The 226,059-nt window shown below is 73.5% G+C and carries 207 protein-coding genes, 1 tRNA gene and 1 pseudogene (2 of these 209 cut by a window edge); 118 read left to right on the forward strand and 91 right to left on the reverse strand.

Annotation, left to right across the window (positions count from 1 at the left end):
* The 5 genes from ACFFKU_RS16250 to ACFFKU_RS16270 all read left to right on the forward strand — a co-directional run.
* Positions 1-317, forward strand: the final stretch of a protein-coding gene (locus tag ACFFKU_RS16250; RefSeq protein WP_380140268.1) for an extracellular solute-binding protein. It extends 967 nt beyond the left edge of the window; only the last 317 of its 1,284 coding nucleotides appear in the window; the start codon falls outside the window, past its left edge; its stop codon occupies positions 315-317.
* An 83-nt stretch (positions 318-400) separates the two neighbouring features.
* Entirely contained in the window at positions 401-1,246 is an 846-nt protein-coding gene (locus ACFFKU_RS16255) for a carbohydrate ABC transporter permease (RefSeq protein ID WP_380140269.1), read from the forward strand.
* 3 nt (positions 1,247-1,249) lie between these two features.
* Entirely contained in the window at positions 1,250-2,158 is a 909-nt protein-coding gene (locus ACFFKU_RS16260) for a carbohydrate ABC transporter permease (RefSeq protein WP_380139574.1), read from the forward strand.
* A 16-nt stretch (positions 2,159-2,174) separates the two neighbouring features.
* Positions 2,175-2,873 (forward strand): ThuA domain-containing protein, encoded by a 699-nt coding sequence (locus ACFFKU_RS16265; RefSeq protein ID WP_380140270.1) that lies wholly within the window; start codon positions 2,175-2,177, stop codon positions 2,871-2,873.
* Positions 2,870-3,997: a Gfo/Idh/MocA family protein gene (locus tag ACFFKU_RS16270; RefSeq protein WP_380140271.1), complete on the forward strand. Its 1,128-nt coding sequence runs from the start codon at positions 2,870-2,872 to the stop codon at positions 3,995-3,997. Before ACFFKU_RS16265 ends, ACFFKU_RS16270 begins: the two co-directional genes overlap by 4 nt.
* Here the strand turns inward: ACFFKU_RS16270 and ACFFKU_RS16275 are convergent.
* Together ACFFKU_RS16275 and ACFFKU_RS16280 are read right to left on the reverse strand one after the other, a co-directional pair.
* Positions 3,936-4,352, reverse strand: coding sequence for a hypothetical protein (locus ACFFKU_RS16275; RefSeq protein WP_380139576.1), 417 nt, complete (start codon positions 4,350-4,352; stop codon positions 3,936-3,938). The two genes, ACFFKU_RS16270 and ACFFKU_RS16275, sit on opposite strands and share 62 nt — an antisense overlap.
* 47 nt (positions 4,353-4,399) lie before the next feature.
* Positions 4,400-4,474: transfer RNA gene (locus tag ACFFKU_RS16280), tRNA-Thr, on the reverse strand.
* A gap of 155 nt (positions 4,475-4,629) precedes the next feature.
* On the opposite strand from ACFFKU_RS16280, the gene ACFFKU_RS16285 reads away from it, so the two are divergent.
* The 6 genes from ACFFKU_RS16285 (at position 4,630) to ACFFKU_RS16310 (ending at position 9,292) form a co-directional block, all read left to right on the forward strand.
* Positions 4,630-5,409, forward strand: a complete 780-nt coding sequence (locus ACFFKU_RS16285; protein ID WP_380139578.1) for a GGDEF domain-containing protein — start codon at positions 4,630-4,632, stop codon at positions 5,407-5,409.
* A gap of 299 nt (positions 5,410-5,708) precedes the next feature.
* The gene (locus tag ACFFKU_RS16290) at positions 5,709-7,040 is read left to right on the forward strand and encodes an LLM class flavin-dependent oxidoreductase (protein WP_380139580.1); all 1,332 of its coding nucleotides are present in this window, start codon (positions 5,709-5,711) and stop codon (positions 7,038-7,040) included.
* A complete protein-coding gene (gene uraD / locus ACFFKU_RS16295) occupies positions 7,040-7,522 on the forward strand; it encodes a 2-oxo-4-hydroxy-4-carboxy-5-ureidoimidazoline decarboxylase (RefSeq protein ID WP_380139582.1) in 483 nt (160 codons plus the stop codon). Before ACFFKU_RS16290 ends, uraD begins: the two co-directional genes overlap by 1 nt.
* Entirely contained in the window at positions 7,519-7,839 is a 321-nt protein-coding gene (uraH, locus tag ACFFKU_RS16300) for a hydroxyisourate hydrolase (protein WP_380139584.1), read from the forward strand. Before uraD ends, uraH begins: the two co-directional genes overlap by 4 nt.
* A 6-nt stretch (positions 7,840-7,845) precedes the next feature.
* Positions 7,846-8,763: a factor-independent urate hydroxylase gene (gene pucL, locus ACFFKU_RS16305; RefSeq protein WP_380139586.1), complete on the forward strand. Its 918-nt coding sequence runs from the start codon at positions 7,846-7,848 to the stop codon at positions 8,761-8,763.
* A gap of 4 nt (positions 8,764-8,767) precedes the next feature.
* The gene (locus ACFFKU_RS16310) at positions 8,768-9,292 is read left to right on the forward strand and encodes a nucleoside deaminase (RefSeq protein WP_380139588.1); all 525 of its coding nucleotides are present in this window, start codon (positions 8,768-8,770) and stop codon (positions 9,290-9,292) included.
* Here ACFFKU_RS16310 and ACFFKU_RS16315 read toward each other — a convergent pair.
* From ACFFKU_RS16315 to ACFFKU_RS16325, 3 genes are all read right to left on the reverse strand, one after another.
* The gene (locus tag ACFFKU_RS16315) at positions 9,286-11,295 is read right to left on the reverse strand and encodes a diguanylate cyclase domain-containing protein (RefSeq protein WP_380139590.1); all 2,010 of its coding nucleotides are present in this window, start codon (positions 11,293-11,295) and stop codon (positions 9,286-9,288) included. The genes ACFFKU_RS16310 and ACFFKU_RS16315 overlap by 7 nt on opposite strands.
* A complete protein-coding gene (locus ACFFKU_RS16320; protein ID WP_380139592.1) occupies positions 11,292-13,175 on the reverse strand; it encodes a putative bifunctional diguanylate cyclase/phosphodiesterase in 1,884 nt (627 codons plus the stop codon). The genes ACFFKU_RS16315 and ACFFKU_RS16320 overlap by 4 nt, the downstream gene beginning before the upstream one ends.
* A 151-nt stretch (positions 13,176-13,326) precedes the next feature.
* A complete protein-coding gene (locus tag ACFFKU_RS16325; RefSeq protein ID WP_380139594.1) occupies positions 13,327-15,939 on the reverse strand; it encodes a SpoIIE family protein phosphatase in 2,613 nt (870 codons plus the stop codon).
* A 252-nt stretch (positions 15,940-16,191) separates the two neighbouring features.
* Between ACFFKU_RS16325 and aqpZ the strand changes: the two genes are divergently transcribed.
* The 9 genes from aqpZ to ACFFKU_RS16370 all read left to right on the forward strand — a co-directional run bounded on the left by aqpZ (position 16,192) and on the right by ACFFKU_RS16370 (position 24,744).
* The gene (aqpZ, locus tag ACFFKU_RS16330) at positions 16,192-16,971 is read left to right on the forward strand and encodes an aquaporin Z (protein WP_380139596.1); all 780 of its coding nucleotides are present in this window, start codon (positions 16,192-16,194) and stop codon (positions 16,969-16,971) included.
* A gap of 38 nt (positions 16,972-17,009) precedes the next feature.
* Positions 17,010-17,234, forward strand: coding sequence for a hypothetical protein (locus ACFFKU_RS16335; protein ID WP_380139598.1), 225 nt, complete (start codon positions 17,010-17,012; stop codon positions 17,232-17,234).
* Between the two features lie 245 nt (positions 17,235-17,479).
* Positions 17,480-18,790, forward strand: coding sequence for a type III glutamate--ammonia ligase (gene glnT, locus ACFFKU_RS16340; RefSeq protein ID WP_380140272.1), 1,311 nt, complete (start codon positions 17,480-17,482; stop codon positions 18,788-18,790).
* 87 nt (positions 18,791-18,877) lie between these two features.
* Positions 18,878-19,774, forward strand: a complete 897-nt coding sequence (locus tag ACFFKU_RS16345) for a class II glutamine amidotransferase domain-containing protein (protein ID WP_380139600.1) — start codon at positions 18,878-18,880, stop codon at positions 19,772-19,774.
* Entirely contained in the window at positions 19,762-20,496 is a 735-nt protein-coding gene (locus tag ACFFKU_RS16350; RefSeq protein WP_380139601.1) for a GltB/FmdC/FwdC-like GXGXG domain-containing protein, read from the forward strand. The genes ACFFKU_RS16345 and ACFFKU_RS16350 overlap by 13 nt, the downstream gene beginning before the upstream one ends.
* 10 nt (positions 20,497-20,506) lie before the next feature.
* Positions 20,507-21,832: an FMN-binding glutamate synthase family protein gene (locus ACFFKU_RS16355; protein WP_380139603.1), complete on the forward strand. Its 1,326-nt coding sequence runs from the start codon at positions 20,507-20,509 to the stop codon at positions 21,830-21,832.
* A 17-nt stretch (positions 21,833-21,849) separates the two neighbouring features.
* On the forward strand, positions 21,850-22,365 hold the full coding sequence (locus ACFFKU_RS16360) for a HutD/Ves family protein (RefSeq protein WP_380139605.1): 516 nt from the start codon (positions 21,850-21,852) through the stop codon (positions 22,363-22,365).
* Positions 22,366-22,370: 5 nt separating this feature from the next.
* Positions 22,371-23,522, forward strand: coding sequence for an FAD-dependent oxidoreductase (locus tag ACFFKU_RS16365; RefSeq protein WP_380140273.1), 1,152 nt, complete (start codon positions 22,371-22,373; stop codon positions 23,520-23,522).
* Entirely contained in the window at positions 23,515-24,744 is a 1,230-nt protein-coding gene (locus ACFFKU_RS16370) for an allantoate amidohydrolase (RefSeq protein ID WP_380139607.1), read from the forward strand. The genes ACFFKU_RS16365 and ACFFKU_RS16370 overlap by 8 nt, the downstream gene beginning before the upstream one ends.
* On the opposite strand, the gene ACFFKU_RS16375 is transcribed toward ACFFKU_RS16370, so the two are convergent.
* Genes ACFFKU_RS16375 through ACFFKU_RS16395 form a run of 5 tightly spaced genes read right to left on the reverse strand, consistent with a single transcriptional unit; the run spans position 24,734 to position 27,932 of the window.
* Positions 24,734-25,420: an esterase/lipase family protein gene (locus ACFFKU_RS16375; protein ID WP_380139609.1), complete on the reverse strand. Its 687-nt coding sequence runs from the start codon at positions 25,418-25,420 to the stop codon at positions 24,734-24,736. The two genes, ACFFKU_RS16370 and ACFFKU_RS16375, sit on opposite strands and share 11 nt — an antisense overlap.
* Positions 25,421-25,423: 3 nt before the next feature.
* On the reverse strand, positions 25,424-26,227 hold the full coding sequence (locus tag ACFFKU_RS16380) for an alpha/beta fold hydrolase (protein WP_380139611.1): 804 nt from the start codon (positions 26,225-26,227) through the stop codon (positions 25,424-25,426).
* A gap of 45 nt (positions 26,228-26,272) precedes the next feature.
* Complete coding sequence (locus tag ACFFKU_RS16385; RefSeq protein WP_380139613.1) at positions 26,273-26,929, reverse strand: helix-turn-helix domain-containing protein; 657 nt, start codon at positions 26,927-26,929, stop codon at positions 26,273-26,275.
* Between the two features lie 50 nt (positions 26,930-26,979).
* The gene (locus ACFFKU_RS16390; protein ID WP_380139615.1) at positions 26,980-27,501 is read right to left on the reverse strand and encodes a flavin reductase family protein; all 522 of its coding nucleotides are present in this window, start codon (positions 27,499-27,501) and stop codon (positions 26,980-26,982) included.
* A complete protein-coding gene (locus tag ACFFKU_RS16395; RefSeq protein ID WP_380139618.1) occupies positions 27,501-27,932 on the reverse strand; it encodes an ester cyclase in 432 nt (143 codons plus the stop codon). Before ACFFKU_RS16395 ends, ACFFKU_RS16390 begins: the two co-directional genes overlap by 1 nt.
* Positions 27,933-28,240: 308 nt before the next feature.
* On the opposite strand from ACFFKU_RS16395, the gene ACFFKU_RS16400 reads away from it, so the two are divergent.
* The 8 genes from ACFFKU_RS16400 to ACFFKU_RS16435 all read left to right on the forward strand — a co-directional run bounded on the left by ACFFKU_RS16400 (position 28,241) and on the right by ACFFKU_RS16435 (position 35,650).
* Entirely contained in the window at positions 28,241-28,888 is a 648-nt protein-coding gene (locus ACFFKU_RS16400; protein WP_380139620.1) for an amino acid synthesis family protein, read from the forward strand.
* On the forward strand, positions 28,888-29,439 hold the full coding sequence (locus ACFFKU_RS16405; protein ID WP_380139622.1) for an amino acid synthesis family protein: 552 nt from the start codon (positions 28,888-28,890) through the stop codon (positions 29,437-29,439). Before ACFFKU_RS16400 ends, ACFFKU_RS16405 begins: the two co-directional genes overlap by 1 nt.
* Positions 29,436-30,200, forward strand: a complete 765-nt coding sequence (locus ACFFKU_RS16410; RefSeq protein WP_380139624.1) for an alpha/beta fold hydrolase — start codon at positions 29,436-29,438, stop codon at positions 30,198-30,200. Before ACFFKU_RS16405 ends, ACFFKU_RS16410 begins: the two co-directional genes overlap by 4 nt.
* Positions 30,178-31,665, forward strand: a complete 1,488-nt coding sequence (locus ACFFKU_RS16415) for an aldehyde dehydrogenase (RefSeq protein WP_380139626.1) — start codon at positions 30,178-30,180, stop codon at positions 31,663-31,665. The genes ACFFKU_RS16410 and ACFFKU_RS16415 overlap by 23 nt, the downstream gene beginning before the upstream one ends.
* A gap of 2 nt (positions 31,666-31,667) precedes the next feature.
* Positions 31,668-31,877 (forward strand): tautomerase family protein, encoded by a 210-nt coding sequence (locus tag ACFFKU_RS16420; protein WP_380139628.1) that lies wholly within the window; start codon positions 31,668-31,670, stop codon positions 31,875-31,877.
* Between the two features lie 40 nt (positions 31,878-31,917).
* On the forward strand, positions 31,918-32,592 hold the full coding sequence (locus ACFFKU_RS16425) for a GntR family transcriptional regulator (protein WP_380139630.1): 675 nt from the start codon (positions 31,918-31,920) through the stop codon (positions 32,590-32,592).
* 47 nt (positions 32,593-32,639) lie between these two features.
* Positions 32,640-33,683, forward strand: coding sequence for an LLM class flavin-dependent oxidoreductase (locus tag ACFFKU_RS16430; protein WP_380139632.1), 1,044 nt, complete (start codon positions 32,640-32,642; stop codon positions 33,681-33,683).
* A 326-nt stretch (positions 33,684-34,009) separates the two neighbouring features.
* Positions 34,010-35,650, forward strand: a complete 1,641-nt coding sequence (locus ACFFKU_RS16435; RefSeq protein ID WP_380139633.1) for a BCCT family transporter — start codon at positions 34,010-34,012, stop codon at positions 35,648-35,650.
* A gap of 84 nt (positions 35,651-35,734) precedes the next feature.
* Here the strand turns inward: ACFFKU_RS16435 and ACFFKU_RS16440 are convergent, their stop codons facing one another.
* Complete coding sequence (locus ACFFKU_RS16440) at positions 35,735-36,658, reverse strand: CPBP family intramembrane glutamic endopeptidase (protein ID WP_380139635.1); 924 nt, start codon at positions 36,656-36,658, stop codon at positions 35,735-35,737.
* 76 nt (positions 36,659-36,734) lie between these two features.
* Between ACFFKU_RS16440 and ACFFKU_RS16445 the strand changes: the two genes are divergently transcribed.
* Complete coding sequence (locus ACFFKU_RS16445; RefSeq protein ID WP_380139637.1) at positions 36,735-38,267, forward strand: FAD-binding oxidoreductase; 1,533 nt, start codon at positions 36,735-36,737, stop codon at positions 38,265-38,267.
* 161 nt (positions 38,268-38,428) lie between these two features.
* On the opposite strand, the gene ACFFKU_RS16450 is transcribed toward ACFFKU_RS16445, so the two are convergent.
* A complete protein-coding gene (locus tag ACFFKU_RS16450) occupies positions 38,429-38,575 on the reverse strand; it encodes an antitoxin (protein WP_380139639.1) in 147 nt (48 codons plus the stop codon).
* Between the two features lie 172 nt (positions 38,576-38,747).
* Here ACFFKU_RS16450 and ACFFKU_RS16455 point away from each other — a divergent pair, with 172 nt between their 5' ends.
* Positions 38,748-40,361, forward strand: coding sequence for a cell wall-binding repeat-containing protein (locus ACFFKU_RS16455; protein WP_380139640.1), 1,614 nt, complete (start codon positions 38,748-38,750; stop codon positions 40,359-40,361).
* Positions 40,362-40,369: 8 nt separating this feature from the next.
* Here ACFFKU_RS16455 and ACFFKU_RS16460 read toward each other — a convergent pair whose 3' ends face one another.
* Positions 40,370-40,807 (reverse strand): VOC family protein, encoded by a 438-nt coding sequence (locus ACFFKU_RS16460; protein ID WP_380139642.1) that lies wholly within the window; start codon positions 40,805-40,807, stop codon positions 40,370-40,372.
* Positions 40,804-41,382 (reverse strand): DinB family protein, encoded by a 579-nt coding sequence (locus ACFFKU_RS16465; RefSeq protein ID WP_380139644.1) that lies wholly within the window; start codon positions 41,380-41,382, stop codon positions 40,804-40,806. The genes ACFFKU_RS16460 and ACFFKU_RS16465 overlap by 4 nt, the downstream gene beginning before the upstream one ends.
* Positions 41,383-41,443: 61 nt before the next feature.
* Between ACFFKU_RS16465 and ACFFKU_RS16470 the strand changes: the two genes are divergently transcribed.
* A complete protein-coding gene (locus tag ACFFKU_RS16470) occupies positions 41,444-42,421 on the forward strand; it encodes a helix-turn-helix transcriptional regulator (protein WP_380139646.1) in 978 nt (325 codons plus the stop codon).
* Positions 42,422-42,447: 26 nt separating this feature from the next.
* On the opposite strand, the gene ACFFKU_RS16475 is transcribed toward ACFFKU_RS16470, so the two are convergent.
* Positions 42,448-43,206: a DedA family protein gene (locus ACFFKU_RS16475; RefSeq protein ID WP_380139647.1), complete on the reverse strand. Its 759-nt coding sequence runs from the start codon at positions 43,204-43,206 to the stop codon at positions 42,448-42,450.
* Between the two features lie 347 nt (positions 43,207-43,553).
* Here ACFFKU_RS16475 and ACFFKU_RS16480 point away from each other — a divergent pair, with 347 nt between their 5' ends.
* The 6 genes from ACFFKU_RS16480 (at position 43,554) to ACFFKU_RS16505 (ending at position 51,248) form a co-directional block, all read left to right on the forward strand.
* The gene (locus tag ACFFKU_RS16480) at positions 43,554-44,630 is read left to right on the forward strand and encodes a LacI family DNA-binding transcriptional regulator (protein ID WP_380140274.1); all 1,077 of its coding nucleotides are present in this window, start codon (positions 43,554-43,556) and stop codon (positions 44,628-44,630) included.
* An 88-nt stretch (positions 44,631-44,718) separates the two neighbouring features.
* Positions 44,719-46,428, forward strand: a complete 1,710-nt coding sequence (locus ACFFKU_RS16485) for an ABC transporter substrate-binding protein (RefSeq protein WP_380139649.1) — start codon at positions 44,719-44,721, stop codon at positions 46,426-46,428.
* A complete protein-coding gene (locus ACFFKU_RS16490; protein ID WP_380139651.1) occupies positions 46,425-47,405 on the forward strand; it encodes an ABC transporter permease in 981 nt (326 codons plus the stop codon). The genes ACFFKU_RS16485 and ACFFKU_RS16490 overlap by 4 nt, the downstream gene beginning before the upstream one ends.
* Entirely contained in the window at positions 47,402-48,367 is a 966-nt protein-coding gene (locus ACFFKU_RS16495; RefSeq protein WP_380139653.1) for an ABC transporter permease, read from the forward strand. The genes ACFFKU_RS16490 and ACFFKU_RS16495 overlap by 4 nt, the downstream gene beginning before the upstream one ends.
* Positions 48,364-50,061, forward strand: coding sequence for an ABC transporter ATP-binding protein (locus tag ACFFKU_RS16500; protein ID WP_380139654.1), 1,698 nt, complete (start codon positions 48,364-48,366; stop codon positions 50,059-50,061). The genes ACFFKU_RS16495 and ACFFKU_RS16500 overlap by 4 nt, the downstream gene beginning before the upstream one ends.
* 14 nt (positions 50,062-50,075) lie before the next feature.
* Positions 50,076-51,248: a glycoside hydrolase family 1 protein gene (locus tag ACFFKU_RS16505; RefSeq protein WP_380139656.1), complete on the forward strand. Its 1,173-nt coding sequence runs from the start codon at positions 50,076-50,078 to the stop codon at positions 51,246-51,248.
* Between the two features lie 68 nt (positions 51,249-51,316).
* Here ACFFKU_RS16505 and ACFFKU_RS16510 read toward each other — a convergent pair whose 3' ends face one another.
* Positions 51,317-52,522, reverse strand: coding sequence for a zinc-dependent alcohol dehydrogenase (locus ACFFKU_RS16510; protein WP_380139658.1), 1,206 nt, complete (start codon positions 52,520-52,522; stop codon positions 51,317-51,319).
* A gap of 125 nt (positions 52,523-52,647) precedes the next feature.
* On the opposite strand from ACFFKU_RS16510, the gene ACFFKU_RS16515 reads away from it, so the two are divergent.
* Positions 52,648-53,667 carry an NAD-dependent epimerase/dehydratase family protein gene (locus ACFFKU_RS16515; RefSeq protein WP_380139660.1) on the forward strand — a complete coding sequence of 340 codons (1,020 nt, stop codon included), beginning with the start codon at positions 52,648-52,650 and terminating at the stop codon, positions 53,665-53,667.
* 94 nt (positions 53,668-53,761) lie between these two features.
* Here ACFFKU_RS16515 and ACFFKU_RS16520 read toward each other — a convergent pair whose 3' ends face one another.
* Genes ACFFKU_RS16520 through ACFFKU_RS16540 form a run of 5 tightly spaced genes read right to left on the reverse strand, consistent with a single transcriptional unit; the run spans position 53,762 to position 58,459 of the window.
* Positions 53,762-54,118: a universal stress protein gene (locus ACFFKU_RS16520; RefSeq protein WP_380139662.1), complete on the reverse strand. Its 357-nt coding sequence runs from the start codon at positions 54,116-54,118 to the stop codon at positions 53,762-53,764.
* Positions 54,115-55,536 carry a sugar porter family MFS transporter gene (locus ACFFKU_RS16525; RefSeq protein WP_380139664.1) on the reverse strand — a complete coding sequence of 474 codons (1,422 nt, stop codon included), beginning with the start codon at positions 55,534-55,536 and terminating at the stop codon, positions 54,115-54,117. Before ACFFKU_RS16525 ends, ACFFKU_RS16520 begins: the two co-directional genes overlap by 4 nt.
* Entirely contained in the window at positions 55,533-56,453 is a 921-nt protein-coding gene (locus tag ACFFKU_RS16530) for a sugar phosphate isomerase/epimerase family protein (protein WP_380139666.1), read from the reverse strand. Before ACFFKU_RS16530 ends, ACFFKU_RS16525 begins: the two co-directional genes overlap by 4 nt.
* 10 nt (positions 56,454-56,463) lie before the next feature.
* Positions 56,464-57,483, reverse strand: a complete 1,020-nt coding sequence (locus tag ACFFKU_RS16535) for a Gfo/Idh/MocA family protein (RefSeq protein WP_380139668.1) — start codon at positions 57,481-57,483, stop codon at positions 56,464-56,466.
* A gap of 52 nt (positions 57,484-57,535) precedes the next feature.
* Positions 57,536-58,459 carry a TIM barrel protein gene (locus ACFFKU_RS16540; protein WP_380139670.1) on the reverse strand — a complete coding sequence of 308 codons (924 nt, stop codon included), beginning with the start codon at positions 58,457-58,459 and terminating at the stop codon, positions 57,536-57,538.
* 126 nt (positions 58,460-58,585) lie between these two features.
* Between ACFFKU_RS16540 and ACFFKU_RS16545 the strand changes: the two genes are divergently transcribed.
* Both ACFFKU_RS16545 and ACFFKU_RS16550 read left to right on the forward strand, forming a co-directional pair.
* Positions 58,586-59,665, forward strand: a complete 1,080-nt coding sequence (locus ACFFKU_RS16545; protein ID WP_380139672.1) for a LacI family DNA-binding transcriptional regulator — start codon at positions 58,586-58,588, stop codon at positions 59,663-59,665.
* Positions 59,666-59,669: 4 nt separating this feature from the next.
* Complete coding sequence (locus ACFFKU_RS16550) at positions 59,670-61,151, forward strand: phospholipase D-like domain-containing protein (protein WP_380139674.1); 1,482 nt, start codon at positions 59,670-59,672, stop codon at positions 61,149-61,151.
* A 21-nt stretch (positions 61,152-61,172) separates the two neighbouring features.
* Here the strand turns inward: ACFFKU_RS16550 and ACFFKU_RS16555 are convergent, their stop codons facing one another.
* The 9 genes from ACFFKU_RS16555 to ACFFKU_RS16595 form a co-directional block, all read right to left on the reverse strand.
* Positions 61,173-61,490, reverse strand: coding sequence for a metal-sensitive transcriptional regulator (locus ACFFKU_RS16555; protein WP_380139676.1), 318 nt, complete (start codon positions 61,488-61,490; stop codon positions 61,173-61,175).
* A gap of 52 nt (positions 61,491-61,542) precedes the next feature.
* Positions 61,543-62,604, reverse strand: a complete 1,062-nt coding sequence (locus tag ACFFKU_RS16560) for a methyl-accepting chemotaxis protein (protein WP_380139678.1) — start codon at positions 62,602-62,604, stop codon at positions 61,543-61,545.
* Positions 62,605-62,746: 142 nt separating this feature from the next.
* On the reverse strand, positions 62,747-63,982 hold the full coding sequence (locus ACFFKU_RS16565) for an epoxide hydrolase family protein (protein WP_380139679.1): 1,236 nt from the start codon (positions 63,980-63,982) through the stop codon (positions 62,747-62,749).
* Positions 63,979-65,457: a beta-Ala-His dipeptidase gene (gene pepD, locus ACFFKU_RS16570; protein WP_380139681.1), complete on the reverse strand. Its 1,479-nt coding sequence runs from the start codon at positions 65,455-65,457 to the stop codon at positions 63,979-63,981. Before pepD ends, ACFFKU_RS16565 begins: the two co-directional genes overlap by 4 nt.
* A 131-nt stretch (positions 65,458-65,588) precedes the next feature.
* Complete coding sequence (locus ACFFKU_RS16575) at positions 65,589-66,620, reverse strand: ABC transporter permease (RefSeq protein WP_380139683.1); 1,032 nt, start codon at positions 66,618-66,620, stop codon at positions 65,589-65,591.
* A 2-nt stretch (positions 66,621-66,622) separates the two neighbouring features.
* Positions 66,623-68,167 (reverse strand): sugar ABC transporter ATP-binding protein, encoded by a 1,545-nt coding sequence (locus ACFFKU_RS16580; RefSeq protein ID WP_380139685.1) that lies wholly within the window; start codon positions 68,165-68,167, stop codon positions 66,623-66,625.
* Entirely contained in the window at positions 68,167-69,192 is a 1,026-nt protein-coding gene (locus tag ACFFKU_RS16585) for an ABC transporter permease (RefSeq protein ID WP_380139687.1), read from the reverse strand. The genes ACFFKU_RS16580 and ACFFKU_RS16585 overlap by 1 nt, the downstream gene beginning before the upstream one ends.
* The gene (locus tag ACFFKU_RS16590) at positions 69,189-70,319 is read right to left on the reverse strand and encodes a sugar ABC transporter substrate-binding protein (protein WP_380139689.1); all 1,131 of its coding nucleotides are present in this window, start codon (positions 70,317-70,319) and stop codon (positions 69,189-69,191) included. The genes ACFFKU_RS16585 and ACFFKU_RS16590 overlap by 4 nt, the downstream gene beginning before the upstream one ends.
* A gap of 208 nt (positions 70,320-70,527) precedes the next feature.
* A complete protein-coding gene (locus tag ACFFKU_RS16595) occupies positions 70,528-71,454 on the reverse strand; it encodes a sugar-binding transcriptional regulator (RefSeq protein ID WP_380139691.1) in 927 nt (308 codons plus the stop codon).
* 271 nt (positions 71,455-71,725) lie between these two features.
* Here ACFFKU_RS16595 and ACFFKU_RS16600 point away from each other — a divergent pair, with 271 nt between their 5' ends.
* From ACFFKU_RS16600 to ACFFKU_RS16670, 15 genes are all read left to right on the forward strand, one after another.
* On the forward strand, positions 71,726-72,730 hold the full coding sequence (locus ACFFKU_RS16600; protein ID WP_380139693.1) for a substrate-binding domain-containing protein: 1,005 nt from the start codon (positions 71,726-71,728) through the stop codon (positions 72,728-72,730).
* Positions 72,727-74,313 (forward strand): sugar ABC transporter ATP-binding protein, encoded by a 1,587-nt coding sequence (locus ACFFKU_RS16605; RefSeq protein ID WP_380139695.1) that lies wholly within the window; start codon positions 72,727-72,729, stop codon positions 74,311-74,313. Before ACFFKU_RS16600 ends, ACFFKU_RS16605 begins: the two co-directional genes overlap by 4 nt.
* Positions 74,310-75,335, forward strand: a complete 1,026-nt coding sequence (locus ACFFKU_RS16610; RefSeq protein WP_380139697.1) for an ABC transporter permease — start codon at positions 74,310-74,312, stop codon at positions 75,333-75,335. Before ACFFKU_RS16605 ends, ACFFKU_RS16610 begins: the two co-directional genes overlap by 4 nt.
* 52 nt (positions 75,336-75,387) lie before the next feature.
* Positions 75,388-76,890 carry an iron-containing alcohol dehydrogenase gene (locus ACFFKU_RS16615; protein WP_380139699.1) on the forward strand — a complete coding sequence of 501 codons (1,503 nt, stop codon included), beginning with the start codon at positions 75,388-75,390 and terminating at the stop codon, positions 76,888-76,890.
* Positions 76,887-78,464 carry a xylulokinase gene (locus tag ACFFKU_RS16620; RefSeq protein WP_380139701.1) on the forward strand — a complete coding sequence of 526 codons (1,578 nt, stop codon included), beginning with the start codon at positions 76,887-76,889 and terminating at the stop codon, positions 78,462-78,464. The genes ACFFKU_RS16615 and ACFFKU_RS16620 overlap by 4 nt, the downstream gene beginning before the upstream one ends.
* Complete coding sequence (locus ACFFKU_RS16625; protein ID WP_380139703.1) at positions 78,461-79,342, forward strand: HAD-IIA family hydrolase; 882 nt, start codon at positions 78,461-78,463, stop codon at positions 79,340-79,342. The genes ACFFKU_RS16620 and ACFFKU_RS16625 overlap by 4 nt, the downstream gene beginning before the upstream one ends.
* A 1-nt stretch (position 79,343) precedes the next feature.
* Positions 79,344-80,324, forward strand: coding sequence for a sugar-binding transcriptional regulator (locus ACFFKU_RS16630; RefSeq protein WP_380139705.1), 981 nt, complete (start codon positions 79,344-79,346; stop codon positions 80,322-80,324).
* Between the two features lie 112 nt (positions 80,325-80,436).
* A complete protein-coding gene (locus ACFFKU_RS16635) occupies positions 80,437-81,474 on the forward strand; it encodes a thiamine pyrophosphate-dependent dehydrogenase E1 component subunit alpha (protein ID WP_380139707.1) in 1,038 nt (345 codons plus the stop codon).
* A gap of 1 nt (position 81,475) precedes the next feature.
* A complete protein-coding gene (locus ACFFKU_RS16640) occupies positions 81,476-82,543 on the forward strand; it encodes an alpha-ketoacid dehydrogenase subunit beta (RefSeq protein WP_380139708.1) in 1,068 nt (355 codons plus the stop codon).
* A gap of 41 nt (positions 82,544-82,584) precedes the next feature.
* Positions 82,585-82,827, forward strand: coding sequence for a lipoyl domain-containing protein (locus tag ACFFKU_RS16645; RefSeq protein ID WP_380139710.1), 243 nt, complete (start codon positions 82,585-82,587; stop codon positions 82,825-82,827).
* Positions 82,828-82,829: 2 nt separating this feature from the next.
* Complete coding sequence (locus tag ACFFKU_RS16650) at positions 82,830-84,467, forward strand: glycerol-3-phosphate dehydrogenase/oxidase (RefSeq protein ID WP_380139712.1); 1,638 nt, start codon at positions 82,830-82,832, stop codon at positions 84,465-84,467.
* A 48-nt stretch (positions 84,468-84,515) separates the two neighbouring features.
* Positions 84,516-86,078 (forward strand): FGGY family carbohydrate kinase, encoded by a 1,563-nt coding sequence (locus ACFFKU_RS16655; protein ID WP_380139713.1) that lies wholly within the window; start codon positions 84,516-84,518, stop codon positions 86,076-86,078.
* 101 nt (positions 86,079-86,179) lie between these two features.
* Positions 86,180-87,028, forward strand: coding sequence for a class II fructose-bisphosphate aldolase (locus ACFFKU_RS16660; protein WP_380139715.1), 849 nt, complete (start codon positions 86,180-86,182; stop codon positions 87,026-87,028).
* Positions 87,025-87,717: a 2-oxo acid dehydrogenase subunit E2 gene (locus tag ACFFKU_RS16665; RefSeq protein WP_380139717.1), complete on the forward strand. Its 693-nt coding sequence runs from the start codon at positions 87,025-87,027 to the stop codon at positions 87,715-87,717. The genes ACFFKU_RS16660 and ACFFKU_RS16665 overlap by 4 nt, the downstream gene beginning before the upstream one ends.
* Positions 87,714-88,526, forward strand: coding sequence for a lipoate--protein ligase family protein (locus tag ACFFKU_RS16670; RefSeq protein WP_380139719.1), 813 nt, complete (start codon positions 87,714-87,716; stop codon positions 88,524-88,526). The genes ACFFKU_RS16665 and ACFFKU_RS16670 overlap by 4 nt, the downstream gene beginning before the upstream one ends.
* Here ACFFKU_RS16670 and ACFFKU_RS16675 read toward each other — a convergent pair.
* Complete coding sequence (locus tag ACFFKU_RS16675) at positions 88,458-89,066, reverse strand: alpha/beta hydrolase family protein (protein ID WP_380139720.1); 609 nt, start codon at positions 89,064-89,066, stop codon at positions 88,458-88,460. The two genes, ACFFKU_RS16670 and ACFFKU_RS16675, sit on opposite strands and share 69 nt — an antisense overlap.
* The gene (locus ACFFKU_RS16680; RefSeq protein ID WP_380139722.1) at positions 89,063-89,518 is read right to left on the reverse strand and encodes a MarR family winged helix-turn-helix transcriptional regulator; all 456 of its coding nucleotides are present in this window, start codon (positions 89,516-89,518) and stop codon (positions 89,063-89,065) included. Before ACFFKU_RS16680 ends, ACFFKU_RS16675 begins: the two co-directional genes overlap by 4 nt.
* An 89-nt stretch (positions 89,519-89,607) precedes the next feature.
* Between ACFFKU_RS16680 and ACFFKU_RS16685 the strand changes: the two genes are divergently transcribed.
* Positions 89,608-89,937, forward strand: a complete 330-nt coding sequence (locus ACFFKU_RS16685; protein WP_380139724.1) for a hypothetical protein — start codon at positions 89,608-89,610, stop codon at positions 89,935-89,937.
* On the opposite strand, the gene ACFFKU_RS16690 is transcribed toward ACFFKU_RS16685, so the two are convergent.
* The 4 genes from ACFFKU_RS16690 to ACFFKU_RS16705 all read right to left on the reverse strand — a co-directional run bounded on the left by ACFFKU_RS16690 (position 89,923) and on the right by ACFFKU_RS16705 (position 95,839).
* Entirely contained in the window at positions 89,923-91,869 is a 1,947-nt protein-coding gene (locus ACFFKU_RS16690) for a glycoside hydrolase family 13 protein (RefSeq protein WP_380139726.1), read from the reverse strand. The two genes, ACFFKU_RS16685 and ACFFKU_RS16690, sit on opposite strands and share 15 nt — an antisense overlap.
* Position 91,870: 1 nt before the next feature.
* The gene (locus ACFFKU_RS16695) at positions 91,871-92,731 is read right to left on the reverse strand and encodes a sugar ABC transporter permease (RefSeq protein ID WP_380140275.1); all 861 of its coding nucleotides are present in this window, start codon (positions 92,729-92,731) and stop codon (positions 91,871-91,873) included.
* An 89-nt stretch (positions 92,732-92,820) separates the two neighbouring features.
* Positions 92,821-94,365: an ABC transporter permease subunit gene (locus ACFFKU_RS16700; RefSeq protein WP_380139728.1), complete on the reverse strand. Its 1,545-nt coding sequence runs from the start codon at positions 94,363-94,365 to the stop codon at positions 92,821-92,823.
* Between the two features lie 196 nt (positions 94,366-94,561).
* Positions 94,562-95,839: a sugar ABC transporter substrate-binding protein gene (locus ACFFKU_RS16705; protein ID WP_380139729.1), complete on the reverse strand. Its 1,278-nt coding sequence runs from the start codon at positions 95,837-95,839 to the stop codon at positions 94,562-94,564.
* A gap of 159 nt (positions 95,840-95,998) precedes the next feature.
* Between ACFFKU_RS16705 and ACFFKU_RS16710 the strand changes: the two genes are divergently transcribed.
* Entirely contained in the window at positions 95,999-97,033 is a 1,035-nt protein-coding gene (locus ACFFKU_RS16710) for a LacI family DNA-binding transcriptional regulator (protein ID WP_380139731.1), read from the forward strand.
* Between the two features lie 2 nt (positions 97,034-97,035).
* Here the strand turns inward: ACFFKU_RS16710 and ACFFKU_RS16715 are convergent, their stop codons facing one another.
* Positions 97,036-97,404: a hypothetical protein gene (locus ACFFKU_RS16715; RefSeq protein ID WP_380139733.1), complete on the reverse strand. Its 369-nt coding sequence runs from the start codon at positions 97,402-97,404 to the stop codon at positions 97,036-97,038.
* Between the two features lie 48 nt (positions 97,405-97,452).
* Between ACFFKU_RS16715 and ACFFKU_RS16720 the strand changes: the two genes are divergently transcribed.
* Positions 97,453-97,905, forward strand: coding sequence for a hypothetical protein (locus tag ACFFKU_RS16720; RefSeq protein ID WP_380139735.1), 453 nt, complete (start codon positions 97,453-97,455; stop codon positions 97,903-97,905).
* A 30-nt stretch (positions 97,906-97,935) separates the two neighbouring features.
* Here the strand turns inward: ACFFKU_RS16720 and ACFFKU_RS16725 are convergent, their stop codons facing one another.
* Positions 97,936-98,724, reverse strand: coding sequence for a phospholipase A2 (locus ACFFKU_RS16725; protein WP_380139737.1), 789 nt, complete (start codon positions 98,722-98,724; stop codon positions 97,936-97,938).
* 157 nt (positions 98,725-98,881) lie between these two features.
* Between ACFFKU_RS16725 and ACFFKU_RS16730 the strand changes: the two genes are divergently transcribed.
* From ACFFKU_RS16730 to ACFFKU_RS16740, 3 genes are all read left to right on the forward strand, one after another.
* Positions 98,882-99,265 carry a YidH family protein gene (locus ACFFKU_RS16730; RefSeq protein WP_380139739.1) on the forward strand — a complete coding sequence of 128 codons (384 nt, stop codon included), beginning with the start codon at positions 98,882-98,884 and terminating at the stop codon, positions 99,263-99,265.
* A complete protein-coding gene (locus ACFFKU_RS16735; protein WP_380139741.1) occupies positions 99,262-99,636 on the forward strand; it encodes a DUF202 domain-containing protein in 375 nt (124 codons plus the stop codon). The genes ACFFKU_RS16730 and ACFFKU_RS16735 overlap by 4 nt, the downstream gene beginning before the upstream one ends.
* 67 nt (positions 99,637-99,703) lie before the next feature.
* Positions 99,704-100,171 (forward strand): DUF2231 domain-containing protein, encoded by a 468-nt coding sequence (locus ACFFKU_RS16740; RefSeq protein ID WP_380139743.1) that lies wholly within the window; start codon positions 99,704-99,706, stop codon positions 100,169-100,171.
* Positions 100,172-100,211: 40 nt separating this feature from the next.
* Here the strand turns inward: ACFFKU_RS16740 and ACFFKU_RS16745 are convergent, their stop codons facing one another.
* Together ACFFKU_RS16745 and ACFFKU_RS16750 are read right to left on the reverse strand one after the other, a co-directional pair.
* A complete protein-coding gene (locus ACFFKU_RS16745) occupies positions 100,212-101,270 on the reverse strand; it encodes an NADP-dependent oxidoreductase (RefSeq protein WP_380139745.1) in 1,059 nt (352 codons plus the stop codon).
* 53 nt (positions 101,271-101,323) lie between these two features.
* Positions 101,324-101,710, reverse strand: a complete 387-nt coding sequence (locus ACFFKU_RS16750) for a DUF1304 domain-containing protein (protein ID WP_380139747.1) — start codon at positions 101,708-101,710, stop codon at positions 101,324-101,326.
* 119 nt (positions 101,711-101,829) lie between these two features.
* Between ACFFKU_RS16750 and ACFFKU_RS16755 the strand changes: the two genes are divergently transcribed.
* From ACFFKU_RS16755 to ACFFKU_RS16830, 16 genes are all read left to right on the forward strand, one after another.
* Entirely contained in the window at positions 101,830-102,429 is a 600-nt protein-coding gene (locus ACFFKU_RS16755) for a TetR/AcrR family transcriptional regulator (protein ID WP_380139749.1), read from the forward strand.
* A gap of 58 nt (positions 102,430-102,487) precedes the next feature.
* Positions 102,488-104,170 (forward strand): sensor histidine kinase, encoded by a 1,683-nt coding sequence (locus ACFFKU_RS16760; protein WP_380139751.1) that lies wholly within the window; start codon positions 102,488-102,490, stop codon positions 104,168-104,170.
* Positions 104,167-104,820, forward strand: coding sequence for a response regulator (locus ACFFKU_RS16765; protein ID WP_380139752.1), 654 nt, complete (start codon positions 104,167-104,169; stop codon positions 104,818-104,820). Before ACFFKU_RS16760 ends, ACFFKU_RS16765 begins: the two co-directional genes overlap by 4 nt.
* Before the next feature lie 145 nt (positions 104,821-104,965).
* Entirely contained in the window at positions 104,966-105,739 is a 774-nt protein-coding gene (locus ACFFKU_RS16770; RefSeq protein ID WP_380139754.1) for a CDP-alcohol phosphatidyltransferase family protein, read from the forward strand.
* 139 nt (positions 105,740-105,878) lie between these two features.
* Positions 105,879-106,904 (forward strand): LacI family DNA-binding transcriptional regulator, encoded by a 1,026-nt coding sequence (locus ACFFKU_RS16775; protein ID WP_380139756.1) that lies wholly within the window; start codon positions 105,879-105,881, stop codon positions 106,902-106,904.
* Positions 106,905-106,986: 82 nt separating this feature from the next.
* Positions 106,987-108,210, forward strand: a complete 1,224-nt coding sequence (locus tag ACFFKU_RS16780) for a sugar ABC transporter substrate-binding protein (RefSeq protein WP_380139758.1) — start codon at positions 106,987-106,989, stop codon at positions 108,208-108,210.
* A complete protein-coding gene (locus ACFFKU_RS16785) occupies positions 108,203-109,153 on the forward strand; it encodes a carbohydrate ABC transporter permease (RefSeq protein WP_380139759.1) in 951 nt (316 codons plus the stop codon). The genes ACFFKU_RS16780 and ACFFKU_RS16785 overlap by 8 nt, the downstream gene beginning before the upstream one ends.
* Positions 109,150-110,031 (forward strand): carbohydrate ABC transporter permease, encoded by an 882-nt coding sequence (locus ACFFKU_RS16790; protein WP_380139761.1) that lies wholly within the window; start codon positions 109,150-109,152, stop codon positions 110,029-110,031. The genes ACFFKU_RS16785 and ACFFKU_RS16790 overlap by 4 nt, the downstream gene beginning before the upstream one ends.
* Positions 110,032-110,051: 20 nt before the next feature.
* Entirely contained in the window at positions 110,052-110,834 is a 783-nt protein-coding gene (locus ACFFKU_RS16795) for a ThuA domain-containing protein (RefSeq protein ID WP_380139763.1), read from the forward strand.
* Positions 110,831-111,994: a Gfo/Idh/MocA family protein gene (locus ACFFKU_RS16800; RefSeq protein WP_380139765.1), complete on the forward strand. Its 1,164-nt coding sequence runs from the start codon at positions 110,831-110,833 to the stop codon at positions 111,992-111,994. The genes ACFFKU_RS16795 and ACFFKU_RS16800 overlap by 4 nt, the downstream gene beginning before the upstream one ends.
* Positions 111,995-112,019: 25 nt before the next feature.
* Positions 112,020-113,210: a Gfo/Idh/MocA family protein gene (locus ACFFKU_RS16805; protein ID WP_380139766.1), complete on the forward strand. Its 1,191-nt coding sequence runs from the start codon at positions 112,020-112,022 to the stop codon at positions 113,208-113,210.
* 128 nt (positions 113,211-113,338) lie between these two features.
* On the forward strand, positions 113,339-113,701 hold the full coding sequence (locus tag ACFFKU_RS16810) for a hypothetical protein (protein ID WP_380139768.1): 363 nt from the start codon (positions 113,339-113,341) through the stop codon (positions 113,699-113,701).
* Positions 113,701-114,693, forward strand: coding sequence for an FAD:protein FMN transferase (locus tag ACFFKU_RS16815; protein WP_380139770.1), 993 nt, complete (start codon positions 113,701-113,703; stop codon positions 114,691-114,693). Before ACFFKU_RS16810 ends, ACFFKU_RS16815 begins: the two co-directional genes overlap by 1 nt.
* The gene (locus tag ACFFKU_RS16820) at positions 114,683-115,291 is read left to right on the forward strand and encodes a ferric reductase-like transmembrane domain-containing protein (protein WP_380139771.1); all 609 of its coding nucleotides are present in this window, start codon (positions 114,683-114,685) and stop codon (positions 115,289-115,291) included. The genes ACFFKU_RS16815 and ACFFKU_RS16820 overlap by 11 nt, the downstream gene beginning before the upstream one ends.
* Entirely contained in the window at positions 115,288-116,529 is a 1,242-nt protein-coding gene (locus tag ACFFKU_RS16825; RefSeq protein ID WP_380139772.1) for an NADH-ubiquinone oxidoreductase-F iron-sulfur binding region domain-containing protein, read from the forward strand. The genes ACFFKU_RS16820 and ACFFKU_RS16825 overlap by 4 nt, the downstream gene beginning before the upstream one ends.
* Positions 116,526-116,747: a ferredoxin gene (locus tag ACFFKU_RS16830; RefSeq protein ID WP_380139773.1), complete on the forward strand. Its 222-nt coding sequence runs from the start codon at positions 116,526-116,528 to the stop codon at positions 116,745-116,747. Before ACFFKU_RS16825 ends, ACFFKU_RS16830 begins: the two co-directional genes overlap by 4 nt.
* Here ACFFKU_RS16830 and ACFFKU_RS16835 read toward each other — a convergent pair whose 3' ends face one another.
* Positions 116,748-117,404 (reverse strand): DUF305 domain-containing protein, encoded by a 657-nt coding sequence (locus ACFFKU_RS16835; protein ID WP_380139774.1) that lies wholly within the window; start codon positions 117,402-117,404, stop codon positions 116,748-116,750.
* 36 nt (positions 117,405-117,440) lie between these two features.
* On the opposite strand from ACFFKU_RS16835, the gene ACFFKU_RS16840 reads away from it, so the two are divergent.
* Positions 117,441-119,789: a heavy metal translocating P-type ATPase gene (locus tag ACFFKU_RS16840; protein ID WP_380139775.1), complete on the forward strand. Its 2,349-nt coding sequence runs from the start codon at positions 117,441-117,443 to the stop codon at positions 119,787-119,789.
* A 4-nt stretch (positions 119,790-119,793) separates the two neighbouring features.
* On the opposite strand, the gene ppsA is transcribed toward ACFFKU_RS16840, so the two are convergent.
* The 5 genes from ppsA to ACFFKU_RS16865 form a co-directional block, all read right to left on the reverse strand.
* Positions 119,794-122,160, reverse strand: coding sequence for a phosphoenolpyruvate synthase (gene ppsA / locus ACFFKU_RS16845; RefSeq protein WP_380139776.1), 2,367 nt, complete (start codon positions 122,158-122,160; stop codon positions 119,794-119,796).
* A 67-nt stretch (positions 122,161-122,227) separates the two neighbouring features.
* Complete coding sequence (locus ACFFKU_RS16850) at positions 122,228-123,103, reverse strand: pyruvate, water dikinase regulatory protein (RefSeq protein WP_380139778.1); 876 nt, start codon at positions 123,101-123,103, stop codon at positions 122,228-122,230.
* 146 nt (positions 123,104-123,249) lie between these two features.
* Entirely contained in the window at positions 123,250-125,184 is a 1,935-nt protein-coding gene (locus tag ACFFKU_RS16855; RefSeq protein ID WP_380139779.1) for a chorismate-binding protein, read from the reverse strand.
* Between the two features lie 13 nt (positions 125,185-125,197).
* Entirely contained in the window at positions 125,198-125,836 is a 639-nt protein-coding gene (locus tag ACFFKU_RS16860) for an MBL fold metallo-hydrolase (RefSeq protein WP_380139780.1), read from the reverse strand.
* Positions 125,833-126,999 carry an S-(hydroxymethyl)mycothiol dehydrogenase gene (locus ACFFKU_RS16865; protein WP_380139782.1) on the reverse strand — a complete coding sequence of 389 codons (1,167 nt, stop codon included), beginning with the start codon at positions 126,997-126,999 and terminating at the stop codon, positions 125,833-125,835. Before ACFFKU_RS16865 ends, ACFFKU_RS16860 begins: the two co-directional genes overlap by 4 nt.
* A 235-nt stretch (positions 127,000-127,234) precedes the next feature.
* Here ACFFKU_RS16865 and ACFFKU_RS16870 point away from each other — a divergent pair, with 235 nt between their 5' ends.
* The 6 genes from ACFFKU_RS16870 (at position 127,235) to ACFFKU_RS16895 (ending at position 135,649) form a co-directional block, all read left to right on the forward strand.
* A complete protein-coding gene (locus tag ACFFKU_RS16870; protein WP_380139784.1) occupies positions 127,235-128,515 on the forward strand; it encodes an aromatic ring-hydroxylating oxygenase subunit alpha in 1,281 nt (426 codons plus the stop codon).
* Positions 128,515-129,657, forward strand: coding sequence for an FAD-binding oxidoreductase (locus tag ACFFKU_RS16875; RefSeq protein WP_380139785.1), 1,143 nt, complete (start codon positions 128,515-128,517; stop codon positions 129,655-129,657). The genes ACFFKU_RS16870 and ACFFKU_RS16875 overlap by 1 nt, the downstream gene beginning before the upstream one ends.
* A gap of 165 nt (positions 129,658-129,822) precedes the next feature.
* Positions 129,823-130,101 (forward strand): DUF1490 family protein, encoded by a 279-nt coding sequence (locus ACFFKU_RS16880; protein WP_380139787.1) that lies wholly within the window; start codon positions 129,823-129,825, stop codon positions 130,099-130,101.
* Between the two features lie 55 nt (positions 130,102-130,156).
* Complete coding sequence (locus tag ACFFKU_RS16885; protein ID WP_380139788.1) at positions 130,157-132,361, forward strand: heavy metal translocating P-type ATPase; 2,205 nt, start codon at positions 130,157-130,159, stop codon at positions 132,359-132,361.
* Between the two features lie 67 nt (positions 132,362-132,428).
* A complete protein-coding gene (locus ACFFKU_RS16890) occupies positions 132,429-135,347 on the forward strand; it encodes an FAD-binding and (Fe-S)-binding domain-containing protein (protein ID WP_380139790.1) in 2,919 nt (972 codons plus the stop codon).
* On the forward strand, positions 135,344-135,649 hold the full coding sequence (locus ACFFKU_RS16895) for a DUF1905 domain-containing protein (protein ID WP_380139792.1): 306 nt from the start codon (positions 135,344-135,346) through the stop codon (positions 135,647-135,649). The genes ACFFKU_RS16890 and ACFFKU_RS16895 overlap by 4 nt, the downstream gene beginning before the upstream one ends.
* 29 nt (positions 135,650-135,678) lie before the next feature.
* Here ACFFKU_RS16895 and ACFFKU_RS16900 read toward each other — a convergent pair whose 3' ends face one another.
* Complete coding sequence (locus ACFFKU_RS16900) at positions 135,679-136,758, reverse strand: oxygenase MpaB family protein (protein ID WP_380139794.1); 1,080 nt, start codon at positions 136,756-136,758, stop codon at positions 135,679-135,681.
* A 183-nt stretch (positions 136,759-136,941) separates the two neighbouring features.
* Between ACFFKU_RS16900 and lepB the strand changes: the two genes are divergently transcribed.
* Together lepB and ACFFKU_RS16910 are read left to right on the forward strand one after the other, a co-directional pair.
* The gene (gene lepB / locus ACFFKU_RS16905; protein ID WP_380139796.1) at positions 136,942-137,637 is read left to right on the forward strand and encodes a signal peptidase I; all 696 of its coding nucleotides are present in this window, start codon (positions 136,942-136,944) and stop codon (positions 137,635-137,637) included.
* A 43-nt stretch (positions 137,638-137,680) separates the two neighbouring features.
* Positions 137,681-138,043, forward strand: coding sequence for a tetratricopeptide repeat protein (locus tag ACFFKU_RS16910; protein ID WP_380139798.1), 363 nt, complete (start codon positions 137,681-137,683; stop codon positions 138,041-138,043).
* A gap of 78 nt (positions 138,044-138,121) precedes the next feature.
* Here the strand turns inward: ACFFKU_RS16910 and nrdF are convergent, their stop codons facing one another.
* Genes nrdF through ACFFKU_RS16930 form a run of 4 tightly spaced genes read right to left on the reverse strand, consistent with a single transcriptional unit; the run spans position 138,122 to position 141,973 of the window.
* Positions 138,122-139,096, reverse strand: a complete 975-nt coding sequence (gene nrdF / locus ACFFKU_RS16915; RefSeq protein WP_380139800.1) for a class 1b ribonucleoside-diphosphate reductase subunit beta — start codon at positions 139,094-139,096, stop codon at positions 138,122-138,124.
* A gap of 35 nt (positions 139,097-139,131) precedes the next feature.
* Positions 139,132-141,306, reverse strand: coding sequence for a class 1b ribonucleoside-diphosphate reductase subunit alpha (gene nrdE, locus ACFFKU_RS16920; RefSeq protein ID WP_380139802.1), 2,175 nt, complete (start codon positions 141,304-141,306; stop codon positions 139,132-139,134).
* Positions 141,303-141,716 (reverse strand): class Ib ribonucleoside-diphosphate reductase assembly flavoprotein NrdI, encoded by a 414-nt coding sequence (nrdI, locus tag ACFFKU_RS16925; protein WP_380139804.1) that lies wholly within the window; start codon positions 141,714-141,716, stop codon positions 141,303-141,305. The genes nrdE and nrdI overlap by 4 nt, the downstream gene beginning before the upstream one ends.
* Positions 141,713-141,973 (reverse strand): glutaredoxin domain-containing protein, encoded by a 261-nt coding sequence (locus ACFFKU_RS16930; protein WP_380139806.1) that lies wholly within the window; start codon positions 141,971-141,973, stop codon positions 141,713-141,715. The genes nrdI and ACFFKU_RS16930 overlap by 4 nt, the downstream gene beginning before the upstream one ends.
* Before the next feature lie 391 nt (positions 141,974-142,364).
* Between ACFFKU_RS16930 and ACFFKU_RS16935 the strand changes: the two genes are divergently transcribed.
* The gene (locus ACFFKU_RS16935) at positions 142,365-142,781 is read left to right on the forward strand and encodes a hypothetical protein (protein ID WP_380139807.1); all 417 of its coding nucleotides are present in this window, start codon (positions 142,365-142,367) and stop codon (positions 142,779-142,781) included.
* A 270-nt stretch (positions 142,782-143,051) separates the two neighbouring features.
* On the opposite strand, the gene ACFFKU_RS16940 is transcribed toward ACFFKU_RS16935, so the two are convergent.
* Positions 143,052-143,615 carry a manganese efflux pump MntP gene (locus ACFFKU_RS16940; protein WP_380139809.1) on the reverse strand — a complete coding sequence of 188 codons (564 nt, stop codon included), beginning with the start codon at positions 143,613-143,615 and terminating at the stop codon, positions 143,052-143,054.
* Positions 143,616-143,789: 174 nt separating this feature from the next.
* Positions 143,790-146,018 carry a maltose alpha-D-glucosyltransferase gene (treS, locus tag ACFFKU_RS16945; protein ID WP_380140276.1) on the reverse strand — a complete coding sequence of 743 codons (2,229 nt, stop codon included), beginning with the start codon at positions 146,016-146,018 and terminating at the stop codon, positions 143,790-143,792.
* 287 nt (positions 146,019-146,305) lie between these two features.
* Here treS and ACFFKU_RS16950 point away from each other — a divergent pair, with 287 nt between their 5' ends.
* Entirely contained in the window at positions 146,306-146,872 is a 567-nt protein-coding gene (locus tag ACFFKU_RS16950; protein ID WP_380139811.1) for a GNAT family N-acetyltransferase, read from the forward strand.
* A gap of 52 nt (positions 146,873-146,924) precedes the next feature.
* Here the strand turns inward: ACFFKU_RS16950 and ACFFKU_RS16955 are convergent, their stop codons facing one another.
* Positions 146,925-147,251 (reverse strand): hypothetical protein, encoded by a 327-nt coding sequence (locus tag ACFFKU_RS16955; protein WP_380139813.1) that lies wholly within the window; start codon positions 147,249-147,251, stop codon positions 146,925-146,927.
* A gap of 149 nt (positions 147,252-147,400) precedes the next feature.
* Here ACFFKU_RS16955 and ACFFKU_RS16960 point away from each other — a divergent pair, with 149 nt between their 5' ends.
* A complete protein-coding gene (locus ACFFKU_RS16960; protein WP_380139814.1) occupies positions 147,401-148,345 on the forward strand; it encodes a universal stress protein in 945 nt (314 codons plus the stop codon).
* Here ACFFKU_RS16960 and ACFFKU_RS16965 read toward each other — a convergent pair.
* The 9 genes from ACFFKU_RS16965 to ACFFKU_RS17005 are packed head-to-tail and all read right to left on the reverse strand — an operon-like array spanning position 148,315 to position 157,242.
* On the reverse strand, positions 148,315-148,995 hold the full coding sequence (locus ACFFKU_RS16965) for an SDR family NAD(P)-dependent oxidoreductase (RefSeq protein WP_380140277.1): 681 nt from the start codon (positions 148,993-148,995) through the stop codon (positions 148,315-148,317). The genes ACFFKU_RS16960 and ACFFKU_RS16965 overlap by 31 nt on opposite strands.
* The gene (locus ACFFKU_RS16970) at positions 148,995-150,242 is read right to left on the reverse strand and encodes a sialidase family protein (protein WP_380139816.1); all 1,248 of its coding nucleotides are present in this window, start codon (positions 150,240-150,242) and stop codon (positions 148,995-148,997) included. Before ACFFKU_RS16970 ends, ACFFKU_RS16965 begins: the two co-directional genes overlap by 1 nt.
* Entirely contained in the window at positions 150,239-151,033 is a 795-nt protein-coding gene (locus ACFFKU_RS16975) for an HpcH/HpaI aldolase family protein (RefSeq protein ID WP_380139818.1), read from the reverse strand. Before ACFFKU_RS16975 ends, ACFFKU_RS16970 begins: the two co-directional genes overlap by 4 nt.
* A 24-nt stretch (positions 151,034-151,057) precedes the next feature.
* The gene (locus ACFFKU_RS16980; RefSeq protein WP_380139820.1) at positions 151,058-152,026 is read right to left on the reverse strand and encodes an aldo/keto reductase; all 969 of its coding nucleotides are present in this window, start codon (positions 152,024-152,026) and stop codon (positions 151,058-151,060) included.
* Between the two features lie 29 nt (positions 152,027-152,055).
* Positions 152,056-152,883 (reverse strand): ABC transporter ATP-binding protein, encoded by an 828-nt coding sequence (locus tag ACFFKU_RS16985; protein WP_380139822.1) that lies wholly within the window; start codon positions 152,881-152,883, stop codon positions 152,056-152,058.
* Positions 152,880-153,713: an ABC transporter ATP-binding protein gene (locus ACFFKU_RS16990; protein WP_380139824.1), complete on the reverse strand. Its 834-nt coding sequence runs from the start codon at positions 153,711-153,713 to the stop codon at positions 152,880-152,882. The genes ACFFKU_RS16985 and ACFFKU_RS16990 overlap by 4 nt, the downstream gene beginning before the upstream one ends.
* Positions 153,710-154,687 carry an ABC transporter permease gene (locus tag ACFFKU_RS16995; RefSeq protein ID WP_380139826.1) on the reverse strand — a complete coding sequence of 326 codons (978 nt, stop codon included), beginning with the start codon at positions 154,685-154,687 and terminating at the stop codon, positions 153,710-153,712. The genes ACFFKU_RS16990 and ACFFKU_RS16995 overlap by 4 nt, the downstream gene beginning before the upstream one ends.
* Positions 154,684-155,619 carry an ABC transporter permease gene (locus ACFFKU_RS17000; RefSeq protein ID WP_380139827.1) on the reverse strand — a complete coding sequence of 312 codons (936 nt, stop codon included), beginning with the start codon at positions 155,617-155,619 and terminating at the stop codon, positions 154,684-154,686. The genes ACFFKU_RS16995 and ACFFKU_RS17000 overlap by 4 nt, the downstream gene beginning before the upstream one ends.
* A gap of 9 nt (positions 155,620-155,628) precedes the next feature.
* Positions 155,629-157,242 (reverse strand): ABC transporter substrate-binding protein, encoded by a 1,614-nt coding sequence (locus ACFFKU_RS17005; protein WP_380139828.1) that lies wholly within the window; start codon positions 157,240-157,242, stop codon positions 155,629-155,631.
* Between the two features lie 163 nt (positions 157,243-157,405).
* On the opposite strand from ACFFKU_RS17005, the gene pdxA reads away from it, so the two are divergent.
* Positions 157,406-159,790: a 4-hydroxythreonine-4-phosphate dehydrogenase PdxA gene (pdxA, locus tag ACFFKU_RS17010; protein ID WP_380139830.1), complete on the forward strand. Its 2,385-nt coding sequence runs from the start codon at positions 157,406-157,408 to the stop codon at positions 159,788-159,790.
* Entirely contained in the window at positions 159,787-160,599 is an 813-nt protein-coding gene (locus ACFFKU_RS17015) for a DeoR/GlpR family DNA-binding transcription regulator (protein ID WP_380139831.1), read from the forward strand. Before pdxA ends, ACFFKU_RS17015 begins: the two co-directional genes overlap by 4 nt.
* A gap of 4 nt (positions 160,600-160,603) precedes the next feature.
* Here the strand turns inward: ACFFKU_RS17015 and ACFFKU_RS17020 are convergent, their stop codons facing one another.
* From ACFFKU_RS17020 to ACFFKU_RS17050, 7 genes are read right to left on the reverse strand one after another with little or no spacing between them, the layout of a single operon-like run.
* On the reverse strand, positions 160,604-161,161 hold the full coding sequence (locus ACFFKU_RS17020; RefSeq protein WP_380139833.1) for a DinB family protein: 558 nt from the start codon (positions 161,159-161,161) through the stop codon (positions 160,604-160,606).
* A gap of 50 nt (positions 161,162-161,211) precedes the next feature.
* Positions 161,212-161,931: a sirohydrochlorin chelatase gene (locus ACFFKU_RS17025; RefSeq protein ID WP_380139835.1), complete on the reverse strand. Its 720-nt coding sequence runs from the start codon at positions 161,929-161,931 to the stop codon at positions 161,212-161,214.
* The gene (cobA, locus tag ACFFKU_RS17030) at positions 161,928-163,136 is read right to left on the reverse strand and encodes a uroporphyrinogen-III C-methyltransferase (protein ID WP_380139837.1); all 1,209 of its coding nucleotides are present in this window, start codon (positions 163,134-163,136) and stop codon (positions 161,928-161,930) included. Before cobA ends, ACFFKU_RS17025 begins: the two co-directional genes overlap by 4 nt.
* Positions 163,136-163,465, reverse strand: a complete 330-nt coding sequence (locus tag ACFFKU_RS17035; protein ID WP_380139839.1) for a Rieske (2Fe-2S) protein — start codon at positions 163,463-163,465, stop codon at positions 163,136-163,138. The genes cobA and ACFFKU_RS17035 overlap by 1 nt, the downstream gene beginning before the upstream one ends.
* Complete coding sequence (nirB, locus tag ACFFKU_RS17040) at positions 163,465-165,990, reverse strand: nitrite reductase large subunit NirB (protein WP_380140278.1); 2,526 nt, start codon at positions 165,988-165,990, stop codon at positions 163,465-163,467. Before nirB ends, ACFFKU_RS17035 begins: the two co-directional genes overlap by 1 nt.
* A 32-nt stretch (positions 165,991-166,022) precedes the next feature.
* Positions 166,023-166,370 (reverse strand): molybdopterin oxidoreductase, encoded by a 348-nt coding sequence (locus tag ACFFKU_RS17045; RefSeq protein ID WP_380139841.1) that lies wholly within the window; start codon positions 166,368-166,370, stop codon positions 166,023-166,025.
* A gap of 13 nt (positions 166,371-166,383) precedes the next feature.
* Positions 166,384-167,796 (reverse strand): MFS transporter, encoded by a 1,413-nt coding sequence (locus tag ACFFKU_RS17050; RefSeq protein ID WP_380139843.1) that lies wholly within the window; start codon positions 167,794-167,796, stop codon positions 166,384-166,386.
* Positions 167,797-167,956: 160 nt separating this feature from the next.
* Here ACFFKU_RS17050 and ACFFKU_RS17055 point away from each other — a divergent pair, with 160 nt between their 5' ends.
* The 3 genes from ACFFKU_RS17055 (at position 167,957) to ACFFKU_RS17065 (ending at position 174,596) form a co-directional block, all read left to right on the forward strand.
* The gene (locus tag ACFFKU_RS17055) at positions 167,957-171,973 is read left to right on the forward strand and encodes a bifunctional nitrate reductase/sulfite reductase flavoprotein subunit alpha (RefSeq protein ID WP_380139845.1); all 4,017 of its coding nucleotides are present in this window, start codon (positions 167,957-167,959) and stop codon (positions 171,971-171,973) included.
* A gap of 42 nt (positions 171,974-172,015) precedes the next feature.
* Positions 172,016-172,717: a hypothetical protein gene (locus ACFFKU_RS17060; protein ID WP_380139846.1), complete on the forward strand. Its 702-nt coding sequence runs from the start codon at positions 172,016-172,018 to the stop codon at positions 172,715-172,717.
* Positions 172,718-173,237: 520 nt separating this feature from the next.
* Complete coding sequence (locus ACFFKU_RS17065; RefSeq protein ID WP_380140279.1) at positions 173,238-174,596, forward strand: alpha-L-fucosidase; 1,359 nt, start codon at positions 173,238-173,240, stop codon at positions 174,594-174,596.
* 37 nt (positions 174,597-174,633) lie between these two features.
* Here the strand turns inward: ACFFKU_RS17065 and ACFFKU_RS17070 are convergent, their stop codons facing one another.
* Positions 174,634-175,287 (reverse strand): TetR/AcrR family transcriptional regulator, encoded by a 654-nt coding sequence (locus tag ACFFKU_RS17070; RefSeq protein ID WP_380139848.1) that lies wholly within the window; start codon positions 175,285-175,287, stop codon positions 174,634-174,636.
* A 90-nt stretch (positions 175,288-175,377) separates the two neighbouring features.
* Here ACFFKU_RS17070 and ACFFKU_RS17075 point away from each other — a divergent pair, with 90 nt between their 5' ends.
* The 3 genes from ACFFKU_RS17075 to ACFFKU_RS17085 are packed head-to-tail and all read left to right on the forward strand — an operon-like array spanning position 175,378 to position 179,113.
* Positions 175,378-176,769 (forward strand): flavin monoamine oxidase family protein, encoded by a 1,392-nt coding sequence (locus ACFFKU_RS17075; RefSeq protein WP_380139850.1) that lies wholly within the window; start codon positions 175,378-175,380, stop codon positions 176,767-176,769.
* A complete protein-coding gene (locus ACFFKU_RS17080; protein ID WP_380139852.1) occupies positions 176,754-177,617 on the forward strand; it encodes a universal stress protein in 864 nt (287 codons plus the stop codon). Before ACFFKU_RS17075 ends, ACFFKU_RS17080 begins: the two co-directional genes overlap by 16 nt.
* Complete coding sequence (locus ACFFKU_RS17085) at positions 177,614-179,113, forward strand: APC family permease (RefSeq protein ID WP_380139854.1); 1,500 nt, start codon at positions 177,614-177,616, stop codon at positions 179,111-179,113. Before ACFFKU_RS17080 ends, ACFFKU_RS17085 begins: the two co-directional genes overlap by 4 nt.
* Positions 179,114-179,132: 19 nt before the next feature.
* On the opposite strand, the gene ACFFKU_RS17090 is transcribed toward ACFFKU_RS17085, so the two are convergent.
* Genes ACFFKU_RS17090 through ACFFKU_RS17100 form a run of 3 tightly spaced genes read right to left on the reverse strand, consistent with a single transcriptional unit; the run spans position 179,133 to position 181,775 of the window.
* Positions 179,133-179,924, reverse strand: coding sequence for a DeoR/GlpR family DNA-binding transcription regulator (locus ACFFKU_RS17090; protein ID WP_380139856.1), 792 nt, complete (start codon positions 179,922-179,924; stop codon positions 179,133-179,135).
* 16 nt (positions 179,925-179,940) lie between these two features.
* Entirely contained in the window at positions 179,941-180,783 is an 843-nt protein-coding gene (locus ACFFKU_RS17095; protein ID WP_380139858.1) for an HpcH/HpaI aldolase/citrate lyase family protein, read from the reverse strand.
* Positions 180,784-180,839: 56 nt separating this feature from the next.
* The gene (locus ACFFKU_RS17100; RefSeq protein WP_380139860.1) at positions 180,840-181,775 is read right to left on the reverse strand and encodes an endo alpha-1,4 polygalactosaminidase; all 936 of its coding nucleotides are present in this window, start codon (positions 181,773-181,775) and stop codon (positions 180,840-180,842) included.
* Between the two features lie 63 nt (positions 181,776-181,838).
* Here ACFFKU_RS17100 and ACFFKU_RS17105 point away from each other — a divergent pair, with 63 nt between their 5' ends.
* Both ACFFKU_RS17105 and ACFFKU_RS17110 read left to right on the forward strand, forming a co-directional pair.
* Positions 181,839-182,807, forward strand: a complete 969-nt coding sequence (locus tag ACFFKU_RS17105) for an LLM class flavin-dependent oxidoreductase (protein ID WP_380139861.1) — start codon at positions 181,839-181,841, stop codon at positions 182,805-182,807.
* A gap of 9 nt (positions 182,808-182,816) precedes the next feature.
* Positions 182,817-184,745, forward strand: coding sequence for an amylosucrase (locus ACFFKU_RS17110; RefSeq protein ID WP_380139862.1), 1,929 nt, complete (start codon positions 182,817-182,819; stop codon positions 184,743-184,745).
* Here the strand turns inward: ACFFKU_RS17110 and ACFFKU_RS17115 are convergent, their stop codons facing one another.
* Positions 184,746-185,957 carry a phytanoyl-CoA dioxygenase family protein gene (locus ACFFKU_RS17115; protein WP_380139863.1) on the reverse strand — a complete coding sequence of 404 codons (1,212 nt, stop codon included), beginning with the start codon at positions 185,955-185,957 and terminating at the stop codon, positions 184,746-184,748.
* 161 nt (positions 185,958-186,118) lie between these two features.
* Between ACFFKU_RS17115 and ACFFKU_RS17120 the strand changes: the two genes are divergently transcribed.
* The gene (locus tag ACFFKU_RS17120; protein ID WP_380139864.1) at positions 186,119-187,165 is read left to right on the forward strand and encodes a LacI family DNA-binding transcriptional regulator; all 1,047 of its coding nucleotides are present in this window, start codon (positions 186,119-186,121) and stop codon (positions 187,163-187,165) included.
* Between the two features lie 46 nt (positions 187,166-187,211).
* Here ACFFKU_RS17120 and ACFFKU_RS17125 read toward each other — a convergent pair whose 3' ends face one another.
* On the reverse strand, positions 187,212-188,021 hold the full coding sequence (locus tag ACFFKU_RS17125; protein WP_380139866.1) for an alpha/beta fold hydrolase: 810 nt from the start codon (positions 188,019-188,021) through the stop codon (positions 187,212-187,214).
* A 104-nt stretch (positions 188,022-188,125) separates the two neighbouring features.
* Between ACFFKU_RS17125 and ACFFKU_RS17130 the strand changes: the two genes are divergently transcribed.
* Positions 188,126-189,565 (forward strand): CAP domain-containing protein, encoded by a 1,440-nt coding sequence (locus ACFFKU_RS17130; RefSeq protein ID WP_380139868.1) that lies wholly within the window; start codon positions 188,126-188,128, stop codon positions 189,563-189,565.
* A gap of 216 nt (positions 189,566-189,781) precedes the next feature.
* On the forward strand, positions 189,782-190,186 hold the full coding sequence (locus ACFFKU_RS17135; protein WP_380139869.1) for an ANTAR domain-containing protein: 405 nt from the start codon (positions 189,782-189,784) through the stop codon (positions 190,184-190,186).
* Here the strand turns inward: ACFFKU_RS17135 and ACFFKU_RS17140 are convergent.
* Complete coding sequence (locus tag ACFFKU_RS17140) at positions 190,162-190,908, reverse strand: GAF and ANTAR domain-containing protein (RefSeq protein ID WP_380139871.1); 747 nt, start codon at positions 190,906-190,908, stop codon at positions 190,162-190,164. The two genes, ACFFKU_RS17135 and ACFFKU_RS17140, sit on opposite strands and share 25 nt — an antisense overlap.
* A gap of 155 nt (positions 190,909-191,063) precedes the next feature.
* On the opposite strand from ACFFKU_RS17140, the gene ACFFKU_RS17145 reads away from it, so the two are divergent.
* Positions 191,064-191,669: a DUF6328 family protein gene (locus tag ACFFKU_RS17145; RefSeq protein WP_380139873.1), complete on the forward strand. Its 606-nt coding sequence runs from the start codon at positions 191,064-191,066 to the stop codon at positions 191,667-191,669.
* Here the strand turns inward: ACFFKU_RS17145 and ACFFKU_RS17150 are convergent.
* From ACFFKU_RS17150 to ACFFKU_RS17160, 3 genes are all read right to left on the reverse strand, one after another.
* On the reverse strand, positions 191,624-193,483 hold the full coding sequence (locus tag ACFFKU_RS17150; RefSeq protein ID WP_380139875.1) for a thiamine pyrophosphate-requiring protein: 1,860 nt from the start codon (positions 193,481-193,483) through the stop codon (positions 191,624-191,626). The genes ACFFKU_RS17145 and ACFFKU_RS17150 overlap by 46 nt on opposite strands.
* A 69-nt stretch (positions 193,484-193,552) precedes the next feature.
* Complete coding sequence (locus ACFFKU_RS17155; protein WP_380139877.1) at positions 193,553-193,894, reverse strand: hypothetical protein; 342 nt, start codon at positions 193,892-193,894, stop codon at positions 193,553-193,555.
* 55 nt (positions 193,895-193,949) lie between these two features.
* Entirely contained in the window at positions 193,950-195,206 is a 1,257-nt protein-coding gene (locus ACFFKU_RS17160; protein ID WP_380139879.1) for an aminotransferase class V-fold PLP-dependent enzyme, read from the reverse strand.
* Positions 195,207-195,238: 32 nt separating this feature from the next.
* Here ACFFKU_RS17160 and ACFFKU_RS17165 point away from each other — a divergent pair, with 32 nt between their 5' ends.
* The 5 genes from ACFFKU_RS17165 to ACFFKU_RS17185 all read left to right on the forward strand — a co-directional run bounded on the left by ACFFKU_RS17165 (position 195,239) and on the right by ACFFKU_RS17185 (position 199,323).
* Positions 195,239-195,946, forward strand: coding sequence for a metal-dependent transcriptional regulator (locus tag ACFFKU_RS17165; RefSeq protein WP_380139881.1), 708 nt, complete (start codon positions 195,239-195,241; stop codon positions 195,944-195,946).
* Between the two features lie 43 nt (positions 195,947-195,989).
* Positions 195,990-197,015, forward strand: coding sequence for a ribokinase (locus ACFFKU_RS17170; RefSeq protein WP_380139883.1), 1,026 nt, complete (start codon positions 195,990-195,992; stop codon positions 197,013-197,015).
* Positions 197,012-198,028, forward strand: a complete 1,017-nt coding sequence (locus ACFFKU_RS17175) for a Gfo/Idh/MocA family protein (protein ID WP_380139884.1) — start codon at positions 197,012-197,014, stop codon at positions 198,026-198,028. Before ACFFKU_RS17170 ends, ACFFKU_RS17175 begins: the two co-directional genes overlap by 4 nt.
* A 94-nt stretch (positions 198,029-198,122) precedes the next feature.
* On the forward strand, positions 198,123-198,557 hold the full coding sequence (locus ACFFKU_RS17180) for a hypothetical protein (protein ID WP_380139886.1): 435 nt from the start codon (positions 198,123-198,125) through the stop codon (positions 198,555-198,557).
* 46 nt (positions 198,558-198,603) lie between these two features.
* Positions 198,604-199,323, forward strand: a complete 720-nt coding sequence (locus ACFFKU_RS17185) for a histidine phosphatase family protein (protein ID WP_380139888.1) — start codon at positions 198,604-198,606, stop codon at positions 199,321-199,323.
* A 7-nt stretch (positions 199,324-199,330) separates the two neighbouring features.
* On the opposite strand, the gene ACFFKU_RS17190 is transcribed toward ACFFKU_RS17185, so the two are convergent.
* The gene (locus ACFFKU_RS17190) at positions 199,331-199,741 is read right to left on the reverse strand and encodes a PspC domain-containing protein (RefSeq protein WP_380139890.1); all 411 of its coding nucleotides are present in this window, start codon (positions 199,739-199,741) and stop codon (positions 199,331-199,333) included.
* 103 nt (positions 199,742-199,844) lie between these two features.
* Here ACFFKU_RS17190 and ggt point away from each other — a divergent pair, with 103 nt between their 5' ends.
* Positions 199,845-201,650 carry a gamma-glutamyltransferase gene (ggt, locus tag ACFFKU_RS17195; RefSeq protein WP_380139892.1) on the forward strand — a complete coding sequence of 602 codons (1,806 nt, stop codon included), beginning with the start codon at positions 199,845-199,847 and terminating at the stop codon, positions 201,648-201,650.
* Positions 201,651-201,677: 27 nt separating this feature from the next.
* On the opposite strand, the gene ACFFKU_RS17200 is transcribed toward ggt, so the two are convergent.
* Complete coding sequence (locus ACFFKU_RS17200) at positions 201,678-201,824, reverse strand: hypothetical protein (protein WP_380139894.1); 147 nt, start codon at positions 201,822-201,824, stop codon at positions 201,678-201,680.
* A 53-nt stretch (positions 201,825-201,877) separates the two neighbouring features.
* On the opposite strand from ACFFKU_RS17200, the gene ACFFKU_RS17205 reads away from it, so the two are divergent.
* Positions 201,878-203,260 carry a threonine/serine exporter family protein gene (locus ACFFKU_RS17205; RefSeq protein ID WP_380139896.1) on the forward strand — a complete coding sequence of 461 codons (1,383 nt, stop codon included), beginning with the start codon at positions 201,878-201,880 and terminating at the stop codon, positions 203,258-203,260.
* 6 nt (positions 203,261-203,266) lie between these two features.
* On the opposite strand, the gene ACFFKU_RS17210 is transcribed toward ACFFKU_RS17205, so the two are convergent.
* Positions 203,267-203,809 carry a pyridoxamine 5'-phosphate oxidase family protein gene (locus ACFFKU_RS17210; RefSeq protein WP_380139899.1) on the reverse strand — a complete coding sequence of 181 codons (543 nt, stop codon included), beginning with the start codon at positions 203,807-203,809 and terminating at the stop codon, positions 203,267-203,269.
* Positions 203,810-203,878: 69 nt separating this feature from the next.
* Between ACFFKU_RS17210 and recC the strand changes: the two genes are divergently transcribed.
* From recC to ACFFKU_RS17230, 4 genes are all read left to right on the forward strand, one after another.
* On the forward strand, positions 203,879-207,250 hold the full coding sequence (gene recC / locus ACFFKU_RS17215; RefSeq protein ID WP_380139900.1) for an exodeoxyribonuclease V subunit gamma: 3,372 nt from the start codon (positions 203,879-203,881) through the stop codon (positions 207,248-207,250).
* Positions 207,247-210,729, forward strand: a complete 3,483-nt coding sequence (locus ACFFKU_RS17220; protein WP_380139902.1) for a UvrD-helicase domain-containing protein — start codon at positions 207,247-207,249, stop codon at positions 210,727-210,729. Before recC ends, ACFFKU_RS17220 begins: the two co-directional genes overlap by 4 nt.
* Positions 210,726-212,600 carry an exodeoxyribonuclease V subunit alpha gene (gene recD / locus ACFFKU_RS17225; protein ID WP_380139903.1) on the forward strand — a complete coding sequence of 625 codons (1,875 nt, stop codon included), beginning with the start codon at positions 210,726-210,728 and terminating at the stop codon, positions 212,598-212,600. Before ACFFKU_RS17220 ends, recD begins: the two co-directional genes overlap by 4 nt.
* 90 nt (positions 212,601-212,690) lie before the next feature.
* Positions 212,691-215,018, forward strand: coding sequence for an EAL domain-containing protein (locus ACFFKU_RS17230; protein WP_380139905.1), 2,328 nt, complete (start codon positions 212,691-212,693; stop codon positions 215,016-215,018).
* On the opposite strand, the gene ACFFKU_RS17235 is transcribed toward ACFFKU_RS17230, so the two are convergent.
* The 3 genes from ACFFKU_RS17235 to ACFFKU_RS17245 all read right to left on the reverse strand — a co-directional run bounded on the left by ACFFKU_RS17235 (position 215,006) and on the right by ACFFKU_RS17245 (position 217,502).
* Entirely contained in the window at positions 215,006-215,539 is a 534-nt protein-coding gene (locus ACFFKU_RS17235) for a VOC family protein (RefSeq protein WP_380139907.1), read from the reverse strand. The two genes, ACFFKU_RS17230 and ACFFKU_RS17235, sit on opposite strands and share 13 nt — an antisense overlap.
* Positions 215,540-215,610: 71 nt before the next feature.
* Positions 215,611-216,183, reverse strand: coding sequence for a DNA-3-methyladenine glycosylase I (locus ACFFKU_RS17240; protein ID WP_380139908.1), 573 nt, complete (start codon positions 216,181-216,183; stop codon positions 215,611-215,613).
* Entirely contained in the window at positions 216,180-217,502 is a 1,323-nt protein-coding gene (locus ACFFKU_RS17245) for an aspartate aminotransferase family protein (protein WP_380139910.1), read from the reverse strand. Before ACFFKU_RS17245 ends, ACFFKU_RS17240 begins: the two co-directional genes overlap by 4 nt.
* 35 nt (positions 217,503-217,537) lie before the next feature.
* Between ACFFKU_RS17245 and aroQ the strand changes: the two genes are divergently transcribed.
* Positions 217,538-217,987, forward strand: a complete 450-nt coding sequence (aroQ, locus tag ACFFKU_RS17250) for a type II 3-dehydroquinate dehydratase (protein ID WP_380139912.1) — start codon at positions 217,538-217,540, stop codon at positions 217,985-217,987.
* Positions 217,988-218,126: 139 nt separating this feature from the next.
* Positions 218,127-219,779, forward strand: a complete 1,653-nt coding sequence (locus ACFFKU_RS17255) for an FAD-binding oxidoreductase (protein WP_380140280.1) — start codon at positions 218,127-218,129, stop codon at positions 219,777-219,779.
* Positions 219,780-219,816: 37 nt separating this feature from the next.
* Here the strand turns inward: ACFFKU_RS17255 and ACFFKU_RS17260 are convergent, their stop codons facing one another.
* From ACFFKU_RS17260 to ACFFKU_RS17280, 5 genes and pseudogenes are all read right to left on the reverse strand, one after another.
* Positions 219,817-221,538 (reverse strand): ATP-binding SpoIIE family protein phosphatase, encoded by a 1,722-nt coding sequence (locus ACFFKU_RS17260; protein WP_380139914.1) that lies wholly within the window; start codon positions 221,536-221,538, stop codon positions 219,817-219,819.
* Between the two features lie 122 nt (positions 221,539-221,660).
* Positions 221,661-222,512: an SDR family NAD(P)-dependent oxidoreductase gene (locus tag ACFFKU_RS17265; protein WP_380139916.1), complete on the reverse strand. Its 852-nt coding sequence runs from the start codon at positions 222,510-222,512 to the stop codon at positions 221,661-221,663.
* Between the two features lie 25 nt (positions 222,513-222,537).
* Positions 222,538-223,452 carry an MFS transporter gene (locus tag ACFFKU_RS17270; protein ID WP_380140281.1) on the reverse strand — a complete coding sequence of 305 codons (915 nt, stop codon included), beginning with the start codon at positions 223,450-223,452 and terminating at the stop codon, positions 222,538-222,540.
* A pseudogene (locus ACFFKU_RS17275) lies at positions 223,450-223,857 on the reverse strand (MFS transporter); the annotation flags it as partial. The pseudogene ACFFKU_RS17275 and the gene ACFFKU_RS17270, both read right to left, overlap by 3 nt.
* Positions 223,858-223,906: 49 nt before the next feature.
* A complete protein-coding gene (locus tag ACFFKU_RS17280) occupies positions 223,907-224,434 on the reverse strand; it encodes a hypothetical protein (RefSeq protein WP_380139917.1) in 528 nt (175 codons plus the stop codon).
* Between the two features lie 211 nt (positions 224,435-224,645).
* On the opposite strand from ACFFKU_RS17280, the gene ACFFKU_RS17285 reads away from it, so the two are divergent.
* On the forward strand, positions 224,646-225,566 hold the full coding sequence (locus tag ACFFKU_RS17285) for an MIP/aquaporin family protein (RefSeq protein WP_380139918.1): 921 nt from the start codon (positions 224,646-224,648) through the stop codon (positions 225,564-225,566).
* Positions 225,567-225,665: 99 nt separating this feature from the next.
* Positions 225,666-226,059 carry the beginning of a glycerol kinase GlpK gene (gene glpK, locus ACFFKU_RS17290; RefSeq protein WP_380139920.1) on the forward strand. The gene runs 1,139 nt beyond the window's last position, so only the first 394 of its 1,533 coding nucleotides appear in the window; its start codon is at positions 225,666-225,668; its stop codon lies beyond the right edge, outside the window.

Raw genomic sequence — 226,059 nt, forward strand, 5'->3', positions numbered from 1 at the left:
ACGAGCAGAAGGAGGTCGCCAAGAAGTACTGCGCCGACATCCTGAACTCCGAGGACCAGAACAAGCTCTGGGTCGAGAACGGCAACGTCCCGATCGTCAACGGGTCCGACAGCCTGTTCGCCGGCTCCGAGGACGAGGACTTCCTCAAGTTCATCTACGACACCGCCTCGGCGGCCCCCTACTTCGGTCAGTCCTGGGACCAGGCCCTGTCCCCGGCCGCGGCCGAGGCCCTGCTGAACAACATCGAGCAGCTGTTCGGCCTGACCATCACGCCGCAGCAGTTCGCCGACAACATGAACGCGGTCCTCGGGCAGTGACCGCGGTGAGCACGGCGGCCCCCGGGGCCGCCCGAAACCAGGTTCCTGTGGCCACGGGGCGCAAGACCGGCTCCCTGGCCTGGATGACCCTGCCGGCCCTGCTCATGTTCCTGGCCTTCGGGATCGTCCCCCTCCTCGGGGTCTTCTACCTCAGTTTCATGAGGTGGGACGGCATCGGCGCGATCACCCCCGCGGGCCTCGACAACTGGTCCGCCGTGCTCACCGACCCCTCGCTGCTCTCGGCGCTGTGGAAGACCTTCCTGGTGATGATCCTCTCCTGGGCGGTGCAGACCCCGATCAGCCTGCTGCTGGGGGTCTTCATCGCCGGGCACCAGCGGTACCGGGCGGTCCTCGCGGTCGTCTACTTCGTGCCGCTGCTGCTCAGCGCGGCCGCCATCTCCATCGCCTACAAGGCGCTGCTCGACCCGAACTTCGGTCTGGGGGCCGGCCTGGGCATCGGCTGGCTGCGGCAGAACTGGCTCGGCGAGCCCGCGCTGGCCATGGGCGTCGTGGTGTTCATCGTGAGCTGGCAGTTCGTGCCGTTCCACTCCCTCATCTACCAAGGCGGGGTCCGGCAGATCCCCACCTCGATGTACGAGGCCGCCCAGATCGACGGGGCGAGCCGGGTCCGGCAGTTCTTCTCGATCACGCTGCCGCAGCTCAAGTACACGATCATCACGTCCTCGACGCTCATGGTCGTCGGGTCGCTGACCTTCTTCGACCTGATCTTCGTGCTCACCGGGGGTGGCCCCTCCGACGCGACCCGGGTGCTGGCCCTCGACATGTACCTGCGCGGTTTCCGGTCCAGCGACATGGGGTCGGCCAGCGTCATCGCGGTCATCCTCGTGCTCGTGGGCCTGGCCCTCGCGCTGCTGCTGCGCCGCCTCGGCGGCAAGGACGCGAACTCCAGCCAGTTGGAAGGGGCCTGAGCCATGGCGACCGACACCGTGAGCGGCATCCCCAGCGGGACCTCGGCCGGCGCCCCGCAGGGCGGCTCCCGCCCCACGCGCAAGGGCGGCAGCACGTCGCGCCCCAACATCCCCGCCGGGGTGGTGAGCATCTTCTGGCTGCTCATCGTCGTGGTGCCGATCTACTGGATCGTCATCACCAGCTTCAAGACCTCCGCGGGCTACTACGGCTCCAACCCGATGGCCCCGCCGACCTCGCCGTCGCTGGACAACTACCAGCTCGTCCTGGCCTCGGACTTCGCCCGCTACTTCATGAACTCGGTCATCGTCACCGTCGGGGCCGTCGTCCCGGCCGTGCTGATGTCGTTCATGTGCGCCTTCGCCATCGTGCGGGGCGGCGGCGGACGCTTCCTGCGCTCGGTCAACTCCCTGTTCCTCATGGGGCTGGCCATCCCGCTGCAGGCGACGATCATCCCGGTCTACCTGATCATCATCAAGCTCGAGCTCTACAACACGCTCCAGGCGCTCATCCTCCCCTCGATCGCCTTCGCGCTGCCGCTGACGATCCTCATCCTGTCCAACTTCATCCGCGACGTCCCGAACGAGTTGTTCGAGTCGATGCGGCTGGACGGCTGCAGCGAGTGGGGGACGATGTGGCGGTTGGCCTTCCCGCTCACCAAGCCGGCGCTGGTGACGGTCACCATCTACCAGGGGCTGCAGGTCTGGAACTCGTTCCTGCTGCCGTTGGTGCTGACCGACCGGCCCGACCTGCGGGTGCTGCCGCTGGCGCTGTGGTCCTTCCAGGGCCAGTACTCCGTCAACATCCCGGCCGTGCTCGCCTCGGTGGTCCTCACCACCCTCCCGATCCTGGTGCTCTATATCGTGGGGCGTCGCCAGTTGCTCTCCGGCCTCACCGCCGGGTTCTCCAAGTGACACTGAGAGGTTCCTCATCGTGAGTGCGAGAAACGCCCTGGTCGTCCGGGGCGGGTGGGACGGGCACCAGCCCGTCGAGGCCACCGACCTGTTCATCCCCCACCTGCGCGACAACGGCTTCGAGGTGCGGGTCGAGGACTCGCCCAAGGTGTACGCCGACGGCGGGTACATGGCCGGCGTCGACCTGATCGTGCAGTGCAACACCATGAGCACGATCGAGAAGGACGAGCTCGAGGGGCTGATGACGGCCGTCGAGAACGGCACCGGGTTCGGCGGCTGGCACGGCGGAATCGCGGACTCCTACCGCAACTCCTCCGACTACCTGCACTTCGTCGGCGGCCAGTTCGCCTGCCACCCCGGCAAGACCCCGGAGGAGCGCACGGGGGAGCAGTCCGACAACTACATGCCGCACCGCATCGAGATGGCTCCCGAGGCCGCCTCGCACCCGATCACCCAGGGCATCGAGGACTTCGACCTGGTGACCGAGCAGTACTGGGTCCTGACCGACGACTACATCGACGTGCTCGCCACGACGACGCAGGCCGTCCGGCCCTGGGACCCGTGGCACCGCCCGGTGACCTCCCCGGCGATCTGGACCCGGCAGTGGGGCGAGGGACGCATCTTCGTCTCGACACCCGGCCACCGCGTCGAGATCCTGGAGGACCCCAACGTCCGCACCATCATCGAGAGGGGGCTGCTGTGGGCGGCCCGATGAACTCCCCGTTGCGCGTCGGCATCGTCGGCGCCGGCAACATCAGCGGCCAGTACTCGGCCAGTTTCGCCAAGCTGCCGCAGCTGCAGGTGCAGGCCGTCTGCGACCTCGACCCCGCCCGGGCCCAGGCCCTCGCGGACGCCCACGGGGCCCGGGTGTCCTCCCTGGAGGACCTGCTCGCCGCCGCCGACGTCGACGCGGTGCTGAACCTGACCCTGCCCTCCATGCACGCCGACGTCGCCCGGGCGGCCATCGGTTCCGGCAAGCACGTCTACGGCGAGAAGCCGCTGGCGATGACGGTCGCCGACGGTCGCGAGGTCGTCAAGGCGGCCGCGGCGGCCGGGGTGCGGGCGGGCTGCGCCCCCGACACCGTGCTCGGCACCGGGGTGCAGACGGCCCGGAAGCTGCTGGAGGACGGCCGGATCGGGCTCGCCCACTCCGCCACCGCGTTCATGACCACCCCCGGCCACGAGCGCTGGCACCCCTCGCCGGACTTCTACTACCAGCCCGGCGGTGGGCCCCTGCTCGACATGGGCCCGTACTACGTCAGCTCGCTGGTGCACCTGCTCGGTCCGGTCCGTCGGGTCGTCGGGGCCTCCGCCCGCCCGCAGGACCGGCGGACCATCGGCAGCGGTCCGCGCGCCGGGGAGCAGTTCCCGGTCACCATCGACACGCACATCACCGGCATCCTGGAGCACGAGAACGGTGCCCTGTCGACACTCATCATGAGTTTCGACACCTGGGCCGCCCAGCTCCCGCGCATCGAGGTGTACGGCACCGAAGGGACGCTGTCGGTGCCGGACCCGAACATGTTCTCCGGGCCGGTCCAGCTCTACTCCGCCGAGACCGCGCCGGCCCCCGGGGCCGAGGGGCCGGACGAGAACTGGGTCGACGTCGGCGAGCTCGCGGGGTTCGTGAACTCCGGGCGCGGTTACGGTCTGGCCGACCTCGCCCTGAGCCTCGCCGAAGGCCGCGCGCACCGGGCCTCCGACGAGCTGGCCCTGCACGTCCTGGACATCATGGAGTCGGTCCAGGCGGCCGCGGACGCCCGCAGCTCGGTCGAGCTCACCACGAGCTGTGCCCGCCCCGCCCTGGTCGACGGCCTGCAGGACCTGGCCGCCCACTGAGGTCCACGACCCGAGCCGGGGCGCGTCCGTCCAGCGGGTGCGTCCCGGCGTCGTCGTCGGTTCCCGGGCCGGTCGCGGCGTCGGCCAGGAGGGCCTTCGTCTCGTGGACCGCTCGGCGTTTCACGGCTTCCCCGAACACCGACAGGCCCGCGTTGATCAGCGTCAGCCCCACCGTGCCCTGACCGGCCCACCGCAGCACGCCCGACCCGCCCGCCCGACGGGTGGCCGCGTCGATGGCCGTGGCCACCCCCGCACCCACGAGCAGCAGGCCGAGCGGGGCGTCGATCCGCCACACCGTCAGGTCGTCGAGGCCGTCGCGGTGCTCGGGGCGGTGGCGGTCCGGGGAAGCGTCCATCGTTCCACCGTGCCCCGTGCCCCGGCCCCGCGCGCGTCGGGCCCGGGTGGAGCCCCTGGTCGGAATCGAGCCGACGACCATCCGCTTACAAGGCGGGCGCTCTACCACTGAGCTACAGGGGCGGGTTCTCGCGCCGCCGAGTCTGCCACAGCGCCGGGTGACGACGCCGGTCCGATCGGGGGACCGGGGGCGGCCCCGTTCGTCTCGCGCGCCTCCGGTCGTGACCATGGAGCGCGTCTCGGCTCAAGGCGGTCCGGGGGTGGACCGAGGGAAGATCATGGGACGACGTCGGGGGGTGGGGTCGCGCGGCTCCGCGCGCCGCCCGGTCGTCCGCCCGACCCTGGTCTGGGTCCTCACCGCGGCGGTGCTCTCCTGGACCCTCACGCACCTCGTCTACCTGGTCTTCGACCTGGACTTCGGCTCCGGTGTGGGGGCGGAGGTCGCGGACTGGGCGCCGCTGATCCTCCCGCTGCTCATCGCCCCGATCACGACCCTGCCGGGGATCCTCCTGCAGAACCGGTTGGCCGAGGCCAACGAACGGTTGGCCGAGGAGGTGACGCGGCGCATCGAGGCCCAGGCCGAGCTGGAACGACTCTCCCGCACCGACCCGCTCACGGGCGTCGCCAACCGCCGGGGGTTCTTCGAGGACGTGGCCCGGGTCCCGGAGGGCGCCGGCATCCTCGTCGTGGTCGACCTCGACGGGTTCAAGGCGGTCAACGACGGCCACGGGCACGCCGCCGGCGACGCGGTGCTGCGGGCCGTCGCGGACGTGCTGCGCGACGCGGCCCGCCCCTCGGAGGGGTTCGTCGCCCGCATCGGCGGGGACGAGTTCGTCGCGCTGCTGCCCGCTCGTGCGCAGCCCGTCGTCGGCGAGCTGACCCGGCGCCTCGCCGCAGTGGGGGTCCATCTCGACGACGGGACCCGGCTCATCACCTCCGCCTCCGTCGGCCACGCCGCGTGGAGTGCGGGCCAGGACGTCGACACCGCCCTCGCGGCGGCCGACGCGGGCATGTACGCGGACAAGCGGTCGCGCCGCCCCACCGACGGGGTCCGCTGAAACCTCTCCTGGTCCCCGCCCTCCGCCACGCGCCCACCGGGTCGCCATCGACCGTCTCTCAGGTGTCACGCCGTCGAAACAATGCGCGGTTAGCGTCGGGGAAGGTTCTCCCTGGAGGACCACCGCCACCAGGTTCCCGTCCCGGATCGGAGGTCGCCGTGACGCCCACCGCCCCCGTCCCGCCCCGCACGTCCGCCGGGCCGCACGAGTCGGCCTGGGCGCCGGGGCAGATCGCGCACGGTCGCTGACGTCGGATCGACCCACCGATCCCCGTCCCCCCGACCGATCGAGGCCGACCCATGACCGGACGTTCCCTCCGTCTCGCCCTGTTCCTGTTCCCCGGTTACCACCTCGGCGCCTGGCGCCTGCCCGACGCCGTTCCCGAGCTCGACCTCGGCATCGAGCACTACGTCCGCGCTGCGCGGCTGGCCGAGGACGCCAAGCTCGACGCCCTGTTCTTCGAGGACCAGGCCGCGGTCCGGCGCAGCAACGACATCCTGGCCGGTGACACCTACGGGGCCGCGAACCCCCGCTCCATCCACCTCGACCCCACCGTGCTGCTGCCCGCCCTGGCGATGGTCACCGACCGCCTCGGGCTGGCGGCGACCTCGACCACCACGTTCAACGACCCCTACAACCTGGCCCGGCGCTTCGCGACGCTCGACCACGTCAGCCGGGGGCGGGCGGGGTGGAACCTCGTCACCTCCTTCAACCAGGAGGAGGCGCAGAACTTCGGCCTCGACACCCACGTGGAGCACGGTCGTCGCTACCGTCGGGCGGAGGAGTTCGTCGACGTCGTCACCGGTCTCTGGGACGGGTGGGAACCCGGAGCGATGCTGCGGGACAAGGAGAAGGGCGTCTACTTCGACCTGGACCGGATGAACTTCCTCCGCCACCAGGGGGAGTTCTTCCGGGTCCGGGGGCCGTTGACGACGGGGCGCAGCCCCCAGGGTCGTCCGGTCATCTTCCAGGCCGGGGCCTCCGAACCCGGCCGGGCCCTGGCCGCCCGGACCGCTGACGTGGTGTTCACGCTCCAGTCCGAGATCACGGCGGCGCGGGAGTTCCGGGACGACATCCGGGCCCGCGCGGAGGCGTTCGGTCGCGACCCCGACCACGTCAAGATCCTGGTCGGCATGACCCCGATCGTCGACCGCACCGACGAGGCGGCGCGGGCCCTCGCGGAGCGGATGCGGGACCTGATCCCCGAGGACCTCGCGGTCAGCAACCTGATCCCCCTCGCCGGTGGGTACGACCTGCGCCGGCACGACCTCGACGGCCCGATGCCGGACCTGCCCGAGAGCAATGCCGGGAAGTCGCACCGGGCGGCGATCCTCGACGTCGCCCGCCGCGGCGGGCTGTCGATCCTGCAGACCGCCCGGTACTTCGCCGAGGGCAGCTACCTCAAGGTCGTGGGATCGCCCACGACGGCGGCGGACACCATGGAGCGATGGTTCGACGCGGGGGCGTGCGACGGGTTCCTGGCCGTTCCCACGCACTTCCCGGCCGGCGTCGAGGCGTTCACCGGGACCGTCGTGCCCGAACTGCAACGGCGGGGGCTCTTCCGCACCGAGTACACGGGGACGACGCTGCGCGAGCACCTCGGGGTCCGGACGTTCCCGGGGGAGGACTGATGCGGGTGGCCGAGCTCGACGCCCTGCCCGGGCCCACCTGCGAGGAGCGGCTGCGGAGCTGTTGCGACGCACCGGACTGGGCGCGCCGGGTGACCGCGCGACGCCCGTTCGGCGACCGGGCCGCGCTGCTGGAGGCGGCCGTGTCGGAACTCGCACGCACTTCCGAGGCGGACGTCGACCGGGCCCTGGCCGCCCACCCCCGGATCGGCGAGCGGAGCGAGAGCACCGCCTCGCGCAGCGAGCAGGCGGGAGCGCTGGCCGCAGGGGTCGCCGTCCGGGAGCGCCTGGCGGCGGGGAACCTCCGCTACGAGGAGCGGTTCGGTCACGTCTACCTCGTGTGCGCCTCCGGGCGCAGCGGCGAGGAACTCCTCGACATCCTCGAGGCGCGTCTCGGCAACGACCCGGTCACCGAGCGCGCGATCCTGCGTCGGGAGCTGGCCGCGATCACCCGGCTCCGGTTGGAACGGCTGGTGGACGCGTGAGCAGCCTCTCGACCCACGTGCTCGACGCCGCCACGGGCATCCCCGCGGTCGGGGTGGTGGTCGACCTCTCGACCCTGGGCGGTGAACCCCGGGGCGGCGGGGTGACCGACGCCGACGGTCGGCTCCGGCTGGCCGAGGACCTGCCCCCCGGTGACTACCGGATCCGGTTCGCGACCCGCCTCTGGTTCGAGCAGCAGGGGCGGGAGACGTTCTTCCCCGAGGTGCTGGTCGGGGTCGCGGTCGCACCCGACCGCCCGCACCTGCACGTTCCGCTGCTGCTGTCCCCGTTCGCCTACTCCACCTACCGAGGGAGCTGACACCGGATGGCCATCGTCCTGGCGGGTCACCAGTACGGCAAGGCGGAGAACCGTGTCGTGCGCTTCCAGCGCGACACCCCGCGCCACGAGATCGTCGACCTGAACGTCACCTCGACGCTGCGCGGCGACTTCGCCGACGCCTACCTCACGGGGGACCAGACCAAGGTCCTGCCCACCGACACGCAGAAGAACGTGATCTACGCCTTCGCCAAGGAGAAGGGCATCACGAGCGTGGAACGGTACGCGCTCGACCTGGCCCGGCACTTCGTCGACCGCACCGGCCCCGTGACGGCGGCCCGGATCGACGTCGACGTCTACCCCTGGACGCGGGCGCGGGTCGCGGGGGAGGAGCACGACCACACCTGGACCCGCTCGGGCTCGGAGGTGCGGACCGTGGCGGTCACCGTGTCCGGCAAGCGGGGCGCGCAGGAGGCGCACGTGGTGGCCGGGCTCAAGGAGTTCACGGTGCTGAAGTCCACCGGGTCCTCCTTCAGGGACTTCCTGGTGGACGAGTACACGACGCTCACCCCCACCGACGACCGCGTGATGGCCACGTCGCTGGTCGCGAGCTGGCGCTACGACCCCGCGGTGATCGACGCCGGGGATTTCGGCGCCGGGTTCGACCCCGACGCGGCCTACGAGGCCGTCAAGGGCGCCTTCGTGACCCAGTTCGCGACCCTGCCCTCCCTCGCCCTGCAGCAGACGCTCTGGCACATGGGCCGGGCGGCGATCGAGACGGTGCCCGAGGTCGCCGAGGTGCGCCTCGCGGCCCCGAACAAGCACCACTTCCTCTACGACCTGCAGCGTTTCGGGACCGAGAACGCCGGCGAGGTGTTCCATGCGGACGACCGGCCCTACGGGTTGATCCAGGCCGTGGTGGCCCGCGACGACGTGCCGCCGGCTCCGGCGGCCTGGGAGAGGTGAACCGATGAACCCGACCGGGCTGCGGACCACGGGGGAGGCGGCGACGGCCGCGGCCCCGACCGGAACCGACCAGGTGTTCCTGGATCTCGCCGTGCGGCTGGCGGTCGAGAACGTCAGCGGGGGCGGGGGGCCGTTCGGGGCCGTCGTCGTGCGCCACGGGGCGGTGGTCGCCACCGGCGTGAACCGGGTGACCGCGCACAACGACCCGACCGCCCACGCCGAGGTCCAGGCCATCCGGGCCGCCTGCACGGTGCTCGGCACGTTCACCCTGGCCGGGACCACGCTGTACTCCAGCTGCGAACCCTGCCCGATGTGCCTGGCGTCGTCGTTGTGGGCCCGGGTGGAACGGGTGGTGTTCGCCGCCGACCGGCACGACGCGGCCCGGGGTGGTTTCGACGACCGGGCCTTCTACGACCTGTTCGACACGCCCCGGGACGAGTGGCGCGTCCCGGTCCAGCAACGCCGCGACGAGAACTCCCCGGCCCCCTTCCGCGCCTGGCTCGCCCACGGGGGGCGCGTCGACTACTGACCGCCCAGCAGCGACAGTTCGGCCCCGGACACCACCGTCCGGTCCCGGCCGGAGCGCTTGCCGGCGTAGAGGGCGGCGTCGGCCCGCGCCAGCACCTCGACCGCGGTGGACCCGACGCTCCACTGCGCCACCCCGATCGTGGCCGTCTGGGCGGCCGGGACGTTGGCCCGGATCCGGTCGGCGATGGCGACGGCGTCGGCGGCCGAGCAGCCGGGCAGCGCGACGGCGAACTCCTCCCCGCCCCAGCGGGCGAGGACGTCCACCTCGCGCAGGCAGTCGCGCGCCGCCGCTGCGAAGGCGCGCAGCAGCTCGTCGCCGGCCAGGTGCCCGGCGGTGTCGTTGTAGTTCTTGAAGTGGTCGAGGTCGACGATCATGAACGTCAGCGGGCACCCGGTCCGGGCGGCCCGGGCGATCTCCTGGTCCGTCGCGCGGTCCCAGGTGCGGCGGTTGGGCAGTCCGGTGAGGGGGTCGTGGTCGGCGGCCTGGGCGAGCCGGTCCAGCAGCACCGCGCGCTCCAGCGTGTGCGCGGCCTCCCCGGCCAGCGCGGCCAGCATGGACCGGGTCGTGCCGGGAAGGGTCTCGACCGTCTCCCGCCAGGCCAGCACCAGGACACCGATCGTGCGGCCGTCGGCCATCACCACCGGTTGCCAGGCGCCCGACCGGATCCGGCAGCGCCGGGCGAGCTCGGTGTCCGCCCGCGGGTCGGACAGCACGTCCGCGACGAAGAGCAGCTCCTCGCCGAGGAAGGCCGTCCCGGCCAGGCTGCCCCGGCTGCCCGGTGCGCCCACCGTCGCCCCCGCACCCGGCAGGGGGAACGAGGGGACCGGGTCGTCGCCCAGGCCCACGGTGGCCGTCGGGCGCAGGACCCCGTCGTCGGCGGGCTGCAGCAGCAGGACGACGTCGGCGCCGGTCAGTTCCCGGGCTACCTCGCAGACCGCGAGGCGGGGGTCCGCGGCCGCGGTCACCGTGCGCGCGGCCCGGGCCAGCGTGGCCGCCTCCTCGGCGTGCCGACCGAGCTGCTCGTGGGCCGCCCGGAGCAGGTCCTCGCGCTCGCGCAGCGGCGTGATGTCGTGGAACGCGACCACCGCACCGGTGACGTCGCCGGTCTCACCCACCAGCGGGCGACCCGAGCACATGAGCGCCCGGTCCGGGCGCCCGGGGGCGCAGGTGACGAGCTCGATGCCGTCGACGGGGCCCTCCCGCAGCGCGCGGCGCAGCGGCAGCTCCTCGGGAGCCATCGGGGTGACCCCGTCGCGGTGGCGGACGGAGAACTCCATGACCTGCCCGGACAGGGTCAGGTCGGGGTCGATCGGCCCCAGCCACTCGGTGGCCGTCGCGTTGCTGGAGACGATGTGCCCCGCGGTGTCGGAGACGACGATGCCGACCCCGACGCTGGAGAGGACGGCCTCGGTGAGCCGGTTGCGCTCGTCGATCTCGGCCATCAGCAGCTCGGTCAGCGTGCGCTGCTCGTCGGCCTCGGCCGCGTGGCGGGCCGAGACCTGGGCCTCGCGACGGCGCTCGAACAGCGACAGCACGACGCGGGACAGGTCGTCGAGCGCCGCTAGCTGGGTGGGGGTGAGCGTCCGCGGGCGGGTGTCGGCGACGCACAGCGTGCCGAGGGCGTGGCCGTCGAGCGTGATGAGCGGGGCCGAGGCGTAGGCCCGCAGCGCGCCGAGCCGGCCGTCCACGAAGGCGTTGTCGGCGAAGCGGGCGTCCTGGCTGGCGTCGGAGGTGTGGACCAGCGCGCCGTCGAGGAAGTGCACCCCGCAGGGGGTCTCCTCCCGCGGGAAGGCGCCGGGATCCATCCCCACCGTGGCGAGCTGCACCAGCGTGGTCTCGTCGATGATGTTGACCATGGCCAGCGGCAGGCCGGTGACGAGGGAGGCCAGCCGGGTGAGGGCGGCGACCTCCTCCGCGATGTCGGCGCCGGACTCGGACGTGGTCTCCAGCAGGCGGTAGGCGGCCAGGGCCTCCAGCCGCGACTCCTCGGGTCGAAAACTCACGCAGGAGGTGTCGGCAGCTCCGCGTCACCGCTTGACCCGGACGGGCGGGCCTCGTCGAGCAACCGGGTGAGGGGCGCCGGCGCCCCGCACCACCACCCCTGCAGGTAGTGGCAGCCGGCGTCGCGGACGGCCGACGCCTGGGCCGCGGTCTCGACCCCTTCGGCCACGACCTGCAGGCCGAGGTGCTCGGCCACGGTGACCACCGCGTCGACCAGCGCGCGGCGACGGGGGTCGCCCTCGATGCCGGCGACGAACGACTTGTCGATCTTGGCCAACCGCACGGGAAGGTCGACCAACCGGGACAGCGACGAGTAGCCCGTCCCGAAGTCGTCGATCGACAGCGGGTGCCCACGGTCGACGTACTCGTGCAACCGGGTCACCACCTCGGGATCGGCGAAGCTGCCCTCGAGCAGTTCCAGCCCGAGCTGGTCGGAACGAAGACCGTTCTCCCGCAACGTCTCCGCCACGACCTCGGGGAGGGCCGGGTCGAGGATCTCCCGCGAGCTGACGTTGACGTAGACGACGGCGGGTGCGGAGTCCGGCCGCTGTTCCCGCCAGCGGGCGAGGTCGGTGCCGACCCGCCGCACCACCCACTGCCCGATCCCCACGAGCAGCCCCGAGCGGGCCGCGAGGTCGACGAATTCCGTCGCCACCAGCAGACCGAGGTGCGGGTGCGGCCAGCGCAGCAGGGCCTCCACGGCGTAGCGCCGACCGCCGCGGTGCACCAGGGGCTGGTAGTGGACCTCGAGCTGCTCCTCGGCGGTGGCGCGGACCAGCTCCCGTTCCAGCTGACGGGCCGACCGCACCACGGGGTGCGACCCGGTGCGCTCGGGGGGCTCGCCCGGGTGGTCCCGGGCGCCCGGTTCCGCGTGCTTGAGCCGGTACATCGCCCGGTCGGCGTCGGCCAGCAGGTCGTCGGGGTCGCTGCCGGCCCCGCCGAAGGTCACGCCGATGGTGGCCGACACGACGAGGTCCACCTCGGCGATGCGGACCGGTCGGGCCAGGGCGTGGCGCAACCGTTCGGTGACCGTGTCGACGTGGGCCCGCCGGGCGTCGGGGTCGTCGCCGGCCAGGTCGGCGCTGACGAGGACGAACTCGTCGCCGGACAGCCGGGCCAGCGTGTCGCCACGGCGCAGGGTGGCGCTCATCCGGGAGGCGAGCAGGGTCAGCACGAGGTCCCCGGCGGCGTGCCCGAAGGTGTCGTTGACCGACTTGAAGCGGTCGAGGTCGATGAAGAAGACCGCGACCAGCCCCGCGTCGCGGCGGGCCGCGTTCAGGGCCTGCTCGAGCCGGTCGAAGAGCAGCACCCGGTTCGGCAGGCCGGTGAGCGCGTCGTGGGTCCCGGCGTGGGCGAGCTCGCGCTGGACCCGTCGGGCCTCGTCCCGGTCGTCGGCGACGGTCAGGTAGGCGACGGCGAGATGGGCCAGGACCTGGGCCCCCGCCAGCTCGGCCGGCCGCCAGGTGCCGGGATCCCTGCGGTACAGGTCGAGCGTGCCCCACGTCCGTCCCCCGCCGGTGAGGGGGAGGGCGAGGACGGACCCGTACCCGGCCGCGAGAACCCCGGCGACGAACTCCGGCCACGCGGTCTGGACGGGGTCGCTCAGGTCGTCGACGACCACGGGCTCGTCGAACGTGAGCGCGTCGTGGCAGGGCCCCTCGCCGGCCGTCTCCTGGATGCGCTCCAGGGCGTCGAACCCGTCGGGACTGGCGTAGGCCAGGCGGAGACCGGAGCTCTCGGCCACCATGATCCCGGCGCCGTCGACGGCGAGGTGCTCGGTGGCGATGTCGACCAAACCGGTCAGCAGCGTGGAGGCCCTGGTCTCGACCTGGGCCGCGTCGGCCAGGGCGGACAGGGCCTGCAGGAACGGGTCGTGGGTCATCGACCCCGTCCGGGTGACCGGACGGTACGGGGCTTCATGAGGGGCACTCCGACCTCCGCGGGGAACGGTGCGTCGGAACCGGACGCGCGGAGCCTGAGGTTAGACGCTCAGACGGTAGCGCGGGGGCCCTCCGGTCGCAGCGCGGCGCCGATCAGAACGCGGGGTGACGGCGACGGAGGTCGCGCGGCGGCGCGGTCGGGCCCTCCCGCCCCGGTCGGGGCCCGTCCGCGGTGTGCGCGCGGATGGCCAGCAGTGCGATGTCGTCGACGCTGTCCTCCGCGAGCTGCTCCAGCAGCGCGTCGCAGAACTCCTCCAGCGGCAGGTGCGCCAGCCGCCCGGCGGCGTCCCGCAACCGGACCAGGCCCGTGTCGAGGAGCTCCTCGCGGCGCTCGACGAGGCCGTCGGTGTAGAGCAGCAGGGTCGCACCGGGGGGCAGGTCCCGGGTGTGGTCCACGCGGTCGGTGGGCACCCCGACACCGAGCATGAGGTCGCCGGGGCGGTCCAGGAGCTCGGCCCCGCCGTCGGCGAGCACGAGCAGCGGCGGGGGGTGCCCGGCGTTGCACCAGCGCACCGTCCGCCCGCCCGCGGTCCCCTTTGACGGGGCCGGGTCGATCGTGGCCAGGACGGTCGTCGCGAGGACGCCGAGGGCCAGGTCGTGCATGGCGTGGTCGAGGCGGCGCAGGATCTCCGCGGGCGGGTGCACGACCGCGTGCGCGGTGCCGCGCAGGATGTTGCGCAGCTGCCCCATCTGCACGACGGCGTCCTGGTCGTGCCCGGTCACGTCGCCGACCACGACGCAGGTGCTGCCGTCGGCGACCGTGAACGCGTCGTACCAGTCGCCGCCGACCTGGGCCTCGTCCGCGGCGGGCAGGTAGCGGGCCGCGAGTTCGAGGTGGTCGAGGTCGGGCAGGTCGGCGAGCAGGGACCGCTGCAGGGCCAGGGAGAGCCCGGCCACCCGGGCCGCGGAGTCGCGTTCGGCCTGCAACGCGTCGAGTCGTTGCAGCGCCTGGGCGCACTGGGCGGCGAAGGTCTCCAGGAGGCTGATCTGCTCCGCGTCGAACGGTTGCGCCTCGGACCACCCGGCGGCGACGACGCCGATGGTCCGCCCGCCGATGACCAACGGGAGGGTCGCGAACGCCTGCGCCCCCGTCGCCTCCAGGGCGGCGGGCATGGCGGCGGAGTACTCCAGGCACGACCGGCGGTCGGGCAGCAGCAGCCGGCGACCGGTGCGGGCGGTCTTGGCCACCGGGAGGTCCGCGGACAGCGGCAGCCGCCCGTAGCTGCGCTGGGCCGAGGCCCCGTAGCTCGAGGCCAACCGGGAGAGCAGGGTGGTCTCGTCGTCGGGGTCGACCATCGCGATCGACCCGCCGTTGCAACCCAGTTCCCGCAGCCCGTCCTCGGCGATGGTCCGGACGAGGTCGTCCATGGTGTCGGTGCGCCCCAGGGCGAGGGCGAACTGTGCGACGCCCCGCATCCGGCGGGCGGAGAGTTCCTCGGCCTGCAGCGCCCGCTGGCGGGCGGTGACGTCGAGGAAGTACAGGGCGAGCCCGTCGGGTCCGGGGCTGGCGCGGATCTCGAGCCACACGTCCAGCGGGGCGGGGTAGTAGGCGTCGAACACGGCGTCGCGCTGCTCGGCCACCGCGCGACGGTAGTTCTCCTCGAAGACGGTTCCCGACGTGCCCGGGAAGCAGCTCCAGAGGTCGCGACCCACCAGGTTCGCGCGGCTCTCCTCGGCGACGCGTTCGGCCTCCTTGTTCATGGCGGTGATGCGCCACGCCCGGTCGAGCGCGATGAACCCGACCGGCATGTCCTCGAGGATCTCGGCGGTGCGCGCGTCGCGTTCGCGCAGCGCGGTCACGTCGGTCACGGCGCCCACGAGGAAGGGCCGGCCCGGGGCGGTCTCGAGCACCCGGCCCCGCGCCGCCACCTGCCGGACGGTGCCGTCCGGACGGACGACCCGGAACTCGGCCGCGTACTCGCCCCGCTGCGTCAGCGCCGCCTCGATGGCCGCACCGGTCGCGGCCAGGTCCTCGGGGTGCAGGCGGGAGTTGAAGGCCGCGATGTGCCCCGGGAAGGTCCCCGGTGCGTAGCCGAACAGGCTGAGCAGGGGTTCGTCCCAGACCAGGACGTCGTCGGTGACGTCCCAGGAGAAGGACCCGATCCCGGCCGCGTGGGCGGCACCGGCCAGCGCCTCCTGCCGGCCCGCGCCCCCGAGCTCGTGGTCCAGGCCCGCCATGGTCAGCCGGTCGGCGGCGGCCGCCGCGAGGCGCAGCAGCAGGTCGAGGTCGTCGTGGGTCCAGACCCGGGGCCGGCGCTCGAAGACGCAGAGCGCCCCCACGACGCCGTCCTGGTTGGTGCGCAACGGCACCCCGAGGTAGGCCCCGACCTCACCGCGCACGACCGGTTCGCGCTCGGCCACCCGGGGGTCGGCGTGGGCGTCGTCGATCACGACGGGGGCGTCCGTCCCGGTCACGAGGGTGCAGAAGGCCTGCTCGGGCTCGCGCCGGCGGCCCGGCGGTCCCGCCTGGGGCCCACCGGTGGCGAGGGCGACGTGCTCGTCGGCGACGAGGGTGACCTCGGCCCCGTTCGTGCCGAGCGCCCGCGCCGCCAGCTGGGCGACGACCTGCAGCGTGACGTCCCCGGTGACCGGCAGCAGGCGTCGGAGGTCCGGGCGGGGCCGGGGTGGCGCGGCGGACGTCGGGTCGGGGCCCGCCGGTCGGGCCTCGTCGTCGGCGGGCGGGGCTCCCGGTCGGGGCACGCTCACGAGGCCTCCAGCACCGGTGGATGGTGACGCCGTCGACGCCCGATCACTCTCAGTATCACCGACGTCGACGCACAGATCATCTCCAGGACTGTCGCGCCACGCGTGTGTCGGGGTCCCCGTCCTCCTCCGTCCCGAGCTCTCGGGTGGCCGCCCTGAACTTACGGTGTAAACCTTGATCCCGGGCGGTTCTCGCCCGTTCCCCGACGGGCCGTCCCGGGCCGCGGGGGAACCTTCGAGCAGTGAGGAGACGCCATGCCTGCCGAGCCCGCGCCGACCGTGGTGCCGACCCCCGACGAGACCGCCGCACCGGGTCCCGCCCCGCTGCGCCACGCCCTGGCCGCGGAGGCCGTCGGGACCTTCGTGCTCGTCCTCGGTGGCTGCGGGGCCGCCGTCCTCGCCGGCTCCGTGGACCTGGCCGACGGCACCACCGCCGGCATCGGGTGGCTCGGGGTCGCCCTGGCCTTCGGTCTCACGGTCTTCGTCTTGGCCTGGGCGGTCGGGCCCCTGTCCGGGGGCCACTTCAACCCCGCCGTGACCGTCGGCGTCGCCGCGGCCGGCCGATTCCCCTGGCGCACGGTCCCGGCCTACGTCGGGACCCAGGTCGTCGCGGCCGTCGTGGCCGCCGCCGTCCTCTTCGCCGTCGCCTCGGGCCGGGCCGGGTTCGACGCGGCCGCCTCGGGTTTCGCCAGCAACGGCTACGGCGACCGCTCGCCGGCCGGCTACGACCTGACCTCGGCGTTCGTGGTGGAGGCCGTCCTCACCGCGGTGTTCCTCGTGGTCATCCTCGGAGCGACCGGCAAGCGGGCCCCGGTCGGCCTGGCCCCGGTGGCGATCGGTCTCTCGCTCACGCTGATCCACCTGGTCGCGATCCCGGTGACCAACACCTCGGTCAACCCCGCCCGTTCCATCGGCCCCGCCCTGTTCGCCGGACCGGCTGCGCTGGAACAGCTCTGGCTGTTCATCCTGGCTCCGCTGCTCGGTGCCCTGGTGGCCGGGGCGACCTTCCGCCGGCTCTTCGAACCGTCCCGCTGACCGAAGCTCCCCGAGAAACCCGTCCCCCGGAGGTCGTCATGCCCCTCGTCGCCACCCTCGTCCGTCGTTGGATCGTCGCGGGGATCCTGCTGCCCGTGGCCGCGGCGGGTGTCCGCCGTCTGGCTCGCGGGCTGGAGCGGCGGCGGGGGTCCTCCGTCGTCACCCGCGGGTTGACCAGGGCCGCCGACACCGCGAGCCGTTCCAAGCGGAAGGAGGATGCCGCCGCGCCGTCGTCCCGGGGCCGGGGGGCGCGGCGACGCTGAGGTCGCCTCTCGGTGTCACGGGTCGTTGACGGCGGGGAAACCCGCCGGAAACACCTCGCTTGTTGAATGTCAGTAGACGAAAGCTTCTGACATGAGACGTCCGAGGAGGACCCGTGACCGCCGAAGCCCCGCCCCTCACCGTCCCGCGCGCCGCCCCCCGCCCCGAACCCGCGGGCGCTCCCGACCTGCGGGTCACCGACGGTGGGACCGCCGCCCTGACGGGCCCCACCCAGTCGCTGGCCTCGATGGCGGCCGCCGACGGGGTCCGGTTCCTCCTCGCCACGTTCACGACGCTGTCGGGCAAGCCCTGCGCCAAGCTGGTCCCCGTCTCGGCGGCCGACGAGCTGCAGCACGAGGGGTGCGGGTTCGCCGGGTACGCGGCCGGCGCCCTCGGGCAGGTCCCGGCCGACCCCGACGTGGTCGCCGTCCCCGACCTCGCCTCCTACACCCCGCTGCCGTTCGTGCGCCCGGGGCTGGCGATGGTCCACTGCGACCCGCACGTGGAGGGTCGTCCCTACGCCTTCGCCCCCCGGGTCCTGCTGCGCGAGCAGCTCCGCCGGGCCGCCGAGCTCGGCCTGGACCTCTCGGTCGGGGCGGAGGTCGAGTACTTCCTCGTCCGCCGCGGCGCCGGCGGCCGCCTGGTGACCGCCGACGCCGCCGACGACGCCGCGCAGCCGTGCTACGACGCCCGCGGGGTGACCCGCATGTACGAGCACCTGACGGCCGTCTCCGACGTCATGGAGAACCTCGGCTGGGGGCCCTACGCCTCCGACCACGAGGACGGCAACGGGCAGTTCGAGCAGAACTTCCACTACGCGGACGCGCTCACCACGGCCGACCGGGTCACGACCCTGCGCTACGTGATCCAGATGCTCGCCGAGCAGCGCGGGATGATCGCGACCTACATGCCCAAACCGTTCACCGACCGCACGGGCAGCGGCATGCACCTGCACCTGTCCCTGTGGGGCAGCGAGGAGGCCGGGGGCGGTTCGCGGTTCCCGGCGACGGGTCCCGACCCCCGCGGTCTGGGGCTCAGCGATCTCGGCTACTCCTTCGTGGCCGGTCTGCTGCAGCACGCCCCGGCCATGCAGGCGGTCCTCGCACCGACCGTGAACTCCTACAAGCGCAGCGGGGCCACCTCGACGACGTCGGGGGCGACCTGGGCCCCGCGGCAGGCCACCTACGGCGGCAACGACCGCACGCACCTCCTGCGCGTCCCCGACGGGAACCGGGTGGAACTGCGTTCCGGCGACGGGTCGGCGAACTCCTACCTGGCCACCGCGGTCGCCCTCGGGTCGGGCCTCGACGGCGTGCGCCGCTCGCTGGACCCCGGTGCGCCCGGCGCGCGGCCGGCCGGCGCGCCCTGCCTGCCGCGCACGTTGCTCGACGCGGTCACCGCGCTGGAGGCCGACCCGGTGGTCGCGGACGTCCTGGACGCCGTCGACCCGACCGCGGGCGTCACCCGCTACTACGCCGAGCTGAAGCGCGAGGAGTTCTACGCCTGGCACGCCCAGGTGAGCGACTGGGAGGTCGACCGCTACCTCACGTCGGTGTGAGCGGGCGCACCCCACCATGCTCTGGCTACTGACAGGAAACGCGATGTACCATCAAGAAACCCCATTCCCGAACGACGGAGGACGTTGATGTGCGGGATCGCCGGTCTGCACCTGAGGGACGAAAGCCTTGCGCCCCAGCTCGGCTCGCTGCTCGCTTCGATGCTCGGCCAGGCCGCGGAGCGCGGCACCGACGCCGCCGGGGTCGGGCTCTACGGTGACCCGCGCCTGACGCCGTCCGGACGTTCCACGGTCTGCGTCATCGAGGTCGACCGACCCGTCGACGCCGTGGTGGCCGCCCTCGACGCCGCGGGGGCCGGACCGGTCCGGGCCCGCGAGGCCGGGGCCACCCTCGTCCTCGACGCGCCCGTCGCCCCCGACCTGCTCGAGGCCGCGGTGCGCTCGGTGCTGCCCGGCGCGGTGGTCACCAGCCGGGGGAACTCCCTGGCCGTGCTCAAGGGCACCGGGCACCCCGACGCGCTCGCCGCGCAGTTCGACCTGACGAACGCCACGGGGTACCAGGGGGTGGCCCACACCCGGATGGCCACCGAGTCGGCCGTCACCTCCACGGGGTCGCACCCCTACTCGGTCGGGCCCGACCAGTGCCTGGTGCACAACGGTTCCTTCGCCAACCACGCGACGATCCGCCGTGAGCTGCAGGCCGAGGGGATCACCTTCGACTCCGAGAACGACACCGAGGTGGGAGCGCGCTTCGTCGCCCACCAGCTGGCCCAGGGGGCCGACGTCGAGAAGGCGCTGCGGTTGCTCTGCGACCGGTTCGACGGTTTCTACACCCTCCTCGTGGCCACCGAGAACTCCTTCGCGGTGGTCCGCGACGCCATCGCCTGCAAGCCCGCCGTGATCGCCGAGACGGACCGGTGGGTGGCCATGGCCAGCGAGTACCGCTACCTCACCGGACTGCCCGGCGTGGAGTCCGCCCGCATCTTCGAACCCGAACCGGAAGTGGTGTACGCATGGGAACGCTGACCGAGGACCTGTCCGTCCCCACGACCGCGGACCTCCCGACGACGGTGGTGACCGACCTCCGGGCCACCCCGGTCCGGGAGCTCAACGCCGCCCTGCACGCGCTGCCCGAGGGGTGCACCGACGAGTTCGGCGTGCGCAACCCCGACGGGGCGCACGCGATCGCCGTCGGTCTGGACCGTCCGGTGACCGTGCGCGTCGAGGGCCACGTCGGCTACTACTGCGCGGGGATGAACCAGCTGGCCACCGTGGAGGTCCACGGCAACGCCGGCGTCGGGGTCGCCGAGAACATGATGTCCGGGCGCGTCCACGTCCACGGCGACGCGTCCCAGTCGGCCGGGGCCACCGCGCACGGCGGGTTGCTGGTGGTCGACGGGAACGCCGCGGCCCGGTGCGGGATCTCCATGAAGGGGGTCGACGTCGTCGTGGGCGGTGACGTCGGGCACATGAGCGCGTTCATGGCCCAGGCCGGGCGGCTCGTGGTCTGCGGCGACGCCGGCGACGCGTTGGGCGACTCGGTCTACGAGGCCCGCATCTACGTCCGGGGGAGCGTCGCCTCGCTCGGCGCCGACTGCGTCGAGAAGGAGGTGCGCCCCGAGCACCTGGCCGAACTGGCCGAACTCCTGGCCGCCGCCGGGCGCGACGAGGACCCGACCTCGTTCCGCCGCTACGGGTCGGCCCGGACCCTCTACACCTTCCACGTCGACAACGCCGCCGCGTACTGAGGAGCAGCAGATGAGAGACGACCTCGCCGCCCAGGGTCTGCGCGAGTCCGCGACGTTCGACCGCACCACGATCGCCGCGATCCAGCACGCCGCCCGCACCGGCATCTACGACATCCGCGGGGGTGGGGCCAAGCGCCGGCTCCCGCACTTCGACGACCTGCTGTTCCTCGGCGCCAGCATGTCCCGCTACCCCCTGGAGGGGTACCGGGAGCGCTGCGACACCGACGTCGTGCTCGGCGACCGCCACGCGAAGTTCCCGCTCCGGCTGGCCACCCCGGTCACCATCGCCGGGATGAGTTTCGGGGCGCTCTCGGGGCGGGCCAAGGAGGCGCTCGGCCGCGGGGCCAGCGAGGTGGGGACCTCCACGACCACCGGGGACGGGGGGATGACGGAGGAGGAGCGCGGCCACTCCAAGCACCTCGTCTACCAGTACCTGCCCAGCCGGTACGGCATGAACCCCGACCACCTGCGGGCGGCCGACGCCATCGAGATCGTCCTCGGGCAGGGGGCGAAACCCGGTGGGGGCGGGATGCTCCTGGGGCAGAAGATCACCGAGCGCGTGGCCGGGATGCGGACCCTGCCCGTCGGGGTGGACCAGCGTTCGGCCTGCCGGCACCCGGACTGGACCGGCCCCGACGACCTGGCCATCAAGATCGCCGAACTCCGGGAGATCACCGACTGGGAGAAACCGGTCTACGTCAAGATCGGCGCGTCCCGGCCCTACTACGACGTCAAGCTCGCCGTGAAGGCCGGCGCCGACGTCGTGGTCGTCGACGGGATGCAGGGCGGGACCGCCGCGACCCAGGACGTGTTCATCGAGCACGTCGGCATCCCCACCCTGGCCGCGATCCCGGAGGCCGTGCGGGCGTTGCAGGAGATGGGGATGCACCGCAAGGTCCAGCTCGTCGTCTCCGGCGGGATCCGCAACGGGGCCGACCTGGCCAAGTGCATGGCGCTCGGCGCGGACGCGGTCGCCATCGGTACCGCGGCGTTGATCGCCCTGGGCGACAACGACCCGGCCCTGGACGAGGAGTACCGCAAGATCGGTTCCGCGGCCGGGTACTACGACGACTGGCAGGCGGGGCGGGACCCGGCGGGGATCACCACCCAGGACCCGGAGCTGCAGCAGAACTTCGACCCGGAGGTCGGGGGGCGCCGCCTGGCGAACTACCTGCGGGTCATGACCATGGAGGCCCAGATCATCGCCCGGGCCTGCGGCAAGGCCCACCTGCAGCACCTCGAACCCGAGGACCTGGTGGCCCTGACGATCGAGTCGGCGGCCATGACCCGGTTGCCGCTGGCCGGGACGTCGTGGGTGCCCGGGCAGGGGCTCTGAGCGGTTCTTCCGGCTGGGTGCGGTTCGCCGGCACCGCACCCCGCCCGTGGCGCAACGGGTCGGGCACGACCCGGGAGCTGCACCGTGACGAGGACTGGCGTCTCAGCGTGGCCGAGATCGGGGGACCGGCCACCTTCTCGGAGTTCCCCGGGTTCGACCGGACCCTCGTGGTGGCCCGGGGCGCGGTCGAGCTGTCGGTCGATGGCGTCGGGTACCGTCTCGTCGCCGGTGAGGCCCTGGCCTTCCCGGGCGAGGCCGACGTCCGGGCCCACGCTCCCGACGCACCGGCCCGGGTCGTGAACGTCATGGCCGACCGGACGCGGGGCGGTGTCGTGGTGGAGGTGGCCCGGGTGAGCGGTGCGGTGCCCGCCGCGGCCGGGATGGTCCTGCTCGCCGGACGGGCCACCTGCCACGGCCGGGCGGGGGGACCCGGCGACGCCGTCGTCCCCGTCGCCGCGGGTCGTGTCCACGCCGTCCACGCCCTGACCGTCCTCGTGCGCCCCCGACCCCGGGGGCCGGAAGGAGCATCGTGACCGATCTGCCCGACTCCACCCACCTCGTCGTCGGGGCGGGCCTGGCCGGGGCGGCGACCGCGTGGCGCCTGGCCACCCGCGGCCTCGCCGTCACCGTCGTCGAACGCCGGTCCCCGGCTTCCCCCGACGGCAGTTCCCACGGGTCCGCCCGGATCTTCCGGTACGGCTACGCCGAGCAGCACTACGCCGACCTGGTCGTGGCCGCCCGGCCCGGGTGGGACGAACTGGCCGAGGTCCACGGCGCCCCGCTCATCACGCCCACCGGCACCATCGATTTCGGGGCCGAACGCGACCCGCGGGCCGTCGCCGCCGTGCTGGCCGCGGCCGGGGTCGAGCACGAACTCCTGACGTCCGAGCAGGCCCGGCGGCGCTGGCCGCAGATCGCGGTCGACTCCGACGTGCTGCACCACGGCGGAGGCGGGGTGCTCGACGCCGAGACGGCCGTCCACGCGATGCTCAGGGCCGCCGAGGCCGCCGGCGCCCGCGTGCTCACCGACTGGCCGCTGGCGGGGTTGTCGCGCACCCCGCGGGGTTTCCTGGCCCGCAGCGCCGACGGTCGCACCGAGAGCGCCGCCGCGGTCGTGGTCGCCGCCGGGGGGTGGTTGCCCGACCTGCTCGCCGGACTCACCCTGCCCCAGGGTTTCCTGGCGGCCTTCCCACCGCTGGAGGTCCGGCAGGAGAACGCCTTCCACTTCCCCTGGGCCGAGGACGTGGCGCCCGGCCCGACCTGGCCGACGTTCATCCACAAACGCTCCGACATCCAGGTCTACGGTCTGCCGGGTGGCCGGGACGCCGGGTTCCGCGGGCAGAAGGTCGCCGAGTTCAACGGTGGCCGGGTCCTGCGGTCGGCCGCCGAGCAGACCGGCGTCGTGGACCCGGCCAACCGCGACCGCGTCGTGGAGTACGTGCGCCGGTTCCTGCCGGGCCTGGTCCCCGAGCCCTACGCCGAGACGACCTGCCTGTTCACGAACACCCCGACCGAGGACTTCGTCGTCGACGGGGTCGACGGGGTCACCGTCGTCTCGCCGTGCTCGGGTCACGGGGCCAAGTTCGCCCCGCTGCTGGGGCAGATCGCGGCCGACGTGGCGACCGGGACCGCGCCGGCACCGGAGTTCTTCCGCGTCGGGGTCGCGACGGCGGGGGTCGTCGGTGCCTGAACCCACCCTCGGCAGCACCGCCGGAATGCTCGCGCAGATCGCCGGCACGGGCCGCGACCGGCACCGCGGGGGGTACTCCCGCCCGGTGTTCGCCCCGGCCGAGCGCGAGCTCGTGGACTGGTGGACCGAGCAGGTCCGCCGACGGGGTCTCGAGGTCGAGACCGACCGCAACGGGATCCTCTGGAGCTGGTGGAACCCGACCGGTCGGCCGTTGCGCGACGGCGTCGTGACCGGCAGCCACCTGGACTCCGTCCCCGGGGGCGGTGCCTACGACGGCCCGCTGGGGCTCGCCTCCGCCCTGCGGTCGCTGGACCTGCTGCGGGAGAGGGAGATCGACCCGGTCCGTCCGCTCGGCCTCGCGGTGTTCCCCGAGGAGGAGGGGTCCCGTTTCGGGGTCGCCTGCCTCGGGTCGCGGTTGCTCACCGGAGCCATCGACCCCGAGCGGGCCCGCTCGCTGACCGACCCGGACGGGCGCAGCTTCGCCGACGCCGCCCGGGGTGCCGGGATCGACCCGCGGCACCTGGGTCGCGACGACGAGACGCTGTCCCGCATCGGTCGTTTCGTGGAACTGCACGTCGAGCAGGGCCGGGGGTTGGTCGACCGGGAGGCGCCGGTGGCCGTGGCCACGTCGATCCTCGGGCACGGGCGCTGGCGCGTCTCGGTGCACGGGCAGGGCAACCACGCGGGCACCACGCTGCTCGCCGACCGGCGCGACCCGATGGTCACCGCCGCGGGCGTCGTCCTCGCCGTGCGCCGGGTCGCCGCCGCCCACCCCGGGGCCCGGGCGACGGTGGGCCGGTTGGTCCCGGTCCCCGGGGGGACCAACGTCATCGCCTCCCGGGTCGACCTCTGGCTCGACGTGCGTCACGCCGAGGACGCGGTGACCGCGGCCGTCGTCGCCGAGATCACCCGGCGCGCGCAGGTGGTCGCGGGCGAGGAGGGGTGCAGCGTCGAGGTCCGGGAGGAGTCCTCGAGCCCGACCGTCGACTTCGACCCGGCCCTGCGCGACCGGCTCGGCGCGGTCCTGCCCACCGCGCCCCTCCTGGCCACCGGGGCCGGGCACGACGCCGGGGTCCTGGCCGCCCACGTGCCCACCGCGATGCTGTTCACCCGCAACCCCAGCGGCGTCTCGCACTCCCCGGAGGAGCACGTGACCGACGACGACGCCGAACTCGGCTCGTCGGCCCTGGCCGACGTCCTGGCCGACCTGCTCACGACCTGAGGCCGGCCACCGCCTGGAGCACGGCGACGTGCAGACGCGGGTCCCCGAGGGGGTGGAAGTGCCCGTCCAGGGGCAGTTCGACCTCCTGCGCCCCCTCCAGCGCGGCCGCCCCGGTCGCCCGAGGGACGTGGGGGTCGAACCGCGGGCGCAACGCCACGATGCGCGAGTGGGCCGACACGTCCGCGGCCAGCCGGCGCAGCCGGGGGTCGGTGGGGGAGAGGCGGCGCACGGCCCGGACGGGGAACCAGCGCGCGTAGGTCGACCCGGCGAAGGGGGTCGCCACCGTCACCACCCCGGCGACCCGGGCGTCGAGGTCGGGATCGGCCAGCGCGGCCTTGGCGATCAACCCGCCCTTGGAGTGGGCCACCACGACCACGTCGTGCAGGTCCAGGTCGAGCACGCGGGCGCGCAGCAGCCGCGCCCCCTCGTCGAGCTCGGCGGAGTTCGTCCGCAGGCCGGGCACGACGTGCACGGGGTGCCCCGCGGCGTGCAGGGCGTCGCCGAGGTCGCGCAGCACGGCCCAGGACTCCCAGATGCCCGGCAGCAGCACCACGTCACCGGCCGACCCGCCCGCCCAGGCCCGCGGGTCCGGGGGGTTCAGGAGGGCCCGCAGCTGGGCCGTCACGATCCAGGCGTAGTCGCGGGCGCGCAGCCGTAGCCGCAGGCCGGTGCGCACGGCTCAGCGACCGACGAGCCCGGCCAGGTGCTCCCGCACCTGGTCGGCGTGGGCGAAGACCACCGAGTGCGCCGCGCCGGGCACCTCCGCCCACCGCCCGTCCTTCGCCCGGCCCGCCAGCAGCTCGACCCACGCCCGCGGCGCGACCGCGTCGCGACCCCCGCGCAGCACCAGGACCGGTGCCCGGACGAGACGGATCCGCTCCTCGATGGGGTAGGTCATCATCGAGGGCAGCACGTGGGAGAACCACCTCCACCCGCAGCGCAGGTACCCCTCCAGCGACATCGCCCGCACCGCAGCGGGTTCGAACACCGCGCTCTGCAGCAGGCGCAACCCCTGCCGGGGCACGGACCGCTCGGCCAGGTTCACCGGCGGGCCGATCAGCGCCAGGTGGGCGATGGCCTCGGGGTCCTGCAGCGCGGCCTCGGTGGCGACCTGCGCCCCCATCGAGTGCCCGACGAGCAGCACCCGGGTGAGCCGCGTCTCCCGGATCCACGAGGCGAGCAGGCGGCCCATGTCCTCGGTCGAGAGGCGACGGTCGGGGTGCGGCACCCCGGCGAACCCGGGCAGCTCCACCAGGTGGACCGTCCCGAAGTGGGCCAGCTCGACGGCCAGGCGCTGGAAGTACTCCGAGGAGACGCCCAGCCCGTGGACCAGGACGACGTCGTGGCGGTGGTCGGGGTGCACGCCGCCGGTGACGGCCATCCACATCGTCCAGGTGCGCAACCACACGTCGCCGTGCCGGACCCGGTCGATGCGGACGGTCAGACCGCTGGGCATGTCGGCGGCGGTCAGTCGGTGCGGCACCGCGTCATCATGGCAGCCGCGCGCCGGCGCCGACCCTCCGCGCGATCAGTCGCTCCGCTCGCCGTAGGCGGTGACCGCCAGGAACTTGGCCGGCAGCTCGCGCAGCTCCTCGGGGCCGTGCGGCCCCTCGCCGTCGAACTGCAGGGCGTCGCCCGGCCGCATCGTGTACCGCGCCTCGCCGTGCCCGTAGACCATCTCGCCCTCGAGCATGAAGAGCAGCTCGGTCCCGGGGTGCTGGAACAGCGGGAAGACCTCGCTGGCCTCGGTGAGGGTCACCAGGACCGCCTCCATCCGCTTGTGCGGGCCGCGCAGCGCACCGAGGAGCTCGTAGAGGTGGCCCTGCCGGGAACCGCGCCGCACGATGCGGGCGCCGTGCCCGGCGGGGACGAACACCGCCTCGCGCTCGGCGTCGACGCCGCGGAACAACGCGCTGACGGGGACCTGCAACCCGGCCGCCAACCGGGCCAGCGTGGTCAGGCTGCAGGAGGTCTGCGCGTTCTCGATCTTGGAGAGCATGGCCTTGGAGATGCCCACGCGCTCGGCCATCTCCGCGACCGAGACCCCGGCCGCGGTGCGGTAGGCCCGGACGTGGGCGGCGATGGTCCGTTCCAGGTCCCCCTCGACCGGTCCGGCCGCCTCGCGCGGGATCTCCCGGGCCGCCGACCCCGTCGCGACGGGTTCGTCCTGGTCGCCGCTGTGCATGGGCCCATCATGCCCGGCCCCCCTCGGGGGCCGGGTGCGGCCCGGGACCCTCAGAGCTCGACGAGGCGACCCCCGTCGTAGAACTTCGCGGCCTTGTAGACCATGGGCGCGACGTCGTTCACGGTCGCGTGGCGGACGCGGCCGATGAAGATGGTGTGCGTCTTGACCTGGAACCGTTCGCGGATCTCGGCCTCCAGGGTCGCGGCGGAACCGTCGATCAGGGGGGAGCCGTGCGGCCCCGGCGTCCAGGCGACCTTCGAGAACTTGTCGGGCTCCTTGGAGGCGAACACCCCGAGGACGTCCTGCTGGGCGTTGCTCAGCACGTTCACCCCGAGATGCGTCGAGCTGAACAGCGCCGGCCACGTCGAGGAACTGCGCTGCACGCAGACCATGATGATCGGCGGGTCGTAGGAGATGGAGCAGTAGGCGCTCACCGCGAGACCGCGGGCCTGCTCGCCGTCCATGGTGCTGACGACGGTGACGCCGGAGACGAACTGCTTGTTGAACCCGCGCACCAGGGCGGGGTCGGGTTCGACCCCGGGGACGACGATCGGGTCGGTGGTCTCGCTCATCAGTCGTGCCTCACGGTCTGGATGCCCAGGGCATCGAGGAGTTGGCTGGGGTCCCAGGTGACCAGTTCGCGGCGCACCCGGCCCTCGTCGTCGAGGTGGCAGAGGTTGCTGCCGTGGATGGTGACGGAGCGGCGGGTGGCCGGCACGCCCTGCAGTTCCGCCCGGTGAGTTCCCGTGCTCGTCCAGAAGACCGCCACGGTGCCGCCGTCCTCCACCACGGCGGTGACCGTGGTCGTGAGGTCGGGGAAGGCGCGTCGGGTGTCGACGATCTCGGCCTTGAACTCCGCGGCCGACAGGACCCGCTCCGACCCGTTCGTCGTGCGCTCGTAGTCGTCGGCCACGAGGTCGTCCAGCGCCTCGACCTCGCCCTCGTCCCACGCCCGTCGCCACGTCTCCCGCAGCCGGGCCTTGAGCGCTGACTCCGTCGTCATCGTTCCTCCTCCAGGGTGCGCAACCGCCCGCTTGTATGGTTCAGCGTAGAGCCGTCCGGGGAGGCCGTCAACGGGTCGGGTCCGCGCCGGCGTGCGGGTCCGCGGGCGGATCCCCCTCCGTGATGCGTTGCTGCAGAGCAGGTCGAGCCCTCGCGCCGAGACCGGTGCCGAGAAGGTGCGGCTCAGGGTCTGGACGGCAACCGGTCGGCGGGGTTACGGTCTCTACCATGCAAGCGACCGGGTCGTCCGGTCGTCAGCCCCGGTGAGCGCAGAGCAGCGCGACCACGGACCCGAGGAGAGGGCAGCCGATGCCTCCGACCGCCGCCACCGCCCCCGAGCGTCCCCGCGTGCCCGACGCGCTGGCCACCGTCCTGCGCAAGACGGTGCTGTACCGCGAGGAGGTGCTCCTGGAGAACGGGGTCGGACCCGCGCGGACCGCGCTGCGGGCCACCGCGGCCGCCGTCATCGCCAACCCGTGGGTCGGGACGCCGGCCACGACGGACCTGGCCCCGGCGGTGGCGGCCGTCGCCCCCGGGCTCGCCCGGCTGCTGACCGACCAGCTCGCCGCGGCCCTGGGCGGGGCCGAGGCCGTCGAGGCGTTCGGCAAGGCCGCCATCATCGGCACCGCCGGGGAGATCGAGCACGGGGGCGCCCTCATCCACACCCCGTACTTCGGCAACCTCATGCGCGACTTCCTGCAGGGGGAGTCCATCATCTGCTTCGCCGACGCCCGGGCCGAGGCCGGGGAGTCGCTCGTGGTGCCGTTGTGGCACAAGACCCACGCGGCCACCCGCAGCCACTACCAGACCATCACCGCCCGGGTCTCCGACGCCCCCCGGGCCGACGAGATCGTCGTCATCGCCGCGGCCTCGACCGGCCCGCGCCCGCACGCCCGCATCGGCGACCGCAGCACCGACCCGGTGATCAGCGCCGACCTCCTGGAAGGAATCCTCTGATGGCAGTCCGCAAACTCGTCACCGTGGTGGAGGAGATCCACCAGGAGGGTGGCCGGGCCGTCGAGCCCGCCGCCCGCATCGCGGTCGTCGCCGCCGTCATCGACAACCCCTGGGCGGGTCAGGGTTTCGTCGAGGACCTGGCGCCGGGGATCGAGGCCACCGCCTCCGACGTCGGGGCGCTGCTGGCCCCCCGGGTGCTCGAGGCCCTCGGCGCCCCGGCCGAGGCCTACGGCAAGGCCGCCATCGTCGGCCTCGACGGCGAGGTGGAGCACGGATCGGCGCTCATCCACACGCTCAAGTTCGGCGACCACTTCCGCAGGGCGGCCTCGGCCACCACCCTGCTGCCCGCGGTGGAGAAGCGCGCCGCGGCGGGGACCGTGTTCGACATCCCGCTCAAGCACATCACCGACGCGACCATCCGCTCCCACCACCAGAGCGTCGAGGTCCGCCTCGCCGACGCCCCGCACCCCGGGGAGATCGTCGTCGCCCTCGCCGCCGCGGCCCAGGGCCGTCCGCAGCAGCGGTTGGCCCCGTTGTCCTCGGAGCAGTGAGCCCGGCCACCGGGGCCCGGCCCCCGGTCGTGCTGCTGCACGGGGTGGGCCTGGACGCCTCGATGTGGGGACCCGTGCGGGCCCTGCTCGTCGCGGACGGTTTCGAGGTGCTCACCCCCGACCTGCCCGGCCACGGCAGCAACCCGCCCGTCGCCGCCGGGACCACGCTGGCCGACCTGGCCGCAGCGGTGGCCGGGCAGGTCCCCGCGGGGGCGGTCGTCGTGGGGTTCTCCCTCGGCGCCCTGGTCGCCCAGCACCTCGCCCGGTTCCGTCCGGACCTCGTGGGCGCGCTCGTGTCGCTGAACTCGGTCTGCCGGCGCACCCCGGAGGAACGGGCCGCGGTGCTCGGCCGGCTGGCCGCCTCCGAGGCGGACTTCGCGGCCGGCGCCGAGGCGTCCCTGCGCCGCTGGTTCGAGGGCACCGCCGTCCCCGCGGCGGTCGTGGCCCGGACGCGGGAGGTCCTGCTGGCCAACGACCGCGAATCCTTCCTGGCCTGCTACCGCGTCTTCGCGACCGCCGACGCCGAGATCGGCCCGGAACTGCCCCGGATCGACCGGCCGGCGCTCGCCGTCACCGGTGAGCTCGACGGGGGGTCCACCCCGGAGATGACGCACCGGTTGGCCGGGGCGATCCCGGGGTGCGAGGCCGTCGTGGTGCCCGGGGCCAGGCACATGCTCCCGGTCACCGACCCCGAGCCGTTCGTCTCCATCCTGACCACCTTCGTGCGGAAGAGGAGCCATGTCGCAGCTTCGGCGAACTGAGCACCACATCGGTGGGGCCGCCCGCCCGCCCCAGGGCGGGGAGTACTTCACCAGCACCAACCCGGCCACGGGCGAGGACCTCTACGAGGCCGCCCGCGGCACCGCCGCCGACGTCGACCTCGCGGTGCGCGCGGCCCGCGACGCCTTCGAGGACCCGCGCTGGCGCGACCTCAGCCAGACGAAGCGGGGGCACCTGCTGCGCCGTCTCGGCGAACTCATCGGCGAGAACGCCGAGGAGCTCGCCCGGATGGAGACCCAGGACAACGGCAAGCTGCTGCGCGAGATGCGCGGGCAGCTCGCGGTCCTGCCGGAGTACTACCACTACTACGCGGGGCTCGCCGACAAGATCCAGGGCGACACCATCCCCACCTCCGACCGCCGGGTCCTCAACTACACCCGGCGGGAACCGCTGGGGGTCGTGGGCGCCATCACCCCGTGGAACTCGCCGCTCACGCTGACCACGAGCAAGCTCGCCCCCGCCCTGTGCGCGGGCAACACCGTCGTGGTGAAACCCTCGGAGTACACCTCGGCCACCGTGCTGCGCCTGGCCGAGCTGGTCGACGAGGCCGGGTTCCCGCCGGGCGCGCTGAACGTGGTCACCGGGTTCGGGGCGGAGGCGGGGCAGGCCCTCGTCGACCACCGCGGGCTGGCCAAGATCTCCTTCACCGGCAGCACCCGCACCGGGGCGCTCATCGCGGCGAGCGCGGCCTCGCGCTTCATCGGCACGACCCTGGAACTCGGCGGGAAGTCGCCCAACATCGTCTTCGACGACGCCGACGTGGCCAACGCCGCGATGGGCGTCGTGGCCGGCATCTTCGCCGCGGCGGGGCAGACCTGCATCGCCGGCAGCCGGGTATTCGCGCACCGGTCGGTCTACGACGAGCTCCTGCAGCGCGTCGCCGACCGTGCGCGCAGCATCGTCATCGGCGACCCGCTGCTGGCCGAGACCGAGCTGGGTCCGCTGGCCTTCGCCGACCAGCGCGACAAGGTCGCCGGGTACGTCGACCTCGGCGTCAGCGAGGGGGCCACCGTCCTGACCGGGGGACGGGCCACCGACGGCGGGCTGGGGGGGTACTTCTTCGAACCCACCGTCCTGACCGACGTCGACAACTCGATGCGCGTGGTCCGTGAGGAGATCTTCGGCCCGGTGGCCGCGATCATGCCCTTCGACACCGAGGACGAGGTCGTGGCCCTGGCCAACGACACCGAGTTCGGTCTCGCCGCCGGGGTCTGGACGAGCAACCTGTCCCGGGCGCACCGGCTCGCCGACCGGCTCGAGGCCGGGACGATCTGGGTGAACACCTACCGGGCCATGTCGCCCATGTCGCCGCGGCAGGGTTTCAAGAACTCGGGCGTGGGCGTGGAGCACGGTGTGGAGAGCATCAAGGAGTACACCCGGCTCAAGAGCGTGTGGATCAACACGAGCGAGGACCCGGTGGCCGACCCCTTCATCATGAGGAGCTGACCGTGCCCCAGATCGACGTCACGCTGTCCGCCGGGCGCACCCCGGAGCAGCTCCGGGCCCTCCTGCACGAGGTCCACGCGGCCGTCGTCCGCACGGTGGCGGCGCGACCCGAGCACGTCCGGGTCGTGGTCCACGAGGTCCCCCGGACGCACTGGGCCACCGGGGACGTCACGCTGGCCGAGATGGACGCGGCCGGTCCGGCCCCGGGATGATCCGGCCGTCGTCGTGGACCGCAGCCCCGAGGAGAGCCCGATGAGCACCGACGAGACCACCGCCCGACCGACGGGGCCGGGGGCCCTGAGCCTCCTGCCCCGCCTGCGGCAGTACGTCCTGGGCGACGACTGCGTCCCCGGGACGGCCCTGTCGGAGGTGCGGCTGGCCGAGCAGTTCGAGGTGAGCCGGACCCCGGTCCGGGAGGCCCTGAAGCAGCTGCAGGTCGAGGGGCTCGTCGAGATCCGCCCCAAGGTGGGCACCTTCGTCCGACGCATCACCCGCCGCGAGATCGGCGAGATGTTCCAGGTCAAGGAGGTCCTCGAGGGTCTGGCCGCCCGCCTGCTCGCGGCGCGCGGCGACGTCGCCGAGCTGGAGCTCCTGGAGCGCAACGTCGGCCGGGCGGAGAAGGCCACCGCGGCCGGGCGGCACGACGAGTACGCCGAGCTGGTCCACGAGTTCCACCGGGTCATCGTCGAGGGCAGCGACAACCACAAGCTCGTCGAGCACTACACCAGCCTGATGAACCAACTGTCCTACCACCGCATGGTGCTGCGTTCGGTCCGCCACCCGGGCCGGCTGAACCGCTCCAGCGGGGAGCACCGCCGCATCCTCGACCTCATCGTCGAGAAGGACGGGATCGGCGCCGAGTACGCGATGCGCGACCACGTCATGGCCTCCGCCCGCGAGGTCATGACCGATTCCGCGATCACCTGAGGACCATCCGCAGAACACCCAGCAGCAGGAAAGGCACGGTCGACAGCATGAAGTTCTCCTTGTTCGTCCACATGGAGCGGTGGGACGAGACGGTCAGCCACTCCGAGCTCTTCGAGAACCTCACCGAGCTGACGCTCATGGCCGAGGCCGGTGGCTTCTCCACCGTCTGGATCGGTGAGCACCACTCGATGGAGTACACCGTCTCGCCCAACCCGATGCCGCAGCTCGCCTACCTCGCGGCGCGCACGTCGACCATCCGCCTCGGGGCCGGAACGGTGATCGCGCCGTTCTGGAACCCGATCCGGGCGGCGGGGGAGTGCGCCCTGCTCGACGTCATCAGCGGGGGGCGCGCGGAGATCGGTCTGGCCCGCGGGGCCTACCAGTTCGAGTTCGACCGGATGGCCGGGGGCATGCCGGCGTCCGACGGTGGGGAGCACCTGCGCGAGCTCGTGCCCGCCATGCGCAAGCTGTGGGCGGGGGACTACGCCCACGACGGCAAGATCTGGCAGTTCCCGACGTCGACCAGCGTCCCCAAGCCGGTGCAGCAGCCCGACCCGCCGGTCTGGATCGCGGCCCGCGACCCCGAGTCGCACAAGTTCGCCGTCGCCAACGGGTGCAACGTCATGGTCACCCCGCTGATGAAGGGCGACGAGGAGGTGGTGGCCCTGCGCGACAAGTTCGACGCCGCGTGCGCCGCCAACCCCGACGTGCCCCGCCCCCAGCTGATGGTCCTGCGGCACACCCACGTGCACCCGGCCGACCAGCCCGAGGGCTGGCGTCCGGCGGCCGAGGCGATCTCGCGCTTCTACCGGACCTTCGACGCGTGGTTCGGCAACAAGACCACGCCGAAGAACGGCTTCCTGGAGCCCAGCCCCGAGGAGAAGTTCGCGGAGCGTCCCGAGTTCGAGCTCGACTCGCTGCACCGCACGGCCATGATCGGGACCCCCGAGGAGGTCGTGGCCCGCATCCGCGCCTACCAGGAGCTCGGCGTCGACGAGTACAGCTTCTGGATCGACAACAGCATGTCCCACGAGGAGAAGAAGGCCTCCCTCGCCCTGTTCGTCGACGAGGTCGTCCCCGCCTTCCGCTGATCGCCACTCCGCACCACGTACGTCACGCCACACCAGCACGCCACGCCGGGCCGGTCGGGGAGCACCCGACCGGCCCGGCGTCATTCATGCATACAACGTGGGTGTGGCGGCGGCTGCCGCGGGCGTGACGCCCCTGGGAAACGTGCCCGTCATCGGTTCGGAATGCGGAAACCCTTGACCAGCCCGCTCGGTGAACCTACGCTCTTACCATGCATCAGGGTCGATGCGACGGAGGCTTCCCACCCCGCTTCGCCGACCCTTGTCCTTCCGAACGCGTCCTACCGGTGGTTCCCCCCGCACCCTCCTCACAGAAGGAAGGCCTCGACATGGCCGATTCCCCGACTTCCCGGCGCAGCCTGCGCGCGTCGCGGGTGGACGTCCCCTTCGCGGACGGACCGGGCCGGCACGGCGTCGGTCCCGTCTTCTGGGCCGCGGTCGCCCTCCTGGCCGTCTTCGTCCTCTGGGCCTCGCTCGGCCCGGAGAACCTGTCCACGGTGATGACCGCCGCCAGCGGGTGGGTGACCTCGTCGGTGGGGTGGAGCTACCTCATCGTCCCGCTGGGCTGCTTCGTCTTCCTGCTCTACCTGGCCCTCACCCGCTACGGCGCCATCCGGCTGGGGCAGCCGGAGGACCGGCCCGAGTTCTCCACCTGGGCCTGGCTGGCCATGATCCTGTCGGCGGTGATGGGCGTCGGGCTCATCAGCTACGGCGTCGCCGAACCCATCTCGCACTTCGCCGCCCCGCCGCACGGCCTGGCCGAGGCGGGGACCATGGACGCCGCCGTCCTGGCCATGCAGTACAGCTTCTTCGACTGGGGTCCGCACGCCTGGTCCATCTTCGCGGTCTTCGGTCTGGCGATCGCCTGGTCGCGGCACCGCAAGGGCCGTTCCGGGCTGATCTCGCCCATGCTGCGCCCCGTGCTCGGCCCGGCGGTCGACGGGTGGTTCGGCAAGGCGATCGACGTGTTCGCGATCATCGCGACGCTGTTCGGCACCACCACCTCGCTGGGTCTCGGTTCCTCCCAGATCGACGAGGGGATGAACCGCATCTTCGGCACCCCGACCGGCGTCGGGACCCAGATCGTCGTGATCGTCGTGGTCACCGTCCTGTTCACGCTGTCGGCGCTGTCCGGCGTGCACCGCGGGGTCAAGCTGATCAGCCAGACCACCACCATCCTCGCGATCGGTCTGGCCGTCTTCGTCGTCGTGTTCGGCCCGACCGACTTCGTCTCCAACCTGTTCGTCCGGTCCGTCGGCCAGTACGGGACGGAGTTCCTCAGCACCAGCCTGACCACCCCGCTCAGCGCCGACGACATGCAGTGGATGCAGTGGTGGACCTACTTCATGATGGCGTGGTGGCTCAGCTGGGGCGCCTTCGTGGGCGTCTTCCTGGCCAAGATCTCCAAGGGGCGCACGATCCGGCAGTTCGTCGCCGGCGTCCTGGTCGTCCCGAGCCTGGTGTTCTTCGGCTGGTTCACCATCTTCGGCGGGTCCGCGATCAAGTTCGACATGGACGGTGCGGGCATCGCGGCGGCCACGACCGAGAACATCAACAACGCCTTCTTCTCGATGCTCGACAACCTGCCGTTGACCGGGATCACCTCGGCCATGGCCGTCCTGCTCGTGGCGCTGTTCTTCATCTCGGGGGCCGACGCGAACACCTACGTGCTGGGGATGCTCTCCTCCAAGGGCACGATGTTCCCCCGCCGCCCCGTCCTCATCGCCTGGGGCGCGCTCACCGGGCTCTGCGCGATCGTGCTGCTGCTGGCCGGTGGCCTGCAGGCGCTGCAGCAGGCGGCCCTCCTCTCGGCCCTGCCGTTCACGGTGATCGTGACCCTGCTGGGGATCTCCCTGCTGAAGGAGCTGCGCCACGACCCGCAGTACCAGGCCCTGCACCCGCAGGCCCCGGAGCTGGCCGCGGTCCCCGGTCCGCTCGTCGAGCCGGAGACCGTGCCCAGCAACCGCTGAGCCGCCCGCCGCACCAGGAGGCCCGCCGTCGTCCGACGGCGGGCCTCCTGCGTCGCCGGCCGGGTCCGGCGGGGAGAGTGGGGATCAGGGCGAGACGAGGAAGAACGCGTCCAGCAGGCCGGGGTTGTGCGCGTGCACCATGACCCCCCAGACGACGAGGTCGAAGAGCAGGTGCACGCAGACGACGTACCCGAGCGAGCGGGTCCGGACGAAGATCGCGGCCTGGACCAGGGCGAAGGGGAACGTGAACGCCGGTCCCCACGCCTGGTAGCCGAGCTCCCAGAGGAACGACGCGAAGACCACGGCCTGCAGCAGGTTCGCCGCCGGGAACGGGAAGTGCCGACGCAGCAGGGCGAAGCAGGTGCAGACGAAGAACAGCTCGTCCCAGATCCCGACCGCGCTCACCCCGATCCCGAGACGCACCATCAGGTCGGTCGTGGTGACGTGCGGCCAGTTCAGGTAGACGCCCGTGGTGATGAAGTACGTCGGCAGCAGCAACCAGCCGAGCACCAGCGCAGCGACCAACCACGCCTTCTGCAGCCGCGACCACCGGGAACCGCCCCGCCAGGGGAACCCGATGGCCCGGTCCCGGTAGACGAAGCGGGAGACGAGGTAGGGGACGGCGACCGCGGAGCCGAGCACCACGGTGAACCGCACCATGTCCAGGTCGCTGAGCCCGGCCTTGAGCGCGGTCGTGCTCACGATCAGCAGTCCCAGGGCGACCAGCGACAGGTCGCGCAGCAGGCTGGGCGGGCGCGGGAACCGGGAGTCGTCCACCCCCGCCGCCCGTCGTTCCGCCGTGAGGCGGTCCCGCCAGAGGTGGGCGAGCAGCAACCCGGCGGCGATGGTCGCGATGCCGATCCAGCGGGCCGGGGGCCACTCCAGCCGGACGTAGAAGAACAGCGGGGCGGCCGAGACCACCAGCAGCGCGGGCAACAACCCGATCGACCACCGGGGCGGCGCGGGGACGTCGACGTCGTGCGGGGGCGGCGCGGCGTGGGTGTCCATGCCTCATCCTGCCCGGGCCCTCCGGTCGAGGCAGGTGTGGGGCAGGTGCGGGACAGGCGTGGGGCAGGCTGGGGGCATGGTCGATGCCCGTCGTCGGACGCTGCTGCGCGGAGGTCTGCTGGCGCTGGGCGGTCTGGGGGCGGCCGCCTGCCAGGGGCCGGACGCCCCGCCCGCCGGTCCCTCGCCGAGCGCCACCGCCACGGCGACGCCGACACCGGGGTGGGACGACCTGGCCGGCGCCGTCGCCGACCTCCGCCGGCCCGGTTCACCCGGGTACGACCCGGCCGCCCTGAGCTACAACCCCCGGTTCCGCGCCCGACCCGAGGGCGTCGTGACCTGTCGCAGCGTCGCCGACGTGCAGGCCTGCGTCCGGTTCGTCGCCGAGGGCGGGGTCGCGGGGGGCGCCGGGCTGCGGTTGCGCAACGGCGGGCACTCCTACGGGGGCTGGTCGGTGGGCGAGGGACTCGTGGCCGACCTCTCCGGTCTCGACGCGGTGCGGGTCGACGCCGGGGCCGGACGGATGCGGGTGGGCGCGGGGGCGCGCCTGGTCGACGTGTACGCGGCCGCCGCGGGGGCGGGGGTGGCCCTGGGGGCGGGCTCGTGCCCCACCATAGGGATCAGCGGCCTCACCCTGGGCGGCGGGGTCGGCGTCCTGTCGCGGAGTCTCGGCCTGACCTGCGACCAGGTCGTCGCCGCGGACGTGGTGACCGCCGACGGTCGGGCCCGGACCGTCGACGCCGAGCAGGAACCGGACCTGTTCTGGGCGGTGCGCGGCGGCGGTCCGGGCATCGTGGCCGTCACCGGGTGGACCTTCGCGGTGCGTCCGGCGCCCGACGTCACGATGTTCTACCGGCGCTGGTCCTTCGACCGGGCCGCCGACGTCCTCGCCGCCTGGCAGTCGTGGATCGCCGACGCGCCGCGGGAGCTGTGGTCGACGACGAAACTGCTGGTCGACGCGGACGGACCCCGGGTCCAGGTGTCGGGGTCGTGGACCGGGTCGGCCCCGCTCGAGCAGGTCCTCGCCCCGTTGCTCACGGCCCTGCCGACCCCGACCGCGAGTTCCGCCCGGCGGTTGGGGTACGGGGCCGCGATGGCCTACGCCGCAGGGTGTTCCGGTCTCGACGCAGCCGCCTGCACCGCCCGCGCGCTCGACGCCGAGCACCGCCTCCCCTTCGCGGCCACCAGTTCCATGCTCGGGGACCCGTTGCCGGACGCGGGGATCGACGCGATGGTCGCCGCGGTCGGCGCCCTCGGCGAGACGCGACCGGCGGGCGCGGTCGAGGCGGGGATCTCCGTCGACGCCCTGGGGGGTGCGGTCGCCGACGTGGCCGCGGCCGATTCGGCGTTCCCCTGGCGCACGGCGCTCGCCACCGTGCAGCACACCGCGACCTGGACCGGCGAGCGGGACCCGGCCCCCTTCGACGCGGTGGTCACGGGGACCCGGGAGGCCCTGCGTCCGTGGGCGGGGGACTCCGCCTACGTGAACTACGCCGACGCGACCCTCCCCGACCGCGCCCGCGCCTGCTGGGGCCCGAACCTCGAGCGCCGCCGCCGGATCGTCGCCCGGGTCGACCCGGACGGCGTCCTCGCCACCCCCGCCGCCCCCTGATCCACCCCCTCGATCCACCCCCTCGATCCACCCCTCCACCCTCCCGTGATCAAGGAATCTTGCCTCCGTCCCGGACGTCCCAGCAGGCCCGGGACGCCTGGGCGGGTGGGAGGAATTCCTTGATCACGGTGGGGCGGGTCAGAGGGTGGGGAGGGGGTGGGTCAGTTGCCGATCTTGTCGTCGGCCGCCTGCTGGGCCTTGTCGACCTGCTCGGCGTGCTTGCCGCCGGTCTTGGCGTCGGCCGCGTCCCCGGCCTTCTCGATGCCGGCGTCGCTGGCCTTCTCGGTGATGTCTCCGAAGTCGGGCACGGATTCTCCTCCGTCGTGGCGGTGACGGGGCCGGGTGGCCGCGTCGGCGCCACTGTGGAACGGGACCGGGGTGAACGCATCCCGCACGACGGCTGACAGTCGGCAGCTCTCCGTGGTCGACTGGCGGCTCGGCGTGACGAGGGTGACGAGGATGACCAGGGGGAGGTCCCGGATGAGGGCACGACGCGGTCCGGTGGGGATGCTCGTCGCGGTCGGGCTGGCCGCCGCGCTGACGACGGTTCCGGTGGCTCCCGCCGCGGCGGCGGGTACGGACGTCGTCCGACTGGCCGGGGACGACCGGTACGCGACGGCGGTGGCGGTCGCCCGGGCCGGAGCGGGGACGGCGGGCCTGAGCGACCGGACCCGTCCGGTCGTGGTCGGTGGCGAGGACTTCCCCGACGCGCTGTCGGCGGTCAACCTGCTCGCCGGTGGCCGGGGCGCGGTGGTGCTCGGCCGGGAGGGGGGCCTGCCCACGGAGAGCGCCGAACTCCTCACCGACCTCGCCGACCGCCCGGCGTGGGTCCTCGGCTCGACCGACGTCCTCTCCCCGGCCCTCGCCGCGCAGGTTGCCGCCTCCCGCCCCGGTCAGGACGTGCGCCGGCTCGGTGGTGCGGACCGTTACGCCACCAACGAACTGACCGTGGCCGAGACCTACGACGCCCGGTCGGCCCCGGCCGGGACGATGCAGGGTCGCCGTACGGGGATCCTCGTCTCGGGCACGGCCTTCGCCGACGCGCTGAGCGCCGGACCGCTGGCGACGCGCGAGCGTCTGCCGCTCGTCCTCACCGCGCCGGGTGCGCTGTCCCCGAGCGCAGCGCGCTCGCTGCGGCAGGCGGGGGTGCAGCAGGTCCTGGTCGTCGGCGGGGCGCAGGCCGTACCGGACGCCGTGCTGGAGCAGGTGCGCAGCCTCGGGATGACGGTCCGCCGGGTCGCGGGCGGGGACCGGCAGGCGACGGCGGTCGCCGTGGCCGACCTGGCCCGGCAGGACTTCGGCTGGGTCCCGGGGCGGGTGCTGCTGGCCGACGGGCGACGGTTCGCCGACGCGCTCGCCGGGGCCGGTCGCGGGGGCGCGCTGGGCGCCCCCGTCCTGCTCACGGCCGGGCCGGGCGACCTCGGGACGGCGACGCGGGCCTGGTTGCGCCGCGACGGGGGTGCCCTCACCCGGGTCGAGGTCCTGGGTGGGCCGAGCAGCGTCTCGGCCGACCTGCTGGAGCAGGTCCGGGTGGCCGCGCGACCGGCCGCGGTCGAGGCGGTGACCGCGGCCGACCTGGGCGCGAGCTGGCGACCGGGGTGCCCCGTGGGCCCGGCCGACCTGCGTCGCGTGACCGTCCCCACGGTGGACCTGGCCGGTCGCGCCCGGACGGGCTCGATCGTCGTGCACGCCGACGTCGCCGCGGCCACCGTCCGCATCTTCGACGACCTGTACGTGGCCGGTTTCCCCGTCGCCTCGATGCGCCCGGTCGAGGCGTTCGGCGGGTCCGACGACGCCTCGATGGCCGCCGACAACACCTCGGCGTTCAACTGCCGCCAGGCCGTGGGCAGCACCCGGTTCTCCGAGCACTCCTACGGCACCGCGATCGATCTCAACCCCGTGGAGAACCCCTACGTCCGGGGCGCCACGGTTCTGCCCGCGGCCGGACGCGCGCACCTGGTGCGCACCCCGGCCCCGGGTCGCGTGGTCGCCGGCGACGCGACCGTGCAGACGTTCCAGCGCAACGGCTTCCGGTGGGGCGGGGCCTGGACGTCGCTCAAGGACTACCAGCACTTCTCGGTGACGGGACGCTGAACCCGGGTTCAGTCGAGGCAGAACTCGTTGCCCTCCGGGTCGCTCATCACGAGGAAACCCCCGACCAGGGGCGGATCCGGTTCGACCCGCCGCCGACGCGTCGCGCCGAGGGCGACCAGGCGCTCCGCCTCGACCTCCAGGGCGGCCATCCGGTCCTCGGGCCCGGCGTCGGGGGCGGCCCGCAGGTCGAGGTGGACCCGGTTCTTCACGCGTTTCGCCTCGGGGACGCGCTGGAAGAACAGGCGGGGACCGCGGCCGTCCGGGTCGACGACGGCGTGCGCGTCACCCTGTCGTTCCGCGGGCACCCCGAACGCGGTGAGCGCGGCGGGCCAGGACTCGAAACCCTCCGGCGGGGGTTGGACCACGTAGTCGAGGGCCGCCGCCCAGAACGTCGCCAGGGCCTCGGGATCGGCGCAGTCCACCGTGACCTGGAACTCGCGGCTCATCGCCGGACCCCTTCCCCGCGACCGTGGTGGTGGAGGTCGCGCAGCAGGCACACCTCGGCGAGGTGGTGCAGCAGCTCCCGGTGCACGAGCAGCACGAGGTGGGCGAAGGGGCGTCCGGCCAGGTCGCCCTCGGCCGGTCCGCACGGGCGGGACAACCCCTCCTCGCCGAGCGAGGCGACGCCCGCCGACCAGGCGGCCGTCGCCGCGTCGAGACGGTCCAGCGCGTCGGCGGCCCCGGTGGGGTAGTCGTAGCCCAGGTAGTCGGTGGGCGGGCCGCCGAAGTGTGCGGCGTTGCGGGCGCCGAGGACGGCGACGAGCAGGTGGCCGAGGCGCCAGGCGATCGTGGTCACCGGCTCCGGGGAGGGGGCGTCGAACGCGAAGTCGATGGTCATGGTCCCCGAGCCGCCCTGCAGCGCAGCGGTGCTCGTGCCGCGGGGGCGTACGTTCCAGCAGCCCGGGACGGGTTCCCAGAAGTACTCCTCGTCGGTGAGGCCGACGAGACGGGGGCGGACCTGACCGGTCCAGTGCTCCTCCCACTGCTCGCGGAGGAGGGCGTTGACGTCGAGGGTGCTCATGCCGTGACACTGGACCCTCATCCGGACAGGGTCGGTCCGGGTTCGGGCGGAGGATGCCGGCATGGACGCGAACGGGACGACCGAGCGGGTGCTGCGGTTGCTGTCGCTGCTGCAGCGCCGACCGTCGTGGACCGCGGCCGAGCTCGCCGCGACCCTCGGGGTCACCGAACGGTGCGTGCGCCGCGACGTCGAGCGGCTGCGCTCGCTGGGGTACCCGGTGCTGGCCCGGGTCGGCGTGGGCGGCGGGTACCGGCTGGGGGCGGGGACGAAGCTCCCGCCCCTGCTGCTCGACGACGAGGAGGCGATCGCCACCGCGGTGTCCCTGCGCCTGGCGACGGGCGGGACGGTGGTGGGGGCCGAGGACGCGGCCCTGCGGGCCATGACCAAGCTCCACCAGGTCATGCCGCCCCGGCTGCGCTCGGAGGTGCGGACGCTGCACGAGGCGACCGCTCTGCTGCCGGGGCCGGTGGCCGCGATCGACGCCGACACGCTCATGACCATCGCCCGGGCCTGCCGGGACCAGGTGCGGGTCCGCTTCGCCTACCGCGACCGCAACGGGACGCCCAGCCCGCGCACGGTCGAACCGGTCCGCATGGTGACGACGGGGCGGCGGTGGTACCTGCTGGCCTTCGACCTGGACCGCGACGACTGGCGGACCTTCCGGTTGGACCGGATGGCCGAGGTCGTCGCCTCCACCTTCCGCTCCACCCCACGCGAGCACCCCGACCCGGTCGCGCACGTGCACCGCTCGGTCTCCTCCTGGCCCGTCGTGGCCGAGGCGCGGATCCGCCTGGACGCCTCCGCGGACCACGTGCGGGCCCTCGTGCCGGTCGAGGTCGGTCGCGTCGGTCCCGACCCCGAGCATCCCGACGACCCGGGGCGCTGCCTGCTGGTCGCGGGCGTGGAGGATCCGGACTGGCTCGCGTTGCACCTGGCCCGCCTGGGCGTGCGGGCCGAGATCCTCGGACCCGAGGAGGTTCGGGCGGCGGTGGCCCGCCTCGGCGCGCGGATCAGCGCGATGGTGGGCGTCGGCGGGTGATCCCGGTCGGCCTCCGCCGGCCCGTCCTAGTGGTGGGCGTTCTCGTCGGCAGCGGTGCGGGGGGCGACCACCGCGCCGGGGTCGGCTGCGCCGGGCGGGGTGCCGTCCGGGGTGCCGCCCGGGGTCGTGCGAGCCCCTCGGCGCTCGCGCCGACGGCGGCGCAGGCGGGCCACCAGGACGGGGAGCAGGGTGAGGACGACGAGGAGCCCCAACCCGAGCTCGATGTTCTCGCGCACGAGCTCGATGCCGCCCAGGGCCCAGCCCAGCACGGTGATGCCGGCGGCCCAGAGCACCGCGCCGACGCCGGAGTAGACGAAGAACGTCCGTCGCGACATCCGGCCGGCACCGGCCGCGACGGTGATGAAGGTGCGCACCACGGGGACGAAGCGGGCCAGCACGACCGCGCGGGGGCCGTGGGTGTCGAAGAACGCGATGGTCCGGTCCAGGTGGCGACGCCGCAGGAACCGCGAGTCGGGCCGGTCCAGCAGGGCGGGGCCGATCCGCCGCCCGATCTCGTAGCCGCACACGTTGCCGGCGAACGCGGCGACCGCGAGCACCGCCGTGACCAGCCACAACGCGTGGGGGATGACCCCTTGGTGCTGCAGCAGGCCCACGGTGAAGAGCAGGGAGTCCCCGGGGAGGAAGAACCCGACCAGCAGACCGCACTCGGCGAACACGACGGCCGCCGCGCCCCACAGGGCCCACCCCCCGAACTGGGCGAGCAGGGTCGTCGGGTCGAGCAGGTCCGCCGAGGCGAGCGTGGGCAGGGCCGCGGTCAGGGTCACCGACGCACCGACCGGGGAGGACGGGCGGGGCGGGCGGGGGTGCTGGGCGACGAGCAGGGACGCGACATGACCGGCTTTCCGAACGAGGTGCGGCGCGCCTCGCGGAGGCGCCCACGGCCAGTGCAGCACACCGACAACATTGTTGCAAGGGGCAACCAACCATCCGGGTGCGAGGGCTCGCTGGCACTCCCTAGGATGACGGCGACCAGCGTCGGCCAGGCGGAACGGGGGATCGGTTCGTGCCCCACCTCGAGCACCCCGCCGGTGCGCCGGGGGGCGGGCCGACCTCCCGGACGGGACGGCACGCCGCGCGGGCCGCGGCCGACCGGGCGCCCACCGTCTACGACGTGGCCGCCGCCGCGGGCGTCTCCATCGCCACCGTGTCGCGGGTGCTCCGGACGCCCGACGCGGTGCGCGAGACCACGCGGGGCAAGGTTCTCGCGGTCGTGGCCGACCTGGGCTACGTCCCCTCCGGCAACGCGCGGGCGCTCGCGGGACGGCGCACCGGCGTCCTCGGGCTGCTGTTCCCCGGCCACGACGCCATCGACGCCGACCCGGACCCTGGGTCCGCCGGACCGGTCGTCGGTGGGGTGACCGTGCGCGACGACCGGGGGGCCCCCGTCGCCGGGGGAGGGCCCGGCAGTCCCTTCTACTTCGACGAGGTGCTGCGCGGCGCCGAGATCGAGGCCTGGCGGCAGGGGTTCGCGCTCCTGGTGGCCGCCGGTCGGGGGCCGAGCGTCGAGGTCCTGCTGAACGACGTCGCCGGCCGCGTCGACGGGCTGGCCGTGGTCGCCCGCACGGTGCCCGCCGAGCTCCTGACCCGGGTGAACCGCCGGGTGCCCGTCGTGGTCCTGGCCGACACGGTCCACCGCGACGAGTTCGACCACGTGGGCGTCGACAACGCCGAGGGGATGCGGGTCCTGGCCGGGCACGTCCTGCAGACGCTCGGGGTGCGCGACGTCGTGTACGTCGCCGGGCCGAGCGACTCCCCGGACGAGCACGAACGGTTCGAGGGTTTCCGGGCCGCGCTGGCGGCCGCCGGGCTGCCGCGGCGCGCGGTCCCCGTGCTGCGCGGGGACTTCAGCCGCGGGCGGGCCGCGGAACTGATGGCGGAACTGCTCGCCGAGCGCGTCCCGCGGGCCGTCGTCTGCGCCAACGACCAGACCGCGCTGGGAGTGCTCGACGCCACCCGGGCGCGGGGACTGTCCGTGCCCGGCGACGTCCTGGTCACCGGGTTCGACGGCATCGAGGCCACCCGGTTCAGCGACCCGCCGTTGACCACGGTGGCCCAGCCGATGGTGCAGCTCGGGCGGGCGGCGGTGCGGTCGGTGGTCGATCGTCTGTCCGGTCCGCAGACCCCGCCCCGGTCGGTGCGCCTGCCGGTCGAGGTGCTGCTGCGCGAGAGCTGCCCGCCCGCCCGCTGACCGCGGGCCGGACCAGGGAAGGCTTGCCCCGCGCCGATGTAAGCGCTTACTGTTGATCTCGATCGGACGACACGGAGGTCGAGTGGCGATGACGCCGCAGCAATCGCAGGAACCCGGCACCCCTTCGCAGGGGTGGCGACGGCGGTCGGTCCTGACCGGGCTGGGCGGTCTGGCCGGGGTGGCGGCCCTGAGCGCGGCCGCGAGCGGCTGCAGCATCCAGATCCGCAGCGAACCCGACCCGACCATCGGGCGCGACACCATGCTCATCAACGCCGACAAGGGCAGTCCGCTCTTCGACCGGAACTTCAACCCCTACCTGACGACCAAGCGGACCGCCTCGACGTGGATCTACGAGCCGCTGATCCTGGTCAACCCCCTCGACGGGAGCCGGACGCCCTGGCTGGCCGAGTCCTGGGACCTGCCCGACGCGCGCACCGTCGTGCTGACCGTCCGGGCCGCCCGGTGGAGCGACGGGCGGGACCTGACGGCCGAGGACGTGGCCTTCACCTTCGACCTCCTGAAGCGGTTCCCGGCCCTGGACCTCAAGGGGGCCTGGCAACGGCTGGAGTCGGTGGAGACCGACGGCGACCGCGTCGTCCTGCGACTGCTCGGTGAGGACGCACCCGCCCTGTCCGTCCTCGGGCAGACCCTGGTGCTCCCCGAGCACCTGTGGTCCGACGTCGCGGACCCGACGAGCTGGCGCAACCCCGACCCGGTCGGGACCGGCCCGTTCCTGCTGGGCAACTACAACCCCCAGCAGTACTCGATGGACCGCAACCCCGACTACTGGCGGGCCGAGGACGTCGTCATCGCCCACCTGATCCTCCCGGCGACCAACTCCCAGCTCGACACCGTGACCCGTGGCTACGACTGGAGCTACTCCTACATCTCCGACGTGGAGGGGACCTGGGGGGCGGCCAGCCCGGACAACCTGTGGTGGTTCCCGCCGGCCGGGGTCATCGCGCTGGTCCCGAACCTGACCGTCGCCCCCTTCGACGACGTGGACGTCCGCCGGGGGATCTCCCTGGCGCTGGACCGGGCCGCCATCGCCGCCTCGGCGACCGAGGGTTACATGGAACCGGCCGGGCAGACCGGGTTGATCCTGCCCAACCAGCTCGCCGACCTCGACCCCACGATCCCCGACCAGGGGCTCGTCACCCAGGACCGTGACGCGGCCCTGGAGTCCTTCGGCCGCGCGGGCTTCACGCTCTCCGGCGACACCCTGCTCGACGCGCAGGGGCGCCCGCTCGAGTTCGACCTGCTGAGCGCCAACGGGTACGCCGACTGGACCCGGGCCGCGCAGGAGGTGCAGCGGCAGCTGCTGGCGGTCGGGATCCGCGTCCGGGTCCAGCTGCCGCAGCCGGCGGGCTACCAGGCCGCGGTGAACAACGGTGAGTACCAGGTCGCACTGGCCGGCATGGGCGGGGGCGACCTGTTCGCCGCGTTCGACAACCTGCTGTCCAGCCGTTTCTACGCCCCCGTCGGTCAGGCCACGCAGAACAACGTGGAGCGGTTCCGCGACCCGGCGGTCGACGCGTTGCTGGACCGGTGGCGGGCCAGCCTCGATCCCGCCGAGCAGCAGCAGCTGTCCCACGCCTTGCAGAATGTCGTCTACGACCAGCTACCGGTGATCGGCCTGTACTACGGCGGCTCCTGGGGCCTGTTCAGCGACCGCAAGTTCGTGGGCTGGCCCTCGGCGTCCGACCCCTACATGGCCCCGCAGAACTACGACCAGGCGCCGCTCGGCATCTTCGTGCGGCTGCGGTTGGCGGGATCGACGGAAGGAGCCCGGGGATGAGGTACCTCGCCTCGCGCGCCCTGCTGTTCGTCCTGACCCTGTGGGCCGCGCTCACGGTGAACTTCGCCCTGCCCCGGCTCATGCCCGGGACCCCGGCCGACGCCGCCATCGCGCGACTCTCCCAGAACGGCCCCGTGACCGACGCGACCCGGGCGGCCATCGAGGCCCAGCTCGGGGTGCCCGGCGGCAACCTGCTGCAGCAGTACCTGACGTACCTGCACCAGGTGCTCACCCTCGACTTCGGGGTGTCCTACACCTTCTACCCGCAGCCGGTCGCGTCCATGGTGGGGCAGGCCCTGCCCTACACGCTGGTCCTGGTCGGTGCGGTCACGGTGCTGGCCTTCGTGGTGGGAACCCTTATCGGGGTCGCGGCGGCGTGGCGGCGGGGGACGTGGCTGGACGCCCTGCCGACCCTGACCGGCAGTTTCATGTCCACCTTCCCCTACTTCTGGACCGCGTTGCTGCTGCTGTTCTTCCTGGGGTACGTCCTGCACTGGTTCCCGACGACGGGTGCGTTCTCCGCGACGACGACCCCGGGGTTCACGCTGGACTTCCTCGGCGACGCCGCCCAGCACGCGGTCCTCCCGGCGGCCACGATCCTGCTGACCTCGTTGGGCGGATGGATCCTCGGGATGCGCAACGCCATGATCAACACCCTGGGCGAGGACTACGTCACCTTCGCCGAGGCCAACGGGCTGCGCGGGCGCACCGTGGCCCTGCGCTACGCGGCCCGCAACGCCATCCTGCCGAACCTCACCGGTTTCGGGCTCGCCCTCGGCGGCGTGGTCGGGGGCTCGGTCCTCGTCGAGCAGGTCTTCGGTTACCCCGGCGTCGGGTACCTCCTGTTCAACGCCGTCATCGGCCAGGACTACCCGCTCATGCAGGCCCTCTTCCTCATGATCACCGTCAGTGTCCTCGTGGCGAACTTCCTCGTGGACGTGCTGTACGGCGTTCTCGATCCAAGGACCCGGCGATGACCTCCCTGACCACTCCTGGCATTCCCGACAGCCCCGGCAGCCCCGGCGGCCCTGCCGCCCCCCGTCCCGCGGCCGCCGGCCGCGGTCGACGCCGGACCCTGGCCCGGACCGCGGCGACCGTCTGGGCCGACCCGCGGGCGCGGATCGGACTCGTGCTCCTGCTGCTCTTCCTCCTCGTGGCGCTGCTGGCCCCGGTGCTCGCGCCCTACGGGCCCAAGGACAACAACTTCGAGCGCAGCCAGGACGTCAGCGCCGCGCACTGGCTCGGGACGACCGCAGCGGGCGAGGACGTGCTGAGCCAGCTCCTGCACGGAGCCCGGATCAGCGTCCTGGTCGGGTTCAGCGCGGGTCTGCTCTCGACGCTGGTCGCGGTCGCGGTCGGGCTCAGCTGGGGGTACACCCGCGGGTTCCTCGGTGAGGTCATCGGCTTCGTCGTCAACCTGTTCCTGGTCATCCCCGGTCTTCCGCTGATGATCGTCATCGCGGCCTACCTGCAGAACGGGGGCATCGGCGTCATCATCGCCGTGATCGTGGTGACCGGATGGGCCTGGGGGGCCCGCGTCCTGCGCAGCCAGACCCAGGTCCTGCGCTCGCGCGACTTCGTGGAGGCCGCGCGGTTCTCCGGGGACTCCGCCCCGCGCATCGTGTTCCGCGAGATCCTGCCGAACATGACCTCGCTCATCGCGGGGAGCTTCTTCGGCGCGGCGACGGCGGCCATCCTCGCCGAGGCCGGCCTGGAGTTCCTGGGCCTCGGCGACTCCTCGATCGTCAGCTGGGGCACGATGATCTACTGGGCGCAGAACTCCTCCGCCCTGCTCACCGGTCAGTGGGCGCTGCTCTTCGCCCCGGGGCTCTGCATCGCGCTGCTCGCCCTGAGCCTGACCCTGGTGAACTTCGGCATCGACGCCGTGAGCAACCCCCGACTGCGCGAAGGCGCGCGCCGACGGAAGGTCCGAGCATGAGCACCCCGGTGATCCCCCCCTCCACCGAGACCGCACCGGGCGCCGACGTGCTGCTCGACGTGCGCGACCTGTCGGTCGTCTACGAACCGGTCGGGCAGGATCCGGTGACCGCGGTCGACCGGGTCTCCTTCTCCCTGCGACGCGGCGAGTTCGTCGGTCTCGTGGGGGAGTCCGGTTCGGGGAAGTCCACCCTGGGCTACGCCCTGACCCGGTTGCAGAAACCCCCGGCCCGTAACGACGGGGGCGAGATCCGCTTCGGCGGGCGCGACGTCGCCGACCTCGGGGCCGAGGCACTTCGCCGGCAGCGGCACGGTGGTTTCGCGATGGTCCTGCAGTCCGGCATGAACGCGCTGAACCCCGTGCGCCGCATCGGTGAGCACTTCCACGACGTCTACCGGGCCCACGGCCACGTCCCGCGAGGCCGGTGGGCGGCGCGCACGGCCGAGCTGCTGGGCAAGGTCGAGCTCGACCAGGAGGTCGCCGACCGGTACCCGGCCCAGCTCTCCGGCGGGATGCGGCAGCGGGTGTCCATCGCGCTGGCCCTGTCGCTGGAGCCGCAGCTCATGGTGTTCGACGAACCGACGACCGCGCTGGACGTCCTGGTGCAGCACGCCGTCATGGAGACCATCGCGACGTTGCAGCGCAGCGAGGGGTTCACCGCGGTCCTGATCAGCCATGACCTCGGCATCGTCCTGGAGTCCGCCGACCGCGTCCTGGTCATGCACGAGGGGCGGGTCGTCGAGGACGGACCGTCGCGCGCGGTGCTGGACGCGCCGCAGCACGAGTACACCCGGATGCTGCTCAGCCACTACGCCGACCCGAGGGCCGAGGTGGTCACGCTGCCGGGGTTCCCGGATCGTTCCCGCTTCGAAGGCGGGTCCTCGGAGCCGACGCGCCCCGGGGCCGCGGTCGTGCTCGACGGGGTGGGGAAGACCTACCCGGCCCCGCGCCGCGGCGAGCCGCCGGTGGCGGCCGTGCGGGACGTGAGCCTCCGGCTGGAGCCCGGACGGTCGCTGGCCCTGGTGGGCCAGAGCGGTTCCGGGAAGTCGACGCTGGCCCGGCTCATCACGGGCGTCGAACGACCGGACTCCGGTACGGTCCGCTTCGGCGACCTCGACGTCGGTCGGTTGCGCAGGCGCGGGGTGAAGCAGCTGCGCCGCGACGTCCAGATGGTGTTCCAGGACCCGTACGCGGCCCTCAACCCGGTCCGCACGGTCGAGTACGCGCTGACCCGACCCGTGCTCACGAGCACCGACCTCCGGGGCGGCGAGGCGCGCGAGCGGGTCCTGGAACTGCTGCGCACGGTGGGGCTGGACCCGGCCGAGCAGTTCGCCGAGAAACTCCCGCACCAGCTCTCCGGCGGGCAACGCCAACGGGTGGTCATCGCCCGGGCCCTGGCCTGCGACCCGCAGGTCATCGTCGCCGACGAGCCCGTCTCCATGCTCGACGTCTCGCTGCGGGCCGGGGTGCTGGCCCTGCTCGAGGAACTGCGGCGCGAGCGGGGGGTGTCCCTCCTCTACATCACCCACGACCTGCTGAGCGCCCGCCTCGTCACCGACGACATCCTGGTGCTGCACCGGGGCGAGGTCGTCGAGCGCGGGCGGACCGCCGAGGTCCTGCAGCATCCGCAGCACCCCTACACGACGGCGTTGCTGAACGCCGTCCCCGACCCCCGACGGACGCTCGTCCGCTGACGGAAGGACTCCCCATGTCGTCGTTCCCGCCCGGATTCCTCTGGGGCGCGGCCACGGCCGCCCACCAGGTCGAGGGCAACAACGTCAACAGCAACTGGTGGGTGCACGAGCACGCGCCCGGAACGTCCATCGTCGAACCCTCCGGCGACGCGGCGGACAGCTACCACCGCTACCGCGAGGACATCAGGATCCTGGCCGACCTCGGTCTCAACAGCTACCGGTTCAGCATCGAGTGGGCCCGGATCGAACCCGAGCGCGGATTCGTCTCCCGGGCGGCGATCGACCACTACCGACGCATGGTCGACACCTGCCTGGAGTTCGGCGTCGAGCCCGTGGTGACGCTCCTGCACTTCACCGTCCCCCGCTGGTTCGAGCGCGACGGGTTCTGGCGCGCCGACGACGCCGCCGAGCGGTTCGGTCGCTACGTCGAGAGCGCCCTCCCGGTGGTGCAGGACGGGGTGCGGCACGTCTGCACCATCAACGAGCCGAACATCGCCGCGATGCTGGCCGGCGGGGAGGACGCCGCCAACCTGGTGGCCCACGGTCTGCCGAACCCCGACCTCGCGGTCGCCGACACCCTCCTGGAGTCGCACGAGATCGCGCGCAAGGTGCTCTCCGGGGTGGGGGGGATCGCCTCCGGCTGGACGGTCGCCACCCAGGCCTTCCGCAGCACCGGGGAGCCGGGGTCGGAGGAGATGCTGCGGGAGTACGGGTACCCCCGTGACGACTGGTACCTGGAGAACTCCCGCGGCAACGACTTCGTGGGGGTGCAGGCCTACACCCGGACGTTCGTCGGCCCGACGGGGCCGGTGCCGGTCGCCGAGGAGGTCGAGACCACCCTGACCGGCTGGGAGTTCTACCCGCCCGCCGCCGCCGAGGGGATCCGGGCCGCCTGGGACCTGAGCGGCGGGGTCCCGGTGATGGTCACCGAGAACGGCATCGCGACCGCCGACGACACCCGGCGGATCGCCTACACCGAGCAGGCCCTCGCCGGTATCGCGGGCTGCCTGGACGACGGCATCGACGTCCGGGGCTACCTGCACTGGAGCCTGCTGGACAACTACGAGTGGGCCTCGGGGTTCCGCCCCACCTTCGGTCTCGTCGCCTGGGACCCGCAGACCTTCGAACGGACGCCGAAGCCCAGCGCCCACCGCCTCGGCGAGATCGCCCGGGCGAACGGCCTCTGAGGGCCGGGCCGCGGCCGGTGCGTCGTCCCGGCCGCGGCCCGCTGGTTCTCGGACGTGGGGTCAGGAGGTCACGGGGTCAGGACCACCTTGATGCAACCGTCCGTCTTCTCCCGGAACATCTCGTAGGCCGCGGGAGCGTCGTCGAGGGGGACGCGATGGGTGGTCAGGTCCTCGACCCCCAACGGGTCGGCGGGGTCCTCCACCAGGGGCAGCAGGTCGTCGATCCAGGTCTTCACGTTGCACTGACCCATGCGCAGCTGCAGCTGCTTGTCGAACATGGTGAGCAGGGGCATGGGCGAGGTCATGCCGCCGTAGACGCCCGACAGGGACACCGTGCCGCCCCGACGGACACCGTCGATCGCGGTGAGCAGGGCGCCCATCCGGTCGATCCCCCCGGCCTCCATGACCTTCTGCCCCAGCTTGTCCGGAAGGAGTCCGACGGCGGACTGGGCGGTCTTGGCCAGCACCCCCTCGGCCCCGCTGTGCGCCTCCATGCCCACCGCGTCGACGACGGCGTCCGGTCCGCGGCCCTCGGTCCGCTCCCGCAGCGCGTCGCCCGTGGCGCTGGTGCTGTCGCCGAGGTCCAGCGTCGTGATCCCGTGCCGCTCGGCCATGGCCCGGCGCTCGGGAACGGGGTCCACGGCCAGCACCGAGTACCCGAGGTGCCGCCCGATCCGGGCCGCGAACTGCCCGACCGGGCCGAGACCGATCACGGCGAGGGTCCCGCCCTCGGGGACGTCGGCGTACTGCACGCCCTGCCAGGCGGTCGGCAGGATGTCGGACAGGAACAGGTAGCGGTCGTCGGGCAGCCCGCCGTCCCCCTCCCGGCCGACCTTGATCGGCCCGAAGTCCGCGTGCGGGACGCGCAGGTACTCCGCCTGTCCCCCCGGCACCGAGCCGTAGAGCGAGCTGTAGCCGAACAACGCGGCGCCCGAACCCTTCTCCCGGACCTGCGTGGTCTCGCACTGGGTGCTGAGACCCTGCCGGCACATCCAGCAGTGCCCGCAGGAGATCGGGAAGGGGACCACGACGCGGTCGCCGACCTGGAGGTTGGTCACCGCGGGTCCGACCTCCTGCACGATGCCCATGGGTTCGTGACCGAGGACGTCACCGGCGACGAGGTAGGGCGCGAGGATGTCCAGCAGGTGCAGGTCCGACCCGCAGATCGCCGTCGAGGTGATCCGGACGATCGCATCCGTGGGCTCGACGATCACGGGATCGGGGACCTCGCGCACCTGGACGTCGAGTTTCTTCTGCCACGTCAGAGCTCTCATGCGGCCCGGTCTATCCCGCCGCCTCCTCGATCGCATTCGCGTTCCCCGACCAGGGGTATCGCGGTTGCTGATCGCCGGGGCCGGGGGTCAGATGGGTTCATGACCGTCGAGCGGACGACCTGATCATGCGCATCGCCCTCACCGGGGCCTCGGGGAACGTGGCGACGGCGCTGCGCCGTCGGTTGTCCGGGACCGACGTGGACGTGATCGGCATCAGTCGCCGGGCTCCGGGGTCCCTTCCCGCGCGAACCACCTGGCGGGAGGTCGACGTCGCGGGTCCGGGGGCGGTCCCCACCCTCACGGAAGTCTTCACCGGGGTCGACGCGGTGGTGCACACCGCCTGGCTGATCCAGCCGGCCCGCGACCCCGCCGAGATGGCGCGGGTGAACATCGGGGGCAGCCGGAACGTCGTCGAGGCGGCGGTGCGGGCGGGCGTCCCCCACCTGGTGCACCTCTCCTCGGTGGGGACCTACGGCACCCACCCCTCCGACGACTCCCGGGTGGACGAGCAGTGGCCGACCACGGGGATCTCCCCGTCGCAGTACAGCCGCGAGAAGGTGTCGGTGGAGCGGTTGCTGGACCGTACGGCCGAGACCTACCCGCAGCTGCTGGTCACCCGCGTCCGCCCCGGGCTCGTGTTCCAGCGGGCCAACTCCAGCGAGATCGCCCGGTACTTCCTGGGGCCCTTCGTCCCGGTGCGACTGCTCGGCCGGGTCCCGCTGCCGGTGCTGCCGCTGCCCCGTGACGTCCGTTTCCAGGTGGTCCACGCCGACGACCTGGCCGAGGCCCTGCACCGCATCCTCCTGCAGGCGCCCGGGGGAGCCTTCAACATCGCCGACGAACCGGTCCTGCACGGACGGGACCTGGGGCGGGTCCTCCGGGCGGCGCGCCCCTGGCCGGTCCCGCCCCGGACGGCGCGCGCGGTCGTCGACGCGACCTACCGGATGCGCCTGCACCCCACCGAACCCGGGTGGTTGGACCTGCTCCTCGGCGTCCCGGTCATGGACACCATGCGGGCCCGGGAGTACCTCGGGTGGCGTCCCCGCCGCGCCGCCCACGACGTCCTTGCCGAGCTCGTCACCGGCATGCGCGAGCACGCCGATGCCCCGACCCCGCCGCTGCGGGACCAGCCCAAGAAGCCCTGACCCCGCCCATCACGACCATCCCCTCCGTGATCAAGGAATTAGTTCCTTGATCACGGAGGGGTTCGGGTTCGTGGGGCAGTGCGGGGGGTGAAGGTCAGGCCGGGGTCTTGACCGCGAGGACGGGGACGGGGGACTCCAGGAGCAGGCGCTGGGAGACGCTGCCGAACACGGCCTTGCCGACCGGGGTGCGCCGGCGGATGCCGATGACCAGTCGCTGCACCTCGCGTCCGTCGATCTCGTCGAGGACGGCGACCACCGGGTCGCGGTCCCCGCGGCCGGAACGATCAACCACGGTGACGGGGACGTCGGTGGGCAGCTCGGAGCCGTCGAGCGGGTGCAGGCCGATGTTGACGACCACGAGGTCGGTGCGGAGCATCCGGGCCTCCTCGACGGCGGCGGTCAGGGCCGCCGTGCCGTCGGCGGAGTCCGGGACGGCGACCAGGACGCTCATCGCCGCCCCCCGACCCCGACGCCACCGTGCTCGCGCCGGAACTCCTCCTCGAACTCCTCCAGCGTCCGGCCCCGTGTCTCGGGCACGGTGCGGTGGATGAACACCAGGGCCGCGAGCCCCAGGGCGGCGAACACGAAGAAGGTCGGGGCGATGCCCAGGGCCTCGACGACCGGCGGGAACCCGAGCGCGACCACGGCGTTGGCGATCCAGAGGCAGAACACGCAGACACCGACGGCGAAGCTGCGGATCTTCAGCGGGAAGATCTCCGAGAGCAGCAGCCAGACCAGGGGCCCGATGGTCCCCTGCATGGAGAAGACGAAGAGCACCACGAACACCAGGATCATCCACGGCTTGCCGCCCCAGGTGTCCGGCAGCAGCAGGGCGGACAGGCCGACCAGCAGGTGGAAGAACGTCGTCAGGCTGAACCCGGCCAGCAGCATGGTCCGGCGGTCGACCTTGTTCATGATGAGGATGCCGACCGTGATGCCCAGGACGCTGAACAGCCCGTTCAGGGTGTTCGCCACGATCGCGCCGTCGGCGGAGAACCCGGAGTCTGTCAGGAGCTGGGTCCCGTAGTACATGATCGAGTTGATCCCGGTGAACTGCTGGAACACGCCGAGCCCGATCCCGACCAGGACGAGTCGCCGGATCCACGGGACACCGAGGTCGGACCAGCCTCCGGTCTGCGACTGCGCCTCTTCCTCGGAGAGGTGGCGCACCTCCGCGATCTCCGCCTCGGCCCGTTCGGGGGTCCGCACCTGCTGCAGCACGGCCAGGGCGTCGGCCTCCCGGCCCTGCGCGATGAGCCAGCGCGGGCTCTCCGGCATCCGCAGCATCCCGAAGAACAGCGCGAAGGCGGGGAGCACCGCCACCAGGAGCATGAACCGCCAGACGCTGTCGTGCTCACCCCAGATCCGGAAGATCACGGCGTTGATGACGAAGGCCGCGAACTGCCCCGAGACGATCATGACCTCGTTGCGGGTCACCAGCGAGCCGCGCTTCTCGAAGGGGGAGATCTCGGAGAGGTAGACCGGGACCGTGGCCGACGCGCCGCCGACCGCGAGGCCCAGGACGAAGCGGAAGAGGGCGAGCACCGGCCAGGAGGGGGCCAGCACGCAGCCCAGCGTCCCCACCATGAAGACCAGGGCCAGCAGCAGGATGTTGTGCCGCCGCCCCCACCGGTCGGAGAGCCGCCCCCCGACCAGGGCGCCGACCGCGGCCCCGAACACGAGGATGCTGACCACGAAACCCTCGACCACGGCGCTCATGCCGAGGTCGGACTTCATGGGTTCCAGCGCGCCGTTGACCACGCCGGTGTCGTAGCCGAACAGCAACCCGCCGAAGGTGGCGATGACGGCGACGAGGCCGAGACGACGGCTGTGCGGGCCGGGGCGGTCGGCGGGCAGGGTCGTGCTCAACGTCCGTCACCCCCCGCGGTGGCAGCGGGATCGGACGGGGTCCGCCCCGCCTCCTCGATCAGGCGACGGATCGCGTCGAGCTGGTAGCGCGAGGTCTCGTCGGCGGTCTCGTCCTCGGCGAAGACGTTGGAGCAGACGATGGCGTCCTCCCGGGCCAGGAACCCGGTCGCGGCCAGGGTGGTGAAGAGCTCGGTCCAGTCCACGTCGCCGGCCCCGATCCGCAGGTGCTGGTGCACGCGGGCGGTGTTGCCCGGGGGGTTGGAGATGTAGCGCAACCCGTGCGACCGGTGGTGGTCGAAGGTGTCGGCCGTGTAGACCGCCCCCAGCCGGTCACCGAGCTCTGGGAGCAGGGTGGTGGCGCGGTCGCCGTAGTGGAAGGTGTGCGAGGCCACGTAGCAGAACCCGAACGCGGGGTCGTCCAACCCGCGGATGAGGCGCCAGGCGTCGAGGCCGTCCTCCACGAAGTCGTCCGGGTGGGGGTCGATGTTGATCCGGACCCCCGTCGACCGGATGGTCGGCAGCAGTTCCTCGACGCTGCGCAGGAATCCGGCTTCGGACTCCTCGGCCCGCTCCGGACGACCGGAGAACTCCGTGTTGATCACGGCCACGTCCAGGTCGGCCGCGATCTGCAGCACCCGTTTGAGGTTGCGCACGGCCGCCACCCGCAGGTTCTCCTCGGGCCAGGACCAGCGCTGCACGGGCAGCAGCGAGGAGATGCCCACCCCGGAGTCGGCCGACCGCTTGCGGAGGCGCCGCAGCAGGTCGGCGTCGGCCCGGGGGTGGGTGAAGAACGGGCTGAGGTCGGGGTGCGGGGTGAGCTGCAGCCAGTCGTACCCGGCCGCCGCGGCGACGTCGAAGAAGTCGAGCAGCTCGTGCGTGGAGTGGTAGGGGGTCGGGTCCAGGGCGATCTTCACCATCAGGAGATCCTCACGCGTAGAAGGAGGGAACGGGCGGCAGGTCGAGGGCCACGGGGCCGGGCCGGTCGAGGGCGACGACGCCGGCGGCGCAGGCCACCGCGACCTTGTACCCGTCCCAGGCGGAGGGACCGGTCACGGTCCCGGCCCGGGCCGCCTCGACGAAGGCGCGCAGCTGCGTGTCGTAGGCGGCGCTGAACCGGGTGGCGAAACTCTGGTGCTCGGCCAGGGAGAAGGTGCCCCGCTGCCACAGCTGCAGGCCCTCGGGCTGCCCGATGCGGGCGATCCCCTGCTGGAACACGGCCTCGGTGGCCACCTGGTAGCCGAAACCGACGCTGACGTTCATCTCCACGTCGACCAGGATGTCGTCGGCGAGCCGCATCAGCACGAGGACGGGTTCGCTCAGGTGCCCGGGGCTGAGCTCGTTGCGGCGCGCGTGCACGACCTCGACGGAGACGATGTCGCGTCCCGCGACCCAGGGAAGCACGTCGAACTCGTGCACGACCGAGTCGGTGATGAGCATCGACTGCGTGTAGGTCTCGGGGACGGCGGGGTTGCGGTGGACCCCGCGCAGCATCAGCAGCTCGCCGGCGCCGCCCGCGGCCACGAGCTCGCGCAGCCGTGCGTACTGGTCGTCGAAACGGCGCATGAACCCGACCTGGATCAGACGACGCCCGGTCGCCTGCTCGGCCTGCAGGATGCGCCAGGAGGACTCAGGGTCCGGGGTGAGCGGCTTCTCGCAGAGGACCGGCAGGCCGGCCTCGAGCACGGGGAGCAGGGTCTGCTCGTGGAAGGGGCCGGGGGTGGCGATCACGACGGCGTCGAGCGCACCGGCCGCCAGGGCGTCCTCGATCCGGGCGAAGGTCGCCACCCCGCCGGCCGCCGCCGCGGCGGCCCCGGCCCGGTCGGCGTCGGGTTCGACGACGGCACCGACGCACGCGCCGGGGATCGAGCCGGCGAGACGGCGGACGTGCTCGCCGCCCATGAGGCCGGCGCCGACGACGCCGACGCGGAGGTCGGAGGGGTTGCTCACAGGGGGTTCAGCTCCATCGATGATCGGTTCGGACGGCAGGGGGCGAGAAGGATCAGGACGGCCAACGGCGGACCGGGCCGACCCCGCAGGCCGTGAAGTACCCGGCCGTGCGCGCCGCGATGGGCAGCGGGACGTCGGGGGCCACCGGGTAGAGGTCCTGCTCGATGACCGTGAAGATGTCCCGGTCCAGACCGGCGAGGGCGTCGAGCAGGGCCGGCATCGGGGGTTCGCCGTAGGCGGGCTCGCACATCACGCCCAGCTTGACGGCCTCCGACAGGGGGAGGTTCTCGGCCAGGGCGCGGGCCCGGACCGCCGGATCGACGGACTTGAGGTGGACGTAGGTGACCCGCTCGCCGAACCGCTCGATGATCTGGAGGTTGTCGCCCTCGCAGTAGGCGATGTGCCCGGTGTCCAGGCAGAGGTTGACGAACTCCGGGTCGGTGTCGGTGAGGAACCGTTCGATGCGGTCCTGGGTGTCCACGTGGGTGTCCACGTGCGGGTGGAACACCAGCTCGACCCCGAACTGCTCGTGGACGTACCGGCCGAGCTCGTCGGTCCCGGTGACCAGGTTGTTCCACTGCTCGGCGTCGAGGTCGGCCCCCTCGGTCGCCGCACCGGAGTGCATGTCGGTGTACTGCTCGGGGAGGTGCACGAGGTACTTCGCGCCGACGGCGGCCAGCAGCCGGGCCTCCCGTCCGAAGGTCTCCTTGGCCTCGGCGAGGGCCTCGGCCCCGCGGTGCAGGCCCGCGAAGACGGTGCCGCCGGAGACGGTCAGCTCGCGGGCGGCCAGTTCGTCCTGGAGCCGCGCGGGGTCCTGCGGCAGGAAACCCTGGGGGCCGAGCTCGGTCCAGCGGTACCCCACGCGGGCGACCTCGTCGAGGTAGACGTCCCAGGTCACCTGGTGCGGGTCGGAGGCGAACCACACACCCCAGGAATCGGGTGCGGTCCCCAGGACCAGGCGGGACTTGTCAGCCATCGGGATGTCCTCCAGTGCGTCGTCGCGAGCCGGGACCGGCCCGTCGAGTACATGGCACGTGCCAATATTTGTCAAGGAGTATGTCCGGACAAATGTCGACCGGGCGACCGGGTAGTGTCCGGGTGGGTGAGCGGTGACGACCCGATGACGGTGGGGACCGGCGAGGGGCGGACCCCGACCATGGCCGACATCGCCCGCGTCCTCGGCATCTCCCGCCAGTCGGTCTCGCTGGCCCTGGGCGACGCGCCCGGACCGTCCCCCGAGACCCGCCGACGGGTGCGGGAGGCCGCCGCGGCCCTCGGCTACCACCCGCACCTGGGGGCGCAGGCGTTGCGGCGGGCCCGGAGCACCACCCTCGGGGTCGTCTTCTCCCCGGCGCACGCGGCCGAGACCGAGATCCTCGACGGGGTCTACCCGGCGGCCGCCGCCCACGGCTGCGGGGTGGTCCTCTCCCCGCAGACCGTGCGCCGGTCCACCGCCGAGGCGGTCGGGGAGCTGCTGGGGCACCGTTGTTCGGCGCTGGTGGTCATCGGCTCCGACCTGCGCGGACGCGGTCTGGACGACCTCGTCGCCCGGGCCGGCGTCCCCGTGGCCCAGGTGGGGTACGGCCGCCGCAACGCGGCCTACGACGTCGTCCGCTCGGCCGGTGAGACCGGTTTGTCCGACGTGGTCGAGCACCTGCACGGCCTCGGGCACCGGGAGATCACGTACGTCCACACCGCGTCCAAACCCGCGACGCTGGTGCGCCGCGCCGGGTACCTGGCGGCGATGGCACGCCTGGGCCTCGTCCCCGACGTCGTCGGCGGGCGTGGTCCCGAGGTCGAGGAGGTGGGGGCCGCGGCCGCCCGGCACCTGCTCGACCGGCCCGGGCTGCCGACGGCGGTGGTCGCGGCCAACGACCAGGCGGCCATCGGGGTGCTGCAGACGTTCGCCCGGCGGGGCGTCCGGATCCCCGAGGACGTGTCGTTGACCGGGTTCGACGACGCCGCCCCGGCGCGGTTCAGCTCCGCCGACCTGACCACGGTGGCCCAGGACCCGGGGGGTCTGGGGGCCGCGGCGGTCGAGGTGGTGCTGGCCCGTCGCGACGACCCGGCCCGACGCCCGGTCGAGGTGGTCCGGCCCACCCGGCTGGTGGTGCGCGGCTCGACGGCTGCGCCCGGGCGGACGACGGGGCCGACGACGGGGCCGACGACCCGGCGAGAATGACCCGGTGCTCAGCGAACTGCTCGTCGTCGCCGACTTCCTCATCAAGGTGGTCGCCCTCGGGACGGTCCCCGAGGACCGTCGCCCCGGTTCCTCCTCGGCCTGGCTGCTGCTGATCTTCTTCATCCCGCTCGTGGGCCTGCCGTTGTTCCTGCTGCTGGGGTCACCCTCGGTCCGCGGGCGTCGGCACCGGGTGCAGCAGCAGGTGAACGCCGTCATCGCCGAGCGGCTCGTGGACGTCCCGCTGCTGCCCGAGGGGCAGGTCGCCGACACCCACCTGCGCTCGGTCCTCGGCCTGAACCGGCGGCTGACCTCGTTCCCCTGCGCCGCGGGGGAGAACCGGGGTCTCGTGGCGCAGGACGAGCTGGTGGCGGAACTCGTGGCCCAGGTGCGGGCGGCGGACTCCTGGGTCCACGTCGAGTTCTACATCGCGGCCCTGGACGCGACCACCGAACCGTTCTTCGCCGCCCTGGGCGACGCCGTCCGGCGCGGGGTCCGGGTCCGGTTCCTCTTCGACCACCTCGGCGCCCGGGGCTACCCGGGCTACCACCGGATGCTGCGCCGGCTCGACGCCGACGGCGTGCAGTGGCGGCGGATGATGCCGATCGACCCGTTGCGCCGCCGCTGGCGCCGTCCTGACCTGCGCAACCACCGCAAGCTCGTCGTGGTCGACGGCCGGGTGGCGGTGCTCGGGTCGCAGAACCTCATCGACCCGGGCTACCTGCGGGCGCGCAACACCCGTCGGGGGCGGCGGTGGGTCGATCTGAACGTCGTCCTCACCGGCCCCGTCGTGCAGGCGGTCGACGCCGTGTTCGCGACGGACTGGTTCATCGAGACGGGGGAGTCGGTGGTCGGGATCGACGTCGCCCTGCCCGCGCTGGAGGCCCCGGGACGCCCGGGCGCCGGCCTGCGCGACGACCGCGACGGGACGCCGTCCGGCGGGCTCTACCAGGTCGTGCCGTCCGGGCCGGGTTTCCCCACCGAGCCCAACCTCCGGCTGTTCACGGCGCTCATCCACGACGCGACGAGCACCGTCTCGATCGTGAGCCCCTACTTCGTGCCGGACGAGGCGCTGGAGCACGCGATCACCAGCGCGGTGTACCGGGGCGTGGCGGTGGAACTGTTCGTGTCCGAACGCGCTGACCAGTTCATGGTCCACCACGCCCAGCGGTCCTACTACGGGGCGCTGCTGCGCGCCGGGGTCCGGATCCACCGACTGCCCGCGCCCGCGGTGCTGCACAGCAAGTTCCTCGTGGTGGACTCGCGCATCGCGGTGTTCGGCTCCAGCAACATGGACATGCGCTCGTTCCAGCTGAACTACGAGGTGTCCCTGCTGGGGCTGGAACCGTCGTTCGTCACCGCGCTGGAGGAGCGGGCGGCGGGGTACCGCTCGGCCTCGCTCGAACTCACGGTCGGGGAATGGGCCCGTCGATCCCTGCTCGAGCGCTACCTGGACAACGCGATGCGGCTCACCGCGGCGGTCCCGTGAAATCTGACCGCGACGGGGAGGTCAGGACTTGACGAGCCGGGCGATCGCCGCCGAGGCCTCCCGCAGCTTCTCCTCCGAGGTCCCCGCCCGGGCCGCGTCGAGGACGCAGTGGCGCAGGTGGTCGTCGAGGAGCCCCAGGGCGACGTTCTCCAGGGCCGAGGTCAGCGCACTGATCTGGGTGAGGATGTCGATGCAGTACTGGTCCTCCTCGACCATGCGGTGGATCCCGCGGGCCTGCCCCTCGATCCGACGCAGCCGGGCCAGGTAGCGGGCCTTGTCGCTGATGTAGCCGTGCGGCCCGTGGTGCTCGGCCGCGGGAACCTCGACGTCGTCCGTCATGGCCACGATCGTAGGTGGCGCCCCGGGTCCCCGGGGCGCCCGCCCGTGCTCCTCAGAGGGAGCGGAACATCGCCGCGATGGCCGACTGCTCCTCCAGGACCGAGGCCAGCGAGGCCTGGATCTCGTGGATCTCGGTGATGCTGGAGGTGATGCGGGCCAGGGCGTAGGACGTGTTGGAGGAGTCGGACTGGATCGCCTCGACGCGGCGGGTGACGTCGTCGGTGGCGGTCGCGGTGGCCTGGGCCAGTTCCTTGACCTCGCCGGCGACGACGGCGAAACCGCGGCCGATCTCCCCGGCGCGGGCGGCCTCGATGGTCGCGTTCAGCGCCAGCAGGTTGGTCTGGGCGGCGATGCCGGAGATGACGCGGGCGACGCTGCCGATGGCGGTCGAGGAGTCGGCCAGGGTGGTGACGACCTGCATGGCCTCCTCGGCCCCGGCGACGGCCTCGGAGGCCTTGGCGGCGGCCTCGGCGGCGCTGCGGGCGACGACGTCGATGGAGACGACGAGCTCGGCAGCGACCCGACGCAGCTCGTCGGCGCGGTTGATGCGCTCGAGGGTCTGCCCGACCAGGGCGGCCACGGACTCCAGGGCCCGGCGGCGGCTGGCGGAGAGCTCCAGCTCCTCGGTGGTGAAGAAGTCCATCGTGGCGATGACGTCGCCGCCGACGACGATGGGCAGGCACACGCCGGCCTTGACCCCGGCCCGCTGGGCCACGGGGGCGCGCACGCAGTCGGTCACCTGGCCGAGATCGGGGACGAAGATCATCTGCTTCTGGGCCCAGACGCGGCCGGCCAGACCGATCCCGCGGGCGAAGGTCGCCGAGGCGGAGACCTTCTGGAACTCGGGGTTCACCGTGCCGGAGTCCGCCCGCATGGTGAGGACGTTGGTGGCCTCGTCGATCTGCCAGAGGGAGCCGTAGGCCCAGCCGAAGACGTCCCGCGTCGTCGCGAGCGCGTCCATGATGGCGCGGTCGGGGTCGTCGGCGGCGGTCAGCTTCGACAGCACGTCGGCGACGGCCGTGGCGTTCTGGATCTCTTCCCGGGCGGTCTGCTCCGTGGAGAGGGCGGTGGTGCCAGCGTGCGAGCGGCCGTTGCTTCGCCGGGTGAGCTTCATGGCGCTTCCATCGGCATCCGGGGCGCGGTGCTGAAGCGTTGAACCACCGTTTTCCGCGCCGGACGCGAGGAGGGGCACGGCGTACGCCGTGCCCCTCCCACCGGTGCTCCCGCGGCCCCGTCCGGCCGCCGCCCGGTCCGCGTCAGCCCACCAGGCCGCCGAAGAAGTCCCGGACGTCCTTCACGTAGGTGTCCGGCACCTCCAGGGGCGCGAAGTGCCCGCCGTCGTCGTGCACGCGGTACTGCTGCAGGTTGAAGTACTTCTCGGTGAACGTGCGCGGGGGCTTGTAGATCTCCCCCGGGTAGATGCTGACCGCGGTCGGCGCCCCGACGACCGGGAAGCGGTCGTGCGACGGCGTCCACGGGTTGCCCCGGCACTCCCAGTAGTAGCGCGAGGAGGTGCCGCCGGTGTTGGTGAGGAAGTAGACCGCGGCCGTGGTGACCAGGTCTTCCTTGGGCCACACCTGCTCGAAGCGCTCGGTCCCCTCACCCCGCTCGGCCAGGCCCCAGAAGTAGCGCTTCTCGGTGATCCAGGCGAGCTGGCCCGCGGGGGAGTCGGCGAACAGGGCCGCCAGGGTCTGCGGCTTCGTCAGCTGGATCTCGCCGTAGCCGGACTCGTGCTGGACGAAGTTCTTGCCCCGCTCGAACCAGCCCTCCTCGCCCTCGCCGTACTCGCTCGCCGCGGGCAGACCCAGCAGCGGGTCGTACTCCACCGAGGACGGGGCGTCGGGGTGCTCGGGAAGGTAGTGGCTCATCTGCGCGGGGAAGTGCGTGTAGACGCCGATGAGGTCGGCCTCGTACTTGTGCCCGTGCTGCTGGGCCACCAGCGCACCCCAGTCCCCACCGGCGGTCGCGTACCGCTCGTAGCCGAGGACCTCCTTCATCAGGGTGTTCTCGAGGTCGGCGGTCCGCCACCAGTTCCAGCCCGTCTCGGTGAGCGGGGAGGAGAACCCGTACCCGGGGAGCGAGATGAGCACGACGTCGAACGACAAGGAGTCGTCCAGCCCGTGCGCCGCGGGGTCGGTGAGGGGGCCGATCACCTTGCGGACGTCCCAGAACGTCCACGGCCAGCCGTGGTGCAGCAGCAGCGGGACCGGGTTCTTGCCCTTGCCCTTGACGTGCACGAAGTGCAGCGGGACGCCCATGAGGTCGACCTTGAACTGCGGCAGCTCGTTCATCCGGCGCTCGACGTCGCGCCAGTCGTACTCCTCCAACCAGTACCGGACGAGTTCGCGGTGGTAGGAGGTGTTGTACCCGTAGCGCCAGTCGTCGTTGCCGAAGTCGGCCGGGAACCGGGTCCGGGTCAACCGCTCGCGGAGGTCGTCGAGATCGGCCTGCGGGACGTCGATGGTGAAGGGCTGCACGTCGTAGTTGCTCATCGCTGGTTCTCCTCGCCCAGGCGGGACACGACCTCGCGCACGAGCGGCCACACCTTGGCGACCGAGGTGTGCTTCACCGCCTCGTTGACCGAGTGGAGGTCGCGCAGGTCGGTGCCGATCGAGATGGTGTCCAGGCCGCTCACGGCCCGGCTGAACATGCCCAGTTCCAGGCTGCACTGGCTGACGTGGACCTCCGCCTCCTCGCCGACGAGGTCGCGGTAGGCCGCGCGCGCGGTGGCCAGCAGCGGGGAGTCCGGACGGTAGGGGAACTCCGGGGCGTCCAGCCCGTAGGTCTCGACGCGGACGCCCCCGCCGGCCAGCGCGGCCAGCGACCGCACCCGGTCGAGGACCTCGTGCTTGCGGGAGGTGACCGCCGAGGTGATGGTCGACATGATCCGCACCCCCTCGTCGGTGCCGCGGATCGTGCCCACGTTGTTCGACGTCTCCACGATGCCGGGCACGGTGAGGCTCCAGCTGATCACCCCGTTGGGGATCAGCGAGGTGAGGCGGGCCAGGCGCAGCCCCGCCCCGGCGGAGAAGGTCTGCTCCGGTGCGGGGGCCTCGCCGAGCTCGAGCCGCAGCTTCGGCTCCGCGGTGGCGTACTCCGCCTGCAGGGTCCGCTGCAGGTCGCCGACCGCCTCGACGACCGCCTTCTCGTCCTCGGCCGCCAGGGTCAGCACGACCTGGGCGTCGGCCGGGATGGCGTTGTTCTGCGCGCCGCCGTGGGGCTGGGCGAAGCGGACGTCGGCGGCGCCGGCCGCGGCGATCATGGCCCGGGCCAGGACCTGCAGGGCGTTGGCCCGTTCCAGCTGGATGTCGAACTCGCAGTGCCCGCCCATGAGCCCGCGGACCGTGAGGAGCCGGGCGATGCCGTGCTCGGCGGGAACCGGCTCGAACTCGCCCGGGACGTCGACCGTGAAGGTGATGTCACCGCTGCACCCGGCCAGGATCTCCCGGTCGGTGATCCAGTTGAAGTCGATCATGCGCTTGCCGGTGAGGCGGCTGGTGTCGAACTGGGCCGAGCCCTTCTTGCCCCACTCCTCCATGGCCGTCAGGACGACCTCCAGGGGCGGGTGGGGGAGTTCCCGGTCGTCCAGCAGGGCGAGGATGTAGGAGACGCCGATGCCGTTGTCCGCGCCCAGCGAGGTGCCCTCGGCGGTGATCTCGTCACCCACCACGCGCAGCCGGATCGGGTCGGTCGCGAAGTCGATGTCGACCCCCTCCTCCTTCTCGCACACCATGTCCAGGTGGCCGTGCAGGATGAGGGCCCCGGCCTGCTCCAGGCCGTGCTGACCGGGTTTGCGGACGAAGACGTTGTTGACCCCGTCGGCGGAGGCCTCCAGGCCCCGCTCGCGGGCGTAGTCGACCACCCAGGCGGCCACCCGGGCCTCGTTGGTCGAGCCCCGCGGGATGTTGGCGAGCTGTTCGAAGAGGCGCAGGACCACCTGCGGTTCGAGGGAGTCCAGGACGGTCATGGGTTCCTCCGGGTTCGTGGTGCTGGTCGGGTCGTTCGTGTCGTTCGTGTCGTGAGGGGTGCCGCGACGACGTCGTCGGGGCGGGGGACGATCAGCGTGCCGGGGTCCGGGCCCACCGGCGCGGCGAGGGGTCAGAAGACCGAGGCCCCTCTGACCCGGCGCGTGGTGAGCGCGACGGCGGCGACGACCACGATCCCGTAGACGAGGCTGCGGGCCTGCGGGGTCACGCCGAGGGCGGTGGCGGTGATCGGGATGAGCGCGATGGTCAGCGACCCGAAGATCACGTTGATCGGGTTGGTGTGCCCACCGGTGATCGCCGTGCCCCCGACGATCGCCGCGGCGATCCCGGGCAGCAGCAGGTCGCTGCCGAGGCCGAAGCTGCTGGCGGCACCGGCCTGGGCGATGATGGCGATCCCCGCGACCCCGGCCAGGAAGCCCGACGCGGCGAACGCCACGACCTTGAGGCGGCGGGCCCGCAGGCCCGAGAACAGGGCGCCCGTCTCGTTGCGGCCCACCGCCGTGAGCCCCTGCCCGAGGCCTGTGCGCTGCAGCACGAACCAGCCGAGGACCGCGAGCAGCGCGGCCACCCAGAACCCCGCGGGCAACCCGGCGAAGGTGACGACGAACAGCCAGGACACCAGTTCGCCGTTCGCGGTCACGTAGACGGTCGTGGAGCCCGACAGGACCAGCGAGGCCGCCTGCAGGATCCCCAGGGTGCCGAGCGTGAGGGCGAAGGAGGGGACCTGCGCGTAGGCCACCAGCACGCCGTTGACGACCCCGACGACGGTCGCCACGACCAGGCAGACGACGACGGCCGCCGGGCCGGTCGTGCCCAGCGCGGTCGCGAGGATCATGGCCGAGAGGATGGCGGTGGCGGCGTTGGACAGGTCGATGGAACCGACGTGCAGCACGGCCGCCTGACCGAGGGCCACCAGGAGGATGGCCGTGGCCTGGATCGCCAGGATCACCAGCCCCCCGGACAGGAAACCGGGGTTCAGGATCCCGGTCACCAGCAGCAGCACGGCGAAGACCGCGAACGGTCCGGCGGTGTGCCAGAGCGCGCCCACCCGGGCGGCCGGGGGACGGGTCGCACGGTCGGTGCGCCCGCCCGTCTCCCGCGCGGTGGTCCGCGGGGCGGGGCCGACGTTCAGATCCGGCGCCATCGTCAGACCATCCTTTCGAGCAGGTCGAGCGTCGAGGGGTTGTCGGTGGCGAGGTCGAAGCGGGTGGTGATCTCGCCGTCACGCATGACGACGACCTCGTCCCCCATCTCCAAGGCCTCCTCCAGCGTGTCGGCGAGCAGGACGATCCCCGCCCCGTCCCGGCCGGCCTGGCGGATCTGCTCGTTGACGATCTCGGCCGCCCCCGGGTCCAACCCGCGCAGCGGGTGGTCCAGGAGCAGGACCTTGAGGTCGCCCGCGGACAGCCACTTGGCCATGACGACCTTCTGCTGGTTGCCGCCGGAGAAACGTTCCAGCGGCAGCGAGGGGTCGCCGGGTCGGACGTCCAGGTCGGCGAACCACTTCTCGGCGACCCGCTTGCGGGCCCGGGGGCGCAGCACGGGCCCGCGGCGCGACTCCCCGGGGTGGGTGAGCGTGAGGTTCTCCGCGGCCGTCATGCCGCCCACCATCCCCTCGACGCGGCGTTCGGAGGGGACGTAGGCCACCCCGTTGCGCACGGCCTGGGGCATGGTCCACGAGCCCACCGGGCGACCGTCGAGCTCGACCGTGCCCGAGTGCGCGGTCTCGGCCCCGAACAGGGTGCGGCACAGGGACTCACGACCCGAGCCGTTGGTGCCCACGATCGCGGTGACGCGACCGGCCCGGACGCTCAGGTCGATGTCGCGGTAGCTCCCCCGGCGGGTGAGCCCACGGGTCTGCAGCACGACCTCGCCGCTGCCGGCCTCGGCGCGGGACCGGGCGCTGCCCCGGGCGGAACGGCCGACCATGAGGCGGAAGATCTCGTCCTCCTCGGTCTCGGCGGTGCGCAGGTCGCCGACGATCTCACCGTGGCGCATGACGACGACGCGGTCGCAGATGCGCCGGATCTCGTCGAGGCGGTGCGAGACGAAGACGACCGAACCGATCCGGGCCAGGTCGCGGATCTCCCGCTCCAGGACGTCGGCCTCGGCGCGCTCCAGCAGCGAGGTCGGCTCGTCGAGGATCAGGACCGGGCAGGAGTGGTCGCCGCTGTCGACCTGCAGCGAGCGCGCGATCTCGACCATCTGGCGTTCCACGAACGACAGGTCTCCGACGATCGTGCGGGGGTCGATGTCGACCCCGACCCGGGCCAGCACGCGGGCGGCGTCGGCGTTGAGGCGCCGCCAGCGGTACCACCCGAACTTCGTGGCCCGCTGGGCCGACGGGACGGGGGTCATCGCGATGTTCTCGGCCACGGAGAGGTTCGTCAGCAGCGACTGCTCCTGGTGCACGATCCCGATCCCGGCGGCGGCCGCCTGCTGCGTGCTGCGCAGACGGACCGCGCGGCCCCCGACCTCGATGGTGCCGGTGTCCGGTTCCTGGACGCCGGAGAGGATCTTGAGCAGGGTCGACTTGCCGGCTCCGTTCTCACCGACGAGGCCCAGGACCTCGTTGCGCTGCAACGTCAGGGACACGTCGCGCAGGGCCCGGACCTGGCCGAAGGTCTTGGTCAGACCGCTCAGGCGCAGAGCGGGGGCGTCGGGCAGGGGTTCGGAGGCGGGGGCGGACATCACTTCACCACCCGGAGGCGTCCACGGTGCGGCCAGGCGGCGACCACGATGGCGGCGACCAGCACGGCCCCGGACACCCCGGACTGGATGTCCGGGCTCACGCCGGAGAGGATCAGTCCGTTGTTGAGGACGGTCAGCATGACGACTCCCAGTGCGGTGCGGAGCACCCCGCCCCGGCCGCCGCCGAGGGAGGTCCCCCCGATCACGACGGCGGCGATGGTGAGGAACAGGGTCCCCGCCCCGAGTGTCGCGGCCCCGGCGCCCAGCTGGAGGGCGGCGAGGACACCGGCGAGGGCGGAGCACAGCCCGGCGGTCGCGAACACGGCCACCTTGGCCCGGTTCACGCGGATCCCGTTGTCGCGGGCGATCTGCTGGTCGGCCCCGATGGCGTAGGCCGAGCGACCCATGCGGGTCCAGCGCCCGACGACGACGCCGGCGACGAGCACCAGCAACGCCAACCAGAACGAGTGGGGCAGGCCGAGGGTGGTGCGGCTGGACCAGCGGGCGGTGTCGGTGTCGGTGAGGAAGGGGATGCCGGAGGTGCCGAACAGCAGCGTGGCCACTCCGAGCCCGACGTACCAGACCCCGAGGGAGGCGATGAAGCTCGGGACCCGCATCCGGGTGTGCACGAACCCGAGGAGCAGGCCGAGGGCCAGGCCCACGGCGAGCGCGGCCAGGACGGCGACGGGCCCGAGGTCGGTCCCGGTGCGGCTGTTCGCCGACAGCAGCACGAACGTCATGCCGGCCGCCCCCATGACGCCCTCGACGGAGAGGTCGATGGAACCCATGAGGATGACCAGCGTGGCGCCGACCCCCACGATCAGGGGGAGGGCCGCCTGGTCCAGGATCGTCAGCAGGTTCGTGGTGGTGGCGAACGTCCCGGGGTTCAGGACGGTGAACACGATCACGAGCACGACGAGCGCGACGACCTCGCCCGAGGAACGCCAGCGGTGCGAACGCGGCCGCCGGGCGGGGGTCCGGGTGGGGGCCGGAGGGTTCCCGGCCACCTCGACCTGGGTGCTCACGGCAGTTTCACCGGACCGGCGGCCACGACCGGGACGGGCTCGGTGTTGTACGGGCCGTCCTTGACGAGGGTCTTGATCCAACCCGGCACGTCGTTGTCGTACCCGGTGAACTCGTCGAGGTTCTCCGGGGTGACGCAGCCGATCTTGAACAGGGCCTGGCGCTGCTCGGCCGGCATCTTGGCGACGTCGAGGACGCCGGTCGCGGCCTGGTAGGCGGTGAGCAACCCGATGGCGGCAGCCATGTACCCACGGTGGAACGTCTCACCGACGATGGTGCTGCCGGGCTTCTGCATCAGTTCGATGACCGGCGGGTAGAGGCCCTCGCCGGCGAACTTGACGTCGGCGGTGGTGCCGGCGTTGTCGAACGCCTGGATCGCGCCGAGCATCATCGCGTCGTCGGCGGTCCAGACCCCGTTGATCTGGTTGCCGTACTTGGCGATCATCGCCTGGGCCTCCTTGAAACCGACCTGCTGGTCCCAGTTGGCGGGACGCTCCTCGAGGATCGTGATCCCCGGGAACTCCTTCAGCGCCTCCTTGAGCCCCGCGACGCGCTGCTGGCTGACCGTGGAGTCCAGCACCCCGGGGAAGGCGATGATGTTGCCCTCCCCGCCGAGGGACTCGGCGAGCGCCTTGCCGGTGCACATCCCGGCGTCGACACCGGAGTGCATCTGGAAGGAGACGAAGTTGTCGCCCACCTGTTCCGGGGTGAAATCGTCGGGCTTGTTCCACCAGATGACCGCGTAACCACCGGCGGCCTTCACGGCGTTGACGATGGGCACCGCGTCGGCGCTGGCGACGGTGTTGGAGACGAGGGCGACCTTCTTGCCCTCGGCCAGGATCGCCTGGATCTGGGAGATCTCCTGCTGCGAGCTGCCGGCGGAGTCCACGATCCGCAGCGGCACCCCGAGTTCCTTCGAGAGGGCCTCGGCGCCCTGGATCATGGAGGCCATGTAGGGGTTCGTGGTGTTGATGACGGACAGCACCAGGATCAGGTCGTCCTTGGCGATGGTCTGCTGCGCCCCACCGGAACCCTGGGTGGTGGTCCCGCACGCCGAGGCGGCGGAGGTGGCGACGGCGGTGGTGGCGGCGGCCAGGACGAACCGGCGGCGGCTGAGGGGGGTGCGCACTTCGATCAGCTCCTCTTCGAGCACAGAGCCCGGCATAATCATGCGGGCGTTGAATCGACTTGCAGAGTGTGCGGACGACGCGGCCCGGGTGTCAAGGGTTCGTCGTGATCCGACTCACGGACGGTCACGTCCGGGACGGTCCTCGGCGTCGCGGAGCGCGGCGGCGGGGGTGGGGTGGGGTGGGGTGGGGGTGCGGGGGTGGGGGCGGTCAGGCCGGGGGGCCGGCGGCCAGCAGGGCCTCGGCGGTGCCGGTGTCGGTGACCAGCACGTCGACCCACCTGCCCCGCAGCGCGGCGAGGATCGCGGCGTGCTTGCCCTGGCCCCCGGCCACGGCGAAACGGGTTCCGGCGGAGGCGAGCTGCTCGGCGGTCACCCCGACCACGAGGTCGTCGAACGGCGTGCTCAGGACGTGCCCGTCGGCGTCGAGGAAGCGCAGGCAGACCTCGCCCACGGCCCCCAGCTCCCGCGCGCGGGCGAACTGCTCGTCGGTGAAGAACGTGTCGCCCCCCAGGGGTGGCGCGGTCCGGGCCGGGCCGATGCCGACCAGGGCCACGTCGAGGTCGTCCATGGCCGACAGGCTGCGCTGGGCGTGCGCGTTGTGGTCCAGGAGCGCCGCCCGGGTGCCGGCGTCGAGCAGCACCCCGGGGGTGCGCAGGTACAGGGGGGTGGCCCCGAGCAGGTGGGCCAGGTGCTCGGTGCTCTGCGCCGCCTCGTGCTGCAGGGCGGGGGAGCCGAGGTCCCCCAGCAGCTCGACGACGCGCTCGGCGTGCGAACCCCCCGGGGCCAGGGCCTCGACGCAGTGCCGCAGGGTCCGGCTCCACGAGGTGTAGCCCACGGTCGTGGCCCGCAGCGGGTTCGCCGCCAGCACCGAGGAGGCGACGTGGCCCAGGTCGCGGGCCAGCTCGTCCTCGTCGTCGGCGACGGCCTCCACCACGTGGGCCTCGCGCAGGCCGAAGCGCTGCTCCAGGTCGTCCTCGAGGTCGGAGTGCAACCCGGTGGGCAGGACCACGATCGTGCGCACCACCCCGGCCGCCTCGGCCTGGCTCAGCAGCCGCGAGACCCGCGACTGCGAGATGTGCAGACGCTCGGCGATCTCGCTCTGGCGCAGTCCGCGCACGTGGTAGAGGCGGGCCACCTTGGTGACCAGACGCTCCTGCTGGAGGTCCAGGGCGACTCCGTCCGTGCCGGGGGGTCCGTGCCCCGCGGCGGTTCGTGCTCGGCTCGTTCGGGTTGAACCGGACAACCCTAGGGGATCAGGCCGGTCCAGCGGGGTGCCACGACGCGTCCAAGTCCCACTTGACAGTGACCGTGGTCACTCCGCATGATCGGGGTGAATCAACATTCGATGGCTGAGTAACGATTCACACCCCGCCCCGGCTGGGGCACAGACGACGAAGGAGACGACTGTGGTGCTGCGCAAGAAGTCCGTGCTCAAGACCCTCATCCCGCTGGCCGCCCTCGCCATCGTGGCCCCCCTGGCCTCGTGCGGGGACTCGGCCGGTACCGAGGGTGGCGGTGGCGACAAGAAGACCATCGGGGTCTCGGTCGCGGACCAGAAGTCGCTGTTCTACGTGGCGGCCGTGCAGGGCATGGAGGCCGAGGCGAAGAAGCGCGGCTACGAGCTGAAGGTCACCTCGGCCAACAACAACGCCAACCAGCAGGTGAGCCAGGTCAACGACCTGCTGACCCAGCAGGTGGGCGCCCTCATCTTCATCTCCCAGGACTCGACCGCGGCCGGCGCCGGGGTGCGCGCCGCCAACCAGGCCGACGTGCCCGTGGTCGCGGTCGACCAGCGGCCGGAGTCCGGCGACGGCGAGCTCGCGACCTACATCGCCACGGACAGCGTCAAGGCGGCCAAGGACCTCTGCGACTGGATGTTCTCCCAGATCGGCGACTCCGGTGAGATCGCCATCCTGCACGGGGTCCTCGGCTCCACCGCCGAGATCCAGCGCACCCAGGGTTGCGAGGACTCCCTCAAGGAGCATCCGAACGTCAAGGTCGTCGCCGAGGAGACCGCGAACTGGGACGAGACCGAGGCGTTCAAGGCCACCCAGAACATCCTCTCGGCCAACCCGAACCTGAAGGCCGTCTTCGGCGAGTCCGACGCGATGGCGCTCGGTGCGGCCAAGGCCGCCCAGCAGGCCGGCCGCAGCGGGATGACCTTCGTCGGCATCGACGGTTTCCCGACGATGTTCGCGGGCATCGAGGCGGGGTTGACCCAGGCCACGATGGCCCAGCAGCCCTACAAGATGGGTGAGATCGCCGTGGACAACGCCATCTCCATCATGGAGGGCAAGGGCGACGGGATCGCCAAGGAGCAGTACCAGGACACCGTCCTCATCACCAAGGACAACGTGGCGACCGAGGACGTCAAGACCTTCTACGGCCCCGACGCCTCCGTCGACCAGTGAGCGCCCCCGCAGGGCTCGTCTGCACGGGCCTGATCAAGGAGTACGCGGGCGTCCGGGTGCTGAAGGAGGTCGACTTCACGGTCGCCCCGTCCTCGGTCGTGGGACTCATCGGCGAGAACGGGGCCGGCAAGTCCACGATGAGCTCGATCATCACCGGGGTGGTCCGGCCCGACGGCGGGACCATGACCCTGGACTCCGAGCCGTACGCCCCCTCGGGCCCGGCCGAGGCCCTGCGGGCCGGTGTGGTCCTCATCCACCAGGAGATCCGGTTGCTGCCGGAACTCTCGGTGGCCGAGAACATCTTCCTGGGTCGGCTCCCGCTCTCGGGCGGGCGCCTGGCCCGGCGGCAGATGGAGAACGCCGCCGCCGAAGCACTGGGACGGCTCGGGGTCGACCTCGACCCGGGCCGCCCGGTGCGCGGCCTCTCCATCGCGGTGCAGCAGGAGATCGAGATCGCCAAGGCGATCTCCCGCAACCCCCGCTACGTCATCTTCGACGAACCCTCCGCCTCGCTGGGGGAGCGCGAGACCGAGCGGGTCCTGGAGCAGATCCAGGTGCTCCGCGAGGGTGGCGCGGGCGTCGTCTACATCTCCCACCGGTTGGAGGAGGTGCGTCGCACGGCGGACCGCATCGTCTGCCTGCGCGACGGTCAGCGGGTGGCCTCCTGGGACGACGGGGACGTCCCCCAGAAGGAACTCGTCAACGCGATGGTCGGTCGTGAGTTCACCTACCAGCACTCGGCCCCCCAGCCGGCCACCGACCGGGCCGTGCTGCGCGTCCGGGGCCTCGGGCTCAAGGGCAGTTTCTCCGACATCGACCTCGACGTGGCGGCCGGCGAGGTCCTGGGTCTGGCCGGCCTCGTCGGGGCCGGGCGCACCGAGGTCGTGCGGGCCATCGCCGGCGTCGACCGCCCGGACGAGGGCACCGTCGAGGTCGAGGGTCGCCCGCTCAAGCGGGGTGACGCCCGGTCGGCGATCACGGCCGGCGTCGTGATGGTGCCCGAGGACCGCAAGGGCCAGGGCCTCAACCTCGACCGCACCGCGGCGGAGAACATCACCCTCCCGTGGGAGAAGTCGTTGGCCCGCAAGGGGCTGGTCACCCGGAAGGCGCTGCGCACCACGGCCGAGCGGTTGTCGCGCGACCTCGACATCCGGGGCCGCATGGGCCTGCCCGTGGCCTCGATGTCGGGGGGCAACCAGCAGAAGGTCCTCCTCGGCAAGTGGCTCGTGGAGAAACCCACGGTGTTCATCATCGACGAGCCCACCCGCGGGGTCGACGTCGGCGCGAAGATGGCGATCTACGAGATCATCCGCTCCCTCGCCGCCGACGGCGTGGCCGTCGTGGTCGTCTCCTCCGAGCTCGAGGAGGTCCTCGGGCTGTGCCACCGGGTCCTGGTCATGGGCGGGGGCCGCAACCGCGGGGTCCTGGAACGAGCCGACGCCACCCCGCAGCGGGTCATGGAGCTCGCCGTCCTTGGTGGGGCCTCGGAAGGTTCCACCGGTTCGATGACCGCCACCGTGGCCGGTCCCACCGGTACCCCCGACAACAGCACGCCGACGAGCCTGGAAGGTCACCTCCGATGAGCAGTCCCACGACCACCTCCGAGAAGCCGTCCGCGGCGAGCTCGACCGCGTCCCCGGACAGCGCCCGCGACCGCCTGCTCGGCCTGGCCCGCCAGATCCCGGGCCCCCTGGTCGGTCTGATCGTCATCGTCGTGCTGATGTCGATCCTGTCGCCCTACTTCCTCACCAGCCGCAACCTGCTGAACATCGTCAGCCAGGTCTCCGACATCGGCGTGATGGCCGTGGGCGCGGCCCTCGTCATCATCATCGGCGGGATCGACCTCTCGGTCGGTTCGGCCCTGGCGATGAGCGCGATGACCAGTGCCTTCCTGTTCAAGTCGCAGGGGCTCCCGTTCTCGGTCGCCCTGGTGGCCGGCGTCCTCGTCGGGGCCCTCATCGGCCTCATCAACGGGGTGCTCTCCACCTACGGTCGGGTGCAGCCCTTCGTGGCCACCCTGGCGACCATGTCGGCCGCCGCCGGTCTCGCCCTCTACATCACCGACGGCAACCCGATCACCGGGTTCCCGGACTGGTTCCTGCTGCTCACCGAGAACGTCCCCGGGACCCCGATCCCGGTCGAGGGCGTCATCATGGTCCTGGTCTTCGTCGGCGCCGCGTTCTGGCTGCGCTACCGGCCCGACGGCCGTGCCCTCTACGCCATCGGTGGCAACGAGGAGGTCGCCCGCCTCTCCGGGCTCCGGGTCACCGCCATCAAGATCCGCGTGTACGTCATCGCCGGGGTGCTCGCCGCGCTGGCCGGCATGCTCACCACCTCCCGGCTCGACTCCGCCCAGCCGACCGCGGGTGCCACCGACCTGCTCAACGTCATCGCCGTCGTGGTCATCGGTGGGGCGAGCCTGGCCGGGGGTTCGGGCACGATGCTCGGCACCTTCATCGGGTTGTTCATCATCGGGACGCTGAACAACGGGATGTCCCTGCTCAACGTCTCGCCCAACCTCCAGCCCGTCGTCATCGGCGTCGTCATCATCGCCGCCGTCATGAGCGACCGCGGCGGCCGGGCCCGCCTGCGCGGCGGGCACTGACCGCAGCGACCGAACCGGGCTCCGACACCCCTTCCCCCTGAGGAGTTTCACCGTGGCCGAGAACCTGCCGCCCACCGACGTGCGGTTGCGCGACCTCGCCGACCCGACCGACCTCGACGCGTTGCGCGACGCCATCCGGGCCCAGGACCCCGCGGGGGTCCTGGTCCCCCTGGAGCTGCGGGACCTGGTCGTCTCCGAGCACGCCGCCGACGAGGTCGCGAGCACCCTGCGAAAGCTGCTGGGGGAGAAGCTGACCGGGGCCACCGTCGTGCTCCTCGTGGACGACACCCCCATCCGCCGCGGGCAGGTCCTGCTCAAGGACCACGTGCAGGACCTGGTGCGGGCCGCCGTCGACGACGGTCGGGGCGGGGGGCGTTGCGAGCGCGTCGTCCTGCGCGGGGACCACCCGCTGCACGCCGACGACGCCGCCCTGGACGAGGCGACCGAGGCGGTGCGCGGCAGCGACGCGGTGGTCACCGTGGGCGGGGGCACCATCACCGACATCGGCAAGGTGGCGACCGCCCGCACGGGCGGGCAACCCCTCGTCGTCGTGCAGACCGCCGCCTCGGTCGACGGTTTCACCGACAACGTCTCGGTGGTGCTGGCTTCCGGGGTCAAGAAGACGATCCCCTCGCGCTGGCCCGACGTCGTGCTGGCCGACCTGGAGACCATCGCCGGGGCCCCGCCCCAGATGGCCGCCGCCGGGTACGGGGAACTGCTGTCCATGTTCACCGCGCCGGCGGACTGGTACCTCGCGAAACTGCTCGGGATCGACCCGACGTTCCACGAGGTCCCCGTGGAGCTGCTCGCCGTCGTCGGCCGGGGACTCGACGCGTGGTCGCCCGGGGTCGTGCGCGCCGAGCCCGACGCCATCGCCGCCCTGACCCGGGCGCTCGACGTGCGGGGGATCGCCACCGGCGTCTCCGGGGGGACCGCGGTGCTCTCGGGCGTGGAGCACCTCGTCTCGCACATGCTCGACATGCACCACGGGGCCCGCCACGAACCGATCGGCCTGCACGGCGCCCAGGTCGGCGTCGCCTCGGTGGTCGCCGCGACCGCCTGGGACGTGCTGTTCGAGCACCTCGCCACTGGGGGTGGTCGCGACCTCGACGTCGAGGCGTTGCGCCCCGACCCGGCCTCGGCCGAGGAACGGTGCCGGGCCGCGTTCGGCCACCTCGACGAGGACGGTGCGCTGGCCGCGGAGTGCGCCCGGCGGTACGGGCAGAAGCTGCAGGCGCTGGCCCAGGCCGCGCCGGCGGTGGCCGGTCTGCTGCGGGAGCCGCAGGAGCACGTGGAGGTGCTGCGCGGGTTGCTGACCCCGGCCGCGGACCTGCTCGCGGGGCTGCACGCCGCGGGCGTCACCGCGAGTTTCGCCGAGCTGGAACCCTCCGTGCCCGAGGAGCTCGCCCGCTGGGCCGTCGGGAACTGCCACCTCATGCGGGAGCGCCTCACCGTCGTCGACCTGCTGGACCTGCTGGGCCTGTGGACCCCCGCCGTGGTGGACCGGGTGCTGGGGGCGCTCGACGCCCCGCGGGCCGCGGCGGCGACGCCGTGACCCGCGACCTCGTGGTCGGGCTCGACTGCTCGACCACGGCGACCAAGGCGGTCGTCTGGGACGCGAGCGGTCGGGCGCTGGCCACCGGCCGCGCCGCCTTCGCGACCACCACCCCGCACCCCGGGTGGGGCGAGCAGAACCCCGAGGACTGGTGGAGCACCACCTGCGAGGCGGTCCGGCGCGCCGTGCAGGCCGTCGACGGTCGCCGGGTGGCCGCGCTGGCGATCACCCACCAGCGGGAGACGTTCGCCTGCACCACGGAGGACGGTCGGCCGCTGCGTCCGGCGATGCTGTGGCTGGACACCCGGGCGACCGAGGAGGTCGCCACGTTCGGCACGCGGGCGGTCCACGAGACCACCGGCAAACCGCCGAACCCGACCCCTGCCTGGTACAAGCTCCTCTGGTTGAGCCGGCACGAACCGGCCACCGTGCGGCGCACCGAGATGGTGGCCGACGTCGGCGCCTACCTGGTCCGCCGGTTGACCGGTCGCTGGGCGACGTCGTGGGCGAGCGCGGACCCGTTGGGCGTCGTCGACCTGCGCACCTTCGACTACGACGACGACCTCCTGCAGGCCGCGCAGCTCGACCGGGCCCGGTTGCCGGAACTGCACCCGCCGGGTGCGGTGATCGGTGAGGTCCTCACCGAGGTGGCCGACGCCCTCGGTCTGCCGCGCGGACTGCCGGTGGTGGCCGGGGCCGGCGACGGTCAGGCCGCAGGCCTCGGAACCGGTGTAGTGCAACCAGGTTCGTCGTACCTGAACCTGGGCAGCGGGATCATCTCCGGGTCCGCCTCGACCACCTACCGGTTCTCCGACGCGTTCCGCACCATGGCCGGCGGGGTCCCCGGGACCTACGCGGTGGAGACCTTCATCGGGGGTGGCACCCACAACATCAGCTGGTTCGTGGAGCGGTTCGCGGGGGTCGACACCCGGGCGCTGGGGCTGGACCTCACTGCCGAACAGGTCCTCGAGACCGCGGCGGCCCAGCTCCCGCCCGGATCGGAAGGGTTGCTGACCCTGCCCTACTGGACGGGGGCGCTGACCCCCTACTGGGACCACCACGCCCGGGGGACGATCCTGGGACTCACCGGCCGGCACGGGAAGAGTCACGTCTACCGCTCGTTGCTGGAGGGCCTGGCCCTGGAGCAGCGGCTGCTGACCGACGGTGCCGAGGCGGCCGTCGGGGTCCCGGTCGACCGGGTCGTCGCCACCGGCGGCGGTTCCCGCAGTCCGGTGTGGTGCCAGATCATGGCCGACGTGCTGCAGCGCCCGCTGCACATCGCCCGGGAACCCGAGAGCACGTGCCTCGGGGCCGGGGTGCTGGCCGCGGCGGCGGTCGGGCTGCACGACGGGGTCGCCGAGGCCTCGGAGGCCATGAGCGGGACCCGTACCGTCTACGAGCCCGACGCCGGGGACAGCGCCGTGTACGACCGGTTGTTCGGGGTCTACCGCCGCCTCTACCCGCAGCTGCGCGACGTCTTCGGCGACCTGAGCGCCGCGCTCGACGGCGACCCCGAGACCTCGGGCGAACCCGAACCGGCCAGCGCGACGGCACCCGCGGGGGTGCGGTCGTGACCGCCCCGACCGGAACCGCGCCGGAGGCGGGAGCGCGCGTCGACGTCCAGCCCGACCGCTGGTACCGGGGGTACGTGTTCGACCTGGACGGGACCGTCTACCTGGGCGACGAGCCGTTGCCGCGCGCCGCGGAGACGATCGCCGCCCTGCGGGCCGCGGGGTCGCGCACGGTGTTCCTGTCGAACAACCCGACCAAGGACCCGGCCATGTACGCCGAGAAACTTAGCCGGCTCGGCATCCCCACCGCGGTCGAGGAGATCCTCAACCCCCTGGTGACGATGTCGGCCTGGTTGCTGGAGAACGCCCCGGGCGCCGGGGTCTTCGTCATCGGCGAGGAACCCCTGCGCCGGCACCTGCGCGAGCGCGGGATCCGACTGGTGGAGGAGGCCGCCGAGACCGACGTGGTGGTCGCGAGCTTCGACCGCACCTTCGACTACCGCAAGCTGCAGACCGCCTTCGACGCGTTGTGGTTCCACCGCCGCGCCCGTCTGGTCACGACCAACCCCGACCGCTTCTGCCCCATGCCCGGCGGGCGCGGGGAACCCGACGCTGCCGCGGTCGTCGCGGCGATCGAGGCGTGCACCGGCGTCACCTGCGAGATGAACGCGGGCAAGCCGGGGACGGTCATGCTCGACGCGGTCCGCGACCTGCTCGGCCTGCCGGTCGAGGACTGCGTCCTGGTGGGGGACCGGCTGGCCACCGACATCGCCATGGCCCGCGCCGCGGGGATGGCCTCGGCCCTGGTCCTGACCGGGGAGAACACCGCGGGCGAGGCCGCGGCGCTGCCGGCGGACCAGCGTCCCACCTGGGTGCTGGAGGGCATCGGGGCGCTGCTGCCCGGTTCCCAGCCGTCCGGTGCGGCCGGGGCGGAGGCCTGAGATGGCCGTCGACCCCACCGCCCTGGGCAGCGACCACCTCCGCCTGGTCACCACGGTCGCCCGGCTCTACCACGTGCGCGGGGTCCGCCAGCGCGACATCGCGGCCCGGTTGCACCTCTCCCAACCACGGGTGTCGCGGTTGCTCGCGGCGGCCGAGGAGATGGGGATCGTCCGCACGGTCGTCGTCGCCCCGCAGGGCCTGCACCCCGACCTCGAGGAGCGGTTGGAACAGCGGTTCGGCCTCGGTGAGGTGCACCTCGTCGACGTGATCTCGGAGGCCGACGTCGCCGAGGGTCTGGGCGCGGCCGCGGCCCGGCACTTCGCCGAGGCCTGGCCCGGCGGCTCCGTCGTCGGGTTCACCTCGTGGAGCAAGACGCTGCGGACCATGGCCGACCTGCTGCCGCCCGTCCGCCGCTCCGGGGCGAAGCAGGTGGTGGAGCTGCTCGGGGACCTGGGTTCCCCGCTGCTGCAGCACGAGGCGGCCCGGGCCACGTTGCGGCTCTCCCGGGCGTTGGAGGCCGAGGCGGTGTTCCTGCGCACCCCGGGGGTCGCGGCGAGCCCGGAACTGCGCGACTCGGTCGTGCAGAACGTCCACGTCGCGCACGCCCTGTCGCTGCTGGACACCCTGGACGTGGCCTTCGTCGGTGTGGGGCCGGCCGACTTCCACGGTCCGCTGCGCGAGGGGGACAACTTCTTCACCGCGGCCCAGCTGGAGCAGGCCCGGGTGGCCGGGGCCGTGGCCCAGCTGGACCAGCGCTTCCTCGACGCCGAGGGACGGCCCGTCCCGACGGGTCTGGACGACCTCGTGGTGGGGGTCGACCTGGAGCAGCTCCGGCGGGCCGGACGGCGGATCGTCGTCGCGGGCGGCCGGACGAAGCACGCGCCGATCGCCGCGGCACTCGCCGGCGGCTGGGTGGACGTCCTGATGACGGACACCGTGACCGCCGAGTATCTCCTCCAGATCCCCACCGCCGCAGGCTGATCCGACGAGGATCGCGACCCGGCCGCCGCGTCGCGGAGCCGGGTCGGGGCGGATCGTCGCCGCGTCTTGTCACCGCCGCGTCGCCGCACTAGAATTTCTACCAGACCACTGAATGAACATTCGGGAGGATGTTGTGCACCTGGACCGGGCAACGGCGCTCGAGGCGCAGCGGCGGATGCTGAGGATCCGCCGTTTCGACGAACGGGCCTCCAAGATGGTCAAGCGGGGCCAGATCCCCGGCACGGTGCACACGAGCATCGGCCAGGAGGCCCAGGTCGTCGGCGCCACCATGGCCCTCGGCGACGAGGACTACATGACCGGCAACCACCGCAGCCACGGGCACCCGATCGGCAAGGGGTCCCCGCTGGGACCGCTCATGGCCGAGCTCGTGGGCAAGGGCACCGGGGTCTGCGGCGGCAAGGGCGGGTCCCTGCACCTGGCCGACTTCGCCGTCGGCAGCCTCGGGGAGTCCGGGATCGTGGGTTCCTCGATCCCGATCGCCACCGGCGCGGCCCTGTCGTCCAAGGTCCTCGGCAACGGCCGGGTCTCCCTCGCCTTCTTCGGCGACGGGGCCGCCAACCAGGGCTGCCTGTACGAGGCGATGAACATCGCCGGTACCTGGGACCTGCCGGTCGTGTTCCTCTGCGAGAACAACCAGTACGCGCTCTCCACCCCCGCGCACACCGTGACCTCGGGCGTCATCGCCGAGCGCGCCGCCGGGTTCGGCATCCCCGGCGTGCGGGTCGAGGAGGGCCAGGACTTCCTGGCCGTCCACGCCGCGGTGACCGAGGCCGTGGAACGGGCCCGCCGCGGTGAGGGCCCGTCCCTCGTCGAGGTCGTCACGTACCGGTTCAACGAGCACTCCGAAGGTCTGCGGCTGGGGGTCGACTACCGCGACGCCGCCGAGAAGGCGAGCTGGCTGGAGAAGGACCCGATCGTGCTCTTCCGCAAGCACCTCGTGGTCGAGGGCGTGGCCACCGACGACGAGCTCGACGAGCTCGAGCGCGAGGTGGAGGCCGAGGTCGAGGAGGCCTTCGAGTTCTCCCAGACCAGCCCGTTCCCGGACCCGTCGGTCGCGTTCGCCGACCTCTACACCGAACCCTTCGGCCCCACCCACCTGTCCCGCCAGCCCGAAGAGATCGGAGCCTGACATGGCCACGTCCGTCATGAGCTACCTGGGCGCCATCGGTGCGGCCCAGAAGGAGGCGATGGACGCCGACGAACGCGTCGTCATCATCGGCGAGGACGTCGAGGCGAACGTCTACGGCACCACCGGGGCCGGCAAGTCGCGCAAGGAGCAGGGCGACTTCCTGCAGATGTACGGTCGCAACCGGATCCGGAACACCCCGATCTCGGAGGAGGTCATCGTCGGCGCCGCGGCCGGCGCCGCGATGACGGGGCTGCGTCCGATCGTCGACCTCAGCTACTCGAGCTTCCTCTACATGGCGATGGACCAGTTCGTGAACCAGGTCGCCAAGAACCGCTACATGTTCGGCGGCCAGGCCTCGATGCCGGTGGTGTTCCGCTCGGCGATGTTCTACGGACTGAACACCGGCGCCCACCACTCCGACCGGCCCTACCCGATGTTCATGAACGTCCCGGGGCTCAAGATCATCGTGCCCGCGTCCCCGTCGGACGCGAAGGGTCTGCTGCGCAGCGCGATCGACAGCGACGACCCGGTCCTGACCTTCGAGGCCTGCATGCTCTGGGGCCTCAAGGAGGAGGTCGAGGAGGACGAGTACCGCGTCCCCCTGGGCGTGGCCCGCACGGCCCGCGAGGGCACCGACGTCACCGTCGTCGCCATCGCGACCGCCGTCCCGGAGGCCCTCAAGGCCGCCGAGGCCCTGGCCCAGGAGGGCATCTCGGTCGAGGTCATCGACCCCCGCACGCTGGTGCCGCTGGACTCCCGCGCCATCCTCGAGTCGGTCGCGAAGACCGGGCGCCTCGTGGTCGCCGACCCGGCCCACAAGACCTGCGGTGCGGCCGCGGAGATCTCGGCCATCGTCGCCGAGGAGGCGTTCGACGCGCTCAAGGCCCCGATCGCCCGCGTGGTGACCCCGGACACCCAGATCCCCTTCAGCCCCGCGCTGGAGAAGCAGCTCTACCCCAACCGGGAGAGCATCGCCGACGCGATCCGCCGGGTCACCGGCACCCGGGGCGAGACCCCCCGTGCCGACCTGCGCGCCGACGACGAACTGTCCACCACCGCCGCGCGCTGACGCGCGGCGTTCCGACCCAGGATCAACGAGAGGCGACTGACATGGCACGCGTCGAGGTTCTGCTCCCGCAGTGGGGCATGGGCATGAGCGAAGGCACGATCGGTACCTGGCTGAAGGCCGTCGGGGACACGGTCACCGAGGACGAGCCTCTGGCCGAGGTCGAGGCCGAGAAGGTCGAGGAGACGCTGGAGTCCCCGGCGACCGGGACCCTGGCCGAGATCGTCGTGGCCGAGGGGGAGACCGTGGACGTGCGCACGGTCGTGGCGATCATCGAGACCGACTGACCATGGCCTCCAGCGTTGTTGACCAGCGGTTGCAGGTCCCCTTCGACGTGGTCGTGATCGGGGCCGGGGTCAACGGGGTGGGGATCGCCCTCGACGCGGCGCTGCGCGGGTTGCGCGTGGCGCTGCTGGAGAAGGACGACATCTGCTCCGGCGTCTCGGCCTGGTCCGGGCGGCTCGTCCACGGTGGCCTGCGGTACCTGGAGCACAAGGACTTCGCCCTGGTGCGCGAGTCGTTGCGGGAACGGGAACTGCTGTTCCGCAACGCCTCGCACCTGGTCAAGCCTGTGCGCCTGATCATGCCGTTCTACAAGCACAACCAGCGGGCGCCCTGGCTGATCCGCACCGGCATGGCCCTCTACGACGCCCTCAGCTTCGACAAGAAGTCCCAGCGTCACGAGGTGCTGAGCCTCTCGACCCTGCTGCGCCGCTTCACCGGGATCGACCGCGACGGGTTGTCCGGGGCCGTGGTGTTCACCGACGGCCAGGTCGAGTACGCCGAGCGGCTGTGCGTCGAGCTGGGGGTCGCGGCCGCGGCGGCGGGCGCGGTCATCCGCACCGGCGCCCACGTCGAGGAACTCCTGACGACGGCCGGCAAGGTCCGCGGGGTCCGCTTCCGCGACACGGCCACCGGGGAGCACCACGACGTCCTGGCCCCCGTCGTCCTCAACGTCGCCGGGCCCTGGATCGACAAGGTGTTCCGCGCCGGGACGGGTGAGCAGCCGCGGCTCAACGGCGGCACCAAGGGTTCGCACCTCGTCGTGGACCCGTTCCCGGGGGCCCCGACCGACGTCGTGTACTACGAGTCCCGCCGCGACGGCCGGCTCGTGCTGGTCATCCCCTGGATGGGGCGCTACCTCATCGGCACGACCGACCTCCGCTACGAGGAGGACCCGGGCAGCGCGCGCTGCGACGCCGACGAGATGCAGTACATGCTCGACGAGGTGAACTCCCTCGTGCCCGGGGCGAAACTCACCCCGGCGGACGTGCTCTACACCTACTCGGGCGTGCGGCCCCTGCCCTACGCCCCGGACGTGGTCGAGGCGAAGATCCCGCGCAGCCACGTGCTGCACGAGAACGGTCCGGACCTGGACGGCCTGGTGACGGTGGTCGGCGGCAAGCTCACGACCTACCGCCAGCTCGCGCAGGACGCGGTCGACGACGTGCTGAAGCGGTTGGGCCGACCCAAGGTCCGCTGCGCGACCCAGCGCCTGCCGCTGCCCGGGTTCGTGGCCGACGAGTCGGCGGTGCGCGGCCGGCTGGCCGTCGCCGCCCCCGGGCTCTCGGCCCGCAGCACCGACCGGTTGCTGAAGGTCTACGGGCGTCGCGCGGTCGACGTGGCGCTCCTCGGTGCGGACGCTCCCGACCTGCTGGACGTCGTGCACGAACCCAGCGGGGCGATCGGGGCCGAGCTGGTGTTCGCGGTCGAGCAGGAGTTCGCCCGTGGGCTGGCCGACGTCATGGCCCGCCGCACCCTGCTGGCCTTCGAACCCGACCACGGACTGCCGGCGCTGGACCGGATCCTCGACGTCCTGGCCTCCCGGTTCGGGTGGGACGAGGATCGTCGTCGGGCCGAGGCGGCCGACTACCGGGACTGGCTGGACCATCTGGCCGTCCCGCAGGCGGACCCCGTAGCGGTCTGAGGTGCTGGCCCCGGGACGTCCCCGGGGCAGGTCGAGGAAGGAATCGACGTGACGACAACGGCTCGCGCGACGGCGGGTGGGCCCTACGTGCTGGCGCTCGACGAGGGATCGACGAGCGCCCGGGCGGTCCTGGTGGACCAGCTCGGGCGCATCGTCGCCGAGTCGCGCAACCCGGTGGTGCCGAACCGCCCACGGCGCGGGTGGGTCGAGCTCGACCCGGTCGCGCTGTGGCAGGCCCAGCACTCCGCGGTGGAACGGGTCCTGGCCAAGGTCGGGGCCACCTCCGACGACGTCGCCGCGGTGGGGATCACGACCCACCGCGAGACGATCGCCGTCTGGGACCGGGCCACCGGGGAACCTGTGCACGACGCCATCATGTGGATGTCGCACCAGACCGACGACATCGTCGCGCGGTGGCGGGCGGCCGGGTTGGAACCCGACGCCCGTCGCCGGACCGGCGTCCCGATCGACTCCTTCTTCAGCGCGGCGAAACTCGCCTGGCTGCTGGAGGAGGTGCCGGGTGTGCGGGCGCGGGCCGAGCGCGGCGAGCTCGCGGCCGGGACCGTCGACTCGTGGCTGCTGTGGAACCTCACCGGGGGTCGGTCGCACCTGACCGACCACGGGGAGGCCTCCCGCACCGCGCTGTTCAACCTGCACGCCCTCGACTGGGACGAGACCCTCTGCGAGGCCTACGGGATCCCGATGTCCCTGCTGCCCCCGGCGGTGGCCTCCGACGCCGAGTTCGGCCACGTCGCGCCGGGTCTGCTCGGCGGCGGGAACCGTGAGGTCCCGGTCCGGGCGATCCTGGCCGACCAGCAGGCCGGCATGTTCGGCCAGGCCTGCTTCCGCCGGGGAAGCGCCAAGAACACCTACGGCACGGCGAGCGTCCTCACCGTCAACAGCGGGGGAGACGTCCTCGACGTCGAGGGCATGACGTCCTCGGCGGCCTGGACGGTCGCCGGGCAGACCACGTTCGAGTCCGAGGGCGTGGTGTTCCACAGCGGCCAGACCCTCTCCTGGCTGCGGGAGGACCTCAAGGTGCTCCCGGCCGGCGGGAACATCGAGGAGATCGCCCGGTCTGCGGGGGACGACCACGGCCTCTACCTGGTCCCCGCGTTCACGGGGTTGTGCGCCCCGCACTGGGAGCACGACGCGACGGGCGCGATCGTCGGGCTGGGACTGGAGACCCGCCCCGAGCACCTGGTCCGGGCCGGGGTGGAGTCGATGGCCTACCAGGTCCGCGACGTCGTCGAGGGGTACGCGCGGGCGGGGATGCCCCTGCCCGAGCTGCGCGTCGACGGCGGTGCCGCCGGCAACGACCTGCTCTGCCAGTTCCAGGCCGACATCTGCGGCATCCCCGTCGTCCGGCCCGACGAACTGGAACGGACCGCCCTCGGGGTCGCCTACCTCGCCGGTGCGGGCGTCGGGATGTGGAACGTCCCCACCGACGTCGAGGCCGGGTGGAAGGTCGAGCGCGTCTTCGAGCCGGAGATGTCCGCCGACCGCCGCGAAGAACTCTGCGCCGGGTGGGACGACGCCGTCGCGGGCGTCTGCGAGGCCGGGGCCCGGCGTCGTGACCGCTTGGCCCGCAAGGCGTCCGTCCCCTCCTGAACCACGTCTGACCGCCGGCGTCCCCCCGTCGCGGACCGGGTTCCCCCGGACCGTCACCGACCCATCACCCGCGCAGCACCCTCATCCCCCTTGGAGCCATCATGAAGTGGGCAGACCCCCGCAAGCTCGTCACCGACGCCCAGGCGGGCGGCTACGCGGTCGGCGCGTTCAACATGCACAGCGACGAGACCGCGCAGGCCCTCGTCCGGGCGGCCGAGCAGGCCGAGTCCCCCGTGTTCCTGCAGGTGGGTCGGGCCATCGTGCCCCACATGGGTCTGCGCAAGGCCTACGAGCTGACCCTGCGCGCGGCCGAGGAGTCCGACGCCGAGGTCGTCATCCACCTCGACCACGGGCCGTGGGAGGAGGTCTTCGAGGCCATCAAGCTCGGTTTCACCTCGATCATGTACGACGGGGCCCACCTGCCGCTGGACGAGAACATCCGGACGACCAAGCACGTGGTCGAGGTCGCCCACTCCTTCGGCATCCCGGTCGAGGCCGAACTGGGCACGATCCCCGACGCGGGCGAGGCGGTGGACTGGGCGTCGTACTACACCAAGGTCGACGAGGCCGAGCGTTTCGTCGCCGAGACCGGGGTGGACTGGTTGGCCGTGTCCGCGGGTATCGTCCACGGCGTGGTGCCGGACCTGCCGCCCCAGCCCCTCGACCTCGAGCGCATCGAGCAGATCCGCCGCGCGACGGGTCTTCCGCTGGTCCTGCACGGGATGTCCGGTGTGGCCGACGACGACGTCACCGGGGCCATCAAGGCCGGCGTGCACAAGTTCAACGCCGACACCGACCTGCGCCACGCGTTCCGGGCGGGCCTGGAGTCGGTCTGGGCGCAGGGCGACCGCCAGCTCGAGGAGGCGCTGGCCGCGGGTCGCGAGCGCATGATCGAGGCGACGGTGGCGAAGCTGCAGCAGTACGGCTGCGCGGGGAAGGCGTCGGCGTGAGCACCACCACCGGGACCGACCAGGGGACGACCACCCCGCTGAAGGGCATCCGGCGCACCGCGGCCCGCCGCATGGTGGCCGCGTGGCAGGCCCCCGTGTTCCACCTCACGGTGGGGGTCGACATGACCAACGCGCTGGACCCCGCCCGACGCCCCGCGGGCACGACCGTCAGCGACGTGCTCCTCGCGGCCTGTGCGCAGGCCCTCAAGGTCCACCCGGCCCTGAACGCGCACTACGCCGACGAGGCGGTGACGACCTTCGAGCAGGTGAACGTCGGCCTGGCCGTCGCGACCGACGCGGGTCTCGTGGTCCCGGTCGTGCAGGGCGCCGGAGAGCTCGACCTGGAAGGGATCGCCGCGCAGCGCAAGGAGATCGTGGGTCGGGCCCGGTCGGGCAAGCTCCAGATGAGCGACGTCAGCGGCGGGACGTTCACGGTCTCCAACCTCGGCATGCTCGGGATCGACTCCTTCGACGCGATCCTCAACGTGCCCCAGGTCGCGATCCTCGCCGTCGGATCGACGCGCCACCAGCAGGTCTGGAACGACGGCGATCCGCAGTGGCGGCCCATCGCCCAGCTGACCCTGACCTGCGACCACCGGGCCATCGACGGTGCCACCGGCGCGACGTTCCTGTCCGCCGTCCGGGCGGCGGTGGAGGCCGGCCCCGCGTCGGCGGACGCGACCGCATGACCGGGGTCGAGGACCCGTTCACGGGGGAGTTCACCGTGGAGCGGGTTCTCGACGTCCCCGTCGGTCCGGCGCAGGAGGTGGCCGACGCCGACGTGGCCGCCCGCCTCGCCCTGCTCGCGGCGGTGGCCGGATCGACCGCGCCGCAGACGGTCCGGATCACCCGACCCGCCGCCACCGCCGCCTTCAGCCGGCGCGACGCCCTCCTGCCGGGTTTCGCCACGGCGGCGGGACGGGCCCGGGACCGGGGTTTCGCCCCGGTCGTGCGTCCGGTCGGGGGGCGGCTCGCGCCCTACCACCCGGGGTGCCTCGTCGTCGACGTCGTGGGTCGGGCCGAGGACGTGCGGACCGGGGCCATCCCCCGGTTCGAGGCGTTCGCCCAGGGTCTGGCCGAGGAGTTCCGGGCGGGCGGGATCGACGCCCGGGTGGGTGAGATCCCGGGTGAGTACTGCTCCGGTCGCCACTCGATCAACGTGGCGGGTGCGTACAAGATCGTCGGTACCGCGCAGCGGCAGGTGCGGGGCGGGTTCCTGGTGTCCGCCGTCGTCGTGGTGCGCGACCCGGAACCCCTCGCCGACGTGGTGGGGGCGACCTACGCCGCGCTGGGTCTGCCGGTGGACCCGGCGACGGTCGGCTCGCTGGACCGGGCCCGGCCGGGCCTCCAGCCCGCCGACGCGGTGGAACTCCTGCTCGCCGCGTGCCGGCGGTTCCTGACGCTGGACGAGACCCCGGCGGGAGGGCCGTCAGCGGGGGAAGCGTCGTCGCAACCAGGCGCCCGCGAGCTCGGCGGCGAGGTGCTCGCGACGTCGTAGTCCGTGGTCCCCGCCGGGGACCAGTTCCAGGTCGCGTCCCGGCACGACCGCGGTCTCGGCGGTGAGTTCCGCGGGCGTCCCGAACGTGTCGCGGTCGCCGGAGACGAACAGGCACGGCAGCCGCAACGTCGGCAGGTGCTCGGTGCGGAGCTTCTCCGGCCGACCCGGCGGGTGCAGCGGGTAGCTGACCAGCAGCAGCCCGGCCGCGGGCAACCCCTCGGCGACCGCCATGGACGCCATCCGGCCCCCCATCGACCGCCCGCCGAGCACCAACCGGTGCGGCGGCAGGCCCGACGCGGCCGCGAGTCCCGCGGCGGCCTCGCGCAGCGCGGCCAGCAGCACCGGCGCCCGGTCGGGCGCCCGGCGCCCCGCCAGTCGGTAGGGGAAGTCCATGCGGTGCACCGCGAACCACGGGGGTGCGGCCTCGGCCAGCGCCACCAGCCCGGGCGCGTCCGAACCGGCCCCGGCCCCGGGGGCCAGCAGCAGGCCCCAGCGCGGCCCCGCGTCGGCGGGCGAGGCCGGGGTTCCGGGACCGCTCACGCGTCCCCCGGGACCGGGCCCGAGGCCTCGATCAGACGGGTCAGGCCGTCCCGGATGCGTTCGAGCTCGCCGACGTCCATGGCCAACCGCTGCGCGACCAGCCCCGGGACCTTCTCGGCCTCCGACCGCAGGGCGCGGCCCGCGTCGGTGAGTCCCACGGCCAGGCTGCGCTGGTCGGAGTCCAGCCGGCGACGGGTGACCAGGCCGGCCGCCTCCAGGCGCTTGAGCAACGGGGAGAGGGTCGGTGCGTCCAGGCGCAGCTCGGCGCCGAGTTCGCGCACCGACAGGGGTTCCGCACCCCAGAGCGCGAGCATCACCAGGTACTGCGGGTGGGTCAGGCCCAGGGGTTCGAGCACCGGGCGGTAGACCCCGAGCACGCTGCGCGCGGCGACGACCAGGGCGAAGCAGACCTGGCGTTCCAGCGCGAGCGGATCGGGGGTGGAGGCGGGCACGGGGATCAGCGTACAATAGTTGCTGCACGAACTGTTCGTGCGGAGAACATCCCGGGGACGGCCCGGGGACGGGCGTCGGGAGGGCGGACATGGCAGCGCGGGACGGGTCGGGCGGTCCTCGACGGGAGGAACTGCCGCGGTCGCTGCGGCGACCGCGGTCGCGCAACCGGTTCGTGGACCTGTTCCTCGACGCCGCCTTCACCTTCACGGGCCCGGCCCAGGTCGGGGCCGGTGAGGGCCCCCAGCGCGGCCCCCGGACCGAGGAGGAGGCCCGCGCCGGGTACGGGGAGTGGGACCGGGTCACCCGTGGTGGTCACACCTACCTCGTCCCGCGCGGACCGGCCGGGACGTCGGAGGATGCCGACGCCGAGGACCCGACGACGGGCCGGGCCGCGCCGCCCGACTCAGCTCACGGGTAGCCGCCAGACCCCCGACCCGGGCCCGCCGGCGCGCAGGACGAACGAGTCCGGGGCGTCGTGGGGGACCGAACCGGACACCTGCCCGGGTGCGGGACTGACCGCGACGACGTCGTCCGCGCCTGTGGCCCCCAGCACCGACAGCGGCAGCGCGAGCGGTTCGTGACTCCCGCGGGCGACGTGGACGAGGACGGCCTCCTCGCGGTGCCCGCGGACGAAGGTGAACCAGTCGGGCCCGCTCGAGATCCACCGCAGCCCGCCGCGCCGCAACGCCGGGTGGGCCGCCCGCAGGGCGATCCACGCGCGGTAGGCGGTCAGGGTCTCCTCGTCCCAGCAGTGCGGTCGGTCCCAGGGGAACGGGGTCCGGGCGTGCTCCCCGTCCCGGCCGGTGAGGCCGATCTCGTCACCGGCGAACACGCTCGGCACCCCCGGCAGGGAGAACTGGGCGGCGAGACCCACCAGGTGCCGGTCCCGCCCGGCGGGGCTGATCCCACCCGAGCCACCGCCGCCCACCGCCGTCCGGAAGCGGGCGATGTCGTGGGAGTCGAGGTGCAGGGTGGAGGCCGCCTGGGCCCGCCAGGGCATGGCCGCGTGCACCTCGCGCAGCGCCGCCACGACCTCCTGACCGGGGACGGAGGGGTTGCGTGCGGGTTGGCCGAAGAAGGTGCGGCCCAACGACTCGCCGGCGGACAGCCAGGTCCAGACCGGACGGGTGAAACCCGCGTAGTCCATGGTGCCGTGCCAGCCGTCGCCGACCTGCAGGTCGCGGGTGGCGTCGTGGCCGTGCTCGGCCAGGACCCAGGCGTCGGGACGCGTCTCCCGGGCGGTCCGCACCAGGGTCCGGGCCACCTCGTGGTTGAGGTCGACGTCGCGGTGCCGTCCGGTCATGTTGGCCACGTCGATCCGCCACCCGTCGAGACCGAGGCGCAGCCACCGGGCCACCACCGAGTCCGGCCCGTCGTAGAACCGCCGACGGAGCTCGACCGAGGCGTGGTCGAGCTTCGGCAGCGAGGTCACCCCGAGCCAGCAGGCGTACCCGGGGCCCGCCCCGCCGCCCTCGTCCTCGTCCTCGAAGTAGTAGAAGCCGTGCTCGGGGGAGGCCGGGTCGGCGACGGCGGTCCGGAACCACTCGTGCTGGTCCCCGGTGTGGTTCGTGGTCAGGTCGCCCACGACCCGCAGGCCGCGGGCGTGCGCCGCGTCCAGCAGCTCCACCAGCGCCTCGTCCCCGCCCAGGGCCGGGTCCACCACGTCGAAGGTGGTGGCGTCGTAGCGGTGGTTGCTGCGCGAGGGGAAGAACGGCGTCAGGTAGAGCACGGTGGCACCCAGCCCGACGAGGTGGTCGAGGTGCTCGGTGACCCCGGGCAGGTCCCCGCCGAAGAACTGCAGCGGGGTGCTCGGACCCTCGTGCACGACCGGGTCGTCCCAGTCGGCGGGTTCGGCCCACTCCGGGACGGGACGGGCGTCGGCCGCGCCCGAGCGACCGAACCGGTCGGGGAACACTTGGTAGACGACGGCGTCGGCGACCCAGTCGGGGACCGCGGGGTGGGCCACCAGCCGGAAGTCGGCCTCGTCGGTGACCTCGCGCCGGTGCACGCCGGTCCCGTTCAGCCACGCGTACCCCCCGGCCGCCGATCCCGGGGGGCCGGTGAGCAGGAACCGGTACGGGGTCACCGGGTTGTGCACGACGACGTCGACCGCCCACCACACCCCGGCCGGCCCCTCCGGGCCCGGCTCGGGGGTGGCGGCGAGCAGCACGGGTTCGCCGTCGCGGACCACCCGGGCGCTGACCTCGGTCGCTCCCGGCTCCCCGTCGGGCCCCCGGGGGACCAGGACGCGGAGCCGGACCGTGGCCCCCGGGTCGGGGTTCGACGGTTCCGTGCACCAGGACGATCCGTCGTGGTGCGGGTCCCGCCAGAGGACGTCGGGCGAACTCATCTCAGCCCTTCACCCCGCCGGCGGTGATGCCGCCGACGATGTAGCGCTGCAGGTACTGCATGAGCAGCACGACCGGGATGATGGTCAGCAGGGCGCCCGCCGCGAACAGCCCGAGGTTGTTCGAGCGGTCGGCGTCGATGATGGAGTAGAGGCCGACGGCGACCGTCCGGACCTCGGCCTGGCGCAGGAAGATCGAGGCGAGCAGGAACTCGTTGATCACCCCGACGAAGGACAGCAGCCCGGTCACCGCGAGGATGGGCTGCAGCAGGGGCAGCAGGATCCGGAAGAAGATGGTGGCGTGTCCGGCGCCGTCCACGGTGGCCGCCTCGTCGAGCGTCTTCGGGATGGCGTCGAAGAACCCCTTGATCAGCCAGACCTGGCTGAGGGCGAACCCGCACAGCACCAGGACGTAGCCGGCCAGGGTGTTCAGCCCCAGCGAGGGCACGATGTCCCCCAGGTCGGTGAACAGCAGGAACAGTGCGGTGGAGGCCAGGATCTGCGGGAACATCTGGATGAGCAGCAGCGTCAGCAGACCTCCGCGACGGCCCGTGAACCGGAACCGGCTGAAGACGTAGGCGGCCAGGGCGCTGCAGAACACCTGCACGACGGTCACCGAGAGGCAGACGATCAGCGTGTTCAGCATCCAGCGGCCGAACGGGCGCGACGGGTCGCTGAACAGGGCCGCGAAGTTCTCCAGGCTGAACCGGGTCGGGATGACCCCGGTGGAGGTCACGCTGCCCAGCGGGTTGAGGGCGGCCGAGAGGATGTAGAGGATCGGCACCGCGGCGTAGACCACGGCCAGCACGCCGATGACGTGCCGCCAGCCGACCTCGCGCCACCAGCGGCCGTCGGTGACGCCCATGGGCTTGTTGACCCGGGGGGCCTCCGTGCCCGGGGTCGCCAGCCGGGCGGGGGCGACGACGTTGTTCCCTGCGGGTTCGATGCTGGACATCAGGCCTTGTCCTCCAGACCCTTGGTGAAGCGGAACTGGAACGCGGCCACGAGGCCGGTGAGGATGAACAGCAGCACCGCGATCGCCGAGGCGAAGCCGAACTGCGCCCCGCTGGCCCCGAAGGCCAGGCGGACGGTGTAGCTGATGAGGATGTCGGTGCCCCCGGCCGTCGGGTTGTCCGGGGTGAACGGACCGCCCCCGGTGAGCAGCTGCACCGCGTTGAAGTTGTTGAAGTTGAACGCGAACGACGCCACCAGCAGCGGGGCCGTGGGGATGAGCAGCAGCGGGAACGTGATCTTGCGGAAGGCGGTGAAGCCGCTGGCCCCGTCGATGTCGGCGGCCTCGGTCAGTTCCTCGGGGATGGACTGCAGGGCCCCGGTGACCACCAGGAACATGTAGGGGAAACCTAGCCACAGGTTGGTCAGGATCACGGCGAGCTTGGCCGTGGTCGGGTTGCCCAACCAGTTGACGTCCAGGCCGAGCAGGTCGTTCACCAGCCCGAAGTCGGTGTTCCAGAACCCCGACCAGACCAGCAGCGAGATGAAGCCGGGGATGGCGTAGGGGAGCAGGAGCAGCGAGCGGTAGACCTTCTGGAACTTCACCCGCTTGTCGTTGAGGACGACCGCCAGGAACATGCCGAGGGCGAAGGTGGTCGCGACCGAGAGCGTCGCGAAGACGAGCGTCCAGGCGAAGATCTTGAGGAAGTTGCCGAGGATGCGGCCGTCGGTGAAGACCCGGACGTAGTTGGCCAGTCCGATGGTCGAGCCCCAGGACTGGTCGGAGAGCCGCTGGCCCTGCCCGTCGACGAAGAACTCCCGGTCCCCCTGCAGCTCGGGGCGGTAGGTGACCCCGGTCTGGGAGTTGGTGATCGTGTCGGCCGACTCGTCGTAGGTGAGCGGGGTGGACCCGAGGAACGCCTGCCGGATGCCCAGCTGGCGGATGGCGCTGCCGTCACCGGCCGGGACGGAGAACTCCTGCAGCACCGGACCGGCCGCGTTCACCTGGGTCGGGGTCAGCAGGGTGTACCCCGAGGCCTCGGTGACGAACCCGTCGGTGACGGTCGCCCCCTCCAGCGGCTCCAGGCCCTCGGCGGTGCCGACCTGGGCCTCGCCGTCGGTCGGGTCCACCAGCAGGAAGACGAACGGCCCGGTCGTCGTCGAACCCGTCGTCGCGACCGTCAGGTTGTACCGCGGCGCGTCGGGGGTCTGGACGACGGAGGAGCCGAGGATCTGCGCGACGGTCTCCTCCTTGGTGGTGCGCGTCCCGTCGCCGTAGTTGGTCAGCGAGATCTGGAACGTGGAGACCACGGGGTAGACGACCAGGGTCAGCAACAGCAGGACCCCGGGGAGCAGGTACTTCAGCGGCACCAGCCGGCGGGTGGCGTAGACCGCGATGATCGCCAGCGCGAGCACCCAGAAGGCGATCAGCCAGCCCCAGCGCCCGGCGGCGACGAGGGCGGGGGTGAGGGCGATGACGGTGCTGATCGTCACGGTCACCAGGAAGATCTTGGCGACGAGGGTGGGGACGCTGCGGCGCGTGCTCACGGGGATGGAATGGGCTTGCGGGGACTCCGTCGGTGCGGAGCCGAGGGTCGGTGTGGCCACGATGCCTCCGGGACGCTGGGATGCCGGCGACCGCGCCGGCGCAAGAGGTTGCTGGCGGGCCCGACCGGCCGGACGCAGGGGTCCGGCCGGTCGGCCCGGCGGGGGAGGGTCCCGGGTCGGGACCCGGGGGTGCCGATCAGGCGGCGGCGATCGCGTCCGCGATGGTGGTGCCGGTCTGCTGCATGGTGGTGGGGGCGTCCGCCCCGCCGACCAGGGCCGAGTACCCCTGGCCCAGGGGCTCGAACACCGCGGCCATCTGCGGGATCGAGGGCATGGGCGCGCCGTTGTTGGCGGCGTCCAGGAACGCCTGGAGCTGCGGGTCGGCCGCGACCTCGGACTCCTGCAGCGAGAGCAGGGTCGGGGGGATCTTGGCGCCCTCGTACATGGCCTTCATGGACTCCTCGGTGTTCATCGCGTTGCCGACGAACTCCTGCGCGAAGGCCTTGTTCTTGCCCTTGGAGGCGACGAAGAACGCCTGGACCCCGGCGAACGGCTGGGCCGGCTGCTGGCCCGCGAAACCGGGGACCGCCTGGAAGGCGTACTGGATCCCGGCCTCGTCGATGTCCGCCCGGGCCCACGGGCCGGACAGCAGGTAGGGGGCCTTCCCGTCCGCGAACAGGGCGATGGAGTTGTCACCGCTGACCGAACGGGTGAGGACACCGGAACCCTGCTCGCCGATCGACCGGATCTTCTCGGCCGCGGCGATGGAACCCGCCTGGCCGACCCCCAGGTCGTCGGGGTTGTAGGACCCGTCGGCGTTGCGGCCGAACACGTATCCACCCATCGAGGTGTAGAGCGGCTGCATGTGGTAGGCGTCGCCCAGCTCGCCGACGGGGAGGTTGAAGGCGGACTCGACCGTGCCGGCGCTCTTGAGTTCCAGCCCCTTGGCGAACGCGTCGTCGAGGGTGCCGGGCTCGTCGGGCGCCAGGGCGGTGTTGCGGTAGAGGACGAGCGCCTCGACCCCGTAGGGGAGGCCGTAGAGCTGCTCGTTGTAGGTCACCGCGGTGACCGCGATGGGGGCGTAGCTGGTGAGGTTCTCGGCGGTGAGCTGGAGCGGGTCGACCGCACCGTTCTGGACCATGTTGCCGATCCAGTCGTGGGCGCCGACGACGATGTCGGGGCCGTTGCCGGCGGTGTTGGCGGTGACGAAGTTCGCCTGCAGGTCGGTGATGGCCTGGACCCCGACGGTGATGCCGTTGGCCGAGGCGAAGGTGTCCGCGATCTGCTTGATCGCGTCGATCTTCAGCTCGTCGGTCCAGATGACCAGCTCCTCGTTCCCGCGCACCGGTGCGCCGGAGGAACTCGGGGCCGCGCTGGGCTCGCCGGCCCCACCGTCGTCGCTGGAACTGCAGCCGGCCGCGAGCAGGGTGGTGCCGATGAGGGCGCCGCCGAGGGCGTGTCGTCGGGTGAGCATGGGTCGCGCTCCTTCGAGAGAGGGGCGTCACGAGGTGGGGGACGGTCGTCGTCCGGCTCGCAGCGCTGCGTCTGGCGAGGACTGTAGGCGTTTGCCGGGCTCCTGCCAAGATTTCCTGCAAGTTCTTGCAAGACCGTGTCGAAGTTGTAACCTGGGCCCATGCGCGCTCGCCTGGTCGACGTCGCGGCCCGGGCCGGGGTCAGCGAGGCGACCGTGTCGCGCGTCCTCAACGACCGGCCCGGGGTGTCCGAGGCCACCCGGCAGAGCGTGCTGCGGGCGGTCGACCTGCTCGGGTACCAGCTGCCGGAGCGGTTGCGCCCCAAGACGTTCGGCACCGTCGGGCTGATCGTGCCCGAACTGTCCAACCCGGTCTTCCCCCGCTACGTCTCCGCCCTGGAGCGGGCCCTGCTGCGCGAGCACCTCGTCCCGGTGCTGTGCTCCTCGGTCGCGGGCGGCCTGCACGAGGACGACTACGTCCGGATGCTCGTCCAGCAGCACGTCGCCGGCATCGTCTTCGTCTGCGGCATCCATTCCGTCGCCGGGGAGGACCCCGCGCGCTACCTCGCCCTGCGCGAGTCGGGCACCCCCTTCGTGCTCGTCGAGGGCCACCTGCCCGGCGCGCCCGTCACGACGATGTCCACCGACGACACGCTGGCCGTCCACCTCGCCGTCGACCACCTCGGTGGGCTGGGGCACCGGACGTTCGGCCTGGTCGCCGGCCCCCTGCGCTACACCGCGGTGCAGCGGCGGGTCGGGGCCTTCCACGCGGCGCTGGCCCGGCAGGGCGAGGGTTTCCGCGGGTCGGTCGAGCACGACCTGTTCACCCTCGAGGGGGGTTACCACGGGGCCGAGCGGTTGCTCGACCGCGGGGTGACCGCCCTGATCTGCGCCTCCGACGTGCTGGCGATCGGGGCCATGCAGGCGGTGCGCGGTCGCGGTCTGCGGGTCCCCGAGGACGTCTCGGTCGTCGGCAGCGACGACAGCCCGACGATGGAGTTCATCGCGCCGCCGCTGACCACCATCGCCCACCCCGTCGCCGAGATCGCCGACGCGACCGTGCAGGCCCTGCTCGGCGAGATCGCCGGCCGCCCGGTGCCCCGGGCCGAGGCGCTCTTCTCCCCGACCTTGGTGGTCCGCGCCTCCACCGCCCCGGCCCCGGTCGGCGCGGTGCCCGTGCGGACCGAGGCGGTCTGACCTCAGCCGCCCGGTCGGCCCGGTCGGGGAGGGGTTCCCGACACCGCGGCGACCAGCGGTACGAGGTCGACGAAGTCCGACGACCGCTCCGCCCGGCGCCGGTTCAGCGAGTAGGCGAGCGCCGGGGCCCCGGTCAGCTCGACGGTCCGGGCCCAGGGCGGGACGGTGCCCGCCACCAACCGGTGGCTCACCGCGACGGCCCCGGTCCGGGTCAGGGCGGTGTGCACCTGCTCGATGCTGCGGGCGGGGATGGGCGCCAACCGGGCGTCCCGGGCCTTGCGGACGTCCCCGAACCACCACGGGGCCATGAAGTCGGCCGGGACCTCGGGGTTGAAGACCACGGTCTGCTCCAGGAACGTCGTCCAGTCCACCGCGGTGGCCCCGCCGCTCCCACGGTCCGCAGTCGGATCTACGAGGACGTGGACGCGGGGGAGTCCCGCCCGGACCGGATGGAGCTCTACCGCGGCGCTCCCCGCGGGATGATCCTCGGGGCCGCGCTGCGCGAGCACGACGTCGGCAATCCCGACGAGTTCCGCCCGCAGGTGGAGCAGTTCGTCGGCGCGGTGGCCGACCAGCTGCCGCCGCTGCTCATGAAGGTGCCCTACGTGGGCGCGATCCTGGCCGCGGGGGCCGCCCTGGTCCTCGGTGAGCTCAAGAAGCCCATCTCGGACTTCCTCAACGGCCTGCTGGGGACCGACGACGACGACCTCGGCGCCCACGTGTTCGTGCTGTCGGCCAAGGACATGGTCCTGCTCGCCTGCCGCACCCTGCCGGACACCTACCAGGGGGTCGTCTCGAAGGTCCAGCCCCCGCTCCTCGGTGGGGGGCAGGGAGCCTCCTACAAGATCTGCCTGACCGCCGACGCCGTGTGACGCGACGGCCGGGCGGGGGCAGAGCCGGAGTCAGGCCTCGGTGGAACTGGTGGAGACCCCCCACCACCAGGCAGAGGTGGCCGTCACCGACTGGTAGAGGGTGGGGACCCAGGAGCGGCAGGAGCGGGGCCAGCCGAAACCGCCGGTGAGCCGGGGCTGACCCGCCCGGACGCAGGAGGCCTCGGCATCCAGGCGGAACGTCTCGTTGATGGCGGCGAGCCGGGCCCGGGTCGGGTCGAACTTGTTCGTGCTGCGCGGGCTGAAGTTCCGCGAGCCGAAGTCGTGCTTGACGCAAGCGTCGTGGAAGGTGCGCTCGACGTCGCCGTAGGTCGGGCCGGAGCACCCGTCGGTGCTCCAGTCGAAACCGTCGGGGGTACCCGCGCGCCCCTTGGCGACCGGGATGAACAGGGGCACCGCGGTTTGGGAGAGCGTGAGGGCCTCGGCGCGACGGTTGCGGGCCGGGTCGGCGAGGCGTTGGGTCAGCGTGGTCCCGTTCGCGAGCGCCCAGATGGTCCCGCCCTTGAAGAAGGCCACCCCCGGGCCGGGCCCCTCGACGCCGACGAGTTCCGGGCTGAGCGGGACCCCGAGGGGTCCGCTCGCGCCGCCGGAGGCGCGGTAGGCGGAGTCCACGGCCCCGCACAGGCTGATCCGGGCCGTCGAGGGTCCGTAGCCGGTGCAGGTCGCCGCCTGGGCCGGGGTCGCCAGGACCGGCCCGAGGAGCAGGGCACCCGCCGCGGCCAGGGCGGCGGCCCGGCCACGCCTCCCCGTGCGGCGGGAGGTCCGGGGGAGGGCGCCGTCGACCGTCGTGCTGCTGCTCATCGATGAGTCCCGTCTGTGCGAGCGCCGGCACCGCGCCAGCAAGATCGACGGTACGCCCCGGCTCCCGGCCCGTCACGAGGTCGGCGGAAGTGGGCGTGACATCATCGGGCGCGTCGGGGCCGCGCCGCGGTCGGGACCACCGGGCGAAGGGTCGGACGTGCCACGAGGAGGACGGTCGTCGTCCCGGGACCGCTTCCCGCGCAGCGTCTTCGGTCACGGTTCGGAGCCCGACCCGCGTTTCTCGTTGGCCAACGAGCGGACCTTCCTCGCGGGGTTGCGGACGGCGTTGGCCCTCACCGCGGCCGGGGTGGCGCTCGAGGCCCTGGCCCTGCCGCTGCAACCGCAGCTGCGGCTGGCGGCGTCGCTGCTGCTGATCGTCCTGGGGGTGCTGACCCCGGTGCTCGCCTGGCGCGGGTGGGCCCGCGACGAACGGGCGATGCGGACCGGGGCCGCGCTGCCGGCACCGGGGATCGTGTCGGTGCTGTCGGTGGGGGTCACCCTCGCGGGGTTGCTCGTCCTCCTCGGGATCTTGTGGCGATGAGCCCCGAGCGGTCCGGCCCGCCGGACCCCGGCGTCTTCGACCCGGGGTTGCAGCCCGAACGCACGGCGCTGGCCTGGCGACGGACGGTGCTCGCCGTCCTCCTGGTCGCGGTCCTCGGGGCCCGGGTGCTCGCGCCGCGACTGGCGCTCCTGGCCGTGCTGCCCGCCGGGGCGGGGGTCCTCTCCGCCCTGTGGCTGCGCGGGGTCGCCCGTCGTCGTCAGCAGGGAACGGCGGCGGCGTTGCGGAACGGCGGGGACCTCCGTGCGGGACCGGACGGTCGGGACCTGTTCGTCGCCGCGGTCGCCGCGGGCGGGGCGGGGGTCGGCGCGGCCGTCGCGGTGGTCCTCGCCCGATCCGTCGTGGGGGCTTGACCCGGGACCACCGACGGCCTGTACTTCAAGTCACAAGTATTCGCCGTCCCGAGCCCGGAGGACACCCATGTTCGACACGCTGAACGGCCTTCCCGTGCACGCCCTCGTCGTCCACGGTGTGGTGGTGCTGCTGCCGCTCGCGGTGCTCGGCACCCTGGCCGTCGCGGTGCGCGGGGCCTGGCGTCGCCGCTACGCCGGGCTCAACGCGCTCGTGGCCCTGGTGGCCCTCGCGCTGGTCCCGGTGGCCACCGAGAGCGGGGAGGCGTTGGAGGCCCGCGTCGGGGACCCGGGCCAGCACGCCGCCCTCGGGTCCTCGCTGCTGTGGTTCGCGATCCCCCTCGCGGCCGTGGCCGTGCTGCTCTGGTGGCGCGGGCGTGCGGAGTCCCGCAGCCGCACCCCGGGGCGCCCGACCCGGGCGACCGCGGTGCTCGCGGTCGTCGCCGTGCTCGTCGCGCTCGCCGCCGGGGTGCAGGTCGTGCGGGTGGGGGACACCGGGGCCCGGGCCGCCTGGGGCTCGGTCGTCGCCAACACCTGAGCGGCTCGCGGCGGGGGCGGCGGGGGCGGCGGGGTGGGCCTCAGGCGTCGACCCGCACGACCATCTTGCCGGTGTTGGCCCCGCGCATCATGGACAGGAACGCCTCGACCGTGTTCTCCAGGCCGTCGACCACGGTCTCGTCGAAGGTGACGGAACCCTCGCGCAACCACCCGCTCATCGCGGGACCGAACTCCGCCGACCGGTGCAGGAAACCTCCCACGGTGAAACCGCGCAGGGTCAGGCCCCGGGTGATGGCGTTGGCCAGGTTGTCCGGGCCGGGGGTGCTGCCGGTGCTGTTGTAGGCGGAGATGGCGCCGCAGAGCGCGGCCCGCCCGCCGTCGTTGAACGCGTCGAGGGCGGCCTCGAGGTGGTCGCCGCCCACGTTGTCGAAGTAGACGTCGATCCCGTCGGGAGCGGCCTCGGCGAGCTGTTCGCGGATCGGCGCGTCCTTGTAGTTCAGGGCGACGTCGAACCCGTACCGCTTGGTCAGCAGGCGGGCCTTCTCCGCCGACCCGGCGGAACCGATCACCCGGGCGGCGCCCAGCCGGCGCGCGACCTGGCCCACGGCGGACCCCACGGCTCCCGCCGCACCGGAGACGAACACCGTCTCACCCGGTTGCAGCGCAGCGATGTCGGTGAGTCCCACGTAGGCGGTGAGGCCGGTCATGCCGAGGATCCCCAGGTGGACCGAGGGGGAGAGGCCCGGCACGTCGGGCACGACCCGGAACTGCCCGGCGTCCTCCTGCACGACGTCGCGCCACCCCAACTGGTGACTGACCAGCGCGCCGACGGGGTGCTCCGGGCTGCGTGAGGCGACCACCCGGCCGACGGCCCCACCGGTGAGCGTCTCACCCAGCGCGAACGGGGCGACGTAGCTGCGACCCTCGTTCATCCGACCCCGCATGTAGGGGTCGACGGAGAGGAACGCGTTGCGGACCCGGACCTGCCCCGGCGCCAGGGGCCCGTAGGTGACCTCGACCGTGCGGAAGTTCTCCTCGGTCGGCCACCCCTGGGGGCGCGCGACGAGCTGGATCTGCGTGCTGCGGACGGTGCTGCCCGCGGTGTCCTCGGCGGTCGTGGGGTCCGGGGTGGTGCTCATGAGGTTTCTCCTTGTGCGGTGGGCTGGGGGTGAGGGGCGGGGTCCGGCGTCCGTCAGCCGAGGCGGGCGAGGACCAGCAGGACGATGCCGAGCAGGGGTGGGACGAACTGGCGTGCGGCGGCCGAGGCCTTGTCGGGACTGGAGACCAGGAGCACGAGGCCGGCCGCGGCCATGCAGCCCGCTCCGGCGAGGACCAGCGTCAGGCCGACGACGTCGGAGCCGGTGGCGACGAGCACGGTGCCGAGGACCACCAGCACGGCCAGGAAGAGGTTGTAGAAACCCTGGTTGAACGCCAGTTCGCGGGTGGCCTCCGCCTCGGCGGGGGAGGTTCCGAAGACGGCCCGGGCCCGCGGTCCGGTCCAGGCCAGCGACTCCAGGTACCAGACCAGGACGTGGACGGCGGCCGCGAGACCGGTCAGCACGAGTCCGGCGACGAGCATGGTTCGACCTCTTCCCGGGGGCGACCCCTCTTTTGTGGACCGACCGGTCCAGAATATACTGGACTGGCCGATCCACAAAATGAGGTGTCGACCCGTCCGGCGGGTGGGAAGGAGGCGGCATGGGCCGCAGCAGGAGCTTCGAGGCGGACGAGGTCGTCCGCCGGGCCCGGGACGTGTTCTGGCGGCACGGTTTCGAGGAGGCGTCCCTGCCGCTGCTGGAGGCGGCGACGGGGTTGCGCCGCTCGAGCCTCTACCACGCCTTCGGCAGCAAGCGCGGGCTGTTCGACGCCGCGGTCGGCAACTACCTCGACGAGGTGCTGCGCCCGCGACTGCGTCCGCTGCAGACCGTCCCGGTCGCCCCGCAGGCGCTCGCGGACTATCTGCTCGGGTTGCGCGGCGCCTTGGTCGCGGTCGCGGGGGCCGATGGCACGCCTCCGCCCGGATGCCTGCTGCTCAACACCGCGTCGGGGACGCTGGGGGCCGACGCCGGGGTCCGCGAGGTCCTGCGGCGCTACCGGTCGGAGCTGCGGGAGGCGGTCGCCGCGGGGGTCGCCGCGGCCTCCCCCGGGTCGGGTCCGGAGGACCGGGCGCGCGTCGTCACGGCCGTGGTGGCGCTGGCCGTCTCCGCCCTGGTGCTGGTCCGGGTGGACCCGGACGCGGCCACCGAGGCGCTCGACGCCGCCCTCGCGCTCGTCGGCGCGGAGGAACCCCCGGGTTGAGCGCGGAACGGGTCTGCCATTCTAGAAGTGACACGGAGTGACGAAGGGTGGGAGCCTCGTGATCGAAGAGCAGTCCGGGCAGCACCCCGGGTCCGTGGAGGGGGGCGTGCTCTTCCCCCAGGTGGCGCGCCTGGAGCTGGACGAGCTGCTCGAGCAGCTGCTGGAGCGGGCCCAGGACGTGCTGCGCACCCAGAGCCGGCTGCGCGGCCTGCTCGCCGCGACACGCGCGATCAGTTCCGACCTCGACCTCTCCGCCCTCCTGCGCCGCATCACCCAGGCCGCGTGCGACCTGGTGGGCGCGCGCTACGGCGCGCTCGGGGTGATCGGTGAGGACGACGGCCTCTCGGAGTTCGTCACGGTGGGGGTCGACGAGGAGACGAAGGCCGGCATCGGACGGCTGCCCCGGGGAGGAGGGTTGCTGGGGCGGCTCATCGAGGACCCCTCCCCGTTGCGGCTCACCGATCTCGGCCGGCACCCCGACTCGGTCGGGCTGCCGCCGGGCCACCCGCCCATGCGGACCTTCCTGGGGGTGCCGATCCGGGTACGCGGGCAGGTGTTCGGCAACGTGTACCTGACCGAGAAACCCGACGGGTTCACCGCCGAGGACGAGGAACTGCTCATCGCGCTCGCCTCCGCCGCCGGGGTGGCGATCGACAACGCCCGGCTGCTGGACAAGGCCGAGCGACGGCAGCGCTGGTTGCGGGCCTCCGCCGACATCGTCCGCGTCCTGCTGGCCGGGGAGGGGCGGGCCCTGGCCCTGGTCGCCGGGGCCGCGCGGGCGGCGGCCGAGGCGGACCTCGCCCTCGTCCTGGCCCCCGCCGAGGACGGACCGGGGGCGCACGTCGTGGCGGCGGACGGACCGGGGGCCGACCTGTTGCGCGGCAGCGCCGTGCCGGCCGACGAGCACGGGGCGCCGGATCTCCGTGCCCGTCCCGACCTCCCGGGCGGACCCCGGTTGACGACGCCCCTCACCGTCTCCTCGGGGCGGCGCCCCGGGGTCCTGCTGCTGCTGCGCGAGCCGGGTCGGCGGCCCTTCGACGCCGGGGACCAGGAGATGGCCACCGACTTCGTCGGGCACGTCGGGCTGGCGCTGGAACTCGGTCGGGCGCAGGAGGACCAGCGCCGTCTGGTCCTGCTCAACGACCGCGACCGGATCGCGCGCGACCTGCACGACCGGGTCATCCAGCAGCTGTTCGCCTCGGGCCTGCGGATGTCGGCCCTCGCCACCCGGACCCGCGAACCCGAGACGGTCGAGGCGCTGCGGGCCCTCATCGGGGCGGGTGACGAGACGATCCGGGCCATCCGCTCCACGATCTTCGAACTCACGCGTTCCGACGAGGACGCCGACGTCCGCAGCACGGCGCGCGACCTGGTCGCGGAGTTCAGCGACCTGCTCGGCATCACCCCCACCCTCACCTTCGAGGGGTCCGCCTCCGGGATCGGGGCGGACACCGTGCGCCAGACCGGCTTCGCCCTGCGGGAACTGCTGTCCAACTGCGCCCGGCACGCCCGGGCCGGCGTGGTCACGGTGCACGTCGCGACCACCGCGCACGACCTCACCCTCGTCGTCACCGACGACGGCGTCGGACTCGACCGGGACGGGCCGGATCGACCGCTGCGGCGCAGCGGGTTGCGCAACCTGCAGGAGCGGGCCGAGGCGCTCGGCGGGGAGTTCCGCGTCGAGTCCCCGGTCACGGCCGAAGGGCGGGGCACCCGGGTCGAGTGGCGGGTCCAGGCGTGAGCACCTCCGTCGTCCTGGTCGACGACCACGCCGTCGTCCGCGCCGGTCTGCGCGCGGTGCTCGAGTCCGACCCCGGGATCCGGGTCGTCGCCGAGGCCGCGACCGTCGCCGAGGCGCTCGCCGCCCTCGCCCGGACCCGACCCGACGTCGCGATCCTCGACGGCCGGTTGCCCGACGGGTCCGGGATCGAGGTCTGCCGTCGGCTGCGGACCGCCTCCCCGGCCACCCGCGCCATCATCCTGACCTCCTACGACGACGACCAGGCGCTGCTGGCGGCGGTGCTCGCCGGTGCGGCCGGGTACCTGCTCAAGGAGATCGGCACCACCGACCTGGTCGACTCGGTCCGGCGGGTCCACGCCGGGGAGTCGTTGCTGGACCCGGCCGCCGTCGAGACGGTGCGCCGTCGACTCGCCGACCCGGTGGCCGCCGATCCCCGTTTCGACGCGTTGACCGCCCAGGAGCGGCGCGTGCTCGCGCTGCTGGGCAACGGGTCCAGCAACCGCCAGATCGGCCGGGAGATGGACCTGGCGGAGAAGACGGTCAAGAACTACGTGTCCAGCGTGCTGGCCAAGCTGCACCTGCAGAGCCGCACCCAGGCCGCCCTGCTGCTGCGCGACGCCGGTGACGGGGGCGGGCCCCCCACCCGCTGAAACCCTCGGGGTGGCCCGCGACCGCCCGCGCTCCGCGCCGGACTGGTCGGGGTCGTGAGGGGGTGGCACGATGCTCGCTCACGGCCCGCGGGGGCCGCGTGGAGGCGGGCCAGGTCTCGGACCAGGGCAGGGTCGGGAGCGGGAGATGGACGGCGAGGACCGACGGACGACGTCCGTCCTCCGTCGGCGACCCGGCCGCTGCGACGCGGGGCGCGGCGAGGGGACCGCGGTGCGCGACGCCACCCTGGCGCTGCTGTCCGCCGCGCTCCTCTGCGGTCTCCTGGCCGCGGGGCCCTGGTCGGCGGGGTCCGTCGGTCCGGCGATCGCGACCGGGGTCGGGGTCGTCGGGGTCGCGGCCGCGGCCCTGCTGACCCGTCCGGGCCGCCGGGTGGGTCCGGCCGACCGGGTGACCCTCGCCCGCACCGTGCTCGTCGGGGGCTGCGCGACGATCACCGTGCTGACGCTGACGGGAGGCATGGGACCCCGGCCCTGGTGGCTGATCGCCCTCGCCCTGCCCGCGCTGGTCCTCGACGGCGTGGACGGTCACGTCGCCCGACGCACCGGCACCTCCTCGCCGGCCGGGGCGCGCTTCGACATGGAGGTGGACGCCGCGCTGATCCTGGTGCTGTCGGTGGCCGTGGCCGGGACCGTCGGCCCGTGGGTGCTGCTGATCGGGGCCGCCCGCTACCTCTGGATCGGCGCCTCCGCGGTGGTCCCCCGACTGCGTCGACGTCCCCGGATCCGGCTGTCCCGCAGGGTTATCGCGGTCGTCCAGGCCGGGGCCCTGCTCGTCGCCCTGGTGCCGCCGGTGCCGCTGGCCGCGGCCACGGTCGGGCTGGTGGTGGCCCTGGGCGCCCTGCTGTTCAGTTTCGGCCGCGACCTGCGCGAACTCCTCGGGGCACCGCGGCGACGGTCCTGAGTTCCCCCGGTCCCCGGTCCCTCGTCCCGTCCCGGGCGCCGTCGGTCGGGGGGAATCCGACCGAGCTGGTTGACGACCGCCGGGGTCTCGCCTAGTTTCGGGCAGGTCATCGAAACGCATCGACGCGGAGGGGGTGGGCATGTCCGGGACGAGTCGTGGCCGGCCCCCGACGAGCAAGGACGTGGCCCGTGTGGCCGGCGTCGCGCAGAGCACGGTCTCCTACGTGATGAGCGGCAAACGCCCGATCTCGGAGAAGACCCGTCGCCTCGTCCAGGACGCGATCGACGAGCTCACCTACCAGCCCAACGCCGGGGCGCGGGCCCTGGCCAGCCACCGCACCAACATCATCGCCCTCGTCGTCCCGTTCCGGTCCAGCGTGTCCGCGCACGGGCTGATGGCCTTCGCCGAGGAGATCGCGCTCGCCTCCCGGGCCCACGACCACGACGTGCTCCTGGTGACGGCCGACGAGGGGCCGGAGGGCCTGCGCCGGGTCGCCGGGCGGGCCCTGTGCGACGCGCTGGTCGTCATGGAGGTGGCGACGCACGACGCCCGGACGGAGGTCGTCCGCAGCCTGTCCCTCCCCACGATGTTCATCGGGCTCCCCGCCGACGCCGAGGACCTGCACTGCATCGACTTCGACTTCGAGGCCGGTGCGGAACTCCTGCTGCGGGCCCTGCACGCGGGCGGGAACACCGAGGTGCACGTGCTGGGCTGGGGGGCCGACACCGAGGAGCGGGACATCAACTACGTCCCCCGGGTCCGGCGTCGGGTCCACGACGTGGCCGCGGAGCTGGACCTGGACCTGCACTGGCACGTCAGCCCGCACGGTGCGGCCGGTGCGACGGACTTCGTGGCGGCGGTGGCCGCGGCCGCTGCGGCGCGCCCCCCGGGGCTGCTCCTGCTGCACAACCTGTCCGCAGCCGAGACCGCGCTGCGCAACGCCGGATGGCGGCCGGGGGTCGACGTCGACGTCGTGGCCCTGGCCCCCGACGCCGACGTCGAGGCCCTCGAGGTGCCCCTCACCTCGGTCTCCACCCAGCCCCGGGACGTGTCGCGCCAGGCGATGGACTGGCTCTTCGCCCTGCTGGAGCACGACGCGCCGGGGGAGCAGCGCCGGGTCCCCGGCGTTCTCACCGACCGCGGCACCGTCCGCCCCCGTCCCTGACCCGAGAACCCACCGACCGCACCGACCCACGACCGGAATCGATACGCATCGACATCGATGCGCACCACCCTGAGGAGACACGATGGCTCGACGAGGAACCGTCCGTACCGTCCTGGCGCTCGCGCTGACCCTGCCCCTGGCCCTCTCGGCCTGCGGCGGTGGCGGCGGGAGCACGGCGGGGGGTGACGACAGCACCCTGCGGGTGCTCGACTACCACAACGACGAACCCAACAAGTCCGTGTGGCAGAAGGCCCTGGACGACTGCGGCACCCAGGTGGGCATGACCGTGCAGCGCGAGAGCGTCCCGGGGGAGACGTTGATCCAGAAGGTGCTGCAGCAGAGCAGCTCCCGCACCCTGCCCGACGTCCTCATGCTGGACAACCCCGACCTGCAGCAGATCGCCGCCTCCGGGGCGCTGGCTCCCCTGGACGACTTCGGTCTCACCTCCGACGGGTACGCGGCCGGGGTGACGGCCGCCTCCACCTACGAGGGCAAGCTGTACGGGCTGCAGCCCATCACCAACACGATCGCGTTGTTCTACAACGAGGACATCCTGGCCGAGGCCGGGTTGACCCCGCCGACCACCTGGGAGGAGCTCAAGGCCACCTCGGCGGCCCTGACCGAGGGCGACCGCTACGGCGTGGCCTTCTCGGCCATGAACTCCTTCGAGGGGACCTGGCAGTTCCTGCCGTTCATGTGGTCCAACGGCGGGGACGAGAAGGACATCGCGACCCCGGAGACCGCCGAGGCCCTGCAGCTGTGGGTCGACCTGGTGCAGAGCGGCTCCGCCTCGCGGTCGGTGGTCACCTGGGGCCAGGCCGACGTCATGGAGCAGTTCTCCGCCGGGAACGCCGCGATGATGGTCAACGGCCCCTGGAACTTCGGCGCCCTGAACGAGAACGCCGACCTGAACTACTCGGTCGTCCCGCTGCCCGCGCCCACGGCCGGGGGCACCGTGGTCTCCCCGTTCGGCGGGGAGACCTGGACCGTTCCGCAGACGGGGAACCCCGACAAGCAGAAGAAGGCCGCCGAGTTCGTGGCCTGCCTGAACTCCGACGAGAACATGGTGGCCGAGGCCGTCGGCACCAACACGGTCCCGACCAAGCCGGAACTGACGGAGCAGGCGGTCAGCCAGGTCCCCGCCCTGGAGTCGTTCGCCGCCCAGGTGCCCGACCTCCGGGCGCGCACCGGGGAGCTCGGCGCCGAGTGGCCCACGGCGGCCACCAAGATCTACACCGCCGTCCAGAACGCGCTGGTCGGGGGGATGACCCCGACGGACGCCCTGAAGCAGGCCCAGGATGGCTGAGACCCTGGCCCCGGCCGCACCTCGCGTGGCACCGGGCGCCCCGGCCGGCCGGCGGGGCGGCGGCCGTCGGCGGACCCGGTTGGTCGAGATCGCCTTCCTCCTGCCCGCGGTGGTCTACCTCGGTCTGTTCTTCGGCTTCCCGGTCGTGAAGAACGTGGTGATGGGTTTCCAGGCCTACACCACGTCGACCTTCTACACCGGCGAGGCGCCGTTCGTCGGGTTCGACAACTACGTCGCGGTCGTCTCCTCGGCGGTGTTCGACCGGGCCCTGCTGAACACGGCGCTGTTCACCGTGGGCTCCATCGTCGGGCAGTTCGTCCTCGGCCTCGCGATCGCCCTCTTCTTCCACCGGCGCTTCCCGCTGTCGGGGTTCCTGCGGTCGTTGATCCTGCTGCCCTGGCTCATCCCCATGATCGCCGGAGCGGCGGTCTGGCGGTGGATCCTGGACACCGACAACGGGGTCCTCAACCGCGTCCTGTCGGTGCTGCCCTTCCTGGACCGTCCCGACTGGCTGACCTCGACGTCGCTGGCGCTGGTCGCGGTGATCGGGGTGAACATCTGGCTCGGGATCCCCTTCACCATGACCATCCTCTACGGCGGGCTGCAGGAGATCCCCGCGGAGGTGTACGAGGCCGGGGCCCTCGACGGGGCGACCGGGTGGCGCGCCTTCCGCAGCATCACCTGGCCGCTGCTGCGACCCGTAGTCACCGTGGTCCTCGTGCTCAGCGTGGTCTACACCGTCAAGGTCATCGACGTGATCCTCGGGGTGACCAACGGCGGACCGGCCGACTCGACCCAGACGCTGGCGACGTTGTCGTACGCGGTCTCGTTCCGGCAGTTCGACTTCGGGGCCGGCGCCGCGCTCGGCAACATCCTGGTCCTGATCTCGCTGGTCTTCGCCGTGGTGTACCTGCGGCTGAACCGACGGCAGGTGGACGAATGAGAGGCACCGACGTGGACACCCCCTCCCGACCGGCCCGACGCTCCCGGTCGGCCCCGCGCACCGTCCGGCGCGAGCCCCGGGGGTTCGGGCGCACGGTCGTGGGCGTCGCCATCCTGGCGGTCATGCTGTTCCCGCTCTACTGGATGCTCAACGTGTCGCTGCAACCCGCGGGGGCCGCGGTGGCCACCCCGTGGTTCCCGGTGGACCTGAGCCTCGACGGGTACGCCACCGCGATCCGGGAGCAGAGCGGCAACCTCGGGACCAGTCTGGTCGTCGGCCTGGGCAGCGTGGTGGTGAGCCTCGTCATCGCCACCCCGGCCGCCTACGCCATGGCCCGGTTCCGGCTCGGTCGCTGGGTCGAGGTGCTGCTGTTCGGCGTCCTCATCACCCAGATGGTGCCGGGGATCGTCGTCGCCAACGCCCTCTACAGCGCCTACAGCGACCTCGGCCTGCTCAACACCGTGGGCGGGTTGATCCTGGCCGACTCAGCGCTCGGGGTCCCGTTCTCGATCCTGGTGATGCGAGCGTTCATGCGGGGCATCCCGGGTTCGGTCGTCGAGGCGGCCTACGTGGACGGGGCGGGACCCGTCCGGGCGTTCGTCTCGGTCGTCCTGCCGATGAGCCGCAACGCCCTCGTGACCGCGGGGTTGTTCTCCTTCCTGTTCGCCTGGGGGGACTTCCTCTTCGCCCTGACCCTGACCACCACCGAGACCGTGCGGCCCATCACCCTGGGTCTGTACACCTACATCGGCAGCTTCGTGAACGACTGGTCGCCGATCATGGCGACCGCCGTCCTCTCGTCGCTGCCGGCGATCGTGCTGCTCGTCGTCGCCCAGCGCTACGTCGCCGCCGGCGTGACCGGCGGAGCAGTGAAATGACCCGAGAGGAGACCGACCGCATGAGCAGTCCAGTCCGCGTCCTGGTGTGGGGCGAGAACCGTCACGAGCAGCTCGAACCGTCGGTGGCGGCCCGTTACCCCGACGGGATGCACGGCGCGATCGCGCGAGGCGTCGAGGAGCACCTGGGCGAGGGGGCCAGCGTCCGGACGACCACCCTGGACGAACCCGAGCACGGGCTGTCCGAGGAGGTCCTGCGCGAGACCGACGTCCTGGTCTGGTGGGGGCACGCGGCCCACGGCGAGGTGTCCGACGAGGTCGCCGAACGGGTGCAGCGGCACGTCCTGGCCGGGATGGGGTTCGTCGTCCTGCACTCGGGGCACTGGTCCAAACCGTTCGTCCGGCTGATGGGTACGAGCTGCACCCTGCGGTGGCGCTCCGAGCACGACCGGGAACTGGTCTGGACCGTCGACCCCACCCACCCGATCGCCCAGGGGGTCCCGCACCCCCTGGTCATCGACGAGGACGAGATGTACGGCGAGTTCTTCGACGTCCCGGCGCCCGACGAGCTGGTCTTCATCTCCTCGTTCTCGGGTGGCGAGGTGTTCCGCTCCGGCTGCACCTGGCGGCGGGGTTTCGGCAAGATCTTCTACTTCCGTCCCGGGGACCAGGACTACCCCACCTACCACCACGACGGGGTCCGCCGGGTCATCGCCAACGGGGTCGCCTGGGCGCGCACCCTGCGCCCGGAGCGCACCGACCCGGTGCTCCTGCGCTACGACACCGGCGACTTCTTCCGGGGCCACGGGTACGAGGGACCGCTGGACCCGGCGGTGACCGCATGAGCGCCCCCGGGGCGACGGGGGAGACGGGGGTGATGGGGAACGGCGGGGTGGCGCCCGTGCGACTCGTGCTGGTCGGGGCGGGGGCCATGGGCCACACCTGGTTGCGGGCGATGGCGGCGAACCCCGACGTCGAGCTGGTCGGCATCGTCGACCTCGACCTGGCGACCGCGCGGCAGGCGGCCGAGAAGTTCGAGGTCCCCGGGGTCGCCCTCGGGCCCGACGCGGTGGCCGTGGCCCGGCAGACCGGGGCCGACGCGATCGTCAACGTCACGGTTCCGCGCGCCCACCACCCGGTGACGACCGCGGCCCTCTTCGCGGGCTTCCCGGTCCTGGGGGAGAAACCCCTCGCCGACACGCTGGCCGAGGCCCTGTCGCTCGCCGCGGCCGCCGCGGTGACCGGGGTCCGCTTCGTGATCAGCCAGTCCCGGCGGTTCAACCCGCACGTGGCGCAGTTCCGGGCCCAGGCCGACGCGCTCGGCGAACTGGCCCTGCTGACCACGGAGTTCACCAAGGCGCCCCGCTTCGGCGGTTTCCGCGACGAGATGGCCCACCCCCTGCTGGTCGACATGGCGATCCACCAGTTCGACCTGGCCCGCCACGTCCTGCGGGCCGACCCGGTCTCGGTCTACTGCGAGGAGTTCAACCCCGGGTGGAGCTGGTACGCGGGGGCCGCGAACGCCTGCGCCACCTTCGAGATGAGCTCGGGGGCGCGGTACTCGTTCTCGGGCAGCTGGTGCGCCCCGGGGTTGGAGACGTCCTGGAACGGCGCCTGGCGGCTCAGCGGGGCCCGCGGCAGCGCCGTCTGGGACGGGGACCACCCGCCGCGGTGCGAGATCGTCGAGGCGGGGGTGGAGCCGGCCGCGGTCGCCGACCCCGGGCTGGAGGTCCCCGGGTCGTTGGCCGCCTTCGTGACCGCGCTCCGTACCGGGTCCCCGGCCATGGGGGAGGTCCACGACAACGTCCTCAGCCTGGCGATGGTCGAGGCCGCGACGACCTCGGCCGCGACGGGTCGTAGGGTCACGGTGGCGGAGGTCCTGGACCGGGCGCGCACCGAGGCACTCGCCGCGGAACGTCGTGACGACGTCCGGGCGGTCCTGGACTCGTGGACCGACGTGACCACCGCCCTGAGCAGGGGCCGCGAAGCCGCCGCGGTCCGGTGAGACGAGGATCGAGGAGGATCAGTTGATGTCCGCACCCGAGGACCGGCCCGAACTGGGGATCGCCGTGGTCGGCCATTCCTTCATGGGGGCCGTGCACTCCCACGCCTGGCGCACCGTCGACCACGTCGGGCGACCCCGCTTCCGGACCCGGCGGCGGGTGCTGGCGGGCCGGGACGCGGGGCGGGCCGCCGCCGCGGCCGCGCAGTTCGGCTGGGACGAGGGCGTGGGGGACTGGCGCGCCCTGCTGGAGCGGGACGACGTCCACGTCGTGGACATCCTGACGCCGGGTGACTCCCACGCCGAGATCGCGATCGCGGCGCTCGAGGCCGGCAAGCACGTCATCTGCGAGAAGCCGCTGGCCAAGACCGTCGAGGAGGCGGAGCGGATGACCGCCGCGGCCGAGGCGGCCGCCGCCCGCGGGGTGCGCAGCATGGTCGCCTTCAACTACCGGCAGGTGCCGGCCGTCGGGCTGGCCCGGCAGCTCGTGGCCGCCGGGCGCCTGGGGACGGTCCGGCAGGTGCGCGCGGTGTACCTGCAGGACTGGATCGTGGACGAGGAGTTCCCGCTGACCTGGCGCCTGCAGGCCGACCGGGCCGGGGCCGGGTCGTTGGGGGACATCGGATCCCACATCATCGACGCCGCGCAGTTCATCACCGGGCAGCGGCTGGTCTCGGTCAGCGGGACCACCGAGACCTTCGTCAAGCAGCGGCCGCTGCCGGCGGCGGAGGCCGGGGTGGGGACCGGCCTGTCGGCGACCGCCTCGACCGAGATGGGCGAGGTGACCGTCGACGACGCCGCGGTGTTCTTCGGCCGCGGGGACGGTGGCGCGCTGATGACCTTCGAGGCGACCCGGATGGCGCTCGGTCGCAAGAACGGCATGAAGATCGAGGTGAACGGCTCGGCGGGGTCCGTCGCCTTCGACTTCGAGTCGATGAACGAACTCTGGTTCTACGACGGGACGGTTCCCGCGCCCGAGAACGGGTTCCGGCGCATCTTCGCGACCGAGCCCGAGCACCCCGGGGTGGCGAACTGGTGGCCCGCCGGGCACGGACTGGGGTACGACCACCCGTTCGTGCACGAGCTGCAGGAGTTCCTCTCGGCGATCGCCGACGGACGCGACCCGGCCCCGTCCTTCGCCGAGGGCCTGCAGGTGCAGCGCGTCCTGGAGGCCGTGCAGCGCAGCGCCGACAACGACTCGGTGCGCACGCCCGTCTGAGGTCCGCCGTCCGGCCCCGGGCTCTCCTCGGGAGAGCCGGGGTCGGGCGCGACCGGGGGGCGGCGAGACCCAGCCCGCGCACAGCCGCGGCCGGGTCGGGACCTGGGTGGGGCGCGCACCGTGGGCGCATGCCCACCGATCGACGCGGCCCCGTCCCCGGACCGGACCCTGCAGCGTTCCCCCGCACCGACCGCGACTCGTGGCGGCGGGGACGGTCCACCGTACGGACCGTCTCCGCCCTCGCGGCCGGCGGCACGGTCCTCGCCGTGGCCGGCGTCACCACCGGTCTCGCGCTCGCCGACTCCGGTTCCGGGAGCGCCGCGACCACCACCACCACGAGCACCACGAACGGCGGCACCGGCAGCGCCACGGTCGAGGGCGGGACGAGCAGCAGTTCCGCCGCCGACGGGTCCGGCTGGAGCCGCGTCTCGGGTCCGGTGTCGGGTGGCTCCGGGGGGTCCGGTCCGGCCGCGAGCTCGGGGGGTTCGTGATGCCGCTGCTGGAACGGCTCCCGCTCGGCGACGCCACCGCGCAGTGGTCGCGGTGGAGCACCACCGTGCGGCTGGTCGTCGCCGATCCTTCGGTCCTCGGGACGGCCCGGGAGGTCGTGGAGGCCGAGCTCGACCTTGTGGAGGCTGCGGCCAGCCGCTTCCACGACTCCGAGCTCGCCCGGTTGCGACCCGGTGCGCGGCAACGGATATCACCATTGCTGCGGCACCTGCTCGAGGAGGCGCTGCGCGCCGCCGAACGGACCGGCGGCGACGTCGACCCGGCGCTCGGCGGACCCCTCGGAGCGCTGGGCTACGACCGGGACCTGGACGAGGTCGTCCTCCGGGCCCCCCGGGGCGATTACGCCATCCCGGCCCGGACCGTGCAGCGCGTCCCCTTCTCCTGGCGCGATGTCGAGCTGCATCCCGCCGACGACGGCGGGGCCGAGCTGCTCCTGCCGCCCGGACTGCTCCTGGACCTGGGGGCGACGGCCAAGGCCTGCGCCGCCGACCTCGCCGCCGCCCGGATCGCCACCACCTGCGGGACCGGCGTCCTGCTCGCGCTGGGCGGAGACGTCGCCACCGCGGGGGAGCCGGTCGAGGGCGGGTGGTCGGTGCTGGTCCAGGACGGCGAGCACGAACCCGCCGCGGTGGTCACGCTGCCCGAGGGGGCCGCCGTGGCCTCCTCGAGCACCCGCAGCCGTCGCTGGCGCCACGGCACCCGCGAGCTGCACCACATCCTCGACCCGCGGACCCTGCTCCCGGCCGAGCCGTACTGGCGCACGGTGAGCGTCGTCGCGGACAGCACCGTGGCGGCGAACACCGCGAGCACCGCCGCGATCGTGCGGGGCGCGGCCGCGCTCGACGCCTTCGCCCGGGCCGGGACCACCGCCCGGTTGGTCGACCGCTCCGGGGCGGTCCACCTCACCGGGGGCTGGCCCGCCTCGGGGGAGCAGCACGACGGCGAGGTCCGGGTGGTGCGCGATGAGCGCTGACCTGCTCTGGTGGCTGGCCCGGGCCTCCGGCCTGCTGCTGCTCCCGTCGTTGTCCGCGGTGCTGGTCCTGGGGATCCTGTCCCGGGGAGCCCGACGCCTGGGCGGGCGGGCGCGGTGGGTGACCCCGGCCCTGCACCGGACCCTGGCCCTGACCATGGTCGGGTTGCTCGGGCTGCACGTGGTCACGATCGTCGCCGACTCCTCCGTCGACGTCGGCGTGCTGGACGTCGTCGTCCCCTTCGTCTCCGGCTTCGACCCGTTCTGGACCGGGCTGGGCACGACCGCCCTGCTGCTCGTGGTCACCATCACCGTGTCCAGCCTGGTCCGGGTCCGGCTGGGCCACCGGGCCTGGGCCGCCCTGCACGCCCTCGCCTGGGTCGTGCTGCCGGTCGCGGTCGCGCACGGGCTGGGCGTGGGGACCGATGCGCGCACCCCGCTGGGGGTGGCGCTCGCGGTCGGCTCCGTCCTGGCCGTCGGTGCGGCCGCCGCGCTCGGTCGGACGCGCCCCGCCCCTCGTCCCGCGCGCATCCCGCAGCTCGTCCCCGTCCGAGCGGTCCCCGTCGGGACCGGTCGACCCGTCCGGTTGGAGAGGTCATGACCGTCGTCACGCAGGGCGCCACCCCGCGCCTGCACACCCCGCGCCGGCTGCTGGCCGCCGAGAACCCCGGGCTCGAGGAGCACCTGCGGGTCCACGGCGCCCTGGTCCTGCCCCGGGCGCGGTCGATCGCCGACCTCCTCGGCGAGGTCCGGGCCGCCCGCTCGACGGGCCGCGGTGGGGCCGGACGCCCCGTGGCCGACGCGTTCGACGCCGTGCGCGACGGGGTGGCCACCACCGGCCGGCCGGCCGTCGTCGTGGCCAACGGCGTCGAGGGGGAACCGGTCAGCCGCAAGGACGTGACCCTGCTGACCCGTGCCCCGCACCTGGTCCTCGACGGCCTGGACCTGGCGGCCGCCGTCGTCGGTGCCGACGCCGCGGTGCTCTGCGCGGCCGAGGGGCCGGGCCTGGCGGCCGTCCGGACCGCGGTGGCGGAACGCCGGCGCCACCGGCGGGGTGGGGTCGCCGTCACCGTCGTGCCCTCGGCCCCGGGTTTCGTGGCCGGGCAGGACACGGCGGTGGTGGCCCACCTGAACGGGGCCGCCCCCGTGCCGCGCGGGGACGGGGTCCCGTTGTCCCGCAACGGGGTGCACGGTCGACCGACCCTGGTGAAGAATGTGGAGACGTTGGCCCAGCTGGCCCTCGTCGGCCGGCACGGGGCGCGAGGGATCGCCTCGCTGGGGACGCCGGAGAACCCGGGCACGCTGCTCACGACCGTGGCCGTCACCGGGGCGGAGCCGCGGGTGGTGGAGGTCGCATGGGGGACCCCGCTGCGGTCGGTGCTGGCGGTGACCGGTGGACCCGTGTCGGCCGCCCTCGTCGGGGGCTTCCACGGGTCGTGGATCGGGGGGGACGAGCTCGACGTCCCCCTGAGCCCCTCGGCGCTCGCCGGCGTGCGGGCCTCGGTCGGTGCCGGGGTGCTGCTGGCCCTGCGGCCGGGGGAGTGCGGGTTGCGGGCCACCGAGCGGGTCCTGGTCTACCTGGCCGGGCAGTCGGTGCGGCAGTGCGGCCCCTGCCGGTTCGGTCTCCCGGGGCTGGCCGAGCGGTTCTCGGCCGTCCTCGACGGGCGCGGGGGTGGTGAGGAGCTCGGGCGTTCGCTGACGCTGCTCCAGGGTCGGGGGGCCTGCCGGCACCCGGACGCCAGCGCGGCGATGCTGGCCTCCACCGTGCGGGTGTTCGCCGCCGACCTGGCCGCCCACCGTGCGGGCCGCTGCACCGTCGCCGGGACCGTGGCGGCATGACCGCGCCGGTGGCCGAACTCCGCATCGACTGGGCGGCCTGCGACGGGCGGGGGCACTGCGCGGAACTCCTCCCCGAGCTGCTGCTCGCCGACGACCACGGCTTCCCGGTGGTGCGCGACGGCGGCCGGCGGGTGCGGGTGCCGGCCGAGCTGCTCAGCCGGGCCCGCGAGGCCGAGCGACTCTGCCCCGTGCTCGCCCTGCGCCTGTCCCGGCACTGATCACCCGCCCAGCAGACCGCGCATCTCCTCGATCTCGGCGGTCTGGCTGCGTTCCACCGACCGGGCCAGGTCCAGCGCCGCCGGGTCCTTGCCGTTGTCGATCTCCGTGCGGGACATGGTGATCGCCCCCTCGTGGTGGGCGATCATCGCCTGCAGGAAGAGTCGGTCGAACTCCGCGCCCCGCGCCTGCGCCAACGCCTTCTCGGTGGCCGCGTCCATCATCCCGGGCATCGTCCCGGACATCGCGCCGTGGTCCTCGTGGTCACCGTGGCCGTCGTCGGTCGCGGTGAGCGGTGCGCCCCAGGCCGTCAACCACCCCGTCATGGTCGCGATCTCCGGCTCCTGGGCGTCCCGGATCCGGGTGGCGAGGGCCTGCACCTCGGGGCCGGCCCCGGTGCTCGGGTCCAGGGCCTGCTCGGCCATCTCGACCGCCCCCTCGTGGTGCACGATCATCTGCTGCGCGAACTCCACGTCGGCCGCGGCGGCGCCCGTGGTCGACGCGGGGGACTGATTGCTCGACGGGGCGCTCGAGGGGGTGCCGGAGGGGGCGGGGGTGGCCCCGGTGTGACCGTCGTGGTCGGACCCGCAGCCGGTCAGCAGCAGCAGGCCGAGGACCGGGGCGAGGGCGACGCTGCGGCGTCGGCGGAGGGTGTGCATGGGCGCAATGATACCCCTTGGGGGTATCCTCGGGCCATGGCTCCCCACTGCTCCTCGGCTCCCGTGACCCGGGCCCCCCGTACCGACCCGGTGTGCGGGATGTCGGTCGCCCCCGACGCTCCCCTCTCGGTCGAGCACGCGGGCACGCGGTACGGGTTCTGCTCCGAGGGGTGCCGGTCACGGTTCCAGGGCGACCCCGAGAAGTGGCTCACCGGGCGGCCGGGAGCGGGCCACGAGGAGGGCCGCACCCACCCGCAGCAGTCCGGGAGCACCGCGGCCGCGGGGTGGACCTGTCCCATGCACCCCGAGGTGCGACGGGACGGACCCGGCAGCTGCCCCGAGTGCGGGATGGCGCTGGAGCCGGTCGAGGTGAGCGGGGAAGAGACCCCCAACGTCGAGCTGGAGGATCTCCGTCGGCGCCTGCGGGTGGGGATCGTCCTCACGGTGCCGATCCTGATGCTGGAGATGGGGTCCCACCTCGTCCCGGCCCTGCACCACGCGATCCCCGGGGACGTCTCGGCCTGGGTGCAGCTCGCCCTGGCCACCCCGGTCGTCGGCTGGGCGGGGTGGCCGTTCCTGCAGCGCGGCTGGACCTCGGTGCGGACCCGTCGGCTGAACATGTTCACCCTGGTGGCCCTGGGGACGGTCACCGCCTGGGCCGCCTCGGCCCTCGCGACCCTGGTCCCGGGGATCGTCCCCGCCTCCTTCCGCGAACCGGACGGCTCCGTCGCCGTCTACTTCGAGGCGGCCGCGGTCATCACCGTCCTGGTGCTGCTCGGCCAGGTCCTGGAGCTGCGTGCGCGCGACCGGACGACCGGTGCGGTCCGGGCCCTGCTGCGGCTGCGACCGGACACGGCCCGTCGCCTCGACCCCGGGGGCGGGGAGACCGAGGTCGCGCTCGACGACGTCGGCGTCGGCGACCGCCTGCGGGTCCGGCCGGGCGACCGGGTCCCGGTCGACGGGACGGTGGAGTCCGGTAAGGCCGCCGTCGAGGAGTCGTTGGTGACCGGGGAGTCCCTGCCGGTCGCGAAGGGTCCCGGGGACGGGGTCGTGGGCGGCACGGTCGTGGCCGACGGCACCCTCGTGGTGCGGGCCGAGCACGTCGGGCGCGACACCGTCCTGGCCCGCATCGTCGCGCTGGTGGGGGAGGCGCAGCGCACCCGCACCCGGGTGCAGCGCACCGCCGACCGCGTCGCCGCGATCTTCGTGCCCGTGGTGCTGCTCGTCGCGGTCGTCGCGTTCGTGGCGTGGACCCTGCTCGGCCCGGATCCCGCGGCCGCGCACGGGCTCGTCGCCGCCGTCGCGGTCGTCGTCATCGCCTGCCCGTGCGCGCTGGGCCTGGCCACCCCGATGTCGATCATGGTCGCCGTCGGGCAGGGCGCCCGGCTCGGCGTCCTCGTCAAGGACGCCGCCGCCCTGGAACGACTGGCCGACGTCGACACCCTCGTCGTGGACAAGACCGGCACCCTCACCGCGGGACGGGCCGAGGTCGTCGACGTCCACCTCCTCCCGGGGTTCGGGCGCGCGGAGGTCCTCGCCGCAGCCGCGGCCGTCGAGCGTGGTTCGGCGCACCCGCTGGCCCGGGCCGTGCTCGCCGCCGCCGGTGACACCCCGCTGGACGACGTGGTCGGGTTCGACGCCCCCGCCGGTCGCGGGGTGCGCGGCGTGGTGGCCGGTCGGGCCGTCCTGCTGGGCAACGCGGACCTGCTGCGCGAGGACGGGGTCGACGGCACGCCGCTGGACGAGCCCGCCGCCGCCGCCCGCCGCGGGGGGGCGACCGCCGTCCTCGTCGCGCTCGACGGCGAACCCGCCGCCGTGCTGGAGGTCGCCGACCCGGTGCGCGAGGACGCCGCCGCCACCGTCGGCGGGTTGCGGGCCGGCGGCTGGGACGTCGTCATGCTCACCGGAGACGACCCGGCGACCGCGGCCGCCGTCGCACGCCGGCTCGGCATCGAGCGGGTCGAGGCCGGCCTGCGCCCCGAGGACAAGGCGCGGATCGTCGGCGAGCTGCGGGCCGCCGGACGGGTCGTCGCCATGGCCGGTGACGGGGTGAACGACGCGCCGGCGCTCGCGGCCGCCGACGTCGGCGTCGCCCTCGGTTCGGGGACCGACGTGGCCATCGAGTCCGCCGGGATCACCCTTCTGCACGGTGACCTCGGCGGACTCCTCCGGGCGCGGGACCTGTCCCGGCGGACGATGCGCAACATCCGGCAGAACCTCGGGTTCGCCTTCGCCTACAACGCCGCCGGGATCCCGGTGGCCGCCGGCGTCCTCTACCCGGTCTCCGGGGTGCTGCTCTCGCCCGCGATCGCGGCCGCCGCGATGGCGCTGTCCTCGGTCAGCGTCATCGCGAACGCCCTGCGGTTGCGGCGGGCGCGGGGCTGACCCCTCAGCGGCTGCCGGCCAGGCCCGTCCAGGTGTCCACGACGGTGTCCGGGTTCAGCGAGATGCTGCTGATCCCGATCTCCAGCAGCCAGGCCGCGAAGTCGGGGTAGTCGCTCGGGCCCTGGCCGCAGATCCCGACGTAGCGACCCTTGGCCCGGCAGGCCTCGACCGCGGCCGAGATGAGCTTGCGCACCGCGGGATCGCGCTCGTCGAAGGACGACGCCACCAGGCCGGAGTCGCGGTCCACGCCCAGGGTGAGCTGGGTCAGGTCGTTGGACCCGATCGAGAACCCGTCGAAGTGCTCCAGGAACTCGTCGGCCAGCAGCGCGTTGGCGGGGATCTCGCACATCACCAGGAGCTCGAGGCCGTTCTGGCCGCGGCGCAACCCGTGCCGCCCGAGCAGGTCGACGACGCCGGCGGCCTCGGTCAGGGTGCGCACGAAGGGCACCATGATCTTGACGTTGGTGAAGCCCATGTCGTCGCGGACCCGACGCAGCGCCTCGCACTCCAGCGCGAAGCACTCCTCGAAGTCCTTGGACAGGTACCGGGCCGCACCCCGGTGCCCGAGCATCGGGTTCTCCTCGTCGGGTTCGTACCGGTTACCGCCCAGGAGGTTGGCGTACTCGTTGGACTTGAAGTCGGAGAGCCGGACGATGACGGGGGCCGGGGCGAACGCGGCCGCGATGGTCGCCACGCCCTCGGCGATGCGGGAGACGTAGAAGTTCCGCGGATCCCCGTACGCGGCCGAGCGCTCCTCGATCTCGCGGCGCAGCGCCTCCGGCAGCTCTTCGGTCTCGAGCAGCGCCCGCGGGTGGATCCCGATCTGGCGGTTCACCACGAACTCCAGGCGCGCGAGGCCGACCCCCCGGTTGGGCAGGCGGGAGAGCGTGAACGCCTGCTCCGGCGACCCCACGTTCAGCATGATGTCGACCCCCAGCTCGGGCAGTTCCCCGACCGAACTGGTCTCGACCTCGAACTCCAGCAGCCCCTCGTGCACCGTGCCGGTGTCCCCGGCGGCGCAGGAGACCGTGACCTCCTGGCCCTCGCGCAGCGTGGCGGTGGCGCTGCCGGTCCCGACCACGGCCGGGATGCCGAGTTCGCGGGCGATGATCGCGGCGTGGCAGGTGCGGCCCCCGCGGTCGGTGACGACGGCCGCGGCCCGCTTGAGGATGGGTTCCCAGTCGGGGTCGGTCATGTCGGCGACGAGGACGTCGCCGGCCTCGAAGGTGTGCATGTCCTCGATGCTGCGCAGCACCCGGACCCGGCCCTTGCCGATGCGCTGACCGATCGCCCGGCCCTCGATCAGCACGGGACCCTCGCCGCGCAGCACGTAGCGGCTGGTGGTGCCGGAACGGTCCTGCTGGGAGCGGACCGTCTCGGGGCGGGCCTGCAGGATGTGGATGCGCCCGGTGATGCCGTCCTTGGCCCATTCGACGTCCATGGGGCGGCCGTAGTGCTGCTCGATGACCCGGGCGGCGCGGGCCAGCTCGGTGACGTCGGCGTCGTCGATGCTGAAGACCCGTCGGTCGGCCGCGTCGACGTCCACGGTCTCGGTGCCCCCCTGCCGCCCGTAGACCATCTTGACGGCCTTGCCGCCGATCTCGCGACGCAGCACCGCGGGGCGGCCGGCGTCCAGGGCGGTCTTGGAGACGTAGAACTCGTCGGGGTTCACCGCGCCCTGCACGACCGCCTCGCCCAGACCGTAGGAGGAGGTGATGAACACCGCGCCGTCGAAACCGCTCTCGGTGTCGAGGGTGAACATCACGCCGGCCGCGCCCAGGTCGGAGCGCACCATGACCTGCACACCCGCCGAGAGGGCGATCCGCTGCTCGGCGTAGCCCTGGTGCACGCGGTAGGCGATGGCCCGGTCGTTGTAGAGGGAGGCGAAGACCTCGCGGACGTGCAGCAGGACGTCCTCGATGCCGTCGACGTTGAGGAAGGTCTCCTGCTGCCCCGCGAACGACGCGTCGGGCAGGTCCTCGGCGGTGGCCGAGGACCGGACGGCCACGGTCAGGCCGGGGGTCTCGGCCGCGAGTCGCGTCCAGGCGGTGCGGATGTCCCGCTCCAGGTCGGCCGGGAACTGCTGGGCCACCACGGCGGCCCGGATCTTCGCCCCCGTCGCGCTCAGGGCACGGACGTCCTCGACGTCGAGGGTGGCCAGCTCGGCCTGGATCCGCTCGTCGAGGCCGTCGTGGGCGAGGAAACGGTGGAACGCCTCGGAGGTCGTGGCGAAACCGTCCGGGACCCGCACGCCCGCGTCGGCCAACGTGCTGATCATCTCGCCCAGGGAAGAGTTCTTGCCGCCCACGTCACCGATGTCGGCGAGGGAGATGTCGCGGAACCAGCGGACGTTCGTCGAGGGGTTGCTCACGGGGGACCTCACTGTCGGGGACGGGCGGGGCGGGGGTGGGGAACGGGCGGGGCGGGCGCGAGGGGGGTCAGGGCGAGGGGCGGGGGGACGTCGGCCAGCGCCGCAACCACTGCAGGACCAGGGTCGACATCTCCTCGATCGAGGTGCGGGCCGAGTCGAGCACGGGCAGGCCGTGCGCCCGGTAGAGCGCCTCGCAGCGGCGCAGCTCCCAGGCGCAGGTCTCCAACGAGGCGTAGCGGGAGTGGGCGCGACGTTCCTGACGGATCTTGGCCAGCTGCGCGGGGACGGTGGTGATGCCGACGCAGCGCCCGACGACGCCGGACAACCGGGCGGGCAGGACCGCCTGCTCGAGGTCCTCCTCGACGAGGGGGTAGTTGGCCACGAACAGGCCGTGCTGCAGTGCGAGGTACATCGAGGTCGGCGTCTTCCCCGAGCGGGAGGGGCCCACGAGGATGACGTCGGCCTTGTCCAACGCCCGGGCCGTCTGGCCGTCGTCGTGCTCCATCGCGAACTCCACGGCCTGCATCCGCGTGTTGTACCGGCGCACGTCACCGACCCCGTGCAGTTTCAGCGACTGCCGCACCCCCGCGCTGTGCAGCAGGTCCTCGACCCTCTGCAGGTGCATCTCGAAGAAGTCGATCAACGGGCAGGTGGTGGTGTGCAGGATGGCCTGGATCTCCGGCGTGGCGGCGGTCGTGAAGGCCAGCGGGGTCACCGGTCCCGACATCGCCTCGTCCAGGACGCGGACCGCCTCGCGGGCGCTGTCGGGGGTGGAGATGAACGGGATCGTGGTGCGCTCGAACCGCAGGTGCGGGAACTGGATGAGCAGGGCGTTGCCCATCGTCTCCGCACTGATCCCGGTGCTGTCGGAGAGGAAGTACACGGGCACCACGTCGTCGGCCACGGCCGGCCCCCCGTCGTCGGCGCGAACCGCGTCCAGCACCTCGTCCCCCTCGGCCGGTGTCGTGGTGGACCGTCGTCGGCCCCGGGCGTGCGGCCGTCAGGGTCGGATTCCCTCGGGCTTCTTCACAGCGTGATGGACGGCGAAACTCGTCGCAAGACCACCAACAGGTAAATTTTCGTCGTTCTTCAGTGGTTCGCGGGCGTCGGTGCCGCCGGGTTCAGGCGCGTCGTGGTCAGGGCCGCCAACGGGGCCCGAAGTTTCAGCAGAACCTCCGCCACCTCGGCGTCCGGGTCGGAGTCGAGCACGACGGCCCCGCCCGCCCCGACGCGCCACTGGGCCCCGTGCCGGACGGCGGTCCGGATCACCACGGCCAGGTCGGCGGCCCCGGTCCAGGAGAACCAGCCGAGGGTCCCGGAGTAGATGCCCCGGGGCCGTCGCTCCAGCCCGTCGATGATCTCGGTGGTCCGCAGTTTCGGGGCCCCGGTCATGGAACCCGGGGGGAAGCAGGCGCGCAGGCAGTCCACCGCGCCGACGTCGGGTCGCAACCGGCCGCGGACCGTCGTCACCAACTGGTGCACGGTCGCCAGCGTCTCCACCGTCATCAGGTGGGGGACGCCGACGCTGCCCGGCCGGCAGACCCGGCCCAGGTCGTTGCGGAGCAGGTCGACCACCATGAGGTTCTCGGCCCGGGTCTTGGGGTCGGTCTGCAGGACAACGGGATCGGTCTCGCGCGGGGCCGTCCCCTTGATCGGGCGCGTCTCGACCTCCCCGTCGGTCCCGACGTGCAGGAACCGCTCCGGAGAACTGCTCACCACCTCGACCCCCGCGATGCGCAGGAACGCGGCGTAGGGCGCGGGGTTGTCCCGGCGCAGGCGACGGTAAGCGGCGAACGCCGAACCGGTCACCGGGACGCGGGCCTGGGTGGTGAGGCAGATCTCGTAACTTTCCCCGGCGCGCAGCTGCGCCTGCGCGGCCTCGACCGCCTCGCGGTAGAGCGCCGGCGGGTCGTCGAGCTCGACGGGGACGGCCACCGGTTCCTCCGGCGGGGGCAGCGGCGGCAGGTCGTGCAGGGCCGCCACGGTGCTCTCCAGCCACCCCGTGTCCGTGTCCCCCTCCGGGACCACCTCGACGACCCAGGTCTCCTCGGAGACGTGGTCGAGGGCGACGAACCGGTCGCAGCGCACCCAGTGCGCGGCGGGGACGTCGTCGACGCGCCCGGTCGGGAAACCGCACTCGCCACGGGTCTCGTACCCGGCCCAACCGACGAAACCCCCGGTGAACTCGAAGGGAACCTCCTCGGCCCCGGTCACCGACACGGAGGCGACCGCCGTGGCGAGCTCGGCCAACGAGCCCACCGCGGGACCGTCCAGGCGCCCCAGGAACGAGAACCGCCCCGAACCCGCGCCCGGGACGGCCGAGTCGAGCCAGAAACCGGGGTCGTCGCCGACGATCCGGTGGAAGGCCCGTTCCGCGTCGACGAGCCCCGCCGAGCGGTGGGCGCGCAACCGCCGTGACTCCACCCCGGCCCGTTCCCGGCACCACCGCACGAAGTTCTCGACGATGCGCGCCCCGGTGGGGCTGGCGATCGATTCGGGGTGGAACTGCACGCCGACCTGGGGACGGTCCCGGTGGCGCAGCGCCATGAGGACGCCGTCGCCCCCCCAGGCCAGCGGCTCGAGGGAGTCCGGCAGCGGTTCGGCCACCCGGAAGGAGTGGTACCGGGTGGCGTCGAACCGCTGCGGCAGACCGGCCAGGACCGACTCGCCCGTGTGGCGCACCTGGTCCACGAAACCGTGCCGCGGCTGCGGGGCCGCCTCGACCCGGGCCCCGGCCGCGTGGGCGATCCCCTGCATGCCGAGGCAGACCCCCAGGACGGGGACCTCGGCCCGCGCCAGCACCTCGGCGGCCAGTCCGAAGTCGCGGGCGTTGGCCGGGTGCCCCGGGCCCGGCGAGACGAGGATGCCGAGGAACCCCGCGAGGTCCAGGGCCCCCGGCTCCACGTCGTCGTCGCTCACCACCACCGGATCGGAACCGGTGGCGACGGCCAGCAGCTGGACCAGGTTGTGGGTGTAGGAGTCGTGGTTGTCCACGACCAGCCAGCGGGACACGGCGGGGGACACGGTCGGACCGTCCTCAGTGGCCGCGGTCGATCCATTCGGCGAGATGGGGCGCCTCGTCGCCGATGGTGGTGCTGTCGCCGTGGCCGGTGCGGACGACCGTCTCCGGCGGCAGGGTCAGCAGGGTGTCGCGGATGGAGGCGATGATCGTCGGGAAGTCGGAGAACGACCGCCCGGTCGCGCCGGGCCCCCCCTGGAAGAGGGTGTCCCCGGTGAAGACCGTGGCGAGCTCCGGGCTGTAGAGGCTGACCGACCCCGGGGTGTGCCCCGGGGTGTGCAGGACGTGCAGGTCGGTCCCGCCGATGCTGATGACCTCCCCGGGGGTGAGGTCGGTCGTGGACAGGTCCGGGTGGGTGAGTTCCCAGACCTCGCGGTCGGCGGGGTGCAGCAGGATCGGCACCCCCTTGCCGTTCAGCCGGGCCAGGGCGGGGGCCTGCCGGACGTGGTCGTCGTGGGCGTGCGTGCACACGATGGCCTGCAGGCGCCGCCCGCCCACCGCGGCCGTGATCGCCTCGGCGTCGTGCGGCGCGTCCACGACGACGACGTCGGTGTCGTCGCCGACCAGCCAGACGTTGTTGTCGACGTCGAAGGTCTGCCCGTCGAGGCTGAAGGTTCCGGAGGTCGTGAGGTGCTCTACGCGCACCGCGCCGCTCATCGGGCGTCCGCCGGGGTCTCGGTGCCGGTCCGGGAACCCTCGTCGATGGTGACGACGGAGCGGAGGACCGCCCCGGTCTTCATCGTGGCGAAGGCGTTCTCGACCTGGTCGAGGGCGATGCGCTCGGACACGAAGGCGTCCAGGGGCAGCCGCCCGCGGGCGTGCAGCTCCAGCAGGTGCGGGAAGTCGCGCTCGGGCAGGCAGTCGCCGTACCAGGACGACTTGAGGGCGCCGCCGCGACCGAAGACGTCGAGCAGGGGCAGCTCCAGCGTCATCTCGGGGGTCGGCACGCCGACCAGGACGACGGTGCCGGCCAGGTCGCGGGCGTAGAAGGCCTGCCGGTAGGTGGCCGGGAGGCCGACCGCGTCGATCACCACGTCGGCGCCGAACCCGTCGGTCAGGGCCTGGACGGCCTCGACGACGCCGTCCTGGTCCAGCTCCTTGGAGTTGACCGTGTGCGTGGCGCCCAGGGTGAGGGCGCGCTGCAGCTTCTGGTCGTCGATGTCGACCGCGATGACGCGACGCGCACCGGCCAGGGTGGCGCCGGCGATGGCCGCGGCCCCCACCCCGCCGCAGCCGATGACGGCGACGGTGTCCCCGCGGGTGACGGGGGCGGTGTTGATGGCGGCGCCGAGACCGGCCATCACGCCGCAGCCCAGCAGGCCGGCGACGGCGGGGTCGTAGTCGAGGTCGGGGTTGTCCTCGTAGATGCGGGTGTCGATCTTGGTGGCCTGACCGGCCGCGACCAGCGTCTTCTCCGCGAAGGCGCCGATCCCCAGGGCGGGGCTGAGCGGCGTGCCGTCGGTGAGGGTCATCTTCTGCGTGGCGTTGTGGGTCGCGAAGCAGTACTGCGGGCGCCCGCGGGTGCAGGCGCGGCAGGTGCCGCAGACGGCCCGCCAGTTCAGGACCACCGGGTCGCCGACCGCGTGCGTCGTGACGTCGGGACCGACGGCGGCGATGGTGCCGGCGGCTTCGTGCCCCAGCAGGAAGGGGTAGTCCTGGCTGATCCCGCCCTCGCGGTAGTGCAGGTCGGTGTGGCAGACCCCGCAGGCGGCGACGTCGACGACGACCTCGCCCGGCCCCGGGTCGGGGACGATGATCTCCACGGTCTCCACGGGCGCCCCCTGGGCGCGGGCGATGACGGCGGGGACGGTCCAGCTCATGACGCTCTCCTCAGCTCGAATCGTGACGACCCTAGCGTCAACGGCGACTGATATACCAGAGCGGGGCGAGTGTCCGCGTGGTGGACGCCACGTCACACGATGTTGACAAAGCGGTGTTCCGGAACGCTTGACGCAGATCATCACCGAGGACAGACTTGTTGCGTCATGTGGAGTTGTTCCGCATCGCGAGACAGACGGCACAGGCGCCGCCGCCACCCGGGAGGGATTGCGTTCCATGAGTGCAGACACGATCACCGGCACGGAGACCACGAGTCGGGCGACGTCGGCGGAGGACATCGATGCGCTGATCGCCCGCCGCGTGCCGGGCCACAGCCTCGAGGCGCCGTTCTACACCTCCGACGAGGTCTACCAGCGCGACCTGGACGAGATCTTCGCCAAGAACTGGATCTTCGTCGCGGCCTCCGCGCAGATCCCCGAGCCCGGCGACTACGTCACCGTCGAGGTCGGGGCCTACTCCGTGATCCTCGTCCGCGACGACGACGAGCAGGTGCAGGCGTTCCACAACGTCTGCCGCCACCGCGGTTCGCGCCTGCTCGAGGAGCGTCAGGGAGCGGTCGGCAACATCGTCTGCCCGTACCACAAGTGGACCTACGGGGTGGACGGCAAGCTCCTCTTCGCGGAGTCCCAGCCGCCGACGTTCGACAAGTCCTGCTTCTCGCTCCGCTCCGTCCACGTCCGCAACCTGGCCGGCCTGCTGTTCATCTGCCTGGCCGCCGACGCGCCCGACGACTTCGACGCGGTCGCCGAGAAGATCGAGCCGTACCTGCGTCCCTACGACCTGGACAAGGCCAAGGTCGCGGTCTTCGACGAGCTGCCCGAGGCCGGCAACTGGAAGCTCGTGATGGAGAACAACCGCGAGTGCTACCACTGCGACGGGCACCCGGAACTCATCACCGCCTACTTCCCGCTGTTCGCCTACGAGGCCGAGGACATCACCCCCCGGCTCAAGCCGCTCTACGACCGCTACGTCAAGGCGGGCGACGCCCTGGCCAAGGTCCGTGCGCAGCAGGGGGTCCCGCTGACCGACCACCGCGAGCTGGACTCCCGCGTCGTGGGCTACCAGATCTCCCACCTGCCCCTGGACGGAGAGGGCAAGTCCTTCTCCCCGGGTGGTGCCGCGGTGTGCAAGAAGCTCCTCGGCTCGGTGAAGGAGGCCGCCTTCGGCGACCTCTCCCTGCACATGCAGCCGAACTCCTGGTTCCACTTCCTCTCCGACCACGCCGTCGTGTTCTCGGTGCTGCCGACCTCGACCGGCACGAGCGTCCTGCGCACCGTGTGGCTGGTCCACCCCGACGCCGTCGAGGGTGAGGACTACGACCTCGACGCGCTGACGATGGTGTGGCGCGCGACCAACGACCAGGACCGGGCGCTGGTCACCGGCACCCAGATCGGTTGCTCCAACCCCGGTTACGTCCCCGGGCCGTACTCGATGGTCGAGGACGACGTCGAGGGTTTCGTCAACTGGTACGTCAAGCGTCTCGGGGGCCAGCTCTGATGACCGACATCCTCACCGCCCCGGCGGTCGTCCCGCACCCGCGCGAGGTCCCCGTCTGGGGTGACGAGGAGGACGAGGGCGACCTCGTCTGCGTGGGTGTCCGCGACATCACCCACGACATCAAGTCCTTCTTCTTCTCCTCGGTCGGTGGGCACGTGTTCCACTTCGACCCGGGCCAGTTCATCACCCTCAAGCTGGACATCGACGGGCAGCGGATCGACCGTTCCTACACGGTCTCCTCCTCGCCGACCCGCCCGCACCGGATCTCCATCACGGTGAAGCGGCAGCCGGGTGGCATCGTCTCCAACTGGTTGCACGACAATGTGACCCCGGGCACGGTCCTCACCGTGGCCCCGCCGTTGGGGGTCTTCAGCCTGGTCCACCACCCGGCGCCCAAGTACCTGTTCCTCTCCGGGGGTTCGGGGATCACCCCGCTCATGTCGATGACCCGCACGCTGGTCGACCTCGGGGCCGACGTGGACGTCGTGTTCGTGCACTCCGCCCGGACCCCGGTCGACATCGTCTTCCGCTCCGAGCTCGCCGGGCTGCCGACCCAGTACCCCTCGGTCCGGGTGGTCAACGTCTGCGCCGAGGACGCCCCCGGCGAGGTGTGGCACGGGCACCGCGGGTTCCTGACGATCGACCTGCTCAAGGAGATCGCCCCCGACCTTTTCGAGCGCGAGGTGTTCGTCTGCGGCCCGCCGCCGTACATGAAGGCGATCCGTACCGCGCTGGCCGACGCCGGTTTCGACATGGCCCACCACCACGAGGAGTCCTTCGACTTCTCGACGGTGCAGGCCGCGAAGACCGCCGAGGTCCCCGAGACCACCGAGCCCCTCGTGCCGGTGGAACCCGTCGGTGGCGAGGCCGCGGCGACGGACGGTTTCACCATCTCGATGGTGAAGTCCGGGCGCACCTTCCTCTGCGGGCCGGACGAGTTCATCCTCGACGCGGCCTTCCGCGCCGGGATCTCCCCGCCGAGCTCCTGCAGCCAGGGCATGTGCGGGACCTGCAAGACGGTCAAGCTGTCCGGCGAGGTCGACATGCAGCACAACGGGGGGATCCGTCCCCGCGAGGTCGCGGCCGGCAAGGTGCTCATCTGCTGCAGCAAGCCGTTGCAGGACGTCGAGCTCGAGCTCTGACCTCCCGGCGGGTCCCGCTCGCCGCTCCCGCCTGCTGCCCCGCCACGCCCCGTCCCCGACCGTCCACCCGGTCGGGGCGGGGCGTCGGTCGTCCCGCGCCGCGGCGGGCCCCGCCCCGGTGGTTGTGCGATCATGGCCGTCCCACCGCCACGCCTGGAGGATCCCGTGCTTCCCCTCGTCGCCCCCCTCGGCCGACTGGTCCTGACCGCGGCCGCCTCCGCCGGCCTCGTCAAGGCCCTGGAGAACGGTCGTGGGGCCCAGGCCGTGCGCCGGATCGCCGTCAGCGGGACCAAGGCGGGCATCCGCACCTCCCGGATCGCCGAGGCCCGGGTGGAGAAGCTGCGGCTCGGGGCGGGCGACATCGTCGCCCAGGCCTACGACGAGCTGGGCGAGCAGGTCCCGACCCCGCGCGAACCCGGCGCCGGGCACGACCACCAGCACTGACCCGGTCCCCGGGACCGACCCGGCCCCCTGCACGCCGAGCGCGGAAGAGACCCACGTGAGCACCGAGCTGCCCGAGCTGATCGTCGTCTCCGACCGGGCCGGGCGGCTCCGGCTGCAGGCGGAATGGTTGCGCCGCAGCGCCGCCCGGGCGGTCGCCGTGGAGGACGCGGTCGACGCCCTCGACGGGGTCCGCTCGGTCAAGGGCTACCCGGTGACGGGCGGGGTCGTGGTGCACTACGACCCCGACGTCCTCCCCGTCGAGCGGGTCCTGGCCGCGGTGGTCACGAGCGCTCTCGTCCCGGCCGACGCGCCCGTGGCGCGCAGTCCCCGCTCGGCCGACGTGGCCAACCACGAGGTCGCCCGCATCGCCGTCGGCGGGGCGGCGCTGGCGCTGCTCGGCCTGCGCCGCTACGCCTTCGGGGCCCCGCCGCTGCTGGGACCGACCGCCCGGGTGTTCGCCACCGGGGTCACCATCTTCTCCGGCTACCCCTTCCTCAAGGGGGCCGTGGGCAGCCTGCTCGGACGGCGCAGCGCGGGGACCGACGCTCTGGTGTCGGCGGCGACCGTCGCGAGCCTGCTGCTGCGCGAGAACGTGGTTGCCCTCACCGTCCTGTGGCTGCTGAACATCGGCGAGTACCTGCAGGACCTCACCCTGCGCCGCACCCGGCGGGCCATCTCCGCACTGCTGGCCGGCAGCGAGACCACGGCCTGGGTCCGCCGGACGGCCCTCGACGGCAGCACGGTCGAGGTCCGCGTGGACCTGACCGAGCTGGCGGTGGGGGACCTGGTGGTCGTCCACGACCAGTCGACCGTCCCGGTCGACGGCGAGGTCGTCGAGGGGGAGGCCGTCGTCGACCAGGCGGCGCTGACCGGGGAGAACCTGCCCGTGCAGCGGACCGTCGGGCACCCGGTCCTGGCCGGCAGCGTGAACCTGCGGGGTCGCCTGGTGGTGCGGGCCACGGCGATCGGGGCGGACACCGCGGTCGGGCGGATCGTCGCCCGCGTCGAGCACGCGCAGGCCGACCGGGCCCCGGTGCAGACGGTGGGCGACGCCTTCAGCCGGCGTTTCGTCCCCGCGTCCTTCGGCCTGGCCCTGCTGACCCTCCTCGTCACCCGCGACGTCCGCCGGGCCATGACGATGCTGCTCGTTGCCTGCCCCTGCGCGGTGGGGCTGGCGACGCCGACCGCGATCAGCGCCGCGATCGGCAACGGAGCCCGCCGCGGGATCCTGGTCAAGGGCGGTTCGCACCTGGAGGCCGCCGGTCGGGTCGACGCGTTCGTCTTCGACAAGACGGGAACCCTGACCGTGGGGCGTCCGGTCGTCACCAACGTGCTCTCCTTCCGCGACGACTGGACCCCGGAGCAGGTCCTCACCGAGGCCGCGAACTCCGAGGTGCACTCGCGGCACCCCCTGGCGCAGGCCGTGATCCGCTCGACGGAGGAACGGCGTCTTGTCATCCCGACCCACGAGGAGTGCGAGGTCATCCTCGGGCTGGGAATGCGGGTGCAGGCCAGCGGTCGGGTGCTCCTGGTCGGCAGCACCGGCCTCATGGAACGGGAGGGGGTGCCCGTCGACGACGAGGCCCGGTCCTGGGTGACGCGGTTGCAGGAGCAGGCCGAGACCCCGTTGCTGCTGGCCGCCGACGGGGTCCTCACCGGGTTGGTGAGCCTGCGCGACGAGGTCCGCCCGGAGGCCCGCGAGGTCCTGGACACGCTGCGGCGCAGCGGGGTGCAACGGATCGTCATGCTCACCGGGGACAACCCGCGCACGGCGGCCGCGGTCGCCGCCGAACTGGGCGTGGACGAGTGGCGGGCCGAGGTCATGCCCGAGACCAAGCAGGACGTCGTGGCCCAGCTGCAGGCCGAGGGGTACACCGTGGCGGTGGTCGGCGACGGCACGAACGACGCCCCGGCGCTCGCCCTGGCCGACCTGGGCATCGCGATGGGGATGTCCGGCACGGACGTGGCCGTGGAGACCGCCGACGTCGCCCTCGTCGGCGACGACCTGCGCCGGCTGCTGCACCTGCGCGACCTCGGTGACCGCACGCTCTCGCTGATCCGGCAGAACTACGGGGCCTCGATCGCGGTGAACGGGGTGGGGCTCGCGCTGGGGGCGGCGGGTCAGCTCTCGCCCGTGCTCGCGGCGATCGCGCACAACGCCTCCTCGGTGTTCGTCGCCGTCAACTCCGCCCGGCTCATCCGCTACCGCCTGCCCACCCGGGTGGCGGCGGGCCGCGCCGGGGGCCCGCCGACCGCCTGAGCGCGGTCGCGGTCCGGCCCCGCTGCTTCTCACGGGGTGACGACCGACGTCTGCACCGGGGGCGGGGATGCGTAGGCTCGCGCCAGGGCGGGTGTGTTCGCCGCCCCCGGGAACCGGGCTTCGAGGAGGAGTCGTGCCGCAGGCTGACGCGGTGGTGCTGGAACGTCTGCGGGCGGCGGTCGCCGACCCCGCCCGGGTCAGCGACCGCCCGCTCGACCTGGTGGCCCTGGCCAACGACGCCTCGCACGTCCACCTCGTCCCCGAGGTGCTGGTCCGGGCCGCGGACACCGACGAGGTGGCTCGGCTGCTGCGCGCGGCGAGTGCGCTCGGTGCCCCGCTCACGTTCCGTTCCGGGGGTACGAGCCTGTCCGGGCAGGCCAGCACCTCCTCGGTGCTCGTCGACACGCGCCGCGCCTTCACGGGCCTGGAGGTCCTCGACGCCGGCGCCCGGGTGCGCGTGCAACCGGGGGTGACGGTCCGGGCGGTGAACGCCGCACTCGCCCGCCACGGTCGTCGGCTCGGCCCGGACCCGGCCAGCGAGGTCGCCTGCACCATCGGCGGCGTCCTGGCCAACAACTCCAGCGGCATGGCCTGCGGCACCGAGCAGAACTCCTACCGCACCGTGGAGTCGATGGTCCTGGTGCTGCCGTCGGGCACGGTGATCGACACCGGGGTCGAGGACGCCGACGAGCGGTTGCGTTTCCTCGAACCGGCCCTGCACACCGGGTTGCTGCGGCTGCGGGACCGGGTCCGCGCGGACGCGGACTCCGTCGCCCGGATCCGGGCGCAGTTCGCGATGAAGAACACCATGGGCTACGGGGTGAACTCGTTCCTCGACTTCGACTCCGCCGTCGAGATCCTCGCCCACGTCATGGTGGGCAGCGAAGGGACGCTGGGGTTCATCGCCGAGGCGACGTTCCGCACCGTGGAGATCCGGCCGCACGTCGGCACCTCGCTGCTGGTCTTCGACTCGGTGCAGGCGGCGACCGCGGCCCTGCCCGACCTGGTGGCCGCCGACGCCGCGACCCTCGAACTCATGGATGCCACCTCGCTGCGCGTCGGGGGCACCGATCCGGTTGCGCCGCAGGTGGTACGGGATCTGCGCGTCGACGACCACGCCGCCCTGCTGGTGGAGTTCCACGCGACCGGGGCCGAGGGTCTGACCGAGGCGTCGCACCGTTTCGACTCCCTTGTCCGGCGGTTGCCGGTCCTGGCCCCGACGCCGCTGAGTTCCGACACCCGGACCCGCGCGCAGCTCTGGCACCTGCGCAAGGGGCTCTACGCGCAGGTGGCCGGGGCGCGTCCCTCGGGGACCACGGCGCTGCTGGAGGACGTCGTCGTCCCGGTCGAGCGGCTGTCGCAGACCTGCGTCGAGCTCACGGCCCTCTTCGACAAGCACGGATACTCCGACAACGTCATCTTCGGCCACGCCAAGGACGGCAACATCCACTTCATGCTGACCGACCGGTTCAGCGGTCCGGGGTTGGAGCGCTACGCCGCGTTCACCGAGGACATGGTCGACGTGGTCCTGGCCGCCGGGGGATCGCTGAAGGCCGAGCACGGCACCGGCCGCGTGATGGCCCCGTTCGTGCGCCGGCAGTACGGCGACGAGCTGTACGGCGTCATGTGGGAGCTCAAGCGGCTCCTCGACCCCGCGGGGGTGCTGAATCCCGGGGTCGTCCTCGACGAGGACCCGCAGGCCCACCTGCGCGACCTCAAGGAACCGGCGCGGATCGAGCCCGAGGCCGACCGGTGCGTGGAGTGCGGGTACTGCGAACCGGTCTGCCCGAGCCGGGACCTGACCCTGACCCCGCGCCAGCGCATCGTCGCCGAGCGGGCCATGGTGGCGGCCGAGGCCGCGGGGGACACCGAGCTGCTGGAACGCCTCCGCGCCGACTACGACTACGCAGGCCTGCAGACCTGCGCCGTCGACGGGATGTGCCAGACCACCTGCCCGGTGGGCATCAACACGGGTGATCTCGTCAAACGGTTGCGGGCGGGTTCGCAGACGACGGCGGACAAGGTGGTGTGGGGGGCCGCGGCCCGCCGCTGGGGCGCCCTCACGTCGGTCGCCGGGCTCGCCCTGGGGGTCGCCCAGAAGGTGCCCGCGGCCCCCGTACGGGCCGCCACGACCCTGGGGCGCAGCGTGCTGGGTTCCGACCGGCTGCCCCAGTGGAGCCCCGACCTGCCCGGCGGCGGGCGGCGGAGGTCCGCGGTGGCCATGCCGACCCCGGTCGACACCGTCAGCGCGGTGTACCTGCCGGCCTGCATCGGGGCCATGTTCGGCAGCCCCGGTGGCGAACCGGCGGTGCAGGAGGCGGTCGCCGAGCTCGCGGCGCGGGCGGGGGTGCGCCTGGTCCTCCCGACCGGGGTCGACGACCTCTGCTGCGGGACGCCGTGGTCGTCCAAGGGTCTGCAGGACTCGGCCCGGTCGGTGAAGCAACGCACCCGGGCCGCCCTCGAGAAGGCCGTCGCGCAGGCGGCGGGTCCCGGCGGTGGTCCGGTGCCCGTGGTGTGCGACGCCGCCTCCTGCACCGAGGGTCTGGTGTCCGCGGTGGACGGGCCGGTCCGCGACGTCACCGAGTTCGCCGTGGACGTCCTGCTGCCGCGGTTGACCGTGCAGCGCAAGGTTCCGCGCGTCGTGCTGCACCCGACCTGCTCGGGCACCCGCTCGGGGGCGACGGCGGCGCTGCACGCGCTCGCCGCGGCGGTCGCCGAGGAGGTGGTGGTGCCCGAGGGCTGGGGGTGCTGCGCCTTCGCCGGCGACCGCGGGATGCTGCACCCCGAGCTGACCGCCTCCGCGACGCGGCGGGAGGTCGAAGGGTTGCGGAGGCTCGACCCCGTGCCCGGGACCGTCTACGCCAGTTCCAGCCGCACGTGCGAGATCGGCATGTCCCGGGCCACGGGCGAAGAGTACGTCCACCTGGTGTCCGTGCTGGCCGAGGTCACCCGGCCCGCGGTGCGTCCCGAGCGCCGGGAACCGTGACCCCGCCGCGCGGACCCTGGCGGTTCCGGGCGGAACTGTGGCGCTGGCCAGCGCGGCACGACACCTGGATCTTCGTGCGCCTGCCGGTGGAGGCGTCCGACGAGATCGGTGACCTGCCCCTGCCACCTCGCGGGTTCGCGTCCGTCCCCGTGCGGGTGACCTGCGGGTCCACGACCTGGGCCACGTCGATCTTCCGGGAGTCCGCCGACGGGTGCTACACGCTGCCGCTGAAGCAGGCCGTCCGCCGGGCCGAGGGGTTGGGCGAGGGCGACGTCGCGGAGTTCACGCTCGAACTCCACTGACCCGCACCGGCCCCCGCTCGGGCGGACCCTCAGGCGCCCGCCGCCGGGATCATCCCGGCGGCGGTCTCGAGGTTCCGCTCGATCATCCGTTCCCAGGCGATCGGGTTGCGGCGGAGGCGGTTGCGACGCCACCGGGCGGCGGCGGCCACCACCGGGACGAGACGGTGGGCCGGAGCCCGGGGGATCCCCAACGCGTCGGACAGCTCCGGTCCCTGCAGGGTCCGGGCGATGGCGTGGATGACGGGGACGGTCACCCGGCGCGGCAACGGTGAGATGTCCGACCAGGCGTGCGCCAGCGTGGTCAGGCCGATCTCGGTCAACCGTCGGGAATCGGCGTTGGGGGGTGGTGTGAGGGACACGATGCGGGCGTCCAGCTCGACCGCGTCCCGCCGGCGGCGGACGCCGGCCAGGAGTTCCGGTTCGATGCCCAGCAGCGTTCCCACGTGCCGCCAGAAGGTGAGGAAGGTGGCGTACTCCTCCTCGGTCAGGTCCTGGCCGAGCCGGCTCGCGGCGCGCGGGGCGGCGACGGTGAAGTCGGTCCAGGTACGGAGCAGGTCCAGCTGGCTGATGTGGACCGGGGCGCCCGGTCCGGGGGGCCGGGTTCGTGTCACCTGCCGCCGGACCCCGGCGTGCATGAGCCGCACGCTCGCGGTCGCGACCAGGCCGTCGCGGCCCGGACGCAACCCGCCCGGTTCGGCGATCTGGTTCAGCCACCGGGCGGTGTCCCAGAGACGGCGCTCGGTGTCGTCGACCAGCTGCCCGGTGCCCACCAGGATGGTCGCCGGTTCCGGTGGGGCGTAGGAGCGGATGAGGGCCCCGGCCCCGACGTCCAGGACGTGGACCGCGGGCGGCACGGTGAAGTGCGGGCGGGAGCCCGTGGTCAGGACGTCCGGGGCCACGGCGGCGGTCCGGGCCAGGAGGTCCTGGACCAGGGCGGCCGTCGCCTCCTCGGGCGGGGTCGTCCCGCTGCGCAGGGCCTCGACCACCTGCCGGTGCCCGCCGCGGACCGCGGCGGCCGCGTCGCCCAGCGGGTCGCCGCGCCGGGCCGCCGCGAGGAGCGTGGTGTCGTCGGGGACCCGGGGTGCGGTGGCCGGAGCAAACGCGGTCATGGCTCCAGTCTCACCCGGGGAGATCGTCGACGCAGCCCGCTGCCGCGAGAACGTCAGGGTCCACCCCCTCTCCTCCCGTGATCAAGGAATCCGCCGCCGCGGATTCCTTGATCACGGGAGGAGAGGGGGGACGGTCGGCGGAAGGGGACCCGGGGGAGGGGTGGGGTGGGTGATGATCGGGGGGTGAGGGAGCGGGCGGGGGCCGCGGCGACGGAGCCGCCGGCCGGACGGAGCGTCGGGCGACGGGTCGTCCGGGGCGTGCGCGAGGTCGTCCTGACGGTCGCGATCGCCCTGACGGTGTCGCTGCTGGTGAAGACGTTCCTGTTCCAACCGTTCTTCATCCCCTCGGAGTCGATGGAGGACACGCTCGTCCGGGGGGACCGGGTCGTGGTCGGCAAGTTCACCCCGGGCCTGGTCGACCTGCGGCACGGGGACGTGGTCGTCTTCGAGGACCCGGGGAACTGGCTGTCCGGGCTGGCACCCGAGGAGTTCGCCCCGCCCCGGTCGGCCGTCTCCGAGGCCCTGGCCTTCGTCGGGCTGGCACCCTCGGCCGACGAGGGGCACCTCGTCAAACGGGTGGTCGGGCTTCCCGGGGACCGGATCGCCTGCCCGGACGCCGAGGGGCCGGTGCAGCGCAACGGGGTCGAGCTCGACGAGAGCGCCTACCTGAAACCCGGGGTGGAACCGTGCGGGATGGTCTTCGACGTCACCGTCCCCGCGGGCCAGCTGTGGGTGATGGGGGACAACCGGGCGAGGTCGCGGGACTCCCGCTACCACCAGGCCGACGACACGGGCCCGTTCGTCCCGCTCGACCGGGTGACCGGTCGCGCCTACGTGGTGGTCTGGCCGCTCTCCGACCTGGCCTGGTTGGGCCGCTGAGCGCGTCGGGAAGCCCGGCCCCGTCCGCGATGTTGGGGCGGTCATGACGCAGTGGGACGGGCTGGGTGGTCTGGTGCGCGACGACCACGACCTCTGGACGATGGCGCAGCGGCAGTTCGAGGACCGGGACCCGGCGGGTGCGGCCCGGACCCTGCGGTCCATGCCCGCCGTGTCGGAGGGGACCGCCCCGCTCGCGGTCCGGCTGCTGCTGGCGCGGGCGTTGTTCGCCTCGGCCCAGTTGCACCGGGCCGAGACCGAGCTGCGGAGGGTCGTCGCCGAGCACCCGACCGAGGCCTACGCGCACCTGCTGCTGGGCCGCACCCGGCAGCGGTTGAGCCGGCCCGAGGAGGCGGCGACGAGTCTGCGTCTGGCCGAGGTCCTGGAACCGGGGATCACCGGGTCCTGAGTCCCTCCGGATCGCGCCCCGCGACGACGACGGCCGCGACGCGTCCCTGTGTCGCGGCCGTCGTCCGGATGGAGGACCTCAGAACTCCCAGTCCTCGTCCTCGGTGGCGACGGCCTTGCCGATGACGTAGCTGGAACCCGAGCCGGAGAAGAAGTCGTGGTTCTCGTCGGCGTTGGGGGAGAGGGCCGAGAGGATCGCCGGGTCGACCTTGGAGACGTCGGCCGGGAACAGACCCTCGTAGCCGAGGTTCATCATCGCCTTGTTCGCGTTGTAGTGCAGGAACGTCACGACCTCGTCGGTGAGCCCGACCGGGTCGTACAGGTCGCTGGTGTACTTCACCTCGTTGTCGTAGAGGTCGTACAGCAGCTCGAAGGCGTAGTCCTTGATCTCGTCGCGCTTGGCCTGGTCGACCAGCTCCAGCCCGCGCTGGAACTTGTAGCCGATGTAGTAGCCGTGCACGGCCTCGTCGCGGATGATCAACCGGATCAGGTCGGCGGTGTTGGTCAGCTGGGCGCGCGAGGAGAAGTACATCGGCAGGTAGAAGCCGGAGTAGAAGAGGAAGCTCTCCAGCAGCGTGGAGGCGACCTTGCGCTTCAGCGGGTCGTCACCGTGGTAGTAGTCCAGCACGATCGACGCCTTGCGCTGCAGCGCCTCGTTGTTCTCCGACCAGTCGAAGGCCTCGTCGATCTCGCGGGTCGAGGCCAGCGTGGAGAAGATCGAGGAGTAGCTGCGGGCGTGCACCGACTCCATGAAGGCGATGTTGGTGTACACCGCCTCCTCGTGCGGGGTCAGCGCGTCGGGGATGAGGGAGACCGCCCCGACCGTGCCCTGGATGGTGTCCAGCAGCGTGAGCCCGGTGAAGACCCGCATCGTGAGGGTGCGCTCCTCGGGGGTGAGGCGCGCCCAGGACGGGACGTCGTTGGACAGCGGCACCTTCTCGGGTAGCCAGAAGTTGCTGGTCAGCCGGTTCCAGACCTCGAGGTCCTTGTCGTCGGCCAGCCGGTTCCAGTTGATCGCGTTGACGCGGTCGATGAGCTTGAGCTTCTCGGTCATGGGGTTCTCCTCGGTCCTGACGCTTGCCGCGGGGCTCAGAGCATGCAGCTGACGCAGCCCTGGACCTCGGTCCCTTCCAACGCCATCTGCCGGATGCGCACGTAGTAGATGGTCTTGATGCCCTTGCGCCACGCGTAGATCTGCGCCCGGTTGACGTCGCGCGTGGTGGCGGTGTCCTTGAAGAACAGGGTCAGCGACAGGCCCTGGTCGACGTGCTGGGTGGCCGCCGCGTAGGTGTCGATGATCTTCTCGGGGCCGATCTCGTACGCGTCGGCGTAGTACTCGAGGTTGTCGTTGTCCATGAAGGGCGCCGGGTAGTAGACCCGCCCGAGCTTGCCCTCCTTGCGGATCTCGATCTTGGAGGCGATCGGGTGGATCGACGAGGTCGAGTTGTTGATGTAGCTGATGGACCCGGTCGGCGGGACGGCCTGCAGGTTCTGGTTGAAGATGCCGTGCTGCATGACCGAGGCCTTGAGCTCGGCCCAGTCCGCGCGCGTCGGCAGCGTGATGCCGGAGTCGGCGAAGAGGGCTCGGACGCGGGCGGTCGCCGGCAACCAGTCCTGCTCGGTGTAGCGGTCGAAGAACTCACCCGTCGCGTAGCGGGAGTTCTCGAACCCGTCGAAGGTCGCCCGCTGCTCGATCGCGATGCGGTTGGAGGCGCGCAGGGCGTGGAAGAGCACGGTCGCGAAGTAGACGTTGGTGAAGTCGATGCCCTCCTCGCTGCCGTAGTGCACCCGCTCGCGGGCGAGGTAGCCGTGCAGGTTCATCTGGCCGAGCCCGATGGCGTGCGAGCGGGCGTTGCCGTAGGCCACCGACGGGACCGAGCGGATGTCGCTGGCGACGCTGACCGCGGTGAGGGCGCGGACGGCGGTCTCGACCGTCGCGCCGAGGTCACCCCCGTCCATGGCCAGGGCGATGTTCAGCGAACCCAGGTTGCAGGAGATGTCCTTGCCGACGACCTCGTAGTTCAGGTCCTCGCCCAGCTTGCTCGGGGTGTTGACCTGGAGGATCTCCGAGCACAGGTTGGACATGTTGATCCGACCCGCGATCGGGTTGGCCCGGTTCACCGTGTCCTCGAACACGACGTAGGGGTAACCCGACTCGAACTGGAGCTCGGCGAGGGTCTGGAAGAACTCGCGGGCGTTGATCGTCGTCTTGCGGATGCGGTCGTCGGCGACCATCTCGCGGTAGTGGTCGGTGATCGACACGTCGCCGAAGGGCTTGCCGTAGACGCGCTCGACGTCGTAGGGGGAGAACAGGTGCATCGGCTCGTTGTTCTTGGCGAGCTCGAAGCTGATGTCGGGGACCACGACGCCCAGGGACAGCGTCTTGATCCGCATCTTCTCGTCGGCGTTCTCGCGCTTGGTGTCGAGGAAGCGCAGGATGTCGGGGTGGTGGGCGGACAGGTACACCGCGCCCGCGCCCTGACGCGCCCCGAGCTGGTTGGCGTAGGAGAACGAGTCCTCGAGCAGCTTCATGACGGGGATGACGCCGGAGCTCTGGTTCTCGATGCGCTTGATCGGGGCGCCGTGCTCGCGGATGTTGGAGAGCAGCAGGGCGACCCCGCCGCCGCGCTTGGACAGCTGCAGCGCCGAGTTGATGCTGCGCCCGATCGACTCCATGTCGTCCTCGATGCGCAGCAGGAAGCACGACACGAGCTCACCGCGCGAGCTCTTGCCCGCGTTGAGGAACGTGGGGGTCGCCGGCTGGAAGCGCCCGGCCAGCATCTCGTCGACGATCGCGGTGGCCAGCGTCTGGTCACCGACCGCGAGGGTGAGCGCGGTCATGACCGAGCGGTCCTCGAAGTTCTCGAGGTACTCGGTCCCGTCGAAGGACTTGAGGGCGTAGCTCGTGTAGTACTTGAAGGCCCCGAGGAAGGTCGGGAAGCGGAACCTCGCCGCGTGGGCCCGGTCGGTCAGCTCCTGCACGAACTCGAAGGGGTACTGGTCGAGCACGGCCTGCTCGTAGTAGCCGTTCCCGACCAGGTAGTCGATCCGGGCGCGGAAGCTCTCGAACTGCTTGGTGCGCGGGTTGACGTGCTGCAGGAAGTACTGCCGGGCGGCCTCGCGGTCGGCCTCGAACTGGATGCGCCCGTTCTCGTCCCACAGGTTCAGCATCGCGTTCAGGGTGTGGTAGCCGGGCGCGGTGCCGCCCTGCGCGGGGATCACCTGGGCGTCGGCGGTCACGAGCGCGTCGTCGAGCGCAGTCATAGCGAGTCCAATCCGTCGCGCACGCGGCGCACGTCGTCAGGGGTGCCGAACAGTTCGAAGCGGTACAGGTGGGGCACCGCGCACTTGGCGGCGACGATGTCGCCGGCCGCGGCGTAGTGGTCCCCGAAGTTGGTGTTGCCGGCGCCCACGACGCCCACGATCAGGGCCCGGTTGGCCGGGTCGTTCAGGAAGCGGATGACCTGCTTGGGCACCGCCCCGCTGCCGTTGCCCCCCGCGTAGGTGGGCGTGATGAGCACGAAGGGCTCGGTGACCTTCAGGGGAGCCTCACCCGCGCGCAGCGGGATGCGGGCAGGGGGCCGGTCCAGCGTCCGGAGGTCGTCCAGCTTCTCCACGAAGCGGTGCGTGTTCCCGGAGACGCTGGAGAAGTAGACGACTCCGGGGCCGCTCATGCGCCGACCGTGGCCAGCTGCCGGGCCAGCGCCTCGATCCGGTCGGGACGGAACCCGGACCAGTGCTCGCCCTGCTCCGGGGACCCGACCATGACGACGGGTGCCTGGACGTAGCCCAGGGCGGTCACGGTGGCGCGGGCGGCGTCGTCCTCGGTGACGTCGACCACCGTGTAGGCGAGGCCCGAGCGGTCCAGCGAGCGGTAGGTCGCGCGGCACTGCACGCACGAGGGCGTGCTGAAGACCGTGATGCTGCTCATGGGGTTCCTTCTCTCGGATCGAGGTGGTTCTCCCAGATCGATCTCGTGCAACTGCGGGGTCCGCCCGGCCCTTCGAGGTGCTCTGCGCACCCCTCCGTTCGGGTGCCCCCAACACTACCCCTAGGGGGCGGAACGCGAAACCGGCACCAGATGATGTGTCACACGGGTGTAGTTCTGCACACCCTGGGGACGGCTGTGGACAGCCCGCGCGCAGGCCTCTGACCTGCGGTTCCGTCGCCGCGGTCATCACAGACCGTTGTGGATAATCACGGAGAGTCGACAACTGACGTCTGCGTGTCGCGATCCGCGTGTCGCGATCCGGTCCGTGCCGAGCGGTGGAGCCGCCCGGTGACCGGCCCGGGCGGTCGCGGCGGAGCGTCACGATCGTTCCGTGCGCGCGCGTCCCGGGCTGGTCCTGCTCCTGCTGGTGGCGGCCCTGCCGGCCTGCACCGCGGCCGACGAGGCGCCGACCGGCCCCCGGTCGTCGCGGGCCGCGGCGACGCCCGAGACGCTCGCCCGGACCGGGGGCGAGGACGCCGTGACGCCGACCCTCACGCCGCCCGGCGCCCCCTGCGACGAGGTGCCGGCCGCCGCGGGGGAGCAGGTCGCCGCGACCCTGACGTCTCCGCCCGTCCCGTCGGACCCCGCGACGGAGGGCTGGGTGTGCCTCACCGTCCTCGACCCGGTTCCCTCGTGGGCGGACGTCGACCGACCGGGCCCGTCCGAGCCCGGGGGCGATCAGGGGCGACCCCTCCGGGCCCCCCTGGACGAGTACCTCGCGCAGCACCCGGACCTGGCTCGGCCCTGACCCGCCGCCGGGCGCCCACCGGGCACACGCAGGTCCGGGCCGATCCGGTGGACGGCGACGGAGGGTCACCTCGGCCGCGTGCGCCCATCACCAGCGCTGCGTTCATCGCTCCGGACGTGGCTCCACGGGCCCGTTCCGCTCGATGGACGCAGCGCTGGTGACGCCCGATTGGCCGGATCCCCGGCGCCGGTCACCGTCGGTGACGGAGGTCGTGACGTGTCCGCGAGGCAGGCTGCTCCGCCGCAGCTCGGCGCTCGTGCCGGCGCGAGCTCAGAGCAGTCCGAGGTGCTCCACCAGGATGTTGACGCCGATCCCGATGAGGATGACCCCGCCGGCGATCTCGGCGGGTCGGCGCCAGCGGAGCCCGGCGCGGTGGCCGATGACCACGCCGGCGAGCGACAGCAGCGCGGTGGTGACGCCGATGAGCAGGACCGCCGGGACGATGGAGACGTCGAGGAAGGCGAAGCTGATGCCGACGGCCAGCGCGTCGATGCTCGTCGCGAGGCCCAGCACGAACAGCTCGCGCTTCTTGAGGCGGTGACCGTCGTCGCGGTCGGGGTCGGCGCCGACCGCCTCCTTGATCATCTTGAGGCCGATGAGGGCGAGCAGGCCGAGGGCCACCCAGTGGTCGACCTCGGTGATGGCGTTGCGGAAGCTGCGGGCGAGGGCCCACCCCAGGAGGGGCATGACCGCCTGGAACAGCCCGAAGACGAGCGCCAGGGCGACGGAGTCCTTGAGGCGCAACCGGGTCATCCCGAGGCCCTTGCCGAGGGCGACCGCGAACGCGTCGGCGGAGACACCGAGCGCGACGAGGACGAGGGTCCAGGCGGACATGGGTGAACGACCTCCGGCGGGGGTGCGACTGACGCGGGCAGGACGACTGCCCCGGCGTCCTCCGCCACCGTAGGGCGGAATCCCTCGAAGGTGTTAGTTCACCTGTGCCGCAACGACTTTGCGGAAGACCGCATCAGCCGTTGCGGACGACCGCAGACCCGGTTTCGGGCCGCCTCACTTCGCCGTGGCGTCGACGTCCTCGCACAGCAGCAAGGACATCCCGGCGTAGGGCGAGAGCCACACCGAGAAGCTCTGCAGGTCGTCGACGCGGCCGATGTCTCCGCCGGAGAGCATGTCCGTCACCGGGACCCGCGGGGTGAAGGCGTCGGAACGGACCGTCCCCTCGATGGTCTCGCGCCCGAAGTTCAGCACCGTCACCTGCAGCGCCCGGGCGCCCCCGTGCTGCTCGGGGTCCAGCTCATGGACCATGACGAGCATCGCGGGGTGCGCGACGGCGGGGATGTCGATCTGGCGGGCGGTGGCGATCCCGTGCTCGCGCCGGACGGCGAGCACCTCGCGCAACCGGTTCAGGAACGACGTCTCGTCGGCCACCTGGTGGGGGACCGAACCGTAGAGCGAACGCCCCACCGGGATCCCCGAGCTCGACGTGGTCGCGCCCGGTGCCGTGCCCATCAGGTCGTGGGCCGACCGCTCGATCCAGCGGGTGTCCCCGCTGGTCAGCAGGTGCGGGATGCGCCCCACCGGCAGCGGCAGCATCCCCATGAGGTCCCACCCGGAGAGGGCGAACACCCCCGGCTGCCACGCGTTGAACTTGGCCAGCAGGAGGTGGGCGCGGGTGATCTGCTCGATCTCGTCGGCGTCCAGGTCGTCGAGGTCGGTCACCCCGCGCGCGGCGGCGATGACGCTGGCCGTGGTGCAGGCGATGCCGTTGGTCGTGAACACCTGGTTGTAGGAGGCGCTCTCCCCGGTCAGCGCCTCGAGCAGCTCCTGCCGCACGGTCTTGGCGAGCTGCTGACCGGTGATGTCGGTGTGCCGGAACGGGAACTGGTCCTCGGCGTGACCGGACTCCCAGTGCAGCAGCTCGTAGGTCAGCTCGTCGTGGTTCTGCAGCGCGTGGACCAGGGAGGCCGGGTCGATTCCCACGTCGAGGCTGGTGCGCAGGCAGAGCCGCAGGAACTCGGTGTCCCCGGTGGCCAGCGCGTGCTGGTAGCCGGGGCGGTTGACGAAGTCGTAGGAGAGGTCCGCCCCGACCTCGGAGGTGTTCTTGATGTCCTCCATGGTCAGGTTCAGTTCCTGGAAGGTGAACCCGCCGACCTTGCGGACCATCCCGGCGATGAGGTGGTTCGCGGCCTCCGACAACGGGTGGCCCTCGGACCAGGCGGGCCCCTCGACGCTCTTCTCGACCCCGAGGAATCCGTTGGCGTCCAGACGCAGCGCACTCGTCCCGAGGTCGCCCAGGGAGTGCAGCGCGTCGCCGATCACCAGTTTCATCCCGGCGAAGGAGGGGTCGAGCCAGTTCACCGACGGCTGCCCCTGCTTGAAGTAGTGCAGGTAGACCCAGCGGCGGGTGACCCCGTCGACGCCGACGACCTCCCGGGTCGCCGACCAGTTCGTCTCCTTGATGCCGGGCGCGTAGAAGATCACCCGCTGCAGCTGACCGATGATGATGCCCAGGTCGGCCAGCGCCCCCTCGGCCGCGGCGGACAGGTTGGCCGCGTCGTCGCCCGGGGGTACGTCGGGCAGCAGGTCCCAGTGCTCGGAGGGGATCTCGACCATGTGGTAGATGCCCGGGTAGTCCGAGTGCCGCATCTCGGCGAGCCGGAAGTCGGCCCCCTTGCCCGTGTGGCCCGGCACGATGTCGTCGATGACGCTGCCGCCGTGCTCGGTCGCCACCTCGCACAGCCGCCGGAACTCCGCCTCGGAACCGAACTGCGGGTCGATCTCGGTGGAGATGCGGTCGAAGTGGCCGTCGACGCTCGGGGTCTGGTCCCACCCGTCGATCCCGCCGGCGTTCTTGACCGGTCCGGTGTGCACCGCGTCGATCCCCACGTGCCGGAAGGCTTCCCACAGGCGGGGATCGCCGAGGGACGCCAGGAAGGACGTGCCCGTCGGGGTCACCAGCGAGATCGGGTACGCCGTGAACCACACCGAGGCCATCTCGACGGCCCGGCGGGGGTCGGGCTCGGCGTAGGGGTTCTGCCACATGCTCGCCTGACCCGAGAACTGCCGGCTGATCTTGATCGCGTCGGCCAGCATGGACTTCTCGACCAACCAGTCGACGTACTCTGCGTTGGTGCCGTCGGTGGCTCCCGAGCCCGGTCCCGTCCGGCGGGTGTGGTCCTCCCCGCGCAGGCGCGCCTGCGGGCGGGGTCGGCGCAACGAACGCGGCCGGGCCGGGTAGCGCTGACCGTCGTAGGTGATCTCGGAGGGTTCGTGCTCCACGACCTCGTCCGGATCGACGTCGTCGACCTCGGGTGAGGCGTCGAGGCGTTCACCGTCCGTCCCGCTGCTGCCGTCGGCCGTTCCGGCGCTCGCGGCCGGTCCCGGCGCGGCCGGACCCGTCGTCGGCTGCACGGTCACGTCTCGGTCGGGCACGGTGGGCTCCTCGTCCTCGGGTCGGGTCGCATCGTCGGAGGTGATCAGCGCCCCAGCATGGTGGGTCGCCGGGGGTGGCGCGCGGCGGGGGGTGGTGGGCGGCGGGTCAGCGCACGGCACCCCAGACTGGCGGCATGCAGGCGGATCCGACGGTTCGGACGGCCCGGACCACCCTCACCCGGCCGGTCGCGGGCGACCTCGACGAACTGGCGACGCTGCACGCCGATGCCCGGGTGTGGGAGCACCTGCCGAGCGGGCGGCACACGGGTCCGGAGGCGACCGCCCGGCTGCTGCTGGCGGTGCAGCGCAGCTGGGAAAGCGCGGGCCTCGGTAGCTGGGTCGTGCGCGACGCCGGCTCCGGGGAGCTGCTGGGGCTCGGCGGTTGCGACCTGCGGGTGGCGGGCGGGCTGCGGTGGTGGAACCTCGGCTACCGGTTGCACCGCGCCGTCTGGGGCAGGGGACTGGCCCAGGAGGTCATCACCGAGGCCCGGGCCGAGGCCGGTCGTCGGGCACCGGACCTCGCGGTCGTCGCCTTCCTGCTGGAGCACAACGAAGGATCGCGCCGGGCCGCCGAACGGGCCGGGCTGCGCCTCGTCGGCCGCGGCCCGGACCGGGGCAACCCCGATCCGCAGGCCGTCCGCTTGGTCTTCGCCGACCGGGAGGTCGACGAAGACCTGCTCTCGGCCGTGCTGGGGGCCTGAGCCGGAACCGGGCGCGCCCACCGGCGCGACGACGATCCTCGGGACCCCGGACTCAGCGCCCGTGCCGGGCCGCCTCTCGGGCGTCGTCCTCCGCGGCCGCGGCGACCACGCGGACGTGCTGCAGCAGACCGGGGAGGGCGGGCGGGGCGACCCAGCGGCGGGCCGGGCCGGCCTCCGTCTCGAGCACGGCGACGGGGCAGGTGATCCCGGCCGCGGCCAGCGCCCGCGCCTGCCGCTCGTCCAACGCCGCCCCGGGCCGAACCGCGAGCAGGGCCCGACGGGTGGTGTCGTCCAGTCCCGTCCACCAGGCCTGCAGGTGTTCGTCTCGCTGCCGGGTCATCCCCTGGGCAGCCCGGTCGGTGATCTCGCCGCGGTGCACGCGCCCATCGTGCCGGGACGGGACCCGGGCGGCCACCCGGGACCCGGAGGACTGCCCCGCGGGCGGCCTCCGGGCGTACGGTGCAGTGATCGGTGGCCCGCACCCCGGTGCGGGGGTCGCGGACACGGCACGGACGAGGAGGCCGGGCGATGGACGGTGCGGTGGTCGTCGGGGTGGACGCGGCCCAGCCTCCCCTGCCCGCGGTCGACTGGGCTGCGGCGCAGGCGGTCCGTCGGGGGGCCGACCTCGTCCTCGTCGCGGCGGTGCAACCCGTCGGGTCGGCCGAGGCGCTCACCGGCTACTACGTGCAGCAGATGACCCGGGAGCTGCAGGAGCAGGCGGTCGCGGCGATCGACGACGTGACCAGGCGGGTGCAGGCGGAGCACCCCCGCCTGCGCCTGGTGCCGCGGGTCGTCGAGGACCACCCGCGACGGGCCCTGGTCCAGGCCGTGACCGAGGGGCGGGCCCAGCTCCTGGTGACCGGGGCGCGGCGGCACAACCCGCACCGTCGCGGCCTGTTCGGCGGGTTGCTGCTCGGGTCCACGAGCCTGTTCGCCGTGGCGCACGCCCCCTGCCCGGTGGCCGTCGTGCGGGGCCCGGAACCGCCCTCGGGCGGGGTCGTGGTCGGCCACGACGGTTCGCCCGCGGCCGGGGCCGCCCTCGGGTTCGCCGTCACCGAGGCGTTGGCCCGGTCCGCCCCGCTGCGCATCCTGCGCGTGCTGGAACCGTTGCAGCGACTGGCGATCGACGACGACGAGGACAACCGGGCGCGGGCCGGGGCGCTGCGGGTGCAGCGCGAGGCGCTGGGGCGGTTGTGCGCCGAGCTGCGCGCCGCCCACCCGGATCTCCGGCTCGACTGCGAGGTGCTGGAGGAGGCCTACCCCGCCGACGCGTTGCTGCGCGCCGGGGAGGAGGCCGAACTCCTGGTGGTGGGTGGACGCGGGCACGGCGCCTTCTACACGGCCCTGCTCGGGTCGGTCTCCCACGACGTCCTGCATCGCGCCGAGCACCCCGTGGTGGTCGTCGGTGACCCGGGCCGACGCCGGGCCCGACCGGACGGGGTTCAGAGCGAGGCGCCGCCGCAGATGACGTAGGCCTGCCCGGTGATCGACCGCCCGGCCCGGCCCAGCAGGAACCCGACCAGCTCGGCCACGTCGTCAGGGTCGACCAGGGCGCCCAACGGCGGCACCCGGACCGGGACCGAGGCCCGACCCGGGTCCTGCGTCATGGCCGTGGCCGTCGGCCCGGGGGCCACCACGTTGACGGTGATGCGCCGGGGGGCGAGTTCGGCCGCCCAGCTGCGGGCCAGCCCCGTCAAGGCCGCCTTCGTCGCCGCGTACTGGCTCTTGCCCGCGACCCCGACCATGGTCCGGCTGCCCAGCAGGACGACCCGGCCGCCGTCGGACAGGCGCGCGGCCAGGCCGTCGAGCAGCGCGGCGGCCGCGGCCACGTGCACGTCGAACATCGCCCGCAGGTCACCGGCGTCGAGGGACCCGAGCGGTGCCGTCCGCTGGAACCCGGCGCAGTGGACCACGGCGTCGACCCGGTCGAGGTCGGCCACCGCTGCCACGGCGCTCGCCGGCTCGGCGAGGTCGGCCCGGGCCCAGTCGACGCGGGGGTCGGCCGGAGCGCGGCGGGAGAGGCCCCGCACCCGCCAGCCCGACTCCAGCAGATTCTGCGCCACCGCGGCCCCGATCCCGGAACTGCAGCCCGTGACCACCGCCGACCCCGGGCTCGAAGAGATCACGACCGCAACCGGGACAACGGGACCCGGGCGTAGCGGATGGCGCGGCGGTGCCAGGTCCAGGCCACGTGCGCGACCCCGGAACCGTCCGGGGCGGATTCCACCAGCACGCTGGGGTAGGACAGTTCGTGGTTGGCCCCGGCCCGGGAGTCGTTGGTCAGGCAGTTGCCGTCGCCGACCTCCAGGTCGAGCTCCACCGGCCAGGTGCGGCCGGCGTCGGTGGAGGCCGACAACCGCATCGGAGCCCGGGGGGTGCCCCACACCGCCCGGGGCCGGTCGTCGTCGGCGGCCACCGGTGCCGGCGGGCCCGGCCGTTCGCCCTCGGCCACCCCGAACTCGTCGATCTCGTCGTACAGCGATTCCCGACGGGGGCTGCCGGGGGTGGCCCGCACCGGGTTGTGCACGAGCAGGAGCGTGCCGTCCGCGGCGGGGGAGACCTGGATCGAGGAGTTGTTGTTGGGCACCCCGGTGGCCATCGGGACGCTCCAGCTCCGACCCTCGTCGAACGATTCCGACCGGTGCACGGCATCGGCCCAGCGGCTGCGGTAGAAGGCGACCAGGGAGCCGTCGGGACGCCCGACCACGTTCATGTGGACCATGCCGCGGCTGTCCGGGACCTCGATGGTCGACCAGCTCGCCCCCTCGTCCTCGCTCACCATGACGACGCTGTCGTCGTCGTCGCCGCGCCAGCGCGCCCCCGGGGCGACCGGGCAGCGGAAGACGGGCACCAGCCAGCGACCCGAGGCGGTGACGACGGGAGGCTGCCGGACGAACACGCCACCCCGCTCGTCGGCGGGGAACAGCGTGCGGGCCGGGCCGAAACCCACCCCGCCGTCGGTGGAGACGCGCAACCGGACGAACGCGGTGTCCTGGTCGCCCGCGGTCTGCGCGGTGTGCAGCAGCCAGACCTCCCCGGACGGCGTGGTCCAGAGGATCGGGTTCTGCTCCGAACGCCGCGGGTCGTCGGACAGTTTCTCGGGAGGCGACCAGGTGCCGGTCCCCGGGGTCAGCCGGGACAACCAGACGTCGATGTCGGCCACGCCCTCCTGGGTGCCACCGAACCACGTGCAGGCCAGGTCCCCGGTGGGCAGCCGCGCGAGGTTCGCGGCGTGGCACTGCACGGTCGGGGCGGGGAGGAACCCCGTCAGGATCCCGTCGTGCTCGACGAGCGGCTCCCGGTCGGGGTGGTCGACGGCGGGCAGCGCCGCCGTCGTCGGCGGGGTCGGCGAGGAGGGCGGGGCGCTCATCGCTGCTCCCCCCGGGCGGTGCCGAGGTGGTCGCGCGCGATCGTCTCCAGGTGCACGACGTCGCTGGCGACGGTGACGAACGTCCACCCCTCGGCCAGGCGTTCCCGGGCCACCGAACCGTGCGGGGTGTGGATCCCCGCGGCAATCCCGGCCCCGGCCGCGGCGGCCAGCACCCGCTCCAGGGCGGCGTCGAAGTCGGCCTTCACCGCGGGGTCGCCCGGGTAGGCCCCGCCGATGTTGATGGCCAGGTCCGAGGGGCCCACGTAGAGCCCGTCGAGACCCGGCGTGGCGGCGATCTCCTCGACGGCCGCCAGGCCCGCGGCCGTCTCGATCATGGCCAGGACGGCGGTCTGCTCGTCGGCCTCGGCCGGGACGGGACCGATGCGCAGCCCCGAGCGCATCGGCCCGTAGGACCGCACCCCGAACGGGGGGTACTTCGCCGCGGCCACCGCGGCCGCGGCGTCGGCGGCCGAGTTCACCAGCGGCACGATCAACCCGCGGGCCCCGGCGTCCAGGGCCTGCCCGATGGCGGTCGGGTCGTTGGCGGCCACGCGGACCACGCCGGCCGAACCACCGGCGTCGACCGCGAGCAGGCCGGTCAGCACGCCGCGGTAGTCGAGCAACCCGTGCTGGGCGTCGATCGCCACGTAGTCGTAGCCGATCCGGGCGATCCGCTCGGTGGCGGGCGGGGCGTCGAGCACCACCCAGTAGCCGACGACGGTCTCGCGGGACCGGACGCGGCGGGCGAAGGCACCCGGGTCGGGCCGGACGGGGGTGGACGGGGACGGCATGAGAACCTCCGGGCGATTCGTGGGTCAGCGGTTGTAGGCGGGGGAGGGGCCGCGCAGCGTCCGGCCGACCTCGTCGCACACGGCCAGCACGTCGGCCGGCAGGGGGCCGCGGGCGATCGCCGCGACGTTGGCGCGGACCTGCTCCGGGCGTGAACCCCCGAGCAGCAGGGCGTCGACCTCGCGACGGTGCGCCGTCCAGCGCAGGGCCAGCTCGGCCAGCGGGATCCCCGCGCCCTCGGCGGCGGTGCGCAGCTCCTCGACCGCCGAGAACAGCTGCGCGTCCCAGTAGCGGTCGGTGTACATGGCGGCCAGCGCCGAGGACCCGTACCGGCCCTCGGTGGGACGTTCCTCGAAGCGGTGCCGACCGGTGAGGAGGCCACCGCCCAGCGGGTTGTAGACCATCGTCCGCAGACCGTGGGTGCGGGCGAACTCGGCGTACTCCTCCTCGATGCGTCGGGCGAGCAGGTTGTAGAGCTGCTGGGTGACGACGGGACGGGGGGCACCGGCGGCGTCGGCGGCCTGCTCGACGTCGGCGATCTGCCAGGCCGCGAAGTTGGACACCCCCAGCTCGGTCACCTTGCCGGCCTTCACCAGGTCCGCCACCGCCCCCAGCGTCTCCGGCAGCGGGGTGCTGCGGTCGGGCTGGTGCAGGTAGAGCAGGTCGAGGTGGTCGGTCCCCAGCCGCCGCAGGCTCGCCTCGACGCAACGCGTCACCGCCGCGGGCGACAGCAACGCGTCCTCGCCCGCGTCGGCGTGGGGCATCCCCACCTTCGAGGCGATCCGCACCTCGTCGCGGCGCCCGGCGAGCAGACGGCCGAGCATCTCCTCGGTCGCGCCCCGCGCGTAGGCGTTGGCGGTGTCGAGGTGCACGATCCCGGCCTCGCGGGCGACGTCGAGCATCTCCGCGGCGCCTCGTTCGTCGACGGTGTCGGCGAAGGTCATCGTGCCGAGGACGAGTTCGGGAGCAGGGTCGTCGGGCAGGGTCTCGGTCATGGGTTCGTCTCCTGGTCGGGGGGGAGGGTTCAGGCGCCGGTCAGGCTCAGGGAGTGCACGACGTGGCGGGGTTTGCGGCCCCGCATGGACGCCGGGTCGAGCGCGGCCCGGCGCAACCGACGGGTGTACTCCTCGCGCGGGGTGGCCAGGACCGTGCTTGTGCTGCCCGACTCGACCACACGACCGCGGCGCATCACCACGATCTCGTCGCTGATGCCCTGCACGACCCCGAGGTTGTGCGAGATGAACAGGCAGCTGATGCCCGTGTCGCGCTGCACCTCGCGCAGCAGCTCCAGGACCTGGGCCTGCACCGAGACGTCGAGCGCGCTGGTCGCCTCGTCGCAGATCAGCAGGTCGGGTTCGGAGGCCAGCGCCCGGGCGATGCCGATCCGCTGACGCTGCCCGCCGGAGAACTCCTCGGGTCGTCGGTCCAGGGAGGCGGCCGGCAGCCCGACCCGGTCGAACAGTTCCGCGACCCGGGAGCGGCGGGCCTCGCGGTCACGGATCCCGCGCTGGCGCAACGCCTCCCCGACGATGTCGACCGCGCTCAGGCGTGGGTCGAGCGAACCGTAGGGGTCCTGGAACACCATCTGCCACCGGTGCCGCAGCGGGCGGAGGCGACGCTCGGGCAGGTGCGTCACGTCCGTCCCGTGCACCTCGATCCGACCCGAGGTCGGTTCCAGCAGGCGCATGACGGCCTTGGCCACGGTCGACTTCCCGCAGCCGGACTCGCCGACGACGGCGGTGGTACGGCCGGCGGCGACGGTGAACGTGACCCCGTCCACGGCCCGGAACGTCGTGCGACCGTGCCCGTACCCCACGGCCAGGTCGGTCACGGTGAGGGCGGGGGTGCTCATCGCAGAACTCCTCGGTCGGGGGTCTCGTCCCAGGCCCCGAGACGGGGGACGGCGGCGAGCAGGTCTCGGGTGTACTGCTCGGCCGGGGCCTCGATGATGGTCTCCACCTCGCCGGACTCCACGAAGCGTCCGCCGCGCATGACGTGGATCCGGTCGGAGACCAGGCGGGCCACCCCCAGGTCATGGGTGATCATGAGGATGGCCACCCCACGCTGCTCCTGCAGCTCCAGCAGCAGGTCCAGGACGCCGGCCTGGACGGTCACGTCCAGGGCACTGGTGGGTTCGTCGGCCACGATGAGCTGGGGTTCCCCGGCCAGCGCCATCGCGATGAGGACGCGTTGCAGCATCCCCCCGGACAGCTGGTGCGGGTACTTCTTCAGCTGCACCTCCGGCTGGGGGATGTGCACCTGCTCGAGCAGTCGGACGGCGCGGGCCTGCACGCCGACGCGGCCGCTCGCGGCCCCGGCCGTCACCACGGCCTCCCGCAGCTGGTGGCCGATGCTGTGCACGGGGCTGAGGGCGGTCATCGGGTCCTGCGGCACGAGGGCCACGGTGCGGCCGCGCGCCCTGCGCATCGCGTCTGGTTCGGCGATCGTGTCCTGGCCTTCGAGCAGCACCCGGCCCGAGACGACCGCGAGGTCCTCCGGCAGCAGGTTCAGCAACCCCATGGCGGTCGTGGACTTCCCGGAGCCGGACTCCCCGATGAGGGTGACGGTCTCCCCCCGGCCGATGCGGAAACTCACGCCGTCGACGGCGCGCACGACGCCGCGGGCGGTGATGAGTTCGATCTGCAGGTCCTCGACCCGCAGCAGGTCTCCGGCGGTGCTCACGAGGTCCTCCCGGGGGTGGTGGTGACGCGGTCGACGGGGCGGGCCCCGCGGGCCCGCTGGAGCAGACGGGCCACGAGGCCGACGCGCTGCCCCTCGCGGAGGGCGTCGCCGACGAGGTTCACCCCGACGACGAGCAGGACGATCGCGAGTCCCGGTGCGGTGACCAGCCACCAGGCGGTCCCGATGTAGTCCTGCCCGTCGGAGACGATGCGCCCCCAGGTCGAGAACGGGCGTTGCGGCCCGGCCCCGAGGAAACTCAGGGCGCTCTCCAGCAGCACCGCCTGGGCCAGCAGCAGGAGCACGACCAGCAGGGTCTGCGGCAGGACGTTCGGGACCACGTGCCGGGTGAGGATGGCGATCTTGTCCAACCCCAGGGTGCGGGCGGCGGCCACGTAGGGTTTCTCCCGTTCGACCAGGACGAGGGACCGGGTGAGGCGGGCCACCTCCGGCCACTGCGCCACCGCGATCACCAGGGTGATGACGGGGATCGACTGCCCGAACAGGGCCACGACGAGCAGCAGCATCATGAGCAGCGGCAACGACATCTGCGCCTCCATGAGCCGGGAGACCAGGGTGTCGATCCAGCCGCCGAAGTACCCGGCCGCGGCCCCGAGCACGAGACCCAGTGCGCCCGAGACGATGACGGCCAGCACCCCCACGGCCAGGGAGACCTGCCCGCCGTGCAGGACCCGGGAGAGGAGGTCGCGGCCGAGCTGGTCGGTCCCCAGCAGGTGCCCGCCGCTCAGCGGGGCCAGCAGCCGGTCGCCCAGGTCCTGGGCGTCCGGGTCCGGCAGCGGCAGGACCTGCGCCAGCAGGATGGGAGCCACGACCAGGACCGTGCAGATCGTGCCGACGACGAGTTTCACACGGCCGCTGCGCCGCCGCCGGGTGATGCCGGCGCGGGCCAGGTGGGCGGGCGTGACGGCGCTGGGGCGGGGAGCCGGGCCGGTGCCGTCGAGGGTGGGCGCGCTCATGCCGAGGCCGCCTTTCCGAGCCGGACCCGCGGGTCCAGGAGGGGGTAGAGGAGGTCGACCAGGAGCTGGACCGCCACCGCGAGGGCGGCGGTCACCAGCACGGTCGCCTGGATGAGGGGGTAGTCACGGGTCTCCAGCGCCCGCACCACCAGGGAGCCGACACCGGGCCAGGAGAAGACGACCTCGACGACCACGACCCCGTTGAGCATCGCGGCGAACCGGGTGCCCATGGCCGTGAAGACCGGGACGGCCGAGTTCCCCATCGCGTAGCGCCAGACCAGGACCCGTTCGGACAGGCCCCGCGACCGGGCGACGGTGAACCAAGGGGCGGCGAGGTTGTTCACCATCTCCCGGCGCACGAGCCGCGACAGCAGCGCCACCTGCAGGATCGCGACGGTCACGGCCGGCAGCAGCAACCCGCTCCAGGTCGCGAACCCCGAGGCCGGCAGCACCGGGATCGCGACCGCGAAGACGGTGAGCAGGAGGACGCCGATCCAGAAGTCGGGCATGGACTGCCCCGCGATGGTGGCGATGTTGGCCCCGAGTTCGCCCGCCCGGTCCCGGCGGCGGGCCATCCAGACGCCGAGGGGCACGGACACCACCGCCGCCAGCAGGATCGCGGCGACGGCCAGGGTGAGGGTGTAGGGCATGCGGTCGGCCACGACCGAGAGGGCGGGGGCCGCGAAGGAGTAGGACTCCCCGAGGTTCCCGTGCAGCAACTGGCCCAGGAAGGTGACGTACTGGGTCAGCAGCGGTTCGTCGAGACCGAACCGCTGACGGACCTCCTCCAGCTGCTCGGTGCTGGCCAACGGTCCGGCGAAGGCCCGGGCCGGGTCGCCGGGAGCGAGGCGGACCAGCAGGAACACGGTGGAGATGGTCAGGAACACGGTCAGGAGACCCTGGCCGACCCGTTTGAGGACGTAACTCACCATGACGCCTTCTCAGCTCCTCAGGTCGACGGCCGCGAGCGGGTAGTTGTTGGCCGGGGACAGTTCGATCCCTGCGACCCGGCTGCGGTGGGCCAGGATCGCCTTGGGGTTGAACTGCCAGGCGGCGGGCCAGGTGTCCCAGACCGCCTGCTGCGCCTCGGCCGTGAGGGTCGCCCGGAGGGTGGGGTCCGGCTCGGCCGCCGCCGCGGTGATGAGGTCGGTGACCGCCGGGACGACGTAGCCCTGGTAGGTGTCGCGGGTGGACTCCTTCTCCGCGGTCCCGGCGTACATGCCCTGGAGCATGACGACCGCCTGGCCCGTGGGGCCCGGGAAACCGTTGCCGAGCAGGTCCCAGTCCCCGGCCCGCCCCTGCCGCCAGGACATGATGTCGCCGCCCGGCTGGAACTCGCGCAGCTGCGCGCGCACCCCGATGTCACCCAGCATCTCCACCAACGCCTCCATGACGAAGGTGTCACCGGGGAACTCGCCGGACTCCCAGATGATCGTGACCGCCAGGTCGCGGGCGTTGAGGGAGTCGAGCATCTTCCGGGCGGCGCCCGGGTCGTAGACGTACTCCCCGGTCTTGACGTAGCCGTCCTGGTTGGAGGTGACGACCCCCTCTGCCTGGACCGCGGTCCCGGAGAGCACCTCCTCGACCAGGGCGCGTCCGTCGATGGCCATGCTCAGGGCCTGCCGACCGCGGGGGTCGGCCAGGGGGTGCCCGGCCGGTTTACGGAAGTTGTAGAAGATCTGGTTCAGCCGCAGGCTCTGGGTCTCCATGAGTTCGATGCCGCTGAGACCGCGCAGCTGCTGCGCCGCATCGGGGGTGAGGGTGTCGATGACGTCCACCTCGCCGCTGCGGATCGCGATGACGCGACTGTTCTCCTCGGGTTGGAACCGCACGTCCACCCGTTCGACCACGGCCGGGGTGGACCAGTAGTTGGGGTTGCGCTGCAGCTGGTAGCGACCCGTGCCGCGGTCGTGGGCCGCCATCACGTAGGGGCCGCTGCCCACACCTTCCTGCAGCTCCGCGGGTTCGTTGGCCGCGGCCGGGCTGATCAGGATGTTGCTCATCAGGGCGTCGAGCGTCGGCAGCGGCCGCTCGGTGCGCAGCACGAACGACGTCGGGCCGGTCGCCTCGACCTCGGGGATCTCGGGGAAGAAGCTGGCCACGAAGGACGCGTCGGTCTCGGCGTACATCCGCAGCGCGGTGGCGACGTCCTCGACCGTGACCGGACTGCCGTCGGAGTAGCAGGCCTCGGGCCGCAACCGCACGGTCCACTCCGTGGCACCCGTGGCCTCGAAACTCTCGGCCAGGACGAGCCGGGGTTTCACGTCCGGCCCGATCGTGGTGAGCGCCTGACGCACCGCCCGCTGGACCGTGATCGCCGCGTCGAACTGGTTGACCTTGTTGTCCAGGCTGACCAGGGAGCGGTTGAGGGCGAGGGTCAGCGTGTTCGGACCCGGGGTCCCCGTCGGCCCGGCGCAGGCCGCGAGCGCTCCGAGGCCGAGGCCGGTGCCGCCGGCCAGCAGGGTCCGACGGGTGAGCGGGTTGCGCAGGGCGGGGGCGCGGAGCGGGGGGACGGATGCGGGCGGGCCGTCCGACGGGCGGGGGAGTTCGGTCATCGTTGACCCCTCGATCGGGCTGAGGCGGGGGACCGGGGCGGGGCCGGGTCCGTCTGGCGGGGACCACGATGCCACTGCTGCGCATAACGCGCAAGGGGTGGCGCGAAACGCGCAGATGAGGCAGCATGGTCGTGGCGACGACGCCCCGAGACGAGGTGACGAGATGACACCCCCACCCCCGACCGCCCCCGGCCCCGGTTCGACCCGCGGGACCCTCGGGGACACCGCCGACCTGACGGTGCTGGCGGACGACCTGACCGGGGCCTGCGAGGTCGCGGGCGCCCTGCTGCGCCGCGGCCTCGCCTCCACCGTCCTGCTGGCGGGCGGGCCCTGGTGCTCGGCCGGCGCCGGGCGGCCGGGGGTCGGCGCGAGGATCGTGGACCTCGACCACCGTGACCTCGGACCGGGGGCCGCCGCGGTGGCGGTCCGTTCCGCCCTGTCCGCTCTCACCGGCCGGACCGGTCCTGTCGGCGAGGGGTCCGGGGGTGGGTCCGCCCCCTTGCTGGTGAAGATCGACTCCCTGTGGCGCGGGTCGATCCCGGCAACCGTCGAAACGTTGCGCGACAACGGTTTCGACGTCGTGGTCGCAGGCGCCCTGCCCGCACTGGGACGGACCGTGGTCGGCGGCGTCCCCCGGCTCGCCGGAGAGCCCCTGGCCCGGACCGCGGCCTGGGCCCTCGAACCCCTCCCGCCGCCCGAGTCGGTCCTGGACCTGCTGTCCGGTGGCGGTGCCCCGGTCGAGGGCGTCGGCCTGGACCGGGTCCGGGCCGGCGGTCTGCCCGAGGACCTGGCTGAGGTGCTGGCGCGGGGGAGCGTCGCGGTCCCCGACGCCGTGACCGACGAGGACCTGCGCGCGGTGGTGCGGGCGGCCCGCCCGACGCCGGGCCGTCACCTGGCTCTCGTCGGGACGGCCGCCCTGGTGGCGGCCTACCTGGACGAGGGTCCCCTGCCCGCCCTCCCCGCCCCCCGGTCCGCGGTGGGGACCGACCGTCCGAGGGCGCCGCTGGTGGTCGTCGGGACCGGCGCCCCGACCGCCGCTGCGCAGATCACGCACCTGTTGCGGGTGCGGCCCGACCTCCACCACCGGGCGCTCCGGGCCGCCGGTGACGCCGGCGACCCGTCCGCGGCCGACCCGACCGGCCTCGTCCTCAGCCTGGCCGGCACCTTCGCCGACCCGGCGGCCGCCGCCGCGCGGATGACCGCCGTCGCGGTCGGGGCCGCGATCGACCGCGACCTGGTCCTGGTGGGTGGCCGCACCGCCCGCGCGGTCCTGACCGGGATGGGCATCACGGTGCTCGTCCCCGAACGGGAGGTGGCCCACGGCGCCGTCGTCAGCCGGGCCCCCGACGGTCGCCGGGTCGCGACGAAACCGGGCAGCTTCGGCGGGCCGACGGTCCTCGCCGACCTCGTCGCCGTCCTGACCGGACCCCCCGCACCGCCCGCACGCCCCGAGCCCGTCGCACCCGACACCCCCACCACCCTCCCTGGAGCCCCCATGACCACGACCACGCCCACCACCGACCGCACCGACCGGCCGGGTCCCGACCACCGCCCCGTCGTCGCCGTCACCATGGGCGACGGCGCCGGGGTGGGGCCCGAGGTCACCGTCGGCGCCCTGCTCGACGAGGCCGCCCACCGGGACGCCCGGCCCCTCGTGGTCGGGGACGCGGAGCGGTTGCGGCGGGGTGCGCGCGCCCTGGGGGTGGAGGTCGAGGTCGTGGAGGTCGGCTCCGTGGACGAGGCGGAGTTCCGGCCCGGTCGGATCGACGTGGTCGACCCCCACCTGCTGCCCGCCGACCTGCCCTGGGGCGAGATCTCCCCGGTGGCCGGGCACGCCGCCCACGAGTACGTCCGGATCGCCTGCGAGCTGGCCATGGCCGGTGCCGTGCAGGCGATCTGCACCGCCCCGCTGAACAAGGCGGCGCTGCACGCAGCGGGCCACCTCTACCCCGGCCACACGGAACTCCTCGCCCACTTCACCGGGGTCGGGGAGGTGTCGATGATGCTCACCACCCCGCGCATCAAGGTGATCCACGTGACGACGCACATCGGCCTGATCGATGCGGTGGCCCGGATCGAACCCGGTCTGGTCGAGCGCACGATCCGGCGCGGGCACGAGGCCCTGGTCCGGGCCGGGAACCCCTCGCCCCGCATCGGGGTGTGCGCGATCAACCCGCACGCGGGGGAGAACGGGTTGTTCGGCTACGGCGAGGAGGCCGAGAAGGTGACCCCCGGCATCGAGGCGGCCCGCGCGGCGGGCATCGACGCCGTCGGTCCGCTGCCCGCCGACACGGCGTTCTTCCTCGGGGGGCGCGGTGACTACGATCTGATCGTGGCGATGTACCACGACCAGGGGCACGGGCCCGTGAAGGTCCTCGGCATCGAGGCCGGGGTGAACATCACCGTCGGCCTGCCCGTCATCCGCACGTCGGTGGACCACGGCACCGCCTTCGACATCGCCGGGACCGGTCGGGTCGAGGTCGGCAGCATGGTCGAGGCGCTGCGGCAGGCGACGGACCTGGCCTCGGCCCCGGTGCCCGCCCGGTGAGCGAGACCGCCCCCGCCCCGTCCTCGGAGGAACGTCGCCGGGAGATCGCCCGGTTGGCGCGCACCTCCGGCCTGGCCAGCGTGGAGGAACTGTCCCGCCGGTTCGGGGTCACCGCCTCGACGATCCGGCGCGACCTGGCCCGGCTGCACGACGACGGACTGGTCACCAGGACCTACGGCGGCGCGGCCCCGCCCATCGCCCACCCCGAGGAACCCCTGCGCGAACGCACCGGGGCGGCCTTCGCCGCGAAACGGGGCATCGCCCGCTGGGCGGCGACCCAGGTCGGCGTGGGGGAGACCGCGCTCCTGGACGCGGGCACCACGGTCGGCGCCCTGGCCCACGAGCTGCGCGGGCACTCGCCGTTGACCGTCGTGACCACGGGGCTGACCTCGGTGCAGGCCCTGGCCGACGCCGACGACGTGCAGGTCGTCTGCCTGGGCGGGACCCTCCGCCACGTCAGCCAGGGTTTCGTCGGGCCGGTGACCGAGGCGGCGCTGGAGCGGGTCACCGCCGACGTCGTCTTCCTCGGGACCGACGGCGTCGACGCCGACCTGGGCATCTGCGAGGCCGACCTGCAGCAGACCCGGCTGAAGGAACTGCTGGCCGGACGGGCCGGTCGGGTGTTCGTCCTCGCGCACTCGGTCAAGGTCGGGGCGCGCCCCTTCCACGCGTGGGCGCGGCTGCCCCGACCCTGGGTGCTGGTGACCGACGCCGCGGTCGAGGCGGACGCCCTGGCCCCGTTCCACGCCGCAGGGATCCGCGTGGTCGTCGTGGACGACGAGGGCCGGGCGCTGGAAGGGACGAGCTGACCGCTCAGGGGGTCCAGGGCTGGACGAAGGCGTTGCCGGGCACGCCGTCCACCGCCATCCGCAGCGGCAGGGCGGTCGCGCCGTCGAGCTGTTCGCGGATCACGTCGGCGTGGCCCGCGTGCCGGGCGAACTCCTCCACGTGGTGCACGAGCGCGTAGCGACGGACCGAGGGACGGGGTTCGTGGACGCCCTCCCACGGGGTGGGGGGTTCCGTCATGGCGGCCGACGGGTCGAGCCCGGCCACCCAGTCCAGGTAGGTCGTCGTCTCCGCGTCGAACTCCGCCAGGATGCCCGCGAGGGTCTCCTGCTCGGTGAGGGTGAAACTGCCCGTGAAGGCGGCGACGTCGTCGGGGCCGAGGTCGCCCGACCGTTGCGCCTCCCGCTGCCGCAGGACCCAGACCGTGTGCTTGAGGATGCCGCCGATCGACAGGCTGCTGCGGCAGGGCCGTTCACGGGCCTGATCCTCGGTCAGCCCGTGGGCGGCGTTGCGGATCGAGGTGAGCTGCTCGGCGAGGTAGCCGTGCAGGACGTCGCGTTCGCTGTGGTCTCCGGGAGGGAACATGCGGCCAGGCTAGGGAGGAACCCGGACAGCTCCGGTCCGTCTTCCCGCCGTCAGTCGACCGGGCTGAGGAACGCGGCCCGGGCCTCGTCGTAGCGCTGCAGGACGAGCTCGACCAGGGCCGGGTGCGGACCGAACGGGGCGGCGACGGCGTCGGCCCCGGCCGCGTCGAGACGGGCCGAGAAGACCCCCGGCGCCAGCAGGTAGCTCGCCACGGCGACCCGGGCGGCGCCCCGCGCGCGGGCTGCGGCGACCGCGTCGGCGACGGTCGGTTCCTGGGCCGAGAAGTAGCCGGCCCGGACAGGGGCACCGGTCAGCTCGACCAGGGCGCGCACGGCGGCCTCGACGTCCGCGGCGGCCCGGGGGTTGGACGATCCGGCGGCGGCGAGGACGATCTCCCCGTCCAGCTCGGTGACCGGGTGACCGAGCGCCTCCTCCAACCGGGACACCACGATCCGGTCCAGCACCGGGTCGGGCCCGAGCGTGGGAGCGGCCACGACCGCCCCGCGGGTCCCGGCGATCGCCTCGGCGATGTCGACCTTGACGTGGTAACCGGTGGACAGCAGCAGCGGCACCACGATGCCGGTGCGGCCCTCCGCAACCACCCCGGCCACCACGTCGGGCAGCTCGGGACCGTGCACGTCGACGTGGGCGGCCCGGACGTCGAGCTCGGGGCGGGCCGCGGCGACCGCGGCCCGGAGCGCGTCGACGGTCTGCTGCCCGGTGGCCGAACGCGTCCCGTGGGAGCAGCCGATGAGGACGGGCTCGCTCACGCCCGGCCCCCCTCGTGCAGGGCCTCGACGACCTCGCCGACGACCACGACCGCCGGGGCGCGCACCCCGGCCTCGGCGGCCACCCGGGCGATGTCGGCCAGCGGAGCGGTCGTGGTGCGCTGCTCCGGGGTCCACCCCTTCTCCACCACGGCCACCGGGGTCGCGGGGTCCTTGCCTCCCGCGATCAGCCCCGCGGCGATCTCGGGCAGCATCGAGACCCCCATGAGGATCGAGAGGGTGCCCCCCACCCCGGCCAGCCGGACGACGTCGGTGGCCTCGTGGCCGTCGACCACGGTCACCGAGCGGGAGACGCCACGGTGGGTCACCGGGATGCCCGCGGCGGCCGGGACCGAGAACGCGCTGGTCACCCCGGGGACGACCTCGACCTCGATGCCCGCGGCCCGGCAGGCGAGCAGCTCCTCGCCACCCCGGCCGAACACGTAGGGGTCCCCGCCCTTGAGCCGCACCACCTGGCGACCGCTGCGGGCGGCCTCGACGAGGATGCGATTGATCTCGTCCTGGGGGACCGGGTGGTTCCCCGCCGTCTTGCCGACGTCGACCACCTCGACGTCGGGGTCCAGCTCGGCCAGCACGCCCCGGGGACCGAGACGGTCGGTGACCACGAGGTCGGCCTCGGCCAGGGCCCGGCGGCCGCGCAGCGTGAGCAGGTCCACCGCACCCGGCCCGCCGCCCACAAGGACGACCCGACCGGGCCGGTCGCCGGTCCGACGCCGGCGCAACGGCGCCGCGCCGGAGTCCAGCCACCGGGACCCGGCCTCCTTGAGCGCCCGCGCGCGCCGCGGGTCGCCCCCGGCGGTCAGGGACAGGGTCACGTCGCCGCGGCGGACGGTGACCGGGGTCCACGCGGCGGACAGCTCGGCGGCGTCGGCCCGCACGCACCAGGTGGCCCGCGCCTCGGCGGCCGCCGCCACGGCCGCGTCGACCGCGGGATCCCCCGTCGCGGTGTGCACCAGCCAGGCGCCGGCCACCAGGTCGGGCGCCTCCGCGGGCCGGACGTCGTGCTCGAGCCAGGTCAACGACGGCAGCAGGTCGCGCAGGTCCTCGCACAGGGCGGGCGCGACGACCTCGACCGCGGCTCCGGCGGCGACCAGCTCGCGGACCCGGCGGGCGGCGACCGGCCCGCCCCCGACGACGAGGACCCGGCGACCGGTCAGGTCGAGGTGCAGCGGGTAGGGGTGCTGCATCAGACCTCCACGACCAGTTCTCCGCCGACGACCCGAACAGGGTAGGTGGTGATCGCCGGTGCCCCCGAGCGGCAGGCGCCCGTCGCGAACTCGAAGACGTTGAGGTGCAGGGGGCAGATGAGCACCTCCTCGTCGATCTGCGCGTCGGCCAGCGGCCCCCCGGCGTGGGGGCACACCGCCTGGGTCGCGCTGACCCGACCGCTGCGGTGCCGGAACACCGCGATCCGGCGGCCGTCGACGGCGTAGGCCCGGCCCTCGCCGACCGGGACGTCCTCGGCCGGGCCCAGGACGTGCTCGCGGGTCACGGGGCCGGTGGTGGTGGTGCTCATCAGGACTCCTGGAAGGCCGGGCGGGAGGGCACCCGCGGAAGGTCGACGAGGGGCAGGGAGGTCCGGAACTGACCGGGGACCGCGGGGGCCGCCCCCTCCTGCCACGGGTCGACGTAGGCGTCGACCGCGGCCTGCATGCGCTCGTCGAGACCGGCGGCCAACCCGTCGGAGTCGTCGACGACCACGGCCCGGACCCGCTCGATGCCCAACCGCGGGACGAAGTCGTAGGTGCGCTCCAGCCAGTTCCCCCATTCCCGGTAGAACTGGATGAACCGCCCGGTCAGCCGGACGACCTCCTCGGTCGAGTCGACGGTGGCCAGCAGGTCGCCCTTGCGGATGGAGGCACCCGCGGCACCCCCCACGTAGATCTCCCACCGGCCGTTGCCGATCGCGACCACGCCGACGTCCTTGACGTAGGCCTCGGCGCAGTTGCGGGGGCACCCGACGACGGCGAGCTTGAGTTTCGCGGGTGCCTCGATGCCCTGGAACCGGGTCTCGATGTCGATGCCGAGCTTCGTCGAGTCGCCCAGGCCGAAGCGGCAGAAGTCCGTCCCGACGCAGGTCTTGACCGTCCGGAAACTCTTGCCGTAGGCGTAGCCCGACGGCATGCCGAGATCGGCCCAGACCTTGGGCAGGTCCTCCTTCTTCAAGCCCAGCAGGTCCAGGCGCTGACCACCGGTGACCTTGATCATGCCCACGTCGTACTTCTCGGCCACGTCGGCGATGATCCGCAGCTGCTCGACGGTCGTGACCCCGCCCTTCATCTGCGGGACCACCGAGAACGTCCCGTCGCGCTGGATGTTCGCGTGGACCCGGTCGTTGATGAAACGACCGTCACGCTCGTCCTGGTCCAGGCCCTCGGGCCACATCATGCGCAGCAACGAGGTCAGCCCCATCTTGGACTTCGCGTCCTCGGCCCCGCCCGGGGCCAGTTCCCGGAACACCGCCGAGACCGACTTCAGACCCCGCTCGCGGATCGCGGCCATGAGCTCGGGCTTGGCCAGCGGGACGCCGGGCACGTACCAGCTCGCCGACTCGTCCACCGTGAGCGAGCCGCCGGCGGCCCACTCCGTGATCTGCTCGACCAGGGTCTTGCAGGAACCACAGCCCTTGCCGGCCCGTGTCGCGTTCATCACCGCGCCCGTCGACGTGGCCCCCGCGGCGACCGCGCCGCAGATGTCGCCCTTGGACACCCCGTTGCAGTTGCAGACCTGGGCGTCGTCGGAGAGCTCGGCGACCGAGGCATCCTCCCCGGGGGAGCCGAGGTCGAAGAGCAACGACATCCGCTCCTCGGGCAGCGGCAACCCCTGGTCGAAGGCCTGGCTGAGGAAGGCGGTCTTGCGCACGTCGCCGAGCAGGGTCGCCCCGACGAGCCGGCCCTCGCGGATGACGACGTTGAGGTAGACTCCCCGGTGGGGTTCGGAGAACACCACGAACTCGTCGTCGTCGCGCTCGGGGGCGCGCAGCCCCATCGCGACGACGTCGACGCCGGCGACCTTGAGCTTGGTCGTGGTCCGCGAGCCGTGGTAGCTCGCCGCCGGGTTCACGCCGGTGAGCTGGTCGGCCAGGACCCCGGCCTGCTCCCACAGCGGGGCCACCAGGCCGTACGTCTGCCCGCGGTGCTGCACGCACTCCCCGATCGCGTACACGTCGCCGGCGCCCACCCCGCCGTCCTCGTCGGCGCTGCAGCGCAACTGGTCGTCGACGACGATGCCGCGCTCGACCTCGATGCCCGACCGCAGCGCGACCGAGGTCGAGGGACGGATCCCCGCGGTCACCACCACGAAGTCGGCGTCGAGCACCCGGCCGTCGGCGAGTTCGACACCGCTGACCCGGTCGTCGCCGCGCAGCCCGGACGTGCGGACGCCGGTGTGCACGGTGATGCCGAGACCCTCGATGGTCCGGCGCAGCACGCGTCCGGCCTCGGCGTTCAGCTGCTGGTTCATCAGGTGCGCGGGGGAGTGGACCACCTCGACGTCCACCCCGTGTCCGATGAGGCCGTAGGCGGCCTCGAGCCCGAGCAGACCCCCACCGATGACGACGGCCTTGCGGTGGACCTTGGCGCAGGCCAGCATCGCCCGGGTGTCGTCCAGGGTGCGGAACGAGAACACCCCGTCGAGGACGGTGCCGTCGGGACGGTGGGCCCCGTTCATGGTCGGCATGAACGGCGTGGAACCCGTCGCCAGCAGGAGGACGTCGTAGGGGGTGGAACCGCCCTCGGCGTCGTGCACGACCTTGGCGAACCGGTCGACGTGGGTGACGGGCACCCCGGCGCGCAGCTCGATGCCGTTCTCCTCGTACCAGGGCAGGGAGTTCAGGAAGATCCCGGACTCCTCCTCCTCGCCGGACAGCACGTGGGACAGCATGATCCGGTTGTAGTTCCCGTACGGTTCGGCGCCGAACATGACGACGTCGAACTGCTCCCCGCCCCCGCGGGCGAGGATCTCCTCGACCGCGCGCGCGCCGGCCATGCCGTTGCCGACGACGACGAGGCGCCGCTTCCGGCTGCGCTGCTGCGGGATCATGGCGAGATCGGTGGGTTCGGTGGTGGTCACGCTCACACCTCCACGAGACCGAGGTCGACCACCAGGGAGCCGCTGACGCCCTCGGGGGCTGCGACCCGCACCTCGAGCACGCCGGGCGCCTCGATGTCCTCGACGATCCGCAGCGGGACGTGCACCGCGGACCGGGCGCCGATGGGGAACCACCGGGTCGGGACCCCGTCGCGGAGCAGGACCGCCGTGATCAGTTCGTCGGTGGAGTTGCCGGCCCGGAAGTAGACCGCCTGGGCGCGGGCCCCGTCGGGCACCGTGTAGGAGCCCAGACCCTCCAGGGCGACGGGCTTCTCCAGGCCGGCGCCGACGAAGGGGTGGACGCCCTGCAGGAATCGGGGGGTGCTGCTCATGGGGGGACCTCTCTCAGATCTCGGTGCCGGCGAAGCGCGAGGTGCGGCCCCGCAGGTACACGGCCCAGGTCACGACCGCGCAGATCGCGTAGAAGCCGATGAACACGGCCAGGGCGGGGATGAGCGAGCCGAAGTGGACCGTCGAGTTGGCGAAGACCCGGGGGACGATGAACCCGCCGTAGGCCCCGATGCCGGCGGCCAGCCCGATGCAGGCGGCGGCCTCGCGCTTGGCCGCGGTCATCGAGACCTTGTCCTCGGGGTCGATGCCGGCCCGGAAGATGGCCGGGATCATGCGGTAGACCGACCCGTTGCCCATGCCGGTGGCCACGAAGAGCAGCAGGAAGCAGCCGAAGAACAACGGGAAGCTCTGCCGGGTGAGGGCGAGGATCACCCCGCCCGCGCCGACCGCCATGACCACGTAGGCGCCGATGCTCACCCGCGCCCCGGACAGCCGGTCGGCGAGTCGGCCGCCGTAGGGGCGCGAGAGCGAGCCGACCAGCGCGCCGAGGAAGGCCAGGGTCAGCGGGATGCCCGCCAGACCGATGAAGCCCCAGTCGAACTTCACGTCGGGGAACGTGTTCGCGATGAGCAGCGGGAAGACCCCGGCGTAGCCGATGAACGAGCCGAAGGTCCCGATGTAGAGGAACGAGATGATCCAGGTGTGCTTGTTCCGCATGGCCGCGGCGTACCCCGCGAAGTCGGCCCGCGCCGAGGACAGGTTGTCCATCCGCAGGAAGGCGAGCACCGCCGCCACCAGGGCCAGCGGGATGACCACCAGCCCGGCCAGGTGCAGGGCGGGCCCGTCGGAGGCGAAGGCGGCCCCCGCCCCCACCACCACGACGATCGGCATCACGAGCTGCACGACCGCGACACCGAGGTTGCCGCCCGCGGCGTTGAGCCCCAGCGCGGCGCCCTTCTCGCGTTCGGGGTAGAAGAAGGAGATGTTGGCCATCGAGGAGGCGAAGTTGCCGCCGCCGACCCCGGCGCTGGCCGCCACCAGTGCCAACAACCAGAACGGCGTCTGCGGGTTCTGCACCACGATCGCCAGTCCGACGCACGGGAGGACGAGGAGCAGGGCCGAGATGATGGTCCAGTTGCGCCCGCCGAACCGGGGAACCGCGAAGGTGTAAGGGAACCGCAACGTCGCGCCCACGAGGTTCGGGATGGCGATGAGCCAGAACTTCTGGTTGTCGGTCAGCGCGAACCCCACGCCGTTGAGCTGCGGGGTGACGATGGTCCAGAGCTGCCAGACCGAGAAGCCGAGGAACTCGGCGAAGATCGAGGGCCAGAGGTTGCGCCGGGCGGTCCGCCGTCCGACGGACTCCCACTGGTCGCGGTCCTCGGGGTCGTAGTGGTCGATCCAGCGACCCGGGCGGGGGTTGAGAATGCTCCCGGTGGGGTGGGGAGACTGACTGGTGACGGCCATGGCGCCGACGCTAGGCACAGTGTGTTGCGGGTGGAGGCACCCGCTGTTGCAGGTCGGTGACATCGACCTCTCGCCGGTGGGACGGACCTGAGAGGGGACGGCACTGCGTCCTTCACCGGCGTGAAACGCGGCCGTAACGGGGTCCGGCTGCACTGTGCTCATGGGATCCGAGCAGACGGTCAAGAGCGCCTGCTCCTACTGCGGCGTGGGCTGCGGCATGGTGCTGCGCGTCGGGACGGACGACACCGGTCGCCGACGGGTGCTGCAGGTGTCCGGCGACAAGGAGCACCCTGCCAACCGGGGTCGTCTGTGCACCAAGGGGTCGACCAGCGCCGACATGCTGGCCGCCGGCGGGCGGTTGGAGACCGCCGTGGTCCGGCCCGAGCGCGGGGCCCGTCCCGAACCGGTCGCGCTGGACGCCGCGGTCGAGCTGGTCGCGCGTCGGCTGCGGGAGACGGTGGAGCAGCACGGACCCGACGCGGTCGCGCTCTACGTCTCCGGGCAGATGACGCTCGAGGCGCAGTACCTGGCCACCAAGCTGGCCCGCGGGTACCTGCGGACGTCACGGCTGGAGTCCAACTCGCGCCTGTGCATGGCCTCGGCGGGGACGGGGTACAAGCAGTCCCTCGGCTCCGACGGCCCGCCCGGTTCCTACGCCGACTTCGACGCCACCGACCTGTTCTTCGTGGCCGGGTCCAACACGGCCGACTGCCACCCCATCCTGTTCCTGCGGATGATGGACCGGGTCCGGGCGGGGGCCCGGTTGATCGTCGTGGACCCGCGGCGCACGGCCACGGCGGACAAGGCCGACCTGCACCTCGCGCTGCGCCCGGGTACCGATCTCGCCCTGCTCAACGGCCTGCTGCACCTGCTGGTGGCCCGGGGGGCGGTGGACCACGCGTTCATCGCCGAGCACACCACCGGCTGGGACAGCATGCCCGAGTTCCTGGCCGACTACCACCCGGAGGCGGTGGCCGGGATCACCGGTCTCGAGGTCGCCGACCTGCGGACCGCGGCCGCGTGGATCGCCGAGGCCGGCAACTGGATAAGCCTGTGGACCATGGGGCTCAACCAGAGCACCCAGGGGACGTGGAACACCAACGCGATCTGCAACCTGCACCTCGCGACCGGCGCGATCGGACGGATCGGCAGCGGGCCGTTCTCCCTCACCGGGCAACCCAACGCCATGGGGGGCCGGGAGATGGGTTACATGGGCCCGGGTCTGCCCGGGCAGCGCAGCGTCCTCGACGCCGTGGACCGTGCCTTCGTCGAGGACGTCTGGGGTCTCGCACCCGGGACCGTCCGCGACGCGGTGACCCCCGGCACGATCGACCTCTACCGACGGATGGCCGACGGCGAGATCAAGGCCTGCTGGGTGATCTGCACCAACCCGGTCGCCTCGGTCGCCAACCGGCGCACCGTGATCCAGGCTCTCGAACGCTGCGAGTTCGTCGTCGCGCAGGACGCCTTCGCCGACACCGAGACCAACGCCTACGCCGACGTCCTCCTGCCCGCGGCCCTGTGGGCCGAGGCCGAGGGCGTCACCGTGAACTCGGAGCGGAACCTGACCCTGCTGCAGCAGGCCGTGGACCCGGTCGGGGACGCCCTGCCGGACTGGCAGCTCATCGCCCGGGTCGCGACCGCCATGGGTTTCCCGGGTTTCGACTTCCCGGACGCCGCCGCCGTGCTCGAGGAGATCACCCGGTTCGCCAACCCCCGCACGGGGTACGACCTGCGCGGGGTCAGCTACGAGCGGTTGCGCCGCACGCCGGTCCAGTGGCCCGCCCCGCCCGGTGACGACGACGACCGGCACCCGCTCCGCTACCTCAACGACGGGGTGTCGCGGACCCTGGTCGAGCGTCCGGACGGGACGCGACCGCGTCTGGCCTTCGCGACCCCGGACGGGCGGGCCGTGTTCCACCCCCGTCCCTGGGTGCCCGCCGCGGAACTGCCCGACGACGACTACCCGTTCGTGCTGAGCACGGGCCGGTTGCCGCACCAGTGGCACACGATGACCAAGACCGGCAAGGTCGCCAAGCTGGTCAAGCTCGACCCCGACCCGTTCGTCGAACTGTCCGCCGAGGACGCCGAACGCCTCGGCATCGCGGCCGGGGACCAGGTCGAGGTCGCCTCCCGACGCGGTCGCGCCGTGCTGCCCGCCCGGATCGGCGACCGGGTGCGCGTCGGGTCGTGCTTCGCCCCGTTCCACTGGAACGACACCTATGGCGAGTACCTGGCCGTGAACGCGGTCACCAACGACGCGGTCGACGCGGAGTCGTTCCAGCCGGAGTTCAAGGTCTGCGCCGTGACGCTGACCCGGGTGGGGCCGGCTGTCGCCGCCGACGATCCGGGCCAGCGGTCCGGCTCGGTGGCGGCCGGGTCGACGGAGGTGGTCGAGGACCCGGCGCTGGACGAGCGGCAGCGGTACTACCTGGCCGGATTCCTCCGGGGGTACGACCGTCGCCCCGAAGGGGTTCCGGTGCTGCCCGCGTCCGCGCCGTTCGACGGTGGGGTGCGGGCCTGGGTCGACGGCCTCTTGGCCGGGATGTTCTCGCGGGCGGAGGATGCCGGTGGGACCCCGGCCGGGCGGGTCCTGCTGCTGTACGGGTCGCAGACCGGCAACGCCGAGGACCACGCGGGGGAGTACGCCGAGCAGCTGCAGCAGGCCGGGTTCGTGGTCGAGAGCCGGGAGCTCGACGCGGCGGAACCGGACCAGCTGAGCGGCGCCGACGCGGTCCTCGTCGTGGCCAGCACGTTCGGCGACGGGGGCGCCCCCGACAACGCCGGGTCCTTCTGGGACCGGATCGCGGCCCCGGACGCCCCGCCCCTGTCCGACACCCGGTTCGCCGTGCTGGCCCTGGGCGACTCCAGCTACGACGACTTCTGCGGGTTCGGGCGGCGCCTCGACGGGCGCCTCGCCGAGCTCGGCGGGCAGCGGATCACCGAACGGGTGGACTGCGAACCGGGGGAGAAGGACAAGGCGGACGCCTGGTTCGGCACCGTGCGGGAACGGCTGGCCCCCACGCCGTCCGGACCGGCGCCCGCGACTCCCCCCGCGGTCGTCCCGCAGGCTCGCCAGGCCCCCGTCAGCTACTCCCGCTCCCACCCGTTGAGCACCACGACGACCCTGAACCGACGGCTCAACCGCGAGGGGTCGTCGAAGGAGGTCCGCCAGGTGGGGTTCGCCCTGCCCGCGGACTTCACCTACGAGGCGGGGGACGCGCTCGGGGTCTGGCCGGTGAACTCTCCCGAGGTCGTCGAGGAGTTCCTGCGTCGCAGCGGTGTCGAGGCGTCGGCGACGATCGAGGTGGCCGGGGTCGGACGGACGGGATGGGCGGACGCGGCGACGCACCACCTGGAACTCCTCCGGGTCACCCCGGACGTGGTCGCCTGGGTCGCGGAACGCACCCGGGGGCGGCGGGTGGACCACCCCGAGAAGTACCTCGTCGACCACACGCTCCTCGACCTGCTCGCCGACCACCCGGTCGACGTGCACCCCGAGGAGTGGCGCAGCCTGCTGAAACCGTTGCAGCCGCGGCAGTACTCGATCTCCTCGTCCCCGCTCACCGATCCGGGGGAGGTGCAGCTGACCATGTCCACGGTGCGCTTCGGGCGTCCCGACCGCCGGCGCGAGGGCGTCTGCTCCTCCTACCTGGCCGACCGGGTCGGGGACACCCCCGTCCGGATCTTCCCGCAGCGGGCCAAGCACTTCCGTCCGCCGACCGACCCGGCCACCCCCATGGTGATGGTCGGGCCGGGGACCGGGGTCGCCCCGTTCCGGGCCTTCCTGCACCACCGTCGCGCGCTCGGGCACACCGGCCCGAACTGGTTGTTCTTCGGCGAGCGGTCCTCGACGACCGACTGGTACTACCGCGACGAGCTGGAGGGCATGCGCGACGACGGCTTCCTCACCCGTCTCTCGCTGGCGTTCTCCCGCGACCAGCCGCAGAAGGTGTACGTGCAGGACCGGATGCGGCAGTTCGGCCACGACCTGTGGCGCTGGTTGGAGGACGGGGCGCACCTCTACGTGTGCGGCGACGCCGCCCGGATGGCCAAGGACGTCGACGCCGCCTTGCGCGAGGTCGTCGCCCGGCACGGGCACCGCAGCGACGACGAGGCCGCCGAGTACGTGAAGCAGCTGTCGCGGGAGAAGCGCTACAGCCGGGACGTGTACTGACCGTCCGGGGGAACCGAAGGGCCGAGCGTGCGTCCGAGCGGCATGGGACGACGTGCTCTTCCAGCCGGTCGGTGGTTCGCCCTTCTGCTGGCCGCGGGGGTGACGGCGGGTTGCGCCGCCCCGTCGCCCGTCGTCACCGGAGACGACGCCGATCCGGGACCGCTGCTGGCCGGGACCCCGCTGACCGGGCTGGTGGGCCGGGTCATGGTGCTGGAGGACGCCTCGCACGGGCCGTGGATGTGCTTGGGGATGATGACGGCCTCCGACCCACCGCAGTGCGGGGAGGTCGACGTCGAGGGGTGGAACTGGGCCGCCGTGCCCCGCGACGGGTACACCGAGAAGGGGGCGACCCGGTACGGCGACTTCGAGCTGAGCGGTTCGTTGCGCACCTTCGACGGCTCGTTCGTGCTGGACGCTCCGCCGGTCCCGGTGGACCGCACGACCGGTGGATCGCTGTCCTTGTCGGAGGACGACCTCGTGACGCCGTACCCGGAGCCGGCCGGTGGCTGGCGGCCGCCGGACCCGGAACGGGCCACGGACTCCGCGCTCAGCGACGTGGCCCTGCTCGGGGAGCAAGACCCCGAGGTGGGGGCGGTCCGGATCGACCAGCGCCTGCCTCCCGAGGTGTGGGACGGGCCACCCGAGGAACTCGAACGGGTGGCGAACGACCCGATGCGCCTGGTGCTGAACGTGTCCTCGACCGGGGACCTCACCGCGCTGGAGGCCCGGGTCAGGCAGTTGTGAGGCGGGGCGTTGTGCATGTCCCGGGCGGAGTTCTCCTCGACGCAGCAGAGGCAGACGGAGCGGGAGCTGGACGCCGAGGCCGGTGTGATCGGGGCCTGGGCCCACGACGTCACGGGGAGGATCCGGGGATGTCCCGACTGCCCCGGCCGATCTGCAGGAGCGCCTCGACGCGCGGTACGGGGTCGGCCGGGCAACGTAGGTCGCCGATGGATGGGGGAGGGGGCGGTCACGCTGAGGCACGGCACGGGCGAGGCTTCGTCGTCAACGCTGCGTTCATCCGCCGAGAAGGGGCTCGACGGCGCCCGATCGGGCGATGAGTGCAGCGCTGGTGACGTCCGGGGGTCCCGGGCGCCCGTGGTCGTCACGCAGGGGAGTCGTCCTGGGGTACGTGGGGCGGCTGGGGAAAATTCCTTGATCACGGAAGGGAAGGGTGGGGTCTGGCGGTGAGCGTTCGCGCGCGCCTATGATCGTTCGCGCAACGGCCCGACGGGCCGGGGCCCGCCGACGCCAGGGATGTGCGCTGACCATGTTCGACCCGTCCGCCCGCCGCCCGGCCGCCTACGAGCGGTTCGTGCACGAGACACCCGCCTGGTTCACCGACGCGAAGTTCGGGATCTTCGTGCACTGGGGGCCGTACTCGGTGCCGGCCTGGGCGGAACCGCTGGGGGAGCACGGGACGCAGCACGACGACTGGTTCCTCCGCAACCCCTACGCGGAGTGGTACTACAACACCATCCGGATCCCGGGTTCGCCCGCGTCGGTGCACCAGCGGGAGGTCTGGGGTGACGCGCCCTACGACGACTTCCTCGACCGCTGGCGGGCGGAGGCGTTCGACGCCGACGCGATGATCGCCCTGTTCGCCCGGGCCGGGGCCCGCTACGTCGTCCCGACGACCAAGCACCACGACGGGGTCACCCTCTGGGAGGCCCCGGGGACGGGGACCCGCAACACCGTCCACCGCGGACCGCGCCGGGACCTGGTGGCCGAGTTCGAGCGCGCGGCGCGGGCGGCGGGGCTGCGGTTCGGGGTCTACTACTCGGGCGGTTTCGACTGGCACGCCGCGGACACCGGGCCGATCTGGGACGCCGACGACGACTCCGGCGCCCGTCCCCTCGACGCGGAGTACGCCGCCTACGCCAAGGCCCACGTCCTCGATCTCGTGCAGCGGTACGGCCCCGACGTCCTGTGGGGCGACATCGACTGGCCCGACGCCGGCAAGCCCGAGGGGCCCGACAGTTTCCTGCACGTCCTCGACGCCTTCTACGCCCGCAACCCCGAGGGGGTCGTGAACGACCGGTTCGGGGCGACCCACTGGGACTTCCGCACCAGCGAGTACCAGGCCGGGACCGACCTGGAGGACGACGGCGCCTGGGAGAACTGCCGCGGGGTGGGGTTGTCCTTCGGGTACAACCAGCGCGAGGACGACCTCGACGTCTCGCTGACCGGGGAGGCCGCGGTCCGGCACCTGGTGGACGTCGTCTCCCGGGGAGGGAACTTCCTGCTGAACATCGGGCCCGACGCCGCCGGACGGATCCCGCGCGTGCAGCGCGAGTGCCTCGAGGGACTGGCCGCGTGGATGGGCCCGCACGCCGCGGCCGTCCACGGCACCCGGCCGGTCCCCGCCGAGATCGCGCGGCCGCAGGACGAGCCCTGGGTCCGGTGGACCGCGAGCCCGGACGGGCGCCACGTGAACGCGATGGTCGACGCCGACGGGACGGTGACCCTGACCGGGCTGACCGGGCGGGTCGACGTCGCCGGTGCGCAGCTGCTCGACGGTCGTCCGGTCCCGGTCTCGAAGGGCGGGGCGGGGCAGATCGAGCTGCAGCTGCCCGGGCGGGACGTCCCGGGTCCTGCGGTGGTGCGCTTCCCGCTGGTCTGACCTGCCCCTCCGACCTGCCCCTCCGACCTGCTGCCGGTCAGCGCAGCCGGGCCAGCCGCGCGACCAGCCCGTCGACGAGGGCGTCGAGGCCCAGCTCGAACGCGGACCGGGCCGGGTCGTGGGCGTCGCGCGCGCGGACGCCGGCGCTGAACTCCGGGGCGCGGGCGGTGGCGTCCGCGCCCAGGTCGAAGATGTCGGCCGGGGCCGAGGCGTCGAGGGCCGAGCCCAGGACGAAGGACTCCACCGCGACGATCACGTCGACCACGGCCGCCTGCGGCCACCCGCCGGCGCGCAGCCCGGCCCCGACCGCCTCGTACATGGCCACGGTGTGCGGCGCCCCGTCGACCGGGGTCACCGCGATCAGCGGGACCAGCGGGGGGTGGCGTGCGTAGACGTCGCGGTAGGAGCGCGCCCACGCGCGCAGGGCCTCGGGCCAGGGGGCGGTGGCGAAGCCGCCCGCGTCGACCGAGGCGTTGACGTAGTCCTGGACCAGTTGCAGCAGAACGGCCTTCGTCGGGACGTGGTTGTACAGCGCCGACGGGGCCACGTGCAGGTGCGCGGCCAGGGCCGCCATCGTCAGCGCCCGGTGACCCTTGGTCTGCACCAGCGTGACGGCCGCCCGGGTGATCTTGGCCGGGGACAGGACCGGGGTGCTGGGGCGGCCGCGGGGGCGGGTCGCGTCGACGGTCATGGTCCCCATCCTGACCCACGCCAGGGGCTTGACGGGAACGACGCGCAGGAGGTTAATGAAGGCCATTCACTTCGATCAGAGAGGCTTGTCGTGAGGCAGCAGCAGCAGGTGGACGTCGCGATCGTCGGGGCCGGACCGGCCGGGTTGGCCGCCGCGCGGCGGCTGCGCCGGGCCGGGCGGACGGTCGCGGTCCTGGAGGCGCGCGACCGCGTCGGCGGACGCACCTGGACCGACGTCGTCGACGGGGCGCGGCTCGAGATCGGCGGGCAGTGGGTGTCCCCGGACCAGACGGAGCTCCTCGGGCTGGTGGACGAGCTCGGGATGCAGACCTTCCCGCGCTACCGCGAGGGCTCCTCGGTGCACATCTCCCGCGAGGGCGTCCGGACGGAGTTCACGGGTGACCTCCCGGTGGGGGAGAAGACCGCGCTGGAGATCGAGCGGTTGACCGAGCTGCTGGACCGGCTGGCCGCCGAGATCGGGCCCGCCGAACCCTGGGCCGACCCCCGGGCGCGCGAGCTCGACACCATCTCCTTCCACGGCTGGCTGCGGCAGCAGTCCGACGACGAGGAGGCCTGCGACAGCGTCGGGCTGTTCGTCGCCGGCGGGATGCTGACCAAACCCGCCCACTCGTTCTCGGCCCTGCAGGCCGTGCTCATGGCCGCCTCGGCCGGTGCCTTCAGCCACCTCACCGACGACCACTTCATCCTGGATCGCCGGATCCTCGGCGGGATGCAGTCGGTGTCGGAGGCGATGGCGGCCGAGATCGGGGTCGAGAACATCCACCTCGGTACGCCCGTCCGGGCGATCCGCCGGACCGGTGGGGGCGACGGACCCGGGGTCGTCGTGGAGTCCGACCGCCTCGACGTGACGGCCGAACGGGTGATCGTCGCCGTCCCGCCGAACCTCTACACCCGGATCTCCTTCGACCCGCCGCTGCCGCGCCGTCAGCACCAGATGCACCAGCACCTCTCGCTGGGCCTGGTCATCAAGGTCCACGCCGTCTACCCGACCCCGTTCTGGCGGGCGAAGGGGCTGTCCGGCAGCGGGTTCAGCGCCGGCCGCCTGGTCCAGGAGGTCTACGACAACACCGGGCGGAACCCCGACGGCAGCGAGGAGGAACGCGGCACCCTGGTCGCGTTCGTGCCCGACGAGAAGGCCGACGCCGCCTTCGCCCTGCCCGACGCCGAACGCCGGGCCGCGGTGCTGTCCTGCATCGCGGAGTTCCTGGGCGAGGAGGCGCTGACCCCGGACGTGTACTACGAGTCCGACTGGGGTTCGGAGGAATGGACCCGCGGGGCCTACGCCGCGAGTTTCGACCTCGGCGGCCTCTCGCGCTACGGGGCCGATCAGCGCCGCCCGGTCGGCCCGATCCACTGGGCCTGTTCCGACCTGGCTGCGGAGGGTTACCAGCATGTCGATGGGGCGTTGCGCAGCGGGCACGCCGCCGCATCGGACATCCTGAGCGCATGGCAGATCTCGTGAGTCCGGCACCGGCCGACGACGGTCCCTCGATCCGCTCCTACGTCGTCGCGCACGACGGCGGGGAACGCGGCCGCGACGCGCTCGCCCTGGGGGCCGTGCTGTCCCGGTCGCTGGCGGTCGAGCTGGAGGTCGTCTTCGTCGTCCGGACCGACGACCCGTTCGCCGGTCCCTACCCGCCCGTGGGGGACGTGACCGGGTTGGTGGCCGAGACCGGCCAGGAGTTCCTCGACGAGGAACTCGCCGCTCTGCCCGGTGACGTCGTCGCCCGCTCCCACGTCCGGACCGCGGAGTCCGTGCCCGAGGGGCTGCTCGCCGCGGTCGAGGAGTTCGGCGCGGCGGCCGTGGTCGTCGGGGCCGGCGGGCGCAACCCGCTCGGGGTCGGTCCGGTCGCCCGGGCCCTGCTGCACAGTTCCCCGGTGCCGGTCGTGCTCGCCGCCGAGACCCCCGGAGTCGAACGGATCGACACCCTCTACGTCGCCCTCGGTACCCGCCCCGGGGCGGAGGCCGTGCTGGCCGAGGCCCAGGAGGGGGCCGACCGCGCCGGGCTGCCGCTGCACGTCGTCAGCCTCCTGGACCTCGACGGGCGGGCCGAGGAGGGGGGATCATCCCGTCAGCGCGTGGAGGAGCTCCTCGCCGGTCTGACGGATGCCAGCATCCACGTGGGAGAGGGGACGAGCATGGCCGAAGCGGTGGCCTCCATCGACTGGGAGCCGGGCGGTCTGCTGCTCGTCGGTTCCTCCCGGCTGGCCCGCGGGCGGCAGACGTTCCTCGGGCCGACCGCGGCCCGGATGATCCGTCACGTCCCCGTGCCGGTCGTCGTCGTCCCGCGGGCGGAGGTGGCCCGATGAGCGCCGACGTCGGGGTCGTCCAGGAATCCAAGGGTCTCGGCAAGGGTCAGGTCGGGCTGCTCGGGGCGGTGGTCATCGGGGTCTCGACGATCGCCCCGGCCTACACCCTCACCGGGGCGCTCGGGCCGACCGCCTCGGCGGTGGGGATCCACCTGCCGGCGATCTTCCTGGTCGGGTTCATCCCCATGCTGCTGGTGGCCCTCGGCTACCGGGCGCTCAACGCGGCCATGCCGGACTCGGGCACCACCTTCACCTGGGGTTCGCGGGCGTTCGGCCCGTGGCTCGGCTGGATGGGCGGCTGGGGGCTGCTGGCCGCGACGATCCTCGTGCTCTCGAACCTCGCCGGGATCGCGGTGGACTTCTTCTTCCTGCTGCTGGCCCAGATCACCGGGAACGACGGCATCGCCGACCTGACCCGCAACGTCCCGATCAACATCGTCACCTGCCTGCTGTTCATGGCCGGCGCCTGCTGGATCGCCTACCGCGGGCTGGAGGCGACCAAGCTGGTGCAGTACGTGCTGGTCGCCTTCCAGCTCGTCGTGCTGGTCTGGTTCTCCGTCGCCGCGTTCGTGCACGTGTCCGACGGGACCGCGCCCGCCGGGCTGGCCATCAGCCCGGAGTGGTTCAACCCCTTCGGGGTCGAGTCGTTCTCGGCGTTCGCGGCCGGGGTCTCGCTCTCGGTGTTCATCTACTGGGGCTGGGACGTCGTCCTGACCCTCTCGGAGGAGACCGAGGGTTCCTCCACGACCCCGGGACGGGCGGCAACGCTCACCATCGGGGTCATCGTGACCCTGTACCTGCTCGTGGCGATCTCGTTGCTGAGTTTCTCCGGGGTGGGTGACGGGCCCCTGGGGATGGGCAACGCCGACATCCAGGAGAACATCTTCGTCTCGCTGGCCGGTCCGGTCATGGGGCCGATGGCCATCCTGCTCTCGCTCGCCGTGCTCTCCAGCTCGGCGGCGTCGCTGCAGTCGACGATCATCTCCCCGGCCCGCACTCTGCTGGCGATGGGCCACTACGGCGCCCTGGACAAGCGGTTCGCCCGCATCTCGCCCAAGCACCAGTCGCCCGGTTACGCGACCATCGCCTCGGCGGTCATCGCCTCGGTCTTCTACGCGGTCATGCGGGTGGTCAGCGAGGACGTCCTCTGGGACACCATCACCGCGCTCGGGATGATGGTCTGCTTCTACTACGGGATCACCGCGTTCGCCTGCGTCTGGTACTTCCGGCGCCAGGCCACGACCAGCGTGCGGAAATTCCTCGAACTCGGGTTGGCGCCCGCGGTCGGCGGAGCGCTGCTGCTGGTGTTCTTCGTCCAGACCGCGGTCGACTCGATGTCGCCGGACTACGGGTCGGGGTCGCAGATCGGCGGGATCGGACTGGTGTTCATCCTCGGCATCGGGGTGCTCGCGCTCGGTCTCGTGGTGATGGCGGTCCAGTACGCGATCCGGCCGGCGTTCTTCCGCGGCGAGACCCTGCCGAAGACCGTCGCCTGAGGTTCCCGCGGGCCGGGGTTCAGCGCGCCAGGACGACCTGGACCCCGGCCCGCGCGAACGCCGTCGTCAGGGGGCGCGGCAGCACGGCGTCGGTGATGAACACGTCGATCTCCTTGGCCGTGCAGACGTGCGCGAAACCGGTCCGGTCGAGCTTGGAGGAGTCGGCCAGCACCACCACGGTGCGACCCGCGTCGACCATCTCGCGCAGCAGCTGGGCCTCGCGCAGGTTGCTGACCCCGAAGACCCCGTCGAGGGAGACGGTGCTCACCCCGACGATCGCGAGATCGGCCGAGACGGCCAGGCTGGTCCGGCCCTGGGCGTCGGGGAACCGCAGGCGACCGACCGTCGCGAGCGAGCGCATGCGGGTGGAACCACCCACGACGTAGACGCCGCGGGCCACCCCCTCGGGCAGGGCCGGCGGGATCATCAGGTTGTTGGTGACGATCGTGAGGTCGCGACGGTCGGTCAGGTGGTTGACCACCGCCAGCGTCGTCGTCCCGCCGTTGAGCACGACCGTCTGCCCGTCGCGGACGTACCCGGCCGCCCGCGCCGCGATGCGCGCCTTGGCGTCGGGATGGTCGGCCATCCGCACCGCGAGCGGGTTCTCGTGCCGGGCCAGGGTCCCGGTGGGGACCGCGCCGCCGTGGGTGCGGGTCAGCGACCCCTCCCGGGCCAGGTGCTCGAGGTCGCGCCGGACGGTGTCCAACGAGACCTCGAGCACCTCGGCGAGCTCCCCGACGGTGGCCTGCCCGCGGTCGCGGACGAAGGCCAGCAGGTCCGCACGTCGTCGTGCCGGCAGCTGGGCGGTCATCGGGGTCTCGTCGGCCTCAGAAGGGTTCGACCCCGAACGCGTCGGCCATCTCCTTGATCCGGCGGGCCCGCCCGATCCGGGGGAGGTCGCTGCCGTCGCGGACCACGCCGCCGCTCTCCTCGAAGTCGCGCAGGACGTCGCGGGCCCAGGTGGCGTCGGTCTGGGTGGGGCTCATGACCTCGTTGACGACCCCGGTGTGGTCGGGGTTGAGGCAGAGCTTGCCCATCATGCCGAGCTGGACGCCGTAGTGGGCGCCGTCGCGCAGCTCGGGCAGGCCGCCGCCGACCGTGGGGCCGTCGACCGGACCGGGCAGCCCACCGATGCGGCTCGCGACGACGAGGCGGCTGCGCGGGTAGGCCATGGCGATCTCGTCGGCGCTGGCGCCGGTGTCGCGGCGGTAGTCGCCGCTGCCGAAGGCGAGGCGGAACACGCCCCGCGCGCACGCGATGTGGCGGGCGTCCTCGATGCCCAGCGCCGACTCGACCAGGGCCAGGACCGGCACGTCGCCGCCGAGCGCGTCCGCGGTCGCCTCGACCTGCTCGGCCGACTCGGTCTTGGCCAGCATCACCCCGGACAGCCCCGGGGTCCCCTTGAGCTGGGCGACGTCGTCGGCCCAGTGCCGGGTCGAGGTGTCGTTGATCCGGACCCAGGCGCGGTTCCCGGCGGCGAGCCACGCCCGGACCTCGTCGCGGGCGGCGTCCTTGCGGGTGGGGTCCACCGCGTCCTCGACGTCGAGCACGACGGCGTCGGCGCGGGAGGCGGCCGCGGCGTCGAACGTGTCCGGTCGGCTCGCGTTCACCAGGAGCCAGGTCCGGGCGTAGCGGGCTTCGACCTTCGGCGCGTTCGGCGCGGGGCTCATCGGGGGCTCCATCCTTCGGTTCTGCTGTCGTCGGGCTGCTCGTGAGCGAAGGACAGTCAACCACCCGGTCGCCCGGCCCCCGCCCGGCCGGGGCAGGTGGTGCGGGCCGCGTCCAGGTCGAGGTTCTTCAGCAGGGAGGAGATGCCGGTGAAGACCGGGTCCGCCGCCGGGTCGGTGAGGCGGCAGAACTCCTCGTCGTCGAGGCGGTCGTCGCCGTCGCGGTACTCGACGTGCAGCACGGCCTTGCCCGCCGCGACCAGGGGGGCGAGGCGGTCGCACTCGTCGTAGCGGGCGCACTCCTCGACCACGGCGAAGTCCACGTCGTCCACGAGGTCGGTGACCTGGTCGAGGTCGTTCTTCAGCCCGAAGGCCAGACCCCGCTCGTGGGCGGCGTCGGCGAGGCGACGGACGAAACGGAGCTGGTCCTCGGCGGTGAGGTCGAACCCGCTGTCGTTCACCCAGGCGTCGACGTTGTCGGCCTCGACCGCGTCGAAACCCTTGTCCCGGCACTCGTCGAACCGGCGGAGCAGGGGCGGGCCGACGAGGTCCCAACGGCGCACGTCGAGCCAGCGCTCGTCCGGCCACTCGGGCAGCGGTTCCCCGCGCACCTCCGGCGGGAAGGCGGCCGCGTCGTCCCGGTAGTCCTCCACCGTGCCCACGCTGACGTAGCACACGACCCGGATCCCCCGCTCGTGCAGCTGCTCGACCACGGTCGCGGGGACCTCCCGGTCGACGTCGTACACCGCGACGTCGAGGGAGAGGTCGAGCGGGCCGGACAGCTGCCACTGCCAGCTCGTCCCGGCCTCCGGGACCCACCACGCGGGGGACGGGGTCGGCCCGACCGGGGTCGTGCTCGCGATGGGAACCGGGGTCGTTCCCCCGGGGGCCTCGGACGGGTCCGGCGGGCCCGACGCCGAGCAGGCGGTGAGGAGGAGCAGCAGGGCCAGCGGTCCGGCGCCCGGCGCGGTCCGGGGGCGGGTCGTGGAGCGCACTCCCGCACGGTAGGTGGCCGCACCCGCCGGGGCGCCGGGAGGCGTGGCGGGTAGCGTCGGGTCATGGTCGACGCCGCCCTGCTGCTGCCTCGCGATCTGCCCGGCGACCGGGTCCGGGAGTACGCCCGGGCGGCCGAGGACGGAGGTTTCTCCGAGCTGTGGGTCGTCGAGGACCTCGGTTTCGCCGGCGGGATCGCCCAGGCCGCGGCGATCCTGGCCGCGACGGAACAGCTGCGCGTCGGCCTGGGGATCCTGCCCGTCGGTGCGCGCAACCTGGGTTTCGCCGCCATGGAGGTCGCGAGCCTCGCCGGGATGTTCCCCGGACGACTGGTCTGCGGCATCGGGCACGGCATGCCGGGCTGGATGCGACAGGTCGGGGCCTGGCCCGCCTCGCCGCTGCGGGCGTTGGAGGACTACCTCGTCGGGCTGCGCGCGTTGCTGCGCGGGGAGACCGTCTCGGGCGGCGGTCTGCGCGAGGTCCGCCTGGAGGCCCCGCCCGCCGTCGTCCCCCCGGTCCTCGCGGGCGTCCGCGGGCCCCGGTCGCTCGCCCTCGCGGGACGGGTCGCCGACGGCGTGGTGCTGGCCGAACCGGCCAGCCCGGTCTACCTGGCCGAGGTGCGTGCGGCCTGCGGCGAGGTCGGCCCGGAGTTCGCGGTCGTCGCCTTCGACGTCGCCGCGGTCGGGGAGGACGGGGCGGCGGCGCGGCAGCGCGTCCGTCCCGCCCTGGAGTGGATCGGGGAACCCGACTGGGCCCCGCACGTGCGCCCGCTGCCGTTCGGTGCCGAACTCGCGGAGCTGCGGGCCGCGAGCCCGGACCGGGCCGCCTTCGCGGCCGCGCTGCCCGACGCCTGGGTGCGCGCACTCACTGCGGCGGGCACCCCGGAGGAGCTGCGGGAGCGCGTCGGCGCGCTCGGCGCCGCGGGTGCCACGACCGTCGTGCTGCTGCCCGCCGACCCCGACGCCCGCGCCGCGCTGCCCGGGCTGGCCGCGGCCGCCACGGGTCGGGATGGACAGCGATCGAGGACGCTCTAGGCTCGCGCCGTGCGTGCTCCGAGCTACGTCCTCCCGCCCGGGTTCAGCGAAGAACTCCGGGAGACCTTCGAGGTGCGGGTCCAGCGGTGGTGGCCCGACGTGGAGGCCGGTCTGGCGGGGGTCTACCCGCCCGAACGCGTCGCCGCGGTCGGTTCCCGGCTGCTGCAGGCGGCCGCGGACGCGTTCGTCGAGCGCGACCCGGAACTGCGCCGGCTCGACCTCGAACGGACCCTGCGCCCGGACTGGTTCCAGGAACCGTCGATGATCGGCTACGCGGCCTACACCGAACGCTTCGCCGGTGACCTGGCCGGGATCGCCTCCCGGTTGGGGCACCTGGAGAGCCTGGGGGTCCGCTACCTGCACCTGATGCCCCTGCTGCTGCCGCGCGAGGGGGACAGCGACGGCGGGTACGCCGTGCGGGACTACCGTCGGGTGCGCCCGGACCTCGGCACGGTCGAGGACGTCCGCGACCTCGCCACGACGTTGCGGCGGCGCGGGATCAGTCTCGTGCTGGACCTCGTCCTCAACCACGTCGCCCGCGAGCACGAGTGGGCGGTGCGGGCCCGGGCGGGGGAGCAGCGCTACCGCGACTACTTCTACGTCTACCCCGACCGCGAGGTGCCGGACGCCTTCGAACGGACCCTGCCCGAGGTGTTCCCGGACTTCGCGCCGGGCAACTTCACCCACGAACCGGACCTCGACGGCTGGGTCTGGACGACGTTCAACTCCTTCCAGTGGGACGTGAACTGGTCCAACCCCGACGTCCTGGCCGAGTACGTCGACATCGTCCTGTTCCTGGCCAACCTCGGCGTCGAGGTGCTGCGCCTGGACGCCATCGCCTTCCTCTGGAAGCGGATCGGGACGACCAGCCAGAACCTGCCCGAGGTGCACAGCATCACCCAGGTCCTGCGGGCCGTGGCCCGGATCGCCTGTCCCGCGGTCATCCTCAAGGCCGAGGCGATCGTGGCGCCGAACGACCTCGTGCACTACCTGGGCCGGGGCCGGCACACCGGCCGGGTCAGCGACCTCGCCTACCACAACGTCCTCATGGTGCAGATCTGGTCGATGCTGGCCGCGCAGGACGTGCGGCTGGCCAGTTCGACCCTGCGGGCGCTGCCGCCGGTGCCGAGCACGACCGCCTGGATCACCTACGTGCGCTGCCACGACGACATCGGCTGGGCCGTCACCGACGAGGACGCCGGGGCGCTGGGGCTCTCCGGCTTCGCCCACCGGGGTTTCCTCTCCGACTGGTACTCGGGGAGTTTCCCGGGTTCCCCGGCCCGCGGGCTGGTGTTCCAGGAGAACCCGGCCACGGGGGACCGGCGGATCAGCGGCACCACCGCGGCGCTCGCGGGTCTGACCGCGGCCACCGAGGCCCACGACGACGGGGACCGCCGGGCGGGTGAGGACGCGGGGGTCCGGCGCGTCCTGCTCGCGCACTCCCTCGTCCTGGCCTGGGGCGGGATCCCCGTCCTCTGGTCCGGCGACGAGGTCGCCTCCCTCGGGCAGGCCGACTGGGCCGCCGAACCCGGTCACGAGAACGACAACCGCTGGGCGCACCGCCCCCGGCTGGAGGACTCCGCCCTGGCCGAGGCGGCCGACCCGGAGACCGTGCCCGGCCGCGTGCTGGCCGGTCTGCGCCACCTCACCGCGACGCGGGCCCGGCTCCCGCACCTGCACGCCGGGGTCCAGGCCGAGGTGCTCGAGCCGAGCGACCCGGGGATCCTCGTCGTGCGCCGCCGGCACCCGTTGGGAGACCTGCTGGTCCTGGCCAACGTGGCCCCGCAGTGGCGCTCGTTCCCCGGATCGCGACTGGCCCAGCTGAACCTGCTGGACAGCGTCGACGCGCTCACCGGCTCCGCCGTGCCCCTCGGCGGCGACGGCAACGTCTGGCTGCCGCCGTGGGGCACGGTCTGGTTGGTCGGATCCGCCCGCTGATCAGCCGGCGAACTCGCGGCGCGCGGCCTGCGCGTCGAGGGCGGTCGCCAGCGCCTCGGCGTCCCAGTCCTCGACCAACGCCTGCCAGAGCAGTTCCGCCTGCGACTGCGGGGCCAGCCCGCCGATCGGCTGGTCGCGGTCGAGGTTGGTCGGGAACGCGTAGCACTCCGCGGCGGCGGTCACGAGGTTGCGCAGCCGTCGCTCGGGGACGCCCGCGGCCCGACGCGCCTTGAGGGTCGCGAACATCGACGTCGAGATGGCCCGCGTGTCCACCGTCTCCATGGCCCGTCCGAACGCGCTGGACACCTGCAGCAGGTTCGCCATCCGGCGGACGTCGGCGGAGACGTTCGTGCCCGCGCCGTGGAACAGCGCGGGGTTGAAGAACGCCGCGTCGCCCTTGGTCAGCGGGAGCTGGACGTAGTTCTCCTCGAAGTAGGCGGTGAACGCCGGGTCGTGGAAGGCGATGTAGCCGGCCGGGTACTTCTGCGAGTGGGGCAGGTAGAGGGTCGGACCCGTCTCGACCGGCATGTCGACGTGGGCGACGGCTCCCTGCAGCGTCAGCACGGGGGAGAGGGCGTGGACCTGGGCGGGGTAGGCCATGGCCTGCTCCCGGTCCATGAACCCGAGGTGGTAGTCGCGGTGCGCCCGCTGGGCCTTGCCGCCCGGGTTGACGACGTTCACCTGCGAGGTGACCTGGTACCCGCGGCCGAGCCAGGCCTCCGAGACCAGCGCGAGGATCTCGTTGTCGTAGTAGTCGGCGAACTGCTCGGGGTAGCGCACCGCGAACTTGTCCAGCGCACCCCAGATCCGGTCGTTGGCCCCGGGCGCGGCGAAGTGGTCGCCGTTGACCTGACCCGCCGCCTTCTGCTCGGCGATCATCGCCTGGAACGCCTCGGTGGCGGCGTCGACCACGTCGGGGGCGAACGCCTGCTGGAACACCACGATCCCCGGACCCTCGCGCAGCGCGCGGACGAGTTCGGCCTGCACGTCGCGGTAGGTGCCCTCGTCGGCCAGGTGGGCGCGCAGCCGTTCGCCGTAGATCAGCACGTTGCGGTCGACGGCGTCGGCGTAGGGGTAGTCGGCCAGATCGGTCTGCACCTCGACGGTGGCCCGGAACTCGGCCAGGTCGCAGTCGGCCGGGGTGAACCAGACGGGGCCGGCCGCCCCGGCGGAGGAGGTCGAGGTGGCACGCTGGGTGGTGGGGGCGCTCATGCGGATCCCGCCTTTCGGTCGAGCGTCGATGCTGACGTGGGGTCCGGCGTCGCCTCCGACGCCGGTGCCGGAGTTCTCCGAGGTCCGACCCCTCGACGGTAGGACCGCGCCGAGGGGTCCGGAACCTTGAAAACCCCTCAAGAACGCCTCAGGATCGTCGGGTGGCCCATCCCTACCGGATACGTGAGATCGCCGCCCAGGCCGGCCTGTCCGAGGCCACCGTCGACCGGGTCCTGCACGCCCGGGGCGGGGTGCGGGCCAGCACCGTCGCCGAGGTGCAGCAGGCCGTCGCCGACCTCGACCGGCAGCGCACCCAGCTGCGGCTGAACGGTCGCACGTTCATGGTCGACCTCGTGATGCAGGCGCCCGCCCGGTTCTCCGCGGCGGTGCGCGGCGCGCTCGAGGCCGAGCTGCCCTCGTTGCGGCCCGCGGTCCTGCGCTCGCGCTTCCACCTGCACGAGCAGGGGGAGGTGGCCGCCCTCGTGGCCGACCTCGACCGGATCGTCCGGACCGGTTCGCACGGCGTGGTCCTCAAGGCGCCCGACGTCCCGGCGGTGGACGCCGCGGTCCGCCGGGTCGTCGCGGCGGGCATCCCCGTGGTCACGTTCGTCACCGACCTGCCCGGCACCCCGCGCGCCGCCTACGTGGGGGTCGACAACCGGGCGGCCGGGTCGACCGCGGCCTACCTGCTGACCCGGTGGCTGGGACCGACCTCCGGCCCGTCGGAGCCCGCCGTGCTGGTGGTGCGCGGCAGCGCGTCGTTCCGCGGTGAGGACGACCGCGAGATCGGGTTCCGCGGCGTCCTGCGCCGGCTCGCCCCGGGCTGCCGCGTCCTCGACGTCGTCGACGACGACGGTCCCGTGGAACTCGTCCGCCGGGTGCGGGACGCGCTCGAGGCCGACCCCGGGGTGCGGGGGGTCTACTCGATGTACGCGGGGGCGGGCGGCAACGCCGCGGTGCTCGACGCGTTCGACCGGGCCGGCCGGGACTGCGCCGTGTTCCTGGCCCACGACCTCGACGGCGAGAACTCGCCCCTGCTGCAGCAGGGGCGCATCTCCGCGGTGCTGCACCACGACCTGCGCACCGACGTCCGGCGGGCGGCGCACGTCCTGCTGCAGGCCCGACGGGCGCTGCCGGGCCCGATCTCCGCGCGACCGAGCGACATCCAGGTCGTCACCCCCTGGAACATGCCCTCGGCGACCTGGTGAGCCGACCGCGCGCCGCGCAGTGACCCCGACCCTGACCCTGACGCGGTCAGCCGTCCCGGCCGAGGAACGCGGTGACGGCCGCGAGCGCCGGTCCGGCCGGTTCGTGCAGGCAGCCGTGCCGGGCTCCGGGGAGCAGGTGGACGTCGGCGTCGGGGATCGCGCGGGCCAGGACGTCCGCGTTGCCGGGCGGGGTCAACCGGTCCTCGAGGCCGTGCAGGACCAGGGTCGGGGCCTGGATGCGGGGGAGCAGGTCGGCGGCGTCGTGGCGGCGGCTGGCGGCGTGGTGCCGCCGCCGCGAGCGAGGGGTGCCCTGCGGTCGGAAGCGGGCCGCGACGTCGGGGTGGGCGGCGACGAAGGCCGGGGTGAAGAACAGCTCGGCCAGGGCCCGGCGGGCCGCGTCGTCCTCCTCGGCGACGGCCGTGGGCAGCATCGCGTCGACCTCGGCCGGCCGCGCGACCTCGGCCCGTCCCCCCGGCCCGGTCGCGGCGAGCACCAGCCGGCGCACCCGGTCGGGGTGGCGGGCGGCCAGCTGCTGGGCGACCCGTCCGCCCATCGAGAAGCCCAGCACGTCGCAGCGCGCGATGCCGGCCGCGTCGAGGACCGCGACGGCGTCGGCGGCGAACAGCTCGGTGGTCCAGGCGCTCTCGCGGGCCCGCGCGCTCCCCTCGGTGCCCCGGGTGGCCACGACGAAGGTGCCGCGGTCCAGGAGGTCGGCGAACCCGGTGAAGACGTCCGGCCCGAGCGACTGACCGGGCAGGAGCAGCAGCGGGGTCCCGGGGGCGTCGCTGCGGGCCCGTTCCCCGACGACGGTGGAGCCGTCCTCGACCCGGGCCGTCACCCGAACGGGTGAGTCCATTCGTGTGATCTCCTCAAAGTGATACGGAAAGTGACGATCATGGCTCGCTCGGTCCCACCGTACGGGGGATCGGGTCACCCGAGCGTGGAGCCGACAACCTTGACGTGACCTTCCTGCCCCACCCGCAGCGCACCTCGGCCCCGCACCGCCCCTCGACGCCGCGCGGCCGCCGTCTCGTGACCCGGCTCGCCGCCGCGCTCGCGATCGCCGTGTCGGCCCCGGCGCTCGCCGTCGCCACCGCGGGGGCGGCCGACGCCGCCGAGGTCCTCGCCCCGGTCGTCCCGGCCGCGGTCCAGGAGCAGCAGATCCTCGCCGGGTTCAACGCGGAGCGGGCCAGGGTCGGGGCCGGCCCGGTCAGCATCGACCCGACCCTGGACGGGGTCGCCCAGCGCTGGGCCGACGTCCTGGGCCAGGGCCCGGGGATGAAGCACAACCCCGACCTGCCCCGCCTCCTCTCCGGCTTCCCGCGCTGGGGCGAGATCGTCGCCACCGCCGACATGGGCGTGCCGGACCGCAACGGCAAGGAGAACGCGCAGCTCGCGATCACCAGCTGGCTGAACTCCCCGGCCCACAAGGCCGTCATGCTCGACGGGGGCTACAACTCCGTCGGGATCGGCATGGTCTACACCCGCACCACCGCGGGCGGCCGGGACGTCTGGCGCAGCTACTGGGTGGCCGACTTCGGCAGCGGCCGCAGGCCCGCCGCCTTCGCCACCCTCAGCGACGGTTCGCGCAGCTACGGCAGCACCCGGGTGAAGGGTGCACTGCTCGGCGGTTACCTGGCGAGCGGGGCCGAGGGCGGTGCCCTCGGGTTCCCGGTCGGCAACGAGTACGGTCCGTTGCGCGGCGGTGGTTTCGGGCAGGCGTTCCAGGGGGGTTCGCTGTACTGGTCGCCGGCCTCCGGGGCGGCTCCGGTGCGCGGGGCCATCCGCGACCGGTGGGCCTCCCTCGGCTGGGAGAACAGTGCCCTCGGCTACCCGACCGGGGCCGAGTTCGGCGTCCGGGGCGGTGCGCTGCAGCGTTTCCAGAACGGGTCGGTGTACTTCAGCGGCGCCACCGGGGCGCAGGCCGTCCGCGGCGCGATCCTCGCCGAGTACGCCTCGTTCGGTTGGGAGCGCGGACGCCTCGGGTTCCCGACCACGTCCGAGGCGTCGGTGCCCGGCGGAGCCGTGACCCACTTCCAGGGCGGCTCCGTCTTCTGGAGCCCGGCCACCGGGGCGCACCCGGTCTGGGGTGCGGTCCGCGACCGCTGGGCCGCGCAGGGCTGGGAGTCCTCCCGGTTGGGTTTCCCGTCCTCCGACGAGTTCGGCGGGCTGCGCGGCGGGGGCGCCGGGCAGGCCTTCCGCAACGGCTTCGTCTACTGGAGCCCGGCCTCGGGGGCCCACACGCTGCGCGGGGCGATCCTGCGCGGGTGGCAGGCGCAGGGGTGGGAGACCGGTCGGCTGGGCTACCCCACGAGCGAGGAGTACCCGGTCGCCGGCGGCGTCCGACAGGACTTCCAGGGTGGGTCGCTGACCTGGGCGGGTGGCCGCCTGATCGGGTGACCCGAGCATCTCGCCGGCCGGGACGACTGGGTGTCGGGTGGGGACTCGCTGGACTTGAGCTGGGTCCTCCCTGAAGAGTGAACGCTGGGCCCGGGGTGGGTCGCGGTGGGCATCGCTCCGGAATTCGATAGGATGTTGTCCTCACCGAACGGCCCGGACCCCGCCGCACGGTCTTGTTGCTGACCACCAGCAGGACACGACGGGGGTACCACCCACATGCAGGACGCCGCGCACGACCACGGCCCCGACCACCCGGCCCCGGACAGCTCCGCGGCCGAGGTCGACGCCCTGCGGGCCGAGCTCGACCAGATCAAGCGGGCCCTCCAACGACGGCCCGTCATCGACCTGGCCAAGGGCGCGATCATGGCGCTCACCGCCTGCACCGAGGACGCCGCCTTCAAGCGGCTCTCGACCGCCTCGCAGACCCACAACGTCAAGCTCTTCGACGTGAGCTCGGCCCTGGTCGCCGACCTGACCCGCATCGCCGAGGGCCAGAGCCCGTCCGGTCATCCCGCGGTCGCCGCGGCACTGGCCCCCGCCGCCGGGGCGGGGCGGTCGGTGCGCGAGCAGGACGCCCGACCGGCCCCGCACCAGGCTCAGCCGGGCATCACGACGCTCTGATCCCGTTCCGCCAGCTCGTCGACCACGCGCTGCGCCGCGTCGTGCAGGCGCTCGCGGCGTGAGCGGGCCCCCGTCCGCAGGCGCGCGAACGCCTCGTCCGGGTGCACCTGGTGCCGCTCGGCCAGCACCCCCTTCGCCTGCTCGACGATGACCCGGCTGGTCAGCGCCGCCTGCAGCTGGGTCGCCAGCTCGTCCTGCCGGGACGTCGAGATCGACTGCAGCACGGCCGCGGCGGCGAGCGAGGCCAGGGCCCGCACGATGGTCTGGTCGCACTCCGCCCACGCGCCCTCGCGGTCGCGGAAGAGGTTGAGGGCGCCGATGCGTCGCTCCCCGACGATCAGCGGGACGGTGAGGACCGCGCGGGCGCCGTGCTGCTCGGCGGCCTGAGCGAACCGGGGCCAGCGCCGGGCGATCTCGGCGGCGGAGTCGACGGCCAGCGCCCGGCCCGAGGCGACGGCCTCGATGCACGGCCCCTCGTCGGCCTGCAGCTGGAACAGCTCCAACCGGCTGGACAGCGGCGAGGAGGCGGCCAGCAGCTGCAACCCCTCCCCGGCCCGTTCGACCAGCATCCCGGCCGCCGAGGCGGCGACCAGGTCGCAGCTGTGACCGACCACGAGCTCGGCCACCTCCAACGGTTCGCCGCCGAGGGCCAGCACCTCGGCGACCTCGGCGACGGCGTCGGCGAGCTTCTGGACGGCTGAGACCTCCAGGAACGGGTCCATGGGTGCCCCTCTCTCGAATCTTCCTGTGGTGCAACCCGACACGCCTGCTTCTCCGCCGTCCCCGGGTCCTGCCCCTACCTTGCCACCGCCGGGCCGGGACCGTCCTACGACCCCGCCCGGCGGGGTCCGGGACCGGGGCGGGGGAGAGTGGGGTGGTGCCCGCCCCGCCGCCGCCCGTTCCGGGCCCACCGCCGCCACCGCCGACGTCACCGGTCGACCCGCCGGGGGGCGCGGCCCTGCGCAACGAGACCCCGACGGAACGCCTCGACCGCAACTGGATCGAGCTGCTGCAGGAGCTGCGGGTGGTGCAGACCGGTGTGCAGCTGCTCACCGGTTTCCTCATGACGCTGCCGTTCCAGACCCGCTTCGCCGAGCTGACCGGGTTCCAGCGCGGTCTCTACGCCGGGGTGCTGCTGCTGTCGGTGACCGCCGTGGTGCTGTTCATCGCCCCCGTGGGCTTCCACCGGGCCCTGTTCCGGATGCGGTCCAAGGCCCGGTTGGTCGAGGTGGGCAACCGGTTCGCCAAGGCCGGGCTGGCGACGGTCGGGCTGGTCGTGAGCGGCGGGGTGGTCCTCGTCGTCGACGTCGCGCTCGGGCGGGTCGCCGCCGTGCTCGCCGGGGGTGCCGTCGGCCTGCTCGTGCTGCTCAGCTGGTACGTGCTGCCGCAGCGGGCCCTGCAGGCGGTCCGGTCGGGCCGCCCCGCCCCGGCCGGTCCTCACCCGGCGGAGGACCCCGACCCGTCCTCCGACCCCTCGCGCTGACGGCCCCACCGCCGGGTCAGCGCCCGGGCCGCGGCGCCCACGGTCTCGCGGGCCCCCTCGAGGACGATGTGCCCGGCCGCCGGGTCCCCCTTCAGCTGCGAGGCCAGGGTGGCCAGGACCTGCTCCTTGCTGACGTGCGGGGGGATCATCGGCACCGTGGGGTCGACGACCGCGTCGATCACGGTGGGGCGACGGGCCGCGAAGGCCTCGTCGAGGACGGCGGTGACGTCCCCGGGGGAGTCGAGGCGGCGCCCGCCCAGCCCGAGCAGGCCGGCGTAGTCGGCGTAGGGGAGGTCGGGGACGTCCATGGCGGCGTCGAAGGGGACCTCGCCCTGCACGGCCCGGGCCTCCCAGGCGACGAAGGACAGGTCCCGGTTGTTCAGCACCAGCACCACGAAGCGGGGATCGGCCCAGGTGCGCCACCGCTGCGCGACGGTGACCAGTTCGTTGATCCCGTTCATCTGCATCGCCCCGTCACCCACCATCGCCAGCACCGGGCGGTCGGGATGGGCCTGCTTGGCGGCCAGGGCGTAGGGCATGCCCCCGCCCATCGAGAGCAGCGTCCCCGACAGCGACGCGAGCTGGCCGGGACGCAGGTCGAGGTCGCGGGCGAACCAGCTGGTGACCGTCCCGCAGTCCACCGCCACCAGGTGGTCGTCGTCGAGCCGCGGGGAGATCTCGCGCACCACGAGTTCGGGGTTCAGCGGGTCCGCGGCCGCCTCGGCGCGTTCGCGACCCCACTCGTCCCAGACGGTGTTCCAGCGGGCGACGTCCTCGCGCCACCCCGGGTCCGGTTCGGCACCCTCCAGCAACGGCAGCAGCGCGGCCAGGGTGAGGGCCGCGTCCCCGACGAGGTTGACCTCGGTCGGGTAGCGCAGGCCGCAGCGGGTCCCGTCGACGTCGATCTGCACCGCACGGGCCTGCCCGGGGGCGGGGTAGTACTCGCTGTAGGGCATGGTCGTGCCCACCAGGAGCAGCACGTCGCAGCCGCGCATGAGCTCGTAGCTCGGCCGGGTCCCGAGCAGGCCGATGGCCCCCGTCACCCACGGCAGCCGGTCGTCGAGGATCGTCTTGCCCAGCAACGCCTTCGCGACCCCGGCGCCCAACGCGTCGGCCACCGCGGTGAGTTCCTCGGTGGCCCCGGCCGCTCCCACGCCGGCCAGGATCGCGACCCGGCGTCCCGACCGCAGCAGGTCGGCCGCGTCCCGGAGGTGCGTCTCCCGCGGGACGTTCGGGGGACTGCTGGGAACCGCCGACGTGTGCGTCCAGCCGTGACCCTCGGGGACGGTCGTGACCGCGTCGGCCTCCTGCACGTCGGAGGGCAGGACGATCGCGGTCACCGTCCTCCGGTCCAGCGCGAACCGGGCGGCCCGGTCCACCACGTGCTGGAGCTGGCCGGGCGAGGTGACCTGGAAGACGAACTCCCCGGCGACGTCGGAGAACAACCGGACGAGGTCGAGTTCCTGGTAGTAGGAGGTGCCGAGCGCGGTGGTCGCCGTCTGCCCCAGCACGGCCACCACCGGCACGTGGTCGAGCTTCGCGTCGTAGAGCCCGTTGAGGGCGTGCACCGCACCGGGTCCGGACGTCACGACGCACACGCCCAGCGGGGAGCCGCCGAAGTTCACGTCGGCGGTTGCCGCGAAACCCGCCGTCTCCTCGTGGCGCACCTGCACGAACTCGGCCTCGCCGCGTTCCTGCGCCCGGCCGACGGCGGAGATCACCCCGCCGATCCCGTCACCGGGGTAGCCGTAGAAACGTCGCGCCCCCCAGGTCGCGAGGCGGGAGACGAGGTGGTCACCGACGGTGGAACTCATGGGGCCACTGTCCGGGCCCGGCCCCCGGCCCGCGCGGTGAGTTCCGCGCGGACCGTCCGGGGTGGGGTGTCAGTCCTGCGGGCCGCGGGTGGAGTGCTGGTCGCCCAGGACCTCGGTCCCGTCCCCGCTCTTGCCGCCCGCGCCACCGTCGCGGCGTTCGGCGATCTTCTCGCCCACGGTCTCCTTGACCGCCCCGGCGGCCTGGCCGACCTGCTCCTTGGCCTTGGCCCCGGCCTGCCGCGCGAGGTCGGCGGCGCGGTCCTCGGCGGCGTCGACCCGCTTCTGCACCGAGGGGTTGCCCCACAACCGGCCCGCCGCGTCGACGATCTGCTCGTAGCGCTCCCGCCCCGCCCGGGCGCCGAGCACGTACCCGGTGGCGCCGGCGACGAGGACGATGATCTTGCCGCGCATGGTTCTTGCCTCTCCTCGTGCTGCGGACCCGCAGGTCCCGGTCGTCCGATCCCGGTCACTGTGGCAGCGACTCCGCGAGGTCGCCCGTCGGCGGGTCGAGCAGCAGGGCGCGCACCCGGGCCAGGTCGGCCTCGGTGACGTCGAGGTGCGGGCTGACCCGCAGGACGTCCGCGGTCATCTCCTCGCTGCGCTCCCGCCCGGCCGCGGTCACCAGGACGCCGTGCGCGGCCAGCCGGGCGACGCTCGCCGTGACGTCGGGCGGGACCGCGCCGCGCGGGCGCAGCGTCGTCGTGGCGCCCGGGGCCGTGGTGCCCTCCGGCCCGGCCTCGACCACGTCCCAGGCGGGCAGGTCGCGCAGCACCGCCCGGGTGCGGGCCCCGACGGCCGCGAGCCCGGCGACGACGTCCGCGGGACCGAGGTCGTGCAGCTCCGCCACGGCGTGGGCGAATCCGACCCGGCCGGCGTGATGTGCCTCGAACGGTTCCATCCGGGGCGCCAGGGCCGCGAAGCGGCCCCGCAGGGCGCAGAAGCCGACCCCGCGGGGTCCGGTCAGCCACTTGCGCGAGGTGCCGTAGACGACGTCGGCGGCCGCCGCCGCGCGGGTGTCGACGTGGGCGAAGGCCTGGGCCGCGTCCACGACGGTGGGCAGCCCGTGGTCGCGGGCGACGGCGAGCAGGGCTCCGACGTCCTGCACGGTGCCGACGTGGGAGCCGACCCAGGTGAGGTGCACGAAGGCGGGCCGTCCGGCACGGAGCTCGCGGCGCAGGGCCGCGTCGAACTCCTCGGGGTCGATCCGGGGACCGCTCCCGACCACCCGGTCGCGGACCCCGGCCGCGCGCCACGCCGCGCTGTTCGGCGCGTACTCGCCCCGCACCCGCAGCACGCCCGCCCGACGCGCCTCCGCGGTCGGGAGCAGCAGGGCGACCAGGCGGTTCAGCGCGTCACCCGCGGAGTGGGTGAAGGCCAGGGCGGCCCCGGCCTGCCCGCCCAGCAGGTCCAGCGTCTGCGCCCGGCCCCGGTCGAGGACCCCGGCCGCGCGGGCGAGGGCGGGTGCGGCCCCGTGGACCGTCTCGGCCACCGTGTGCGCGTGCACCGCGGCCAGCACCGCGCGCGAGGAGCGACCGGCGGCGGCGGAGTCGAGGTGGACCCCGGCCGGGGGCACCCGGGCGTCGCGGAACCGGCGGGCCGTGGTCGCGGCGGCCACGTCGTGGGGGTCGTCGTGGGGGTCGGCGTGGGGGTCGTCGTGGGGGTCGGCGTGGGGGTCGGCGTGGGGGTCGGCGAGGGGCGGCGGGTCGGAGGGGTCGCGGCGCACCCGAGCAGTCCAGCACCTGGCAAGCTGATCCGGTGACCCCGACCTCGCGTCGTCCCCCCGCCGCGCCCGGGCGAGCCGTCCAGCCCGCGGCGGAGGACTGCCTCAAGGCCGTCTACGCGGCCGGGGAGTGGTCCTCCGACAAGGTGACCCTGTCGATGCTGGCCCGCCAGCTCGGCGTGAGCCCGTCCACGGCCTCGGAGGCGGTGCGGAAGCTGACCGACGCGGGCCTCCTGGAGCACGAGCGCTACGGCGGGGTGGCGTTGACCGAGGACGGCCGTCGCCACGCCCTCGCCGTCGTGCGCCGGCACCGGCTGCTCGAGACGTTCCTGGTCACCGACCTGGGCTACGCCTGGGACGAGGTGCACGAGGAGGCGGAGGTGCTGGAGCACGCCGTCTCCGAGCGGTTCCTCGCGGCCCTCGACGATCGGCTCGGGCACCCCGAACGCGACCCGCACGGTGACCCCATCCCGCGCCAGGACGGCTCGGTGCCGCAGCCGGGCGCGCACTCCCTGGCCGACGTCCCGGTCGGCTCGGCCGGGGTGGTCGCCCGCATCTCCGACGCCGACCCGGAGGTGCTGCGGTACTTCGCCGAGCTGGGGCTGGGGTTGGACGTGCGGTTGGACGTGCTGCGGCGGCGGGAGTTCGCCGGGACCACCGTCGTGCGGATCGGCGGTGGTGACGAGGTGGACCTCGGTGACCCGGCGGTGGCCTCGGTCTGGGTCCTGCCGGCCGGTCACTGAGGAACGGGTGCCGGTGGCGCCCGTGGTGAGGGAGGAGAGCGGGATGGACGGGACGGAGCGCGACCCCGAGGTAGGCGCCGGGTTGCACCGGGACTCCCACGGGCGGTTGCACGCCGAGCACGTGCGCGACGTGTGCGTGGTGGGCTCGATCAACGTCGACCTGGTGCTCGAGCTGGAGGCGCTGCCCGTCGCCGGGACGACGACGCACACGGCCGGGGGCGTCGACCTCGCCCGGGGGCTGGGGGGCAAGGGGGCCAACCAGGCGGTCGCCTGCGCCCGGCTCGGGCGCCGGACCGCCATGGTCGGGCTGGTCGGGGAGGACGACGAGGGGGAGCGGTTGCTGGCCGGCCTGCGGGCCGAGGCCCTCGACGTCTCCGGGGTCGGCCGGGTCCCGGGTCCCTCGGGCGTGGCCGTCGTCCTGGTCCACGACGGTGAGTCCACGATCGTGGTCAGCCCCGGGGCCAACGGGCGGCTCGGTGCCGAGGAGGTGGGGGCCGCGACGGCGACCGTCGCCGGCGCCCGCGTCGTGCTGCTGCAGTGCGAGGTCGCCGACGAGGCCCTGCTGGCCGCGGCCCGGCTGTGCACGGGGTTGCTCGTGCTCAACCCCGCGCCGGCCCGCCCGCTGCCGGACGAGCTGCTGCGCCGGGCCGACCTGCTCGTCCCCAACACCGCCGAGCTCGCCGTGCTGGCCGGTCGTGACGCCGCGAGCGGCGCCGGGGCCGGGGTCGAGGAGCTGGTCGGGCTCGCCCGCACGGTGCGGCCGACGGGGACCACGATCGTCACGCGGGGGGCGGCGGGGGCGCTCGTGGTCACCCCGGGCGGGGCGGTCGAGGTCGAGGCGGTCGCACCGCCGGGTGGTGTCGTCGACGCGACCGCGGCGGGGGACTCCTTCGTCGCCGGGCTGGTCGACGGGCTGCTGGCGGGGTCGGGGCTCGTCGAGGCGGCCGGACGGGCCGCGCGGGTCGCGGCCTGGACCGTGGGGCACGCGGGGGCCGCGGCCTCCCTGCCCACGCGCGAGGACCTCCTCGACCTGCGCCCGGCGGGGTCACGAGGGGAGGATCGGGCATGAGCACGGACGGTTCGGTCGAGGGTCGGGACTCCTGGGGCTGGGGCTTCGTGGGGCCGGGGGGCATCGCCCGGGCCTACGCCGAGGCCCTCGAACTCGTCCCCGGCGGCGAGCTCGTGGCGGTCACCTCCCGGCGTCTGGAGCGCGCGGCCCGCTTCGCCGCCGAGGTCCGGCCCGGGGGCGACGTCACGGCCTACGACGACGTCGCCGCGATGGTGGCCGACCCGCGCGTCGACGTGGTCTACGTGGCGACGCCCCACCCCCAGCACCTGGCCCCGGCGCTGGCCGCGATCGGAGCGGGCAAGGCCGTCGTCGTGGAGAAGCCGATGACCGCGTCGGCGGCGGCCACCGCCCGGCTCGTCGCGACCGCCGCCGAGCGGGGGGTGTTCTGCATGGAGGCCTACTGGACCCGCTTCCTGCCGGCCACCGCGGCCCTGCTCGAGGTCGTCGGCTCCGGGGCCATCGGCGAGGTCCGGATGATCCACGCCGACCTCGGCTTCCCCGCGCCCTCCTCGCTGCGCCGGTTCCACGAGGTGGAGCTGGGCGGGGGGTCGCTGCTCGACCTCGGCCCCTACCCGCTCGGCCTGGCCCACGAGCTGCTCGGCGCCCCCGACCGCGTCCGGGCCCTGGGCACGATCACCGCCGACGGTCTCGACGAGCAGGTCTCGATCGCGCTGGGCTGGCCCGGCGGGGCGCTGGCGGCGCTCTCGACCACGATGGTCGCCCAGGCGGCCCGCGGGGCCTGGATCGAGGGGACCGCGGGGTGGATCGAGGCGCACGCACCGCTCTACTCGCTCTCCGGTTTCACGGTGCGCGACCACGACGGGCGCGCCGACCGGTACGAGCACGCGGTCGCCACCGGCCACCGCTTCCTCGTCGAGCACGTGCACGACTGCCTGGCCGCCGGTCTGACCGAGTCCCCGCACGTGCCCGGGCAGCGCTCGATCGACCTCGCCCGGGTCATGGACGACGTGCTGACCCAGATCGGCGCGGCCCGGCCCGACGACGGGTCCTGACCCTCGGGTAGCCCGTCCGGGTGAATGACGCTCAAGAACCGTCACATCCCGGAGTCACACTTGCTACACATTTAGTGACCGAAGGGAGAGGGTCATGAGGATCGGGACGGTCACCAGGAGTCTGGCCGGCAGCGGCGTCACCGCCCCCGGTGGGGTCGGGGCGACCCGCGGCGTCACGGGGGTCACCGGTGTCGGGGCGGTCGGGGCGGTCAGCGGCGACGTCAGCGAGACCAACCTGCTGGACGACCTGACGGCCTCCGACCGGGCTCTCCTGCGCCACCTCTACGGCCCGGTGCTCGACCTCGACCGCCCGGCACCCTGGGCGGTCGCCGAGCTGGCCCGCGAGATCGCCCGCGAACGGGCCTCCGGCGTCGTCACCGATCAGCGCGACGTCACCGCCGAGGACCTGCGGCGGATCCTCGGCCGGATCACCATGGTCACCGGCCGGGGGATGGACGTGGACCTGCAGGCCCGCCTGCTCCGGTTCGTGGGCGGGCGCACGGGGGGACGGCTCGACGTCGTCCTGTGAGTCGTCCCGCGGGTCGTCCCGCCGGCCGGGCTGAGAGGCTGGGCCGGTGCGCCTGATCCTCGTCCGCCACGGCCGGACCGTCTCCAACGTCCGCCACCTCCTCGACACCGCCGTGCCCGGCCCCTCGCTGGACGAGGTGGGACGGGGCCAGGCCGAGGACCTGGTCGGGCTGCTGCGCGACCAGAGGATCGGATGGATCGGGTCCTCCGGGCTCACCCGGGCGCGCGAGACCGCGGCCCCGCTCGCGGCCGCGCTGGGCCTCGACGTGACCGTGCTGCCCGGTCTGCGCGAGGTCGCGGCCGGGGACCGGGAGATGTGCGGCGACGAGGAGTCGGTGCGCGCCTACCTGGGGGTCGTCGGGGAGTGGCTGCACGGCCGGACCGAGGTACGGATGCCGGGGGCCGAGTCCGGGACGGAGTTCTTCGCCCGGTTCGACGCCGCCGTCGCCTCCGCCCGCTCCGCCGCCGCGGCCGCCGGGGCAGGCACCTTCGCGCTGGTCAGCCACGGGGCGGCCATCCGGACCTGGGCGGGATCGCGGGTGGGCGACGTCGACGCCGACTTCGTGGTCCGGACGGGGTTGCTGAACACCGGGGTGGTGGAGCTGGAGGAGGCCGGGCCGACCGCGCCGGACGGGCCGGACGGGGCTCCGGCCTGGGTGTGCCGACGCTGGATGGGGGTGGCCGTGCCGACCGCCCGGGCCGCGGCCGCGGGGGCCGGCCCCGCCGCGGAGCCGGCGCCCGCCCGACCCCCGGCCTCGATCTTCTGAGCGGCCCTCACCACACCCACAGGCGCAGCGGCGTCCCCAGCAGCAGGTCGGCGACGACCAGGACGACGGCTGCCACCAGCGCTCCGGACACGTCGCCGTGGTGGGCCGCCTCGGCCTCGATCCGACCGGAGCGGTCGGGCAGCAGCGCCCAGGCCAGGCCGTAGAGGGCCAGGCCGAACCCGCCGACGAGGGCCAGCACGGCGAAGGCCACCCGGACGGCGACGGGGGCGACCCCCACCCGGCGGGCCAGGGCGCCCGAGACCCCGCCCACGATCCGGTCGTCCTCGCGGACCAGGCCGGTGCGGCGCAGCCAGGCGTAGAAGCGCTCGACGCCCGGGGCGCCGGTCGCCCCGGGGCCCTTGTCGAGACGGAGGGGGTGGGCGGGCTGGTCGGCGGGGAAGGATCCGTTGTCGGTCATGGCTCCAGCCTGGGTCGCGGCGACCCCGAACGACCATCGGGGACACCCCCGATCCGTCCCTGACCCTTGCGGTTGCTGTGCTCCTCCTGAGAGGGTCCCGCCCATGCGAGGACGCACCCTGGCCGCCGTGACGACGACCGGCCTGCTCTGCCTGTCCGTCTCCACCGTCGCGGCCGGGCCCGCCGCCGCCGAGGAGGCCGCCCCGCCGAAGCAGGCCACGGCCACCGGTTTCGGCGGGGCGGTGTCCAGCGTCGATCCCGACGCCACCGAGATCGGCCTGGACGTGCTGCGGCGCGGGGGGAACGCGGTGGACGCCGCCGTCGCGACCGCCGCCGCGCTGGGAGTCACCGAGCCCTACTCGGCCGGGGTCGGGGGTGGGGGATTCTTCGTCCACTACGACGCGCGGACGGGGACCGTCCGCACCCTCGACGGGCGGGAGACGGCTCCGGCCTCGCTGCAGGCCGACGGGTTCCTGCAGGACGACGGGACGCCGTACCCCTTCGACGACCTGGTGAACTCCGGGATCTCCGTCGGGGTCCCGGGGACGCCGGACACCTGGGCCGAGGCCCTCGCCGACGGCGGGACGATGAGCCTGGCCGACGTGCTCTCGGGGCCGGCCGCCCTGGCCGAGCGGGGTTTCGTGGTCGACGAGACGTTCCGGTCGCAGACCCTCGACAACGCCGAACGGTTCCGCGACTTCTCCTCCACCGCAGCGCTCTTCCTGCCCGACGGGGACGCCCCCGCCGTCGGGTCGGTGTTCCGCAACCCCGACCTGGCGGCCACCTACCGGCTGCTCGCCGAGCAGGGGGCGGGCGCGTTCTACGGCGGGGAGCTCGGCCGCGCCGTCGTCGACACCGTGACCGCGCCCCCGGTCGCCGACGGGGTCACCCGCGAGGTCCTGACCGGCGGCATGACGATGGCCGACCTGCTGGCCTACGACGCGCTGGAACGGGTCCCCACGCACGTCCGCCACGGCGGGCTCGACGTGTACGGGATGGCCCCGCCGAGCAGCGGCGGGACGACGGTCGGGGAGGCGCTCAACATCTTCGAGACCGCCGGTGGGACCGCCCCGGAACTCGGTGCCGCCGACCGCGAGCACCTCCGCCTCGAGGCCGCCGCCCTCGCCTTCGCCGACCGCAACCGCTGGGTGGGCGACGGCGACGTCCAGGACGTCCCGACCCGTCGGCTGACCTCGGAGGAGTTCGCGGCCACCCGGGCCTGCCTGATCTCCCCGCCGGCGACGCTGCCCCGCCCCGTCGCCCCCGGTGCCCTCGACGGAACCGGCTGCGGCAGCGGCGGGGAGGCCGTGGACGGCGGGTACGAGGGCCCCTCGACCACCCACCTCACCACCGCCGACGCGGCGGGCAACGTCGTCGCCTACACGCTCACGATCGAGCAGACGGGCGGCTCCGGCATCGTGGTCCCCGGCCGCGGGTTCCTGCTCAACAACGAGCTCACCGACTTCAACGCCGTCCCCGTGGTCGCCGGCGTCCCCGACCCGAACCTGCCCGGCCCGGGCAAGCGGCCCCGCTCGTCCATGGCCCCGACGATCGTGCTGCAGGACGGCCGGCCGCTGCTGGCCGTCGGTTCGCCGGGCGGCGCGACCATCATCGGCACCGTCTACGGAATCCTCGTCAACCGCCTCGACGGCGGGCAGAGCCTGCCGGAGGCGGTGGCCGCCCCCCGGGTGTCGGAGCAGAACTCCGCCGCCGGGGCCGCGGCCGAACCGGCCTACCTCGACTCCGACCTCGGCCGCGAGATGGTCGCCCGCGGGCACGTCTTCCGGGAGACCGAGGAGATCGGGGCCGCCGCCGCGCTGGAGCTCCTGCCCGACGGTCGGGTGCTGGCGGTCGCCGAACCGGTCCGGCGCGGGGGCGGGGCCGCGGGCGTGGTGCTGCCGCGGGACTAAGGGGGCGCGGGGCCAGGGGGAGAGAGACTACGGGGTGTCGCGGGCCGCGTCGGCGATCTCCTCCTCGGGGCGCGGGGCCACGTCCTCGTCGACCTCGAGCTCGGGGACGGGCGGGTCGGCGGGGTCGAACCCCTCGGTCGTCGGGTCGGGGGCGGGACCGCTCGGGCTGCTCATGACCCGACCGTGGCCCGGGGGCGTCCAGGCGGCAACCGGATAGGTTCGTCAGCGTGGTCGGACGTGTACGGAACCGGGTGGGGCGACTGCTGATCGGCAAGGAGGCCGCCGAGATCGCCGCCCGGGCCGACGACGCGCCCCGTGACGACGACGACCTGCGGACCGTCACCGCGCTGGCCCGGATGGCCGAGGCCCTGCTCTCCTGCGGGGCGCCCGCCGCCGACGTCACCGCCCTCACGCTGCGGGCCGCCCTCGGGGCCGGGCTCGCCCACACGCAGGTCGACATCACGTTCACCGCGGTCATCGTCTCGGCCCCGGACTCCTCGGGCACGCCGCTCACCGCGGTCCGCGTCGTGCAGGTCCGGGCCACCGACTACTCCCGCCTGGCCGGGCTCTACCAACTCGCGCACGACGCGGCCGAGGGCATGGACCCCGACGTGCTGCGACGGCGGCTGCGGGTCCTGCTGCGCCGTCCAAGGCGCTACCGCCCGATGGTCGCGCACGGGGCCGTCGTGGGGCTCGCCTTCTCGGTCGGCTGGTTGCTCGGCGGCGGCCTCGGCGTCTCGCTCGCCGCGGGGGCGACCAGCGCCGTCCTGCAGCTGCTGCTGGCCGCGGCGAACCGGCGCGGGTTGCCCGCGTTCTTCCAGCAGGTGGCCGGGGCGGCGACGGCGACGCTGGTCGCGGTCGCCCTGCTCGTGTACCAGCCGACGTTCCCGGACTGGCTGGGCGGGATCCCGCCGTCGCTGGTCGTCGGGGCCGGCATCGTGCCGCTGCTGGCGGGGCTGTTCCTGGTCGGGTCGGCCGAGGACGCGATCGCCGGGTTCTACGTGACGGCCAGCGGCCGGGCCTTCGAGACGATGCTGCTGACGACCGGCATCGTCGTCGGCATCGCCGGGGTGCTGGACCTGGCCCAGCGCGGCGGCGTGCCGCTGGACCTGCAGTTCTCCGAGGGTGCCGTCTACCCCCTCGGCGGGCAGGTCGCCGCGGCCGCCGCGGCCTCGATGACCTGGGCGCTCGCGGGGTACGCCGACCTGCGGGCGGTGCTCTGCTCGGGGCTCGCGGGCGGTGCGCTGTGGTTGCTCTACAGCCTGGGGCTGGACCTCGGGCTCGGTCCGATCTCGGCGGCGGGCCTCGCCGCCCTCGGCGTCGGTTTCCTGGCCGAGGGGCTGGCCTGGCGCTGGGGCATCCCCGGGGTCGTCGTCTCGATCTGCGGCATCGTCCCGCTGCTGCCGGGTCTGGCGATCTACCGGGCCATCTTCAGCCTGGTCGGCGGGGACCCGGCCGGGGGCGTGAGCCTGCTGGTCCAGGCGCTGGGGGTGGCGCTGGCGCTCGCAGCCGGGGTCACGCTGGGGGAGTTCTGCTCCCAGCCCCTGCGGCGGGAGTTCGACCGGGTGGAGCGGGCGGTCCGGCGGCGGGCGCGCAACCCGCAGGTCTGAGTCCGCTCAGAGCCCGGGGAGCCCGTCGAGGCTCTCCGTGTTCTTCTCCTGCCGGTAGGCGGCCATCCCCTCCGGGCCCTTCTTCTCCGCGTTGGCCCGCAGCAGACCCCGCTCGGTGCTGACGACGTCCATGACGGGCACGCCCCAGCCGCAGGCGTCGCTGATCCGGTCGACCTCGACGGTGACGACAGCCCGGGTGCTCGGGTGCGGCGGGTGCAGCGCGGTCACCTCGGCGAAGGCGGGGCTGCCGGGCCGGTGCACCTCGCCCCGGCCGTGCAGGCGCACGATCCGGGGCCGACGGGCGACCGAGGCGAACATCACGCAGATGCGACCGTTCTCCTGCAGGTGCGCGATGGTCTCGACCCCGCTGCCGGTGAAGTCCACCCACCCGACCCGGCGCGGGCCGAGGACCGAGAAGGAGTCCGTCCCCCGCGGCGAGACGTTGACCAGGCCGTCGGCGGCCAGCGGGGCGGTGGCCACGAACCACATCGGCTGCGCCGCGATCCAGGCGCGCAGGTCCTCGTCGATCTCGGCGAACACGGAAGCCATGGTCACGACCTTAGGGGTCCCCGGGCCGCCGTGGGGTCCCGTGTCGGAGGGGTCGGGTAGGAAGGACGCGTGCTGACCGTCCACCGCTCCACCGACGCCGCCGCCCTGGTCCGGGCGCTGGCCGACGTGCTGCGCGAACCCCCGCCCGGCCCGGTCGACCCGTTCGCGGTGGACCGGGTGGCCGTGGGGGCGCGTGGGACCGAGCGGTGGATCGCGCAGTCGCTCTCGCACCACCTGGGCGCCGCCGCCGGCTCGGAGGACGGGATCTGCGCGCGCGTGGAGTTCTCCTCCCCGGCCCGCCTGCTCGACGACGTCATGGCCGACGCGTTGGCCCGCACCGCTCCCGGGCACGTCGACAGCGTCGCCCGGTGGGCGCCGGAGTCGATGACCTGGTCGGTGCTGGAGGTGCTGGGCGCCCTCGAGGACGACCCCTCACCCCGGTTCGCGGCGCTCGGCCACCACCTGCGCACGGTCGAGGGGGAGCAGGGCCCCCGGGTCCGCCGCATCGCCGTGGCCGCCCGGCTCGCCCGGCTGCTGAACCGCTACGGCGCGGCCCGCCCGGAATTGCTGCGGGCCTGGGCCGGGGGGTCTGACGAGCTCCCGCCGGGGGCCTCCCCGGACCTCGGCTGGCAGCCCGAGCTGTTCCGCCGGGTGCGCGCCGCCATCGACCTTCCGGCGCCCGCCGAGCTGCTTCCGGGGGTGTGCGCGGCCGTCGCGTCCGGTGCGGTCGACGTGCCCTCGCGGGTGGGGGTCTTCGTCGTGACCCGGTTGCCGAGCGCCCGCCTGCAGCTGCTGTCCGCGCTGGCCGGGGTCGGCGACGTCCACCTGTTCCTGCAGCACCCGAGCCCGGCGCTGTGGGCGGCCGTCGAACGGTCCGGCGCGGCGGCCCGCCCCCGGTCCCCGCTGCTGGCCTCGCTCGCGACCGACGCCCGGGAGCTGCAGGTGCGCCTCGACGAGCTGTTCCCGCAGGCCCGCGTGCTGGAGCACCCCGGCCCCGGGGTGGCCGGCGACACGACGCTCGCCGCCCTGCAGCGCAGCCTCGCCGGGGACGATCCGGCGGGGTCGGGTGCGGTCCTGCTCCCCGACGCCTCGGTGCAGGTCCACGCCTGCCACGGGCGGGCCCGCCAGGTCGAGGTGCTGCGCGAGGTGCTGCTGGGCCTGCTCGACGCCGACCCGACGCTGCAACCGCGCGACGTGATCGTCATGTGCCCCGACGTCGAGGCGTTCGCCCCGCTGGTGCAGGCCGCCTTCGCCGGTGACGACCTGGACCACCCCGGGGCGCGGCTTCGCGTGCAGATCGCCGACCGCTCGGCGCTGCAGACCAACCCGCTGCTGGCCCTGGCCGCCCACCTGCTGCGGTTGGCCCAGGGACGGGTCGGGGTGGGCGACGTCCTCGACCTGGCCGGCGGGGTCGCCGTGCGGCGACGCTTCCGGCTGGAGGACGAGGACCTGGAGCAGCTGCGCGTGTGGGTGGTCGACGCCTCGGTGCACTGGGGGCTGTCGGCCGAGCACCGCGCCGCCTGGCACCTCGGCGGCCTCGGCCAGGGGTCCTGGCGGGCCGGCCTGGACCGGCTGCTGGTCGGGGTGGCCCTCGGCGGCGGTGGTGAGGAGCTGCTGGGCGAGGGCGAGGCAGTCGTCCCGCTGGACGACGTCGAGTCCTCGCGCGTCGACCTGGCCGGACGCGTGGCCGAGCTGCTGGACCGGGTGGAGGTCGCGGTCGGGCGCCTCACGCGACGGCAGTCGGTGGCCCGGTGGTGCGAGGCCCTGCTGGAGTCGGTCCTCGACCTCGGCGAGGCACCGCCGGACTCCGCCTGGTGGGTCACCCAGCTGCGCTCGGACCTCGGGGCCATCGCCGAACGGGCCGCGCGGGCCGGGACGGCCGAGGTCGGGCTGGCCGACGTCGCCCAGATGATCGACGCCGAGTTCGCCGGGCGGCCGCAACGGTCGAACTTCCGGACGGGAGCCGTGACCGTCTGCACCCTCACCCCGATGCGGGCGGTGCCCCACCGGGTGGTCGTCCTGCTCGGCATGGACGACGGGGCGTTCCCCCGGGTGGTCGCACCGGACGCGGACGACGCCCTGGCCGGGGACCACCGGCCCGGCGACCGCGACCCGCGCAACGAGGACCGTCAGGTCCTGCTCGACGCGATCACCTCCGCCCGCGACCACCTCGTCGTCACCTACGGGGGGCGCGACGTCCGCAGCGGGGCCGAGCTGCCCCCGGCCGTCCCGGTGGGTGAGCTCCTCGACGCGCTCGAGGCGCTGCAGCCCGGAGCCCGTGACGCGGTGGTGACGGTCCACCCCCTGCAGCCCACCGACCCGCGCAACTTCTCGACCGCGGCGACCGACCCCGGTCGGGGTCGGGCCTTCAGCTACGACCGCACCGCCCACGCCGGCGCCCTCGCCGCGGCGGCCGGGCCGCGGGCGCCGGGACCGTTCCTGCCCGCCCCGCTGCCGCCGGCCCCGCGCGAGGACCTCGACCTCGACCGGCTGGTGCAGTTCTGGCAGAACCCGACCCAGGGTTTCCTGACCCAGCGCCTGGACGTGGCCCTCGCCACGCGCGAGGAGGAACCCGACCCCGCGCTCCCGGTCGAGCTCGACGGGCTGCAGAAGTGGGCGATCGGTGACCGGGTGCTCGCCGCCCGCCGGGCCGGGCTGGACCCGGCCGCGGTCCGGCGGCGCGAAGCGGCCCGCGGGTCGCTGCCCCCGGGGGTGCTGGCCGAGGACGTCCTGCGCGAGATCGGGCCGCGGGCGGACCGGCTGGCCGAGGTGGCCGCCCGCTTCGACACCGCCCCCGCGCACACCGTCGACCTTGAGCTGGACCTCGACGTGAGCGGGGTGGGCCCGGTCCGGCTCACGGGAACGGTCCGGGGGGTCCGGCCCGTCCCCGGCGGGGGTCGGGCGAGCGGGGTGCTGGCGCTCACCACCACCTACTCCCGGGTGCGGGCCAAGCAGGTCGTGCGCGCCTGGATCGAGCTGCTCGCGCTCACCGCGGCCGACCCGGGGACCGAGCAGCGCACGGTCGTGGTCGGGCGCGGGGACCGTGACTCCGTCAGCGAGGTCGTGCTCGGTCCGCTGGACCCGGTCCAGGCCCGGGGCCACCTGCACGACCTGCTGCAGCTGCGTCACCTGGGCCTGACCCAGCCGTTGCCGTTGCCGGTGGAGACCACGCACGCGTGGGCCCGCCGCGACTGGCGGGGCGCACCCGCCGACGGCTGCGTCGCCGACGCCGAACGGTCCTGGGTCTCCGGGCACGCCGGTTTCGGCGAGGACCGGGAGGAGGCGTTCGTCCGGGTCCACGGGCCCCGGGCGCCGATCTCGGTCCTCACCTCGTGGCAGGCGCCCCCGGGTTCCCCCCCGGGCCTCCCTCCGACCTTCGCCGAGCTGGCCCGGCGGATCTGGCAACCCATCCTCGGCGCGAAGACGGAGACGACCCGATGACCGGCCCCACCGACCCGGCGCCCACAGACCCGGCGCCGGCGCCCTTCGACCCGGTCGGTCCGCTGCCCCGGGGGACCACCGTCCTGGAGGCGAGCGCCGGCACCGGCAAGACGTACGCGATCGCGGGCCTGGTCACCCGGTACGTCGCCGAGGGGGAGCACCGGATCGAGGAGCTGCTCGTCGTCACCTTCGGTCGGGCGGCCACCGCGGAGCTGCGCGACCGGGTCCGGGCCCGGATGGTCGAGGTGCGCGACGCCCTCGCCGACCCGGCCGCGGCCCGGAAGTGGGCCTCGGACCGGGGCGACCTCGTCCTGGGCCACCTCGCCGCGGGCCCGGCGGGGGAGGTCGAGGGGCGACGGCACCGTCTCGCCGAGGCCCTGGCCGCCTTCGACGCGGCCACCGTCGCCACCATCCACCAGTTCTGCCAGCAGGTGCTGACCTCCCTGGGCACGGCGGCCGACGTGGACCCGCAGGCCCGACTGGTCGAGGACGTGTCCGACCTGCTCGAGGAGGTCTGCGACGACCTCTACGTGCGGTTCGCGCTGCGCGCCCGGCCGGGTTTCACCCGGGCCCAGGCGCTGCGGATCGCCCGCGAGGCGGTCGCCCGTCCGGACGCCGTCCTGGAACCCGTGGGGGCCGAGGACGGGTCGAGGGCCGCCCTGCGGGTGCGGTTCGCCAGGGCGGTCCGCACCGAACTGGCCGCCCGCAAGCGGGCGGGGCGCATCCTCTCCTTCGACGACCTGCTGCTGTCGCTGCGCGAGGTGCTGCTCGACCCGGTGGCCGGCCCGGTCGCGTGCGAGCGGTTGCGGTCGCGCTACGGCGTCGTGCTGGTCGACGAGTTCCAGGACACCGACGCCGTGCAGTGGGACGTCCTGCGCACCGCGTTCCACGGTCGGGTGCCCCTGGTCCTCATCGGGGACCCGAAGCAGGCGATCTACGCGTTCCGCGGGGCCGACGTGCGCACCTACCTGACGGCCACCGGGCAGGCGCACGAGAACGCCACGCTCGCCACCAACCACCGCAGCGACCCCCGCGTCGTCGCCGGGGTCGCCGCGCTGCTGCGCGGGGCCTCGCTGGGTGAGGAGGGCATCGTCGTGCGCGAGGTCCGGGCCGCCCACGAGCGGGCGGCCCTGCTCGGCTCCGACGGTGCCGAGGACCCGGGACCGGTCCGGCTCCGGGTGCTGGGGCGCGACGGACTGCCGAGCACCCGCGGTGGGCTCCCGGTGGTCGCGGCGGTGCGCGAGGCGGTGGCCGCCGACGTCGCCGACCAGGTCGCGGCGGTGCTCGCCGAGGGGTTGCGGGTGCGTCCGCACCGCGGGGGTGAGGAGCGCGCCCTGGAGGCCGGGGACGTCGCGGTGCTGGTGCGGACGGGTGCGCAGGCCGTCCTCGTCCAGCAGCAGCTGCAGGCCCGGGGGATCCCCTGCGTGCTCTCCCGGGGTTCGAGCGTGTTCTCCACCGAGGCGGCGCAGGACTGGACCACGCTGCTCGAAGCCGTCGAGCAGCCGCACCGCACCCGCCGGGTGCGCCGGCTCGCCCTGTCGAGCTTCGTGGGGTTCACCGCGACCGAGCTCGACGCCCGGGGCGACCGGGGCATGGACGAGCTCGCCGGGTCGCTGCGGCACTGGGCGGGGGTGCTCGAGCAGCGGGGGGTGGCCGCGCTGCTCAGCGCGGTGGCCGAGCAGCGGAACCTGGCCGAGCGGCTGCTCGCGGTCCGGGGCGGCGAGCGCCGCTGGACCGACCTGCGCCACATCGGGGAGACGCTGCACGCCGAGTCGACCCGCGCTGGGGGAGCGGCCTCGGTGGGTCTCGCCGGGTTGCTCTCCTGGTTGCGGGCCCGGGTGGAGGACGCCGCCGCCGACCAGGACGCGGAGCGGTCCCGCCGCCTCGACACCGACCGGACCGCGGTCCAGGTCGCGACCGTCCACACCAGCAAGGGCCTGGAGTTCGAGGTGGTCTGCGTGCCCTACGGCTGGGACTCCGTGGGCGGGGCCGGGGGCGGGTCTTCGAGTCGCCGGCCCGAGCGCTACCCCGTCGCCCACGACCCCGCGGGACGGCGGGTCGTGCACGTCGGCGGGCCGGGCAGCCCGCGCTACGACGAGGTCTGCGCGGCCGCCGACACCGAGGACGCGGGGGAGGAGCTGCGGCTGCTCTACGTCGCCCTCACCCGGGCGGTGTCCCGGTTGCTCGTGTGGTGGGCGCCGGCCACGACCAGCCGGCGCGGTGCCCTGCACCGGTTGCTGATGGCGGCCGATCCGCAGTCGGTGCCCCCGGAGCCCGAGCTGCCCTCCGACGCCGAGCTCCGGGCCCGACTGGCGGCCCTGCTCGGGACCGCGGGGACGCCGGTCCGGGTCGAGGCGGTGCGCCGCGCGCAGGGCGAACCCGTGCCCCACCCGCCCGCCGCCGCGGTGGAGATCGTCGCGCCGCGGACGTTCACGGCCGAACCGGACCCGGGGTGGCGACGGACCTCGTACTCCGGCCTGACCCGGGCTGCGCACGAGGCGGCCCACGCCGGGGCGGCGGGATCCCGGGTCGCGGGAGGTGCCCCCGCGCCGGCCACCTCCGAGGCCGACGTCGCGGTGCTGGACGACGAGCTCGACCTGCCGACCGTCCCCCCGGGCCCCGACCGGGATCCGGTCGCGCTGGCCTGGGCCGCGACGCCGTCCCCCCTGGCCGACCTCCCGGCCGGAGCGGGTTTCGGGACCCTGGTCCACGCCGTGCTCGAACACTTCGACCCGGCCGTGCCCGACCGTCCGTCCCACCTCGCCGCCCTGGCCCGGGAGCAGTACGCGGGCGGGCTGGCCGAGCCGTTGGCCGCGGCCCTGCAGCCGGTGCTGAGCACCCCGCTCGGCCCGCTGCTGGGCGGGGCCTCGCTCGCCGACGTCGCCGCCCGCGACCGCCTGGACGAGCTGGAGTTCGAGCTCCCCCTCGGGGGCGGGGCGGGGGCCGTCCCGGGCTCGGGTGGTCTGCTCGGCGACGTCGCGGGCCTGCTGCGCGCGCACCTCGCGCCCGAGGACCCGGTGGCGCCCTACGCCGAGCTGCTGCACGACCCGCTGCTGGCGGCGCAGCCGCTGCGCGGTTACCTGACCGGGTCGATCGACGCGGTGCTGCGCCGTTCCGGGGCGGACGGCCCCCGGTTCCTCGTCGTCGACTACAAGACGAACCGGCTGGCTCCGCCCGGGGAGGAGCTGACCGCCTGGCACTACCGGCGCGAGGCCCTCGACGAGGCGGTGCTGGCGGCGCACTACCCCCTGCAGGCCCTGATGTACTGCGTCGCCCTGCACCGTTTCCTGCGCTGGCGCCAGCCCGGGTACGACCCGGCGACCCATCTCTCGGGCGTTCTGTACCTGTTCCTGCGCGGGCTGTGCGGGCCCGGGGTCACGGCCGACGCGCGCGGGGAGATCCCCGGGGTGTGGTCCTGGCGCCCCCCGGCGGGCCTCGTGCTCGACCTCTCCGACCTCCTCGCAGGGGTGCGCCCGTGACCATTCCTCCCGCGGTGCCCGCGCCCCCGGCGCCCGAGGCGGACCGGCGGGCCGCCCGCGCCCTGCGGGCCCAGGGCCTGCTGGCCCGGTTCAACGAGCTGACCTACCTGCACTCCGCCGACGTGCACGTCGCCCGACGGCTCGGCGCCCTCGCCGGGGAGGACGACGAGCGGGTCCTGCTCGCGGTCGCTCTCACGGTCCGGGCCGTGCGGCACGGTTCGGTGGTGCTGCGGCTCCGCCGCGCCCCCGTCGACGTCACGCCCGAGGACGCCGAGGACTCCGGTGACGCGGGTCCCCTGGCGGCCCCGCCGTGGCCCGAGCCCGAGGCCTGGGTCGCCGCGGTCCGGGGGAGCCGGCTCAGCACGGTCCACCACGGCGGTGACGACACGGCGGGGGTCGGCCGGACCCCGCTGCACGTGGTGGGGGACGACGTCTGGCTCGATCGCTACTGGCGGCAGGAGGTGGCCGTCGCCGAGGACCTGCGCCGCCGGGCCACCGCTGTCCCGGCGGCCCCGCCCGAGGAGGTGCGCCCCGTCCTGGACCGGCTGTGGCCGGGGGCGGGCGGGCGGGAGCAGCGCGAGGCGGCCGAGGTCTGCCTCGGCGCGGGGGTGGCCGTCCTCGGCGGCGGGCCGGGCACCGGCAAGACGACCACCGTCGCGCGGTTGCTCGCCGCCGTCCACGCGCTCAGCCACGGGTTGCCCCGCGTGGCGCTGGCCGCGCCCACCGGGAAGGCCGCCGCGCGCCTCACCGAGGCCGTCAGCGCGGCGGCGGCCTCCCCGGAGTTCACCGCCGCCGAACGGGAGTTCCTCACGGGGGCCACGGCGACGACCCTGCACGGCCTGCTGGGCCTGCGGCCGGGGTCCGGACGCCCCCGCTACGACGCCGAACGTCGGTTGCCGCACGACGTGGTGATCGTGGACGAGGCGTCGATGGTCGGCCTGCCGGTCATGGCCCGGTTGCTCGCGGCGCTGCGCCCCTCGGCCCGGCTGGTCCTGGTCGGGGACCGCAACCAGCTCGCCTCCGTCGAGGTCGGGGCGGTCCTCGCCGACCTGACCCCGTCCGAGGGCCCGCCGGGCCCGCACGGGGTGACCACCCTGCGCCAGGTCCACCGGTTCGACTCCGGCGGGGCCATCGGCGAGCTGGCCCGGGCCGTCGAGGCGGGGGAGGTCGACGCGGTCCTCGACCAGCTGCGCGCCGCCACCGGCGCTGCGGGCGGGGGAGTGCGGTTCCTCGAGGTCGAGGAGGGGGATCCGATCGGCGGCGCGGCCCTCGACGCCCTGCACGCCTCGGTGCTCGGGGCCGCGCGCGCGATGGTCGGCGCGGCCCGAGCCGGCGACGCGGTGGCCGCGGTGCGGGCGCTGGAGGGGCACCGGGTGCTCTGCGCCCACCGACGGGGGCTGCGGGGGGTCTCGGCGGTGACCGGGCTGGCCCTGCGCTGGACGGTCGCCGAGCTCGGCGTCGCGCTGCGTCCGGACGGGTTCCACGTGGGCATGCCGGTCCTGGTCACCGCGAACGACCCCGGCACCCGGACCTGGAACGGGGACACCGGCGTCGTCATGGAGGTCGCCGGCGAGACCGTCGTCGCGATCGGGCGGGGGGAGGGACCCGTCCTGGTGCCCCTCGCCCGGCTGGCGGGGGTCGAGACCCTGCACGCCATGACCGTCCACCGCAGCCAGGGGTCGCAGTTCGACGCGGTGACGGTGGTCACCGCGCCCGCGCGCTCCCCGCTGGCCACCCGGCAGATGCTCTACACCGCCCTCACCCGCGCCCGGCGCGAGGTCTGCGTCATCGGATCGGCCGAGGCGCTCGCCCGGGCGGTGGAGCGGGAGGCGATCCGCGCGACCGGGCTCACCGGGCGGTTGCGGGCCTGACGGCGGGCTGCCGATGGGCCGGCACGGGGGCCGCGAAGTCCGACCCCGGAATCGTTCAAGACGAAATGATCCCTGGTCGAAGCCTCCCGGGTGAGCGACATCGCGGACATCCTCGCCCGGGACGGCATCCGGCCGGTCTTCCAGCCGATCGTGGAGCTGACCGAGGGCCGGGTCCTCGGCTACGAGGCCCTGGCCCGGGGACCGGTCGGTCCGCTGCACCGGCCCGACGACCTGTTCGCCCGCGCCCGCGTCGAGGGCCGCCTCGCCGAGCTCGACGAGGCCTGCCGTCGGGCGGCCTTCACCGGTGCCCTGCGCGAGGGCGTCCTCGCCCCCCTGGCCCTGTTCGTCAACGTCGAGCCCGAGGTCCTGGGCTCGGCCCCGCTGAGCGACCTGCTGGAGCTGGCCGCGGGGACGGCGGGTGAGCTGCAGGTCGTCGTCGAGATCACCGAGCGGGCGCTCGCCGCCCGCCCGGCGGAGCTGCTGCGGGCGGTGGACCGGGTCCGGGAGCTGGGCTGGCGCATCGCCCTGGACGACGTCGGGGCCGAACCCGCCTCGCTGGCGTTCATGCCCCTGCTGGCCCCCGACGTCGTGAAGCTCGACCTCCGGCTGGTCCAGGACCGTCCCGGTCCGGCCGTCGCCCAGATCATGAACGCGGTCAACGCCTACGCCGAGTCCTCCGGGGCCCTGATCCTGGCCGAGGGCATCGAGCACGAGGGCCACCTGTCCGTGGCCCGCTCGCTCGGCGCGAGCATCGGCCAGGGCTGGCTCTTCGGCCGCCCGGAGGCGAACCCCGCCCCCCGACGTCCGGCCGGTGGGCTCGTCCTGCCCCGGCCGGTCGTGACCCGATCGGTGGACGGTTCCCCGTTCGCGCTCGTGGACCCCTCGGTGACCACCCGCTTCGCCGCGAAGTCCCTGCTCATCGAGGTGAGCAAGCAGCTGGAACGGGAGGCGGCGCGCCTCGGGGACACGTGCATCGTCGCCGCCACCTTCCAGGAGGCCCGGCACTTCACGCCCGCCACCGTCTCGCGCTACCGCGAGCTGGTCGAGCGGACCAACTTCGTCTGTGCCCTCGGGGAGGGGATGAGCGAGGAGCCGCTGCCCGGGTTGCGGGGGGCGAGCCTGGAGCTCGACGACCCCATCCGGGGGGAGTGGGACGTGGTCGTGCTGGCCCCGCACTTCAGCGCCGCCCTGCTCGCCCGCGACCTCGGGGCCGACTGCGCCGACCGCGACCGACCCTTCGAGTACGTCCTCACCTACGACCGGGACACGGTGGTCGCCGCTGCGCGCTCGCTGCTGGCCCGGGTCGCCCCGCGCCTGCCGGTGCCCGGGGCCGACGTCACCGGGCCCGCGGCCCGCCCGGCCGGGACGGCCCACCCGCCCCTCCCCTCCGCACCGTTCGCCGACGCGCCCGCGGGGGCGGCGCGCGTCCTGCCGCCGGTGCCCGTCCTGCACGCCGCGCTGGACGCCACCACGAGCGGCATCGCCATCGCCGACGCCCGTCGGCCGGACCTCCCGCTCATCTACGTGAACTCCGCCTTCGAGCGGTTGGCTGGCTTCCCCGCCGCCGACCTGCTCGGGCGCAACTGCCGATTCCTGCAGAGCGCCGACACCGACCGGACGGTCGTCGACGAGATCCGCGCCGCGATCGCGGCCGGCCGGGAGTGGCGCGGGGTCCTGCAGCAGCGCCGCGGGGGCGAGCAGACCTCGTGGTGGAACGAGATCCACCTCTCCCCGGTGCTCGACGGCGCCGGGCGGGTCGCCCAGTACGTCGGGGTCCAGAACGACGTCACGCAGCGCATCGAGGCCGAGCAGTCCCTGGCCCGCGAGCAGGACCGGGCCCGCGGCTACCTGGCCCGGATCGAGGCCCTGGCCTGGTCCGACCCGTTGACCGGGCTGGCCAACCGTCGTCGGATCGAGGAGGCGGTCGAGGAGGCGCTGACCCGGGCGGGCGCCGACGGCAGCGTGGTCGTCCTCCTCTACTGCGACCTGGACGGCTTCAAGGGCGTCAACGACGGGCTGGGGCACGCGGCCGGTGACGAGGTCCTCGTCGAGGTCGCGCGCCGGACCTGCCGGTTGTTCCGCGGCAGCGACCTCGCCGCGCGTCTCGGTGGCGACGAGTTCCTCGTGGCGCTCACCGGGATCGACCCGGTCGAGGCGCCCGCGGTCGCCCACCGTGCCGCCGAGACGCTGCGGACCGAGATCGCGCGACCGCTGCGGGCGGCGGGGCGCCACGCCCGCGTCGGCGTCAGCGTCGGGACCGCGATCTCGGGTCGGGACGGGATGAGCTTCGGGACCCTCCTGCACGTCGCCGACGGGCGCATGTTCGTCGACAAGGCCGTGGACGGCGACGGGTCGGACCCGTCGCGCCCGACCGGGCCGTCGCGGCGGGCGGCCGCCGTCGCGTCTCAGCCCGGCTGAGCGTCCGCGGCGGCCTCCAGCTCGGCGATCACGAGCCGCGACATCGGCATCATGGCCTCCAGCGCCCGGGCGGCCCGGCCCGGGTCGCCCAGCAGCTCCGGCAACCGGGTCGGCACGATCTGCCAGGAGACACCGAACCGGTCCTCCAACCAGCCGCAGCGCCCCGGCCGGCCGCCGTCGGCCGTCAGCGCCCACCAGTAGTGGTCGACCTCGTCCTGGTCGGCGCACGGGACCTGGAACGAGACCGCGGGGCTGGGGGTCATGCCGGTACCCCCGTTGAGAGCCACCCAGGGGCGACCCGCCAGCGTGAACTCGACGGTGAGGGCCATCCCCGCCTGCGGGCCGTCGGGCCAGCGCGAGACCGAGGTGATCGAGGAGCCCGGGAAGACCGACACGTAGAACTCGGCGGCCGCCTCGGCCTCGGTGGCCGACCAGACGCAGGGCACGAGCGTCGGCACGGCCGTCGGGAAGGCGGGCGACCCGGTCGGGGGGACGGACGCAGGATCGGGACTGGCGCTCACGGGGCACTCCTCGGGGGTGGGGACGGCGTCGTCGGCCGGTTCACCGCTCCGACCGGCGCCGGTCACGGAACTCATCGGTCGCCCCCGCCGCGGGCGGGGCAGCGGGCCAGGTGGTCGTCGACGATCCCGAGGGCCTGCATCGTGGCGTAGGCGGTCGTCGGGCCGACGAAGCGGAAACCCCGCCGCTTGAGCTCCTTGGCCAGCGCCGTGGACGCCGGGGTCGAGGCCGGGACGTCGGCGAAGGAGGTCGGGGCCGGGGCCGGGGCCGGGGCGAAGCTCCAGACCAGCTCGCTGAGTCCGTCGCCCGCGGCCTGCAGGTCGAGCAGCGCGCGGGCGTTGCCGATGGTCGCCTCGATCTTCGACCGGTTGCGGATGATGCCCGGGTCGACGAGCAGCCGGGCCACGTCGGCGTCGTCGAAGCCGGCCACCCGGACCGGGTCGAAACCCGCGAACGCCGCCCGGAACCCCTCGCGCCGACGCAGGATCGTGATCCAGGACAGTCCCGACTGGAACGCCTCCAGGCTGAGCCGTTCGTAGACCTCCCGGTCGCCGTGGACCGGGACACCCCACTCGGTGTCGTGGTAGCGCTCGTAGAGCTCGTCACCGGTGCCGAAGCAGCGGAAGGGGACGCTGGACGTGATCATTCGCGGAGGGTGGCACCCGCCTCCGACACGACCTCGCCGAGGGCCCGGTCGAGGATCTCGACCCCGAGGTCGATCTCGGCCTCGGAGCTGGTCAGCGGGGGTGCGATGCGGAAGGTGCCGCCCATCCCGGGCAGCTGCACGACGTTCATGTGCAGCCCCAGGTCCAGGCAGCGGCGGGTGACGGCGGCGCCCAGCGCGTCGGCCCCCTCCTTGGTCGTGCGGTCGCGGACGAGTTCCAGACCCTGCAGCAACCCGCGCCCGCGCACGTCACCCACCACCTCGTGGCGCCCGGCCAGTCCGAGCAGACCCGCCCGCAGCCGCTCGCCCAGCTCGGCCGCCCGCAGGTCCAACCGGTCGCGCTGCAGGACGTCGAGGACGGTGTTGCCGACCGCGGCCACCATGGGGTCCGAGACGTGGGTGGTGAAGAACAGGAACCCCCGCTCGTGGGCCCGTTCCTCCAGCTCCGCGCTGGTCACGACCGCGGCCAGCGGCAGCCCGGCCCCGAGCGTCTTGGACAGGGTGATGATGTCGGGCACGACCCCGTCGCGTTCGAAGGCGTACCAGTTCCCGGTGCGGCACAACCCCGTCTGCGCCTCGTCCAGGATCAGCAGCATCTCGCGCTCGTCGCACTTGACGCGCAGCGCCGCGAGGTAGCCGGGTGGGGGTTCGAGGACCCCGCCGGAGGAGAGGATCGGCTCGACCAGGCAGGCGGCGAGCGCACCGACCGACTGGGCGTCGACGAGGTCGAAGGCGTGGTCGAGCTGGCGGCGCCAGTCCAGCCCGCCCTCGGGGGTCAGGAAGTCGGGGCGGTAGGCGTTCGGCGTGGGGATGGCGATGTTGCCGACGGGGGCCGGTCCGTACCCCTTGCGCCCGGAGCTGTAGGTGGCGGCGGCCGCGGCCTGCGTCATGCCGTGCCAGCTCCGCGCGAAGGACACGACCTCGAACCCGCCGGTGACCAGCTTGGCCAGGCGCAGGGCGGCCTCGTTGGACTCCGCGCCCGTGCTGAGCAGCAGCACCTTCTCCAACGGGCTGGGCAGGGTCGCGGCGAGGCGCCGGGCCAGGTCAACCACCGGGCGCGAGAGCATCCCGCTGAACAGGTGGTCGAGGGTGGCCGTGCCCCGGGCCACGGTCTCGACGATCTCCGGGTGGGCGTGGCCGAGGATCGCGCTCATCTGCCCGGAGGTGAAGTCCAGCAGCGCCCGGCCGGACTCGGTCCAGACGTAGCTGCCCTCGGCGCGCGCGATGATCTCGGGGGTGAACCCGCCCCCGTAGCGGACGAGGTAGCGACGGGCGTCGTCCCAGAACGCGTGATCGCTCATGGCGGCGACTCTAGGGCCCGGGTACCGTCGCGACCGTGCGCATCCTGGTGCTGAACGGCCCCAACCTGAACCGGCTCGGCAAGCGGCAGCCGGAGGTCTACGGCACGACGACACTGGCCGACGTCACGGCCGACCTGGAGGGCCTGGCGGCCGAGCTCGGGGTGTCGGTCGAGGTGCGCCAGACCAACCACGAGGGCGAGATGCTCGACTGGGTGCACGCCGCCGCCGACGACGGCGACCCGGTGGTCCTGAACCCGGCGGCCTGGACGCACACGTCCGTGGCCCTGCGCGACGCCTGCGCCGAGCTGCGGGCCGGGTTGGTCGAGGTGCACCTGTCCAACGTGCACGCGCGCGAGTCCTTCCGGGCGCACTCCTACATCACCCCGGTGGCGACCGGGGTCATCGCCGGCCTCGGTGTCGAGGGCTACCGTCTGGCGCTGCGCTTCCTGGCGGGACGGTCGGTGCCGGGGGCCGCGCGCGGTTAGGGTCGGGAGGGAGGCCGGGGTTCGTGTCGGAGGGGTCTGCTAGACCGTCCTACGTCCCCCCGGCTCCCTCAGCAGGGGTCGCAGCAGCAGGTCCGTCGTAGGTCGAGGAGTGGTCGTGGTCGAGAAGGCTGTCCAGCACATGAAGTGGTGGGGCTGGGGTCAGGAGGGCGTGGCCTTCCACCACCACGACAAGCCCGGGTTGGCCCCCTTCGCCTACCGGATGGCCGGCATCGACTTCAACGCCCCGCCCGTCCAGGTGCCGGACCTGGCCGAGCTCGACGTCCCCGCCTCGCAGGCCCCCGACGGGCTGCGCAGCGCGCTGGTCGAGGCCGTCGGGGCCGAGCACGTGCACGACGACGACCTCACCCGGGTGGTGCACACCTACGGCAAGAGCATGCGCGACCTCGTCCGCATCCGGCGGGGCGACTTCGGCCGTGTGCCGGACCTGGTGGTCTACCCCGTCGACGAGGCCCAGGTCGAGGCCGTGCTGCGCACCGGTCTGGACTCCGACGCGGTGCTCATCCCGTTCGGGGGCGGCTCGAACATCGTCGGCAGCCTGGAGGCCCCCCGCGACGAGTCGCGCCCGGTCGTCTCGGTCGACCTCGGCCGGATGCGTTCGGTGATCGAGGTCGACGAGACCTCGCAGACCGCGCGCATCCAGGCGGGTGCCCTGGGCCCGGACCTCGAGGCCCAGCTCAACGCCCGCGGTTGGACCATCGGGCACTTCCCGGACTCCTTCAAGCACTCCACCCTCGGCGGTTGGATCGCGACCCGGTCCTCGGGCATGCAGTCCGACCGGTTCGGCGACATCGCCGACATCACCCGGGCGGTCCGGGTCGTGACCCCCAAGGGGGTCGTGGCCACCCGGGCCGTGCCCGTGCAGTCCGCCGGTCCGAGCGTGCGCGAGATGGTGCTGGGCAGCGAGGGGCGTCTCGGGGTCATCACCGAGGCCCTCGTGCAGGTCCACCGGCTGGCCGAGGAGCGGGTGATCCTCGCCTACTTCTTCCCCGACTACGGCAGCGGGCTGCGGGCGATGCACGACGTCGCGGCCTCCGACGCCGCACCCAGCATCACCCGGGTCTCCGACGCCATGGAGACCCAGTTCACGATGGCGACCGCCAAGAAGGGGTCGCGCCTGTCGGCGCTCATGAGCAAGGGCGTGAAGGTCTACGCGGAGAAGCGCAAGGGCATCGACCTGGACAAGATGTGCCTGTCCTTCATCGGGTACGAGGGTTCCAAGGAGCACGTCGCGCGGACCAAGCGCCTGGTCGGCGAGATCGTCAAGAAGCACGGCGGGTTCGGCGTCGGCTCCGGGCCGGGGACCCTGTACGACCAGAAGAAGTTCGACACCCCCTACATCCGCGACTTCATCCTGGACCGCGGCGCCTACGGCGACGTCTCGGAGACCTCGAGCTCCTGGGCGACCCTGGAGGTGCTGCACGACAACGTGGTCGCCGCCGCGAACAAGGCGTTCGCCGAGCAGGGGACGCAGGGTTTCGTGTTCTGCCACCTGTCGCACAGCTACCACTCGGGGGCGTGCCAATACTTCACGTTCGCCTTCCAGCCGCCCGCGGAGGGTGACGGGCTGGCCGTCTACGACGCGGTCAAGCACGCCATCCAGCAGGCGTTCATCGACAACGGCGGGACGCTCTCGCACCACCACGCGGTGGGCCGCGAGCACAAGCCGTGGGTCGGTGACGACCTGTCGTCGGCCGGAGCCCAGATCGTGTCCGCCCTGTTCCAGGGGGTCGACCCGGGGCGCAACCTCAACCCGGGTGCCATCGTCGACTGACCTCGAGCCGCCCCGGGCCCGGTCGGGCCCGGGGCGCTCAGAGCCGCAGCTCGGCCCAGACGGTCTTGCCGTCCCCGCGCGGGGAGACCCACCATCGCTCGGCCACGACCTCCACGATGCCGAGACCGCGCCCGCCGAGGGCGTCGTCGTCGGCGTCACGGGGGCGGGGGTGGGAGGTCGAGGAGTCCTCGACCCCGAGGAGCAGGGTGCGGCTGCTCGTCCGGTACTGCAGGACGAGGACGGCCCGCGTCGCGGTGTGAACCAGCGCGTTGGTGACGAGTTCGCTGGCCACGAGTTCGGCCAGGTCGACCGCGTCGGGCAGTTCCCAGCGCCGGAGCGTCTCGCGCAGGTGCTTGCGTCCGCGCGCGACGGAGCGGACGTCGTCGGACAACGACAGCCGGCTCTCCCAGCGGTCGGCCACGGGCCCGGAGTAGTCCACGACCACCAACGCGGCGTCGTCGGTGCGGGTCCTCGACGCGGGGTCCATGACCCGGGAGGTGAGGTCCTCGGCCGGGACGTCGGCGTAGGCGCGCAGCACCGCCTCCAGGGTGGCCAGTCCGGGGTCGACGTCGTCGAGCGGGTCGACCACGCCCTGGCTGCGCCGCGGCCAGGCCAGCACCCCGTCGGTGTAGAGGAGCAGCCGCGAGCGTTCCGAGAGCCGGTGGCGTCCCTCGGTGAACACCACGTCGGGCTGCACCCCGAGGGGTGGCCCGGCCTCCACGTCGAGCGGAACCACCTTCTCGGCGTCGAACAGCAACGGGACCGGGTGGCCGGCGCTGGCGACCGTCACCTCACCGGTGAACTCGTCCAGCCGCAGCAGGCAGCAGGTGGTGAACAGGTCGGTGTCGGCCAGGGCCAGCAGCCGGTTGGTGCGTTCCAGGACGGCCCCGGGCGAGTGCCCCTCGGCCACGTAGGCCCGCACGGCGGTGCGCACCTGGCCCATCAGCGCCGTGGCCGCGGCGTTGTGCCCCTGCACGTCCCCCACCACGACGACCACGGCGTCGTCGGTGCGCACCGCGTCGTAGAAGTCGCCGCCGACCTCGGCGTTGTCCCCTCCCGGCAGGTAGCGGGCTGCCAACGAGACGGCCTCGCTCCAGGGCAGCCGGCGGGGCAGCAGGGCCTCCTGCAGCGCGTGGGCGGTGTCCACGGCCTGCCGGGACTGCCGCAGCTCGGCCGCGGTCAGGGCCTCGTGGCGCAGGATGCGCTCCCGCTGCAGCACCACGACGACCAGGTCGGCGAGGTCGCTCAGGTCCCGACGGACCCGGTCGGTGATCCCCACGGTCTCGACGTCGAAGACGCAGAGGGACCCCAGGGTGTGCCCCTCGGGGGTGATCAGGGGGGCCGAGACGTAGCTGCGCACGCTGCTGAGCCGGCCGTCGACCCAGGGGTTCGCGGCGAAGCGCGGGTCCAGCGAGGCGTCGTCGACGGCCACCAGGGCACCCAGCGCGACGGTCTGGGCGCACATCGAGTGCTCCCGGGCGCACACGCTGCGGTCGAAACCCTCGGCGACGATCTGTCGCTGGTAGCGCTCGTCGATGATGTTGACGACCCCGTACGGCAACCCGGTCACGCGGGTCGCGAGACGCACGATCGTCTTGAGGTCGTCCGAGGGCGGGGCCTGGACGTCGACGTAGTCGTGGACGGCCACGAGCCGGGCCCGTTCCCGATCCTCCGCCCCGCCGCCCGGCAGCGTGGCGAGGGTCAGCGGACCCGGTGCCCCGTCCCCCTGGCGACCGGGATCGGGGGTCGCGTCTGCCATGCACCGATCGTAAGGGAAAGGTGACGCTGGGTGCACGAAATGCCGGTCGGATCGCGTCGAGAACCGGTCAGCAGCGCGTCAGCAGCCGGTCAGCGGCGGGGAACCGGCCGGTCGGCCGCGGTTCAGTCCTCCGACCGGGGGTGGCGCCGGGCCGCCCCCGAGGGCGAGGAGTTCCAGAACCGGCTGACGACCGAGCGCGGGGCGACGTCCAGCAGCCCGGCGATCGCCCGCCAGCGGCGGGTCGGCACGCTGACGCCCCGCCCGGCCATGAGGTCGTCCAGGGAGGTCTGCACGACGTCGTCGACGTCGAGCCAGATGCGCTTGGACAGCGCGGACCGACCGCCCGAGTGCATGCCGGACCGACCGTGGAACTCGGTGCGCACGTAACCGGGCTCGACCACGGTGGCGCTCACCCCGCTGCCCCGCAGCTCCCCGCTCAGGGTCTCGGTGAGGACGATGACGTAGGCCTTGGCCGCCGAGTAGTGCCCACCGCCGGGCACCAGCCCGGCGACCGAGCCGACGTTGAGGATGCGCCCGTGCCCGCGGGCGGTCATGGCGCCGGTGGCCGCCCGGGAGAGCACCAGGACGGCCCGGCAGAGCACGTCGAACATGCGCTCGTGGTCGGCCAGGACGCCGTCGACGAAGCGCTGCCGCAGCCCGAACCCCGCGTTGTTGACCAGCACGTCGACCGGGTGCTCGGGGCTCGCGACCCGCTCGGCGACCCGGGCCAGCGCCTCTCGGTCGGAGAGGTCCGCGGCCAGGATCTCGACCTGCACCCCGTGCGTGGTCCGCAGCCGGTCGGCGGTGGCCTCCAGCCGGGCGACGTCGCGGGCCACCAGGACCAGGTCGTGGCCCCGCGCGGCCAGCTCGGCCGCGTACCCGGCCCCGAGGCCGGCCGTGGCGCCGGTGACCAGGGCGGTCGGGCGGGTGGCGGGGCGGGAGAGCGGGGCGGGGGCGTCCGGACGTTCGGTCACGGGGGGCGAGCATAGGCCCCCGGGTTCAGGCGACCTCGACCGCGGGACGGGCGTCGTGCGCCCGGCGCCAGGCGCCCTGCACCAGCAGGGCCAGCACGGCGGCTCCCACCACGGCCACCGCCGCGGCCGCGAACGACTGCGGCGGGCCGTGGTCCTCCAGCAGCTTGCCCGCGAGCGCGTTGCCCGCGGCGGCCCCGGCGGTGACCGCGCTGGAGAGCCACGCCTGCGCCTCGCCGAGCCGGGCCGGGGGCGCGGTGTCGTCGACCACGCCCTGCAGCACGATGAGGTTGGGGGAGATGAAGAGGCCGGTCAGGGCCAGCACCGGGACGAGCAGGAGCAGCGACGGGTCGCCGTCGCCGGTCCCCGCCAGCAGGGCGACGGCGACCAGCCCCGTCCCGAAACCGCCCAGCAACCAGGGCAGCCGGCCGCGGTCGGGCCCCTTCCAGTCGATGGCCCCGTAGAGGAGCCCGCCGACGGCGCTGCCCCCGGCGATGCCCGCGAACAGGTACCCCAGGGAGTCGGCCGAGCCGAAGATCTCCTCCGCCAGCCCGGCGAGGGACACGTCGAGCAACCCGAAACCGACGCTCATCGCGGCCAGGACGACGAAGGCGGGCAGGACCCCGCGGGCCAGGACGACCGGCCGCGGACGACCCCCGCCGGCCTCCGACCCCGGTCCGGCGTGCGCTCCGACGTGCGCGCCGGAGCCCGTGAAGCTGCGGGCGGCCCCGGTCAGCGCGTACCCGACGCCCCCGAGGGCCAGCAGCGCGGCGGTGATGACCAGCGGCACCACGGGGGTCGCGATCGCCAGCAACGCCGTGAGCAGCAGCGGCCCCCCGACGAACAACGTCTCGACGGCCACGGCGTCGAGGGCGTAGCCGAGCTTGCGGCGCGCCGGCTCGGGCGCGACGACCCGCCAAGCGGCGCGCATGGCGGCGCTCATCGGCGGGAACGTCAGGCCGACGGCGGCGGCCAGTCCCACCACGAGCGCCGCGGGGGCGGCCGGGGTGGCGGTGGCCAGCGTGGTCGCCAGCAGCAGGGCGGCGCTCACCGACGACGACCACGCGATCGTGCGGGGATGGCCGAAGCGGTCGAGGCCGCGACCCCACACGGGGGAGCCGACCGCGACCCCCACGGCGAAGGCGCCGGCGACGAGGCCGGACAACTCCCAGGAGTCGCGCAACGCCCGCACGAGGAGGACGAGGCCCAGCGGGGCCATCGCCACCGGGGCGCGGGCGACGACCGTGGCGAAGAAGGGGACGGCGACGACGGGGTCGCGCAGCAGGGCGAGGTACTGCCTCATCGACGGGTGCGCGGTGGGTCGGAGCGGTGGGGCGGGACGGGCGTGTTCATCACGCTCAGCATCGCCCCTCGCGGGCGGTGACGCCCGACCCGGGTCAGCCGAGGGTGCGGATGCGGGCGCAGTGCCCGCCGTCGGCGCGGGCCACGGCCAGCGCGTCGACGGCCTGCTGGACGGTCTCGCGCCCGTCGTGGGCCCGCAGCAGGGCCAGGCTCGCGCCGATGCTCACGCGCACCCCGACGCGGTCGGGACAGGTCAGCTCGGAGAGCTCCAGCGCCACCAGGAGGGTGTCGGTGACCCGCTCCACGACGCCCTCGGCCGCGGCCGGGGGCAGCGCGGTGAGGACCACGGCCGCGTGCCGCTCGTCCAGCGCGAACCAGGTGTCGCCGGCGCGCGTCCCCGCACGCAACCGGGCGACCACGTTCTGCAGCGGCTGCTCCGGCGTGTCCGGGCACTCCTCGGGACGGGCGTCGGCGGCCAGGATCAACAGCGCGGTCACGGTGCCGTGGCGTCGGTCGTTCTCGACCAGCCCGTCGACCGTCTCGACCAGCCCGGACCCGTGCGCGAGCGACAGGGCGTCGACGGCGGGCGGGGTCGTCAGGAGGGTCGTCGGGAGGGTCGGCATGGTCCTCCTTCGGCAGGTCCGGCTCCGACCTTGAGCCGTCCGGATGGTTCGGGCCGTGACCTCGCTCACCCGGGGGGCCCGGCCGCGGACCCTCGCCGCGCCTCCGGATCGTTCGACATGGTCGAACTCCTCGCGTTGACCGACCCCCGAGGCGTTCCTACCGTCGAGACCGCGGGAAGCACCCAACCCTTCGACTCGACGAGGAGTTCGTATGTCGCACCGCACCTCCACCGCAACCGGCACCGATCGTGACCTGTCGGTCCATCGCACCGCCCCACCCGTTCCCCGCCTGCGCGCCGAACTGCTCGCCGAGTTCGCCGGCACGGTGATCCTGATCCTCTTCGGGGTGGGCGTCGTCGCCCAGGTCGTCGCCGCCGGCAACGGCGGGGACGACTCCGTCCACTGGGCCTGGGGCCTCGGGGTCACTTTCGGCGTCTACGTCGCCGGCCGGACCAGCGGCGCCCACCTCAACCCCGCGGTGACCCTGGCCCAGGCCGTCTACCAGGGCTTCGCCTGGCGCAAGGTGCTGCCCTACTGGGCCGCCCAGCTCCTCGGCGCGTTCGTGGCCGCCCTGATCGTGCGCTGGGTCTACGACGACGCGATCACCGCCGCCGACCCGGGCCACACCTTCGAGACCCAGGGCATCTTCTCCACCCTGCCCGGGGACAACGTGAGCATCGGGACCGCATTCCTCGACCAGGTCGTCGGCACCGCGATCCTGGTGTTCCTGATCTTCGCCATCACCGAGGTCCGGGCCACGCCCCCGGGGGCGAACCTGGCCCCCTTCGTGATCGGTCTCGTCGTCGTCGGGATCGGCATGGCCTGGGGCAGCAACGCCGGCTACGCGATCAACCCGGCCCGTGACCTCGGCCCGCGCCTGGCCACGCTTCTCACGGGGTACGACACCGCGATGCGCGAACCCGGGGGGAGCCTGTACTTCTGGGTGCCGATCGTCGGCCCGCTGGTGGGTGGCGTGATCGGCGGCGGCCTCTACCGGTTGCTGGTCCAGAAGCACCTGCCCGCCCCGGAGGAGCAGCCCGAACCCGGCCGACTGCCCGAGACCACGCCGACCGAGGCCACGCCCGCCGGGACGACCCCGGCCGCGAGCGCCGCGACCCCTCCCCGATCCTGATCCCGACCGTCCGGCACCCGTTCCACCCTTGACCCACCCCTGACCCACCCCTGCCCCACCCCGGTTCCCGGGACCCAGACCTGCAGAGAGGCAGATCCCATGGCCAGCTCGTCCTCCGCCCGCTACGTCGGCGCCGTCGACCAGGGCACGACCTCCAGCCGTTTCATGGTGTTCGACCACGGCGGCAACGAGGTGGTGAAGTACCAGCTCGAGCACACGCAGATCATGCCCAGGCCCGGCTGGGTCGAGCACGACCCGGTCGAGATCTGGGAGCGCACCTCCTCGGTCATCCAGTCCGGGCTGCGCCAGGCCGGTCTGTCCGCCGACGACCTCGTCGCGCTGGGCATCACCAACCAGCGCGAGACCGCCGTGGTGTGGAACCGGAAGACCGGGCGCCCCTACTACAACGCGATCGTCTGGCAGGACACGCGGACCGACCGGCTCGCGACCGCGCTGGACCGCGACGAGCGGGGGCAGACCATCCGGCGCAAGG

Origin of the sequence: Kineococcus gynurae, from assembly GCF_042433995.1 — a bacterium.
Taxonomy (GTDB): Bacteria; Actinomycetota; Actinomycetes; order Actinomycetales; family Kineococcaceae; genus Kineococcus; species Kineococcus gynurae.

Coding starts and splice junctions, on each gene's coding strand:
- ACFFKU_RS16255 (WP_380140269.1), top strand. CDS start 401: ATGACCCTGCCGGCCCTGCTCATGTTCCTGGCCTTCGGGATCGTCCCC.
- ACFFKU_RS16260 (WP_380139574.1), top strand. CDS start 1,250: ATGGCGACCGACACCGTGAGCGGCATCCCCAGCGGGACCTCGGCCGGC.
- ACFFKU_RS16270 (WP_380140271.1), top strand. CDS start 2,870: ATGAACTCCCCGTTGCGCGTCGGCATCGTCGGCGCCGGCAACATCAGC.
- ACFFKU_RS16275 (WP_380139576.1), bottom strand. CDS start 4,352: ATGGACGCTTCCCCGGACCGCCACCGCCCCGAGCACCGCGACGGCCTC.
- ACFFKU_RS16285 (WP_380139578.1), top strand. CDS start 4,630: ATGGGACGACGTCGGGGGGTGGGGTCGCGCGGCTCCGCGCGCCGCCCG.
- ACFFKU_RS16290 (WP_380139580.1), top strand. CDS start 5,709: ATGACCGGACGTTCCCTCCGTCTCGCCCTGTTCCTGTTCCCCGGTTAC.
- uraD (WP_380139582.1), top strand. CDS start 7,040: ATGCGGGTGGCCGAGCTCGACGCCCTGCCCGGGCCCACCTGCGAGGAG.
- pucL (WP_380139586.1), top strand. CDS start 7,846: ATGGCCATCGTCCTGGCGGGTCACCAGTACGGCAAGGCGGAGAACCGT.
- ACFFKU_RS16310 (WP_380139588.1), top strand. CDS start 8,768: ATGAACCCGACCGGGCTGCGGACCACGGGGGAGGCGGCGACGGCCGCG.
- ACFFKU_RS16320 (WP_380139592.1), bottom strand. CDS start 13,175: ATGACCCACGACCCGTTCCTGCAGGCCCTGTCCGCCCTGGCCGACGCG.
- aqpZ (WP_380139596.1), top strand. CDS start 16,192: ATGCCTGCCGAGCCCGCGCCGACCGTGGTGCCGACCCCCGACGAGACC.
- ACFFKU_RS16335 (WP_380139598.1), top strand. CDS start 17,010: ATGCCCCTCGTCGCCACCCTCGTCCGTCGTTGGATCGTCGCGGGGATC.
- glnT (WP_380140272.1), top strand. CDS start 17,480: ATGGCGGCCGCCGACGGGGTCCGGTTCCTCCTCGCCACGTTCACGACG.
- ACFFKU_RS16345 (WP_380139600.1), top strand. CDS start 18,878: ATGTGCGGGATCGCCGGTCTGCACCTGAGGGACGAAAGCCTTGCGCCC.
- ACFFKU_RS16350 (WP_380139601.1), top strand. CDS start 19,762: ATGGGAACGCTGACCGAGGACCTGTCCGTCCCCACGACCGCGGACCTC.
- ACFFKU_RS16355 (WP_380139603.1), top strand. CDS start 20,507: ATGAGAGACGACCTCGCCGCCCAGGGTCTGCGCGAGTCCGCGACGTTC.
- ACFFKU_RS16385 (WP_380139613.1), bottom strand. CDS start 26,929: ATGCACAGCGGCGACCAGGACGAACCCGTCGCGACGGGGTCGGCGGCC.
- ACFFKU_RS16390 (WP_380139615.1), bottom strand. CDS start 27,501: ATGAGCGAGACCACCGACCCGATCGTCGTCCCCGGGGTCGAACCCGAC.
- ACFFKU_RS16395 (WP_380139618.1), bottom strand. CDS start 27,932: ATGACGACGGAGTCAGCGCTCAAGGCCCGGCTGCGGGAGACGTGGCGA.
- ACFFKU_RS16400 (WP_380139620.1), top strand. CDS start 28,241: ATGCCTCCGACCGCCGCCACCGCCCCCGAGCGTCCCCGCGTGCCCGAC.
- ACFFKU_RS16405 (WP_380139622.1), top strand. CDS start 28,888: ATGGCAGTCCGCAAACTCGTCACCGTGGTGGAGGAGATCCACCAGGAG.
- ACFFKU_RS16415 (WP_380139626.1), top strand. CDS start 30,178: ATGTCGCAGCTTCGGCGAACTGAGCACCACATCGGTGGGGCCGCCCGC.
- ACFFKU_RS16425 (WP_380139630.1), top strand. CDS start 31,918: ATGAGCACCGACGAGACCACCGCCCGACCGACGGGGCCGGGGGCCCTG.
- ACFFKU_RS16430 (WP_380139632.1), top strand. CDS start 32,640: ATGAAGTTCTCCTTGTTCGTCCACATGGAGCGGTGGGACGAGACGGTC.
- ACFFKU_RS16435 (WP_380139633.1), top strand. CDS start 34,010: ATGGCCGATTCCCCGACTTCCCGGCGCAGCCTGCGCGCGTCGCGGGTG.
- ACFFKU_RS16440 (WP_380139635.1), bottom strand. CDS start 36,658: ATGGACACCCACGCCGCGCCGCCCCCGCACGACGTCGACGTCCCCGCG.
- ACFFKU_RS16445 (WP_380139637.1), top strand. CDS start 36,735: ATGGTCGATGCCCGTCGTCGGACGCTGCTGCGCGGAGGTCTGCTGGCG.
- ACFFKU_RS16455 (WP_380139640.1), top strand. CDS start 38,748: ATGAGGGCACGACGCGGTCCGGTGGGGATGCTCGTCGCGGTCGGGCTG.
- ACFFKU_RS16460 (WP_380139642.1), bottom strand. CDS start 40,807: ATGAGCCGCGAGTTCCAGGTCACGGTGGACTGCGCCGATCCCGAGGCC.
- ACFFKU_RS16465 (WP_380139644.1), bottom strand. CDS start 41,382: ATGAGCACCCTCGACGTCAACGCCCTCCTCCGCGAGCAGTGGGAGGAG.
- ACFFKU_RS16470 (WP_380139646.1), top strand. CDS start 41,444: ATGGACGCGAACGGGACGACCGAGCGGGTGCTGCGGTTGCTGTCGCTG.
- ACFFKU_RS16485 (WP_380139649.1), top strand. CDS start 44,719: ATGACGCCGCAGCAATCGCAGGAACCCGGCACCCCTTCGCAGGGGTGG.
- ACFFKU_RS16490 (WP_380139651.1), top strand. CDS start 46,425: ATGAGGTACCTCGCCTCGCGCGCCCTGCTGTTCGTCCTGACCCTGTGG.
- ACFFKU_RS16495 (WP_380139653.1), top strand. CDS start 47,402: ATGACCTCCCTGACCACTCCTGGCATTCCCGACAGCCCCGGCAGCCCC.
- ACFFKU_RS16500 (WP_380139654.1), top strand. CDS start 48,364: ATGAGCACCCCGGTGATCCCCCCCTCCACCGAGACCGCACCGGGCGCC.
- ACFFKU_RS16505 (WP_380139656.1), top strand. CDS start 50,076: ATGTCGTCGTTCCCGCCCGGATTCCTCTGGGGCGCGGCCACGGCCGCC.
- ACFFKU_RS16510 (WP_380139658.1), bottom strand. CDS start 52,522: ATGAGAGCTCTGACGTGGCAGAAGAAACTCGACGTCCAGGTGCGCGAG.
- ACFFKU_RS16515 (WP_380139660.1), top strand. CDS start 52,648: ATGCGCATCGCCCTCACCGGGGCCTCGGGGAACGTGGCGACGGCGCTG.
- ACFFKU_RS16520 (WP_380139662.1), bottom strand. CDS start 54,118: ATGAGCGTCCTGGTCGCCGTCCCGGACTCCGCCGACGGCACGGCGGCC.
- ACFFKU_RS16530 (WP_380139666.1), bottom strand. CDS start 56,453: ATGGTGAAGATCGCCCTGGACCCGACCCCCTACCACTCCACGCACGAG.
- ACFFKU_RS16540 (WP_380139670.1), bottom strand. CDS start 58,459: ATGGCTGACAAGTCCCGCCTGGTCCTGGGGACCGCACCCGATTCCTGG.
- ACFFKU_RS16555 (WP_380139676.1), bottom strand. CDS start 61,490: ATGACGGACGACGTCGAGGTTCCCGCGGCCGAGCACCACGGGCCGCAC.
- ACFFKU_RS16560 (WP_380139678.1), bottom strand. CDS start 62,604: ATGAAGCTCACCCGGCGAAGCAACGGCCGCTCGCACGCTGGCACCACC.
- ACFFKU_RS16565 (WP_380139679.1), bottom strand. CDS start 63,982: ATGAGCAACTACGACGTGCAGCCCTTCACCATCGACGTCCCGCAGGCC.
- pepD (WP_380139681.1), bottom strand. CDS start 65,457: ATGACCGTCCTGGACTCCCTCGAACCGCAGGTGGTCCTGCGCCTCTTC.
- ACFFKU_RS16575 (WP_380139683.1), bottom strand. CDS start 66,620: ATGGCGCCGGATCTGAACGTCGGCCCCGCCCCGCGGACCACCGCGCGG.
- ACFFKU_RS16580 (WP_380139685.1), bottom strand. CDS start 68,167: ATGTCCGCCCCCGCCTCCGAACCCCTGCCCGACGCCCCCGCTCTGCGC.
- ACFFKU_RS16610 (WP_380139697.1), top strand. CDS start 74,310: ATGAGCAGTCCCACGACCACCTCCGAGAAGCCGTCCGCGGCGAGCTCG.
- ACFFKU_RS16630 (WP_380139705.1), top strand. CDS start 79,344: ATGGCCGTCGACCCCACCGCCCTGGGCAGCGACCACCTCCGCCTGGTC.
- ACFFKU_RS16635 (WP_380139707.1), top strand. CDS start 80,437: ATGAACATTCGGGAGGATGTTGTGCACCTGGACCGGGCAACGGCGCTC.
- ACFFKU_RS16640 (WP_380139708.1), top strand. CDS start 81,476: ATGGCCACGTCCGTCATGAGCTACCTGGGCGCCATCGGTGCGGCCCAG.
- ACFFKU_RS16645 (WP_380139710.1), top strand. CDS start 82,585: ATGGCACGCGTCGAGGTTCTGCTCCCGCAGTGGGGCATGGGCATGAGC.
- ACFFKU_RS16650 (WP_380139712.1), top strand. CDS start 82,830: ATGGCCTCCAGCGTTGTTGACCAGCGGTTGCAGGTCCCCTTCGACGTG.
- ACFFKU_RS16660 (WP_380139715.1), top strand. CDS start 86,180: ATGAAGTGGGCAGACCCCCGCAAGCTCGTCACCGACGCCCAGGCGGGC.
- ACFFKU_RS16670 (WP_380139719.1), top strand. CDS start 87,714: ATGACCGGGGTCGAGGACCCGTTCACGGGGGAGTTCACCGTGGAGCGG.
- ACFFKU_RS16685 (WP_380139724.1), top strand. CDS start 89,608: ATGGCAGCGCGGGACGGGTCGGGCGGTCCTCGACGGGAGGAACTGCCG.
- ACFFKU_RS16690 (WP_380139726.1), bottom strand. CDS start 91,869: ATGAGTTCGCCCGACGTCCTCTGGCGGGACCCGCACCACGACGGATCG.
- ACFFKU_RS16695 (WP_380140275.1), bottom strand. CDS start 92,731: ATGGGCGTCACCGACGGCCGCTGGTGGCGCGAGGTCGGCTGGCGGCAC.
- ACFFKU_RS16705 (WP_380139729.1), bottom strand. CDS start 95,839: ATGCTCACCCGACGACACGCCCTCGGCGGCGCCCTCATCGGCACCACC.
- ACFFKU_RS16710 (WP_380139731.1), top strand. CDS start 95,999: ATGCGCGCTCGCCTGGTCGACGTCGCGGCCCGGGCCGGGGTCAGCGAG.
- ACFFKU_RS16725 (WP_380139737.1), bottom strand. CDS start 98,724: ATGAGCAGCAGCACGACGGTCGACGGCGCCCTCCCCCGGACCTCCCGC.
- ACFFKU_RS16735 (WP_380139741.1), top strand. CDS start 99,262: ATGAGCCCCGAGCGGTCCGGCCCGCCGGACCCCGGCGTCTTCGACCCG.
- ACFFKU_RS16740 (WP_380139743.1), top strand. CDS start 99,704: ATGTTCGACACGCTGAACGGCCTTCCCGTGCACGCCCTCGTCGTCCAC.
- ACFFKU_RS16745 (WP_380139745.1), bottom strand. CDS start 101,270: ATGAGCACCACCCCGGACCCCACGACCGCCGAGGACACCGCGGGCAGC.
- ACFFKU_RS16750 (WP_380139747.1), bottom strand. CDS start 101,710: ATGCTCGTCGCCGGACTCGTGCTGACCGGTCTCGCGGCCGCCGTCCAC.
- ACFFKU_RS16755 (WP_380139749.1), top strand. CDS start 101,830: ATGGGCCGCAGCAGGAGCTTCGAGGCGGACGAGGTCGTCCGCCGGGCC.
- ACFFKU_RS16770 (WP_380139754.1), top strand. CDS start 104,966: ATGGACGGCGAGGACCGACGGACGACGTCCGTCCTCCGTCGGCGACCC.
- ACFFKU_RS16775 (WP_380139756.1), top strand. CDS start 105,879: ATGTCCGGGACGAGTCGTGGCCGGCCCCCGACGAGCAAGGACGTGGCC.
- ACFFKU_RS16780 (WP_380139758.1), top strand. CDS start 106,987: ATGGCTCGACGAGGAACCGTCCGTACCGTCCTGGCGCTCGCGCTGACC.
- ACFFKU_RS16785 (WP_380139759.1), top strand. CDS start 108,203: ATGGCTGAGACCCTGGCCCCGGCCGCACCTCGCGTGGCACCGGGCGCC.
- ACFFKU_RS16790 (WP_380139761.1), top strand. CDS start 109,150: ATGAGAGGCACCGACGTGGACACCCCCTCCCGACCGGCCCGACGCTCC.
- ACFFKU_RS16795 (WP_380139763.1), top strand. CDS start 110,052: ATGAGCAGTCCAGTCCGCGTCCTGGTGTGGGGCGAGAACCGTCACGAG.
- ACFFKU_RS16800 (WP_380139765.1), top strand. CDS start 110,831: ATGAGCGCCCCCGGGGCGACGGGGGAGACGGGGGTGATGGGGAACGGC.
- ACFFKU_RS16805 (WP_380139766.1), top strand. CDS start 112,020: ATGTCCGCACCCGAGGACCGGCCCGAACTGGGGATCGCCGTGGTCGGC.
- ACFFKU_RS16810 (WP_380139768.1), top strand. CDS start 113,339: ATGCCCACCGATCGACGCGGCCCCGTCCCCGGACCGGACCCTGCAGCG.
- ACFFKU_RS16815 (WP_380139770.1), top strand. CDS start 113,701: ATGCCGCTGCTGGAACGGCTCCCGCTCGGCGACGCCACCGCGCAGTGG.
- ACFFKU_RS16820 (WP_380139771.1), top strand. CDS start 114,683: ATGAGCGCTGACCTGCTCTGGTGGCTGGCCCGGGCCTCCGGCCTGCTG.
- ACFFKU_RS16825 (WP_380139772.1), top strand. CDS start 115,288: ATGACCGTCGTCACGCAGGGCGCCACCCCGCGCCTGCACACCCCGCGC.
- ACFFKU_RS16830 (WP_380139773.1), top strand. CDS start 116,526: ATGACCGCGCCGGTGGCCGAACTCCGCATCGACTGGGCGGCCTGCGAC.
- ACFFKU_RS16835 (WP_380139774.1), bottom strand. CDS start 117,404: ATGCACACCCTCCGCCGACGCCGCAGCGTCGCCCTCGCCCCGGTCCTC.
- ACFFKU_RS16840 (WP_380139775.1), top strand. CDS start 117,441: ATGGCTCCCCACTGCTCCTCGGCTCCCGTGACCCGGGCCCCCCGTACC.
- ACFFKU_RS16860 (WP_380139780.1), bottom strand. CDS start 125,836: ATGAGCGGCGCGGTGCGCGTAGAGCACCTCACGACCTCCGGAACCTTC.
- ACFFKU_RS16865 (WP_380139782.1), bottom strand. CDS start 126,999: ATGAGCTGGACCGTCCCCGCCGTCATCGCCCGCGCCCAGGGGGCGCCC.
- ACFFKU_RS16870 (WP_380139784.1), top strand. CDS start 127,235: ATGAGTGCAGACACGATCACCGGCACGGAGACCACGAGTCGGGCGACG.
- ACFFKU_RS16875 (WP_380139785.1), top strand. CDS start 128,515: ATGACCGACATCCTCACCGCCCCGGCGGTCGTCCCGCACCCGCGCGAG.
- ACFFKU_RS16890 (WP_380139790.1), top strand. CDS start 132,429: ATGCGTAGGCTCGCGCCAGGGCGGGTGTGTTCGCCGCCCCCGGGAACC.
- ACFFKU_RS16900 (WP_380139794.1), bottom strand. CDS start 136,758: ATGACCGCGTTTGCTCCGGCCACCGCACCCCGGGTCCCCGACGACACC.
- ACFFKU_RS16910 (WP_380139798.1), top strand. CDS start 137,681: ATGACGCAGTGGGACGGGCTGGGTGGTCTGGTGCGCGACGACCACGAC.
- nrdF (WP_380139800.1), bottom strand. CDS start 139,096: ATGACCGAGAAGCTCAAGCTCATCGACCGCGTCAACGCGATCAACTGG.
- nrdE (WP_380139802.1), bottom strand. CDS start 141,306: ATGACTGCGCTCGACGACGCGCTCGTGACCGCCGACGCCCAGGTGATC.
- nrdI (WP_380139804.1), bottom strand. CDS start 141,716: ATGAGCGGCCCCGGAGTCGTCTACTTCTCCAGCGTCTCCGGGAACACG.
- ACFFKU_RS16930 (WP_380139806.1), bottom strand. CDS start 141,973: ATGAGCAGCATCACGGTCTTCAGCACGCCCTCGTGCGTGCAGTGCCGC.
- ACFFKU_RS16940 (WP_380139809.1), bottom strand. CDS start 143,615: ATGTCCGCCTGGACCCTCGTCCTCGTCGCGCTCGGTGTCTCCGCCGAC.
- ACFFKU_RS16950 (WP_380139811.1), top strand. CDS start 146,306: ATGCAGGCGGATCCGACGGTTCGGACGGCCCGGACCACCCTCACCCGG.
- ACFFKU_RS16960 (WP_380139814.1), top strand. CDS start 147,401: ATGGACGGTGCGGTGGTCGTCGGGGTGGACGCGGCCCAGCCTCCCCTG.
- ACFFKU_RS16970 (WP_380139816.1), bottom strand. CDS start 150,242: ATGAGCGCCCCGCCCTCCTCGCCGACCCCGCCGACGACGGCGGCGCTG.
- ACFFKU_RS16975 (WP_380139818.1), bottom strand. CDS start 151,033: ATGCCGTCCCCGTCCACCCCCGTCCGGCCCGACCCGGGTGCCTTCGCC.
- ACFFKU_RS16980 (WP_380139820.1), bottom strand. CDS start 152,026: ATGACCGAGACCCTGCCCGACGACCCTGCTCCCGAACTCGTCCTCGGC.
- ACFFKU_RS16985 (WP_380139822.1), bottom strand. CDS start 152,883: ATGAGCACCCCCGCCCTCACCGTGACCGACCTGGCCGTGGGGTACGGG.
- ACFFKU_RS16995 (WP_380139826.1), bottom strand. CDS start 154,687: ATGAGCGCGCCCACCCTCGACGGCACCGGCCCGGCTCCCCGCCCCAGC.
- ACFFKU_RS17000 (WP_380139827.1), bottom strand. CDS start 155,619: ATGGTGAGTTACGTCCTCAAACGGGTCGGCCAGGGTCTCCTGACCGTG.
- ACFFKU_RS17005 (WP_380139828.1), bottom strand. CDS start 157,242: ATGACCGAACTCCCCCGCCCGTCGGACGGCCCGCCCGCATCCGTCCCC.
- pdxA (WP_380139830.1), top strand. CDS start 157,406: ATGACACCCCCACCCCCGACCGCCCCCGGCCCCGGTTCGACCCGCGGG.
- ACFFKU_RS17020 (WP_380139833.1), bottom strand. CDS start 161,161: ATGTTCCCTCCCGGAGACCACAGCGAACGCGACGTCCTGCACGGCTAC.
- cobA (WP_380139837.1), bottom strand. CDS start 163,136: ATGCAGCACCCCTACCCGCTGCACCTCGACCTGACCGGTCGCCGGGTC.
- ACFFKU_RS17035 (WP_380139839.1), bottom strand. CDS start 163,465: ATGAGCACCACCACCACCGGCCCCGTGACCCGCGAGCACGTCCTGGGC.
- nirB (WP_380140278.1), bottom strand. CDS start 165,990: ATGATCCCGCAGCAGCGCAGCCGGAAGCGGCGCCTCGTCGTCGTCGGC.
- ACFFKU_RS17045 (WP_380139841.1), bottom strand. CDS start 166,370: ATGAGCAGCACCCCCCGATTCCTGCAGGGCGTCCACCCCTTCGTCGGC.
- ACFFKU_RS17050 (WP_380139843.1), bottom strand. CDS start 167,796: ATGGCCGTCACCAGTCAGTCTCCCCACCCCACCGGGAGCATTCTCAAC.
- ACFFKU_RS17055 (WP_380139845.1), top strand. CDS start 167,957: ATGGGATCCGAGCAGACGGTCAAGAGCGCCTGCTCCTACTGCGGCGTG.
- ACFFKU_RS17060 (WP_380139846.1), top strand. CDS start 172,016: ATGGGACGACGTGCTCTTCCAGCCGGTCGGTGGTTCGCCCTTCTGCTG.
- ACFFKU_RS17070 (WP_380139848.1), bottom strand. CDS start 175,287: ATGACCGTCGACGCGACCCGCCCCCGCGGCCGCCCCAGCACCCCGGTC.
- ACFFKU_RS17080 (WP_380139852.1), top strand. CDS start 176,754: ATGGCAGATCTCGTGAGTCCGGCACCGGCCGACGACGGTCCCTCGATC.
- ACFFKU_RS17085 (WP_380139854.1), top strand. CDS start 177,614: ATGAGCGCCGACGTCGGGGTCGTCCAGGAATCCAAGGGTCTCGGCAAG.
- ACFFKU_RS17090 (WP_380139856.1), bottom strand. CDS start 179,924: ATGACCGCCCAGCTGCCGGCACGACGACGTGCGGACCTGCTGGCCTTC.
- ACFFKU_RS17095 (WP_380139858.1), bottom strand. CDS start 180,783: ATGAGCCCCGCGCCGAACGCGCCGAAGGTCGAAGCCCGCTACGCCCGG.
- ACFFKU_RS17105 (WP_380139861.1), top strand. CDS start 181,839: ATGGTCGACGCCGCCCTGCTGCTGCCTCGCGATCTGCCCGGCGACCGG.
- ACFFKU_RS17115 (WP_380139863.1), bottom strand. CDS start 185,957: ATGAGCGCCCCCACCACCCAGCGTGCCACCTCGACCTCCTCCGCCGGG.
- ACFFKU_RS17125 (WP_380139866.1), bottom strand. CDS start 188,021: ATGGACTCACCCGTTCGGGTGACGGCCCGGGTCGAGGACGGCTCCACC.
- ACFFKU_RS17135 (WP_380139869.1), top strand. CDS start 189,782: ATGCAGGACGCCGCGCACGACCACGGCCCCGACCACCCGGCCCCGGAC.
- ACFFKU_RS17140 (WP_380139871.1), bottom strand. CDS start 190,908: ATGGACCCGTTCCTGGAGGTCTCAGCCGTCCAGAAGCTCGCCGACGCC.
- ACFFKU_RS17150 (WP_380139875.1), bottom strand. CDS start 193,483: ATGAGTTCCACCGTCGGTGACCACCTCGTCTCCCGCCTCGCGACCTGG.
- ACFFKU_RS17155 (WP_380139877.1), bottom strand. CDS start 193,894: ATGCGCGGCAAGATCATCGTCCTCGTCGCCGGCGCCACCGGGTACGTG.
- ACFFKU_RS17170 (WP_380139883.1), top strand. CDS start 195,990: ATGGACGGGACGGAGCGCGACCCCGAGGTAGGCGCCGGGTTGCACCGG.
- ACFFKU_RS17175 (WP_380139884.1), top strand. CDS start 197,012: ATGAGCACGGACGGTTCGGTCGAGGGTCGGGACTCCTGGGGCTGGGGC.
- ACFFKU_RS17180 (WP_380139886.1), top strand. CDS start 198,123: ATGAGGATCGGGACGGTCACCAGGAGTCTGGCCGGCAGCGGCGTCACC.
- ACFFKU_RS17190 (WP_380139890.1), bottom strand. CDS start 199,741: ATGACCGACAACGGATCCTTCCCCGCCGACCAGCCCGCCCACCCCCTC.
- ggt (WP_380139892.1), top strand. CDS start 199,845: ATGCGAGGACGCACCCTGGCCGCCGTGACGACGACCGGCCTGCTCTGC.
- ACFFKU_RS17200 (WP_380139894.1), bottom strand. CDS start 201,824: ATGAGCAGCCCGAGCGGTCCCGCCCCCGACCCGACGACCGAGGGGTTC.
- ACFFKU_RS17210 (WP_380139899.1), bottom strand. CDS start 203,809: ATGGCTTCCGTGTTCGCCGAGATCGACGAGGACCTGCGCGCCTGGATC.
- ACFFKU_RS17220 (WP_380139902.1), top strand. CDS start 207,247: ATGACCGGCCCCACCGACCCGGCGCCCACAGACCCGGCGCCGGCGCCC.
- ACFFKU_RS17240 (WP_380139908.1), bottom strand. CDS start 216,183: ATGATCACGTCCAGCGTCCCCTTCCGCTGCTTCGGCACCGGTGACGAG.
- ACFFKU_RS17245 (WP_380139910.1), bottom strand. CDS start 217,502: ATGAGCGATCACGCGTTCTGGGACGACGCCCGTCGCTACCTCGTCCGC.
- ACFFKU_RS17255 (WP_380140280.1), top strand. CDS start 218,127: ATGAAGTGGTGGGGCTGGGGTCAGGAGGGCGTGGCCTTCCACCACCAC.
- ACFFKU_RS17260 (WP_380139914.1), bottom strand. CDS start 221,538: ATGGCAGACGCGACCCCCGATCCCGGTCGCCAGGGGGACGGGGCACCG.
- ACFFKU_RS17270 (WP_380140281.1), bottom strand. CDS start 223,452: ATGAGCGCCGCCATGCGCGCCGCTTGGCGGGTCGTCGCGCCCGAGCCG.
- ACFFKU_RS17280 (WP_380139917.1), bottom strand. CDS start 224,434: ATGCCGACCCTCCCGACGACCCTCCTGACGACCCCGCCCGCCGTCGAC.
- ACFFKU_RS17285 (WP_380139918.1), top strand. CDS start 224,646: ATGTCGCACCGCACCTCCACCGCAACCGGCACCGATCGTGACCTGTCG.